This is a genomic window from Streptomyces sp. NPDC030991 (genome assembly GCF_055571235.1).
In genome coordinates this window covers 320,136-550,821 of the sequence record NZ_JBVIFR010000003.1, presented here as the reverse complement: position 1 = coordinate 550,821, position 230,686 = coordinate 320,136, and the positions used below count along the sequence as shown (strand labels likewise).

Annotated in this window: 184 protein-coding genes, 5 tRNA genes and 1 pseudogene (1 of these 190 running past the window's edge); 111 read left to right on the top strand and 79 right to left on the bottom strand. The window is 71.5% G+C overall.

Annotated features, from left to right (window positions below; genetic code table 11):
* Positions 1-553 carry the 5' end (the start) of a carboxyl transferase domain-containing protein gene (locus tag ACZ45E_RS08570; protein ID WP_468218174.1) on the bottom strand. The gene continues 1,070 nt to the left of window position 1, outside the view, so the window shows 553 of its 1,623 coding nt (coding positions 1-553); it begins with the start codon at positions 551-553; its stop codon lies beyond the left edge, outside the window.
* A 108-nt stretch (positions 554-661) separates the two neighbouring features.
* Between ACZ45E_RS08570 and ACZ45E_RS08565 the strand changes: the two genes are divergently transcribed.
* From ACZ45E_RS08565 to ACZ45E_RS08550, 4 genes are all read left to right on the top strand, one after another.
* Positions 662-1,270 carry an SACE_7040 family transcriptional regulator gene (locus tag ACZ45E_RS08565; protein ID WP_468218171.1) on the top strand — a complete coding sequence of 203 codons (609 nt, stop codon included), beginning with the start codon at positions 662-664 and terminating at the stop codon, positions 1,268-1,270.
* A gap of 140 nt (positions 1,271-1,410) precedes the next feature.
* On the top strand, positions 1,411-2,568 hold the full coding sequence (locus tag ACZ45E_RS08560) for an acyl-CoA dehydrogenase family protein (RefSeq protein ID WP_468218169.1): 1,158 nt from the start codon (positions 1,411-1,413) through the stop codon (positions 2,566-2,568).
* A 35-nt stretch (positions 2,569-2,603) separates the two neighbouring features.
* Complete coding sequence (locus ACZ45E_RS08555) at positions 2,604-3,491, top strand: acyl-CoA thioesterase (RefSeq protein WP_468218166.1); 888 nt, start codon at positions 2,604-2,606, stop codon at positions 3,489-3,491.
* A gap of 20 nt (positions 3,492-3,511) precedes the next feature.
* Positions 3,512-4,501: a cation diffusion facilitator family transporter gene (locus tag ACZ45E_RS08550; protein ID WP_468218164.1), complete on the top strand. Its 990-nt coding sequence runs from the start codon at positions 3,512-3,514 to the stop codon at positions 4,499-4,501.
* A gap of 406 nt (positions 4,502-4,907) precedes the next feature.
* On the opposite strand, the gene ACZ45E_RS08545 is transcribed toward ACZ45E_RS08550, so the two are convergent.
* Positions 4,908-5,711 (bottom strand): phosphatase, encoded by an 804-nt coding sequence (locus ACZ45E_RS08545; RefSeq protein WP_468218160.1) that lies wholly within the window; start codon positions 5,709-5,711, stop codon positions 4,908-4,910.
* A 68-nt stretch (positions 5,712-5,779) separates the two neighbouring features.
* Positions 5,780-7,267: a PucR family transcriptional regulator gene (locus ACZ45E_RS08540; RefSeq protein ID WP_468218158.1), complete on the bottom strand. Its 1,488-nt coding sequence runs from the start codon at positions 7,265-7,267 to the stop codon at positions 5,780-5,782.
* A 152-nt stretch (positions 7,268-7,419) separates the two neighbouring features.
* Here ACZ45E_RS08540 and ACZ45E_RS08535 point away from each other — a divergent pair, with 152 nt between their 5' ends.
* The 3 genes from ACZ45E_RS08535 to ACZ45E_RS08525 all read left to right on the top strand — a co-directional run bounded on the left by ACZ45E_RS08535 (position 7,420) and on the right by ACZ45E_RS08525 (position 11,048).
* Positions 7,420-8,244, top strand: a complete 825-nt coding sequence (locus tag ACZ45E_RS08535) for a nitrilase-related carbon-nitrogen hydrolase (protein WP_468218156.1) — start codon at positions 7,420-7,422, stop codon at positions 8,242-8,244.
* 93 nt (positions 8,245-8,337) lie between these two features.
* Positions 8,338-9,315 carry an agmatinase gene (speB, locus tag ACZ45E_RS08530; protein WP_468218154.1) on the top strand — a complete coding sequence of 326 codons (978 nt, stop codon included), beginning with the start codon at positions 8,338-8,340 and terminating at the stop codon, positions 9,313-9,315.
* 41 nt (positions 9,316-9,356) lie between these two features.
* Positions 9,357-11,048 carry a thiamine pyrophosphate-binding protein gene (locus tag ACZ45E_RS08525; RefSeq protein ID WP_468218153.1) on the top strand — a complete coding sequence of 564 codons (1,692 nt, stop codon included), beginning with the start codon at positions 9,357-9,359 and terminating at the stop codon, positions 11,046-11,048.
* Positions 11,049-11,218: 170 nt separating this feature from the next.
* On the opposite strand, the gene ACZ45E_RS08520 is transcribed toward ACZ45E_RS08525, so the two are convergent.
* Together ACZ45E_RS08520 and ACZ45E_RS08515 are read right to left on the bottom strand one after the other, a co-directional pair.
* Positions 11,219-12,031 carry an endonuclease I family protein gene (locus ACZ45E_RS08520; RefSeq protein WP_468218151.1) on the bottom strand — a complete coding sequence of 271 codons (813 nt, stop codon included), beginning with the start codon at positions 12,029-12,031 and terminating at the stop codon, positions 11,219-11,221.
* A gap of 154 nt (positions 12,032-12,185) precedes the next feature.
* Positions 12,186-14,534, bottom strand: coding sequence for an ArnT family glycosyltransferase (locus ACZ45E_RS08515; RefSeq protein WP_468218149.1), 2,349 nt, complete (start codon positions 14,532-14,534; stop codon positions 12,186-12,188).
* 205 nt (positions 14,535-14,739) lie between these two features.
* On the opposite strand from ACZ45E_RS08515, the gene ACZ45E_RS08510 reads away from it, so the two are divergent.
* From ACZ45E_RS08510 to ACZ45E_RS08500, 3 genes are all read left to right on the top strand, one after another.
* On the top strand, positions 14,740-18,459 hold the full coding sequence (locus ACZ45E_RS08510; RefSeq protein WP_468218146.1) for an ABC transporter ATP-binding protein: 3,720 nt from the start codon (positions 14,740-14,742) through the stop codon (positions 18,457-18,459).
* Between the two features lie 156 nt (positions 18,460-18,615).
* Positions 18,616-18,978, top strand: coding sequence for a hypothetical protein (locus ACZ45E_RS08505; RefSeq protein WP_468218144.1), 363 nt, complete (start codon positions 18,616-18,618; stop codon positions 18,976-18,978).
* Positions 18,979-19,079: 101 nt separating this feature from the next.
* Positions 19,080-20,498, top strand: a complete 1,419-nt coding sequence (locus tag ACZ45E_RS08500; RefSeq protein ID WP_468218142.1) for a S28 family serine protease — start codon at positions 19,080-19,082, stop codon at positions 20,496-20,498.
* A gap of 140 nt (positions 20,499-20,638) precedes the next feature.
* On the opposite strand, the gene ACZ45E_RS08495 is transcribed toward ACZ45E_RS08500, so the two are convergent.
* From ACZ45E_RS08495 to ACZ45E_RS08485, 3 genes are all read right to left on the bottom strand, one after another.
* Positions 20,639-22,474, bottom strand: a complete 1,836-nt coding sequence (locus ACZ45E_RS08495) for a glycoside hydrolase family 3 protein (RefSeq protein ID WP_468218140.1) — start codon at positions 22,472-22,474, stop codon at positions 20,639-20,641.
* Between the two features lie 290 nt (positions 22,475-22,764).
* Entirely contained in the window at positions 22,765-23,574 is an 810-nt protein-coding gene (locus tag ACZ45E_RS08490) for a sugar phosphate isomerase/epimerase family protein (RefSeq protein ID WP_468218137.1), read from the bottom strand.
* Positions 23,575-23,603: 29 nt separating this feature from the next.
* Complete coding sequence (locus ACZ45E_RS08485) at positions 23,604-24,548, bottom strand: GNAT family N-acetyltransferase (RefSeq protein WP_468218135.1); 945 nt, start codon at positions 24,546-24,548, stop codon at positions 23,604-23,606.
* 359 nt (positions 24,549-24,907) lie between these two features.
* Between ACZ45E_RS08485 and ACZ45E_RS08480 the strand changes: the two genes are divergently transcribed.
* Complete coding sequence (locus tag ACZ45E_RS08480; RefSeq protein WP_468218132.1) at positions 24,908-26,335, top strand: alkaline phosphatase family protein; 1,428 nt, start codon at positions 24,908-24,910, stop codon at positions 26,333-26,335.
* A 96-nt stretch (positions 26,336-26,431) separates the two neighbouring features.
* Here the strand turns inward: ACZ45E_RS08480 and ACZ45E_RS08475 are convergent, their stop codons facing one another.
* Both ACZ45E_RS08475 and ACZ45E_RS08470 read right to left on the bottom strand, forming a co-directional pair.
* Positions 26,432-26,803, bottom strand: coding sequence for a hypothetical protein (locus ACZ45E_RS08475; RefSeq protein WP_468218130.1), 372 nt, complete (start codon positions 26,801-26,803; stop codon positions 26,432-26,434).
* Positions 26,796-27,845 (bottom strand): LacI family DNA-binding transcriptional regulator, encoded by a 1,050-nt coding sequence (locus ACZ45E_RS08470; protein WP_468218127.1) that lies wholly within the window; start codon positions 27,843-27,845, stop codon positions 26,796-26,798. Before ACZ45E_RS08470 ends, ACZ45E_RS08475 begins: the two co-directional genes overlap by 8 nt.
* Positions 27,846-28,014: 169 nt before the next feature.
* Between ACZ45E_RS08470 and ACZ45E_RS08465 the strand changes: the two genes are divergently transcribed.
* The 3 genes from ACZ45E_RS08465 to ACZ45E_RS08455 are packed head-to-tail and all read left to right on the top strand — an operon-like array spanning position 28,015 to position 31,165.
* A complete protein-coding gene (locus tag ACZ45E_RS08465; protein WP_468218125.1) occupies positions 28,015-29,172 on the top strand; it encodes a Gfo/Idh/MocA family protein in 1,158 nt (385 codons plus the stop codon).
* Positions 29,169-30,335 (top strand): dihydrodipicolinate synthase family protein, encoded by a 1,167-nt coding sequence (locus ACZ45E_RS08460; protein WP_468218124.1) that lies wholly within the window; start codon positions 29,169-29,171, stop codon positions 30,333-30,335. Before ACZ45E_RS08465 ends, ACZ45E_RS08460 begins: the two co-directional genes overlap by 4 nt.
* Positions 30,332-31,165, top strand: coding sequence for a sugar phosphate isomerase/epimerase family protein (locus tag ACZ45E_RS08455; RefSeq protein WP_468218122.1), 834 nt, complete (start codon positions 30,332-30,334; stop codon positions 31,163-31,165). Before ACZ45E_RS08460 ends, ACZ45E_RS08455 begins: the two co-directional genes overlap by 4 nt.
* A gap of 218 nt (positions 31,166-31,383) precedes the next feature.
* On the opposite strand, the gene rbsD is transcribed toward ACZ45E_RS08455, so the two are convergent.
* Genes rbsD through ACZ45E_RS08430 form a run of 5 tightly spaced genes read right to left on the bottom strand, consistent with a single transcriptional unit; the run spans position 31,384 to position 37,252 of the window.
* Complete coding sequence (gene rbsD / locus ACZ45E_RS08450) at positions 31,384-31,773, bottom strand: D-ribose pyranase (protein ID WP_468218121.1); 390 nt, start codon at positions 31,771-31,773, stop codon at positions 31,384-31,386.
* Positions 31,770-32,669 carry a ribokinase gene (locus ACZ45E_RS08445; protein ID WP_468218119.1) on the bottom strand — a complete coding sequence of 300 codons (900 nt, stop codon included), beginning with the start codon at positions 32,667-32,669 and terminating at the stop codon, positions 31,770-31,772. The genes rbsD and ACZ45E_RS08445 overlap by 4 nt, the downstream gene beginning before the upstream one ends.
* Before the next feature lie 49 nt (positions 32,670-32,718).
* Positions 32,719-34,689 carry an ABC transporter permease/substrate-binding protein gene (locus ACZ45E_RS08440; RefSeq protein ID WP_468218117.1) on the bottom strand — a complete coding sequence of 657 codons (1,971 nt, stop codon included), beginning with the start codon at positions 34,687-34,689 and terminating at the stop codon, positions 32,719-32,721.
* Entirely contained in the window at positions 34,686-36,212 is a 1,527-nt protein-coding gene (locus tag ACZ45E_RS08435) for a sugar ABC transporter ATP-binding protein (protein ID WP_468218116.1), read from the bottom strand. The genes ACZ45E_RS08440 and ACZ45E_RS08435 overlap by 4 nt, the downstream gene beginning before the upstream one ends.
* The gene (locus ACZ45E_RS08430) at positions 36,209-37,252 is read right to left on the bottom strand and encodes a LacI family DNA-binding transcriptional regulator (protein WP_468218114.1); all 1,044 of its coding nucleotides are present in this window, start codon (positions 37,250-37,252) and stop codon (positions 36,209-36,211) included. Before ACZ45E_RS08430 ends, ACZ45E_RS08435 begins: the two co-directional genes overlap by 4 nt.
* Before the next feature lie 211 nt (positions 37,253-37,463).
* Between ACZ45E_RS08430 and ACZ45E_RS08425 the strand changes: the two genes are divergently transcribed.
* A complete protein-coding gene (locus tag ACZ45E_RS08425; protein ID WP_468218112.1) occupies positions 37,464-38,036 on the top strand; it encodes a hypothetical protein in 573 nt (190 codons plus the stop codon).
* 12 nt (positions 38,037-38,048) lie between these two features.
* Here ACZ45E_RS08425 and ACZ45E_RS08420 read toward each other — a convergent pair.
* Both ACZ45E_RS08420 and ACZ45E_RS08415 read right to left on the bottom strand, forming a co-directional pair.
* A pseudogene (locus ACZ45E_RS08420) lies at positions 38,049-38,258 on the bottom strand (DUF4287 domain-containing protein).
* Between the two features lie 556 nt (positions 38,259-38,814).
* Complete coding sequence (locus tag ACZ45E_RS08415) at positions 38,815-39,630, bottom strand: aminoglycoside adenylyltransferase domain-containing protein (RefSeq protein WP_468218110.1); 816 nt, start codon at positions 39,628-39,630, stop codon at positions 38,815-38,817.
* Positions 39,631-39,683: 53 nt separating this feature from the next.
* On the opposite strand from ACZ45E_RS08415, the gene recD2 reads away from it, so the two are divergent.
* Entirely contained in the window at positions 39,684-41,936 is a 2,253-nt protein-coding gene (recD2, locus tag ACZ45E_RS08410) for an SF1B family DNA helicase RecD2 (RefSeq protein WP_468218109.1), read from the top strand.
* A gap of 216 nt (positions 41,937-42,152) precedes the next feature.
* On the top strand, positions 42,153-43,451 hold the full coding sequence (locus tag ACZ45E_RS08405; RefSeq protein ID WP_468218106.1) for a citrate synthase: 1,299 nt from the start codon (positions 42,153-42,155) through the stop codon (positions 43,449-43,451).
* Between the two features lie 439 nt (positions 43,452-43,890).
* Here the strand turns inward: ACZ45E_RS08405 and ACZ45E_RS08400 are convergent, their stop codons facing one another.
* The 3 genes from ACZ45E_RS08400 to ACZ45E_RS08390 form a co-directional block, all read right to left on the bottom strand.
* Entirely contained in the window at positions 43,891-46,161 is a 2,271-nt protein-coding gene (locus tag ACZ45E_RS08400) for a heavy metal translocating P-type ATPase (RefSeq protein ID WP_468218103.1), read from the bottom strand.
* Between the two features lie 58 nt (positions 46,162-46,219).
* On the bottom strand, positions 46,220-46,552 hold the full coding sequence (locus tag ACZ45E_RS08395; protein WP_468218102.1) for a heavy-metal-associated domain-containing protein: 333 nt from the start codon (positions 46,550-46,552) through the stop codon (positions 46,220-46,222).
* A gap of 76 nt (positions 46,553-46,628) precedes the next feature.
* The gene (locus ACZ45E_RS08390) at positions 46,629-47,573 is read right to left on the bottom strand and encodes a PrsW family intramembrane metalloprotease (RefSeq protein WP_468218100.1); all 945 of its coding nucleotides are present in this window, start codon (positions 47,571-47,573) and stop codon (positions 46,629-46,631) included.
* 159 nt (positions 47,574-47,732) lie between these two features.
* Between ACZ45E_RS08390 and ACZ45E_RS08385 the strand changes: the two genes are divergently transcribed.
* Positions 47,733-48,773, top strand: coding sequence for a zinc-binding dehydrogenase (locus ACZ45E_RS08385; RefSeq protein ID WP_468218097.1), 1,041 nt, complete (start codon positions 47,733-47,735; stop codon positions 48,771-48,773).
* A gap of 93 nt (positions 48,774-48,866) precedes the next feature.
* Here ACZ45E_RS08385 and ACZ45E_RS08380 read toward each other — a convergent pair whose 3' ends face one another.
* Positions 48,867-49,067, bottom strand: coding sequence for a helix-turn-helix transcriptional regulator (locus ACZ45E_RS08380; protein WP_468218095.1), 201 nt, complete (start codon positions 49,065-49,067; stop codon positions 48,867-48,869).
* A gap of 372 nt (positions 49,068-49,439) precedes the next feature.
* On the opposite strand from ACZ45E_RS08380, the gene iolB reads away from it, so the two are divergent.
* The 6 genes from iolB (at position 49,440) to ACZ45E_RS08350 (ending at position 59,332) form a co-directional block, all read left to right on the top strand.
* Positions 49,440-50,270 (top strand): 5-deoxy-glucuronate isomerase, encoded by an 831-nt coding sequence (gene iolB, locus ACZ45E_RS08375; protein WP_468218093.1) that lies wholly within the window; start codon positions 49,440-49,442, stop codon positions 50,268-50,270.
* Positions 50,267-52,141 carry a 3D-(3,5/4)-trihydroxycyclohexane-1,2-dione acylhydrolase (decyclizing) gene (gene iolD, locus ACZ45E_RS08370; RefSeq protein ID WP_468218090.1) on the top strand — a complete coding sequence of 625 codons (1,875 nt, stop codon included), beginning with the start codon at positions 50,267-50,269 and terminating at the stop codon, positions 52,139-52,141. Before iolB ends, iolD begins: the two co-directional genes overlap by 4 nt.
* Before the next feature lie 61 nt (positions 52,142-52,202).
* Positions 52,203-53,711, top strand: coding sequence for a CoA-acylating methylmalonate-semialdehyde dehydrogenase (gene mmsA, locus ACZ45E_RS08365; protein ID WP_468218088.1), 1,509 nt, complete (start codon positions 52,203-52,205; stop codon positions 53,709-53,711).
* Between the two features lie 411 nt (positions 53,712-54,122).
* Positions 54,123-55,541, top strand: a complete 1,419-nt coding sequence (locus tag ACZ45E_RS08360; RefSeq protein WP_468218085.1) for an APC family permease — start codon at positions 54,123-54,125, stop codon at positions 55,539-55,541.
* A 162-nt stretch (positions 55,542-55,703) separates the two neighbouring features.
* On the top strand, positions 55,704-58,445 hold the full coding sequence (locus ACZ45E_RS08355; protein ID WP_468218083.1) for an alpha/beta fold hydrolase: 2,742 nt from the start codon (positions 55,704-55,706) through the stop codon (positions 58,443-58,445).
* Complete coding sequence (locus ACZ45E_RS08350; protein ID WP_468218080.1) at positions 58,442-59,332, top strand: ABC transporter permease; 891 nt, start codon at positions 58,442-58,444, stop codon at positions 59,330-59,332. Before ACZ45E_RS08355 ends, ACZ45E_RS08350 begins: the two co-directional genes overlap by 4 nt.
* Positions 59,333-59,557: 225 nt before the next feature.
* Here the strand turns inward: ACZ45E_RS08350 and ACZ45E_RS08345 are convergent, their stop codons facing one another.
* Positions 59,558-59,755 (bottom strand): DUF397 domain-containing protein, encoded by a 198-nt coding sequence (locus ACZ45E_RS08345; RefSeq protein ID WP_468218078.1) that lies wholly within the window; start codon positions 59,753-59,755, stop codon positions 59,558-59,560.
* An 11-nt stretch (positions 59,756-59,766) separates the two neighbouring features.
* Positions 59,767-60,618: a helix-turn-helix domain-containing protein gene (locus tag ACZ45E_RS08340; protein WP_468218076.1), complete on the bottom strand. Its 852-nt coding sequence runs from the start codon at positions 60,616-60,618 to the stop codon at positions 59,767-59,769.
* 168 nt (positions 60,619-60,786) lie between these two features.
* Between ACZ45E_RS08340 and ACZ45E_RS08335 the strand changes: the two genes are divergently transcribed.
* Complete coding sequence (locus tag ACZ45E_RS08335; RefSeq protein ID WP_468218074.1) at positions 60,787-61,278, top strand: ATP-binding protein; 492 nt, start codon at positions 60,787-60,789, stop codon at positions 61,276-61,278.
* Here the strand turns inward: ACZ45E_RS08335 and ACZ45E_RS08330 are convergent.
* Positions 61,241-62,461, bottom strand: a complete 1,221-nt coding sequence (locus ACZ45E_RS08330) for an acyl-CoA dehydrogenase family protein (protein ID WP_468218072.1) — start codon at positions 62,459-62,461, stop codon at positions 61,241-61,243. The genes ACZ45E_RS08335 and ACZ45E_RS08330 overlap by 38 nt on opposite strands.
* A gap of 13 nt (positions 62,462-62,474) precedes the next feature.
* Complete coding sequence (locus ACZ45E_RS08325; protein ID WP_468218069.1) at positions 62,475-62,942, bottom strand: SCP2 sterol-binding domain-containing protein; 468 nt, start codon at positions 62,940-62,942, stop codon at positions 62,475-62,477.
* A 112-nt stretch (positions 62,943-63,054) separates the two neighbouring features.
* On the opposite strand from ACZ45E_RS08325, the gene ACZ45E_RS08320 reads away from it, so the two are divergent.
* Positions 63,055-63,768 (top strand): TetR/AcrR family transcriptional regulator, encoded by a 714-nt coding sequence (locus tag ACZ45E_RS08320; protein ID WP_468218068.1) that lies wholly within the window; start codon positions 63,055-63,057, stop codon positions 63,766-63,768.
* A gap of 7 nt (positions 63,769-63,775) precedes the next feature.
* On the opposite strand, the gene ACZ45E_RS08315 is transcribed toward ACZ45E_RS08320, so the two are convergent.
* The gene (locus ACZ45E_RS08315) at positions 63,776-63,916 is read right to left on the bottom strand and encodes a hypothetical protein (protein ID WP_468218065.1); all 141 of its coding nucleotides are present in this window, start codon (positions 63,914-63,916) and stop codon (positions 63,776-63,778) included.
* A 32-nt stretch (positions 63,917-63,948) separates the two neighbouring features.
* Here ACZ45E_RS08315 and ACZ45E_RS08310 point away from each other — a divergent pair, with 32 nt between their 5' ends.
* Positions 63,949-65,898 (top strand): AMP-dependent synthetase/ligase, encoded by a 1,950-nt coding sequence (locus ACZ45E_RS08310; RefSeq protein WP_468218063.1) that lies wholly within the window; start codon positions 63,949-63,951, stop codon positions 65,896-65,898.
* A gap of 101 nt (positions 65,899-65,999) precedes the next feature.
* Here the strand turns inward: ACZ45E_RS08310 and ACZ45E_RS08305 are convergent, their stop codons facing one another.
* Together ACZ45E_RS08305 and ACZ45E_RS08300 are read right to left on the bottom strand one after the other, a co-directional pair.
* On the bottom strand, positions 66,000-66,845 hold the full coding sequence (locus tag ACZ45E_RS08305; protein ID WP_468218060.1) for a DUF4097 family beta strand repeat-containing protein: 846 nt from the start codon (positions 66,843-66,845) through the stop codon (positions 66,000-66,002).
* Positions 66,846-67,236: 391 nt separating this feature from the next.
* Entirely contained in the window at positions 67,237-67,677 is a 441-nt protein-coding gene (locus tag ACZ45E_RS08300) for a cytidine deaminase family protein (RefSeq protein WP_468218058.1), read from the bottom strand.
* Positions 67,678-67,851: 174 nt separating this feature from the next.
* On the opposite strand from ACZ45E_RS08300, the gene ACZ45E_RS08295 reads away from it, so the two are divergent.
* Positions 67,852-68,073, top strand: coding sequence for a hypothetical protein (locus ACZ45E_RS08295; RefSeq protein ID WP_324776050.1), 222 nt, complete (start codon positions 67,852-67,854; stop codon positions 68,071-68,073).
* 136 nt (positions 68,074-68,209) lie between these two features.
* Here ACZ45E_RS08295 and ACZ45E_RS08290 read toward each other — a convergent pair.
* Positions 68,210-68,282 (bottom strand) — tRNA-Arg (locus ACZ45E_RS08290).
* A 363-nt stretch (positions 68,283-68,645) separates the two neighbouring features.
* Between ACZ45E_RS08290 and ACZ45E_RS08285 the strand changes: the two genes are divergently transcribed.
* The 8 genes from ACZ45E_RS08285 to ACZ45E_RS08250 all read left to right on the top strand — a co-directional run bounded on the left by ACZ45E_RS08285 (position 68,646) and on the right by ACZ45E_RS08250 (position 79,303).
* Positions 68,646-70,292: a dynamin family protein gene (locus tag ACZ45E_RS08285; RefSeq protein WP_468218056.1), complete on the top strand. Its 1,647-nt coding sequence runs from the start codon at positions 68,646-68,648 to the stop codon at positions 70,290-70,292.
* A gap of 5 nt (positions 70,293-70,297) precedes the next feature.
* A complete protein-coding gene (locus ACZ45E_RS08280) occupies positions 70,298-72,196 on the top strand; it encodes a YfjP family GTPase (RefSeq protein ID WP_468218054.1) in 1,899 nt (632 codons plus the stop codon).
* A gap of 124 nt (positions 72,197-72,320) precedes the next feature.
* Positions 72,321-72,803 (top strand): single-stranded DNA-binding protein, encoded by a 483-nt coding sequence (locus tag ACZ45E_RS08275; protein WP_468218052.1) that lies wholly within the window; start codon positions 72,321-72,323, stop codon positions 72,801-72,803.
* 392 nt (positions 72,804-73,195) lie between these two features.
* On the top strand, positions 73,196-74,626 hold the full coding sequence (locus ACZ45E_RS08270) for a Cys-Gln thioester bond-forming surface protein (protein ID WP_468218050.1): 1,431 nt from the start codon (positions 73,196-73,198) through the stop codon (positions 74,624-74,626).
* A 166-nt stretch (positions 74,627-74,792) separates the two neighbouring features.
* Positions 74,793-76,238, top strand: coding sequence for an argininosuccinate synthase (gene argG / locus ACZ45E_RS08265; RefSeq protein ID WP_468218048.1), 1,446 nt, complete (start codon positions 74,793-74,795; stop codon positions 76,236-76,238).
* Positions 76,239-76,542: 304 nt separating this feature from the next.
* Complete coding sequence (gene ettA / locus ACZ45E_RS08260) at positions 76,543-78,207, top strand: energy-dependent translational throttle protein EttA (RefSeq protein WP_468218045.1); 1,665 nt, start codon at positions 76,543-76,545, stop codon at positions 78,205-78,207.
* On the top strand, positions 78,207-78,626 hold the full coding sequence (locus ACZ45E_RS08255; protein WP_468218043.1) for an acyl-CoA thioesterase: 420 nt from the start codon (positions 78,207-78,209) through the stop codon (positions 78,624-78,626). The genes ettA and ACZ45E_RS08255 overlap by 1 nt, the downstream gene beginning before the upstream one ends.
* Positions 78,623-79,303 carry a DUF8010 domain-containing protein gene (locus ACZ45E_RS08250; protein WP_468218040.1) on the top strand — a complete coding sequence of 227 codons (681 nt, stop codon included), beginning with the start codon at positions 78,623-78,625 and terminating at the stop codon, positions 79,301-79,303. The genes ACZ45E_RS08255 and ACZ45E_RS08250 overlap by 4 nt, the downstream gene beginning before the upstream one ends.
* A 42-nt stretch (positions 79,304-79,345) precedes the next feature.
* Here ACZ45E_RS08250 and ACZ45E_RS08245 read toward each other — a convergent pair whose 3' ends face one another.
* Positions 79,346-79,750 carry a globin gene (locus ACZ45E_RS08245; protein WP_468218038.1) on the bottom strand — a complete coding sequence of 135 codons (405 nt, stop codon included), beginning with the start codon at positions 79,748-79,750 and terminating at the stop codon, positions 79,346-79,348.
* 108 nt (positions 79,751-79,858) lie between these two features.
* Here ACZ45E_RS08245 and ACZ45E_RS08240 point away from each other — a divergent pair, with 108 nt between their 5' ends.
* Complete coding sequence (locus ACZ45E_RS08240; RefSeq protein ID WP_468218037.1) at positions 79,859-80,857, top strand: methyltransferase domain-containing protein; 999 nt, start codon at positions 79,859-79,861, stop codon at positions 80,855-80,857.
* 115 nt (positions 80,858-80,972) lie between these two features.
* Here ACZ45E_RS08240 and ACZ45E_RS08235 read toward each other — a convergent pair whose 3' ends face one another.
* From ACZ45E_RS08235 to ACZ45E_RS08165, 15 genes are all read right to left on the bottom strand, one after another.
* Complete coding sequence (locus tag ACZ45E_RS08235) at positions 80,973-82,214, bottom strand: FHA domain-containing protein (RefSeq protein WP_468218035.1); 1,242 nt, start codon at positions 82,212-82,214, stop codon at positions 80,973-80,975.
* Between the two features lie 60 nt (positions 82,215-82,274).
* Positions 82,275-83,618, bottom strand: coding sequence for a vWA domain-containing protein (locus ACZ45E_RS08230; RefSeq protein ID WP_468218033.1), 1,344 nt, complete (start codon positions 83,616-83,618; stop codon positions 82,275-82,277).
* Positions 83,619-83,714: 96 nt separating this feature from the next.
* Positions 83,715-85,019 carry a PP2C family serine/threonine-protein phosphatase gene (locus ACZ45E_RS08225; protein ID WP_468218030.1) on the bottom strand — a complete coding sequence of 435 codons (1,305 nt, stop codon included), beginning with the start codon at positions 85,017-85,019 and terminating at the stop codon, positions 83,715-83,717.
* 31 nt (positions 85,020-85,050) lie between these two features.
* A complete protein-coding gene (locus ACZ45E_RS08220; protein WP_468218029.1) occupies positions 85,051-87,762 on the bottom strand; it encodes a serine/threonine-protein kinase in 2,712 nt (903 codons plus the stop codon).
* Between the two features lie 2 nt (positions 87,763-87,764).
* The gene (locus ACZ45E_RS08215) at positions 87,765-89,087 is read right to left on the bottom strand and encodes a hypothetical protein (RefSeq protein WP_468218026.1); all 1,323 of its coding nucleotides are present in this window, start codon (positions 89,085-89,087) and stop codon (positions 87,765-87,767) included.
* Between the two features lie 53 nt (positions 89,088-89,140).
* On the bottom strand, positions 89,141-90,187 hold the full coding sequence (locus ACZ45E_RS08210; protein ID WP_468218025.1) for a glutamate ABC transporter substrate-binding protein: 1,047 nt from the start codon (positions 90,185-90,187) through the stop codon (positions 89,141-89,143).
* A gap of 14 nt (positions 90,188-90,201) precedes the next feature.
* The gene (locus tag ACZ45E_RS08205; protein ID WP_468218023.1) at positions 90,202-91,671 is read right to left on the bottom strand and encodes a hypothetical protein; all 1,470 of its coding nucleotides are present in this window, start codon (positions 91,669-91,671) and stop codon (positions 90,202-90,204) included.
* Between the two features lie 158 nt (positions 91,672-91,829).
* Complete coding sequence (locus tag ACZ45E_RS08200; RefSeq protein WP_468218020.1) at positions 91,830-92,816, bottom strand: N-acetylglucosamine kinase; 987 nt, start codon at positions 92,814-92,816, stop codon at positions 91,830-91,832.
* Positions 92,807-94,072, bottom strand: coding sequence for a 6-phospho-beta-glucosidase (locus ACZ45E_RS08195; protein ID WP_468218019.1), 1,266 nt, complete (start codon positions 94,070-94,072; stop codon positions 92,807-92,809). Before ACZ45E_RS08195 ends, ACZ45E_RS08200 begins: the two co-directional genes overlap by 10 nt.
* Before the next feature lie 8 nt (positions 94,073-94,080).
* A complete protein-coding gene (locus tag ACZ45E_RS08190; RefSeq protein WP_468218017.1) occupies positions 94,081-95,046 on the bottom strand; it encodes a carbohydrate ABC transporter permease in 966 nt (321 codons plus the stop codon).
* Positions 95,047-95,049: 3 nt separating this feature from the next.
* Entirely contained in the window at positions 95,050-95,985 is a 936-nt protein-coding gene (locus tag ACZ45E_RS08185; protein WP_468218014.1) for a carbohydrate ABC transporter permease, read from the bottom strand.
* Between the two features lie 10 nt (positions 95,986-95,995).
* Complete coding sequence (locus tag ACZ45E_RS08180) at positions 95,996-97,333, bottom strand: ABC transporter substrate-binding protein (RefSeq protein ID WP_468218012.1); 1,338 nt, start codon at positions 97,331-97,333, stop codon at positions 95,996-95,998.
* Positions 97,334-97,475: 142 nt separating this feature from the next.
* The gene (locus ACZ45E_RS08175) at positions 97,476-98,651 is read right to left on the bottom strand and encodes an ROK family transcriptional regulator (protein ID WP_468218009.1); all 1,176 of its coding nucleotides are present in this window, start codon (positions 98,649-98,651) and stop codon (positions 97,476-97,478) included.
* 363 nt (positions 98,652-99,014) lie between these two features.
* Complete coding sequence (locus ACZ45E_RS08170; RefSeq protein ID WP_468218006.1) at positions 99,015-100,343, bottom strand: HNH endonuclease signature motif containing protein; 1,329 nt, start codon at positions 100,341-100,343, stop codon at positions 99,015-99,017.
* A 237-nt stretch (positions 100,344-100,580) separates the two neighbouring features.
* A complete protein-coding gene (locus ACZ45E_RS08165) occupies positions 100,581-101,009 on the bottom strand; it encodes a VOC family protein (protein ID WP_468218004.1) in 429 nt (142 codons plus the stop codon).
* A 278-nt stretch (positions 101,010-101,287) separates the two neighbouring features.
* Between ACZ45E_RS08165 and ACZ45E_RS08160 the strand changes: the two genes are divergently transcribed.
* Entirely contained in the window at positions 101,288-101,827 is a 540-nt protein-coding gene (locus tag ACZ45E_RS08160) for a putative immunity protein (RefSeq protein ID WP_468218001.1), read from the top strand.
* Between the two features lie 293 nt (positions 101,828-102,120).
* Here the strand turns inward: ACZ45E_RS08160 and ACZ45E_RS08155 are convergent, their stop codons facing one another.
* Positions 102,121-102,657, bottom strand: coding sequence for an HNH endonuclease (locus ACZ45E_RS08155; RefSeq protein WP_324769927.1), 537 nt, complete (start codon positions 102,655-102,657; stop codon positions 102,121-102,123).
* A 272-nt stretch (positions 102,658-102,929) separates the two neighbouring features.
* Between ACZ45E_RS08155 and ACZ45E_RS08150 the strand changes: the two genes are divergently transcribed.
* Positions 102,930-104,006, top strand: coding sequence for a mechanosensitive ion channel family protein (locus ACZ45E_RS08150; protein ID WP_468217998.1), 1,077 nt, complete (start codon positions 102,930-102,932; stop codon positions 104,004-104,006).
* A 125-nt stretch (positions 104,007-104,131) separates the two neighbouring features.
* On the opposite strand, the gene ACZ45E_RS08145 is transcribed toward ACZ45E_RS08150, so the two are convergent.
* The 3 genes from ACZ45E_RS08145 to ACZ45E_RS08135 are packed head-to-tail and all read right to left on the bottom strand — an operon-like array spanning position 104,132 to position 106,745.
* The gene (locus ACZ45E_RS08145; protein ID WP_468217996.1) at positions 104,132-105,484 is read right to left on the bottom strand and encodes an FtsX-like permease family protein; all 1,353 of its coding nucleotides are present in this window, start codon (positions 105,482-105,484) and stop codon (positions 104,132-104,134) included.
* Positions 105,481-106,206: an ABC transporter ATP-binding protein gene (locus ACZ45E_RS08140; protein WP_468217993.1), complete on the bottom strand. Its 726-nt coding sequence runs from the start codon at positions 106,204-106,206 to the stop codon at positions 105,481-105,483. Before ACZ45E_RS08140 ends, ACZ45E_RS08145 begins: the two co-directional genes overlap by 4 nt.
* Positions 106,203-106,745, bottom strand: coding sequence for a PadR family transcriptional regulator (locus tag ACZ45E_RS08135; protein ID WP_468217990.1), 543 nt, complete (start codon positions 106,743-106,745; stop codon positions 106,203-106,205). The genes ACZ45E_RS08140 and ACZ45E_RS08135 overlap by 4 nt, the downstream gene beginning before the upstream one ends.
* Before the next feature lie 510 nt (positions 106,746-107,255).
* Here ACZ45E_RS08135 and ACZ45E_RS08130 point away from each other — a divergent pair.
* The 8 genes from ACZ45E_RS08130 to ACZ45E_RS08095 all read left to right on the top strand — a co-directional run bounded on the left by ACZ45E_RS08130 (position 107,256) and on the right by ACZ45E_RS08095 (position 115,705).
* Complete coding sequence (locus ACZ45E_RS08130; protein ID WP_324769934.1) at positions 107,256-107,468, top strand: hypothetical protein; 213 nt, start codon at positions 107,256-107,258, stop codon at positions 107,466-107,468.
* The gene (gene malQ / locus ACZ45E_RS08125) at positions 107,465-109,549 is read left to right on the top strand and encodes a 4-alpha-glucanotransferase (RefSeq protein WP_468217988.1); all 2,085 of its coding nucleotides are present in this window, start codon (positions 107,465-107,467) and stop codon (positions 109,547-109,549) included. The genes ACZ45E_RS08130 and malQ overlap by 4 nt, the downstream gene beginning before the upstream one ends.
* A 46-nt stretch (positions 109,550-109,595) precedes the next feature.
* Positions 109,596-109,835, top strand: coding sequence for a hypothetical protein (locus ACZ45E_RS08120; protein WP_468217985.1), 240 nt, complete (start codon positions 109,596-109,598; stop codon positions 109,833-109,835).
* 158 nt (positions 109,836-109,993) lie between these two features.
* A complete protein-coding gene (locus ACZ45E_RS08115) occupies positions 109,994-111,559 on the top strand; it encodes an FAD-dependent monooxygenase (RefSeq protein WP_468217983.1) in 1,566 nt (521 codons plus the stop codon).
* A gap of 38 nt (positions 111,560-111,597) precedes the next feature.
* On the top strand, positions 111,598-112,860 hold the full coding sequence (locus tag ACZ45E_RS08110; protein ID WP_468217980.1) for a sensor histidine kinase: 1,263 nt from the start codon (positions 111,598-111,600) through the stop codon (positions 112,858-112,860).
* A complete protein-coding gene (locus ACZ45E_RS08105; protein WP_468217978.1) occupies positions 112,824-113,468 on the top strand; it encodes a LuxR C-terminal-related transcriptional regulator in 645 nt (214 codons plus the stop codon). Before ACZ45E_RS08110 ends, ACZ45E_RS08105 begins: the two co-directional genes overlap by 37 nt.
* A 153-nt stretch (positions 113,469-113,621) precedes the next feature.
* A complete protein-coding gene (locus tag ACZ45E_RS08100) occupies positions 113,622-114,629 on the top strand; it encodes a DMT family transporter (RefSeq protein WP_468217975.1) in 1,008 nt (335 codons plus the stop codon).
* An 89-nt stretch (positions 114,630-114,718) separates the two neighbouring features.
* A complete protein-coding gene (locus tag ACZ45E_RS08095) occupies positions 114,719-115,705 on the top strand; it encodes an alpha/beta fold hydrolase (RefSeq protein WP_468217973.1) in 987 nt (328 codons plus the stop codon).
* On the opposite strand, the gene ACZ45E_RS08090 is transcribed toward ACZ45E_RS08095, so the two are convergent.
* Positions 115,665-116,186, bottom strand: a complete 522-nt coding sequence (locus tag ACZ45E_RS08090; protein ID WP_468217971.1) for a GNAT family N-acetyltransferase — start codon at positions 116,184-116,186, stop codon at positions 115,665-115,667. The genes ACZ45E_RS08095 and ACZ45E_RS08090 overlap by 41 nt on opposite strands.
* 33 nt (positions 116,187-116,219) lie before the next feature.
* Here ACZ45E_RS08090 and ACZ45E_RS08085 point away from each other — a divergent pair, with 33 nt between their 5' ends.
* The gene (locus ACZ45E_RS08085; RefSeq protein ID WP_468217968.1) at positions 116,220-117,125 is read left to right on the top strand and encodes a LysR family transcriptional regulator; all 906 of its coding nucleotides are present in this window, start codon (positions 116,220-116,222) and stop codon (positions 117,123-117,125) included.
* 114 nt (positions 117,126-117,239) lie between these two features.
* Here the strand turns inward: ACZ45E_RS08085 and pepN (ACZ45E_RS08080) are convergent, their stop codons facing one another.
* Entirely contained in the window at positions 117,240-119,807 is a 2,568-nt protein-coding gene (gene pepN / locus ACZ45E_RS08080) for an aminopeptidase N (RefSeq protein ID WP_468217966.1), read from the bottom strand.
* Positions 119,808-119,935: 128 nt separating this feature from the next.
* Between pepN (ACZ45E_RS08080) and ACZ45E_RS08075 the strand changes: the two genes are divergently transcribed.
* On the top strand, positions 119,936-120,448 hold the full coding sequence (locus ACZ45E_RS08075; protein ID WP_468217963.1) for a DUF1203 domain-containing protein: 513 nt from the start codon (positions 119,936-119,938) through the stop codon (positions 120,446-120,448).
* A gap of 126 nt (positions 120,449-120,574) precedes the next feature.
* On the opposite strand, the gene ACZ45E_RS08070 is transcribed toward ACZ45E_RS08075, so the two are convergent.
* Positions 120,575-121,594 carry an aspartate-semialdehyde dehydrogenase gene (locus ACZ45E_RS08070; protein WP_468217960.1) on the bottom strand — a complete coding sequence of 340 codons (1,020 nt, stop codon included), beginning with the start codon at positions 121,592-121,594 and terminating at the stop codon, positions 120,575-120,577.
* Between the two features lie 183 nt (positions 121,595-121,777).
* Here ACZ45E_RS08070 and ACZ45E_RS08065 point away from each other — a divergent pair, with 183 nt between their 5' ends.
* Together ACZ45E_RS08065 and ACZ45E_RS08060 are read left to right on the top strand one after the other, a co-directional pair.
* On the top strand, positions 121,778-122,302 hold the full coding sequence (locus tag ACZ45E_RS08065; protein WP_468217958.1) for a sigma-70 family RNA polymerase sigma factor: 525 nt from the start codon (positions 121,778-121,780) through the stop codon (positions 122,300-122,302).
* Position 122,303: 1 nt separating this feature from the next.
* Positions 122,304-123,038 (top strand): hypothetical protein, encoded by a 735-nt coding sequence (locus tag ACZ45E_RS08060; RefSeq protein WP_468217955.1) that lies wholly within the window; start codon positions 122,304-122,306, stop codon positions 123,036-123,038.
* Between the two features lie 81 nt (positions 123,039-123,119).
* Here the strand turns inward: ACZ45E_RS08060 and ACZ45E_RS08055 are convergent, their stop codons facing one another.
* Positions 123,120-126,455 (bottom strand): S8 family serine peptidase, encoded by a 3,336-nt coding sequence (locus tag ACZ45E_RS08055; RefSeq protein ID WP_468217952.1) that lies wholly within the window; start codon positions 126,453-126,455, stop codon positions 123,120-123,122.
* A gap of 245 nt (positions 126,456-126,700) precedes the next feature.
* On the opposite strand from ACZ45E_RS08055, the gene ACZ45E_RS08050 reads away from it, so the two are divergent.
* Together ACZ45E_RS08050 and ACZ45E_RS08045 are read left to right on the top strand one after the other, a co-directional pair.
* The gene (locus ACZ45E_RS08050) at positions 126,701-127,150 is read left to right on the top strand and encodes an NUDIX hydrolase (protein WP_468217949.1); all 450 of its coding nucleotides are present in this window, start codon (positions 126,701-126,703) and stop codon (positions 127,148-127,150) included.
* Positions 127,151-127,389: 239 nt separating this feature from the next.
* On the top strand, positions 127,390-129,150 hold the full coding sequence (locus ACZ45E_RS08045) for a TIGR03767 family metallophosphoesterase (RefSeq protein WP_468217947.1): 1,761 nt from the start codon (positions 127,390-127,392) through the stop codon (positions 129,148-129,150).
* A 19-nt stretch (positions 129,151-129,169) separates the two neighbouring features.
* On the opposite strand, the gene ACZ45E_RS08040 is transcribed toward ACZ45E_RS08045, so the two are convergent.
* Both ACZ45E_RS08040 and pepN (ACZ45E_RS08035) read right to left on the bottom strand, forming a co-directional pair.
* A complete protein-coding gene (locus ACZ45E_RS08040; protein WP_468217946.1) occupies positions 129,170-130,240 on the bottom strand; it encodes a hypothetical protein in 1,071 nt (356 codons plus the stop codon).
* A gap of 209 nt (positions 130,241-130,449) precedes the next feature.
* Positions 130,450-133,029, bottom strand: coding sequence for an aminopeptidase N (gene pepN, locus ACZ45E_RS08035; RefSeq protein ID WP_468217943.1), 2,580 nt, complete (start codon positions 133,027-133,029; stop codon positions 130,450-130,452).
* Between the two features lie 168 nt (positions 133,030-133,197).
* Here pepN (ACZ45E_RS08035) and ACZ45E_RS08030 point away from each other — a divergent pair, with 168 nt between their 5' ends.
* The gene (locus ACZ45E_RS08030) at positions 133,198-133,839 is read left to right on the top strand and encodes a mycothiol-dependent nitroreductase Rv2466c family protein (protein ID WP_468217941.1); all 642 of its coding nucleotides are present in this window, start codon (positions 133,198-133,200) and stop codon (positions 133,837-133,839) included.
* 12 nt (positions 133,840-133,851) lie between these two features.
* On the opposite strand, the gene ACZ45E_RS08025 is transcribed toward ACZ45E_RS08030, so the two are convergent.
* The 4 genes from ACZ45E_RS08025 to ACZ45E_RS08010 all read right to left on the bottom strand — a co-directional run bounded on the left by ACZ45E_RS08025 (position 133,852) and on the right by ACZ45E_RS08010 (position 137,944).
* Positions 133,852-134,067: a hypothetical protein gene (locus tag ACZ45E_RS08025; protein ID WP_468217939.1), complete on the bottom strand. Its 216-nt coding sequence runs from the start codon at positions 134,065-134,067 to the stop codon at positions 133,852-133,854.
* A gap of 132 nt (positions 134,068-134,199) precedes the next feature.
* Positions 134,200-134,850, bottom strand: coding sequence for a superoxide dismutase (locus ACZ45E_RS08020; protein ID WP_468217936.1), 651 nt, complete (start codon positions 134,848-134,850; stop codon positions 134,200-134,202).
* Between the two features lie 176 nt (positions 134,851-135,026).
* Positions 135,027-136,421, bottom strand: a complete 1,395-nt coding sequence (locus ACZ45E_RS08015) for an amino acid permease (RefSeq protein ID WP_468217934.1) — start codon at positions 136,419-136,421, stop codon at positions 135,027-135,029.
* 155 nt (positions 136,422-136,576) lie between these two features.
* Positions 136,577-137,944: an amino acid permease gene (locus ACZ45E_RS08010; protein ID WP_468217931.1), complete on the bottom strand. Its 1,368-nt coding sequence runs from the start codon at positions 137,942-137,944 to the stop codon at positions 136,577-136,579.
* A gap of 286 nt (positions 137,945-138,230) precedes the next feature.
* On the opposite strand from ACZ45E_RS08010, the gene ACZ45E_RS08005 reads away from it, so the two are divergent.
* Positions 138,231-138,827 carry a biotin transporter BioY gene (locus tag ACZ45E_RS08005; protein ID WP_468217929.1) on the top strand — a complete coding sequence of 199 codons (597 nt, stop codon included), beginning with the start codon at positions 138,231-138,233 and terminating at the stop codon, positions 138,825-138,827.
* A 15-nt stretch (positions 138,828-138,842) separates the two neighbouring features.
* Here ACZ45E_RS08005 and ACZ45E_RS08000 read toward each other — a convergent pair whose 3' ends face one another.
* Both ACZ45E_RS08000 and ACZ45E_RS07995 read right to left on the bottom strand, forming a co-directional pair.
* Positions 138,843-140,192 (bottom strand): FAD-binding oxidoreductase, encoded by a 1,350-nt coding sequence (locus ACZ45E_RS08000; protein ID WP_468217926.1) that lies wholly within the window; start codon positions 140,190-140,192, stop codon positions 138,843-138,845.
* Between the two features lie 60 nt (positions 140,193-140,252).
* Entirely contained in the window at positions 140,253-141,023 is a 771-nt protein-coding gene (locus ACZ45E_RS07995; protein WP_468217924.1) for an LPXTG cell wall anchor domain-containing protein, read from the bottom strand.
* 222 nt (positions 141,024-141,245) lie between these two features.
* Between ACZ45E_RS07995 and ACZ45E_RS07990 the strand changes: the two genes are divergently transcribed.
* On the top strand, positions 141,246-142,826 hold the full coding sequence (locus ACZ45E_RS07990) for a protein kinase domain-containing protein (RefSeq protein WP_468218271.1): 1,581 nt from the start codon (positions 141,246-141,248) through the stop codon (positions 142,824-142,826).
* A gap of 1 nt (position 142,827) precedes the next feature.
* Here the strand turns inward: ACZ45E_RS07990 and ACZ45E_RS07985 are convergent, their stop codons facing one another.
* Complete coding sequence (locus ACZ45E_RS07985; RefSeq protein ID WP_468217922.1) at positions 142,828-144,255, bottom strand: amino acid permease; 1,428 nt, start codon at positions 144,253-144,255, stop codon at positions 142,828-142,830.
* Between the two features lie 186 nt (positions 144,256-144,441).
* Here ACZ45E_RS07985 and ACZ45E_RS07980 point away from each other — a divergent pair, with 186 nt between their 5' ends.
* Complete coding sequence (locus tag ACZ45E_RS07980; RefSeq protein WP_468217919.1) at positions 144,442-144,930, top strand: ribose-5-phosphate isomerase; 489 nt, start codon at positions 144,442-144,444, stop codon at positions 144,928-144,930.
* A gap of 98 nt (positions 144,931-145,028) precedes the next feature.
* Positions 145,029-145,868: an Fpg/Nei family DNA glycosylase gene (locus ACZ45E_RS07975; RefSeq protein ID WP_468217916.1), complete on the top strand. Its 840-nt coding sequence runs from the start codon at positions 145,029-145,031 to the stop codon at positions 145,866-145,868.
* A gap of 16 nt (positions 145,869-145,884) precedes the next feature.
* On the opposite strand, the gene ACZ45E_RS07970 is transcribed toward ACZ45E_RS07975, so the two are convergent.
* Positions 145,885-147,114: a GNAT family N-acetyltransferase gene (locus ACZ45E_RS07970; RefSeq protein WP_468217914.1), complete on the bottom strand. Its 1,230-nt coding sequence runs from the start codon at positions 147,112-147,114 to the stop codon at positions 145,885-145,887.
* A 141-nt stretch (positions 147,115-147,255) separates the two neighbouring features.
* On the opposite strand from ACZ45E_RS07970, the gene ACZ45E_RS07965 reads away from it, so the two are divergent.
* Complete coding sequence (locus tag ACZ45E_RS07965; protein ID WP_468217912.1) at positions 147,256-148,428, top strand: PP2C family protein-serine/threonine phosphatase; 1,173 nt, start codon at positions 147,256-147,258, stop codon at positions 148,426-148,428.
* A 111-nt stretch (positions 148,429-148,539) separates the two neighbouring features.
* On the opposite strand, the gene ACZ45E_RS07960 is transcribed toward ACZ45E_RS07965, so the two are convergent.
* Positions 148,540-149,718 (bottom strand): cation:proton antiporter, encoded by a 1,179-nt coding sequence (locus ACZ45E_RS07960; protein WP_468217910.1) that lies wholly within the window; start codon positions 149,716-149,718, stop codon positions 148,540-148,542.
* Between the two features lie 291 nt (positions 149,719-150,009).
* On the opposite strand from ACZ45E_RS07960, the gene ACZ45E_RS07955 reads away from it, so the two are divergent.
* From ACZ45E_RS07955 to ACZ45E_RS07945, 3 genes are all read left to right on the top strand, one after another.
* On the top strand, positions 150,010-150,813 hold the full coding sequence (locus ACZ45E_RS07955) for an ABC transporter ATP-binding protein (RefSeq protein WP_468217907.1): 804 nt from the start codon (positions 150,010-150,012) through the stop codon (positions 150,811-150,813).
* A complete protein-coding gene (locus ACZ45E_RS07950; protein ID WP_468217904.1) occupies positions 150,813-153,257 on the top strand; it encodes an ABC transporter permease in 2,445 nt (814 codons plus the stop codon). The genes ACZ45E_RS07955 and ACZ45E_RS07950 overlap by 1 nt, the downstream gene beginning before the upstream one ends.
* Positions 153,258-153,466: 209 nt before the next feature.
* On the top strand, positions 153,467-153,922 hold the full coding sequence (locus ACZ45E_RS07945) for an HD domain-containing protein (protein WP_468217902.1): 456 nt from the start codon (positions 153,467-153,469) through the stop codon (positions 153,920-153,922).
* Positions 153,923-153,945: 23 nt separating this feature from the next.
* On the opposite strand, the gene ACZ45E_RS07940 is transcribed toward ACZ45E_RS07945, so the two are convergent.
* Positions 153,946-155,124 (bottom strand): acyltransferase family protein, encoded by a 1,179-nt coding sequence (locus ACZ45E_RS07940; RefSeq protein ID WP_468217900.1) that lies wholly within the window; start codon positions 155,122-155,124, stop codon positions 153,946-153,948.
* A 668-nt stretch (positions 155,125-155,792) separates the two neighbouring features.
* Here ACZ45E_RS07940 and ACZ45E_RS07935 point away from each other — a divergent pair.
* Entirely contained in the window at positions 155,793-155,987 is a 195-nt protein-coding gene (locus ACZ45E_RS07935; RefSeq protein WP_468218268.1) for a hypothetical protein, read from the top strand.
* Positions 155,988-156,073: 86 nt separating this feature from the next.
* Here the strand turns inward: ACZ45E_RS07935 and ACZ45E_RS07930 are convergent.
* Positions 156,074-156,144: transfer RNA gene (locus tag ACZ45E_RS07930), tRNA-Gly, on the bottom strand.
* A gap of 156 nt (positions 156,145-156,300) precedes the next feature.
* Between ACZ45E_RS07930 and ACZ45E_RS07925 the strand changes: the two genes are divergently transcribed.
* The 5 genes from ACZ45E_RS07925 to clpX all read left to right on the top strand — a co-directional run bounded on the left by ACZ45E_RS07925 (position 156,301) and on the right by clpX (position 161,032).
* Positions 156,301-156,377: transfer RNA gene (locus ACZ45E_RS07925), tRNA-Pro, on the top strand.
* A gap of 174 nt (positions 156,378-156,551) precedes the next feature.
* Entirely contained in the window at positions 156,552-157,949 is a 1,398-nt protein-coding gene (gene tig, locus ACZ45E_RS07920) for a trigger factor (protein ID WP_468217898.1), read from the top strand.
* 264 nt (positions 157,950-158,213) lie between these two features.
* Positions 158,214-158,819 (top strand): ATP-dependent Clp protease proteolytic subunit, encoded by a 606-nt coding sequence (locus ACZ45E_RS07915; protein WP_356493195.1) that lies wholly within the window; start codon positions 158,214-158,216, stop codon positions 158,817-158,819.
* A 70-nt stretch (positions 158,820-158,889) separates the two neighbouring features.
* A complete protein-coding gene (locus ACZ45E_RS07910; RefSeq protein WP_164303251.1) occupies positions 158,890-159,549 on the top strand; it encodes an ATP-dependent Clp protease proteolytic subunit in 660 nt (219 codons plus the stop codon).
* 196 nt (positions 159,550-159,745) lie between these two features.
* Positions 159,746-161,032, top strand: a complete 1,287-nt coding sequence (gene clpX, locus ACZ45E_RS07905; RefSeq protein WP_468217895.1) for an ATP-dependent Clp protease ATP-binding subunit ClpX — start codon at positions 159,746-159,748, stop codon at positions 161,030-161,032.
* A 75-nt stretch (positions 161,033-161,107) separates the two neighbouring features.
* Here clpX and ACZ45E_RS07900 read toward each other — a convergent pair whose 3' ends face one another.
* Entirely contained in the window at positions 161,108-162,085 is a 978-nt protein-coding gene (locus ACZ45E_RS07900) for a hypothetical protein (protein ID WP_468217893.1), read from the bottom strand.
* 115 nt (positions 162,086-162,200) lie between these two features.
* On the opposite strand from ACZ45E_RS07900, the gene ACZ45E_RS07895 reads away from it, so the two are divergent.
* Positions 162,201-164,831, top strand: coding sequence for a valine--tRNA ligase (locus ACZ45E_RS07895; RefSeq protein ID WP_468217890.1), 2,631 nt, complete (start codon positions 162,201-162,203; stop codon positions 164,829-164,831).
* Positions 164,832-164,918: 87 nt separating this feature from the next.
* Here the strand turns inward: ACZ45E_RS07895 and ACZ45E_RS07890 are convergent, their stop codons facing one another.
* Positions 164,919-165,476, bottom strand: coding sequence for a hypothetical protein (locus ACZ45E_RS07890; RefSeq protein WP_468217887.1), 558 nt, complete (start codon positions 165,474-165,476; stop codon positions 164,919-164,921).
* Between the two features lie 84 nt (positions 165,477-165,560).
* Positions 165,561-166,568, bottom strand: a complete 1,008-nt coding sequence (locus ACZ45E_RS07885) for a rod shape-determining protein (RefSeq protein WP_468218266.1) — start codon at positions 166,566-166,568, stop codon at positions 165,561-165,563.
* Positions 166,569-166,633: 65 nt separating this feature from the next.
* On the opposite strand from ACZ45E_RS07885, the gene folC reads away from it, so the two are divergent.
* The 10 genes from folC to ACZ45E_RS07835 all read left to right on the top strand — a co-directional run bounded on the left by folC (position 166,634) and on the right by ACZ45E_RS07835 (position 179,380).
* Positions 166,634-168,169 carry a bifunctional tetrahydrofolate synthase/dihydrofolate synthase gene (gene folC / locus ACZ45E_RS07880; protein WP_468217884.1) on the top strand — a complete coding sequence of 512 codons (1,536 nt, stop codon included), beginning with the start codon at positions 166,634-166,636 and terminating at the stop codon, positions 168,167-168,169.
* 6 nt (positions 168,170-168,175) lie between these two features.
* Positions 168,176-168,520, top strand: coding sequence for a DUF4233 domain-containing protein (locus tag ACZ45E_RS07875; protein ID WP_468217882.1), 345 nt, complete (start codon positions 168,176-168,178; stop codon positions 168,518-168,520).
* A 274-nt stretch (positions 168,521-168,794) separates the two neighbouring features.
* A complete protein-coding gene (gene ndk / locus ACZ45E_RS07870; RefSeq protein ID WP_468217879.1) occupies positions 168,795-169,208 on the top strand; it encodes a nucleoside-diphosphate kinase in 414 nt (137 codons plus the stop codon).
* Positions 169,209-169,550: 342 nt separating this feature from the next.
* Positions 169,551-170,570: a rod shape-determining protein gene (locus ACZ45E_RS07865; RefSeq protein ID WP_468217877.1), complete on the top strand. Its 1,020-nt coding sequence runs from the start codon at positions 169,551-169,553 to the stop codon at positions 170,568-170,570.
* Positions 170,571-170,699: 129 nt separating this feature from the next.
* The gene (gene mreC / locus ACZ45E_RS07860; RefSeq protein WP_468217875.1) at positions 170,700-171,650 is read left to right on the top strand and encodes a rod shape-determining protein MreC; all 951 of its coding nucleotides are present in this window, start codon (positions 170,700-170,702) and stop codon (positions 171,648-171,650) included.
* Positions 171,651-171,668: 18 nt separating this feature from the next.
* On the top strand, positions 171,669-172,343 hold the full coding sequence (mreD, locus tag ACZ45E_RS07855) for a rod shape-determining protein MreD (RefSeq protein ID WP_468217872.1): 675 nt from the start codon (positions 171,669-171,671) through the stop codon (positions 172,341-172,343).
* 74 nt (positions 172,344-172,417) lie between these two features.
* Entirely contained in the window at positions 172,418-174,598 is a 2,181-nt protein-coding gene (mrdA, locus tag ACZ45E_RS07850; RefSeq protein ID WP_468217869.1) for a penicillin-binding protein 2, read from the top strand.
* 7 nt (positions 174,599-174,605) lie between these two features.
* Complete coding sequence (gene rodA, locus ACZ45E_RS07845) at positions 174,606-175,805, top strand: rod shape-determining protein RodA (protein WP_468217866.1); 1,200 nt, start codon at positions 174,606-174,608, stop codon at positions 175,803-175,805.
* Between the two features lie 64 nt (positions 175,806-175,869).
* Positions 175,870-177,384, top strand: coding sequence for a CYTH and CHAD domain-containing protein (locus tag ACZ45E_RS07840; protein ID WP_468217864.1), 1,515 nt, complete (start codon positions 175,870-175,872; stop codon positions 177,382-177,384).
* Between the two features lie 40 nt (positions 177,385-177,424).
* Positions 177,425-179,380 carry a TIGR03960 family B12-binding radical SAM protein gene (locus ACZ45E_RS07835; RefSeq protein ID WP_468217860.1) on the top strand — a complete coding sequence of 652 codons (1,956 nt, stop codon included), beginning with the start codon at positions 177,425-177,427 and terminating at the stop codon, positions 179,378-179,380.
* A 64-nt stretch (positions 179,381-179,444) separates the two neighbouring features.
* On the opposite strand, the gene ACZ45E_RS07830 is transcribed toward ACZ45E_RS07835, so the two are convergent.
* Entirely contained in the window at positions 179,445-180,032 is a 588-nt protein-coding gene (locus tag ACZ45E_RS07830; RefSeq protein WP_468217857.1) for a TerD family protein, read from the bottom strand.
* Positions 180,033-180,239: 207 nt separating this feature from the next.
* Between ACZ45E_RS07830 and ACZ45E_RS07825 the strand changes: the two genes are divergently transcribed.
* The 6 genes from ACZ45E_RS07825 to obgE all read left to right on the top strand — a co-directional run bounded on the left by ACZ45E_RS07825 (position 180,240) and on the right by obgE (position 189,227).
* Positions 180,240-181,022, top strand: a complete 783-nt coding sequence (locus tag ACZ45E_RS07825) for a TIGR03936 family radical SAM-associated protein (RefSeq protein WP_468217855.1) — start codon at positions 180,240-180,242, stop codon at positions 181,020-181,022.
* Positions 181,023-181,265: 243 nt separating this feature from the next.
* The gene (locus ACZ45E_RS07820) at positions 181,266-185,351 is read left to right on the top strand and encodes an Rne/Rng family ribonuclease (RefSeq protein WP_468217853.1); all 4,086 of its coding nucleotides are present in this window, start codon (positions 181,266-181,268) and stop codon (positions 185,349-185,351) included.
* Between the two features lie 189 nt (positions 185,352-185,540).
* A complete protein-coding gene (locus ACZ45E_RS07815) occupies positions 185,541-186,866 on the top strand; it encodes a phospholipase D-like domain-containing protein (RefSeq protein ID WP_468217850.1) in 1,326 nt (441 codons plus the stop codon).
* Positions 186,867-187,042: 176 nt separating this feature from the next.
* The gene (rplU, locus tag ACZ45E_RS07810) at positions 187,043-187,363 is read left to right on the top strand and encodes a 50S ribosomal protein L21 (protein WP_324772180.1); all 321 of its coding nucleotides are present in this window, start codon (positions 187,043-187,045) and stop codon (positions 187,361-187,363) included.
* Positions 187,364-187,374: 11 nt separating this feature from the next.
* Positions 187,375-187,632, top strand: a complete 258-nt coding sequence (gene rpmA / locus ACZ45E_RS07805) for a 50S ribosomal protein L27 (protein ID WP_026245994.1) — start codon at positions 187,375-187,377, stop codon at positions 187,630-187,632.
* Between the two features lie 146 nt (positions 187,633-187,778).
* The gene (gene obgE / locus ACZ45E_RS07800) at positions 187,779-189,227 is read left to right on the top strand and encodes a GTPase ObgE (protein ID WP_468217846.1); all 1,449 of its coding nucleotides are present in this window, start codon (positions 187,779-187,781) and stop codon (positions 189,225-189,227) included.
* A 123-nt stretch (positions 189,228-189,350) separates the two neighbouring features.
* Here obgE and ACZ45E_RS07795 read toward each other — a convergent pair whose 3' ends face one another.
* A complete protein-coding gene (locus ACZ45E_RS07795) occupies positions 189,351-191,444 on the bottom strand; it encodes a hypothetical protein (protein WP_468217845.1) in 2,094 nt (697 codons plus the stop codon).
* 337 nt (positions 191,445-191,781) lie between these two features.
* On the opposite strand from ACZ45E_RS07795, the gene proB reads away from it, so the two are divergent.
* The 5 genes from proB to ACZ45E_RS07770 all read left to right on the top strand — a co-directional run bounded on the left by proB (position 191,782) and on the right by ACZ45E_RS07770 (position 196,805).
* Complete coding sequence (gene proB, locus ACZ45E_RS07790) at positions 191,782-192,921, top strand: glutamate 5-kinase (RefSeq protein WP_468217843.1); 1,140 nt, start codon at positions 191,782-191,784, stop codon at positions 192,919-192,921.
* A 167-nt stretch (positions 192,922-193,088) separates the two neighbouring features.
* Positions 193,089-193,565: a hypothetical protein gene (locus ACZ45E_RS07785; protein WP_468217840.1), complete on the top strand. Its 477-nt coding sequence runs from the start codon at positions 193,089-193,091 to the stop codon at positions 193,563-193,565.
* A gap of 97 nt (positions 193,566-193,662) precedes the next feature.
* Positions 193,663-194,952, top strand: a complete 1,290-nt coding sequence (locus tag ACZ45E_RS07780; protein ID WP_468217838.1) for a glutamate-5-semialdehyde dehydrogenase — start codon at positions 193,663-193,665, stop codon at positions 194,950-194,952.
* A 68-nt stretch (positions 194,953-195,020) separates the two neighbouring features.
* Positions 195,021-195,644 carry an SCO2584 family spore wall biosynthesis protein gene (locus ACZ45E_RS07775; RefSeq protein ID WP_468217836.1) on the top strand — a complete coding sequence of 208 codons (624 nt, stop codon included), beginning with the start codon at positions 195,021-195,023 and terminating at the stop codon, positions 195,642-195,644.
* Positions 195,645-195,722: 78 nt separating this feature from the next.
* Positions 195,723-196,805, top strand: coding sequence for an SCO2583 family membrane protein (locus tag ACZ45E_RS07770; RefSeq protein ID WP_468217833.1), 1,083 nt, complete (start codon positions 195,723-195,725; stop codon positions 196,803-196,805).
* Positions 196,806-196,871: 66 nt separating this feature from the next.
* Here the strand turns inward: ACZ45E_RS07770 and ACZ45E_RS07765 are convergent, their stop codons facing one another.
* A complete protein-coding gene (locus ACZ45E_RS07765; RefSeq protein WP_468217831.1) occupies positions 196,872-197,960 on the bottom strand; it encodes a M48 family metallopeptidase in 1,089 nt (362 codons plus the stop codon).
* 122 nt (positions 197,961-198,082) lie between these two features.
* On the opposite strand from ACZ45E_RS07765, the gene ACZ45E_RS07760 reads away from it, so the two are divergent.
* The 7 genes from ACZ45E_RS07760 (at position 198,083) to ACZ45E_RS07730 (ending at position 202,398) form a co-directional block, all read left to right on the top strand.
* Entirely contained in the window at positions 198,083-198,241 is a 159-nt protein-coding gene (locus ACZ45E_RS07760) for a hypothetical protein (protein WP_468217829.1), read from the top strand.
* Positions 198,242-198,353: 112 nt separating this feature from the next.
* Positions 198,354-198,518, top strand: coding sequence for a hypothetical protein (locus tag ACZ45E_RS07755; protein WP_468217827.1), 165 nt, complete (start codon positions 198,354-198,356; stop codon positions 198,516-198,518).
* A 45-nt stretch (positions 198,519-198,563) separates the two neighbouring features.
* A complete protein-coding gene (nadD, locus tag ACZ45E_RS07750) occupies positions 198,564-199,226 on the top strand; it encodes a nicotinate-nucleotide adenylyltransferase (RefSeq protein WP_468217824.1) in 663 nt (220 codons plus the stop codon).
* A gap of 25 nt (positions 199,227-199,251) precedes the next feature.
* Positions 199,252-200,961 carry an LCP family protein gene (locus ACZ45E_RS07745; RefSeq protein ID WP_468217822.1) on the top strand — a complete coding sequence of 570 codons (1,710 nt, stop codon included), beginning with the start codon at positions 199,252-199,254 and terminating at the stop codon, positions 200,959-200,961.
* 139 nt (positions 200,962-201,100) lie between these two features.
* Positions 201,101-201,559, top strand: a complete 459-nt coding sequence (rsfS, locus tag ACZ45E_RS07740; RefSeq protein WP_468217819.1) for a ribosome silencing factor — start codon at positions 201,101-201,103, stop codon at positions 201,557-201,559.
* Entirely contained in the window at positions 201,556-202,206 is a 651-nt protein-coding gene (locus ACZ45E_RS07735; RefSeq protein WP_468217817.1) for a histidine phosphatase family protein, read from the top strand. The genes rsfS and ACZ45E_RS07735 overlap by 4 nt, the downstream gene beginning before the upstream one ends.
* A 119-nt stretch (positions 202,207-202,325) precedes the next feature.
* A tRNA-Ala gene (locus tag ACZ45E_RS07730) sits at positions 202,326-202,398 on the top strand.
* A gap of 23 nt (positions 202,399-202,421) precedes the next feature.
* On the opposite strand, the gene ACZ45E_RS07725 is transcribed toward ACZ45E_RS07730, so the two are convergent.
* A complete protein-coding gene (locus ACZ45E_RS07725) occupies positions 202,422-203,495 on the bottom strand; it encodes a helix-turn-helix transcriptional regulator (RefSeq protein ID WP_468217814.1) in 1,074 nt (357 codons plus the stop codon).
* Positions 203,496-203,599: 104 nt separating this feature from the next.
* Between ACZ45E_RS07725 and ACZ45E_RS07720 the strand changes: the two genes are divergently transcribed.
* From ACZ45E_RS07720 to ACZ45E_RS07710, 3 genes are all read left to right on the top strand, one after another.
* The gene (locus tag ACZ45E_RS07720; protein WP_468217811.1) at positions 203,600-205,072 is read left to right on the top strand and encodes an MFS transporter; all 1,473 of its coding nucleotides are present in this window, start codon (positions 203,600-203,602) and stop codon (positions 205,070-205,072) included.
* Between the two features lie 88 nt (positions 205,073-205,160).
* Complete coding sequence (locus ACZ45E_RS07715; RefSeq protein ID WP_468217808.1) at positions 205,161-205,379, top strand: zinc ribbon domain-containing protein; 219 nt, start codon at positions 205,161-205,163, stop codon at positions 205,377-205,379.
* 10 nt (positions 205,380-205,389) lie between these two features.
* Complete coding sequence (locus ACZ45E_RS07710) at positions 205,390-205,623, top strand: hypothetical protein (protein WP_468217806.1); 234 nt, start codon at positions 205,390-205,392, stop codon at positions 205,621-205,623.
* On the opposite strand, the gene ACZ45E_RS07705 is transcribed toward ACZ45E_RS07710, so the two are convergent.
* Entirely contained in the window at positions 205,592-206,785 is a 1,194-nt protein-coding gene (locus tag ACZ45E_RS07705) for a glycosyltransferase 87 family protein (RefSeq protein WP_468217803.1), read from the bottom strand. The two genes, ACZ45E_RS07710 and ACZ45E_RS07705, sit on opposite strands and share 32 nt — an antisense overlap.
* 146 nt (positions 206,786-206,931) lie before the next feature.
* Here ACZ45E_RS07705 and ACZ45E_RS07700 point away from each other — a divergent pair.
* Positions 206,932-207,004: transfer RNA gene (locus ACZ45E_RS07700), tRNA-Ala, on the top strand.
* A 60-nt stretch (positions 207,005-207,064) separates the two neighbouring features.
* Here ACZ45E_RS07700 and ACZ45E_RS07695 read toward each other — a convergent pair.
* Together ACZ45E_RS07695 and ACZ45E_RS07690 are read right to left on the bottom strand one after the other, a co-directional pair.
* Entirely contained in the window at positions 207,065-208,639 is a 1,575-nt protein-coding gene (locus ACZ45E_RS07695) for an NADH-ubiquinone oxidoreductase-F iron-sulfur binding region domain-containing protein (RefSeq protein ID WP_468217802.1), read from the bottom strand.
* Positions 208,636-209,865, bottom strand: coding sequence for a cytochrome b/b6 domain-containing protein (locus tag ACZ45E_RS07690; RefSeq protein ID WP_468217800.1), 1,230 nt, complete (start codon positions 209,863-209,865; stop codon positions 208,636-208,638). Before ACZ45E_RS07690 ends, ACZ45E_RS07695 begins: the two co-directional genes overlap by 4 nt.
* A gap of 474 nt (positions 209,866-210,339) precedes the next feature.
* Here ACZ45E_RS07690 and leuS point away from each other — a divergent pair, with 474 nt between their 5' ends.
* From leuS to holA, 8 genes are all read left to right on the top strand, one after another.
* A complete protein-coding gene (leuS, locus tag ACZ45E_RS07685; RefSeq protein ID WP_468217798.1) occupies positions 210,340-213,234 on the top strand; it encodes a leucine--tRNA ligase in 2,895 nt (964 codons plus the stop codon).
* A gap of 151 nt (positions 213,235-213,385) precedes the next feature.
* Positions 213,386-214,081, top strand: a complete 696-nt coding sequence (locus tag ACZ45E_RS07680) for a hypothetical protein (protein ID WP_468217796.1) — start codon at positions 213,386-213,388, stop codon at positions 214,079-214,081.
* Between the two features lie 185 nt (positions 214,082-214,266).
* Positions 214,267-215,115, top strand: a complete 849-nt coding sequence (locus tag ACZ45E_RS07675) for a DegV family protein (protein ID WP_468217795.1) — start codon at positions 214,267-214,269, stop codon at positions 215,113-215,115.
* Positions 215,116-215,686: 571 nt separating this feature from the next.
* A complete protein-coding gene (locus ACZ45E_RS07670) occupies positions 215,687-216,358 on the top strand; it encodes a ComEA family DNA-binding protein (protein WP_468217792.1) in 672 nt (223 codons plus the stop codon).
* The gene (locus ACZ45E_RS07665; RefSeq protein ID WP_468217789.1) at positions 216,355-219,129 is read left to right on the top strand and encodes a ComEC/Rec2 family competence protein; all 2,775 of its coding nucleotides are present in this window, start codon (positions 216,355-216,357) and stop codon (positions 219,127-219,129) included. Before ACZ45E_RS07670 ends, ACZ45E_RS07665 begins: the two co-directional genes overlap by 4 nt.
* 353 nt (positions 219,130-219,482) lie before the next feature.
* Positions 219,483-220,364 (top strand): YceI family protein, encoded by an 882-nt coding sequence (locus ACZ45E_RS07660; protein WP_468217787.1) that lies wholly within the window; start codon positions 219,483-219,485, stop codon positions 220,362-220,364.
* Between the two features lie 67 nt (positions 220,365-220,431).
* A complete protein-coding gene (locus ACZ45E_RS07655) occupies positions 220,432-220,677 on the top strand; it encodes a hypothetical protein (protein ID WP_468217785.1) in 246 nt (81 codons plus the stop codon).
* A 94-nt stretch (positions 220,678-220,771) separates the two neighbouring features.
* Positions 220,772-221,755 (top strand): DNA polymerase III subunit delta, encoded by a 984-nt coding sequence (gene holA / locus ACZ45E_RS07650; protein ID WP_468217782.1) that lies wholly within the window; start codon positions 220,772-220,774, stop codon positions 221,753-221,755.
* A gap of 463 nt (positions 221,756-222,218) precedes the next feature.
* Here holA and rpsT read toward each other — a convergent pair whose 3' ends face one another.
* The gene (gene rpsT / locus ACZ45E_RS07645; RefSeq protein WP_468217779.1) at positions 222,219-222,485 is read right to left on the bottom strand and encodes a 30S ribosomal protein S20; all 267 of its coding nucleotides are present in this window, start codon (positions 222,483-222,485) and stop codon (positions 222,219-222,221) included.
* Between the two features lie 226 nt (positions 222,486-222,711).
* Between rpsT and lepA the strand changes: the two genes are divergently transcribed.
* Both lepA and ACZ45E_RS07635 read left to right on the top strand, forming a co-directional pair.
* Entirely contained in the window at positions 222,712-224,583 is a 1,872-nt protein-coding gene (lepA, locus tag ACZ45E_RS07640; protein WP_468217776.1) for a translation elongation factor 4, read from the top strand.
* A 258-nt stretch (positions 224,584-224,841) separates the two neighbouring features.
* Positions 224,842-226,731 carry an AMP-dependent synthetase/ligase gene (locus ACZ45E_RS07635; RefSeq protein ID WP_468217774.1) on the top strand — a complete coding sequence of 630 codons (1,890 nt, stop codon included), beginning with the start codon at positions 224,842-224,844 and terminating at the stop codon, positions 226,729-226,731.
* A 28-nt stretch (positions 226,732-226,759) separates the two neighbouring features.
* Here ACZ45E_RS07635 and ACZ45E_RS07630 read toward each other — a convergent pair whose 3' ends face one another.
* Both ACZ45E_RS07630 and ACZ45E_RS07625 read right to left on the bottom strand, forming a co-directional pair.
* Positions 226,760-227,338 (bottom strand): response regulator, encoded by a 579-nt coding sequence (locus ACZ45E_RS07630; protein WP_468217772.1) that lies wholly within the window; start codon positions 227,336-227,338, stop codon positions 226,760-226,762.
* Between the two features lie 12 nt (positions 227,339-227,350).
* Positions 227,351-230,686: HAMP domain-containing protein (locus ACZ45E_RS07625; RefSeq protein WP_468217769.1), on the bottom strand; the 3,336-nt coding region annotated here is incomplete at its 5' end.

The following is a 230,686-nucleotide window of genomic DNA, read 5'->3' as shown; positions in this document are numbered from 1 at the left end:
CGATCTGCGGGATGCCCGCGCCCGACATCCGCGCCTGGTTGTAGAAGATCCGCCCGAAGTGCTCGCGGTCCGGGAACACCTCGTCCTGCATCGGCAGGAAGGCGCCGCCGGAGTCCACCAGATAGACGCAGGGCAACCGGTTCTCCAGGGCCACCTCCTGCGCGCGCAGGTGCTTCTTCACCGTCGCCGGGTAGTACGTGCCGCCCTTGACGGTGGCGTCATTGGCGACGACCACGCATTCGCGGCCGGCGACCCGGCCGATCCCGGCGATCACCCCCGCGGCCGGCGCCTGCCCCTCGTACATCCCGTCCGCCGCGAGCGGCGCCAGCTCCAGGAACGGGGAGCCCGGGTCGAGCAGCGTGTCCACGCGGTCGCGGGGCAGCAGCTTGCCGCGCGCGGTGTGCCGCGCCCTGGCCTTCTCGCCGCCGCCCAGGCGGGCCGCCGCGAGCTTGCCGCGCAGCTCCTCGCCGAGCGCCCTGTGGGCCGCCTCGTTGGCCCGCCACGCCTCCGACGCGGGATCGGCCGCGCTCGTCAGCTCCGGTGCCTCGTGCATCCTGCGGTCTCCTCGTCCAGCGATGGGCGCCAACCGAAAACGTTAATGACCGTTAACCTGTTTCGCTCAGGTTAACGGTCGCTAACCTCCCTGTCTAGAATTGGTTCCATGGCCACCAGAACCGACGCCCCCACCCGCCGCGAGCAGATCCTCAGGGAAGCCGCCCGGCTCTTCGCCGACCGCGGTTTCCACGGCGTCGGGGTCGATGAGATAGGCGCCGCGGTCGGTATCAGCGGGCCCGGCCTGTACCGGCACTTCGCGGGCAAGGACGCGATGCTCGCCGAGCTGCTCGTCGGGATCAGCGGGCAGCTGATGACCGGCGGCAGGCGCCGGGTCGCCGAGGCCGAGCACGGGCCCGAGGCGCTGCTCGACTCGCTCATCGAGGGGCACATCGACTTCGCGCTCGACGACCGCGACCTGATCACGCTGCACGACCGGGAGCTGGACCGGCTGCGCGACAGCGACCGCAAGCTGGTGCGGCAGTTGCAGCGCCAGTACGTGGAGCTGTGGGTGGAGTCCGTGCGCAAGGTCTACCCCGAGCTCGCGGAGCCGCACGCGCGCGTGGCCGTGCACGCGGTCTTCGGCCTGCTGAACTCGACGCCGCACCTGAGCCGCCCCAGCTCCCTGCCCGGCCGGGCGGCGACGGCCGGGCTGCTGCACAAGCTGGCGCGCGGGGCGTTCGCGGCGGCCGCGGCACAGGGTGGCCCGGGGGAGTGACGTGCATCTCTGGACGCTCTCGTAACTGACGGGTAACGTGCCTCTGAGCAAGCGCTTAGTCGCGTATGTCCGTGCGTGGAGCCCCAGCGCGTGCGCCATTGCCGAGACCCGTAGAGACCGTCGTAGAGGGAGAGTTCTCCGTGCGCCGTACCGTTTTCAATGAGGACCACGAGGCGTTCCGGGAGACCCTGCGCGCCTTCATCGAGGCCGAGGTCGTCCCCCACTACGACGAGTGGTTCCAGCAGGGCGTGGTGCCGCGCGAGCTGTACGCCAAGATGGCGGAGCTCGGCCTCTTCGGCATCAACGTGCCCGAGGAGCACGACGGCGCCGGCCTGGACACCCACAAGTTCGAGGCCATCCAGTACGAGGAGACCGCGCGCGCTGGCGTCTCCTTCGGCGGCTCCGGCGTGCACGTGCTGCTCGCCCTGCCCTACATCAAGATGCTCGCCACCGACGAGCAGAAGAAGCGCTATCTGCCGAAGTTCGTCTCCGGCGAGGAGATGTGGGCCCTGGCGATGACCGAGCCGGGCACCGGCTCCGACGTCGCGGGCATGAAGACCACCGCCAAGCTCTCCGACGACGGCACGCACTACGTGCTCAACGGCTCCAAGACCTTCATCACCGGCGGCGTCCACGCCGACCGCGTCATCGTCTGCGCCCGCACCTCCGCGCCGCGCGAGGACGACCGCCGCTTCGGCATCTCCCTCTTCGCCGTCGACACCAAGTCCGAGGGCTACTCCATCGGCCGCAAGCTCGACAAGCTCGGCCTGCGCACCTCCGACACGGCCGAGCTGGCCTTCGTCGACGTGAAGGTGCCCGTCGAGGACCTCCTCGGCGAGGAGAACAAGGGCTTCGGCTACCTCGGCACGAACCTCGCCTCCGAGCGCTGGGGCATCGCCTACGGCGCCTACGCGCAGGCCAAGGCCGCCGTCCGGTTCGCCAAGGAGTACGTCCAGGAGCGCACCGTCTTCGGCAAGCCGGTCGCCTCCTTCCAGAACACCAAGTTCGAGCTGGCCGCCTGCCAGGCCGAGGTGGACGCCGCAGAGGCCGTCGCCGACCGCGCCCTGGAAGCCCTCGACGCCGGTGAGCTGACCGCCGCCGAGGCCGCCTCCGCGAAGCTGTTCTGCACCGAGGTCGCCCACCGCGTCATCGACCGCTGCCTCCAGCTGCACGGCGGCTACGGCTTCATGAACGAGTACCCGATCGCCCGCCTCTACGCGGACAACCGGGTCAACCGCATCTACGGCGGCACCAGCGAGGTCATGAAGATGATCATCGCGAAGAACATGGGCCTGTAACCCGCCCGACCAGCACACTAAGTACAACTGAGGGTATGAAACAGGCACTTGAGTCCTTGCTCGATCTGCTCGACCTGGAGCGGATCGAGCAGGACGTCTTCCGTGGCCAGTCCCGGTCCGCCGTGGTCCCGCGCGTCTTCGGCGGGCAGGTCGCCGCGCAGGCCCTCGTCGCCGCCGGGCGCACCGTCCCGGCGGACCGGTTCGCCCACTCCCTGCACGCCTACTTCCTCGTGGCGGGCGACCCGGGCGCACCCATCGTCTACACCGTCGACCGCATTCGGGACGGCCGCTCCTTCACCACCCGCCGCGTCGTCGCGATCCAGCACGGCCAGCCGATCTTCCACCTCTCCGCGTCCTTCCAGACGTATGAGGAGGGGCTCGACCACCAGGCCGCCATGCCGGCCGCGCCCGACCCGGAGACCCTGCCGACCGCCGCCGAGATGCTCCCGCGGTACGCCGGCGCGTTCGTCGACCCCGGCGTCGTCGACCGCCTCCTGGAGGCCCGCGAGGCCGTCGACCTGCGGTACGTGGACGCCCCGCCGTTCGCCTTCGTGGGTGAGCCGCAGCCGCCGCGCTCCCAGGTCTGGTTCCGCACCAACGGCAAACTCGACGGACCCACCGACGGCGCCGAACACCTGCTGCACGTCTGCCTGGCCACCTACGTCTCGGACATGACCCTCCTCGACTCCGTGCTCCTCGCGCACGGACGCGGCGGCTGGGCCGTCGGCGACGTCGTCGGCGCCTCCCTCGACCACGCCATGTGGTTCCACCGGCCGTTCCGCGCCGACGAATGGCTGCTCTACGACCAGGAGTCACCGTCCGCGTCCGGCGGCCGCGGCCTCGGACAGGCCCGCATCTACACCCGGGACGGACAGCTCGCCATCACCGTCATCCAGGAAGGCGTCGTTCGCGTTCCGCGCTGATCGGACATAGCGTCCCGTACATGGATGCACGGGCCGAGGGCGTGGACGCAGAGCAAGAACAAGAAGAGGGCGGCGAGAGCGTCTTCACCGTGATCGTCGCCGCCGCGGCGAACCTGGGGATCGCGCTCGCCAAAGCGGTCGCCGGAGTCATCAGCGGCTCCAGCGCGATGCTCTCCGAGGCCGCGCACTCCTTCGCCGACACCATCACCGAGCTCCTGCTCCTCACCGCCCTGAAACGGAGCCAGAAACCCGCCGACGAGGAGCATCCGCTCGGCCACGGCGGCGAACGCTACGTATGGGCGCTGCTCGCCGCCGTCGCCACGTTCGTCGGCGGCGCCGTCTTCTCCCTGTACGACGGGGTCCACACGCTGGTCGCGGGGGAGGAGCTGGGCGATCCCCTGGTCTCGTACATCGTGCTGGGGGTGGCCTTCCTGCTGGAAGGGTTCTCGCTGCGCACGGCCGTCAGGCAGGCGCGGGGCGAGGCCGCGCGGTTCCGGGCGCCCGTCGGTACGTACCTGCGCCACACCCCCGACACCGCCGTGAAGGCCGTCGTCCTGGAGGACAGCGCCGCGCTCGTCGGCCTGCTGCTCGCCGCGGGCGGACTGCTCGGCGGGCAGCTCACCGGGTCCGGGGTCTGGGACGGGGTCGCTTCGCTGTGTATCGGGGTGCTGCTGCTCTGGGTCGCCTGGGTGCTCGGGCGCTCCAACGCCCAGCTGCTCGTGGGGCGGCCCCTGCCGAAGCCCCTTCGGGAGGAGATCCGGGCCATCCTGCTCGCCGGGGAGCACGTCGAGGCGGTGCTCGAACTGACGACGCTGGTGCAGGGGCCCCGCGAGGCGCTCGTCGCCGCCAAGGTGGACTTCCGGGACGCGTCCACCGCCGCGCAGATCGAGTGGGCCTGCGAGGACGCCGCGCGGCGGTTGCGGGAGCGGTTCCCCGCGGTGCGGCGGGTGTACCTGGATCCGACCCCCGGGTTCGCCCAGCGCCGCGAGGAGGGGCTGAACCCGTGGTAGACACCGCCGCGTCGCGGTAGGGGCGTGGAGTGAGCGGCCGGGCGCCGCGCCGTGGGGCGTGGAGTGAGCGGCCGGGCGCCGCGCCGTGGGGTGTGGAGTGAGCGGCCGGGCGCCGCGCCGTGGGGTGTGGAGTGAGCGGCCGGGCGCCGCGCCGTGGGGTGTGGAGTGAGCGGCCGGGCGCCGCGCCGTCGTGGCTGGTCGCGCAGTTCCCCGCGCCCCTGGAGCATGCGGCTTCGCCGCAGCCCCATGGGCGCTGAGATGGCGCACGAAGTGCGCATCTCAGGGGCGCGGGGAACGGCGCGAGAAGCCCCACCGGGCGCGCGGACGAACGACGGTTTTCAGGGGCGCGGGGAACGGCGCGAGAAGCCCCCGCCGGGTCGCGGCCGGCATAGCCACCCGGGCGGGGTCAGTCCAGGAGGCCCGCCTCGTTCAGGAGGTACGCCGTCATCGGGTCATAGTGGCGCGGGCTCGTCACATGGTCGTCCAAGGGGACCGTGACCTGCATCGTGCCCTCCGCCTCGCCGAGGAAGAGCGCCGGGTCGTTGCAGTCCGCGTAACCGACGGAGTCGAGGCCGCGCTGGGCCGCGCAGCCCGCCCAGCCGTGGTCGGCGACGATCAGGTCGGGCAGCGGGCGGCCCGCGTGCTCCAGGCCGTCGAGGATCCGCGCCATCGGCTCGGGCGCGTGCGTGTGCCACAGCGTCGCGCCGCGCTCCAACATCGCCACGTCCGCGAACTGGAAGACCATGCCCTCCTCGGTGGCCAGGCCCTCGGGGATCACCACGATCTCGCAGCCCGCGGCGCGCAGCGCCGTCGCCGTCGCGCGGTGCACATCGAGGAGGCCGCCCGGGTGGCCGGTGGCCAGCAGGACGCGCTGGCGGTCCTGCGCGGCCTTGCGCAGCCGGGCCGCCATCCGCTCCAGGGCGTCGACCGTCAGCTCCGGGTCGATCGTGTCCTGGCCGTACCGGTGCCCCGGGTCGTCGACGACGCCGCAGCGCTCGGCCATCACGGCGAGCACGTCCTGCTCGTCGGTCCAGCGGTCACCCAGCTCCAGGCCCAGCCAGTAGTGCCGGTCGCCGTTCGCGAGCTTGCGGTAGTGCGAGAGGTTGTTCTCGCGGGGAGTGGCCACATCGCCCGCGATGCGGGTGCGGACGAGGTGCTCGGTCAGGGCGGCACGGCTCGGACTGTCACTGGGAATCCCGGGTATCGGCATGCCCTCTATTGTGCCCAGCGCCGCTCTGCGGCGTTGATCGGTCCCGTGGAGTGGACCTGTCACGTGCGTTACCCCCGCCGCGCCGCCCGCCGCGCCCGCACCGCGAGCCACAGGTCGAAACGGTCGTCACCGTCGTCGAGGCGCCGGCCGGTGAGCCGCGCGACCTTGTCGAGGCGGTTGCGGACGGTGTGCCGGTGCAGATCGAGCCGGCGGGCCGTCTCGTCCCAGGAGCTGCCGCTGTCCAGCCAGACGGCCAGGGTCCGGGCGAGCGCCCCGGAGGGGTCCGCCGCGTCCAGGGGACCCAGGAGCGCGTCCGCGTACCCGGTGAGCGCCGTGCGATCGCCCAGGTCGAGCAGCAGCCCGCTGGAGCGGTCGTGGCGGGCCCGCACCGGGTGCCCTGCCGCGCGGCTGAGCCCGAGCAGGCCGCCCGCCTCCCTGAGCGAGGCGCGGGCCGCGCCCGGCGGCACCGGCGCACCGATGCCCGCCGGGCGGCCGGGGGCGAAGTGGGCGAGCGCCGCGTCCGGGTCGAGGCCCTCCCCGGCCACCGCCTCGACGAGCGCGCCGCGGGTACGGACGAGGCCGCCCGGCACGGCGAGCGCCAGGTCCGCGGCGATCTCCCGGGCGGCCTCGTCGTCGGCCGCCTCCACCACGACACCGCGCACCGCGTCCGCCACGAGCCCCGCCCCGGCCAGCACGTCGGCGGCCTGCTCGGCGGTGGTGGACGCGTCGAGGAGGCGGCCGAGGAGACCGGCCCTGCGCCGGCGCTCCGGCTCGTCGGCGAGGTGGCGGCGCTCCAGCTCGAGGGAGAGCAGCGAGACAAGCCCGGAGATCAGCAGCCGCGCGTCAGGACCGGGATCGCCGGTGAGGACCAGCATGCCGCGCAGCCGCCGCGCCCCCAGCGGCTGCACTTCGAGGCCCGGCGCCACCGCACTGGACCGCAGCCCGCCCGCCGCGACCCGCCGCAGCAGCTCGGCGCCGGTCTCGTCCGGCTCAGGCGGGCTGTGCGAGCCGGCGGCGACGGTCCGGCCCAGCGGGTCGGTGACCTGAGCGTGTACGCCGGTGGCCGCGGCCCACGCGTCCAGCGTCGGCGTGAGACCGCCGCCCGCCGCGGCCGCCGCCGTGAGCCGCCGCTGGGTCTCGAAGGCGCGCTCCACCGCGGCCCGCTGCTCGGCGGCCTGCGCCGCGAACACCGCCTTGGTCACCGCGATGAACGGCACGTCCTCGCCGACCGTCAGCAGCGGGAGCCCCGCCTCCCGCGCCGCCGTCACCAGCGGCCCGGGCGCCTCCTGATAGGGCAGGTCCCGGCCGAGCCCGAGGGCCAGCGCGTGCACCCCCGCCGCCGCGACGTCGTCGACGTACGCCCGGCAGGCGGCCACGTCCGTCGGCAGCAGCAGCCCGATCGTCATGAGGAGTTCGCCGCCCTGGAGCCAGGGCCCCGGCCGCACCAGCTCGGAGACGTGCGCGGCGAGCACCGGCCGGTCGAGGTGCTCGGGGCACGCGGCGACGGAAAGATGCAGTCCGGGCAGGTCGACCAGGTCGGAGAGGAGCAGTGCCATGCGTCCAGTGTCGTCGACAGAGCCTGTACGCGATGTCCAAGGAGGTCGTCAGGATTCGCCCTCAGGGAGATCGAAGAGACCGTTCGCTCCCGGCTAGGTTCCAGCTGCATCCTGGATGACGTCCCCGAAACCGAAGTGGAAGGTGCTGGAACGTGACGACGACCGTGGCCTGTGCGCAGCTCGTCCTCGGAGTCGGGGACGTCGCCGAGAACCTGGCCGCGGCCGAGGAGGCCGTCACGGCCGCCGCGACGGCCGGGGCCCGCGTCGTCGTGCTGCCCGAGCTCGCCAACAGCGGCTACGTGTTCGCGGACGCCGCCGAGGCTCGCTCCCTCGCCGAACCGGTGACCGGGCCGACCGTCACCGCCTGGTCCGCGGCCGCGCGCCGGCACGGGGTGACGCTGGTGGCGGGCCTCGCCGAGCTGGACGAGGAGGGGGAGGTCCGGAACTCGGCCGTCCTCATCGACCCGGCCGGCACCCTGCGCGCCGTCTACCGCAAGGCCCACCTCTTCGGCACCGAGAAGGACTTCTTCGTCCCCGGCGACCGGCGGCCCCCGGTCGTCGACGTCGAGGGCGTCGGCCGGATCGGCGTCATGGTCTGCTACGACGTCGAGTTCCCGGAGTGGGTCCGGCTCACCGCCCTGGCAGGCGCCGAGCTGCTCTGCGCCCCCGTCAACTGGCCGCTCTTCCCGCGCCCGGCCGGTGAACGCCCCGGCGAGGTCGTCCGCGTCCAGGCCGACGCCGCCGTCAACCGGATGTACGTCGCCGCCTGCGACCGGGCCGGCGACGAACGCGGCGTCACCTGGACCGGCGGCTCGGTGATCGTCGACCCGGACGGCTTCCCGCTGGCCGGGCACACCCCGACCGAGGGCCCCGCCCTGCTGCTCGCCGCCTGCGACCTCCCGAGCGCCCGCGACAAGCGGCTCGGCGCGCACAACGACGTCCTCGGCGACCGGCGCCCCGGCCTGTACGGCCCCTGACCGGCGCCGCAACCCCCCTCTCACCCGTCTTCCCGTCTTTTCCCACGTCCTTTTCTCCCGTCCCGGAAGTCGTACGTCCCCGAAAGGCACTCCATGACCAGCGAGCAGCGGACCACCCCGGTCGGCCCGATCGACTCCTCCCGCGTCCCGCGCTACGCGGGCCCCGCGACCTTCGCCCGGCTGCCGCGCCTGGACGAGGTCGGCAGCGCGGACGTGGCCGTGGTCGGCGTGCCGTTCGACACGGGTGTCTCCTACCGCCCCGGCGCCCGCTTCGGCGGCAACGCGATCCGTGAGGCCTCCCGCCTGCTGCGCCCCTACAACCCGGCGCAGGACGCCTCCCCCTTCGCGCTCGCCCAGGTCGCGGACGCCGGTGACATCGCCGCGAACCCCTTCAACATCAACGAGGCCGTCGAGACGATCGAGGCCGCCGCCGACGACCTGCTCTCCTCCGGCGCCCGCATGATGACGCTCGGCGGCGACCACACCATCGCGCTGCCGCTGCTGCGCTCGGTCGCCAAGAAGCACGGCCCGGTCGCGCTGCTCCACTTCGACGCGCACCTCGACACGTGGGACACGTACTTCGGCGCCGAGTACACGCACGGCACCCCGTTCCGCCGGGCGGTGGAGGAGGGCATCCTCGACACCTCCGCCCTCTCCCACGTCGGCACGCGCGGCCCGCTCTACGGCAAGCAGGACCTCACCGACGACGAGAAGATGGGCTTCGGCATCGTCACCTCCGCGGACATCTACCGCCGCGGCGCCGACGAGGTCGCCGACCAGCTCCGCCAGCGCATCGGCGACCGGCCGCTGTACATCTCCATCGACATCGACTGCCTCGACCCGGCCCACGCCCCCGGCACGGGCACCCCGGAAGCGGGCGGCATGACCTCGCGCGAGCTGCTGGAGATCCTGCGCGGCCTGGCCTCCTGCAACCTGGTCTCGGCCGACGTCGTCGAGGTGGCGCCCGCGTACGATCACGCGGAGATCACCGCCGTCGCCGCCTCGCACACCGCGTACGAGCTGACGACGATCATGTCCCGGCAGATCGCGGAGTCCCGTACGGCCTCCTGACCCCCGGGACCGCACGGCACGCACCACGGAAGGGCCGCCCGATGACCCACGACCACGATCTCGTCCTGCGCCCCACGGACCGCCAGAGGCAGGCGGCGCTCAACCCGCCGCCGGGCCGCACGGGCGGCGACCTCGTCGTGGAGGCGCTCGCGGGTCTCGGCGCGTCCACCGTCTTCGGCCTGCCGGGCCAGCACGCCCTCGGCCTCTTCGACGCGCTGCGCCGCTGCGACCTGCTGCGGTACGTGGGGCTGCGCACGGAGCAGAACGCCGGGTTCGCGGCGGACGCGTACGGGCGGGTCACCGGTGAGGTCGCCCCGCTCTTCGTGTCGACCGGGCCCGGCGCCCTGCTGACCCTGCCCGCGCTCCAGGAGGCGGCGGCGGCCTCGGCACCCGTACTCGTGATCTCCAGCCAGGTGCCGGTCGCCGGGCTCGGCGGCGGCCGCCGCGGGTATCTGCACGAACTCACCGACCAGCAGGCCGTGTTCAGGGGCGTGGTGAAGTCCGTCCACTCCGTCCGTACGCAGTCGCAGATCCCCTCCGCGATCGCCGCGGCCTGGGAGTCGGCGCTGAGCGTGCCGCACGGGCCGGTGTACGTGGAGATCCCGCAGGACGTACTCCTCGCCCCGGCGGCGCTGCCCGTCCTCTCGGCTGCGGACGCGTTCCCGCACGAACTGGCCCCGGCCCCCGAACTCACCGCGGTCGCCGCCGATTTGCTCGCCCGCGCCGAACGCCCCGCGATCATCGCGGGCGGCGGCGTGATCCGCGCGGACGCCGCCGGCAAGCTGCGCGCCCTGGCCGAGCACCTGGACGCGCCGGTCGTCTGCACGTACGGCGGCAAGGGCGCCTTCCCCTGGGAGCACCCGCTGTCGCTCCGGTCGTGGGTGGAGGACCGGCACGTCACCGCGTTCCTGGAGGACGCGGACGTGCTCCTTGTGGTCGGCTCCGGACTCGGCGAACTGTCCTCGAACTACCACACGTTCACCCCGCGCGGCCGCGTCATCCAGATCGAGGCGGACGCCGGCAAGCTGGAGTCCAACCACCCGGCCCTCGGCATCCACGCCGACGCCCGGCTCGCCCTCCAGGCCCTCCTGGAGACGGTCGACGAACCGCGCACGGACGACAAGGCCGCGGACCGCGTCGCCGGAGTCCTGGCCGCCGTACGCACCCGCATCGACGCCCAGGAACTCACCCTGGAACAAGAGGTCTTGGCCGCCGTACGCGCCGCGCTCCCGCCCCGCGCGCCGTCCTTCTGGGACATGACGATCCTGGCGTACTGGGCCTGGGCGGCCTGGCCCGGGCCCATGCACTCGGCGCAGGGCGCAGGCGGCCTCGGCTACGCCTACCCGGCCGCACTCGGCGCCGCGGCCGCCGACCCGACGACCCCCGTCCTCGCGGTCTCCGGCGACGGCGGCGCCCTGTACTCGATCGCCGAACTCGCCACGGCGGCACAGGAATCACTGAACGTCACCTGGCTGATCGTCGACGACGGCGGCTACGGCATCCTGCGCGAATACATGACCGACACTTTCGGCGCGACCGAGGGCACCGAACTGACCCGCCCGGACTTCGTCGCCCTGGCCGAGTCGTTCGGAGTACCCGCGGTGCGTACGTCACCGGAGTCGCTGCGGGACGACCTGACGACGGCGCTCGCCGCGCCCGGACCGAGGCTGGTCGTACTCCCGGCACGCTTGCGGATGTTCGCGCCGACGCATCTGACGCCCGACGTCGGCTGACGGGGACCTGCGGGCGGGCTCGCCCGGTGTCGTCGTCCGACATGTCCTGTGAGAACCAGCCCCCAGGAAACGAACAGCCACTCGTACGGGATGTACTTGGCCTTGTGCCCAGCGTGGCGAGCGGGGGTTCCCTCGGCCGGAGGCTGGGGGAGGGAATTGTCAGGCAGGCCCTAGTAGATCGACTCGACCCATTCCGGGTGGTCGATGAAGGGGTTGCGGTTGTGCTGGTAGGTCTTGTAGATGACCTCGTTGCGGTTCTTCTCGAAGGCGTCCGGCGGGTCCTCGTCGTTCCACTGCTTCAGGACCGTGAGCTTGCCGATGGCCGGTGAACTGCCGTTGTCGACCTTCTCGTTGGGCTCCAGGTCGGCGAAGGAGTCGTCGCCCTCGTAGCGGACCGCCATGTAGAGGATCATGCGGGCCACGTCGCCCTTGACCGCGTCGCGCGGTTCGAAGGAGTCGGAGTCGGTGAGGCTGCCGCCGCCGCCCGAGACGGCGCTGCCGCCGTTGTCGAAGTCCTTGTTGCCGCGGATGGAGTTGACCGTCACGTCCTCGGGGCGCAGGTGGTGCAGGTCCGTGCCGGGACCGGTCGCGGTGCCGAAGTCGCCGTGCGACTTGGCCCAGACGTGCTCACGGTTCCAGTCGCCGGTGTCGCCGCCGTTGAGGGACTTGGCGCGCGAGCGGCCGCTGTAGAGCAGGATCACGTTGTTGCTGTTGGCCGGGTCCTGGTCGGTGACCTTGAGCGCGTTCCAGACGCCGTCGTACGAGACCTTCGTCTGGGTCTTGATGATCGTGTGGAGCGACGACTTGAGCGCCGCGCCGGTCTTGCCGAGCGCGGCCTGGTAGTACGTGTCGTCGTACGCGCCCGCCGATGCGCCGGCCGGGGCCGCGGCGGGCTCCGCGGAGGCGGTGGCCATGGGGAGGGTGACGGCGGCGAGCAGGCCGGCCGCCGTGAGGGCGAGGGTGCGTATGCGCGTTCCGGGCATGTGGGGTGTCCGTCCGATCTACGCGGGTTGACTGGGTAGACGGGAGCGTGACATGGACACGTAGAGATTGGGTGAACGTGAGGAATCGATTGTGTGTCGGAAACGGCCCCTGACTGAGCGTCAGGGGCCGTTGTGAGAGGGCGGGTTGGGGCTTTTAGTTCAAGTCGGACGCGTCCAGTCGGTAGAGCGACGAGGAGTCGGCCGTGCCGGTCGTGCCGGTGCCGGTGCCGGTGTCGTCCTCGAACGATGACTTGCTGTCGCTGTCGGTCGTCGACTTGTTGTACTCGCTCGCCTTCACCGCCGTACCGTGCTTCTTCACCCACGCGGTGACCTCGGAGCTGACGCTGTCCCCGTTCGAGCCACCCATGCCGCCGCCCATGCCGCCGCCGAGCTGGATGTAGTGCAGCTCGCCCTTCTTCACCAGCTCCTTGAGCCTGGCCAGGGTCATCGCCTTGTCCGTGCCGGACCAGCCCCACATCGAGATGACGGGCTGCTTCGTCGCGACGATCATCTGGGCCGCGCTCTGCGAACTCGACACCGCCACCAGCCACTTGGCGCCGTCGCGGTGCTTCTCCAGATACGAGGTCAGCTCGCTGTCGGCGCCGCCACCCATACCGCCGCCACCCATACCGCCGCCACCCATGCTGCCGCCGCCCATACCGCCGGGCATCCGGCCGCTCGCGGAGTCGCTCCCGGAACCGCCCCCGCCCTCGGAACCGGAGCCGGAACCCGTGCCGTTCGGCGGGGTACCCATCTGGCCGCCGCCGGGCATCTCACCCCCGCCGCCGGGCATCTCGCCCCCGCCACCCGGCATCTCACCGCCGCCCGGCATCTCGCCACCCCCGGGCATCCCGCCGCCCTGCTGGGAGCCGTCACCCTGCTGCGAGCCACCGGATCGGCCGCCCGGCATCTCACCGCCGCCCGGGAAGCCGCCACGGCCACCGCCGCCACCGCCGCCCCCGCCGGGGCCACCCATGCCGCCGCCCGTCGTGGGCCCGGCCGTCGGGTTCGTGCCGCCCATGCCGCCCGCGCCGCCGGAGGACGACGGGACCGACCAGGCGTACGCCGCCGGGCCCGCGACCGAGGCGACGACCGCCGCCGCCACGGACACGGCGAGCAGCGTGATCCGCCGCCCGGAGGCGGCGTGGAAGCGGAAGACCAGCAGGCCCGCGATGGCGGCCGCCATGACGAGCACGATCACCGGCCACAGCCAGCTGTTCCAGCCGGAGGCCCGGCGCAGCAGCACGGCCGCCCAGATCCCGGTGACGCAGAGCGCGACCGGCAGCACCCACGCCCACCGCCTGTCGGCGCGGAAGGCGCGCAGCAGCATCAGGCCGCCGCCGCACAGCGCCGCGATGCCGGGGGCGACCGCCGTCGTGTAGTAGGGGTGCATGGTGCCCTCGGCCGTCGCGAACGTGCCGTAGTGGAGCACCAGCCAGCCGCCCCACAGCACCAGCGCGGCACGGGTGGGGTCGGTGCGCGGAGCACGGCCGCGCAGCACCAGGCCGCCGACGAGCGCGATCGCCGCGAAGGGGATCAGCCAGGAGATCTGGCCGCCGAGGGTGTCGTTGAAGAGCCGGCCGAGCCCGGCGGCGCCGGAGAAACCGCCGCCGCCCATCCCGCCACCGCCACCGTTGCCCTCGCCGCCCAGGACCCGGCCCAGGCCGTTGTAGCCCATGATCAGGTCCCAGGCGGAGCCGTCCGTCGAGCCGCCGATGTAGGGGCGGTCGGCGGCGGGGGTCAGGGAGACGGCCGCGGCCCACCAGAAGCTGGCGACCACGAGCACCACCGCGGCGACGGCCAGATCGCGGACCTTCCTGAGCCACCCCAGGGGGGAGGCGTACAGGTACACGGCGAAGACCGCGGGCAGCGCGATGTAGCCCTGGAGCATCTTGGTGTTGAACGCCAGGCCGAAGCAGAGCGCCGAGGCGAGCAGCGGAAGCAGCCTGCCGTCGCGGGTGGCGCGCAGCGCGAGGGCCGCGCCGCCCACCATCAGGAGCACCAGGAGGGTGTCCGGGTTGTTGTCGCGGTTGATGGCGACCGTGATCGGGGTGAGCGCGAGGACCAGCGCGGCGATCGCCGCCGCCGCGTGGCCCCACACCCGCTTCACGGACGCGTGCAGGATCCAGATGGTGCCGAGGGCGGCGCCGACCTGCGGCAGCATCATCTGCCAGGTGCCGAAGCCGAAGATCCGGCAGGACAGGCCCATCACCATGAGCGCGAACGGCGGCTTGTCCACCGTCAGGAAGTTGCCCGCGTCGATGGAGCCGAAGAACCACGCCTTCCAGCTCTGCGTACCGCTGTAGACGGCCGCGCTGTAGAAGCTGTTGAGGCCGGAGGAGGAGAGGTTCCAGGAGTACAGGACCCCGGCCAGCACGAGGATCGCGAGGAGCGCGGGCAGCGACCAGCGCGGGGCCCTGGCCGGAGCCGTGGCGGGCGGCTCGGGCAGCGGCCGGTCGGGGGACGGGGGCGCGGGGGAGTGAGGATCGGTGGCTGAGGTCACCGGGCCACAGTGCCGCGGCGGTGTGGGTGCGCACTGTGGTCAACCTGAGGGTTCTCTGTGGATCGGGGGATCGGGTCCACGCGCCCGCCCCGGGCCGGTTCACACCCCCCGCCCACGGTCGATTGTTGCGACGGGATGAAATTCGTACCCCCTCGCGTTGGCCCTTCGGCAGGTCAGGACGAGCGGTGCGGCGAGAGGCAGAGGCGTGGCGGAGAAACGGGGCTGGGCACGGAGGCTCGCGGGATACGCGTGGCGGTATCCCAAGGACGTCCTGCTCGCGCTGGGTGCCTCGCTCGGCGGCATGGCCGTCCTGGCGCTCGTCCCGCTGATCACCAAGGTCATCATCGACGACGTCATCGGGGAGCACTCCCGGTCCATGACGACCTGGGCGGGCGTCCTCGTCGGCGCGGCCGTCGTCGTCTACGCCCTCACCTACGTGCGCCGCTACTACGGCGGCCGGCTCGCCCTCGACGTCCAGCACGACCTGCGCACCGAGATGTACGGGACGATCACCCGGCTCGACGGGCGGCGCCAGGACGAGCTCTCCACCGGCCAGGTCGTCGGCCGCGCCACCAGCGACCTCCAGCTCATCCAGAGCCTGCTCTTCATGCTCCCCATGACCATCGGGAACATCCTTCTCTTCCTGATCTCCCTGGGGATCATGGCGTGGCTTTCGCCGCCGCTCACCCTCGTCGCGCTCGCCGTCGCCCCCGCCCTCTGGTTCATCGCCAGGCGCAGCCGCTCCCGGCTGCACCCCGCGACCTGGTACGCGCAGGCGCAGGCCGCCGCCGTCGCCGGGGTCGTCGACGGGGCCGTCAGCGGCGTACGCGTCGTGAAGGGCTTCGGGCAGGAGGACCAGGAGACCGGGAAGCTGCGGGAGGTCGGGCGGCGGCTGTTCGCCGGGCGGCTGCGGACCATCCGGCTCAACTCCAGGTACACGCCGGCGCTCCAGGCCGTGCCCGCCCTCGGGCAGGTCGCCATGCTCGCCCTCGGCGGCTGGCTGGCCGTACGCGGACAGATCACCCTCGGCACGTTCGTCGCGTTCTCCTCCTACCTCGCCCAGCTCGTCGGGCCGGTGCGGATGCTCGCCATGGTGCTCACCGTCGGGCAGCAGGCCCGCGCCGGCGTCGAGCGCGTCCTGGAACTCATCGACACCGAACCCTCCCTCCAGGACGGGACGAGGGAGCTGCCCGCCGACGCCCCGGCGACCGTCGAGTTCGACGACGTGTCCTTCGCGTACACGGGCAGCGACCGGGCCGTCCTCGACGGGCTCTCCTTCGAGATCCGGGCGGGCGAGACCCTCGCCGTCGTCGGCTCCTCCGGCTCCGGCAAGTCCACCGTCTCGCTGCTGCTGCCCCGCTTCTACGACGTCTCGCGCGGCGCCGTCCTCATCGGCGGCCACGACGTGCGCGAGCTGACCCTGGACTCGCTGCGCGCCGCGATCGGGCTGGTGCCCGAGGACTCCTTCCTGTTCTCCGACACCGTGCGCGCCAACATCGCCTACGGCGCCCCGGACGCCACCGACGAGCAGATCGAGGCGGCCGTGCGCGCCGCGCAGGCCGACCGGTTCATCGCCGAGCTGCCCGACGGCTACGACACGAAGGTCGGCGAGCACGGGCTCACCCTCTCCGGCGGTCAGCGTCAGCGCCTCGCGCTGGCCCGCGCGATCCTCACCGACCCGCGCCTGCTCGTCCTGGACGACGCCACCTCCGCCGTCGACGCCCGCGTCGAGCACGAGATCCACGAGGCGCTGCGTGGCGTCATGGCGGGCCGCACCACGCTCCTCATCGCCCACCGCCGCTCCACCCTCGGCCTCGCCGACCGGATCGCCGTCCTCGACGACGGCCGGCTCGCCGCGATCGGCACGCACGAGGAGCTGACGGCCGACTCCGCGCTCTACCGGCGGCTGCTGACCGACCCGGACGAGCTCGGCGGCGTGTCGCCCGGACGCGTCGCGCCCGCGGCGGAGCAGCCGGAGGACACCTCGGTACGCGACGAGCTGGACGCCGAGTTCGACGCCGAGCGGGGCGTCACCCCCAGGCTGTGGACCCGTGACCGCGACCCCGACGACGCCAGGGACCCCGCCCTGGCCGGGATGCCCGCGACACCCGAACTGCTCGCGCAGGTCGACGCGCTGCCGCCCGCCACCGACACCCCGGACATCGACGAGGCACGGGCCGTCACCGCCGAGGAGTCGTACGGGCTGCGCAGGCTGCTGCGCGGGTTCGGGGCGCCGCTGCTGGTCAGCCTCGCGCTCGTCGCCGTCGACGCGGGCGTCGGCCTGCTGCTGCCCATCCTCATCCGGCACGGCATCGACGAGGGCGTCTCCCGGCTCGCGTACGGCGCCGTCTGGACGGCCTCGGCGCTCGCGCTGCTCGCCGTGGCCGTGCAGTGGGTCGCGCAGACCGGTGAGACCCGGATGACGGGGCGCACCGGCGAGCGGGTCCTCTACTCGCTGCGGCTGAAGATCTTCTCCCAGCTCCAGCGGCTCGGACTCGATTACTACGAGCGGGAGCTGACCGGGCGGATCATGACCCGGATGACGACGGACGTGGACGCGCTGTCGACGTTCCTGCAGACCGGGCTGGTCACCGCGTTCGTCTCCGTCGTCACGTTCTTCGGCATCATGGTCACGCTGCTCGTCATCGACGTACAGCTCGCGCTCGTCGTCTTCGCGACGCTGCCGCCGCTGATCATCGGCACGTTCTTCTTCCGCCGCTCCAGCGTGAAGGCGTACGAGCTGGCGCGCGAGCGGGTCTCCGTCGTCAACGCCGACCTCCAGGAGTCCGTCGCCGGGCTGCGGATCGTGCAGGCGTTCCGGCGGGAGCGGAGCGGGCGGGAGCGGTTCGCCGCGGGCAGCGAGAGCTACCGCCGGGCCCGGACCCGCGGCCAGTGGCTGATCTCCGTCTACTTCCCGTTCGTGCAGCTCCTGTCGTCGGTGGCGGCGGCCGCCGTCCTGATGGTGGGCGCGCACCGGGTCGACGCGGGCACCCTGACGACCGGCGCGCTCGTCGCCTACCTGCTCTACATCGACCTGTTCTTCGCGCCCGTGCAGCAGCTCTCCCAGGTCTTCGACGGCTACCAGCAGGCGACCGTCTCGCTGGGCCGCATCCAGGAGCTGCTGCGCGAACCGACCTCGACGAAGAGCGTGCGCGAACCCCTGGAGGTGCTGTCGCTGCGCGGGGAGATCGCCTTCGAGGACGTCGACTTCGCGTACGGCACGGACGAGACGGCGCTCAGGGACGTGGCGCTGCGCATCCCCGCCGGGCAGACCGTCGCCTTCGTCGGTGAGACCGGCGCGGGGAAGTCGACGCTGGTCAAGCTGGTCGCCCGGTTCTACGACCCGAGCGGCGGCCGGATCACCGTCGACGGCACCGACCTGCGCGACCTGGACCTGACGAGCTACCGGCACCGCCTCGGCGTCGTCCCGCAGGAGGCCTACCTCTTCCAGGGCACGGTCCGCGACGCCATCGCGTACGGCAGGCCCGACGCGAGCGACGCGCAGGTCGAGGCGGCGGCCAGGTCCGTCGGCGCGCACGACATGATCGCCACGCTGGAGGGCGGCTACCTGCACGAGGTCGCCGAGCGCGGCCGCAACCTCTCGGCGGGCCAGCGCCAGCTGATCGCCCTGGCCAGGGCCGAGCTCGTCGACCCGGACATCCTGCTGCTCGACGAGGCCACGGCCGCCCTCGACCTCGCCACGGAGGCGCAGGTCAACCAGGCCACGGACCGCATCGCCGGCCGCCGCACCACCCTGGTTGTGGCGCACCGCCTGACCACGGCGGCCCGCGCCGACCGGGTCGTGGTGATGGCCGACGGCCGGGTCGCCGAGGACGGGACGCACGAGGAGCTGCTGCGGCGCGGCGGCACGTACGCGACGCTGTGGCGGACCTTCGTGGGCGAGGACGCCACCAGCACGGTGTGATGGCCGGTACGAGGCGGTGGGCGGGGGCCGGTGCAACCGTGCGGCCCGCCTGCCGCGTCCGTTCATCAGTACTCTGGTGCCGATGTGACGGGAGGGACTGCGGTGCGAAGAGGTGAGGAAAGCCATATAGGTGTCCGGGGAGCGCGCCGGACACTCGTGCTCGCGCTGACCGCGCTGCTCTCGGCCACGCTGCTGGCCGTCGCCGGCCCAGGGGCGGGCAGCGCGCACGCCGCGGCGCTCTGCGGCGGTCACAAGGTCCGCACCCTGCCGTTCAGCACCGGCAAAGCCGTCGTCTACAAGAACCGCGGCTACGTCTGCGCCGTCACCCTCGCCAAGCGCACGGGCGTCCGCCGGACCATGTCGGTCAGTATCCAGGCCCGCGGCAGCCGGCCCGTCGTCGACGCGGGCCGCTTCACCCACCACGCGGGCCCGGTCACGGTGCACGCCGGACACCGCTGCGTCCGGGTGAAGGGGCGCGTGGGATCGAAATCGGTCAGTTCAGGTTGGATTCTGTGCTGAGCAAGTGTCGAATGTCGCGCTGAGCGAACACGAAGTACCCCTGGTGGTGCGCGAATTGCTCCGATAGTTTCCGGAGCACTTGTAACTCCAGGGGAGGGTGTATGCGCAAAGCGCTCAGATGGCTGTTGTCGCTCGTGGTGCTCATAGGCACGGTGAGCGCGGCCGGCATGTCGACGGCGGTGGCCCGGCCGGCCGACGCCACGGCCGACGCCGCCGACAACGCCGACATCAAGGACCGGCTCCTCGCCGTACCCGGCATGAGCCTCATCGAGGAGAAGCCGTACGCCGGCTACCGCTACTTCGTCCTCGACTACACCCAGCCGGTCGACCACCGGCACCCGTCCAAGGGCACCTTCCAGCAGCGCATCACCGTGCTGCACAAGGACGTCAGCCGCCCGACGGTCATGTTCACCAGCGGCTACAACGTCTCCACGACGCCCAGCCGCAGCGAGCCGACGCGCATCGTCGACGGCAACCAGGTCTCCGTCGAGTACCGCTTCTTCACGCCGTCCAGGCCCCAGCCCGCCGACTGGTCGAAGCTCGACATCTGGCAGGCCGCCAGTGACCAGCACCGCATCTACCAGGCCCTCAAGCCGGTCTACGGCCAGAACTGGCTGACCACCGGCGGCTCGAAGGGCGGCATGACCGCCACCTACTACGAGCGCTTCTACCCGCGCGACATGGACGGCGTCGTCGCGTACGTCGCCCCGAACGACGTCGTCAACGACGAGGACTCGGCGTACGACCGGTTCCTCGCGGGCGTCGGCCCGAAGGAGTGCCGCGTCGCCCTGCAGAAGGTGCAGCGCGAGACGCTGGTGCGCCGCACCGCCCTGGAGAAGAAGTACAAGGAGTACCTCGCCGCCAACAACTACACCGTGAACACGGTCGGTTCGCTGGACAAGGCGTACGAGGCGACCGTCCTCGACCTCGTGTGGGGCTTCTGGCAGTACCAGCCCGAGTCGGCCTGCGCGGACGTGCCCGACGCCGCGACCGTCACCGACCAGGCGCTGTTCGACTACGTCGACGCGGTCGGCGGCTGGTCGTCCTACGCCGACCAGGGCCTGGAGCAGTACACGCCGTACTACTACCAGGCGGGCACGCAGCTCGGCTCGCCCGACATCGCGCAGCCGTGGCTCGGCAAGCTCTCGCGCTACGGCTACCAGCCGCCGCGCAACTTCGTCCCGAGCTCCATCCCGATGAAGTTCCAGCCGCGCGTGATGCGGGACGTCGACACCTGGGTGCGCCACCACGCGACCCGGATGCTGTACGTCTACGGCGACAACGACCCGTGGGGCGCCGAGCGCTTCCGGCTCGGCGCCGGGGCCCGGGACAGCTACGTCCTGACGGCACCCCACGCCAACCACGGCGCCAACGTCGCCGCGCTGGACGCCGACGACAAGACCCTCGCCACGTCGCGGATCCTCGCGTGGGCGGGCCTGTCCGGTACGACGGCCAAGGCGCCGCACGACGCGAAGCTCGACCGGGTCGAGAGCGCCCGGAAGTTCACGCTGCGCCCGTGACCGCAGGCGCGTGAGGAGAGGGAAGGGGGCCGCTGTCGCGGCCCCCTTCTCGCAGTCCGACGGCGCACCCCACCGCGGAGCGGCTCTGCGCCCGTCCGGGGGGTGCGCCACAGGCGTGGCGTACGCCCCGTACTCCCGGCTCAGTACGTCAGGCCGTAGCCGATCGGGTAGAGGACCTGAGCCGGGTCGTCCGCCTTCTGCACCGGCACCGGCAGCCTGCCGCGCGGCTCCGCCCGCCCCGCGAGCACCCGCACGGCCGCCCGCAGCTCGACGTCTATCCACGAGTACGCCGCCACGTGCGCCTGGGACGAGCCGAGCTGGGCCACGTCGTAGGGGTTGCGCAGGGACAGGGTGACCACCGGTACGCCCGTCGCGGCGACCGCGTTCACCAGGGCCTGCTGGGCGCTGCCCGCCGTGACGTTGTACGTGCCGATGAGCACGGCGTCCTTGCCCGCGGCCGCCGCCACCGCCTGGGCGATGACCGACTGGCCCGGCGTGGTGCCGGTGGCCAGGACCGTCGCGGCGAAGCCCAGCTCGGTGAGGGCCGCGCCGAGCACGGTGGTCGGCGGCCCGTCGCTGAGCGAGGGCGAGGCCGGGTTGGCGCCGAGCACGAGGACGTTCTTGTGGGTGCGCCGGTTCAACGGCAGCAGCCGGTCCTTGTTGACCAGCAGCGTCGTCGTGCGCTCGGCGATCCGGGCGGCGGCGGCCAGATGGGCGCGGGTACCCACCGTGCGGTCGACGCCGCGGCGAGTGACGTACGGGTCCTTGAACAGGCCCAGCTTGGACTTGAGGCGCAGGATGCGCAGGATCGACGCGTCCAGGCGCTCCTCGGTCAGCTCACCGCTGCGCACCGCCGACAGGACGCCGTTCCAGGAGACGTCCAGGGACGGCGGGTTGAGCAGCTGGTCGACGCCCGCCTTCAGGGCCAGCACCGGGACGCGGGCGTCGCCGTACTTCGAGCGGACGCCCTCCATGCCGAGCGAGTCGGTGATCACGACACCGTCGTAGCCGAGCCGCTCGCGCAGGATGCCGGTGAGGATCGGGTGCGAGAGCGTCGCCGGGTCCAGGGCCGGGTCCAGGGCCGGTACGACGATGTGGGCCGTCATGATCGAGTCGATGCCGGCCGCGATCACCGCCTTGAACGACGGCGCGTCGAGCCGCTCCCACTCCTCGCGGGTGTGCGAGATCACCGGGAGACCGGTGTGGCTGTCGGTCGCCGTGTCGCCGTGGCCCGGGAAGTGCTTGGCGGTGGAGGCGATGCGGGCCGACTGGTACCCCTCGACCTGCGCGGCGGCGAGCCGGGCCACCGCGGCCGGGTCCGCGCCGAAGGAGCGGACGCCGATGACGGGGTTGGCCGGGTTGATGTTGACGTCGGCGTCGGGGGCGTAGTCCTGGTTGATGCCGAGCGCGCGCAGTTCGGCGCCGGCGATCTCGCCCGCCTTGCGCGCGTCGGAGCGCGAGCCGCCCGCGCCGAGCGCCATCGCGCCGGGGAGCAGCGTGGCGGGCTTGCCGACCCGTGCCACTATGCCGTGTTCCTGGTCGGTCGAGACCAGCAGCGGGATCCGGGAGGGCTGCGCGAGGCCGGCCGTCTGGATGCCGTTGCTGAGGTCGGCGATCTGGTGCGGGTCGCGGACGTTGTGCGCCCAGGCGAAGTAGATGATGCCGCCGAGCTTGTACTTGGCGATCATCTCGGCCGCGGTGCGGACGCCGATCTCCTGGAGGTTGGCGTCGATGTCCGCCTGGTCGGGGGCGGTCGCCGAGTGGCCGTACACCCGCATGACGAAGAGCTGGCCGACCTTCTCCTCCAGGGACATCCCGGAGATGATCTTCTTCAGTTGCCTGTCGGTCCTGTTGCCCTTGTCGGCGCCGGCGGCCTGGGCGGGCGCCGCGCTCAGGCCGGCCGCGGCGACGCCCGCGGTGGTGGCGGCGAGCAGCGTACGTCTGGAGAAACCCTTGCTGGACTGGCGGTGGTGCACTTGCGCTCCTTCCGGAGGGAGGGGCGGGGCACGAGCTGGGAGCGAGCTGCGTGAAAAAAACTTCCGCGCGTCACGGATATCGGGAAAGTTTCTGCCAGTCAAGGGGGCTGACGTGGAAAGTGGCCGACGAGGGGCCGGGTCGCACCGGGTGCACCACCGCCCCTCTGAGATGGCGCACGCAGTGCGCATCTCAGGGGCGCGGGGAACTGCGCGAGAACCCCCACGGCGCCGCACCCGACCGAGACCCGACCCGCCCCGAACAGGACAGGACGGGACGGGACGGGACAGAACTAGGCCGACTCGTTGAGCAGCCGAGCCAGATGCTCCCGCCCGGCCGCCAACACCCCGGAAAGCGGCGCAGCCTCCTCGTACCAGCGCGCCTCGTACTCCCAGCACAGCCAGCCGTCCCACCCCTCCCGGCTCAGCACCTCCACGCACTCACCCAGCGGCAGCGCCCCCGCGCCGAGGGGCAGCGGCTTCGTGTCGTCGGGGCCCGCGATGTCCTTGACCTGCACATAGCCGAGGTAGGGGGAGAGCGCCGCGTAGGAGACCGCGGGCTGCTCGCCGCCGAGCCAGGTGTGCATGACGTCCCACAGCACGCCCACGTTGCGGTGGCCGACCGGGCCGACGACGCGGGAGGCGTCCGCGCCGGTGCGGTGCGAGTCGTGCGTCTCCAGCAGGACGCGGACGTCGCGGTCGGCCGCGTACTCGGCGGCGACCCCGAGCCTGCGGGCCGCCCTGGCGTCGGCCGCCGCGCGGCCCTCCTCGTCCAGTCCGTCCCCGCCGCCGGGAAAGACCCGTACGAACGGGGCGCCCAGGTCCCGGGCGAGGTCGACGAGGGCGCGGACCTCGTCGAGCACCGGGCCGTCGTCGCCGGGCGCCGCGACGCGCGCGTACCCGGCGACGCCCAGGATCTCCACGCCCGCGGCCTTGAACGCGGCGGCCACGTCCGTGCGCGCGGCCGGATCGAGGCCCGGGTGGACCGGCTCCTCGGGATGGGCGCGCAGCTCCACGCCGTGATAGCCGTGGGTGGTCGCGAGACGGAGGACGTCGGCCAGCGGGCGGCCGGGGACACCGAGAGTGGAGAACGCCAGTTTCATGGGGCGGACCCTACCCGCGCTCCCGCCCCTCACTCAGGCGCGCGCCGCAGCGGCAGCCGCCAGTCCTGTCCCGTCAGATCGGCCCCGAAGGAGCGGTGCGCCACCTCGCCGACCAGGACGAAGCCGTGGCGCAGGCAGAGCGGGCGGGCCGACTTCAGCCCGTCGTCGCTCCACAGCGCCAGCTCGCGGTAGCCGGCCCCGCGCGCGAAGTCGACGACGGCCCGCACCAGCCGGTCGCCGATGCCGAGACCGCGCGCCCACGGCTCCACGAGGAGCAGCCGCAACCGTGCCGTGCCGGGCGCCTCGTCCCGTACGCACATCACGGACCCGACCGGGCGGCCGTCCAGCTCGGCGATCCAGACCCGCTCCAGATGCGGGTCGTGGTCCTGGGCGAAGTCGGCGACGACGCGGGCCACCAGACCCTCGTACTCCGCGTTCCAGCCGGACTCGGCCGCGTACACCGCCCCGTGGCGTGCCACGATCCAGCCCAGGTCGCCGGGGCCGGGGTCGCGCAGCGCGACGTCCTCGGGGCGGGGGGCGGCGCCGCTGTCGCCGAGGATCGTGCGCACGGTGCGCAGCGCCTCCCTCAGCCGGCCGCGCTCGGCCGCGGGCACGGTGTCGAGGAGCGCGCCGACCGTGGCCCGGGAGCGCTCGTCGAGCAGCTCCGCTGTGGTGCGGCCGCGCGGGGTGAGGGTGATGCCGCGGCGCCGCGAGTCACGCTCGGACGCGCCGCGCTCCACGAGCCCGTCCTTCTCGAACTTGCCGAGGATGCGGCTCAGGTACCCCGCGTCCAGCTTCAGCAGCGTCCGCAGGTCGGCCGCGTCGAGCCGGTGGCCGTGCTCGGGGTGGGCCAGCTCGTACAGCACGCGCGCTTCGGTGAGGGTGTACGGCGCGTACAGGTGACGGCTGTGCTCCAGCGCGCCGATGACGTTCGTGTAGAAGCGGTTGAAGGACCGGATGTCCTGCACGGTCATGGGTCACCTCACGATGCCGGGCCGGCGGGCGGCGGACCCGGACAGTTGACTGAGTCAGAGATCTGAGGGTGGCGTCAGCGTACGCCCGGCGGACGGGTGGGTCCACGGGTCCGCCATCCGGGGCGGTCGCGCGTGTCCTCCCCGGGTCAAGTCCGTGTCTGTGGAAGGTATAGCGGTTCAAGGACAGCCCATGGGTTGGCCAACCCCTTTCCGCACGTTGGCCCCGAGTTCACCGTTCGCCCCCTCCGCCGCACGTCAGACGGCGCGCACAGTGGGTCAACGGCCCGTCGCGCACGGGCCGTTGGCATGCCCCGACCGCCCGCACAGCCACCCCATCCACTCCACCGACAGGGGACCCCATGGCCGAACTGACCCGACGCAGACTCCTCGGCTCCGCCGCAGGCGCCGTCGGCGGCGCCGCCACGCTCTCGCTGCTGCCGCCGAGCGTGCAGAAGGCGGTCGCCGCGGGCCCGCCCCGCAAGGGTTCCTTGCGCGACATCGAGCACGTGGTGCTGCTCATGCAGGAGAACCGCTCCTTCGACCACTACTTCGGCACGCTCAAGGGCGTCCGCGGCTTCAACGACCCCAAGGCGCTGCGGCTGAGCAACGGCCGCTCGGTGTTCTACCAGCCCGACCCCGAGAACCCGAAGGGGTATCTCCTCCCCTTCCACCTGGACACGCACTCCTCCAGCGCCCAGGCCATCCCGTCCACGAGCCACGCCTGGTCCGTGCAGCACGAGGCGTGGAACAACGGCGCCATGGACCAGTGGCTCCCGGCCCACCGCAAGGCCGACGGCGTCAACGGTCCCTACGTGATGGGTTACTACACGCGCAAGGACATACCGTTCCAGTTCGCGCTGGCCGAGACCTTCACCATCTGCGACCACTACTTCTGCTCGGTCTTCGGCCCGACCTGGCCCAACCGGCTCTACTGGATGACAGGCACGATCGACCCGTCCGGTACCCGGGGTGGCCCGGTCCTCAACAACAGGGCGCCCCAGCCGTACCGCTGGACGACGTACGCCGAGCGCCTCCAGGCCGCGGGCGTCAGCTGGAAGGTGTATCAGCAGGACGACGACTACGGCTGCAACATGCTGGAGCAGTTCGCCTCCTTCAAGGACGCGCTGCCCGGCTCGGAACTCTACGAGCGCGGGGTACGCCCCCAGCCCGAGGGCACCTTCGAGGACGACGCCCGCAACGACCGGCTGCCGACCGTCAGCTGGATCATGCCGACGAGCTACCAGTCGGAGCACCCGGACTACCTGCCGGCCGCGGGCGCCGACTTCGTGGCCCAGAAGATCGAGGCGATCGCCGCCAACCCGAAGGTCTGGGCGAAGACGGCCTTCATCCTCAACTACGACGAGAACGACGGCCTCTTCGACCACGTGCCCCCGCCGACGCCTCCGGCGGGCACGCCGGACGAGTTCGTCCAGGGGCTGCCCATCGGCGGCGGCTTCCGCGTCCCGGCGATCATCGTCTCGCCGTGGACGGTCGGCGGCTGGGTGGCCTCCGAGTCCTTCGACCACACGTCGGTGCTCCAGTTCCTGGAGAAGTTCACCGGTGTGGCGGAGCCCAACGTCACCGCCTGGCGCCGCTCCACCTTCGGCGACCTCACCTCGGCGTTCCGCTTCTCCCACGCCAAGCCCCGGCCGCCGCGCCTGCCGCACGACACGGCGGCGCAGCTCGCGCAGGCGAAGAAGGAGGTGGCCACCCTCCCCAAACCGACGCTCCCGGGCGCGGACCAGCAGTTCCCGTACCAGGAAGACGGACGCCGCCCGCACGTCTAGACCCTGTCCAGCGGGCGCGCCCGCCGCCGCCACCGGCCCACCCGCTCCGGTGCGCGGCGGCCCGCCGCGGGCGTCACGCCAGGGCCCACCCGGGCGTCACGCCAGGGTCCACACCACCGCGAACGGCAGCAGGACGAACGGCGCCGCGCGCAGCCAGACGGCCCGGCCGACGCCCTCGTGCCGGGCGAAGCTCCTGTTCGTGCGGACGACCAGGAGCAGGACCACAGCGCCGGTCACCGCACCGAGGCCCATCACCACGGGCCCGTGGTCCAGCGTGTGGTAGTCACAACTCCCGGTGAACGCGGGGGAGTACGACTCGGCGACGCTCCCGCACTCCATCGGCAGGTACTCGCTCAGCAGCCACCACGCGCAGCCCAGCGGGGCCAGGGCGAGCAGCCCGAGCGCCAGGTTCGCCAGCACTGCGAAGGTCCAGCGCGGCGGACGCGCGGCGGAACGGGTCTCACGCACCGCGCGGCACCCCCGTCGAGCCCCGCACCATGAGCTCTCCCCGTACGACGTCGAGCCCGCCCGGCGGCTGTGCCTCGCGGCCCATCGCGATGCGGCCCGCCCGCGCCGCCGCCTCCGCGAGGGGGAGGCGGACCGTCGTCAGCGCGGGGACCGCGTCCACGCTGAACGGCAGGTCGTCGAAGCCCGCCACCGAGACGTCCTCGGGGATGCGCAGGCCCGCCTCGCGCAGGGCCGCGCACGCGCCGAGCGCCACCGTGTCGTTCGCCGCGACGACGGCCGTCAACTCCGGGTCGGTGCGCAGCAGTTCGACCGTCGCCGCGTATCCCGCCGCCCGGTCGTACGGGCCGTGCGCGATCAGCCCGTCCGACTCGCTCACGCCCGCCTCGGCCAGCGCCTCGCGGTGCCCCTCCAGGCGGTGCCGGGTCGTCGTACGTTCCTGGGGGCCCGCCACATAACCGATCCTGCGGTGCCCGAGCGACAGCAGGTGCCGCGTCAACTCCCGTGCCCCGCCCCGGTTGTCGAAGGTCAGCGCCGCCGCGTCCGTCTCCGGTACCGGCGGACGTCCGCACAGCACGACCCGGGTGCCCGCCTCGGAGAGCCGCCGCAACTTGGCCGCCACCGCCGCGACATGGGCCTCGTCCTCGATGGCGCCGCCCGTGAGGACGACCGCCGCCGCCCGCTGGCGTTGCAGCAGGGTCAGGTAGGTCAGCTCCCGCTCGGGGGAGCCGCCCGTGTTGCAGACCACCGCGAGCCGCTCCCCGCCGGCCCGGCCGCCGGGGCCGACGATCTCCGACTGCACCGCGGACGCCATGATCCCGAAGAACGGGTCGGCGATGTCGTTGACGAGGACGCCGACCAGGTCGGAGGTGGCGGCCGCGAGGGCGCTGGCCGGCCCGTTGAGCACGTAGTCCAGTTCGTCCACGGCCTTGAGCACCCGCTCGCGCGTGGTGGCGGCGACCGGGTAGTTGCCGTTCAGAACGCGGGAGACGGTGGCGGGGGACACCTGCGCGCGGGCGGCCACGTCCGCCAGGGTCACGGTCATCGAGTCATCCTCCGTCAACGGCCGGGCCCGCTCCGGACCCGCCGGACCCCGTCTCGTATCCGCTCTTGTCCGAGCGGCTGTGCAGAGGCTAGCTTCTTTCCTGATAGAAAGCGCTTGCTACGAGGGCTTCGGCAGGCGCGGCCGGTTGAAGCAGGACGAAGGGACTCACGTGACACGCAAGACGGTGCGCATCGCCATGAACGGTGTGACGGGGCGCATGGGCTACCGCCAGCACCTCGTCCGCTCTCTGCTCGCCCTGCGTGAGCAGGGCGGACTCGACCTCGGTGACGGCACGGTGCTGTGGCCGGAGCCGGTCCTCGTCGGCCGCCGCGAACACGCCCTGCGGGCCCTCGCCGAGCGGCACGGCCTGGGGGAGGAGAACATCTCCACCGATCTCGACGCCGTCCTCGCCGACGACTCCATCGACATCTACTTCGACGCGCAGGTCACCTCCGCGCGCGAGGAGTCGCTGAAGAAGGCGATCGCCGCGGGCAAGCACATCTACACCGAGAAGCCGACCGCCACCGGCCTCGACGGCGCCCTGGACCTGGCCCGCCTCGCCAAGGACGCGGGCATCAAGTCCGGCGTCGTCCAGGACAAGATCTTCCTGCCGGGCCTGCTCAAGCTGAAGCGCCTCATCGACGGCGGCTTCTTCGGCGAGATCCTCTCCGTGCGCGGCGAGTTCGGCTACTGGGTCTTCGAGGGCGACTGGCAGGAGGCGCAGCGCCCGAGCTGGAACTACCGCGCCGAGGACGGCGGCGGCATCGTCGTCGACATGTTCCCGCACTGGGAGTACGTGCTGCACGAGCTGTTCGGCCGGGTCGCGTCCGTGCAGGCGCTGATCACCACGCACGTCCCGCAGCGCTGGGACGAGAACGGCAAGCCCTACGACGCCACCGCCGACGACGCCGCGTACGGCATCTTCGAACTGGACGGCGGCGCCGTCGCCCAGATCAACTCCTCGTGGGCCGTCCGCGTCAACCGCGACGAGCTCGTCGAGTTCCAGGTGGACGGCACGGAGGGCTCCGCCGTCGCCGGTCTGCGCAACTGCCGCGTACAGCACCGCAGTTCCACACCGAAGCCGGTCTGGAACCCGGACATCCCGGCCACCTACTCCTTCCGCGACCAGTGGCAGGAGGTGCCCGACAACGCCGAGTTCGACAACGGCTTCAAGGCGCAGTGGGAACTCTTCCTCAAGCACGTCTACGCCGACGCGCCCTACCACTGGGACCTGCTGGCCGGCGCCCGCGGCGTGCAACTCGCCGAGCTGGGCCTGAAGTCGTCCGCCGAGGGCCGCCGCATCGACGTACCGGAGATCACGCTGTGACCATCCAACTCCCCGACAGCCACGGCGAGTTGCGACGTTACGAACCGCGCGCGACGCCGCTCGCCCTCGACACCGGCGCCCCGTTCACCTCCCGGATCGTCTTCTCGGCGGCGCACGTCGTCGCCGACCCGTTCGCCGACACCAGCCCCGACTCGCCCGCCGCCGTCGACTGGGACGCCACCCTCGCCTTCCGCCGCCACCTGTGGTCGCACGGGCTCGGGGTCGCCGAGGCGATGGACACCGCGCAGCGCGGCATGGGCCTGGACTGGGCCGGTGCCGCCGAGCTGATCGAGCGGTCCGCCGCGGAGGCCAGGGCCGTCGGCGGGCGCATCGCGTGCGGAGTCGGGACGGACCAGCTCACCGGCCCCGCGCGGAGCGTGGCCGAGGTCCGGGCCGCCTACGAGGAGCAGCTCGCGCTCGTGGAGGGGACGGGCGCGCAGGCGATCCTCATGGCGTCCCGCGCCCTGGCCGCCGTCGCCGAGGGCCCCGAGGAGTACCTCGACGTCTACGGGCACCTGCTGCGCCAGGCCGCCGAGCCGGTCGTCCTGCACTGGCTCGGCCCGATGTTCGACCCGGCCCTCGAAGGCTACTGGGGCTCCGCCGACCTGGACGCCGCGACCGATACGTTCCTGGACGTCATCGCCGCCCACCCGGACAAGGTCGACGGCATCAAGGTGTCGCTGCTCGACGCCCGCCGCGAGGTCGACCTGCGCCGCCGCCTCGCTGCCCGCTGCCGGGGCGTGCGCTGCTACACCGGCGACGACTTCAACTACCCCGAGCTGATCGCGGGCGACGACCGCGGCTTCAGCCACGCGCTGCTCGGCATCTTCGACCCGCTGGGGCCGCTCGCCGCGCAGGCGGTCCGGGTCCTGGACACAGGCGACGCGAAGGGGTTCCGTGAACTCCTCGACCCCACAGTCGAGTTGTCGCGCCACCTCTTCCAGAAGCCGACCCGCTTCTACAAGACCGGTGTCGTGTTCCTGGCCTGGCTCGCGGGCCACCAGGACCACTTCGCGATGGTCGGCGGCCTCCAGTCGGCCCGCTCACTGCCCCACTTCGCACGGGCCTACGAACTCGCCGACGGACTCGGCCTGTTCCCGGACCCGGCGCTCGCCGAGGCCCGGATGAAGAACCTGCTCGCCGTGTACGGAGTCACCTCATGAGCACCGCCGACCCCCGCTTCTCCATCAACCAGATGACCGTCAAACAACTCGGCCTGCCCGAACTGGTCGCCGCCTGCGCCGAGTCGGGCGTCCAGCACGTCGGCACCTGGCGCGAACCCGTGCAGGCGTACGGCGTCGAAGCGGCGGCCAAGCTGCTGCGCGACGCGGGCCTCGACGTCTCCACGCACTGCCGCGGCGGCTTCCTGACCGCCGTCGACCCGGCCGAACGCAAAGCCGCGATCGAGGAGAACAAGCGCGCCGTCGACGAGGCCGTCACCCTCGGCACCGACGTCCTGGTCCTCGTCTCCGGCGGCCTCCCGGCCGGTTCGCACGACCTGACCGGCGCGCGGGAACGGATCGCCGACGCGCTCACCGAACTCGCGCCCTACGCCGCCGACCAGGGCGTGCGGCTGGCCATCGAGCCGCTGCACCCGATGTACGCGGCCGACCGCTGTGTCGTCTCCACGCTCGCCCAGGCCCTGGACATCGCCGAGCGCTTCCCCGCGCACCAGGTCGGCGTCTGCGTGGACACGTACCACATCTGGTGGGACGACCGGGCGCCCGCGCAGATCGCGCGGGCCGGCGCGCAGGGCCGCATCGCCACGTTCCAGCTGGCGGACTGGACGACGCCGCTGCCGGAAGGCGTGCTCAACGGGCGCGGCCAGCTCGGCGACGGCGCCGTCGACTTGCGGTACTGGCGCGGCCTGGTGGAGGAACAGGGCTACTCGGGGCCCATCGAGGTCGAGCTGTTCAACGACGGACTGTGGGCGCGGGACGGCCGCGAGGTCCTGGCGGAGACGGTGGCGCGCTTCGCCCGGCACGCCCGCTGACATGCTCGAAGAGGAGTTCGAAGGAAAATCCCGGAAAGAAAACGCTCCGCCGGCGCACAACCTTTCCCGGGCCCGGCGGGTCTAGCGTGCGTCAGGACCTTCGGGGGGAGATCTGGGGGGATCGAGGAGGTTCTGGCGCAGGAGGGGGAAGGCCCGAGGGGCCCGGTCCGCTGACCGGGCCCCTCGGGCCTTCCCCGGGGAGCGCCCCGGCGCGGCTCTCAGAAGAAGACACCGCACCGCAGCAGCACGTTCGCGTACGGCCGCGCCTCCCCGGTCCGGACGATCAGTCGCGCCCCGCCCGCCAGCTCCTTGAGCTCCTCGTGCGGGACGAAGCCGAGGGACGGCACCCGCTCGCGCAGCAGCTCGGCCGCCGACGGATTGGCCGAGCGCACCTCGCTCGCCGCCGTGCCCGCCTCGACCACCAGCTCGTCGAGGAGCCCGTCCAGTACCTCCGCGAACGACGGCACCCCGGCCCGGAACGCGAGGTCGACGACGCGCGGCCCCACGGGGACCGGCAGCCCCGCGTCGCAGACGAGCACCCCGTCCCCGTGCCCGAGCTCGGCCAGGGCGCCCGCCAGATGACGGTTGAGAATGCCGGACCTCTTCACAGCGCGGCGACCTCTTCCGCCGTCGGGTACGACACCTGCGCGCCCTCCTTGGTGACGGCGGCCGCGCCGACCCGCGCCGCGTAGGCCGCGGCGTCGGCGAGGGACGCGCCGGTCCCGAGCCGCCAGCCGAGCGCCGCGGTGAACGCGTCACCCGCGCCCGTCGTGTCCACGGCCTTCACCCGCACGGACGCCACCCGCGACGAGCCCGAGGCATCCGCGACGAGCGCACCCTCGGCGCCCAGCGTGATGACGACCGAGCGCGGGCCGAGCGCGAGCAGCGCCCGGGCCCAGTCCTCCGGCTCCCCCTCCGTGTCCGCGCCGAGGACCACACGCGCCTCGTGCTCGTTCACGATCAGCGGGTCGCACACCGCGAGGACCTCGTCAGGCAGCGGCGCGGGCGGCGAGGGGTTCAGCACGAGCCGCGCCCCCTCGGCCAGGCTGCGCGCCACCTCGGCGACGGTCTCCAGCGGGATCTCCAGGAGCGTGGAGACCACCCGGGCCCCCGCGAACAGCTCTCCGGCCGCCCGCACGTCGTCCGGGGTCAGCCGCCCGTTCGCCCCCGGCGACACCACGATGCTGTTGTCCCCCGACGGGTCGACCGTGATCAGCGCGACCCCGGTGGGCGCCCCGCCGACCAGGACGCCGGACGTGTCCACGCCCGCCGACTCCATGGACTCCCGCAGCAGCGTCCCGTGCCCGTCGTCACCGACCCGCGCGAGCAGCGCCGTGCGGGCGCCCAGCCTGGCGGCGGCGACCGCCTGGTTGGCGCCCTTGCCGCCCGGGTGGACGACCAGGTCGGAGCCGAGGACGGTCTCCCCGGCGCCCGGGCGGCGGTCGACGCCCACCACCAGGTCGGCGTTGGCCGATCCGACGACGAGGAGGTCGTACGTGTTCATGCTGTGCCTTTCTTCGTACGGGACCCGGCGGCGGGTGCCGTGGACGGCGTCACGAGAAGTCGGCGACGTTCTTCGCCGTCACGACCTTGACCGGCACCTTCACCGCTGCGTCGATCTTCTTGTCCCGGGCGGCCCGGATCGCGTTCCGCACCGCCATCTTCCCCAGCTCACGCGGCTGCTGCGCGACGGACGCGTACAGGGTGCCCGCCTTCACCGCCTTGAAGCCGTCCGGCGTGCCGTCGAAGCCGACGACCGAGACGGACTTGCCGGCCTTGGCGCCGAGGGCCTTGACCGCGCCGAGCGCCATCTCGTCGTTCTCCGCGAAGACGCCGTCGATGTCGGGGTGCGACTGGAGCAGGTTCGTCATGACGTCCAGGCCCTTGGTGCGGTCGAAGTCCGCGGGCTGCCTGGCGGCGACCTTGATGCCCGGGTACTTCTTGAGGCCCGCCGCGAAGCCCGCGCCGCGCTCACGGCTGGCCGACGTACCGGCCTGTCCTTGCAGGATCACGATGGTGCCCTTGCCGCCCAGCTTGTCGGCGAGCGCCTTCGCGGCCTGCTTGCCGCCCGCGACGTTGTCGGAGGCGACGAGCGTCGCCGTCTTCGCCTTGTTCACACCGCGGTCGGCGGCGACGACGGGGATGTCCGCCTGGTTGGCGCTCCGCACGGACGGGCCGACGGCGTCGGAGTCGACCGGGTTCACGATGACGGCGCCGAGCCCCTCACTGGTGAAGTTCTGCAACTGGTTGGCCTGCTGCGAGGCGTCGTTCTGCGCGTCGGTGACGGTCAGCTTCACCCCCTGCTTCTTCGCCTCGGCCTGCGCGCCGGCCCGCATCTCCGTGAAGAAGGGGTTGTTGAGCGTGGAGACGGCCATGCCCAGCTTCAGGTCCTTCTTGCCCTCGGACGACGAGCCGTTGTTCCACAGCGCGAGCCCGCCGACGATCGCCGCGGCGACGACGGCCGCGATCAGGTACTGGACCGTCTGCCTGGGCCCACCGGAGCCGGCCCCGGCGGCCGTGGGCGTCGCCCCGGCCTTCCTGCGCACCGTGTCGAGCAGCACCGCGAGGGCGATGACGACGCCGATGACGACCTGCTGCCAGAAGGCGGACACGGAGAGCAGGTTGAGGCCGTTGCGCAGCACCGCGAGGATCAGCGCACCGATGAACGTGCCCGACGCCTTGCCCGTGCCACCGGCCAGCGAGGCCCCGCCGATGACGACGGCGGCGATCGCGTCCAGCTCGTACCCCTGCGCGGCCTGCGGCTGCGCGGAGGCGAGGCGGGAGGCGAGGACGATGCCGGCGACGGCCGCGAACAGCCCGGACAGGCCGTAGATGACGAGCTTCTGCCGCTTGACGCGCAGCCCGGAGAGGCGGGCCGCTTCCTCGTTGCCGCCGATCGCGTACATGGAACGCCCGATGAACGTACGGCCCAGGACGACGGCGGTGACCAGGCCGATCACGACCATCACGATGACCGGCACCGGCAGCCAGCCGCCCAGCGTGTCACCGAGGTGGGAGACCGAGTCGGGGAAGGGGATCGGGCTGCCCTGCGAGATGACGAGCGAGAGCCCGCGCCCCACCGACAGCATCGCCAGCGTCGCGATGAACGGCGGCAGCTTGCCGTACGAGATGAGGGCGCCGTTGACCAGCCCGCACGCCACACCGGTGACGACGGCGAGGAGAACGGCCAGGACGACCGGCACACCCTCGCTCGTGGCCGCCCAGGCGAGGACGGTCGCGGACAGCGCCGCCACCGAGCCGACCGACAGGTCGATGCCCGCCGAGACGATGACGAAGGTGACACCGAAGGCGAGGATCGCCGTCACGGCCGCCTGCACGCCGACGTTCAGCAGGTTCGTGGTGGTCAGGAAGTCGCCGGACAGCAGCGACATGGCGATCACGAGGACGACGAGCGCGGTCAGCGCACCGTTGTCGAGGAGCAGCCGCAGCAGGCCCCCGCCCGTCGTGGTCGCGCTCTTGCCGTTCTTCTTGCCGTCGAGCGTGTCCGTGTTCGCCGGGGTCATCGGGAGCCCTCCTCAAGGGTCTGGTCGGTGGTGCTGACGGCGAGCGCCATCACGGAGTCCTGCGTCGCGTCCCCGGCCGCGAGTTCACCGGCGATGCGGCCCTGCGCCATCACCAGCACCCGGTCGCTCATGCCGAGCACCTCGGGCAGATCGCTGGAGATCATGAGCACGGCGTGTCCTGCGGCGGTCAGCTCGTTGACGAGCTGGTAGATCTCGACCTTCGCGCCGACGTCGATGCCGCGCGTCGGCTCGTCCAGGATCAGCACCTTGATGTCGGCGAGCAGCCACTTGCCGATGACGACCTTCTGCTGGTTGCCGCCGGACAGGGTGCGCACGTGCTGGCCGAGCCCGGCCATCCGCACGCCCAGCTGCCCGGCGATCCGCTCCGCCGCGGCGTACTGCCCCTTGCGGTCGACGAACCCGGCGCGGGTGGCGGTGCGCAGGGTCACGAGACCCAGGTTCTCCGCCACCGACTGGTCCAGGACGAGCCCCTGGCCCTTGCGGTCCTCGGGCACGAGCCCGACCCCGGCGGCCATCGCGGCGTTCACGTCGTGCCGGGGGAGCCGGGCCCCGCCGACCTCGACGCTGCCCGCGTCGTACGGATCGGCCCCGAAGACGGCGCGGACCACCTCGGTGCGCCCGGCGCCCACGAGCCCCGCGATGCCGACGACCTCACCGGCCCGCACCTCGAAACTCACGTCGTGGAAGACGCCGTCCCTGCTCAGCCCCTCGACCTTCAGCAACGCGGCGCCCGTGTCGGGCCTCTCGCGCGGGTACTGCTGCTCGATGGAGCGCCCCACCATGAGGCGTACGAGCTCGTCCTCGGGGGTCGAGGCGGGCACCTGGCCCACACTGCGGCCGTCCCGGATGACGGTGACCCGGTCGCCGAGCGCGGCGATCTCCTCCAGGTGGTGGGTGATGAAGACGATGCCCACGCCGTCCTCGCGCAGGGCGCGCACGATGGTGAAGAGCTTCTCCACCTCCTCGGAGGTGAGCACGGCGGTCGGCTCGTCCATGATCAGCACGCGGGCGTCCAGACTGAGCGCCTTGGCGATCTCGACCATCTGGAGCCGGGCGATGCCGAGTTCACGCACGCGCGCGCGGGGTGAGACGTTCACGCCCACGCGCGCGAGGAGCGCTTCGGCGTCGGCGTCCATCTTCTTGCGGTCGATGAGACCGAAGCGGCGCGGCTGGCGCCCCAGGAAGATGTTCTCGGCCACCGTCAGTTCGGGGACGAGGTTGAACTCCTGGTAGATCGTGGCGATCCCGAGCCGTTCGGCGTCCTGCGCGCCATGGATGCGGACCTGCTCACCGCCGACGGTGATCCGGCCCGCGTCGGGTGTGTAGGCGCCGGAGAGCATCTTGATCAGCGTGCTCTTTCCGGCCCCGTTCTCACCGAGCAGGACGTGCACCTCGCCCCCGCGCAGGTCGAAGTCGACACTGTCGAGCGCGACGACGCCGGGGAAGGTCTTCCGTATCCCTTCGATACGCAGCAACTCGTCCGGCTTGTGCGGCTGTTTCACCGGGCTCTCCTCTCCATTGAGGTACGCGGTAGGGAAGTGGGCGGCTCGCCGCACGAGTGGCGTACGACGAGGTGGGCGGGGAGCGTCACCGACGCGGCCGGGCGGCCCTCGATCCGGTCCACCAGGGCGCGCACGGCGGCCCGCCCCAGCTCCTTGGTCGGCTGGGCGACCGCCGTGACGGGCGGATCGGTGTGCACGAACCAGGGGATGTCGTCGAAGGCGGCGAGCGCGATGTCGTCCGGGACGCGCAGCCCGCGCGCGCGGATCGCGTCGAGCGCGCCGAGCGCCATCAGGTTGTCGGCCGCGAACACCACACCGGGCGGCTCTGGCAGGTCAAGGAACCCCTCCGTCACGCGGCGCCCGCTGGCCGCCTGGAAGTCGCCCTGCCCGATGTAGGCGTCCGGCAGCTCGATCGCGTACGAGGCGAGCGCCTCGCGGAACGCGGCGACGCGCTCGCTGCCCGTCGTGGTGGCGGCCGGGCCCGCGATGATGGCGAGCCTGCGGTGGCCGAGCCGGTGCAGATGCGCGACGAGATCACGGATGGCGGCCCGCCCGTCGGAGCGCACGACCGGCACGTCGACGCCCGGGATCCACCGGTCGACGAAGACCATCGGGGTGCCGCCCCTGGCCGCGTCCAGCATCAGCGGGGAGCCGCCGTCGGTGGGGGAGACGAGGAGGCCGTCGATGCGCCGGTCGAGCAGGGTCCGTACGTGGTGGTCCTGGAGGTCGGGCCGCTCGTCGGCGTTGCCGATGATGACGCTGTAGCCGAGGGCGCGGGCCTCCTCCTCGACCGAGCGGGCCAGCTCGGTGAAGTACGGGTTCAGTACGTCGCTGATGACCAGGCCGAGGGTGCGGGTCTGGTCGGTGCGCAGGGAGCGGGCGACGGCGTTGGGCCGGTAGCCGAGCGACTCCACGGCGGCCAGCACCCGGGTCCTGGCGTCGGGGCTGACGGACGGGTGGCTGTTCAGGACGCGGGAGACCGTGGCGACGGAGACCCCGGCCGCGGCCGCGACATCCTTGATGCTCACGCTCGACGGCATCGCGGACCACCTCCTCGTGGCTGCGTGGAATCGATTACACGGAGGATTGGAATCGATTACACGGGCTCGTGACAAGAGGGGTTCCGGTTGTCGTGACCGGATCGTGATGCGTTCGGGGCGAGGGTGCGGGTGTTGTCGGTGCCGCGTGCGATCGTGGAGGACGTACCGCGCGCACCCACTCGCGAGACGGCGACGATCGGAGACCAGGACCGTGAACCACGCGCAGCTCACCGCACTCGGCCGCGCCCTGCGCCTGCTCGGCGAGCACGGCGACGCCCTCACGGGGGACATCTCGGACGCCAAGCTCCACGAGGTGCGCGGCGACGTGAAGAGGGCCCTTGAGCTGCTCGACGACACGGTCACGGGCTCGGCGCCCACGACCCGCTGCGCCGAGCACCCGCAGGGCGCGGTCGACAAGTCGGCGCCCGACCTGTGCCTGCTGTGCGAGACGCGCCGCCGCCAGGCGCGCCGCTCGGAGTACGCGGGGGGCCCGGCCCGCCCGCGCGCCGACGAGCAGCCGGTGATGTCGCGCTACGGCACGCGTGAGGACCGCCCGCAGCCCCAGCAGCGCTGGATCCCCGAAGTGTGGAACGGGCAGGTGTGGCAGTTGTGCGGCACTCCGCGCCACGACCGCCGCGAGGCGGATCTCTACCTCGCGGCGCAGCGCCGGCGCCCGGACGCGGCGATGGCGTACCGGCTGGTGCACGAGTTCACGGACTACGAGGTCGTGCGGGTGTGGGGCACGCCCGTCAAGGTCGACATGAAGCCGATGGGCGGGATCTGACCGCCCGGCCGCTCACTCGCCCCGGCCCTCGGCGAGCGTGTGGGCGACCAGCGCGTTGGCGTGCCCGTGCCCCAGGCCGTGCTCGGACTTGAGTCAGCCGACCAGCTCCATGTGCTTGGTCAGCGGCGAGGACCGGATGAGTCCCTGCCAGTGGGAGACCGGCTGCCCGTACTTCTCCTCGATGGCCGGGAAGTAGCTGGCGGGGCCCTTGGTGGTGGTCATGGCGGGTTCCTGTCGGCCGGGTGCGGGTGCTGTCCCCTGTTGAGACGGGCCTGCGGCGCGGAACTCACCGGCTCGCGACAGTGATCCGCGTCACTCGCACAGCGCGGCCCGTGCGTCGGCCTATGTGCGCGGCCCGCGCTTTGGTCTTGGCGGGCGGCCCGCGCTTTGGCCTTGGTGGGCGGCCCGCGCTTTGGCCTTGGTGGGCGGCCGGCGCCTTGGTCTTGGCGGGCGGCCCGCGCATTCGCCTCCTCGCGCGGCATGCGCATTCGCCTACCGCGTGCGGCCCTGGCCCGCGTATCCACCTCCGCGTGCGGCCCCGGTCCCGCGCGTTCGCCACCTCGCGCGGCCCCGGTCCCGCGCTCTCGCCCTCTGCGGGTGGTCCGCGCATTCGCCTCCGCGTGCGGCCCTGGCCCGGCGCTCTCGCCCTCTGCGGGTGGTCCGCGCATTCGCCTCCGCGTGCGGCCCCGGCCCGCGTATTCACCTACGCGCGCGGCCCGCGTATCCACCTCCGCGTGCGGTCCGCGCATCCACCTCCGCGCGCGACCCGCGCTTCCACCTACGCGTGCGGCTCCGCCCCCGAGGCGCCGGCCGTCGCCGCCGCGAGGTCGAGCAACTCGTCCCGGAGCGCGGCCAGTTCCGCCGGAAGTGGTGTCTCGTCCCGGGCCGCCTGCGTCCGGCGCCACGCCAGCGCCGCTTCCAGGAGCGGGCGCAGCGCCGGCCAGCGCCCGGCCGTCCACGCCGCCGCCTGCGCCTTGTCCGCCAGTTCGCCGGTGGTCAGGGCGCGCAGGGCCCGGCACGCGGTCAGCACCACGTAGGCGTGGCCGCCCCGGTGACGCACCTGCGGCGCCCAGCTCCGCAGCCCCGCGACGGAGTCGATCAGCGCCGTCCGCAGCTCCTGCGGCTCCGCGGCGGCCAGCGCCTCCCGCGCCGGGCGGCCGGCCAGCGTCAGGCCCGTCTCGCGGACGAGGGCCCGGGTCAGCGCCCAGCGGGGCAGCACGCGCGCGGTGTGCAGCGGTTCACCCGGGGAGACCACGATCAGCGGTTCGAGAAGACCTCCGGCGAGCGCGGCCGAGGGCGCGTACGTCAGATCGAGCCGCTCCCTGAAGCCCGGGTGCGCCCGCAGGATCCGGGCCTGTGAGGTGTGCAACTCAGCCACATCCAGGTCCAGTTCACCGTCCACGCCGATCAGTACGTCAACATCGCTGACCCCGCGCTCGAACGACCCCGTCGCGGCGGACCCGTACAGCCACACCCCCACCATCCGCCCGCCCACCACGGGCGCCACGGCCGTCAGCAGATCCGGCAACAGCCGCCGCACGCTCACCGGCACCCCGGCCGCCGCTCCCCCCGCCGTCCCGCTCGTCTCGCTCATCCGAAAACTCTAGGTGCTGCCCCGTTGTCAGAGCGCACCGATACCGTCGGATCATGGCGAAGCAGCAGGCGCAGGCAGGCGCCCGGCCCATGGCGGTACTGGAGGCGGTCCTCGAGCGGATCACGTACGCCAACGAGGAGACCGGGTACACCGTCGCGCGGGTGGACACCGGCAGAGGCGCCGGTGATCTGCTGACCGTCGTCGGCTCGCTGCTCGGCGCGCAGGCGGGGGAGTCGCTGCGGATGGAGGGCCGCTGGGGCTCGCACCCCCAGTACGGCAAGCAGTTCACCGTGGAGAACTACACGACGGTGCTGCCCGCCACCATCCAGGGCATCCGCCGCTACCTGGGCTCGGGCCTGGTCAAGGGCATCGGCCCGGTCTTCGCCGACCGCATCACCCAGCACTTCGGCCTGGAGACCCTCGACATCATCGAGCAGGAGCCCAAGCGCCTGATCGAGGTGCCGGGGCTCGGCCCCAAGCGCACCAAGAAGATCGCCGACGCGTGGGAGGAACAGAAGGCGATCAAGGAAGTGATGCTCTTCCTCCAGAGCGTCGACGTCTCGACCTCCATCGCCGTGCGCATCTACAAGAAGTACGGCGACGCGTCGATCGGCGTCGTGAAGAACCAGCCGTACCGGCTCGCCTCCGACGTGTGGGGCATCGGCTTCCTCACCGCCGACCGGATCGCCCAGTCCGTCGGTATCCCGCACGACAGCCCCGAGCGCGTCAAGGCCGGTCTCCAGTACGCCCTTTCGCAATCCACCGACCAGGGGCACTGCTTCCTGCCCGAGGAGCGGCTGATCTCCGACGCGGTGAAGCTGCTCCAGGTCGACACCGGTCTGGTCATCGAGTGCCTGGCCGAACTGGCGCTGCCGGACGAGGACTCCGGCGAGCCCGGCGTCGTACGGGAGCAGGTGCCCGGCGAGCACGGCGAGCCGGTCACCGCGATCTACCTCGTCCCCTTCCACCGGGCCGAACTGTCGCTCTCCGCCCAGCTGTCGAGGCTGCTGCGCACCGACCGGGACCGACTGCCTGCCTTCCACGACGTGGCCTGGGACAAGGCGCTGAAGTGGCTCTCGGGCCGTACCGGGGCCGACCTCGCGCCCGAGCAGGAGGAGGCCGTCCGGCTGGCGCTGACCCAGAAGGTCGCGGTGCTCACCGGCGGCCCCGGCTGCGGCAAGTCGTTCACCGTGCGCTCGATCGTGGAGCTGGCCCGCGCCAAGAAGGCGAAAGTGGTGCTCGCCGCGCCGACCGGCCGCGCCGCCAAGCGCCTGGCCGAGCTGACCGGCGCGGAGGCGTCCACCGTCCACCGGCTCCTGGAGCTGAAACCCGGCGGCGATGCCGCGTACGACAAGGACCGGCCGCTCGACGCCGACCTCGTGGTGGTCGACGAGGCGTCCATGCTCGACCTGCTCCTCGCCAACAAGCTGGCGAAGGCGGTCCCGCCCGGCGCGCACCTCCTCTTCGTCGGCGACGTGGACCAGCTGCCGAGCGTCGGCGCGGGCGAGGTGCTGCGCGACCTGCTGTCCGACGGCAGCCCCGTCCCCGCGGTGCGCCTGACGCGGATCTTCCGCCAGGCCCAGGAGTCCGGCGTCGTGACCAACGCCCACCGGATCAACTCCGGTGTGCCGCCGCTCACTCAGGGCCTCAAGGACTTCTTCCTCTTCGTGGAGGAGGACACCGAGGAGGCCGGGCGGCTGACGGTCGACGTGGCGGCGCGGCGCATCCCCGCCAGGTTCGGGCTCGACCCGCGCCGCGACGTCCAGGTCCTCGCCCCGATGCACCGCGGCTCGGCCGGCGCGGGCACGCTCAACGGGCTCCTCCAGCAGGCCATCACGCCGGGCCGCCCCGAGCTGCCCGAGAAGCGGTTCGGCGGCCGGGTGTTCCGCGTCGGCGACAAGGTGACCCAGATCCGGAACAACTACGAGAAGGGCGCCAACGGCGTCTTCAACGGCACGGTCGGCGTGGTCACCTCCCTCGACACCGAGGAGCAGAGGCTGACCGTGCTGACGGACGAGGACGAGGAAGTCCCGTACGACTTCGACGAACTGGACGAGCTGACGCACGCCTACGCCGTCACGATCCACCGCTCGCAGGGCAGCGAGTACCCGTGCGTCGTGATCCCGGTCACCACCGGAGCCTGGATGATGCTCCAGCGGAACCTTCTCTACACGGCGGTGACCCGTGCCAAGAAGCTGGTGGTCCTGGTCGGATCGCGGAAGGCTCTGGGGCAGGCAGTGCGCACGGTCTCGGCGGGAAGACGCTGTACAGCACTGGATTTCCGGCTGTCCGCCGGTGCCCGGTGACGGCTCGTACCAAATTTGATCGATCAAACGAGTCGCAAAGGTCACACAGGACTTCCGGAACCAGGGCGAAGGGGGCAGGATGAGCAGGTTGGCGGCACTGAGTGCCGCCAATAGGCCCAATGGTCGACCCCGAGTGCACTCTGCTGGGCCAAGTGGGGGATGGTAGAGACAGTCAGGGCACCTCGAAGAAGAGGCACTACGTCGGTGAGGGATGACGTGAGCGAGCACACAAACGACGCTGTAGTACTGCGGTACGGCGATGGCGAATACACCTACCCGGTGATCGACAGCACCGTGGGCGACAAGGGCTTCGACATCGGGAAGCTCCGGTCCCAGACAGGACTGGTCACCCTCGACAGCGGATACGGCAACACCGCCGCCTATAAATCCGCGATCACCTACCTGGACGGCGAGCAGGGCATCCTGCGCTACCGCGGGTACCCGATCGAGCAGCTGGCCGAGCGTTCCACCTTCACCGAGGTGGCGTACCTGCTGATCAACGGTGAGCTCCCCACCGTCGACGAGCTCTCCACCTTCAAGAACGAGATCACGCAGCACACCCTGCTGCACGAGGACGTCAAGCGGTTCTACGACGGGTTCCCGCGCGACGCCCACCCGATGGCCATGCTGTCCTCGGTCGTCTCCGCGCTGTCCACCTTCTACCAGGACAGCCACAACCCCTTCGACGAGAAGCAGCGTCACCTCTCGACGATCCGCCTTCTCGCCAAGCTTCCGACGATCGCGGCGTACGCGTACAAGAAGTCGGTCGGCCACCCGGTGGTCTACCCGCGCAACGACCTCGGCTACGTCGAGAACTTCCTGCGCATGACGTTCTCCGTGCCGGCCGCCGAGTACGACCTGGACCCGACGGTCGTCTCCGCGCTGGACAAGCTGCTGATCCTGCACGCGGACCACGAGCAGAACTGTTCGACGTCCACCGTGCGTCTGGTCGGCTCCTCGCAGGCGAACATGTTCGCCTCGATCTCCGCCGGCATCTCGGCGCTGTGGGGCCCGCTGCACGGCGGCGCCAACCAGTCGGTCCTGGAGATGCTGGAAGGCATCCAGGCCAGCGGCGGCGACGTCGACACCTTCATCCGCAAGGTGAAGAACAAGGAAGACGGCGTGAAGCTCATGGGCTTCGGGCACCGCGTCTACAAGAACTTCGACCCCCGGGCGAAGATCATCAAGGCGGCGGCGCACGATGTCCTCTCGGCGCTCGGCAAGAGCGACGAGCTGCTCGACATCGCGCTGAAGCTGGAGGAGCACGCGCTGGCCGACGACTACTTCGTCGAGCGCAAGCTCTACCCGAACGTCGACTTCTACACCGGCCTGATCTACCGGGCCATGGGCTTCCCGACCGAGATGTTCACCGTGCTCTTCGCGCTCGGCCGGCTCCCCGGCTGGATCGCCCAGTGGCACGAGATGATCAAGGAGCCCGGTTCGCGCATCGGCCGTCCGCGCCAGATCTACACCGGCGTGGTCGAGCGGGACTTCGTCCCCGTCGAAGAGCGCTGAGCCCGCCAACGGCATCAGCCTGGAGATAGCGGAGAGCGCCCCGCTGTCGATCCCCCCACGGGTCGACAGTCGGGGCGCTCTCCTTTTCCCGGTGCGGATTCCCCCCACGGGATCCGGCCGGGCGTCTGTGTCCGCGTCGGCCGCCGGAACACGTACGCACGGGTGGGCCGCTCAAGCTCCCCGGTGCACGTGCCCCGGCCAACGCAGTCGGTACCGTCCCCCAAGACGGTCCCGTCCGATACCGAAACGCCCCCCAAGACGTTTCTGCATCGCCTCCTTAGACTCACGGGACCGGCAAAGGGTTACGTTCTCATCGCTGTGATCTGCGTCTCTTGCATATGTCCCGTGTGCACACAAGAGGCCCGTTATGTAGATGTGAGCCTCGTGCGTGAGAGTGCTGCAATTGTGCCGTGTGGATTGTGTGGAGGTCCAGGTCTGGCTAGGTGAATCTGCGAAGTCGCAGACTGTTCGTCACCACGAAGACCGACGAGAAGGCCATCGCGGCCCCCGCGATCATCGGATTCAGCAGGCCGGCGGCGGCCAGCGGCAGCGCGGCGACGTTGTATCCGAAGGCCCAGCAGAGGTTGCCCTTGATCGTCGCCAGGGTGCGGCGGGAGAGCCGGATCGCGTCGGCCGCGACCCGCAGATCGCCCCGGACCAGCGTCAGGTCGCCCGCCTCGATCGCCGCGTCCGTCCCGGTCCCCAGGGCCAGGCCCAGATCGGCGGCGGCCAGCGCGGCGGCGTCGTTCACCCCGTCACCGACCATCGCCACGCCCCGGCCCTCGCCCTGGAGCCGCCTGATCACATCGACCTTGTCCTGCGGCAGCACCTCAGCGATCACGTCGCCGGGGTCGATGCCCACCGCCCGCGCGACGGCCGCCGCCGAGGCCCGGTTGTCACCGGTCAGCAGGATCGGGGTGAGTCCGAGTCCGCGCAGCGCGGCGACGGCCGGGGCGCTCGTCTCCTTCACCGTGTCGGCGACGGCCAGCACGCCGCGCGCCGCCCCGTCCCAGGCGACCGTGACCGCCGTGCCGCCCTCCGCCTCGGCCGCCCGCCGCGCCGCCGTCAGCGCGGGCGGCAGGTCGATCCCGGCCCCGGCGAGCAGCCGCTCGCGCCCCACCAGGACGGCGTGGCCCTCGACGGTGCCGCGCACGCCGAGCCCGGGGACGCTCGCGAAGCCCTCGACCGGCGGCAGCTCGCCCGCCCGGTCGGCGGCGCCCGCCGCCACGGCGCGGCCCACCGGGTGCTCGGAGGCGTGCTCCACGGCCCCGGCCAGCCGCAGCAGCTCCTTCTCGGAGGTGTCGTCGGCGACGTGTGTGGCGAGGAGGGTCATCCGGCCGGTGGTGACGGTGCCGGTCTTGTCGAGGACGATCGTGTCGACCTTGCGGGTGCTCTCCAGGACCTCGGGGCCCTTGATGAGGATGCCGAGCTGGGCGCCGCGTCCGGTGCCGACCATGAGCGCGGTCGGCGTGGCCAGGCCGAGGGCGCACGGGCAGGCGATGATCAGCACGGCGACGGCCGAACCGAACGCGGCGGTGGTGTCCCCGGTGGCGAGGAGGCGCCCGAGCAGGGTGCCGAGCGCGATCACGACGACGACGGGGACGAAGACCGCCGAGACCCGGTCGGCGATCCGCTGCGCCTGCGCCTTGCCGGTCTGGGCGTCCTCGACGAGCCGCGCCATGTGGGCGAGCCGGGTGTCGGCGCCGACCCGGGTGGCCTCGACGACGATCCGGCCGCCCGCGTTGACGGTCGCTCCGGTGACGGCGGACCCGGCCGCCACGTCCACCGGGACGGACTCACCGGTGAGCACGGAGGCGTCGACGGCGCTGACGCCCTCGACGACCGTGCCGTCCGTCGCGATCTTCTCGCCCGGCCGTACGACGAAACGGTCGCCCGGGCTCAGCCGGCCGGCCGGGACACGCGTCTCGGTGCCGTCGGCGGCCAGCAGGGCGACGTCCTTCGCGCCGAGTTCGAGCAGGGCCCTGAGCGCGGCGCTCGCGCTGCGCCGGGCGCGCGCCTCCAGGTAGCGGCCGACAAGGATGAAGGTGACGACGCCCGAGGCCACCTCCAGGTAGATGGTCGAGGAGGCGTCCGCGCCGCGCGTGCCGAAGGTGAACCCGTGCCGCATCCCCGGCATCCCGGCGGAGCCGAGGAACAGCGCCCACAGGGACCAGCCGAAGGCGGCGAGCGTGCCGAGGGAGACGAGGGTGTCCATGGTGGCCGCGGCGTGCCGGGCGTTGGTCCAGGCGGCGCGGTGGAACGGCAGGCCGCCCCAGATCACGACCGGCGCGGCCAGGGTCAGCGACAGCCACTGCCAGTTGTCGAACTGGAGGGCGGGGACCATGGCGAGGAGGATCACCGGCACGGTCAGGAGCGCGGAGACCCTCAGGCGCTGGGCGATGGGTGCGGCCGTGCCGCGCACCGGGGAAGCTTCCCCGGTCTCGTCATGGGCCGGCGCGTCGTGGGCCGGCGGGCCCGGCTCGGCCCTGACGATCGGCTCCGCGGTGTAGCCCAGCTTGGTGATCGTGTCGATCAGCGTCTGCGGGGCGACGTCGGCGGCGTGGGAGATCTTCGCCTTCTCCGTGGCCAGGTTGACCGTCGCGCTCACGCCGTCGAGCCGGTTGAGCTTCTTCTCGATACGGGCGGAGCAGGCGGCGCAGGTCATGCCGCCGATCGCGAGGTCGAGGTCGGTGGCAGGTGCGTCCGTCATGGTGATGTCGAGGGTACGGCGGCCGGGCCGGTCCGCCGCGGCCCGGCCCGGAGCCCGGTCAGACCCTGCCGACCAGCTCGTACCCGGCCTCGTCGACCGCGGCGCGGACGGCCTCCTCGTCGAGCGGGCCCGCGGAGACCACGGTCACCTGGCCGGAGGCGGCGGCCGCCTGGACGGAGGCGACACCGGCGAGCTCGGAGATCTCACCGGCGACGGCGCCCTCGCAGTGGCCGCAGGTCATGCCCTTGACCTCGTAGACCGTGGTGACGGAGCCCTCGGCGGCCGGGGCCGCGCCGTCGCCGTGGCAGGCGCCGCCGCAGCAGGAACCGGAAGCCTCCACGGGCGCGTCGGCCTCGGTGCCGATCTGGTGGAGCTCGGTCTGGGCGCTCATGTCGTTCTCCTTGCTGGAAGCCGGGTGCGGGGGCCGGGTACCCCCGACACCTCCTGACCCACCCGACCTTATACCCCTAGGGGGTATTAATCCAGGAAGGATCGCGGCGGGACAGGGTGCGCGCCCAGGCGAGTCCGAGCAGGGAGACGAGCACGAGTCCGCCGACCGAGAACAGCGTGAAGAGGTGCCTCTGGGGGCCGGTCGGCGCGGGGATGTACCCCTGTGCGAACAGGGCGCGGTCCAGGCCGGTGCCGGTCAACCGGGCCACGAGCCAGATCGCGATGCCGTGCATCGAGTCCCACAGGGCGTGCAGCAGCGAGACACCGGCGTAGGCCAGGAGCACCGGGGCCGCGAAGCGGTAGTGGCCGTCCGGCTTGCGGAAGGAGAGGAGCACCCCGCCGGAGATCGCCGTCCACAGCCCGTGCCCGAACGGGGCGAGCAGCCCGCGCAGGACCTCCGTCTCCAGAAGGGAGCGCAGGTCGATGCCCTTCATGGTGACCGCCGCGTTGAAGGCGTAGCCCGCGCTCTCGAACGCCGCGAACCCGAAGCCGACCGTGGCGCCCAGGACGAGCCCCGCGCGCAGCCCGTGGACGCGGGGGTGGCGGTGGAGCACGTACATGAGGGCGAGGAGCTTCACGGCTTCCTCGATCAGGCCGACGCCGACGAACATCCACACCGAGGGGTGCAGCAGGTAGTACTCCATCACCGAGGCGCCCAGGACGCCGAGGACGCCGCCGACCAGGAAGCAGCCCAGGATGAGGTGCACCCCCAGGTCGCGGCCGTGCCGCTCGTACGCCCAGAGCACGAAGACCGCCGGCACGAGGAAGCTGCCCAGCAGGATGAGGGTGGGGAGCAGGGTGGTGTTCTTCGTGGCGTACGTGACGAGCGCCGTCAGCACCCACAGGCCCAGGCCGCCCCAGAGGCAGCGCTTCCAGAGGCCGGTGCGGATCTGCGGTCCCGGCGGTACCGACTGCTGGGGGATGCGGGCCCGGGGTTCTCCGGGGGGCTGGGGGTGCGGCACGGCGGTTCCCTACGACTTCCCTCGAACGGGCAACGACTACGGGTGATTTGCGGGAAGTTTAGTGAAAGAGGAGGTATGTCGCAGTCCGGGCTGCAGCCCGGCCGCGCCGCCGCCACGGCTACCGTGAGCCCGTACGGGCCAAGGGAACGAGGTGGATGGATGCGGGCCGTCGTGTTCGAGCGGTTCGGTGAGCAGGCCGAGGTGCGTACGGTGCCGGACCCGTTGCCCGCGCCGCACGGGGTCGTCGTGCGCGTCGAGGCGACCGGCCTGTGCCGCAGCGACTGGCACGGGTGGAAGGGCCACGACCCGGACATCGCGCTGCCGCACGTGCCGGGCCACGAACTCGCCGGAGTCGTCCAGGAGGTGGGCGCCGACGTCCGCCGATGGCGGGCCGGGGGCCGGGTGACGGTGCCGTTCGTGTGCGCCTGCGGGAGCTGCGCGGCGTGCGCCGCGGGGGACCAGCAGGTGTGCGAGCGGCAGACGCAGCCCGGCTTCACGCACTGGGGTTCCTTCGCCGAGTACGTCGCCCTGGGCCACGCCGACGTGAATGTGGTGGCGGTGCCGGACGACATGGCGTTCGGGACGGCCGCCGGACTCGGCTGCCGGTTCGCGACCGCCTTCCGCGCCGTGGTCCAGCAGGGCCGGGTCGCGGCGGGGGAGTGGGTCGCGGTGCACGGCTGCGGCGGCGTGGGGCTGTCCGCCGTGATGATCGCGGCGGCGGCCGGGGCGCGGGTGGTAGCCGTGGACATCTCCCCCGGCGCGCTCGATCTGGCCAGGAAGTTCGGCGCCGTCGCGTGCGTGGACGCGAGAGCGGTGGACGATGTGGCGGGAGCTGTACGGGAGTTGACGCACGGCGGAGCGCAACTGTCGCTGGACGCCCTGGGGTCGGCGGTCACCTGCGCGGCGTCCATCGGCGGGCTGCGGCGGCGCGGACGGCATGTGCAGGTGGGGCTGTTGCCGCAGGACCCGGTCGTGCCGATGGGCCGAGTGCTCGCGTGGGAACTGGAGTTGGTCGGCAGCCACGGCATGGCCGCGCACGCCTACCCGGCGATGCTGGAGCTGGTCCGGGGCGGGCTGGTGCGGCCCGATCTGCTGGTGACGTCGGTGATTCCGCTCGCGGCGGCGGGGCGGGCGCTGGCCGCCATGGGGGAGGTCGCCACCGGGGCCGGTGTGACCGTGATCGAGCCGTTCGCGCCGTAGGGCGGGGGCGCGGGCGCGGCGGGTTCGCCGCGCCCGGCCGCGTGGTTCCCCGAGCCCGTCGGGGCGCCCTACCAGGGCGCCCCGACAGGGCGTTCAGTCTCTTTCGCGGCCTCTGTTGCGGGGCCGGGAGGCCACCCACGCGCGGACGGTGTCGGCGTACCAGAAGGGCTTGCCGCGCTCCACGTGGTCGGGGGGTGGCAGCAGGCCGTGTTTGCGGTACGAGCGGACGGTGTCGGGCTGTACCCGGATGTGCGCGGCGATCTCTTTGTACGACCAGAGCCTGCGGTCGGTCATGGTGGCTCCTCCCTGGCGGGTGTCGCGGCAGCGGCACGGGGGTGGCCGCCGGCGATCACTCACCCTGTGCCCGGAGAACGATGTTCACCGAGGGGAAGGGTGGGCCTGTGGGGCCCCTGTGACGGAGAACCCGCGTATGCGGGACATGTGTGGCAAGAAGCGGGCGTTTGTGACGTGAATGTTGCAAACAGGGTGCTTCGACGACGCATATCCCGGCGCACGAATGGACAGCTCCCTACGGACGACCCGGAGACGACCCGGACGCCATAGAAGCCCTGCGCTGCGGGGACGCTCTCCTCACGCGGCCTCAAATGGTCTGTATGTCAGGACAAAGCGTTGACAGGGGAGAGGGGGCGGGCTAGATCTGTAGGGATGACCTACCTACCGAGCGGCACCGCGGCGGACGGCCCCTACGCCCTGGCCGTCGACCCGGACGGGACGGGACTGGCGGGCTGGTCCCGCGCGGCCCTGCGGATCCTCGAACTGGCGCCCGGCGGGCGGCACGCCTTCGACACCGGTGAGAGCGAGTGGATCGTGCTGCCCCTCACCGGCCGTTGCTCCGTGGACGCGGAGGGGCGGACCATCGAACTGCTGGGCAGGGAGAGCGTGTTCGACGGCGCGAGCGACTTCGCGTACCTTCCGCGCGACACCCGCGCAGAGATCGCCTCCGGTGCGGGAGGCCGCTTCGCCCTGGCAGGAGCGAAGTGCGGACGACGACTCCCCGTCCGCCACGGCCCCGCGCCGGAGGTACCCGTCGAGGCCCGTGGCACCGGCACCAGCGCCCGCCAGGTGCGCAACTTCGCCGCCGCCGACACCTTCGACTGCGACCAGCTCATCGCCGTCGAAGTCATCACCCCGGGCGGCAACTGGTCCTCGTACCCCCCGCACAAGCACGACGAGCACCGCCCGGGCGTCGAGACGCGGCTCGACGAGATCTACTACTTCGAGATCGGCTCCGACCCGGCCACCGGCGCCCCCGGCTACGGGTACCAGCGCGTCTCCCCCTCCCGGCCGGGCGGCACCGACCTCCTCGCCGAGGTCCGCACCGGCGACGCGGTCCTCGTCCCGGACGGCTGGCACGGCCCGTCGATCGCCCAGCCGGGGCACACCATGTACTACCTGAACGTGATGGCGGGGCCGGGACCGGAGCGGGAGTGGAAGATCTGCTTCCACCCCGACCACGTGACGGAGGGATACCGATGACGACGCGGCTCACCACGGCCCAGGCCCTCATCCGCTTTCTGGCCGCGCAGTACACCCGGCGCGACGGCGACCGCCACCGCCTCATCGGCGCCACCTGGGGCATCTTCGGCCACGGCAACGTGGCGGGCATCGGCCAGGCGCTGCTCCAGTACGGCGACGTCATGCCGTTCCACCAGGGCCGCAACGAACAGGCGATGGTGCACGCGGCGGTCGGCTACGCACGCCAGAGCGACCGGCTCTCCGCCCACGCCGTCACCACGTCCATCGGCCCGGGCGCGACCAACCTCGTCACCGGCGCCGCCCTCGCCACCGTCAACCACCTGCCCGTACTCCTGCTCCCCGGCGACGTGTTCGCGGCCCGTCCCGCCGACCCGGTGCTCCAGCAGCTGGAGGTCCCCTACGCGGGCGACGTGTCGGTCAACGACTGCCTGCGGCCCGTGTCGCGCTACTTCGACCGGATCACCCGCCCCGAGCAGCTGATCCCCGCCGCGCTCCAGGCGATGCGGGTGCTCACCGACCCGGTGGAGACCGGGGCCGTCACCCTCGCGCTGCCGCAGGACGTCCAGGCGGAGGCGTACGACTGGCCCGACGACTTCTTCGTCGAACGCACCTGGACCATTCGCCGCCCCGCCCCCGACGCCGCCGAACTGCTCGCTGCGGCAACGGCGTTGAGGCAGGCGAGGCGGCCCCTGATCATCGCGGGCGGCGGGGTCCACCACAGCGGCGCGGAGGAGGCCCTGAAGACCTTCGCGGACGCGACCCGCATCCCCGTCGCCTCCACCCAGGCGGGCAAGGGCTCCCTGCGCCACGACCATCCGGCCGACGTCGGCGGCATCGGCCACACCGGTACCGCCACCGCCGACGAACTGGCCAGGACCGCCGACCTGGTGCTCGGCGTCGGCACCCGGTACACGGACTTCACGACGGCGTCCGGCACCCTCTTCGACCGCCCGGGCGTCCGCTTCCTGAACCTCAACATCGCCGCGTTCGACGCCCACAAGCTGGCCGCGCTGCCCCTGGTCGCGGACGCCCGCGAGGGCCTGACCGCACTCCTCGGCGCCCTGCGGGAGCACCACGCGGAGCCCGCGTACGTCGCCGGGTACACCGAGGACAAGGAGCGCTGGGAGAGCCGCGTCGACGCCTGCTACGCCGCCCCCGGCGACGGCTCGGGCCGCCCGACGCAGGCCCAGGTCCTGGGTGCGCTGGACGCGTTGGTGACCGAGGAGGACATCCTCATCAACGCGGCGGGCTCGCTCCCCGGCGACCTGCACAAGCTCTGGCGGACCCGCTCGCGCGACCAGTACCACGTCGAGTACGGCTACTCCTGCATGGGCTACGAGATCCCGGCCGCCCTCGGCGTCGCCCTCGCCGCACCCGGCCGGCCCGTGTGGGCGCTGGTCGGCGACGGCACCTACCTGATGGCGCCGACGGAGCTGGTGACGGCCGTGCAGGAGGGCATCCCCGTCAAGATGGTCCTCCTCCAGAACCACGGGTACGCCTCCATCGGCGGGCTCTCCGCGTCCGTCGGCGCCGAGGGCTTCGCCACCCAGTACCGCCTCCCGGGCGACGAAGGGGCCTACACCGGGCCGCCGCTCCCCGTCGACCTCGCGGCGAACGCGGCCAGCCTCGGCATGGACGTACACCGCGCGAAGACGGTCGCGGAGCTGCGCGAGGCGCTCGCCGCGACCCGCGCCGCGACCCGTCCCACATGTGTCTATGTGGAGACAGAAACGGCAGACACAGTGTCGGGCCCGCCCCCGGCGCAGGCGTGGTGGGATGTGCCCGTGGCCGAGACGGCGGACCGGCCGTCGGCGGTCGAGGCCCGCGAGGAGTACGACCGGCACATCACCACGCGCCGCCGCCACCTCTGAGAAGCACGAGAAGCAGCAGCGGACGCGTGACACGCTGTAGACGCAACCAGGAGTCGCCCCTATGTCTGACACGAAGTTGGTCCACCACTGGATCGGCGGCAAGACCGTCGAGGGCGTATCGGGCAACCACGGCCCGGTGACCGACCCCGCGACCGGCGCCGTCACCACGCACGTCGACTTCGCGAGCGCCGACGAGGTGGACGCCGCGGTCGCCGCCGCCAAGGAGGCGTACGCGAGCTGGGGGACCTCCTCGCTCGCCCGGCGCACCGAGATCCTCTTCCGGTTCCGCGCGTTGCTCGACGCCAACCGGGACGCCATCGCCGAGCTGATCACCGCCGAGCACGGCAAGGTGCACTCCGACGCGCTCGGCGAGGTCGCCCGCGGCCTGGAGATCGTCGACCTCGCCTGCGGGATCAACGTGCAGCTGAAGGGCGAGCTGTCGACCCAGGTCGCGAGCCGCGTGGACGTGTCGTCGATCCGCCAGCCGCTCGGCGTCGTCGCGGGCATCACGCCGTTCAACTTCCCGGCGATGGTGCCGATGTGGATGTTCCCGCTCGCCATCGCGTGCGGCAACACGTTCGTCCTGAAGCCGTCGGAGAAGGACCCCTCGGCGTCGGTGAAGATCGCCGAGCTGCTCTCCGAGGCCGGCCTGCCCGACGGCGTCTTCAACGTGGTGCACGGTGACAAGGTCGCCGTCGACCGCCTCCTGGAGCACCCGGACGTCGCGGCGGTCTCCTTCGTCGGCTCCACGCCGATCGCCCGCCACATCCACGCCACGGCCTCCGCCAACGGCAAGCGCGTCCAGGCGCTCGGCGGCGCCAAGAACCACATGCTGGTGCTGCCCGACGCCGACCTCGACGCCGCCGCCGACGCGGCGGTCTCCGCGGCCTACGGCTCGGCCGGCGAGCGCTGCATGGCCATCTCGGCCGTGGTCGCCGTCGGCCCGGTCGGCGACGAACTGGTCGCGAAGATCAAGGAACGCGCCGAGAAGATCAAGATCGGCCCGGGCAACGACCCGGCCTCCGAGATGGGCCCGCTCATCACGGCCGTCCACCGCGACAAGGTGGCCTCCTACGTCGCGGGCGCGGCGGCCGACGGCTGCGAGGTCGTCCTCGACGGCACCGGCCACACGGTCGAGGGCCACGAGGACGGCCACTGGATCGGCCTCTCGCTGCTCGACCGCGTACCGACGTCGGCGAAGGCGTACCAGGACGAGATCTTCGGCCCGGTGCTGTGCGTGCTGCGCGTCGACACCTACGACGAGGGCGTGGCCCTCATCAACGCCTCGCCGTTCGGCAACGGCACGGCGGTCTTCACCCGGGACGGCGGCGCCGCCCGCCGCTTCCAGCTGGAGGTCGAGGCCGGCATGGTCGGCGTCAACGTCCCGATCCCGGTCCCCGTCGGCTACCACTCCTTCGGCGGCTGGAAGGACAGCCTCTTCGGCGACCACCACATCTACGGCAACGACGGCACGCACTTCTACACCCGCGGCAAGGTCGTCACCACCCGCTGGCCCGACCCGTCCGAGACCCCGGCCGGTGTCGACCTGGGCTTCCCCCGCAACCACTGATCCCCACCCGCCCACGTGCCCCGGTCCGCCCCTCACGGCGGGCCGGGGCACACGCATGATGTCCGCACTGCGGACAAATTCCGGTGAGATTCGGAGCCCCGGCTGCGGTTCCCGTACGTAGGGGACGAATGGTGCGACGCAGGCGTACGAGCCACAACGCCTTGCTTAGCAAGGTCAACTAGCAAGTTCAAGGGATTGAACACGGCCGACTTTGCGAACAGCTAAGGAAGCGCCGGAAGTTGAGAAAGGTGACGAGTGCGGAATCCGCAGGGAAACGGGCGTTGACGTTCCGGATAGCGGCGGGGTTCGATGACGCGCCGGGAGCGGACGTACCACCCCTCACCACAGCCCGTCGGAGGCGATAGCGCTCTCGCCCGAACCACTGCCGCACACGTCGATCGGAACCGCTCCATGACCGACACGCTCCGCCCCACCGCCGCCGCCCCCTCGGCGGTGGAGCCCTTGCCGGAGACGGCGACGGAAGGCTCAGAAGGTTCCCCCCAGACGCTCAAGCGTTCCATCGGCGTCGTCGGCGGCACCCTGCTCACGCTCTCCTGCGTGACGCCCGCCTCCACGCTCTTCGTCGTCGTGCCCGACCTGTTCGGCTCGCTCGGCACCGCCACCGCCCTCACCATCGCGATCGGCTCGCTGCTCTGTATAGGCGTCGCGTTCTGCTACTCGGAGCTGGGCACGCTCATCCCCAGCGCGGGCGGCGAGTACGCCATGGTCTCCACCCTCGCGGGACGACTCGCCGGCTGGCTGGTCTTCGTCCTCTCCCTGCTCGTCGTGATGATCGTGCCGCCGGTGATCGCCATGGGCACCGCCGACTACCTGGCCCCCCTCGTCCACCTCGACCCGTCGGTCGCGGGCGCAGGCGTCATGCTGCTCGCCACCCTCGCCGGCCTCCTCGACCTGCGCGCCAACGCGTGGATCACCGGCGTCTTCCTCGTCCTGGAGGTCATCGCGGCCGCCGTCGTCGCGGTCCTCGGCTTCACGCACGCCGAGCGCGGCGCGGGCGCCCTGGTCTCCATGCAGGTGGCGGGCGGCCACGGCCACACGGACACGGTGACGGCGATGCTGGTGGTGTCCGGCCTGGCCATCGCCCTCTTCGTCACCCAGGGCTTCTCCACCGCCGTCTACCTCTCCGAGGAGCTGGAGAACCCCCGGACCTCCGTCTCCCGCACGGTCCTCGCCACGCTCGCCATCTCCACGGTGATCATCCTCGTCCCCGTCGTCGCGATCACCATGGGCGCCAAGGACCTCTCGGCGCTCACCTCCGGCGACATCGGCTCCATGGTCGAGGCGTGGTCGAACTCGGCCGTCGGCACGTTCGTCTCGCTCTGCGTCGCCCTCGCCATCATCAACGCGGGCATCGTCATGGTCATCCAGAACTCCCGCGTCCTGTTCGCCTCGGCCCGCGACAAGGCATGGCCGAAGCCGGTCAACCGGGGCCTGTCGAGGCTCGGCCGGTTCGGCTCCCCGTGGGTCGCGACCCTCGTCGTGGGCGTGCCCGGCGCGGCCCTCTGCTTCGTCAACCTCGACACCCTGTACGGCGTGACGGGCGTCTCCGTCACCGGCATGTACGTCCTCGTCGCCGTCGCCGCGCTCCTCGCCCGCCGCGGCCCCCACCGCGACCGGTCCGCCTGGCGCATGCCGCTGTGGCCCGCGGTCCCGGTGCTCCTGATCGTGGTGCTGGTGTACGTCCTCAGTCAGCAGGAGGTGGCGTACCTGCTGTGGACGGGCGGCATCACCGCGGTGGCGACGCTCTACTGGGCGCTCTACCTGAGGCCCCGCCCACAGACGCGCTGGGTGATCACCGTGCCGGAATGACCCCGGACGCGAGCCCCTCCGACGGTTGAGGAGCGGGGGCCGGGGAGGCGCCGGTCTACCACGCCTGCGGTATGCGGCGGCCGGACTGTACTACCCCGGGAGGTCAGGGGGTTCCGACCGGGGGGTGCGGTGACTGTCGGTGGCGGCACATACCGTTGACGTATGGATCTACGAATCGGCGCATGGCGCGAGCGAGTACGCGGGAAGCCGCGACGGTTGACCGCCGTCGCCGCCGCCCTGGTGGTGCTCGCGGGGGCCGGGACCTGGTCCGTCGCCGCGGCCACGTCCTCCGACGGCGGGGCGGCCGTGCACCGGCAGGACCGGACGATGCCGATGGGCGGCGGCGTCCGGATCAAGACCTCGTACTTCACCTCGGGCGACACCCGCCACAAGCGGCCCGCCGTCCTGCTCGCCCACGGCTTCGGCGGCAGCAAGGCCGACGTGCGGGGCGAGGCGGAGAAGCTCGCGAAGGACGGGTACGCGGTACTGACCTGGTCGGCGCGCGGCTTCGGCGGCTCCACGGGCAAGATCGGGCTCAACGACCGGCGCGGCGAGGTCGCCGACGTCTCCCGGCTGATCGACTGGCTGGCGAAGCGGCCCGAGGTGCGGCTCGACAAGGCGGGCGACCCACGCGTGGGCGTCACCGGCGCCTCGTACGGCGGCGCGGTCTCGCTGCTCTCCGCCGCGTACGACAAGAGGGTCGACGCGATCGCCCCGCAGATCACGTACTGGAACCTGGCGGACGCCCTCTTCCCGGACGGCGTCTTCAAGAAGCTGTGGACCGGCATCTTCTTCACCACCGGCTCCGCCGACATCGGCGCCCGCACCAGCGAGGCCGGACTGCACTGCGGCCGCTTCCAGGCCGAGCTGTGCGCCATGTACCAGCGGGTCGCCATGGCCGGGAAGCCGGACGCCCGGGCCCGCGAACTCCTGGAGGAGCGCAGCCCGTCCGCCGTCGGCGACCGCATCAAGGTGCCCACCCTCATCTCGCAGGGGCAGACCGACTCCCTCTTCCCGCTGAGCCAGTCCGACGCGATGGCCCGGCAGATCAAGGCCAACGGAGCCCCCGTCGACGTCGACTGGATCGCGGGCGGGCACGACGGCGGCGACATGGAGAGCGACCGCACCGAGCACCGCGTGACCTCCTGGTTCGACCGGTACCTGAAGGACGAGGACGTCGACACCGGACCCGCGTTCCGCGTGACCCGCACCGGCGGCGTCGACTCCACCGACGGCGCGGCCACCGTGCGCGGCGCCAGCGGCGACAGCTACCCGGGGCTGCGCGGCGAGGACCGGGTCTCCGTGCCGCTGAAGTCCGCCACCGAGACGTTCCAGAACCCGCCGGGCGGCTCCCCGCCGTCGATCTCCTCGGTCCCCGGCCTGGGCAGCGCGTCACAGCTGTCGTCGTCGCTCGGCGTCGGCCTCTCGCTCGACTTCCCCGGCCAGTTCGCCCGGTTCGACTCGGCGCCGCTGCGCAAGTCCGTGCGGATCACCGGCTCCCCGACGGCCACGGCCCACGTGAAGTCCTCCACCGGCACCGCCGTCCTCTTCGCCAAGGTGTACGACGCCGGGCCCGGCGGGGCGCGCCAGCTCCTGCCCTCCCAACTCGTCAGCCCCGTCCGGGTCACCGGAGCGGGCGGAGCCGGCAAGGACGTCACGTTCGCCCTGCCGGCCATCGACCACCAGGTGCAGAAGGGCCACACCCTGCGGCTCGTCCTGTCCGCGACGGACCTCGGCTACGCGTCCCCGGCACAGTCCGCGACGTACCAGGTGTCGGTCACCGGCGGACTCAGCCTGCCGACCGCGCCCGGCGCGAAGACGGCGGCCGCGCCACTGCCCGCCTGGGTGTGGTGGCTGCCGGCCGGCGCGGTCGTCCTCGCGGCGGCGCTCCTGCTGACGGCCCGCAGGCGCACCACGGCGCCCGCACCGGACCCGGCCCTCGCCGAAGTCCCCCTCCAGATCACCGGCTTGAGCAAGCGGTACGCGAAGTCGAACGATCGGTACGCGGTCCGCGACGTGTCCATCCGCGTCGAGAAGGGCCAGGTCCTCGGCCTGCTCGGGCCGAACGGAGCGGGCAAGACGACGACCCTGCGCATGCTCATGGGGCTCATCGGGCCCGACGCGGGCGAGATCCGCGTCTTCGGCCACGCCATCCGCCCCGGCGCCCCCGTGCTCTCCCGGGTCGGCGCCTTCGTCGAGGGCGCGGGTTTCCTGCCGCACCTCTCCGGCCGGGAGAACCTGGAGCTGTACTGGCGGGCCACCGGCCGCCCGCCCGGCGACGCCCACCTGGAGGAGGCGCTGGAGATCGCCGGGCTCGGTGACGCGCTCGCCCGCGCGGTGCGCACGTACTCGCAGGGCATGCGCCAGCGGCTCGCCATCGCCCAGGCCATGCTCGGCCTGCCGGACCTGCTCATCCTGGACGAGCCGACGAACGGCCTCGACCCGCCGCAGATCCGCGAGATGCGCGAGGTGATGATCCGGTACGCGCGCGGCGGCCGCACCGTCATCGTCTCCAGCCACCTGCTCGCCGAGGTCGAGCAGTCCTGCACCCACCTCGTCGTGATGGACCGGGGCCGCCTCGTGCGCGCGGGCCGCGTCGCGGACATCGTCGGCTCGGGCGACACCGTGCGCGTCGGCCTGGCCGGCGACGTCTCCGACCCGCTCCTGGAGAAGGTGGCCGCGCTGGAGGCGGTGGAGTCGGCGGTCCGCGCCGACGACGGCCTGCTGATCCGGCTCGCCCCCACGCCCGCCGGCACCGCGGGCGACCTCGCGGACCCGGGCCCGGGCGACGCCGCGGCCCGGCTGCTGACCGGCCTGGTCCGGCTGGACGTACCGGTGAAGTCGTTCGGCCCGCACCGGCGACTCGAGGACGCGTTCCTGACGCTGATCGGAGGTTCCGCGTGAGCGGCACCGGCACCAACCTGTCCACCGCGCCCGTCCCGCCCGTCGCCGGGCACGCCGACGGATACCGGCCCGGGCGGACCCTGCCCCTGCGGGTGGAGCTGGCCCGGCAGGTGAAGCGGCGGCGCACCCTCGCCATGGGGGCCGTGCTCGCGCTGCTGCCGTTCGTGCTCGTCGCCGCGTTCGCCATCGGCGGCGAGCCGGGCGGCCGCAGCGGGCGGACCACCCTGATGGACACCGCCACCGCGTCCGGCGCGAACTTCGCGGCGACGAGCCTGTTCGTCTCCGCCGGGTTCCTCCTCGTCATCCCCGTCGCCCTGTTCTGCGGCGACACGATCGCCTCCGAGGCGAACTGGTCGAGCCTGCGCTACCTGCTCGCCGCCCCCGTGCCACGCGCCCGGCTGCTCTGGTCCAAGCTCACCGTCGCGCTCGGGCTCAGCCTCGCCGCGATGGTGCTGCTTCCGGTCGTCGCGCTCGGCGTGGGCACGGCCGCCTACGGCTGGGGGCCGCTGGAGATCCCGACCGGCGGCGCCCTGTCGGCGGGCACGGCGGCGCAGCGGCTGCTCGTCGTCGTCGCCTACGTCTTCCTCTCCCAACTGGTCACCGCCGGACTGGCGTTCTGGCTGTCGACGAAGACCGACAACCCGCTGGGCGCGGTCGGCGGCGCCGTCTTCCTGACCATCGTCGGCAATGTCCTGGACGCGGTCACCGCCCTGGGCGACTGGCGCGACTTCCTGCCCGCGCACTGGCAGTTCGCCTGGGCGGACCTGATCCAGGCGCAGCCCGAATGGGGCGGCATGATCCAGGGGGCGGCGGTCTCGGTGGCCTACGCGGTGGTGCTGTTCGCGCTGGCGTTCCGCGGGTTCGCGCGAAAGGACGTGGTGTCGTAACGCCGCTCCCGTTGCCGTTGCCGTTGCCGTTGCCGGGTGGCGCCCGGGTCTCCGGAGGATCACCCTTCACCCGTGCGGGCTCCGTCGACGGTCACCGACATCCTGGCCGGACGAGACGGCCCTGACCGACCTGGCGCCGAGGGCCGAGCCCCTGTCGGCGGAGACGGAGGACGCGGATGTCAGGGCGCTGGCCGAGGCGGTGCGGGCGGCGGCGGGGCTGCGCGATCAGTAGGCGTCGAGCGCGCCGCCACGCAGGGCCCGGGTGAACGCGACCCAGGCGGGCCGGGTCACTGTGGTGTGCGGCAGGCCCGGGTCCTTGGAGTCGCGGATGGCGATGAGGTGGGGGGTGGGGGTGGCGACCTCGACGCAATTGTTCGCCGACGCCTCCGAGTAGGACGACTTGACCCACTTCAACTCGGCCACACCGGCTTTCTTCAGAGCTCCTTGGCGATACCGAGGATGGCATCCCTCGACCGCTGCGGATTCAACGCTACTTGTTCGACCGCGTCCAGGCGCCGCCTGAAATTGGCCAGCTGAGTGGGGGAGTCGAAGAAGACAGCGCCGATCGGGGAGTCGACCTGCACGGTGTCCACCAGGGGGCTCTCGGCGGCGGCGTACAACACGGAGTCCCCAGCCATGGGGAACTCGCCCGCGCTGAACGGGATCACGAGCAAGGTGACGTTCTCGCGCTCGCTCTCCTCCAGCAGGCGCGCGAGTTGGGCCCGCGCCACGTCCCGGCCACCGACCCGCATGCGCAGTGCTGCCTCGTGGATCAGGCCCCGGTACCGCACCGGCGGGGTCTTGGTGAGCACACGGTGCCGCGCTTGCCGTTGCGCGATGCGCAGTTCCACCTCAAGACGCGGCAACGCCGGAATGAACAGGTCGAACAATGCGCGGGCGTGTTCCTCGGTCTGGAACATGCCTGGGAGATGGGCCGTCTGGAGAGTGCACAGAGCGACGGCGTGATGTTCCAGCTCGGCCAGGTCGAGGAAGTCCTGCGGGACCTTGCCCCGATACTCGTCCCACCAGCCCCGCGTCCGGCCCCCGGTCATGGCGGCCAGCGCGTCGATCAGCTCGGCGTCGTCACACTCGTAGATGCTCGCGAGACGGCGCAGCCGCTCCTCGCTGATGCCGAAGCGGCCCGACTCGATGTTGCTGATCATCGTCCGGTCGGATCCGAGGCGTTCCGCCGCGACGAGGGCCGACAGACCGGCCGCGTCGCGCATCCGCCGTAGCTCGGTGCCGAACCGCCGCTGACGAACAGTAGGTGTGTTGCGTGGTGCCATGAGTGAACTCCTTGTCCCGCGCGCACAGTTTGCCGAGCGGCGGGGACCTGGTCCACCGGAAACGGAAAGTAGACCCGTTTTAGTTAACTGAGTACCACGTGTTTTAGAGGAGGCTCTAGGGTGTGTGACGCAGGCCACTTAAGCGGCCCCACTCTCACGAGGTGAACGATGGACACCATCCTCGACATCCACGACACCACCCCCACCCGAATCGGCTGGGACGCCTCCACGCTCGACCCGGACCGCCCTGTCACCCAGGCCCGCCACCGAACCCGCACCTGGGTCCAAGAACACTGGCGGCTGCCGGAGTTGGCGGACTCGGTGGAGCTGGCGGTGACGGAGCTGTGCACCAACGCGGTCCGGCACGGCGGTGGACTGGCCGGGCTGGAGCTGATCCTGGCGATGCCCCGCGTGTACGCCCCGCCGCTGCTGCGCGTGCTCGTGACGGACCACGCGCCCGGACGGGAGCCACAACTGGCAACCAGTAGAGATGACTTGCTGAGCGAGGGCGGCCGGGGCCTGCGCATGGTGGCGACGCTGGCGCGCCGTTGGGGCTGGCACCGGACGGGGTTCGACGAGAAGCAGGTGTGGTGCACGTTCGAACTGCGGGACCGGACCGGCCCTAGCGGATCTGCCGCCCCGAGATCGCCCGGGCGATGACGAGACGCTGAATCTCGCTCGTGCCCTCGAAGATCGTGTAGATCTTGGCGTCCCGGTACATCCGCTCCACCGGGTGCTCCCTGCTGTACCCCGCGCCGCCGAGGACCTGGATCGCCTTCTCGCTGGCGGCGACGGCGAGTTCACCGGCCCGGAGCTTCGACATCGAGCCCTGCCCGGCGTCGAAGACCTTGTCGTTGCGGGCCATCCAGGACGCCTGCCAGATCAACAGCCGGCACGCCTCGATCTCGGTGCGCAGATCGGCCAGGGCGAACGCGATCGCCTGGTTCTCGATGATGGGGCGGCCGAACGCCTCCCGGTCGCCCGCGTACTCCAGGGCGTACTCGTACGCGGCGCGCGCGATCCCGAGCGCCTGGGCGCCCACGGTCGGCCGGCTCACCTCGAACGTCGACATCGCGGCCTGGCTCCGGCCACCCGCGCCCCGGGTGCCTTCGCGGGCCCGGGCGAGTCGCGCGTCCAGCTTCTCCTTGCCGCCGAGCAGACAGTGCCCGGGGACGCGTACGTCGTCGAGGAAGACGTCGGCGGTGTGCGACGCGCGCAGCCCCAACTTCCTTATCTTCTTGGCGCCTTCGAGCCCCGGTGTGCCGGGCGGCACGATGAACGCGGCCTGTCCGCGCGATCCCAGCTCGGGGTCCACGGACGCCACGACCACGTGTACGTTCGCGATCCCGCCGTTGGTGATCCAGGCCTTCTGGCCGCTGAGCACCCACTCGTCCTTGGCCTCGTCGTAGCGGGCCCGCGTCCGCATCGCCGCCACGTCGGAACCGGCCTGCGGCTCCGAGACGCAGAACGCCGCGACCTTCGGGTCCGCCTCGTCGCCGAAGCACTGCGGCACCCACTCGACCAGCTGGTCGGGCGTACCGGACGAGAAGATCCCGGCGACCGCGAGCGACGTACCGAAGAGCGCCATGCCGATGCCCGCGTCGCCCCAGAACAGCTCCTCGTTGGCGATCTGCAGCGAGATCCCGCTCGGGTCGCCGAAGAGTTCCGCCAGGGACTCGAACCCGTATAGGCCGATCTTCGCGGCCTCCCGGATCACGGGCCAGGGCGTCTCCTCCCGCTCGTCCCACTCGGCGGCGGCGGGCCGCACCACGTCGACGGCGAATCCGTGCACCCAGTCGCGCAAGTCGCGCTGGTCCTGGTCCAGTTCGAGAGAGAAAGCCATGGTGTCGCAGCCCCTATGCCTTCGGGATGTCGAAGTAGCGGGTCAGACCTGCCGCGAGCGCGACGTCACCGGCGATCTTCACCTTGCGCAGCATGAACATCGTGACCGGAGAGGAGTTGCCCGACACCAGCTTGAGGAAGTCGGCGTCGCCCATGACGAGCGTGACGCGCGGCTCCGTTTCCGACCGGCCCTCGGTGACCGCGCACGTGCCGTCGGCGATCCTCGTCTCGTAGACCGCGTCGGGGTTGTCGCCCTGGCCGGTGACCTTCCAGCGGATGAGCGCCTCCAGGGACCCCGCGACCTCGGGCTTGAACTGCCGCTCCATGCGCCCGAACACTTCCTTCAGGACGCGTCGGCGCAGGGTGGTGTCCTCCGCGATCTCGTTCATCTCCTTCGCGGACAACCCCTTCACGATCCGCGCGAACTCCTCGGGCGTGACGCTCGCGAAGTCGAGGGCCGCGATGTCGTCGGCACCGCTCATTGGGACTCTCCTAGGTTCTCCGGGTCTCCGGGGTGGTCCGGCCTGGGCTTTCTTACTAACTAGTAAGCTTACTGATTGGTAAGGTTACGGCGACGTAGGTAGGCTGACAAGAGTGACGGGGACACCGGGAGCGGCTCAAGGGCGCACGGCGGCGCGACGCAAGCGCGTGCCGCGACAGGAGCGCGAGCAGCAGATCATCGACGTGGCCGTACGGGTCTTCGCCAAACGCGGCTACCACGCGGCGTCCGTCGACGAGATCGCCGAACTCGCCGGAATCTCCAAGCCGATGGTCTACCTCTACCTGGAGTCCAAGGAGGGCCTCTTCCTCGCGTGTCTGCGCCGCGAGGCCGAGCGGCTCGTCGCCGCGTTCCAGGAGGCGGCCCGCGGCGCGGGCGACGCACCCGAACTGCGGCTCTACGCGGGCCTGTCGGCGTTCTTCGCGTTCGTCGCCGAGCACCGTGACAGCTGGGTCGTCCTGCACCGCCAGGCCTCCGAGCTGAGCGAGGCGATCACCGGCGCCGTCGCGGAGGCCAGGCGCGCCGTCATGGCCGAGGTGGCGGGGCTGGTCAGGGACGGCATCACGGACAGCGGCCGGGGCGGCCGACTCGGCGCGGAGGACGCCGACTTCGTCGCGCACGCGCTGGTCGGCGCGGCCGACTCGCTCACAGACTGGATGGAGCGCAACCCCGGCCAGCCGCCCGAGGGCATCGCCCTGCGCCTGATGAACATGGTGTGGGTCGGCATGCGCGACGTCCTCGACGGTGAGGCGTGGCTGCCCGAGGCGTGCACGGGGCGAGGGCCGGCCGATTCGCGCACCGCCCATTGAATTTTCCTTACGCGTGAGTAAGTTGACTGCTGAGTAAGTACGAGCCGAGCACCACTTCCCGTACCAGCACCACCTCCAGCACCGCCATCACCAGCACCAGCATCGCTATCACCAGCACCAGCACCAGCACCAGCACCGGCATCACCACAACCGCCAGCCGCCGCGCGACCGGGAGCCGTCATGGGCGTACGCAAGGATCTGAAGCGGGCCAGGAACCGCGCCGACCTGGCCGACCGCGGCAAGCCCGAACTGGTCAGGGACGAGCGGGGCGTGGTCCGCGAGGCCCGCACCGCCGCGCTCGCCACGCCCCCGCCGGACGGCTCCACGCCCGCCGACATCCCGTTCGTGAACGCCGCCGAGGCACCGGACACCGTCGTCGTACGGCGCAAGGACCCCGCCGGGCCGGGGGAGACAGGGCAGTGGCGGCCGGTCACCGCCGCCGCGTTCGCCCGCGAAGTGACCGCCGCGGCGAAGGGGTTGATGGCCGCCGGACTCGAACCGGGCGGGCGCGTCGCCCTGATGTCGCGTACGCGCTACGAATGGCAGGTCCTCGACTTCGCGATCTGGGCGGCGGGCGGCCAGACCGTACCGATCTACGCGACCTCCGCCCCCGAACAGATCGAGTGGATCGTGCGGGACTCGGGCGCCCGCATGCTGATCGTGGAGACCCCCGAGAACGCGGTCGCCGCCGAGACCGGCCTCGCCGCCCTGCCCGACGCCGACCGGCCCCGCGTCTGGCAGCTCGACAGCGGCGCGATGGCCCAACTCGGCGCCCTCGGGCGGGAGATCGACGACGACGAGGTCACCAAACGCCGCACGGCCCTCACCCCCGACACGATCGCGACCATCTGCTACACCTCGGGCACCACGGGCCGGCCCAAGGGCTGCGTCCTCACGCACGGCAACCTGTACGCGGAAGCCGCGAACACCGTCGAACTGCTGCACCCCATCTTCAAAGCCGTCACCGGACAGGCCGCCTCGACCCTGCTCTTCCTGCCCCTCGCCCACATCCTGGGCCGGACCATCCAGGTGGCCTGTCTGCTCGCCCGGATCGAACTCGGCCACTGCCCGAGCATCAAACCGGACGAACTGCGGCCCGAACTCCGTTCGTTCCGACCGACGTTCGTGGTCGGCGTGCCCTACCTCTTCGAGAAGATCCACGACACCGGGCGGGCCACCGCGGAGAAGATCGGACGCGGCGCGTCGTTCGACCGGGCCGACCGGATCGCGGTCACGTTCGGCGAGCGCAGCCTGGCGAGACTCATCGAAGGGAAGAAAGGCCCCGGACCCGGACTCACCCTCGCCGCCGGCCTCTACGACCTGCTCGTCTACCGCCGCGTACGCAAGGAACTCGGCGGCCGCCTCCGGTACGCGATCAGCGGCGGCTCCCCCCTCGACCGCGGCCGCAACCTCTTCTTCTACACCGCCGGAATCGTCATCTACGAGGGCTACGGCCTCACCGAGACGACGGCCGCCGCCACCATCACCCCTCCGCTGCGCCCCCGGCCCGGCACGGTCGGCCTGCCGGTGCCGGGCACCACGGTCCGGATCGCGGACGACGGGGAAGTGCTCATCAAGGGTCCCATCGTCTTCGGCGCCTACTGGCAGAACGCGGCGGCGACCAGTGAAGCCCTCGACCCGGACGGCTGGTTCGCCACGGGCGACCTCGGCGCACTCGACGACGACGGCTACCTCACCATCACCGGCCGCAAGAAGGACATCCTCGTCACCAGCGGCGGCAAGAACGTCTCCCCCGCCGTCCTGGAGGACCGGCTGCGCAGCCGCTCGCCGGTCGGGCAGTGCGTCGTCGTCGGCGACAACCGCTCCTACGTCGCCGCCCTCATCACCCTCGAACCGGAGTCCGTCGCCCACTGGCTGAGCGTACGCAAACTGCGCGCGGACACCCCGCTGTCCGAGGTGATCCGCGACCCGCGGATGGTCGAGGCGGTGCAGAAGGCCGTCGACTTCGCCAACGAGGCCGTCTCGCGGGCCGAGTCCATCCGTAAGTTCTCCCTGGTGGAGGGCGAGTTCACGGAGGAGAACGGGTTGCTGACCCCCTCCTTGAAGATCAAACGGAGGGAGGTCATGGCGGCGTACGCGAGGGAGGTGGAGGAGCTGTACGAGTCTTGAGAGCTCTGGAGGCTCTGGAGGCTCTGGAGGCTCTGGAGGCTCTGGAGGTTTCGGAGGTCTGGAAGGTTCTGGAGGGAGGGCGGTGGGGTGCGGGCCGGGCCTCAGACGCGGACGCGGCGGACGTCGATGTTGCCGTAGCGAGTACGGGCGCGGACCTCGACGGTCTCCTCCGACGTCACCGGGCTCCCGGACTCGGAGAGCGCGTTGTGCACGCGGCCCGCGCCCGAGTTGACGTCGAGCCAGGCGGCGGTGCCCTCGCGGACGCCGATCTCGATGGCGCCGTAGCCGGTCTCCAACTGGGCTTTGCCGCGGGTGAGCTGGGCGACCCGTACCGTCCCGTGGGCGGTGGTCGCGGCGACGGACCCGCCGGCGTTCTCGACCATGATGTCCCCGTGGGCGCCGCTGACGCGCAGGTCGCCGCTGATGTCGCCGACGAACGTGGTGCCGTGCGAGTTCTTCAGCACCGCCGCACCGTCGACCGTCCCGACACGCAGACTGCCGGAGCTGGTGGTGATCTCGGCGGGGCCCTGGACGTGGTCGACGCTGATACTGCCGTGCGAGGCGGTCAGCCGCAGCGGCCCCGTCGACTCCAGACGGACGTCGCCGGACGAGGTCTTCACCCGCACCTCACCGAGCCGCCCCTCCCCGCGCACCTCGGTCCAGGCGCCGGACGCCTCGACCTCGGAACCGGTGGGCAGTGCGACGACGATGTCGACGGCGCCGGTCCGGCCGAAGAGGTGGCGCTGCTTGGGCGTCCTGACGTGCAGGACGCCGCCCGCGTACGTGACCTGGGTCTGCTCGGACGTCCGTATGTCGGCGTCCTTCTTGGGGTCGCGCGGCGTCACGTCGACGACGGTGTCGGAACGGTCGGCCGCGACGAACCGGATCGATCCGGCCTCTACGCGGGCCGTGACCGAGATGGCGGAGGGGGAGTCGAAAGAAGGCATGGCTGTCCCGTCGTCGTGAGCGATGAGGAGATGAGGCGCGGTGTTCGTGCCGCCGTGACGTCATAGTGGCATCACTATGGCGCCAGACGCAAGGCCGGCGCGGGTGGGGGTCGCGGTTTCGACGTCGGAGCCACGGGTCCGGGCTCGGCCTCACCTCCCCGTCCCTGTTCTGGGTAGGGCGTGAGCCGCTGAGGGGTGCGCCGGAGGGTGAGCTGGGTGCTGCTAGGTGGTGCCTCATGGCGCCGAGCGGCATCACTGTGGGCCACTCGGTGCCATTAGGTGCCAAGTAAACGCCAACGGGGACGCCATACTGTCCTGCGCCGGAGGATGTGTCCGGGGTGAACTCGATGACGACAGCCACGGCCGCAACCGCGGCCGCGGCCCCGGCGGGTTACTCGTCCCGCGGGGCGTCGAGCTGATGGTCGGCCCAGACGTAGGTGAGGGGGAGCAGCTCACTGATCGGCACGGCGCGCAGCTGCTCTCCTCCCCGGCCGCCGTCTCCCACGATGACCTCGATGTGGGGGAAGTAGTCGAGCATCGCCTGCCGGCAGCGCCCGCACGGCGGGATGACGCCCCGTTCGCGATCGCCCACGGCGACCATGGTGTCCAGCTCGTACGCGCCCTGGGCGGCGGCGGCACCGATGACGACGAGCTCCGCGCAGGGGCCGCCGGTGAAGTGGTAGGCGTTCATCGCGGTGATGATCCGGCCGTCCCGGGCGCGGGCGGCGGCGGCCACGGTGTGGTTGTCGCCGTGGGCGTGGGCACGGGCGACGCGGGTGGCGGCCGTGACGAGCTCGTGGTCGATGCCGGGTACCTGTGCCTGCGCGGTCATGATCTCCACCTGGGTAGGGGCCGCCGGGCGTTTCCGGCGGGCCGAGTGCTTCGTCGTCCCGCCGAACCTTCGCAAGATCCGGGGCGCGCCGTGGGCGCGGGTTCCGCTTCGTTGCCTTACTGGTTCCTTACGGCCTGACATTTGGAGGCTCCGGGGGCGCATACTGGCAACACGATGACGAAGCCCTCCGCGCCCCGACGCCACCTGCCGACAAGCCCCTTCAACGCTCCGTCCGCCGCTCCCCCCAAGCACTTCGCCCTGGGCGACCGGGTCACGCATGACCGGTACGGCCTGGGAAGGATCATCGGCGTCGAGAACGGCGTCGCGATGCTCGTCGACTTCGGTTCCCGCCAGGCCCGCATCAGCAGCCCGTACACGCACATGGACAAACTCTGACGTTCGCGTACCAGGCGAAGCCCCGGACTCTTCCCACGATCGGTGGGGGAGGGCGCCGGGGCTTTGTCGTATCAGGCGTCGCCGGGCGCCGCAGGGCAGACAGAAAGGCCCTGCCGAAGCAGGGCCTGTGAAGAGGCGCCCCCGGCAGGACTCGAACCTGCGGCCAAGCGCTTAGAAGGCGCCTGCTCTATCCACTGAGCTACGGGGGCCGGTGTGTGGCCGGTGGCTCGGACGGATGTGGGGGTGATCCGTGACCTTGCCGGGGACAAGGATAGGGCTCCCGGGTCCCGGTCCTTGCTGCTTCGCCTCCGTGGCTTGATGTGGAGGTTCAGTGAAGCGGAACTGATAATCGCAGGTAGGTACGAATCGCGCACCGCTTTTGACGTCTCACGCCACGGGTGTTGTGCACTCGTTATGCCTGCGCCCCCTGCCTCCCCTTCCGTCCCGCTGTGTGCTTCCTGTGTGGTATCGGGTGCCTTGTTCGGGGTCTCGTACCCGCCGACCGGTGCCTATTCCGCGCGCTCGGTGGTCATATGCTTCAGAATGCGTCCTAAATTGGGCATTCTTCGCATGTGGTGACCTTGGACGTACGGCCTCAGCTGCTCGACGCACTTACCGCGCTGCGCGACCGTGTCGCCGCCGCGCGCTTCCCGTTCCCCCTCGCGGGGGCCCCACGGGCGCGCGCCGATCGCGGTGAGTTGCTCGCCCAGCTCGACGATTATCTGGTGCCCCGCCTGCGCACCCCCGAAGCGCCGCTGCTCGCGGTGATCGGCGGTTCCACCGGGGCCGGCAAGTCGACCCTGGTGAACTCGCTCGTGGGGCGCGTGGTGAGCGAAGCGGGCGTACTGCGGCCGACGACCCGTACCCCCGTGCTCGTCTGCCACCCCGACGACCACCACTGGTTCGCGGGGATGCGGGTGCTGCCCGACCTCACGCGCGTGTGGGTGCCCCGCCAGGCGGACGGCGAGGCCGACGGCGAACCCGGGGACGAGGACGACGCCCTGACGCCCCTCCTGGAGGACGGGGAGCGGGCACTGCGGGTGGAGACCGCGAGCACGCTGCCGCGCGGGCTCGCCCTGCTGGACGCCCCGGACGTCGACTCGCTCGTCGCCGAGAACCGGATGCTGGCCGCCCGGCTGATCAGCGCCGCCGACGTGTGGGTCATGGTCACCACCGCCTCCCGGTACGCCGACGCCGTGCCCTGGCACCTGTTGCGTACCGCCAAGGAGCACGACGCCTCGCTGGTCACCGTGCTCGACCGCGTCCCGCACCAGGTACTCGCCGAAGTGTCGCGACAGTACGGCGCCCTGCTCACCAAGGCGGGGCTCGGCGACGTACCCCGGTTCACCGTGCCCGAACTGCCCGAATCGACGGGCGATGGCGGCCTGCTGCCCGCTACCGCCGTCGCACCGCTGCGGGCCTGGCTCACCCATCGCGCCCAGGACCCGCACGCCCGCGCCCACGCGGTGACCCGCACCGCGCGCGGAGCGCTCGACTCGCTGCGGGTCCGGATGCCCGAACTGGCCGCTGCCGTCGCCGCCCAGTACTCCGCCGCGGTCCGCCTCGCCACCGCCGTCGACGAGGCGTACGACAACGAGCACGCGCGCGTACGCAGCAGGCTGCACAGCGGCGCGGTACTCACCGGCGACGCCCTGAAGCGCTGGCGCAGCTACCCGCTGGACTGCTCGGCGGGCGAACTGCTCGACGCGCTCGTCGAGAGCCTGGGCGCCCTCCTGCTGTGCGCGGTGACCGCCGCCGACGAACGGATCGAGGAGACATGGCGCCGGGAGCCCGCGGGCGCCGCCCCCGAACTGGCCCGGCCCGGCCCCGAACCGGAAGGCGCCGAGCACCGCATCGGGCTCGCCGTACGGCGATGGCGGCGGGTCCTGGAGGAGTACGCCGAGGAAGAAGTGCGCGCCTACGGGGACACGCAGGGTTCGTCGCCGCTCGACCCCGAGGTCGTCGCCGCGCTCGTGGCCACCAGGCTGCTCGGCGGGCGACGGGCCAGGAGCGCGGGGGAGACCCTCGCCGACCGGCTCGGCGCACAAGGCGCCATGCGGCTGCGCGAACGCGGCCAGGAGCTGCTGAACGACTACCTGGACACCGTCCTCGACGTGGAGCGCGAGCGCCGGCTCGCTCCGGTGGACTCCCTCGGCGTCGGCCCCGAACCCCAGGCCGAACTGATCGCGGCCCTGTCGTTGCTGCAGAAGGAGAGGTGAGGACGGTGACCACCGTCACGGACCACTCGGATCGCACCTATCACGGTGATCCCGTCCACCACGTCGAACAGGCCGGTGGCACCGACGGCGCTGGGGACGCCGACAGTGCCGGTCACGGTGGCGGCGTCGCTCACGCGGAGCCCGGCGTCCGCACCGAACGCGCCGAACCCTGGGGCGACGGGCTCATCGCGCGCCGCGCCGGAGGAGCACCCGGCGAGACGCTGAAGACGCCGCCCACGCGCCCGGGAACGTACGACGGACAAGGCGACGCGGAGCTCAAGCAGCGGCTCGAAGCGCTGGACGAACTCGTCGGTCTCTCCCGTACGCGGCTCGACGCGGCGACCCTCGCCGAGGCCGGGCGCGTACTGGACGAGGCCGCCGCCCGGCGACGACTCTCCACCCGGCACACCGTCGTCGCCGTCGCCGGGGCCACCGGAAGCGGCAAATCGACACTGTTCAACCGGCTGGCAGGCGTGGCCCTCTCGGAGACCGGACTGCGCCGCCCCACCACGTCCGCGCCGATCGCGTGCAGCTGGACGGACGGCGCGGCGGGGCTGCTCGACCGGCTCGGCATCCCCGGACGCGCGCGGAGGCGGCCGCTGCAACGGCCGCACGGCGAGGCGGCCCTGGACGGCCTCGTCCTCGTCGACCTGCCCGACCACGACTCCGCCGCTCCCGCGCACCGCGAGCAGGTCGACCGGGTGCTCGCCCTGGTCGACGCCGTCATCTGGGTCGTCGACCCCGAGAAGTACGCCGACGCCATGCTGCACGAGCGGTATCTGCGCCCCATGGCCGGGCACGCCGAGGTCATGTTCGTCGTCCTCAACCAGATCGACCGGCTGCCCGGGGACGCCGCCGATCAGGTCCTCGACGATCTGCGGCGCCTGCTCGACGAGGACGGCGTCGCACTAGGCGAGCACGGCGAACCCGGCGCCACCGTGCTGCCCCTGTCGGCCCTGACCGGTGAGGGAGTCGGTGAACTGCGCGACGCGCTCGGCCAGTTCACGGGCGAGCGCCGGGCCACCGCCCGACGGATCGCCGCCGACATCGACGCCGCCGCCGACCGCCTGCGACCGGTCTACGGCGCCGGACGGCAGACCGGGCTGAGCGAGGAGGCCCGCGAGGAGTTCGCCGACCGGCTCGCCGACGCGGTCGGCGCCGCCGCCGCCGGCCAGGCCGCCGAACGCGCCTGGTCCCGCGGCGCCAACCGGGCGTGCGGCACCCCCTGGCTCAGGCTCTGGCGCTGGTACGAGGCACAGCGCACCCTGACCGCGCCGGTCGCGCCCCCCGAGGCACCCGCCGACGAGGAGGCCACCGCCCGGCAGCGCGTCGAGCACGCGGTACGGGCGGTCGGTGACGCCGCCGCGACCGGGCTGCCCGCCGCCTGGGGGCAGGCGGTGCGGGAGGCCGCCGCTCGGGGCGCGGAAGGGTTGCCGGAGGCGCTCGACGAACTCGCCCTGGACACCGAGTCGCCGGTCGGGGCCGGAAGCCGGGGCTCCGTCTCCGTGGCGCCGTACGGGAACGGGGGGCGGCCGCCACGGCCCGGCTGGTGGCCGGTCGCCGTGTTCGTCCAGGTGTCCATGACCGCGCTGCAAGTGCTCGGCGCACTGTGGCTGGTGGCGCAGAGCATCGGCGTCGTCCCGGCGAACCTGCCCGTGCCCCTGCTGATGATGGCGACCGGGATCGTGGGCGGCCCCTGCGTCGAGTGGTCCTGCCGGCTGGCGGCGCGGGGACCCGCGCGGCGGTACGGCCAGGAAGCGGAACGGCGCCTGCGGGACACGGCCGCGGCATGCGGCAGGGCCCGCGTCCTGGACCCCGTCGCGGCGGAACTGCTGCGGTACCGGGAGGTGCGGGAGCAGTACGTGCGGGTGACCGGGAAGTGCGGGAGCAGCGCGTACGGGTGACGGGGTTTTCCACAACTGGCCGGTAGGACACAGGCGTCGGCGTGGTCGGCGGGGCCGGGGCAGTCTGGGGATCGCGGTTCGGGGCGGGCTCGGGCCGCGATGTGGACGGGGAGGGACGTACGACATGAACGAGACGCTGCTGACCGTGGTGGGGAACGTCGCGACGACGCCGGTGTACCGGGAGCTGCCGACAGGGCCGGTGGCACGGTTCCGGCTCGCGGTGACCCCACGCCGATTCGACGCGGTGCAGAACACGTGGGTGGACGGGCACACGAACTTCTTCACCGTGTGGGCCAAGGGGCCGCTCGGCGCCAATGTGCAGGGCTCGGTGTCGATCGGCGAACCGGTCATCGTGCAGGGCAGGTTGAAGGTGCGGGACGAGGAGAGGGGCGGGCAGCACTGGACGTCGGCGGACATCCAGGCGACGGCGGTCGGGCACGATCTGTCACGCGGCACGTCGGCGTTCCGCCGGGCCGCCAACAGGAGGACGGCCAGGGGCGCGGAGGGGAAGGGCAGCGGGGGAGTCGACGGCGACGGGCTGCAACAGGCGCGGGACGAACCGTCGTTCGAGATCGAGCCGGAACCCGCGCCGGAGCCGGTCGGGTGAGGACCTGGGGCAACGGACTGAGGTGTGGGCCTGAGCTGCACGCTCGGGCTGAACGCTTGGGCTGTCGACCGGTTGACCGAAGTGCGGCTTATCGACGACTGCGTACCGGCGATTTGTCGATAAGCCCAGTTCGGAGGCGGTGTTGGCGATAACGATTGCGAGTCGGATCGGTTGCCGGGAGACAGCTGCGGGGATCGTCATGGGCTGCTTCCCTAGGATGCCGGGCGTGGCTCCATGGGCTTCGGGGGACCGAGAGTTCCCGGAGCCGCGGGGGCTGCACGGGCTTCGAGAGTCTCAAGGGACTCGATCCAAGAGGCTTCGAAGGACTCATTGATTTCGCCGGCGGGACACCACCCCCCATGTGTCACCACGTCCTGCCTGAAGGGAATTACGTGTTTTCTGTGTTCTCACGGGCCGGACACCGCGGACGGCGACGCGCCGCCCGCCTCGCCGCGGCGGCCCTGGTGTCGGGACTCGCGGTGACCGGAGCGATATCCGGAACCGGCTCCGCCTTCGCGGACGACGGCACCAAGGAGCCGGGCGGCGCGAGCGCCACCATAGGGGGCCTGGAGACGTACGGGGCCGCCGTGGTCCACGGCGACGGCGGCGGTGACGAGCGGGTCTCCGCGGGGCTCTTCCGGATGACCGTCGACGGCGGCGGGATGTTGCAGACGTACTGCATCGACATCCACAACCCGACGCAGACGGACGCCAAGTACCAGGAAACGCCGTGGAGCGGCACGTCCCTCGGCGGCAACAAGGACGCCGGTCGGATCCGCTGGATCCTGCAGAACTCCTACCCCCAGGTCAACGATCTCGCCGCGCTCGCCCGCAAGGCAGGCGCAGGCACCCTCACCGAGCAGGACGCCGCGGCCGGTACGCAGGTCGCCATCTGGCGCTACTCCGACAAGGCCGACGTCGACGCCGTGAGCCCCGCCGCGGAGAAGCTCGCGGACTACCTGCAGAGGAGCGCCCTCGCCCTGGGTGAGCCGGGAGCGTCGCTCTCCCTCTCGCCGGCGGCCGTCTCCGGACGACCGGGTGAGCGGCTCGGCCCGGTCACCGTGCACACGAACGCGGACGCCGTCTCCGTGGCGCCGCCCGCCGAGGCCGCCGCGGAGGGGGTGACGGTCATCGACGAGGACGGCAAGCCGGTCACCTCCGCGACCGACGGCAGCCGCCTCTTCCTCGACGTGCCCGAGGCCGCGGCGGCGGGATCGGCCGAGCTGACCCTGCAAGCGTCGACGACCGTGCCGGTCGGCCGGGCCTTCGCCTCCGACACCCGCAGCCAGACGCAGATCCTCGCGGGCTCCAGCGAGTCCACGGTCGCGGCGACCGCGACGGCGAACTGGGCCGACAAGGGCGCGGTACCGGCTCTCTCGGCGCGGAAGAACTGCGCGAAGAGCGGGGTGGACATCACCGCGGTGAACAAGGGCGACAAGGCGTTCACCTTCACGCTGATGGGCGCCGGGTACACGATCCCGGCGGGGGCCTCGCGGACGGTGACGATCCCGTTGCAGGAGGACCAGGCGTACGACTTCACGATCCAGGGGCCGCACGGCTTCGAGAAGCGGCTGCGCGGAGTGCTCGACTGCCGCACGGTGGCCGAGGCGATGACCTCCGCCGACGACGGGCTGACCACCCAGACGACGACGCAGCCGAGCCCGGCGTCCGTCGGCGGCACCGGCATCGGCACGGACCTCGCCGAGACGGGCAGCTCCAACGCGACGCCGGTGATCGCGGGCGTCGCGATCGCGCTGGTGGTGTTCGGCGGAGTCGCCCTTGTCCTGGTCCGGAAGAAGAAGGCGCCGACCGAGGGCGAGTAAACGCGCCCGGCCGAACCCCGCGCCGTCCGTCGCCCACCGCCCGAGGCATCCGCGTCCGCGCTGTCTGAGTCCCGCGCCACCTGTTCCGGCTCGCCCGGAACTCTCCGGTGGGGCGGGTACGCGGAGCCTCTTTGCATGACCATGCGCGATAATGCATACTCTTCCTATGTCCAAGGTCCTCACCTCTCTTCCCGTCGGCGAGCGCGTCGGCATCGCCTTCTCGGGTGGCCTCGACACCTCTGTCGCGGTCGCGTGGATGCGTGACAAGGGCGCCGTCCCCTGCACCTACACGGCGAACATCGGCCAGTACGACGAGCCCGACATCGACTCGGTCCCCGGGCGTGCGCAGGCGTACGGTGCCGAGGTCGCCCGCCTGGTCGACTGCCGCGAGGCGCTCGTCGAGGAAGGGCTCGCCGCACTCACCTGCGGGGCGTTCCACATCCGCTCGGGCGGGCGCGCCTACTTCAACACCACGCCGCTGGGCCGCGCCGTCACCGGCACGCTGCTGGTCCGGGCGATGCTCGAGGACAACGTCCAGATCTGGGGCGACGGCTCCACGTTCAAGGGCAACGACATCGAGCGGTTCTACCGCTACGGCCTGCTCGCCAACCCGAACCTGCGGATCTACAAGCCCTGGCTCGACGCGGACTTCGTGACCGAGCTCGGCGGCCGCAAGGAGATGTCGGAGTGGCTCGTCGCCCACGAGCTGCCGTACCGCGACAGCACGGAGAAGGCGTACTCCACCGACGCCAACATCTGGGGAGCCACCCACGAGGCGAAGACCCTGGAGCACCTCGACACGGGCGTGGAGACGGTCGAGCCCATCATGGGCGTCCGCTTCTGGGACCCGTCGGTCGAGATCCCCACCGAGGACGTCACGATCGGCTTCGACCAGGGCCGGCCCGTGACGATCAACGGCAAGGAGTTCGCCTCCGCCGTCGACCTGGTGATGGAGGCCAACGCGATCGGCGGCCGCCACGGCCTGGGCATGTCCGACCAGATCGAGAACCGGATCATCGAGGCCAAGAGCCGCGGCATCTACGAGGCGCCCGGCATGGCCCTCCTGCACGCCGCGTACGAGCGCCTCGTGAACGCGATCCACAACGAGGACACCCTCGCCCAGTACCACAACGAGGGCCGGCGCCTCGGCCGTCTCATGTACGAGGGGCGCTGGCTGGACCCGCAGGCCCTGATGGTCCGCGAATCGCTCCAGCGCTGGGTCGGCGCCGCCGTCACCGGCGAGGTCACCCTGCGGCTGCGGCGCGGCGAGGACTACTCGATCCTCGACACGACCGGGCCGGCCTTCAGCTACCACCCGGACAAGCTGTCGATGGAGCGCACCGAGGACTCGGCGTTCGGCCCGGTGGACCGGATCGGCCAGCTCACCATGCGCAACCTCGACATCGCCGACTCGCGCGCCAAGCTGGAGCAGTACGCCGTCCTCGGCCTCATCGGCACCGCCAACCCGGCGATCGGCGCCGCCCAGGCCGCCGCGACCGGCCTGATCGGCACCATGCCCGAGGGCGGCGCCGAAGCCATCGCCTCCCGCGGCGAGGTCTCCGACGACGCGGAACTCCTGGACCGCGCCGCGATGGAGTTCGGCACGGACTGACGCCCCCGCCGCGACGGACATCGACACCTCCTAGACATCCGTCCGACTCCGTCCGACGTCCCCCGGCCCGGCCCGGCGCTTCCCCAGCGCCGGGCCGGCCGCGTTCAAAGCCGACGCCCGGCGACCGCCAGTGCCAGCCCCACTACGCCCGCACGCCCCGAACCCCCAGCTCAGGCCCACCCCCTGATACGGGTTTCCGCCCAGGGGTGGCCGTACGGCAAGATGGGGTGTATCTGCCCTCACGCGGGTGAGCCGCATCGCTCGGGCCCCTCGCTGCCACACTTCGACTGCCGGACGGTTTCTCTTGGCTGAGTTCATCTACACCATGCGCAAGGCGCGTAAGGCGCACGGCGACAAGGTGATCCTCGACGACGTCACCCTGAGCATGTACCCCGGGGCGAAGATCGGCGTCGTCGGTCCGAACGGTGCCGGTAAGTCGACCGTGCTGAAGATCATGGCGGGGATCGAGCAGCCGTCCAACGGTGACGCGTTCATCTCGCCCGGTTACAGCGTCGGCATCCTCATGCAGGAGCCGGAGCTCGACGAGTCGAAGACCGTCCTGGAGAACGTGCAGGACGGCGCCGCCGAGATCATGGGCAAGCTCAATCGCTTCAACGAGGTCGCCGAGCTCATGGCCACCGATTACTCGGAGGCGCTCATGGAGGAGATGGGCAAGCTCCAGGAGGACCTCGACCACGCCGACGCGTGGGACCTCGACGGTCAGCTGGAGCAGGCCATGGACGCCCTGGGCTGCCCGCCCGGCGACTGGCCCGTCACCAACCTCTCCGGTGGTGAGAAGCGCCGCGTCGCGCTCTGCAAGCTCCTCATCGAGGCGCCCGACCTGCTCCTCCTCGACGAGCCCACCAACCACCTCGACGCCGAGTCGGTGAACTGGCTGGAGCAGCACCTCGCCCAGTACAAGGGCACCGTCGTGGCCATCACCCACGACCGGTACTTCCTCGACAACGTCGCCGAGTGGATCCTCGAACTCGACCGCGGCCGCGCGATCCCCTACGAGGGCAACTACTCCACGTACCTGGAGAAGAAGTCCGAGCGCCTCAAGGTCGAGGGCAAGAAGGACGAGAAGCGGCAGAAGCGGCTGAAGGAGGAGCTCGAATGGGTTCGCTCCAACGCCAAGGGCCGGCAGACCAAGTCCAAGTCGCGTCTCGCACGCTACGAGGAGATGGCGGCCGAGGCCGACAAGATGCGGAAGCTGGACTTCGAGGAGATCCAGATTCCCCCGGGCCCGCGCCTGGGCAGCATCGTCGTCGAGGTCAACAAGCTCAGCAAGGCCTTCGGCGACAAGGTGCTCATCGACGACCTGTCGTTCACGCTGCCGCGCAACGGCATCGTCGGCGTCATCGGCCCGAACGGTGCAGGTAAGACGACCCTGTTCAAGATGATCCAGGGCCTGGAGACGCCGGACTCCGGCGAGATCAAGGTCGGCGAGACCGTCAAGATCAGCTACGTCGACCAGAACCGCTCCAACATCGACCCGAAGAAGACCCTCTGGGCCGTGGTCAGCGACGAGCTCGACTACATCAACGTCGGGCAGGTGGAGATGCCGTCGCGCGCGTACGTCTCCGCCTTCGGCTTCAAGGGCCCCGACCAGCAGAAGCCCGCGGGCGTGCTCTCCGGCGGTGAGCGCAACCGCCTCAACCTGGCGCTCACCCTCAAGCAGGGCGGCAACCTGCTGCTCCTCGACGAACCGACCAACGACCTCGACGTCGAGACGTTGAGCAGCCTGGAGAACGCGCTCCTCGAGTTCCCGGGCTGCGCCGTGGTCGTCTCCCACGACCGCTGGTTCCTGGACCGGGTCGCCACGCACATCCTCGCCTACGAGGGTGACTCCAAGTGGTTCTGGTTCGAGGGCAACTTCGACTCGTACGAGAAGAACAAGGTCGAGCGCCTCGGTGCCGACGCCGCCCGGCCGCACCGCGCCACGTACAAGAAGCTGACCCGCGGCTGATGGCTCGCCACGTATACGCCTGCCCCCTGCGCTGGGCGGACATGGACGCGTACGGCCACGTCAACAACGTGGTCTTCCTCCGCTACCTGGAGGAAGCCCGTATCGACTTCCTGTTCCGCCCGGACAAGGACTTCCAGCAGGGGTCCGTCGTGGCGCGCCATGAGATCGACTACAAGCGGCAGTTGGTCCACCGGCACGCGCCGGTGGCCATCGAGATGTGGGTCACGCAGATAAGGGCGGCCTCCTTCACGCTCGCCTACGAGGTCAAGGACCCGGACCAGCTGTACGTCCGGGCGTCGACGGTGATAGTGCCGTTCGACTTCGAGGCGCAGCGGCCGCGCCGGCTCACCGCCGACGAGCGGTCCTTCCTGGAGGAGTACCAGGACGACGAGGGCGACGCGGGGGCGCTGGCCGCATGAGCGCGCCCGTGCTGCACTTCGCCGACGCCGGGGAGGCGGCGGACCTCGCCGCCTTCCTCGGCCGGCTCCTGCACTACGACAAGGCCGCCGCGGTACGTCTCCAGGTGCAGGCCGGCGGGAAGGCGCTCGCCGTGTTCGGGCGGCCGCCGTCGTTCGAGGTGCTGGCGATCCGCGCGGCCCGTCTCCTGAAGCCGTACGAGAACGGGATCGACGACGCCCTCGACGTGACCGTGTCGGCGGGGGAGCTGCTCGAATCGGTGAACGAGGGCGCCGCCACCGCCGTACTGCCCGGGGCCGTCACCGGACCTCCCTGGGCCGGGCTGCTGCCGCCGCGCGGTGGCTGGGAGCGCGTCCAGGGCTTCCCCGGGGCCGAGGCGCTGCGTGGCCTCGTGAAGGTCGCCGTGGGGGAATTCCGGGCGCGGGTCGAGGAGTTGGCGCCCGAGGCGCGCGACCGTGCCGGGCTCGACCGTATCGGGCGGGAGATCTGGTCCCGGGAGATCGGGGGCAGCGGGGTGCCGGTGCGTATCGCGCACGCCGCCGCCTCGCTCGGCTTCCTCCGCGGTGACCACGTCGACCTGCTGGCGGCGGGGGCGTGGGTGCGGTTGCGCACCGCGTACGGATCCGTGGCCCTGCGGCGTGGAACCGGCCTCGGCGGCCTCCAGGTCACCCCCGCCTGACCGGCCACCGGGGAGCGGCGCCCGTTCGGCGCTGCCCCGGGGTCAGCCCTCGGTGTTCACCATCGAGGCCGCCGCGTACGTCAGGTAGTTCCACAGCGTCCGCTCGTGCTCCTCGGACAGCCCGAGCTCGTCCACCGCGACCCGCATGTGCTTCAGCCACGCGTCGTGCGCCGCCCGGTCCACCTGGAACGGGGAGTGCCGCATCCGCAGCCGCGGGTGGCCCCGGTTGTCGCTGTAGATGCGCGGGCCGCCCCAGTACTGCATCAGGAACAGGGCGAACCGCTCCTCGGCGGGGCCCAGATCCTCCTCCGGGTACATGGGGCGCAGCAGCGGGTCCTGTGCGACGCCCTCGTAGAAGCGGTGCACGAGGCGGCGGAAGGTCTCCTCGCCGCCCACCTGCTCGTAGAACGTCTGCTCCTGAAGCGTGTCGCGCGGGATCTCAGTCACCTCCCCATGCTCTCAGACCGGGTGACCTAGGACTTCGGACTCAGGACTCCGCCCCCGGCGCGGACGCCGGGGCTCGCCGATCCGGCGTCGGCGCAGGACAGTGGAGCCATGGGCGCAGAGCACGGCGAGGAATCCGGCGAGTTCGACCTGCTCGCCGTACGGGCGCGGGCCGCGCTCGCGCGGGAGATCGCGGAGAGCGGCGTGTGGGACGCCGATCCCCGGTGGCGTCAGGCGTTCGAGCACGTGCCGCGCCATCTCTTCGTGCCGTACTACTTCCTCGGCGTCCCCGGCGGCTACGAACGGCTGTGGGGCGAGCACCCCGACCCCGGGCGGCGCCGACGCTGGCTGCGCGGCGCCTACGCGGACCAGCCGCTGGCGACCCGGCTGCGCGACGGGGAGCTGGTCTCCTCCAGCAGCCAGCCGTCGCTGATGGCCCGGATGCTGGCCGACCTGGAGGTACGGGAAGGGGACCGGGTCCTGGAGATCGGCGCGGGCACCGGCTACAACGCGGCGCTCCTCGCCCACCGTCTCGGCGACGGGCATGTGACCACCGTCGACCTCGACCCCGAGATCACCGAATCGGCGCGGACCCACCTCGCCGCCGCCGGGTACCGGCCCGCCGTCGTCACCGGGGACGGGGCGCGCGGGTGCGCCGAACGGGCGCCCTACGACCGGATCATGGCCACGTGCGCGCTGCGCTCGGTACCGGTGGCGTGGCTCGGGCAGTGCCGGCCGGGGGCGCGGATCCTGCTGCCCCTGTCGACGGGGCTGCTGGCGTTGAGCGTGCGGGACGCGACCCACGCCGAGGGGCGGTTCCTGCACACCCCGGCGTACTTCGTCGCGCTGCGGGGCGACACGCAGGGGCAGGTGGCCGAGCCGCAGACCGGGGGGCTGCCGCGGTGGGTGCTGCGGGAGGAGACGTTCCGTTTCCTGCTGACGCTCACGGCCGGGGCGATGGACGCGCACGAGGCGGCGGCGCTGTGGGAGCGGGAGGGGCGGCCGGCGCGGGAACGGTTCGGGGTGACCGTCGCCGGGGGCCGGGAGTGGGCGTGGCTGGACGATCCGGCCGGGCCGTACGTGTGGGCGCTGAACGGGCGGGCGCCGTAGGGGTGGGGGCTGCGTACGGCCGGGTGCGGGCCGGTGGGGCTTCTCGCGTGGTTCCCCGCGCCCCTGAGAGGCGCACTTCGTGCGCCGTCCCAGGGGGCCGCGGGGGGCCGGGGTCTCAGCCCCGGTGAATGGTGATCGTGGTCCAGGCGCCCACGTGCACCCGGTCGCCGTCCTGGAGCGGCACGGGGACGAACGGCTGGATCGGCTCCTCGCCACCGTTGACCGTCGTGCCGTTCGTCGAGTTCTGGTCGACGACGGCCCACGTGCCGTCCGGCTGCTGCACCAGCACCGCGTGCGAGTGCGAGACGCCCGGGTCCTCCGGCGGCACCGACAGATCGATGTCGGGGGTGTCGCCGGTGGAGTGGCGGCGGCGGCCGATCGTGAGCTGGTTGCCGACGAGCTGACGCTGCTGCTCGGGCGAGTACGCGGGCAGGTTCAGGCCCGACGCCTCGGGGCCGCTGCGGTGCATCATCGCCATGAAGTACTCGCGGTCGGGGCCGATCGTCGCGGACCAGCTCACCGGGGCGTGCTGCTGCTGGTGCTGCGGCGGCTGCTGCTGCGTGTACTGCTGCGGGGGCTGCTGATGCTGCTGGGGCGGCTGCTGCTGGGGCGGCTGCTGCTGGTAGGGCGGCGCGGTCGTCGCCGGGGACGACGGCGGCGAGATCACCCAGTCGTCACCGTTCGCACCACCGCCAGGGCCGCCACCAGGGCCGCCACCGGCTCCGCCCCCACCGAACGACGGGTTGGACGGGTACGGCGGCGGCGCGAGCGGGCCCGGCTGCGTCGGAGCGGGGGCCGGTGGCCGCTGCTGGAACGCCTGCGGGACACCGCCACCCGTGCCGTTCGGCCCCTGCGGCGGGAACGGGGACGGGCCCGAGGGCTCACCGCCGAACGGGTTCGGCGGGATCGGCTCGGCCGGCCGGTTCATCTGCGAGGGGCGCGAGCCCTGGTACTCGTACGGGTCGCGGCCCTGCGGCGGCTGCTGGAACCGCAGCGCCGGGTTCGGCCCCTGCGGACCGCCGGGGCCGCCGGGACCACCGGGACCACCGGGTCCGCCCTGGTTGGGCAGGGGCGGGTTCGGGGCCGCCGGGGTGTACGACGTCGCCGTGTTCGTGAGGAAGTTCCAGCGGCACTCCTCGCAGAACGGGGCGCCACCCTCCCTCGGCGTACGGCACTGCGGGCAGAGCTCGGGCGCTCCGCCCATGCCTCCGGGCGCCTGCGGCGCGGACGGCCCGGGATATCCGTAACCGGCCGGTGGCGGCGGGGGAGGCGGGGGCACGGCACCGGTCATGCGGTGACCGCAGACCTCGCACCAGTCGTCGGAACCCGACTGGTGTCCGTTCGGGCAGGTCGGCATGTCGGCGCTTCCCCCTCTCCTTCGTACGTATTCGTACGTCAGTCTGAGCTGTGGTTGCTGTTACTTCTTCACGCGAACGGTCTTGGTGGAGCGGGTCTCGAGAGTCATCTCGTCGGCCTCCGCGACCTTCGCCTTCAATCGAACAGTACCTTCCGCGGCGTCGACCACGTCCACCACCTTCGAAAGCAGTTTCGCCGTATCGGCGTTCCCGGAGAGCGCCGCGAGCTGCACCGCCCGGCCCAGTTTCGCGGTCGCCCCGTCCGCGTCGCCCGCCTTGCGCGCGTCCAGGCCCTGCTGGATGACCTGGGCCAGTTCGGCCTGGCCCGTGTAGTGGGCGACCTGCGGGTTGATCGACGTAGAGGCGGTCATGTCGTCCGTCCACACCGCGCGGACGAGCCCCTGCGAGAGAGTCTGCGCCGAGCCGTCCGGCTGGGGGATCACCAGGGAGACGCGGGCCGCCAGCATCTCCTGGCCGAGCTCGGCCCGCGGGACCTGGACACACACGTGGTAGTCGCGGGACTCGTCACCCCACGAGCCGGTCGGGTAGTCGCCCGCCCGCGGTCCCGCCTCCGTGCGGCGCTCCGTCAACTCACCGACGCTGGGCGCCACCTGCTTCACGAACTTGATCTCCGAGCCGAGCGGCGTCCACAGGCGCAGCGCGACGTCGGCGACCTCCTTGCCCATCGCCGTCTCCATCATCAGCGCGAAGTCGGACGCCAGGTGCGCGGGGTCGGCGACGATGTCGGCGGTGCCGAGCAGCGCCGAGGCGACACCGGTGACCTCCTTCACCTCCCAGTCCGTGCCGACACCCCGGGCGTCGCAGGTGAAGCGGCCCGCGCACGCGTCCAGCGTGGCCCGCAGGTCCTCCGGGGACTCGTGCTCGTTGCGCCCGTCGGTGAGCAGGATGCCGTGCCGGATCCCCACGTCCGCGGAGGACAGGAGACGGTCGGCCAGACGCAGCCAGGTGCCGATCGCGGTGCCGCCGCCCGCGGAGAGCTTGCGCAGCGCCTGCTTGGCCTGGGCGCGGGTGGACTCGTCGGCGACGGCGAGCCGGCCGCCGCCCGGGTAGACCTCCTTGGCGACGTGGGTGCCCGCGATCACCGCGAAGTGCACACCGTCGCGCAGGGTGTCGATCGCCGCGGCGGAGGCGTCGCGGGCCCCGCGCATCTTCGTCGGCGGGTAGTCCATCGAGCCGGAACAGTCCACCATGAGCGCCACCGCCGCCTCGGGGCCGTCGCCCGCGCTGTAGAGGTGCGGGGCGCCCACGGCGGTGCCGACGGTGCCGCCGCCGGTGGACGTCACGGTGACGATCGCGTTGACCTCGCGGCCGCCCTCCGGCAGGAACTCGTTCTGATAGACCTCGACCGAGAACTGCGGGACGTTCGACTTCGAGAAGTTGGCCATGGTGACAAGTCCCCCCTGAACAAGACCATTGCTGACATTCGGCGCGCACCGCACGGAGCGGTCCCGCCTGGGCCGCACCGCACGGAGCGGTCCCGCCTAGGCCGATCCTGCCCCCTGCCGCGGTACCGGGAACGGCAGCACCGCCACTGTTACGTTGTCGTGGCCGCCGCCGTCCAGGGCGTGGCCGACGAGCACCTGGGCACAGTGCAGCGGGCGGCGCGCCGCGTCGGCGGGCACGATCCGCGCCAGCTCCTCCGCGGCCTCCGCGTAGTTCCACAGCCCGTCGGTGCAGACCAGCACCACACCGGGCCGGTCCGGCTTGAAGGAAGCGGTGTGCGGCTCCAGTTCGTAGGCGTCCGCGCCGAGCCAGCCCGTGATCGCGTGGGCCCGCTCGTCGGCGTACGCCTCCGCCTCGTTCATCAGGCCCGCGGCGACCATCTGCGCGGCCCACGAGTCGTCCTCGGTGAGCCGGGCCGCGGGCGCCGCCCGGTCGTCGGGCACCCAGTAGGCCCGGGAGTCACCGACCCAGCCGACGATCAGCAGCTCGCGCGTGATGATCGAACCGACGAAGGTGCAGGCCGGCGCGTTCTGGTGGGGCTGGTGCTCGCGGGCCGTCTCGGGCTCCTGGGCGAGGGCGTTGACCGACTCGGCGGCCGCCACGATCGCCTCGTGCATGGCCTGCTGCGGGTGCGTGCCGCGGGGCAGCGACTCGTGCAGTGCCTCGTTGGCGGCGCGGGACGCGGCCAGCGACGCGTCGTCGGGGCGGGTCGCCGACGACACCCCGTCGCAGACGACGGCGACGACCGCGGGGAAACCGTCGGGCAGCGCCGCCGAGGAGATCGCGAACGCGTCCTCGTTGCGATGGTGGCGCAGACCGCGGTCGCTGACGGCGGCGACCGCACCCAACTCCTGCTCCATGTGGTCGCGTTCGCGCGGCTGGGCGTGCCCGCAGTTCTCGCAGTAGCCGTCCGCGTCGACCTGCCCGGCACGGCACGCCACGCACACCTTGGTGCCGGCGGGCGGCGTCGCGGCCTCCAGCTGCTCGGGCGGCACCGTCCGCGGATCGGGCGCGGCCAGCGGGAAGTCACCCTCCGCGGGGTCGTCGAACCGTACGGCCGCGGGCAGTTCACCGCCGCCGGACTCGGTGCCCACGAGGTCGGCCGGCAGATGCACCGGCGCGGGCGTCTCCGAACTGCCCGGCTCGGGGGCGTCCGGCCAGTCCACCTCCGCGGCCCCGGCCGCCCGCGGCGCCGCCGGGTCCCGCGCCGCCTCCGGGGCGGCCACGGCCGGCGCCGGCCGGCCGTCGGGCACGGGCGGCACCGACGACAGGTCGTATCCGCAGGCTCCGCAGAAGCGGTCGCCCTCGTCGAGCGGCTCCTCGCAGCTGGGACACACTGACATAGCGGTCGGCTGGTGCGTCTGCGACATCAACTCACACCCACGTCCGGGGGCGGTAGCGGTTGGCCCGCTCCACCAGTTCGATCCTCTCCTCGCCGCGCTGAGCGAGCCTGGCAAGTGTCCGGTACGAGCGCTCCAGGCCGACACGCAGGCCGCGCTCGTCCAGATCATTGCCGAGTACCACCGTGCGCCCGGGGCCCTGGAGCTGACCGGAACCCTGCCTACCGGAGAGTACCCAGTCCAGCGCCGTGCCGAGGACCTCGGTGGACAACTGCTCGCGGCGGACCGCGTCGAGGCCGAACGACTCCAGGGCCTCGACCTGTCCCGCCGCCGCGGTCAGATCGTGCAGCAGCGGGTCGCCGTTGACACCCTCGGTCATACGTCCCCGAAGGCGCGCCCGCACCGAGGCGACGCGGGCCGCCGTGTAGTGGATCGACGACTCCGGGACCGACTCCAGGGTGCGCACCGCGCCGCCCCGGTCACCGGCCGCGAGCTGCACCCGCGCCAGACCGAAGGCGGCGCTGACATAGCTGGGGTCGGTGGACCAGACGAGGCGGTAGTACTCCGCCGCGTTGTCCAGCTGCCCCAGGACCTCCGCGCAGACACCGAGCGCGAGCTTCGGGGCGGGCTCGCCGGGGAACGCGTCGTAGATCGCGTCGAACGACAGCGCCGCGTTCTCGTGGTCGCCCGTCGCGAGCGCCGCCACACCCCGGTACCAGACCACCCGCCAGTCGTCCGGATGGTCGGCCTCCAGCGCCGCCAACCCGGCCACCGCCGCGCCGGGTTCACCCATCTCCAGGCGGGCCCGCAGCTCGCGCAGGCGCAGCTCAAGGGAGCCGGTGGGCGCGGCGTGCAGCGCGGAGAGCAGCTCGGCGGGCGCGGACGCCATCAGGCCCGCGAGGAACCCGGCGTTCGGATCGCCCGGGTCCACCCGCGGCACCGGCAGCGCCAGCGCGGTCGCCGGGCCCTGGAGCCGCTTGACGAGAGCGGACGGCGACGGCGGCAGGGCCGGGGCAGGCGGGGCGGCGAGCGCGGCCGCCCTCTGCCGTACGCGCACGGGGATCACCCGCGCCCCCAGGTACGACACCTCGCCCTCCTGTCGGGCGAACAGCTCCGTGTCCGTCACCTTCACCTCGGGCCCGAACAGGGTCGACAGCGCGGGCCGCGGCCGGCTCGTCTGCAACGCCACCACCTCGCGCAGCACGCCCGTCAGCTGCTCGGTCATCTCCTGCGCGGAGGCGAACCGGCGCGCCGGATCCGGGTCGGTGGCGCGGACGAGGAGCCGGTAGAACGACTCGTACCGGTGGAAGACCTCGATGTTGTCCGGGTCCGGCAGGGAGTCCACGAACACGTTCGTGTAGCCCTGGAAGTCGAAGGTGAGGACCGCGAGGGTACGGGCGACCGTGTACAGGTCGGAGGCGATGGACGGGCCGACCTCGGCGACCTCGGGCGCCTGATAGCCCACCGTGCCGTAGATCGCCGACTCGTCGTCGTCCATCCGCCGGACCGCGCCCATGTCGATGAGCTTGAGCTGGTCCTCGGTCTGTATCGCGTTGTCGACCTTGAAGTCGCAGTACAGCAGGTTGCGGCTGTGCAGATGGCCGAGCGCCTCCAGCGCCTCGATGCCGTACGCGCACGCCTGCTCCACCGGCAGCGGGTCGCGCTTGCCGCCGGGCGTGCGCCGCTCGTTGGCGATCTCCTTCAGCGACTTGCCGCCGACGTACTCCATGACGATGTAGCCGTCCATGGAGCCGGTGCGCTGGTCGAGGTGCTCGACGAAGTTGTAGATGCGGACGATGTTGGAGTGCTCGATCTCCGCGAGGAAACGCCGCTCCGAGATCGCCGCCGCCATCGCGTCCTGGTCACCGGTGTCGAGCAGCCCCTTGAGGACCACCCAGCGGTCGGAGACGGCCCGGTCGACGGCGAGGTAGACCCAGCCGAGGCCGCCGTGCGCCAGGCAACCCACGACCTCGTACTGGCCGTGCACGACATCGCCGGCCCCCAGCTTCGGCACGAACGAGTACGGGTGGCCGCACTTCGTGCAGAACCCCTCCGTGCGGCCAGGCCGGTCGCCGCGCGCCCGCCCCACCGGGGCCCCGCAGTCCGAGCGCGAGCAGAATCGCTTCCGCTCGGGGACCTCAGGGCGGTCCTGCACCATCACGCGCGGGTCGGGCCGCGGCACGTCCGGGACCCGCACCAGACCCGCCCCGAGCCGGGCCCGCCCCGAACTGCTCGCCGCCGAACCCGAACTGCGCACCGACACCGACCGCGACGCCGCACTCCCCGACAGCGCCCGCGACAGCCGCCCCGACACCGACCGGCGCGACTGCGAGGACCGCGACGACGTACGCGAGGACCGCGAGGACCGCGACGACGCCCGCGAACCCGACGCCGAACTCTGCGAGCCGCGCGAGCCACCGGCCGCGATCCCGGTGGGCGGCGACGACACCAGACCCGTCGGCGACACCACCGGAGCCAACCCACAGGTACCGCAGTACAGCTCGCCGCCGCCGACATCCTCGTAGGAGCCGTCGCAGCCGGGCCGCTGACAGGTCAGGGAAACCGCCCCCGACGCCTCCGACACCGAAGACGCCTCCGACACCGACGACGCCCCCGCGGCCTGCGCCGGAGTGCTCACCGCCGCTCCGTCCGGCTTCAACCCGCACGTGTCGCAGTACACCTCACCCGCGACATCCTCGTACGCACCCGGGCAACCGGGCCGCGTGCACTTCTGTGCCTCGGCCATGGCTACGACTCCCCCCTCCGGTCGGTGGGCGCGGCCCGCTCGGGCCCACCCGCCGACAACACCTCAGCGGCCGCCCGCTGATAGCGCAGCACCGCCTCCTCCGCCACCCGCAGATCGCAGGGCGCGCTCCACAGCATGCGGCGCGCCGCGTCGTACCGCTCCACCAGGAACGGGTCCTCCGCGAAACCCAGCCGCCCGACCTTCGCCTTGTACGCGTCGAGCCGCCCGCGCAGCTCCGCGCGGACGGCCAGGGGCGCGGTCACGGCCGTCAACGACTCGCGGGCGCGCAGCAGTTCGTCATCGGCCTTCTCCTCCAACGACTCCAGCAGCGGCGACAACCGGTGCCACTGGCCGTGTCTGCGGTACTCGGCGGCCCTCGCCAGCTGCTCCTGCAACGCCCGCGAAGGACCGGACACCGCCGGCACCTCCGACGCGGCGATCTTCGCGAGGACCTCGCCGCGTGCCGATCTCGCCTCGGCGAGCGTACGGTCCGCGCGTGAGAGCACGTCCCGCAGCCGGCCGAGCCGCGCCTCCGCGTCCTGCCGCACCGTGAGCACGGCCTCGATCTCGCGCCGCACCTCCTCCAGCGCACGCGCCTGCCGGTCGTACGCCGTCGTGTCGGGGCGCCCCCCGCCGGGGGCCGAACTGCCCGGCGCCTTCCGCCAGTACGTGAGCGGGTCCGACACCACCTGCTCACGCAGCCGGGTCAGCGCGCCCGTGATCCGCTCCAGGTCGTCACCGGCCGGATGCTCCCCGGGACGTACGCCCACGGAGTGCGCGAGCCGCCGGGTGCGGCCCAGCTCGGCGGCGAGCAGATCTATCCGGGCGGGCAGCGCCGACCACACCGCGTCCGCGGCCACCACCATGTCGAGCGACGACGCGTACAGGTCGTTCATCCGCGCCACGAGCGCCGCCAGCGTGAACTGCTCGGAGAGCTTCGCCGGCCCGGTGAGCGTCGGCGACGCCGGCCCCTGCCCGGCCGCGGAGGCGACCGTGACGGACTCGCCGCGCAACAGCTCCGTCAGCTGCACGAGGTCGTCCCGGTTCGGCCACTTGCGCCGGGCCCGCACCTCACGGGCCGCACGCAACGCGCCCGCGTACGCGTCGAAGTACGTCCACAACAGCGTGATCGCCTGCTCGGCCGCCGCCCAGCGGTCCCGGGTCGCCCCGGTCAGCTGCGCGCCCTCCAGCAGGCGCCGCCCGGCGTGGTCCTGGAGCGCGAGCAGCGACGTCTCGATCGCCTCGTGCTCCGCGCCGAGCCGGGCCAGGGCACGGTCCACCTCGTCCCGGTCCAGTACCGGACCAGGGGGTCCCGCGGTGCCCATCGATCACCTCTCGCTTCTTTCGGATCCCACAACCGGCCGGACAACACGGGGCGTCACTTGTACTTGGGTGCCGGCGGCCCCTCCGACTCGCCGAGCGCCGGCTTCAGCCAGTGGTCGTAGGACTTCTGCCAGCCGCCGCCCGGCTTGCGGTACTCCTCCAGGACCTTGTTGACCCGGCGTACCAGCTCGTCCGAGCCCTTCTTCATGGCGATGCCGTAGTACTCCTTGGTGAACGGCTCGCCCTTGAGCTCCACCGTCGGGTCCTGGGCGGCCTGGCTCGCCGCGAGCGCGCCGTCGGTGACCACCGCGTCGACCTCGCCGAGCTGGAGGCGCACCAGGCAGTCCAGCTGGTTCGGCACCGTCGTGGAGATGTCCGTGTCGGCCGGGACACCGCGGTCCGCCTTGCCCTGCTTCAGCGCCGACTCGGCCGTCGAACCCGCCGCGGAACAGACCCGCTTGCCGCCGAGCGACTCGTCGAACCCGTCGATCCCCGAGGCCTTCGGGGCGAGCACCTGCTGGCCGGTCTGGAAGTACGCGGTCGAGAAGTCGACGTCCTCGAGACGGTCACAGCTGATCGTCATCGTACGGACCACCATGTCGACCTCGCCGCGCTGGATCGCGGGGATGCGCTGGTTGGTGGGGATGGCCTTGAAACGGATCCTCTGCGACGACGGGTCGTCGAAGAGATCCTTGGCGATCTCCCGCGCGAGATCGATGTCGAAGCCCTCCAACTCGGCGGACTTCCGCGTGTTGTTGGGGTCCCGGTAACCCCACCGGTAACTGTTCTGGTCGACGCCGACGCTCAGATAGCCGCGGTCCTTGATGGCCTGCACCGCGCCGCCGCTGTCACTGCCGGACCGGCTCACACTGCGCTCCGGCTCCTTGCCCTCCTCGTCCGGGTCGCAGTCGTCCGCACGGGCCTGCACCCCGGCGGTCAGGCCGCCCGGACCGGTGCCCGTACTCCCGTCGCCCCCGCCGGCGCCGCGCTGCGACAAGGGGAGCAGCAGCGCGAACACCACCGTCAGGGCGCAGGCGACCGCCATCGCCGCCACGCCGCCCCAGCCGCGCATACTCACCGTGCGGACACCTCGCTCATCCATTGCCGCACCCCCTCTCACCGGTACTCCGACAGCCTGCGCCCGACGCCGAGCACCGCGCCGGCGGCGGCCAGCACCGTCAACAGGGCGGCGCCGACGGGCAGTCCGGACATCGCGTCACGCCCGTCGCTCGCGTCGGTGCTGAACTGACGCTGCTCGTGCGCGAGCGCCTTGTCGAGATTCTGGTCCACCGCATCGAAGCACTCACTCGTCGGCTTGTCCTGCTTCGAACCGATGATCTTGTCGAGCGCTTCCTGGTAGTTGCCTGCTTCGTCCTGATCGTGGGCGACCTTGTGGCGCTTGATCCACTCCGTCATACCGGCATTGGCGCCGTCCACCGGCGCGCTGCCCGCGCTGTCGTCCGCCGCCAGCGCGTCCGCCGCCGTCAGCTTCTTCGCCAGCAGGTCCATCTGCTTCTCGAAGTCGACGTCGTACTTGTCCTTGCTCACGCCCTTGACGGTCGTCGTCTCGGCGCCGCGGCTGACCAGCGTCAGGTTCTCGTTGCCCCGCGCCTTCAGGGACGCGATGCTCGCGTCATGCAGCACGTTCAGCGACCGGACCCCGTCGTCGTACGACGAGTCGAGCCCGCTGCGCGCGACCGTGTGCCCCACGACGAGCCAGAGCAGGACGACGACGGAGGCGGCCGTGGCGGCCAGCATCCCGTGGTTGAACACCCGGTTCGTCAGCCGGTAGTTGCGGCGCTGGGCCCAGGCCAGCGCGGCCAGGGCGAGCACACCGAGCGCTATCGCGATCCACGGGTACGGGGTCGCCGCGTCGTAGTCGTCGCGCAGCCGCTCGTTCTCCGTCGTGTAGAGATTCTCCGCCTCCGGGAGCATCTCGGTCTGCATCTTCTCGTTCGCGTACCGCAGGTAGGCGCCGCCCAGCGGGAAACCCTGCCGGTTGTTGGCCCGGGCCCGCTCGACAAGGCCCTTGTACTGCGGCAGCAGCGTGTTCAGCTTCGAGATCGTCCCGGCCGACGGGGAGCCCGGGTCGGTGCTGGCCGCGGCGGTCACGAGCTTCCGCGCGGCGGTACGGATGTTCCTCTCGTACCGGTCGCGCGCGGCGGCGGGCTCCTGGCCACCCGCGAGGAAGCCGCTGGACGCGGCCGTGTTGGCGTCGGCGAGCGAACGGTAGATGTCGGCGGCGTCCGCGCTCAGCGGCTGACTGGAGTGCAGCACGTCGTCGGCGGCGGCCGAGCGGTCCGTCATCTGCCAGGCCGTCGTCGCCCCGAACGCGACGACGAGCAGGGCCAGCACGGCGCCGATGATGCGCAGCCGGCCCGGCTCGGTGGTGGCCGCCGAACGCAGCCGGTCCACGCCCTCCGCCCACGCGGTGCGGCGGACGGGAGCGGGCCCGGGGGAGGGCGCGGGCGGATACGCGGGCGCGTCGGGTGCCGCGCCCCGTGTCGGCTGCGGCGGCACGCTCGGCCTCGTCGGCGCGGCGGGGTGCCCCGGCGGCGCCGCGCTCCCGTTCGGCGGGTATGTCACTCGACCCTCCCCCATGGTCGTACGTCGGCCGCAAGTATCGCTGCCGAGACAGACATCCGCACAGGCATTGACTCGATCTTGTTTGCGGGCCCTCCTCTTGAACACGTGCGGGGAGGGTGTTCGGTTCCCGGAGGCGGGCCGGCCCTACGAGGCGGAACTCACCCCGCGTAGAAGCGCCGCACCCGCCCATGCACCTCGGGCGGAGCCCCGACCGCGTCAAGGCCCAGCAGCGCCGCGCCGAGGACCGGCCGCTCCGACACCACCCGGGGCACCGCCTTCGGAGCCCGCTCCGCGAGCAACGCCGCGATACGACCGTCCAGTTGCGGATGGCGCGCGGCCAGCACACTGCCGCCCAGCAGCACCGGCGCCTCCTCGTCCAGCAGGTCGAGGCGGCGCAGCGCCACCGTCGACATGGCCACCACCTCGTCGGCCATCCGGTCGACCAGCGCACGGGCCACCGGGTCACCCTCGGCCGCCGTGGCGAACAGGACGGGCGCGCACTCGTGCCGCCGGGCCGCGGACACCCGGCCCAGATGCAGAGCCTCGATCAGGGCGTACATGGAGGAGAGCCCGAAGTGGTCGGGGAGCGCCCGCATCAGAGCCGTACGCTCACCGCGGCCGTCCTCCGCCCGTGCCGCGTACCAAAGAGCCTCGTCCGCCAAGCCACCGCCGCCGCCCCAGTCGCCGGATATCTTGCCGATCGCCGGGAACCGGGCGGTCCGGCCGTCGGGGAGCATGCCCACGCAGTTGATGCCCGCGCCGCACACCACGGCGACACCGCGCGGCTCCGCGTCCTCCAGCAGGCCCGCCCGCAGCACCGCGAACGTGTCGTTGCGTACGTCCACACTCGCCCCGGCCGACCAGCCGCGGGCGCGCAGGGCACGCGCCAGCTCCTGCTCCTCCACCGGCAGATCGGCGTTGGCCAGACACGCCGAGACGTGCCCGACCGCCTCGACGCCCGCCTGCGCGAACGCCTGGCCGACCGCGTCCGCCAGGACGTCCACGGCCGCTTCGACACCCACCCTGGGCGGCTGGAACCCGCCGCCGCGGGCCGAGCCGACGACAGTGCCGTCGGCCGCGACCACCGCGACGTCGGTCTTGCTGTTGCCCGCGTCGATCGCGAGCACGCTGGTGCTCAGGCCCACGCCAAGTGCTCCCGGTTGTGCGCGATCAGCTGGTCCGTGAGCTGCTCGGCGTACTCGATCTGACCCACCAGCGGGTGCGCCAGCAGTGCCTTGAAGACGCGGTCGCGGCCACCGCGCAGAGCGGCCTCCAGCGCGAGGTCCTCGTAGGCGGTCACGTTGGCGACGAGGCCCGCGTACAACGGGTCGAGCTTCGGCACCGGCAGCGGGCGCGCACCCTTGCCGTCCACCGTCGCCTGCACCTCGATGACCGCGTCGTCGGGGAGGAAGGGCAGCGTGCCGTTGTTGTACGTGTTGACCACCTGGTGGGGCGATCCACCGCCGCCGAGGAGCGACGCCGCGAGGTCCACGGCTGCCTCGCTGTAGAACGCGCCGCCGCGCTTGGCGAGCAGCGCCGGCTTCTCGTCGAGCGCCGGGTCGCCGTACATCGCCAGCAACTCCCGCTCCATCTCGGCCACTTCGGCGGCCCGGGACGGCTTGGTGCGCAGTTCCCGTACGACGGCGTCGTGCTGGTAGTAGTAGCGCAGGTAGTAGGAGGGCACCACCCCGAGGCGGTCGACGATCTCCCGCGGCATGTGCAGGTCCTCGGCGATCGCGTCGCCGTGCTCGGCGATCAGGCCCGGCAGCAGGTTCTCGCCGTCCGGGCCGCCGAGGCGTACACCGAGCTCCCAGGTGAGGTGGTTGAGGCCGACGTGGTCGAGGTGCACCTCCGAGGGGGCCACATCGAGCAGCCGGGCGAACTTGCGCTGGAAGCCGATGGCCACGTTGCACAGGCCGACAGCCTTGTGACCGGCCTGGAGCAGGGCCCGGGTCACGATGCCGACGGGGTTGGTGAAGTCGATGATCCAGGCGTTCGGGTTGGCCCGGCGCACGCGCTCCGCGATGTCCAGCACGACGGGCACGGTGCGCAGCGCCTTGGCGAGACCCCCCGCGCCGGTCGTCTCCTGGCCGACGCAGCCGCACTCCAGCGGCCAGGTCTCGTCCTGGTTGCGGGCCGCCTGTCCGCCGACACGCAGTTGCAGCAGCACCGCGTCGGCGTCGGCGACGCCCGCGTCCACGTCGGACGTGGTGCGGATGGTGCCGGGGTGACCCTGCTTGGCGAAGATCCGGCGGGCGAGCCCGCCGACCAGTTCGAGCCGGTCGGCGACCGGGTCGACAAGGACCAGCTCCTCGATCGGCAGGGTGTCCCTCAACCGGGCGAAGCCGTCGATGAGTTCGGGTGTGTAGGTCGATCCTCCGCCGACCACGGCGAGCTTCATAACAGTCCTTAGCCCTTTACTCCGGTGAGAGTGACGCCTTCGACGAAGGCTTTCTGTGCGAAGAAGAAGACGATGCAGACCGGCGCCATCACGAGGAGGGTCGCGGCCATCGTCAGGTTCCAGTTGACGCTGTGCGCCGACTTGAAGGATTCGAGTCCGTAGCTGAGCGTCCAGGACGCCGGGTTCTGGGCCGCGTAGATCTGCGGTCCGAAGTAGTCGTTCCAGCAGTAGAAGAACTGGAACAGGGCGATGGCGGCGATACCCGGTTTCGCCATCGGCACCACGATCTTCAGCAGCGTCCTGAGCTCACCGCAGCCGTCGATCTTCGCCGACTCGATGTACTCCTTCGGGATCGTCAGCAGGAACTGACGGAGCAGGAAGATCGAGTACGCGTCGCCGAACGCCATCGGGATGATCAGCGGCCACAGCGTCCCCGAGAGGTGGAACTGCTGGGCCCACACCAAGTACATCGGGATCACGATGACCTGCGGCGGCAGCATCATCGTCGAGATGACCAGCAGCATCGCCGTCCGCCGCCCGCGGAAGCGGAACTTGGCGAGCGCGTACGCCACGGGGACCGCCGAGCAGACCGTCAGCAGCGTCCCCAGACCGGCGTAGATGATCGAATTCTTCCACCAGACCAGGAAGCCGTCCGTCCGGAAGACGGTCGTGTAGTTCTCCCAGTGCCAGGAACTGGGCCACAGATCACCACTCATCGCCTGGTCGTCACTCATCACGGATGTCAGGAAGACGAAGACGAACGGCAGGACGAAGAGGAGCGCTACGGCTATCGCGATGCTGTGCACGGCGATCCAGTTCAGGATCTCCTTGCGCCGGGCGCGCTTGCGGGCGGGCCCCGAGACACTCGAGTGCGGGGTCGCGGACGCCGTCGGCGACGACCCCAGGTACGTAGAAGAAGTGGTGTTCGCGGTGTTCGCGGCGGACGCCGCGTTCGCAGAAGACGCAGTGGTCATGGGTCAGTCCTCCGCCGCGAGCAGGCCCGAGTGCTTGCGCATGAGCAGCATGGTCACGGCCATCGCGATGACGAAAAGGACGAGCGAGAGCACGCACGCCGCGCCGGTGTTGAAGTTCTGGAAGCCCATCGAGTAGACGAGCTGGGGGACCGTGAGGGTCGAGTGGTCGGGGTAGCCGGGCTGGATCACGGAGCCAGGACCGATGGAGACACCGGAGGCGATCTTCCCGGCGACCAGGGCCTGCGTGTAGTACTGCATGGTCTGCACGACGCCCGTGACCACGGCGAACATCACGATCGGGGTGATCGACGGCCAGGTCACGAAGCGGAACTTGCCCCAGGGGCCCGCCCCGTCGAGCTCGGCCGCCTCGTACTGCTCCTTCGGCACGTCGAGCAGCGCGGCCATGAAGATCACCATGAGGTCGCCGATGCCCCACAGCGACAGCATGACGAGGGACGGCTTGGCCCAGGCCGCGTCGTTGAACCAGTTGGGGCCGTCGATACCGATCTTGCCCAGCACCTCGTTGACCGGTCCGGTCGCCGGGTTGAGGAGGAAGACGAAGGCCACGGTCGCGGCGACCGGCGGGGCGAGATAGGGCAGGTAGAAAGCGGTCCGGAAGAACCCGACACCACTCTTGATCTTCGTGACGAGCAGCCCGAGGGAGAGGCCGAAGACGACGCGCAGCGCCACCATGATCACGACCAGCCACAACGTGTTCCACAGCGCCGGGCCGAACAGCGGCATGTCCTGGAACACGTACTTCCAGTTCCGCAGCCCCACGAACGTGGGCGCCTTGATCTGGTTGTAGTGCATGAACGAGAAGTAGACGGTGGCGAGCAGCGGATACGCGAAGAAGGCGCTGAACCCGATCAGCCACGGGGAGAGGAAGCCCAGCGTGCGCAGTCTGCGCCGCGCGGGCCGGGAGAGTGTGAGTGCCATGCGCGGGACCTCAGTTCTGCGACTGCATGGTGTCGGCGTCGATGAGCTTGTCGAGCCGTTTCAGGCCCTTCTTCAGATCCGGGACCTTGCCCGCCTCCTCGGTGTACGAGAAGTCCTGCAACTGCACGACATACATGCCGCCATTGGTCGAGGGCGGCAGCACCTGACTGTGCTTGTTCTTCGCGATGTCGAGGAAGGTGCGGAACGTCGGATCGGCGTCCAGCCTCGGCGACTTGAGCGCCGCCTTCGTGGACGGCACGTTGTGGATGGCGTTCGCGAACCGCACCACCTGATCGGTGTCGGCGGTCAGGAACCGCACCAGCTCCCAGGCGGCGTTCTGGTGCTTGCTGCTGTGCGCGATACCGGCGACCGTGCCGGTCAGATAACCGCGCCCGTACGTGTCGGCCTGGTCGTCGGGGACGGGCAGCGGAGCCACGTCCCAGTCGAAGCCGGCCTTGGCCTCGTTCAGCATGAGCCCGCGCCACTCGCCGTCGAGATGCATCGCCAGCTTGCCGCTGAGGAACGCGTTCTGGTTGGACATCTCATCGCCGAACGAGGTCCGGAACCGCTCCAGGGCGTCGTACCCGCCCTGCGCGTCCATCAGCTTCCCGGCGGTCTTGAAGAACTCGTACGTCGCCGGGTCCTTCGCCAGCCGCGACGTGCCGTCCTTGGCGAAGTACGTCGGACCCCACTGCGCGAACAGCCGGTCGGGGCTGTTCTGGTAGAGCCGGAAGTTCGGCATGAAACCTACACGCTTGTACGAGCCGCCACTCCTGACCGTGAGCTTCTTGGCGTCGGCCACGAACTCGGACATGGTCTTCGGGGGGTGCGCGATGCCCGCCTCGTCGAACGCGTCCTTGTTGTAGTACATGCCGAAGGCGTCGGCGAGCAGCGGCAGCGCGCACTGGTTGCCGTTGTAGCTCGTGTAGTCGAGCAGGGACTGCGGGAACACCTTCTTCTTGTCGAGGCCGGTCTTCCGCATGAACGGGTCGAGGTCGACCCACATGCCGGAGTCGCAGTACTGGCCGACGTTGTTCGTCGTGAAGGACGACACGACGTCGGGGGCCTCGTCGCCGCCGGCGCGCAGGGCCTGGTTGACCGTGGCGTCGCTCACGTTCCCGACGGACTCCACCTTGATGTTCGGGTGGAGCTTCTCGAAGCGGGCGATCGAGTCGTCGATCGCCTTGACTTCGTTCTCGGCCGACCAGCCGTGCCAGAACTTGATGGTGACCGGCTTCGTCGGATCGTCGGCGGCGCTTCCCGTACTCGGGTTGGCACAGCCGGCGAGCATCAGTCCGGCCGCGGCGAACACCACGGGGGCGCGCAGCGGTATACGCCATCGGGGCATGGCGAACGTCCTTTACGTGTGCGGGGAGGGAGAGGGGCGGGGAAGGGGCGGGGAAGGGGTGGGGCTACGGGGAGAGGGAGGGGTGGGGACGGGGAGAGGGGATGTGGGCGGGGGCGCGGGTGGGAGGGGTGAACGGCGGGGGTCAGGCGCTGCTGGTGTCGAAGACGGCGTCGCGGGCCTGGGTGAGGGCGGTGCGCAGGGCACCCGTGAGGATGGGGTCACCCGCGAGTTCACTGACGCGCAACTGCGGGCGGGGCAGGGCGAGTCCGGTCAGCTCGGCCTCCACCCGTTCCCGCAGGGCGTCGCCGCCGGCCTTGGCCACCTGGCCGGAGAGGACGACCAGTTCGGGGTCGACGACGGCGACCACCGCGGCGAGACCCGTGGCGAGCCGGCGGGCTACCTCGTCCAGGACAGCCTCGTCGCTGAACGCTTCGGGCAGCGTGGCCGCGCCGCCCGCTAGTTGGCGTACGGCCGGTGCCGCCACCAGACTCTGGAACCCGCCACCTGCGTCGGTGCGGGCGAGAACGGCGTCGCCGCCGCGGGCCAGCGGCGCGCCGGGCAGCGGCATGTAGCCGATCTCACCCGCACCGCCGGTCGCGCCGCGCAGCAACACGCCGCCGAGGACGATCGCGGCGCCGACGCCCTCGTCGACGTAGGCGAGGACGAAGTCGTCATGGTCCTGGGCGGCGCCCTCGTACTGCTCGGCGATCGCGGCCAGGTTGACGTCGTTCTCGATGGAGACGGGCGTGCCGAGGACCTCGGCCAACTCGGCGCGCAGGGTGCGGGAGTGCCAGCCGGGGAGGTGCGGGGCGTAACGGAGCTGGCCGGTGCCGGGGTCGATGGCGCCGGGGGTGCCGATGACGGTGGCGGTCAGGTCGTCGTGGGTGAGCGCGGCCTGGCGGAGGGCGCCGTCGACGGCCTCGGTGACGAGCTGCGCGGTGCGGTGCCGCACGTCCTCGGCCACGGCTTCCGCCTCGATGCGGCACCGGCCGCACTCGGCGCCGGTGATGTCGGCGACCACGGCGGTGATGCCGGTGGGGTCGGCGGACAGGGCGGCGACGTGGGCTGCGGCGGGGCGGATCTCGTAGAGGACGGCGTTGGGGCCCGGGCGGCCGGTCTGGCTGCCGGTCGTCCGTACGAGTCCGGCGGTTTCCAGGCGGCCGAGGATCTGCGAGGTGGTCGGCTTGGAGAGACCGGTGAGCTCGCCGATCCGGGTACGGGTCAGCGGGCCGTGGGCGACGAGGAGGTCGAGGGCGGCCCGGTCGTTCATGACCCGTAGCACGCTCGGGGTGCCGGGGGTGCCAGCCGTACCGGCCATGGGGCTGCCTCCTCGTGCCGCACTGTTAGGAAACTTTCCTATTGGATGCGAGGAACGTAAGGCGGGGGTGAAGGAGCCGTCAATAGGGGAAGGGGAGCGGGCAACCAACTCGTTACTTCCGCTCGGAGGGAGGGGCGGCTGGCTTTCGCTCGGAGGAGGGGCGCGGGTGCCGCCCACTTCCCGGGGCCCCTCCGCTGTCTCCCCGACTGCCGCTCCCTCTCACGCGGGCGTGCCCGTGCCCCGCTGCTCCCCGCATTCCCACACCCGTCTGCCCCCGCCGCCTTCCCCCCCCGTCTCCCTCGCGGCCCCCATGCGCCCCGCCTCCCCGGCGATTCCCCCAACACTCCCCTTTGCGGAGTTCGTTCACTCCCGGTACCGGCGGGGCGTGTTGGTGTGCACGTGACCAGTAGGGGTGGTCCAGGTGGTGGTGCCTGTCGCGCTGTCGCGGGTGACCCGCCAGCCCTTCCCATGAGTCTTCAACCGGTGATGGCGGCGGCACAGCGGCTGCAGGTTCTCCGGCACCGTCTGCCCGCCCCGAGCGGGGTCGGCGTGATCGAAGGGCTGGACGTGGTCGAGATCGCAGCGGTATGCGGGCATGTGACAGCTCGGGAAGGCGCATTCGCGGTCGCGCGCCGTGACGTGCCGGGCCGTCTCCGCGGTGGGGGTGTACGTGGTGGGGTCGGTCTTGATCAGCTGCCCCGTCTTCGGGTGGGTGAGCAGGCGGCGCCAGATCGTGCCCGGGGCGAAAGCCAGCTCTCGGGCTTGCCCGGCGGTGATGGGGCCGTAGCCTTGCAGCTCGGCGGGCTCCTCGTCGGCGCCGAGCAGCGTGTCGAAGCCCACCGTCACCTGCACCACGATCCTGGACGATACTGAACGGCCGGTCTTCTGCGGCTGGTTGACCACCAGGTCGTACAGGGCGTCGGCGCGTTTCTGGGCCAGGGTGCGCCCGTCGTTCTCGTAGGTGGCTGCCTGCGCGTCGACGCTCTGTTGCATCCGGACGGTCTGCTCGGCGGGCAGCAGCGCGCCGTAGAAGGCCATGCCGTCCTCGTGCGGGTAGTGCACTGTCTCCCGGTCCCGCCGCCGCTTCTCATGGCGGGAGCGGGCGCCGTCCGGGTCGGCTTTCAGGATTGCCCTGCGCACGGCCGCCCGGGTCTGCCCCGCTGCCTGGGTGGGCATCTTGTCGGCCAGCATCGTTTCCACGTCGCCCGCCGTCGCTGCCGGCAGCGCCTGGCAGAGTTCCGCCATCGCCCGGGCCTGCTGATAGGAGATGTCTCCGTCGGCGAGCAGGGCCAGTGTCTTCGGGTGTCGCTTGGTGAGCAACCCGGCTGTCTGCAAGCGTTGTTCGGCGGTGGAGTTGGCCAGTCGCAGCGCGCAGGCGACCTCTGCCGCAGCCCAGGTCTCCGCGTCGGCCGCCGCCTCGGAACCGGCGTTGTGCTCTGCGGCCACGGCTGCCGCCGCGGCGATGGCGGTCAGCAACTCGGCCTGCATCGCCTGCAGCCAGGCGATGTGCCGCTCCGTGACGGCCAGCGCATCCACCCGGCCCGCCGGCGACAGCCCTTCCGGTTTCAGCCCGCCCAGCATCGCCGCCGTCTCCGGCGCGGGTGGCACCTGACGCAACGCGGCTGCCAGCGCATCCGCGCCGAGGGGACCGTCGTGTGCCGAGGGTGTCTCCAACTCTGCCGTAATGGTCATGCCGGTCCCCCCTCGCGTCGATCAACCGCCCGTCCTCACCCCTCCACCATCCGTCACTCTCCGTGATAGCGCCAGGTCGTTCAGGTAAATGAGAGGAAAGATTCCGGATGCTCAGCCCTTCGAGCGAACCTTGACCGCAACGGGAACGAAACGGAACGCAACGACGTGCGGAAGGACGGAAGTGGCAGGAAACGGAACGCCGTGGTGAGCGGAACGGCGTAGGGAAGGAGCGGAAGCTCAGTCGATACAGAACTCGTTGCCCTCGATGTCCAGCATCGGGATGCATGAGTCATTGCCGTCGTACAGCGTCTGCACGTGTACCGCGCCGAGCGGGACCAGTCGTGCGCACTCCGCCTCAAGCGCGGCGAGACGTTCCTCGCCTACGAGTCCGGTGCCGACCCGCACGTCAAGATGTACTCGGTTCTTGACGGCTTTCCCCTCGGGAACGCGCTGGAAGTACAGGCGCGGGCCCACGCCTGACGGGTCGACGCAGGCGAACCACGCGTCCTGCTCTTCACGTGGTTGCGCGCGCTTGAACTCGTCCCAAGTGGCGAACCCCTCCGGTGGCGGCGGCACGACGTACCCCAACACCTCGCACCAGAAGCGGGCGAGGCGCTCAGGTTCCGCGCAGTCGAAGGTGACTTGGAACTTCTTGATCGACGTCATCAGGTCACCGTATGGGCGCGTACTGCTCCGCGAAACCCCGATCTGAGCCTGTGGCCTCATCCTTATCAGGGATGCGCTCTAACCATGTGTCCGCGCGGAGGCCAGGCGCCTCGCATCAGCTGTCTCGGTCGCCTTCTTCAGCAGCCCAGCAGCTCAGCAGCCCAACCGCCCAGCAACTCCCAACCACGCCCGCGCGTCCGCCCAGCAACCCTCAGCCGCCCCGCCCCCCGGCGTACCCAACCGCCCCAACCCCCACCAGCGGCGTGAAAAATAGGCCCATGGCTGCGGAAGCGAGCGAGATCGTACTGAGCAAGCAGGACCTTCGTGAGGTCGCCGGGTTCGCCGCAGCCTGTGCGGAGACCGTGCTCGGAGTGTTCGAGGCCGACCAGCCGGGCGACTCGCGGCCTCGGGACGCCATCAGTGCCGCGTGGGAGTTCGCCCGGGGCGGCGAACGGGGCAAATCTCTGCGCGATACAGCGTCGGCGGCCCTCAAGGCGGCCAAGAGCGCGGACACTCCGGCTGCGCGTGAGGCGGCGTGGGCGGCGATGTCTGCCGCGGGCTCCGCCTACCTGCATCCGCTGGCCAAGGCCACCCAGGTCAAGCACATTCTCGGCGCCGGGGCCTATGCGGCCAGAGCAGCGGAACTCGTCGCCGACGACGAGCGGAGCGTTGGTGCCGAGCACCTGGCGCGGGCAGTGCGTCGTGCGACGCCGGCCGTCGTCGACGTGCTCCAACGGTTTCCGGCAGCGCCGAGTGGCGGAGGACGGGTCGGTGAGTTGGTCCGCGCGCTGGACACAGGTCTCCGTACGCGCGCCTGACCTGAGGTTTCGATAGCTCCCGGTTTGACGCCCACGGAACACGCCCGCCAGGACCAAGAAGCACCAGCCCGCACAAGAGGCACCCCGAACCCATCGGCCGGCACCCGGAACCCGTCGACCGACACCCCGAACCCAGTGACCGACACCCCCGCTGGGCCGCCGGTCACCAAGAACGAGGTGCGGAAAGCGTCACCAAAAAACCGAAAACCGAAAACCGAAAACTGAAAAACCGAAAACCGAACACCGAAAACCGAAAACCGAAAACCGACAAACACGGAGACCCGGATCGAGTGTCAGGCGGAAACGCCTTCGATCCGGGCCAGTGCCTCGTCCGCGCCGAACGGCTGCAAATACGGCAGCCAGCGCGGATCGCGATGTCCGGTCCCGATGATGCGCCAGGCCAGACCCGACGGCGGGGCCGGTTTGTGGCGCAGGCGCCAGCCGATCTCCACCAGGTGGCGGTCGGCCTTGGTGTGATTGCAGCGGCGGCACGACGCCACCACGTTGTCCCAGGCGTGCAGACCCCCGCGGCTGCGCGGGATCACGTGGTCGACGCTGGTTGCGACGCCACCGCAGTACATGCACCGGCCGCCGTCGCGGGCGAACAGTGCACGCCGGGTCAGAGGAACGGGCCCCCGGTAGGGGACCCTGACGAACCGCTTGAGCCGGACCACGCTGGGAGCGGGGACGGTACGTGTCGCGCTGTGCATGAAGGCGCCGGACTCCTCGAGGCACGTGGCCTTGTTCTCGAGGACGAGTACGAGCGCGCGGCGGAGCGGTACGACGCCAAGCGGCTCGTACGACGCGTTGAGGACCAGGACATGCGGCACGGATGCCTCCTTGTACGCCGGCGGCGCGTGGCTCGCGCCGGGACGATCTCGTAGCCAGTCTCCCCTCAGGGCTGGTCGTGGCGCCACCATGTCCACGTAACGGCCTTGGAGTGTTTTCGACCACACATCCCTCATCCCCAGGTGAGCACGGTCTCTCCCTCGAAGATGACAACGATCCACACACAATGCCCCGTTAGTGTGGTGAGTCTGCCCGCTCCTGTCCCCGAGCTGTCCCGAGCGCGGGCGGATGGCTACGCCTGGAGGTACCTGCCGTGATCTTGTCCGTCCTGTCGGCCGCGGGGGCGAGCGGATCCTCGCCCGACTCCCCGCAACCCACCCTCAAGGACGCCCAGGAGCAGGCCGGACAGGCCGCGAGCTGGGTCGAGCAGAACTGGTCCACCTGGCTGGGCATCGGGCTGCGGGTCCTGTTGATCATCGTCATCGCCTGCGTGCTGCGCGTCGCGATCCGGCGGGCCATCACCAAGCTGATCGACCGGATGAACCGTACGGCGCAGGCCGTCGACGGCACCGCGCTCGGCGGGCTGCTGGTCAATGTGGAGCGGCGGCGGCAGCGTTCGCAGGCCATCGGTTCGGTACTCCGTTCGGTCGCCTCCTTCCTGATCATGGGTACGGCCGCGTTGATGATTCTCGGCACGTTCGAGATCAATCTGGCGCCGCTGCTCGCCTCCGCCGGTGTCGCAGGGGTCGCGATCGGCTTCGGTGCCCGCAACCTCGTCACCGACTTCCTCTCCGGCGTCTTCATGATCCTGGAGGACCAGTACGGGGTCGGGGACACCATCGACGCGGGCGTCGCCTCCGGCGAGGTCATCGAGGTGGGCCTGCGCGTCACCAAGCTGCGCGGCGACAACGGCGAGATCTGGTACGTGCGCAACGGCGAGGTCAAGCGCATCGGCAACCTCTCCCAGGGCTGGGCCACCGCCGGCGTCGACGTCACCGTCCGCGCCGACGAGGACCTGGACCGGGTGAAGGCGGTCCTCGGTGAGGCGGGCGAGGCCATGAGCAAGGCCGAGCCGTGGAACGAGATGCTGTGGGGCCCCATCGAGGTGCTCGGCCTGGACAGCGTGCTGCTCGACTCGATGGTGGTCCGCGTCACCGCCAAGACCATGCCCGGCAAGTCCCTGACCGTCGAGCGCGAGCTGCGCTGGCGGATCAAGCGGGCTTTCGACGAGACGGGCATCCGGATCGTCGGCGGCGTGCCGGTGCGGGTGGACGGCGAGGCCGCCCCGGACCCGACGGCAGGCATGTCGGCGCCGTCCGCGTACGCCTCGACCACGTCACCGCAGTCGCTGGCCGCCTCCCCGATACCGCCGACGAACATGTCCAAGTAGCGGCAGCCCAGCCCAGCCCAGCCCCGCCCCAACCCCCGAGCCCGGCCGCCCCTCGAATCCGGCCGCCCCTCGAATCCGGCCGCCCAAACCCGGCGGCCCCCAAAGAAGCGCCCCCCCCGCCCCCCTCAGACCGTCCGCAACCCCGTAGCCCGCACCGACCGTCGCAGCAGCGGGAGTGCCGTGGCCGAGGCCAGGAGGCAGGCCGCGTAGACGGCGACCGGGACCAGCAGCGGCGGCGCCCAGGCTGCGTCCTGCCCCGAGGCGACGGCGTATGCGAGGTGGATCGCGGTGCCGCCGAGCGCGGCCAGGGCGAGGGCGAAGGCCAGCGGCAGCGCGGTCTCCAGGAGCAGTGCCCGGGTGAGGATCCGGCGCGGCACCCCGGCGGCGACCTGCGCGGCGAGCGCGCGGCGCCGGGTGGAGAGGGATTCGGCCGTGCCCACGGCGAGCGCGGCGAGGCTGATCAGGAGGGCGATCAGGACGGCGGCGGCGGTGAGGTCGAGGCCGAAGGTGTAGTAGTCCATCGGGGCGGCGGTGCTGCCGGTGCGCCGGATGTCGTTGAGGTCGTCGATGAGGACCTGGCGGACGCCGGCCAGGCCGACGCCGACGACGGTGACGAGTACGACCGCGGCGTGGCTGCGGGCCGCCGCCCACGGGTCGTCCTGGAGGCGGGCGGCGGCGAGGAGCACGGCGGGGTTGTCGGTGCGGGCCGCGAGCCGCCGGCCGATCGCCCGGGCGGACGCGCCGGCGACCTGGATGGCGCCCGCGCCGGTCAGGACGACCGCGCCGACCACGAAGACGGGCAGCCCCGCGGCACCGGTGCGGGAGCCGTGGGTCATGAGCAGCGCGACCCCGGCGACGACCACGAGCGCGGGCAGCAGCAGCCCGGTCAGCGCCCGGGGTCCCCGCCGCGGGCCCGACCGGCGGACGTGCCCGAGGGGTGAGGCGATGACGCGGCGCAGGGCGACGGCGCTCACCAGCGCGGCGAGCACGGGGATCGCCGCGGCGACGAGGACGAGCCCCGGCCAGGTGATGCCCGGCGGCGCCCAGCCCACGACGGGGAGGGCGGCCGCGAACACGGCGATCCCGGCGAGCGTCCCCGCCAGGCAGGCGAGTCCCACTTCCAGGGCCGCGATCCGCCGCACCTGCTTCGGCCCGGCGCCCGCGAGCCGCAGGCCGGCGAGGCGCCGGTCGCGGTGGACGGCGCCGATCCGGGCGCACTGGCCGAGGAAGCCGAGCACCGGGACCAGCAGGAGCAGCAGCCCGGTGACGATGCCGTGCCGGGTGCCGGGCTGGTTCAGGAGGCCGTGGCCGTACGAGAAGGAGGACTGCCCCTGGACGCTCAGGAGCGCGACGGCCGCGGAGGCGAACCCCGTCGCGACGGCGGCGCCCGCCGCGGTGAGGGCGGCCCTGCGCCGTTCCAGCCGGTCCGCGCCGCTGGTCAGCAGCCAGGCGAGGCGCAGGTCGGAGGTGACGCTCATCGCGTCACCTCCGACGACGGCGTGGTCGCGGTGGAGCCGGGGTCCCCGAAGGGCCCGGGGGTCTCCTGCACCACCCCGTCGCGCAGGCTCACCTCCCGGTCCGCGTACGCCGCCACCTGCGCCTCGTGCGTCACCAGGACCACGGCCGTGTGCGTCTCGCGCACCGTGTGGACCAGGGACGTCAGGACCTGTTCGGTCGCGAGGGTGTCGAGCGCGCCGGTCGGCTCGTCGGCGAAGACGACCTTCGGCTCCGTCACCAGCGCCCGGGCCAGTGCGACCCGTTGGGCCTGGCCGCCGCTCATCGCGCCGGGCCGCAGTTCGCGCTGGCCGCGCACTCCGAAGCGTTCCAGCCAGGCGTCGGCCTCGTTCTGTGCCGCCGCGCGGGGGCGGCCCGCGAGCAGCAGCGGCAGGGCCACGTTGTCCAGGGCCGTCAGCTCCGGGATGAGCTGGCCGAACTGGAAGACGATGCCGAAGTCCGTCCGGCGCAGGTGGCTCAGCCGCTCCTCGTCGTAGCCGTGGAGCGGGGTGCCGTCGTACGTCACCGTGCCCGCGTCGGGGCGGACGATGCCGGCCAGGCAGTGCAGCAGCGTCGACTTGCCGCTGCCGCTCGCGCCCGTGACGGCGAGGATCTCGCCGGTGCGGACGGCGATGCTCGCGCCCCGGAGTGCGGGCGTGCTGCCGTACGACTTCGTGAGTCCTTTGGCGGCCAGGAGTGTGTTCATGTTGCGGTGACCTCCGCGGTCAGGGTGGCGAGCCGGGCCGCGGTGGTGGTTATCCAGCGCAGGTCGGCGTCGAGGTGGGCGAGGGCGTAGTCGGCGGAGAGGACGGTGGTGAGGTCGGCGCCGGGGTCGCTCTTGACGGCGGTCAGCTCCCGCATGCGGGCCATGTGCGCGGCGCGCTGGGACAGCAGGTGGGCGGCGGGGTCCGTGGCCTCGTCGGCCATCAGGATGGTGACGACGACCTTGGCGAAGATCTCGTTGGCGACGTGCGGGGCGGGTGGGGTGATCTCCCGTGCCCAGCCGAGGAGTTCGTCGCGGCCGTGTGCGGTCGCGCGGTAGAGGGTGCGTTCGGGTCCGCCGTCGGAGTCGGTGCCCTCGACCTCCACGAGGCCGTCGCGGACGAGGCGTTGCAGTGTCGTGTAGACCTGCGCGTAGGCGAGGGGGCGGGCCTGCGGGAACCGTTCGTCGTGGCGTCGCTTCAGGTCGTAGCCGTGGCGCGGACCGGATGCGAGCAGCCCGAGCAGGACATGGCGGGTGCTCATGCCGGTGAGTATGTACTGCGTATATGTACTGAGTACATAGCCAGGCGGCGACCTGCACAACCGGGGGAGAGGGTTCCGGTCACCTCACTCCGCGACCGGCGCCGCTCCCGCCGCCCTGCCCAGCGTCCCCGCGATGGCCGCGACCGCGACGCCGACCGCCCCCTTCCTGCGCCGGAACTGCACGGCGACTCCTCGATCGACGGGGTCCAGATGGTCAACGTGTTGGACGTGTCCCAGGCTGGTGACCGAGCCCACCACTGTCCGGTTCGGAGGGTCGACGTCCGTGGCCGTCGTGCCGCGAACGCCCTGACGGGAGGGGTGCGGCGGCCGCAGGTCTTCCGGATTTCCGCGCCGCCCGCCCCCGATCTTCCCGCCGTCCGCGATGTGACCAGCAACACGTTGTCCGCCCGTTCAGGTCTGCCTTCGCGCCCGCTGGGTAGGACTTCGGACTCCTGACACGTACGAGTACAACGAGCAGCCCCCTGTAGAACTCTGATGAAGGAGGCCCCTGTGGCCGCATCGGCACACCTTCTGCTCTCGGCCCTCTCCAAACAGGCGGACACCGCGACGACCGGCGCCGACACCACCACGTCCTCCGCCGAACCCCCGCTGACCAGCGAGCCCTGCTTCGCGGACTACGCCCCGCTGACCTCAGAGCCGCCCCTCACCGACGCGGCCCCCCTCACGTCCGAGCCCACTCCGAGCGGCCTGGCCGCGGGATGAGCCTGGCCCGGCTCGCCGAGCTGTACGGCGTCGCCACCTCCTACTCCCCGTCGCCCGGCACCACCGTCCGCGCCTCCGACACCGCCGTCACGGCGGCGCTCGCCGCGCTCGGTGTCGACGCCGGCACACCGCGGGCCGTACAGGAGGCGCTGGACGCGCGGGAGGCGGAGACGGCGCGGCGGCTGCTGCCGCCGACCGTGGTGTGGTGGCTCGACGAGCCGCGGCCCCCCTGGCTCGACGGGCTCCCCGAGGGCACGCGCCTGACCCTGGCCTCCGCGTCGCCGGGCGACCTGGCGGGCGAGTGGACGTACCCGCCGCCGAGCGGTGCGGAGAAGGACCCGCCACCGGGCGTGCACCTCCTCACCGCGGAGACGGGCACCGGCGCCACGGCGACCGCCTACCTGATCGCCGCCCCGCGCAGGGCCCCGCTGCCGCCCGAGCGCACGCACGGCCTCCTGGTCCAGCTCTACTCCCTGCTCTCCAGCCGCTCCTGGGGCATGGGCGACCTCGCCGACCTCGCGGACCTGGCCTCCTGGTCGGCCCGCATCCACGGCACCGGCTTCCTCCAGGTCAACCCGTTGCACGCGGCAGTGCCCCGCGGCCCCGACATCGGCACGGACCCGTCCCCGTACCGGCCCTCCTCCCGCCGGTTCCCGGACCCGGTGCACCTGCGGATCGAGGACATCCCCGAATACGCGTACGTCCCCTCGCGGACGAGCGAGGCCGCGCGGCTGCGCGACGCCGTCCTGCGCGACGAGGGGCTGATCGACCGGGACGCCGTGTGGGCGCTGAAGCGGGAGGTCCTCGAAGAGGTCCACGCCGTACCGCTGACCCCCGGCCGCCGCGCCGCCTACGAGGAGTTCCTCGCCGACCAGGGCGCCGCCCTCGAGGACCACGCGACGTACAGCGCGCTCGCCGAACGGCACGGCCCCGACCGGCACACCTGGCCGGCCGGTCTGCAGGACCCGCGCTCGCCCGAGACGGCCCGCGCGCGCCAGGAGCTGGCGGACCGCGTCGACTTCCACCGCAGGCTCGCCTGGCTCACCGACACCCAGCTGGCCGCCGCCCAGCGGACCGCGCGCGACGCGGGCATGCCGATCGGGCTCGTCCACGACCTCGCCGTCGGCGTGCACCCCGGCGGCTCCGACGCGTGGGCGCAGAGCGACGTCTTCGCGCACGGCACGAGCGTGGGGGCGCCGCCGGACGCGTTCAACGCGCTCGGCCAGGACTGGGGCCTGCCGCCCTGGCGCCCCGACCGGCTCGCCGCGACCGGCTACGCGCCCTTCCGCGACCTGCTGCGCAACCTCATGCGGTACGCGGGCGCCGTCCGTATCGACCATGTGATGGGCCTCTTCCGGCTCTGGTGGATCCCCGAGGGCGAGGCGCCCACCGAGGGCACCTACGTCCACTACGACGCCGAGGCGATGCTCGCCGTACTGCTCCTGGAGGCGTCGCGGTCGGGGACGTACGTCATCGGGGAGGACCTGGGCACGGTCGAGCCGGGGGTACGGGAGCGGCTGCGCGAGGCCGGGGTGCTCGGCACGTCGGTGCTGTGGTTCGAGCGTGACTACCCGCCCGGGGGCGACGGCCGGCCGGTGCCGCCCGAGAAGTGGCGCACCGACTGCGTCGCCACCGCCACCACCCACGACCTGCCGTCCACCGCGGCCCGGCTCTCCGGCGACGACGTACGGCTGCGCGAGCGGCTCGCGCTGTCCACGGCGTCGCCCGCGGAGGCGGCCGCGGAGATCGCCGACTGGCTCGCCGTCTTCGCGCGGCTCGGCCTGTTGCCGGACGGCACCCCCGACGAGGAGGAGGCCGTCCGGGCGGTGCACCGTTTCCTGCTGCGCACCCCGGCCCGTCTGGTCGGCCTGTGGCTGCCCGACCTGGTCGGCGACCGGCGCCCGCAGAACCTGCCCGGGACCTGGATGGAGTACCCGAACTGGCGGCTGCCCGTCGCGGACGCCGCGGGCCGCCCCGTCACCCTGGAGGAGCTGACGGCCTCGCCCCGCGCGCACGCGCTGCTCGACGTGTTCACGGGCTCAGCGGGGACGGCCGGGCGGCAGGAAGGCGGGCTCCAATAGGCCCCCCGGGCGCGCGCGTCGCCGGAGCGTTCGCTACGTTTGCACCGTGGACAAGAAGAACGCCCTGCGCGCCGGCGCCCTGGCCTCCGGTACGACGCTGATGATGCTGCTCATGTCGTCCCCCGCGCTCGCGCTCACGCGCGACGACGGCGACGACCCGGGTAACGGCCTGAGCGTGATCGATACGCTCGGTCTCTACGTGGCCGCCCCGATCGTCCTGTTCCTGGTGATCGCCGGGCTCGTGACGCTGGGCGACAAGTCCCGCAAGCGGCCGAAGCAGGGCTGACCCGCACAGCTTCCCCGTCGAGGGCACCCGCCGCGCACTTCGCCGCGGTGGGTGCCCTCGACGCGTTCTCACGGCCTCTTCCTTGTTGCCGGAGCGGCGCATCACCATGGGGGCCTCGATACGGGCGTCGCGTCGAGCCACAGCCGCAGGAGGCCCTCATGACCGGCACCGAGAACCAAGCCACCGACCACGGCACGGAGAACCACGGTACGGAGAACCACGGCACCGAGAACCAAGATGCCGAGAGCCGAGCCATTGACCCCGGCACCCCGCACGGCCGTTCCGTCATCGTCGTCGGCTCGGGGCCCACGGGCCTGCTGCTCGCCGGGGACCTCGCCGTCGCCGGTGTCCCCGTCACCCTCGTGGAGCGGCGCCCGCGCGGGATCAGCAACCTCTCCCGCGCCTTCGTCGTGCACGCCCGCACCCTGGAGCAGCTCGACGCCCGCGGCCTCGCCGACGAGATCGAGGAGAAGGGGCAACCGCTCGACCGGCTCCGCCTGTTCGGCGGCCTCTCCATCGACCTGAGCACGCTGCCGTCCCGCTTCAACCACCTCCTCGTCGTCCCGCAGTACGAGGTCGAGAAGGCCCTGGAGCGGCGCGCGGTCGAGGCCGGGGTCTCCTTCGCCCACGAGACCGAGGTGACGGGCCTGGTCCAGGGCACGGACGGAGTCACCCTCCAGGTGCGGCGCACCGGCGGGGAGCGGGGGCCGCGGACCGAGGAGCTGAGCGCCGCCTACGTCGTCGGCACCGACGGCATGCGCAGCGCGGTACGGGACGCCGTGGGCCTGCCCTTCCCCGGCACCTCCGTCATCCGCTCCGTCGTCCTCGCCGACGTCCGCCTCGCCGAGCGGCCGGAGAACCTGCTCACGGTGAACGCGGTCGGCGACGCTTTCGCCTTCCTCGCGCCCTTCGGCGACGGCTACTACCGCGTCATCGGCTGGAACCGCGCCCGGAACGTGGCCGACAGCGAGCCCCTCGACCTCGACGAGATCAAGGAGACCACCCGGCGCGCCCTGGGCCACGACTTCGGCATGCACGACGCCCGTTGGATGTCCCGCTTCCACAGCGACGAACGCCAGGCCCCCGCCTACCGGGTGGGCCGCGTCCTGATCGCGGGTGATGCCGCGCACGTGCACACGCCGGCGGGCGGGCAGGGCATGAACACCGGACTCCAGGACGCCGCCAACCTGGGGTGGAAGCTCGCGGCGGTGGTCAACGGCCGTGCGGAGGACGCCCTGTTGGACACGTACGAGGCCGAGCGGCACCCCGTCGGCAAGGCCGTCCTGCGCAGCAGCGGCGGCATCGTACGGATGGCGATGGCGAAGTCCCCGTGGACGCTCGCCGCCCGCGCCGGCCTCACCACGGTCCTCGGCCGGGTCCGTCCCGCCCGCACCCGCGCCGTCGGCCAGGTCACCGGCATCGGCTTCGCCTACCCGGCCCCCCGGGGCGCGCACCCGCTCGTCGGCAGGCGGGTGCCCGACGTGGCGCTGGCCGGCGGCACGCGGCTCTACGAGGTGCTGCGGGCCGGGGAGTTCGTGCTGATCCTGCCCGCGGGGACGGAGTACAAGAGCGACGGGATCCAGCTCGCGCACTGGGCGAGCGACCGGCGCACCAGCCTCCTGGTGCGGCCCGACGGATACGCGGCGTGGGCTGGGGGCTCGGTGAATGGGGGAGTTATCTCCACCGACGTGCCCGGGGAGTTCGCCACATACTCGTTGCGGTAGGCCGGACGGGCACCGGACGAACAGGGGAGCTGGGGGACATGAAGCGGGTCGAGGCGCTGCGGCGCTGCCATCGGTTGTGGTGGCTTTCGCTGGTGGCGATGCACTGGTCGACGATGGTCCATCTCGCGGTGTGGACCCCGGTCCCGGGGCTGCTGCCGCGGGCCGCGGCCGGGATGCGCCGCCTCGTGGACCGCGAACGGGCCCTCGCCGCCGAGTGGTCGGGCATCACCGTGGAGGCGACGCCGGGCGCCCCGGCCGGCCGGGGGAAGGAGAGCCGCGGCCTGCTGGCCCGCTACCGGTGGCTGTTCGGCGACGCGCAGCGGTTCCGCGAGTGGCGGTGGACCACGATGTACTCGCTGGTCGGCGGCGCCATCGCGGCGGTCCCCGGCCTCCTCGTCCTGTACGGCCTGTGGGGTGTCTTCCTCGCCGTGTTCGGCCCGTACCTGGTCAGGGACGCCGGCTGGGACGGCCTCTGGTACACGTTCGTGCCCGTCCGGAACGTGCCGACCGGGCTGATGGCGGGCGTCCTGGGCCTCGCCGTCGGCAAGGCCGGGCTCTGGCTGGCGCCCGGCACCGTCGACCGGCACGCCCGCTTCGTGCGGGCCACGCTCGCCCCCAGCGAGCAGGAGATCATGGCCGCCCGCATCGCCCATCTGGCCGCCACCCGGTCCGACGCCGTCGACACCTCCGCGGCCGAACTGCGGCGCATCGAGCGGGACCTGCACGACGGCGCGCAGGCCCGCCTCGTGGCGATGGGCATGACGCTCGACGCCGCCGAGCACCGGCTCGCCGAGGACCCGGAGGCCGTGCGCGCCCTGCTCGCCGAGGCCCGCGCCTCCTCCGTCGCCGCCCTCCAGGAGCTGCGCGACCTCGTCCGCGGCATCCATCCGCCGGTCCTCGCCGACCGCGGACTCGCCGACGCCGTACGGTCGTTGGCGCTGCTGAGCCCGTTGGACGCGGAGGTCACGGTCGACCTCGACGGGCGCCCCGACGCGCCTGTGGAGTCCGCCGTGTACTTCGCGGTCGCCGAGGCCATGACCAACGCGGCCAAGCACGGGGACGCCGAACGGCTGTGGGTCGACATCGGCTACGACACCGCTCGCTCGGCCCTGCGAGTCAGCGTCACCGACGACGGGCCCGGCGGCGCCGACCCGGTCCGGGGTGGCGGACTCGCCGGCATCGAGCGCCGCCTGGCCACCTTCGACGGCGTCCTCGCGGTCAACAGCCCGGTCGGCGGGCCGACCCAGATCTCGCTGGAGGTGCCGTGCGCGTTGTCGTCGCCGAAGACCACTTCCTGCTGAGGGACGGTCTCGTCCGGCTCCTCGGCGCGTACGGCCACGAGGTCGTCGCCGCGGTCGACAACGGCACCGAACTGCGCGAGATCCTCGTCGAGGCCCGCCCCGACGTCGCGGTCGTCGACGTACGCCTGCCGCCGGACTTCAGCGACGAGGGGCTGCGCGCGGCGCTCGCCGCCCGCCGACAGGTGCCGGGCCTGCCGGTGTTGCTGCTCTCCCAGTACGTGGAACCCCTGTACGCGCACGAGTTGCTGGCGGACGGCGCGGGCGCCGTCGGTTACGTCCTGAAGGACCGCGTGACGAACGGCGGCGAGTTCCTGCGCACCATCGGGCAGGTCGCGGGCGGCGGGACCGTGATGGACCCCGAGGTCGTCTCGAAGCTGTTCGCCCGCAAGGTCCGCGACCGGAAGCTCGGTTCGCTGACCGCCCGAGAGCGCGAGGTCCTCGGGATGCTCGCGCAGGGACGCTCCAACGCCGGTGTCGCGGAAGCCCTGTTCGTCACCGAGAAGGCCGTGGCCAAGCACATCGGCAACATCTTCACCAAGCTCGGCCTGCTCCCCGGCGAGAGCGACAACCGCCGGGTGCTGGCCGTGCTGGCGTACCTGGAGGGCTGAGCGGCCCGGGAGCAGCTCGTTCAGCCCGGCTCATTCGGGAGGAACCGTTCAGTTCAACTGAACATTAACTCCGGAAAGTTTCGATGGACGTGATCGGTCGGGTCCTGCGACGGTGGCTCCGTACCCGCAGACGCCCCGCACGAGAGGCCCCCGATGGCTGTCCTGGACCGCACCCGCACCCCCGTCGAGCCGAGCGCCGCCGCCGCCCGCGCGGCCGGCGGGCTCGGCGCCGGGCTGGCTCTCGCCGCGCTCGCCACCGTCGTCTGGTCCGGCAGCTTCGTCACCTCCCGCGCGCTGCACGACAGCGTGCCGCCGGTCCAGCACGCGTTCTGGCGGTGGATCATCGCGATCGTGGCGCTCGCCCCGTTCGGGATGCGGGCCGCGTGGCGCGAACGCGCGGCGCTGCGACGTCACTTGGGTTACGTCACACTGGCCGCGCTGCTCGGCGTCACCGTCTACAACACCCTCGTCAACCAGGCAGGACTGACCACCTCCGCCGGCAACATGGGCATGATCATGGCGGCGTCACCGGTCCTGATGGCGCTGTACGAACGGCTCGGCGGGGCCCGCCTGGGCGCCCGCCGGACCACCGGCACCCTCCTGGCCTGCGCCGGGGTCGTCCTCCTCGTCGGCCACGGCTCGCCCGCCCCCGACCTCGCCCCGGGCGACCTGTGGGTCGTCGCGGCGGCGCTCTGCTTCGGCTCGTACAGCGCGCTGCTGCGCCGCAGGCCGACGGAGATCGGCGGCGTGGCGTTCCTCTTCGCGACGTTCGTGCTGGGCGCGCTGATGCTGCTGCCCGCGTACGTCGTGAGCGTGGCGGTGCAGGGCGGCTTCGAGGTCCGCCCGGGAACGGTCGGCCCGCTGCTGTACGTCGGCGTGGTCTCCTCCGCCGTCGCCTTCTTCGCCTGGAACAAGGCGATCGCGCTGGTGGGCGCGGCCAGGGCGGGCGCCGTCTACTACCTGCAACCGGTCTGCGTGGCCCTGCTCTCCTACGCCGTGCTCGGCGAGGAGATGGGCGGGGCCCGGCTGCTGTGCATGGGGCTGATCCTGGCCGGCGTCGTCCTCGCCTCGGCGGCGCGCGGGTCCAAGGAGTGCGGGTCCAAGGAGCGCCGGTCCAAGCTGCGTCGATCCAAGCAGCGCCGGTCCAAGCAGCGCCGGTGAGCTTGCCGGACCGGCAAAAAAGGTCTGCCGCGCGGACCCGGGAGGGAGAGGATCGGGGAACCGCAGAGCCGCGCACCCCGGAGGTCCCCATGGAGCAGCCGCCCGTCACCGCCCCCGTACACCGTCTGGTCCCGACCCCCGCGGGCCGCACCCACCTCGTGGAACAGGGCACGGGCCCGCTCGTCCTGCTCCTGCACGGCTTCCCCGAGTCCTGGTACTCCTGGCGCCGTCAGCTCCCGGTTCTGGCGGCGGCCGGCTACCGGGCCGTCGCCATCGACGTACGCGGCTACGGACGCTCCTCCAGGCCCGCCGCGATCGAGGCGTACCGGATGACGGAGCTCGTCGAGGACAACGTCGCCGTGGTGCGCGCGCTCGGCGAGGAGAGCGCCGTGGTCGTCGGGCACGACTGGGGTGCCAACATCGCCGCGAACTCCGCGCTGCTGCGACCGGACGTCTTCCGCGCCGTGGCCCTGCTGAGCGTGCCGTACGCGCCGCGCGGCGGACCCCGGCCCAGCGAGGTGTTCGCCGGGATGGCGGGCGGGGAGCAGGAGTTCTACGTCTCGTACTTCCAGGAGCCCGGCCGCGCCGAGGCCGAGATCGAGCCCGACGTACGCGGCTGGCTGGCCGGGCTCTACGCGGCGCTGTCCGTCGACACGATGCCGGGACCCGACGCCCCCGACCCGCACTTCGTCGGGCGCGGCGGCCGGATGCGGGACCGCTTCCCGGCGCCCGGCCGGCTGCCCGGCTGGCTCGACGAGGCCGAACTCGACGCCTACGCGGGGGAGTTCGAGCGCACCGGGTTCGGCGGCGCGCTCGCCCGCTACCGCACCATGGACCGGGACTGGGCCGACCTGGAGCCCTACGACGGTGCCCCGATCACGCAGCCGTCCCTCTTCATCGGCGGCGCGCTCGACGCGTCCACGACGTGGCTCGCCGACGCGATCGAGGCATTCCCGAAGACCCTGCCGGGGCTCGTCGCCTCGCACGTCCTCGACGAGGCCGGGCACTGGCTCCAGCAGGAGCGGCCCGACGAGGTCAACCGCCTGCTGCTCCAGTGGCTGGCCGCCCTGCCGTAGCCGTGCCCGCGTCCGCGTTCACCTCCAGCTCCATCAGCGGCAGCGCCCGCCCCGGCAGCGACCCGGAGGGGATCGAGCCGACCCGGCGCCCGCCCATCGCCTCGTAGAACGGCACCGCGTTCGGGTCGGCGGCCCAGCCGAAGCGGGTGAAACCGGCGGCGCGCGCCACCTCCCGGACGCGGTCGAACAGGAGGCGGCCCACGCCGCCCCCGATCGCGTCCGGGTCGACGAACATCAGGCCCAGCTCGCCCCGTGGCGGCCGTCCTTCGAGCGTCGCCAGGCCGACGAGCCGCCCGTCCGGCGCCTGGGCCACCAGGGTCCGCCGCGCCTCGACCTCCGCCGCCCGCAGCGTCAGCTCGTCGACGCAGGCCGCCATGAACGCCTCGTCGTATCCCCAGTGCGCCTTCGACCGCAGGGCCAGCGCGCTCAACTCTTCCGCCTCGTCCGGGCGGGCCGCCCGGATCCGTACCGTCTGCCGCATGCCGTCAGCGTAGGCCGGGTTACGTTGTGGCGTATGAGCGAGCACGCGCCGAGACCCGACCGGTGGGACATCAAGAAGCTGCTGATCCTGCGCACCCTGCGCGAGCGCGGCACCGTCACCGCCACCGCGCAGGCGCTCCTCATGACACCGTCCGCCGTGTCCCAGCACCTCACCAACCTGGCGAAACAGCTCGGCGTGCCCCTCCTGGAGGCGCAGGGGCGCCGGGTGCGGCTCACCGACGCGGCCCGACTCGTACTGCGCCACGCGGACGCCGTCCTCGCCCAACTGGAGCGCGCCGACGCCGAGGTGGAGCAGTACCTGCGCGGCGAGTCGGGGACGGTCCGGGTCGCCGCGTTCTCCACCGCCGTACCCGCGCTCGTCGTGCCCGCCGTCCGCGCGCTGCGCACCGCCCACCCCGGGATCACCGTCCGGGTGCGCGAGGCGGAGGCGGCCCAGGCCGACGAGTTGCTCGCGTCCGGCGACGTCGATCTGGCCCTCTCGCTCGCCGTGCACGCGCCGACCGCCCGCGACTCCAGGTTCACCCGGGTGCCGCTGCTCGCCGATCCGCTGGACGTCGCCCTGCCGGTCGGGCATCCGCTGGCGCGGGAGCCGGACCTGCGCCTCGCCGACCTCGCGGGCGAACCCTGGATCTTCGGCGGCTCCGGCCCTTGGTCCGACATCACCGTCGCCGCCTGCGAGGCCGCCGGATTCGTGCCCGAGCAGGCCCACAGCGCGGCCGGGTGGACGGCGATCCTCGCGCTGGTCGAGGCGGGCATGGGGGTCGCGCTCGTACCGCGGATGGCGGCGGCCCGGCGGGACGGCGTCGTGATGTGCGCGCTGGGCGCCGACCGTCCCGTACAGCACGTGGTGGCGGCCGTGCGCAGGGGCGCGGAGGACGGGACGACCGTGCGGCGGGTCCTCGACGCGCTCCGCCCCTGAGATGGCGCACGCAGTGCGCGTCTCGGGGGCGCGGGGAACTGCGCGGCCAGCCCCCACCGGACCCGCGGCCCGCGGCCGAAAAGGGCCGCGGGTCCGGCAGACGGGACGAAAGGGCTAGGCGTCCGCCCCCTGCGCCCGCAGGGCCCGGGCGACCCCGGCCCGCGACTCCGACACCAGACGACGAAGCGCAGCGCCCGGCTCCGCCGAGTCCAGCCACTCGTCCGTCCGGGAGAGCGTCGCCTCCGAGACGTGCACCGCCGGGTACAGCCCGACCGCGATCTGCTGCGCCATCTCGTGGGACCGCGAGTCCCACACGGACCGCAGCACCTCGAAGTACTTCTCCGTGTACGGAGCGAGCAGCTCGCGCTGGTCGGTCTGGACGAAACCGCCGATGACCGCTTCCTGCACCGCGTTGGGCAGCTTGTCGGACTCGACGACGGAGGCCCACGCCTCGGCCTTCGCCTCCGGCGTCGGGCGCGCGGCGCGGGCGGTCGCCGCGTGCCGCTCGCCGGCCGCGGTCCTGTCCCGCTCGTACTCGCTGGTGATCTCCGTCTCGTCGAACCGGCCGACCGCCGCGAGCCGCTGCACGAACGCCCAGCGCAGCTCGGTGTCGACGGCCAGTCCCTCGATGGTCTGGGTCCCCTCCAGCAGACCGTCCAGGACATCGAGCTGCTCCGGCGTGCGGGCCGTCGCCGCGAACGCCCGCGCCCACGCCAGCTGGTGGTCGCTGCCCGGCTCCGCGGTCCGCAGATGCGTCAGCGCCGCCTCGGTCCAGCGGCCCAGCAGCGTGTCCCGGTGCGCCGGGGCCGCGTACAGGTCGATGGCCAGCTTCACCTGGCGGTGCAGCGACTGCACGACGCCGATGTCGGACTCCTTGGCGATGTTGGCCAGCACCAGGTCCAGGTAGGCGCTGGTGGACAGTTCGGCGTCGCGCGTCATGTCCCAGGCCGACGCCCAGGACAGGGCGCGCGGCAGCGAGGACTCGAAGTCGCCCAGGTGCTCGGTGACGACGGCGAGGGACTGCTCGTCGAGGCGGACCTTCGCGTACGACAGGTCGTCGTCGTTGAGCAGGACCACGGCCGGCCGGTGCTTGCCGACGAGCTGCGGCACCTGCGTCGACTCGCTCGCCGTGACGTCGAGCTCGACGCGCTCGCCGCGCACCAGCTTGCCGGCGTCGTCCAGGTCGTAGAAGCCGATCGCGATGCGGTGCGGCCGCAGCGTCGAGGTGCCCTTGGCGCCCTCGGGCAGCGCCGGGGCCTCCTGGCGGACCGCGAACGCCGTGATGACACCGTCGGCGTCGGTCTCGAACTCCGGGCGCAGCACGTTGATCCCGGCCGTCTCCAGCCACGCCTTCGACCAGGACTTCAGGTCACGGCCGCTGGTCTCCTCCAGCGCGCCCAGCAGATCGCTCAGGCGCGTGTTCCCGAAGGCGTGCCGCTTGAAGTACGCCTGCACACCACGGAAGAACTCGTCCTGACCGACGTACGCGACGAGCTGCTTGAGGACGGAGGCGCCCTTCGCGTACGTGATGCCGTCGAAGTTGACGAGGACGTCGTCCAGGTCGTTGATCTCCGCCATGATCGGGTGCGTGGACGGCAGCTGGTCCTGGCGGTACGCCCACGTCTTCATGGAGTTGGCGAACGTCGTCCACGAGTGCGGCCAGCGCGAACCCGGCGCGTACGCCTGGCAGGCGGCCTCGGCGTACGTGGCGAACGACTCGTTCAGCCACAGGTCGTTCCACCACTCCATGGTGACCAGGTCGCCGAACCACATGTGGGCCAGCTCGTGCAGGATCGTCGCCGCCCGCACCTCGTACGCGGCGTCCGTCACCTTGGAGCGGAACACGTACTGGTCGCGGATGGTGACCGCGCCCGCGTTCTCCATCGCGCCCGCGTTGAACTCCGGCACGAACAGCTGGTCGTACTTGGCGAACGGGTACGCGTAGTCGAACTTCTCCTGGAACCAGTCGAAGCCCTGCCGCGTCACCTCGAAGATCGCGTCCGAGTCGAGGTGCTCGGCGAGCGAGGGCCGGCAGTAGATGCCGAGCGGCACGCTCTGCCCGCCGGGGCCCTCGTAGGAGGAGTGCACCGAGTGGTACGGGCCGGCGATGAGCGCCGTGACGTACGTCGACATCCGCGGCGTCGGCTCGAAGGACCAGAGGTCGTCCTTCGGCTCGGGCGTCGGCGAGTTGGAGATCACCGTCCAGCCGCTGGGCGCCTTCACGGTGAACCGGAAGGTGGCCTTCAGGTCCGGCTGCTCGAAGCTCGCGAAGACGCGCCGCGCGTCCGGCACCTCGAACTGCGTGTACAGGTACGCCTGCTGGTCGACGGGGTCGACGAACCGGTGCAGCCCCTCGCCGGTGTTCGTGTACGCGCAGTCGGCGACGACGCGCAGCTCGTTCGGGCCCGCCTCCAGGCCGCTCAGCGCGATGCGCGAATCGGCGAAGACGGCGGCGGCGTCGAGGGTGTTCCCGTTGAGGACCACCTCGTGGACGGTCGGCGCGACGAGGTCGATGAACGTCTCGGCGCCCGCCTCCGCGCTGTCGAAGCGCACGGTGGTCACCGACCGGTACGTGCCGCCCTCCTGCGCGCCGGAGAGGTCGAGATCGATCTCGTACGAGTCAACGGTGAGCAGCTTCGCCCGCTGTTGCGCCTCTACGCGGGTCAGATTGGTGCCAGGCACGCGGTCATCTCCTAGTGCGGTTACGTGTTCTGCGGTGACGTTTCCGGTCATCCTTCCACGCGGGGACGTACGAGCGCGATGTCCGTTTTCCGCCGGTGAACACGCGCGCGCGGGAGCACTCTTCAGCTATGACCAGGTACACCGCACGCCCCATCGGGGCCGCCGCCCTCAAGGAACTCAGGACCACCGACGACGCGGGCCGCGCCTGCGCCCCGTACACCGCCACCGACGACGACGCGGGCTCCCCGCTGCGCTGCTGCCTGCGGCCGATCCGCGCGGGCGAACGGATCGCCCTCGTCTCGTACGCGCCGCTGCGCCGCTGGGCGGCCGCGACGGGCGCGCACCCCGGCGCCTACGACGAGCAGGGCCCGGTCTTCCTGCACGCCGCCGCCGGGGACTGCCCGGGCTACGTCCCCGACCCCGACCGCTACCCCTTCGACCGGCCCGGCGCCCTGCGCACCCTGCGCCGCTACGACGCCCGCGGGCACATCGCGGGCGGCCGGCTCCTGGAGATCCCGGAGGCCGCGACGGCCGGCTTCGACACGGCCCTCGACGAGGCGTTCACCGACCCGGACGTGGCGCTCGTGCACGTCCGGGCCGTGGAGTACGGCTGCCTGCAGTTCGAGGTGCGGCGGCCCTGAGAGAGGCGCTTCGCGCGCCCTCATGGGGCTGTGGCGAAGCCGTATGCTCCAGGGGCGCGGGGAACTGCGCGACCAGCCACGACGGTGGCGCGCCTTGGAGACGACCGGGCCCGGCAGGCGCCGCGCCTACTTGGCGGACAGCTCCCCCGCCACCAGCTCCGCGATCTGCACAGCGTTCAGCGCAGCGCCCTTGCGGAGGTTGTCGTTGGAGATGAACAGCGACAGCCCGTTCTCGACCGTCTCGTCACCGCGGATACGGCCCACGAACGACGCGTCCTGGCCCGCGGCCTGCAACGGCGTAGGAATGTCGGAGAGCTCGACGCCCGGCGCGCCGCCGAGCAGCTCCGTGGCGCGCTCGACGGAGATGGGGCGGGCGAAGCGGGCGTTCACCTGGAGGGAGTGGCCGGAAAAGACCGGTACGCGCACGCAGGTGCCGGAGACCTTGAGCTCCGGGATCTCCAGGATCTTGCGGGACTCGTTGCGGAGCTTCTGCTCCTCGTCCGTCTCGTTCAGCCCGTCGTCCACGATGGCGCCCGCGAGCGGCAGCACGTTGAAGGCGATGGGGCGCTTGTAGACGTTCGGCTCGGGGAAGTCGACGGCCCCGCCGTCGTGCGTCAGCTTGTCGGCCTCGGCGACGACCTTCTGCGCCTGCCCGTGCAGCTCGGCCACACCGGCGAGGCCCGAGCCCGAGACGGCCTGGTACGTGGCGACGACCAGGGCTTCGAGGCCCGCCTCGTCGTGCAGCGGACGCAGCACCGGCATCGCGGCCATCGTCGTGCAGTTCGGGTTGGCGATGATGCCCTTGGGGCGGTCCGCGATCGCGTGCGGGTTGACCTCGGAGACGACCAGCGGCACCTCGGGGTCCTTGCGCCAGGCCGAGGAGTTGTCGATGACGACGGCGCCCTGCGAGGCGACCTTCTCCGCGAGCGCCTTCGAGGTGGCGCCGCCGGCGGAGAAGAGCACGATGTCCAGGCCCGTGTAGTCGGCCGTGGAGGCGTCCTCGACGGTCACGCCGTCCACCACCGTCCCGGCACTGCGCGCCGACGCGAACAGACGCAGCTCGTCGACCGGGAAGGCACGCTCCACGAGGATCTTGCGCATGACCGTGCCGACCTGACCGGTGGCTCCGACGATTCCGACCTTCACAGGGTTCCTCCGTGCTTGCGTGCGGCCATCCGGCCTGGCGGGTGCGTCCATGATGTGTCTGTCCAGGGCCGCCTTGTCCAATCGATTGTCCGGGGTACGGGACACGTGGGGTTCACCACAGGCGGAGTCGAACGTTCCGGACCTCTTCCGCGTCGTAGGGCACACGCGGGGAGGGGAGGGGCATTGCTGCGCGGAAAATCATGGGGACGGCCGAAGGACGTGCCGGACCCGCTCGACGGCGGGGTCGAGGACCGGGTGCGGGCCGTCCTGTCGCTGGGCGGGGTGCCGTACGCCGATCTGCCGGACGGGGTCCAGCAGGTGCGGCTGCGGCTCCTGGAGCGGGCGGCGAAGGGGCAGGACGCGCCGCGCGACGTCTCGGCGTGGGCGGCGGTCGTCGCCTCCAACCTCGCCATGGACTGGCACCGGGCGCGCCGCCGCCAGGAACGCCTCGGGGAGCGCCTGGCCGCGCTGCGCCAGGAGGACTCCCGGGACGCCGCCGACAGCCGTGTCCTCTCGCTCGCCGTCGCCCAGGGCCTCGACGAGCTGCCCGACCAGCAGCGGCAGGTGGTGGTGCTGCGGTTCTACGCCGATCTGCCGGTCCGGGACATCGCGGCCGAGCTCGGCGTGCCCGAGGGCACCGTCAAGAGCCGGCTGCACACGGCCGTCCGCCTGCTGCGGGCCCGGCTGCGCGAACAGGAGGTGGTGTGACGTGGAGGACAGCGCACACGAGGACCGGCTCCTGATGCCGGCCATCACCGGGGAGCCGCTGCCCGACGACCCGGACGCCGCGGCCGTGGCGGCGGACATCGCGCTGCTGCGGGCCCAGGTCCGTGGTCTCGGCGACGCGCTGGCGGCCCGCCCGGCCCCGGCCGCGGGCCCGGCCCCGAAACCGGTGCGGACGCCCGCGCCCGTACGCGTACGCCGTCGTCGGCCCCTGCGGATCGCGCTCGGCGGGCTCGCCGCGGCGGGCGGTCTGGCCGTGGCGAGCGTCATGGTGTGGACCGTCGTGCAGGGCGGCGCGGGGACGGCGGCGGACGACGGGGACAACAAGGCGGTCGCCGACAACGGCAAGTCGGCGGGCGACGAGAGCGCCGATCTGTCCCCGGAAGGCTTCGTGGCCTGCTCCCGCGTCATCGCGGAGGGCACGGTGGTGAAGGTGGAGCCGCTCTCCGGCACCGGCCAGGACCGCATCACGCTCCGGGTCACCCGGTACCTGAAACCGGCGGCGGGCGGCGCGCGGACGCTCACCTTCCCGATGGACCACGACGTGGACCCGCGCCTGAAGACCGGGGACCGGCCGCTGATCACCCTTCCCCGGGGCGGGCGGCAGCCGGACAACTGGGCCACGGGCAAGGAAGCGGCGAGCCTGCGCGCGATGGTGCTGAAGGCCCTGCCGGGCTCCCGCACCGTCCGGTGCGACAAGGCGCCGGGGCCGGGGGTGTGAGACGGCGACGGGGGCGGACACCGACCGGCGTCCGCCCCCGCGCTCAAGCCGCCCCGAGTATGACGGGGTGACCTTCTCGTATTACGGGGTGACCTTCTCGATCTTCACGCTGCCGACGCCCGCGGCGACGCCCCGCTCGTTCAGCAGCTGCACCTGGCCGAAGAACTCCCGGCCCTCAGGCGCGGCCGCCGCGGCGACGACCTCCGCGGTGACGTCCGTGGACGCCCCGCTCGCCAGCGTCACGGTCTTCGCCTCGTCGACCTTCACCGTGCCGAGCGACGGGGAGAAGAAGACGTCGACGTAGTCGTACGCGGTCGAGCCGGACGGCACCGAGTAGCCCGCGACCTCGATCGTGTACGTGCCGGCGGCCGGCTTCGCGATGCTGACGGACTCCTCGGAGTCACCGTCGGCGGACGACGCGACGGTGGTACCGGCCGCGTTCTTGACCGTCAGGTCGAGGTCGGCGGCCTGGTCGGAGACGTTGCCGATGGAGACGTCGAGCTTGTCGGCGCCCGCGGGCACCTCGATCGTCGACGTCTGCGTGGCACCGTCCGCGATGGTCGGCCGCGCCGACTTGGACGAGCCGAGCGGGCCGCCCTGGAGCTTCCCGCCGTTGATGGCGGCGAAGTTGTTCGTCACCTTCCAGTCGACGGCGGCCGGGGTGCCGACCTTCGCCTCGGGCAGCGTGCGCACGGCCGGGTCGAAGGAGACGCCGAGCACCGAGGCGTCCAGCGTGTACGGGTTGTCGAGCAGCGGCGACGTACGGCGCGCCTCGACCTCGATCTCCCAGACACCGGCCTGTGGGTCCGCGTACGAACGCAGGTCCGGGCGGCAGGTGTTGGCCGGGTTCTCGTAGTTCGGGTAGCAGCTCGGCGTCGACGTGTCGTCGGACGGCACACCGTAGGGGTGGATGGAGATGAAGCGGGTCTGGCTCGTGGCCTTGAGCCCGCTCATCCGCACCTGGAGCGCCTTCGCGCCCTCGGGCACCGTCAGGAAGTAGGACGTGGTGCTGTTGCGCTGCACCGAGCCCTTGCCGGTGAAGGTGTACGACGGCGCGGCCAGCGGCGCGGAGACGACGACCGTCGCCATGATCTGCTGGTCGACGCCCTCGGTGCGCGGGTCGTTCACCTGGAGGATGGCGCTGCGCAGCCCGGCCGACTCCGGCCTGGCCTGCACCTTCACGGTGACGGCCTTGTTCAGCGGCAGCCAGACGCCGCTCGGCCCGGCGAGGCGGAAGGTGTCACCGGAGTTGTTCTTCAGCGACAGCTTGTGCAGCACCGGCTTGGCGGAGCCGGACGTACGCGTGATGGTCACGTCGTACGTCTTCTTCTGCCCGGCCTTGAGGCCGCCCTCGCGGTCGTAGAGGCCGGTGCCGAAGCCCGGCGTCTTCAGCGCGTAGTCGATCGCGGTGTCGACGGGCGCCTTCACGGTGTACGTGTGCGCGCTCGCCCCGTCCTCGATCGCGTCCCACGCGTCCTCGATGGAGATGAGGCCGGAGCCCTCGGCGTACGCCTGCTCGCCCTTGATGTGGCTCGCGGTCGAGGTGAGCGCGGTGCGCAGCTTCGCCGGGGTCAGGTCCAGGTGGGCGCGCTTCGCGGCGGACAGCAGCAGCGCGGAGGCACCGGCGGCCTGCGGCGAGGCCATCGACGTGCCCTGGAGCATGGAGTAGCCGGCCGGCAGCGAGTAGCCCGCCTCGGCGACCGGGGAGCCGGGCAGCCAGGTCTGGGTCGTGTTGATCGCCGCGCCGGGCGCCGTGATGATCGGCGCGAAGCCGCCGTCCTCGCGCGGGCCGCGCGAGGAGAAGGGCATCATCGCGTACGACTTCTCCACCTTGGAGCCGTAGTTGGCGGCCCAGGTCTCCTTGGAGATGGAGGCGCCGACCGAGAGGACCTTGTCCGCGAGGCCGGGGTCGCCGATGGTGTTGGCGCCGGGGCCCGAGTTGCCCGCGGAGATCACGAGCTGCACGCCGTACTGGTCGATGAGGCGCGTGTAGAGCTCGGAGCGGGCGTTGTTGCCGTCGTTCAGCGCGGGCAGGCCGCCGATCGACATGTTCACGATGTCCACGCCGCGGTTGGCGACGAGGTCGATCATGCCCTCGGTGAGCGCGACGTTGGTGCAGCCGCCGGTCCAGGTGCAGGCACGGGAGGAGACGAGCTTGGCGCCGGGCGCGGCACCGTTCATGTTCTTGTTGCCGAACAGCGCGTTGGCGGCGGTGATGCCCGCGACGTGCGTGCCGTGCTCGGACTCGATGACGCCGATGTTGACGAAGTCGAGCTTCTTGCCGACCCAGTCACCGCCGTACGGGTCCATGGGGACGTCCTTGCGGATCTCCACCACGAACGACACGCGCTCGACGACGTCCGTCGCCGGGTCGTCCTTGCCGAAGTACCCGATCTGGTAGCCGTCCTTGTACGGCTTCATCGGGGCGTCGTCGGTGAAGTCGGCGTTGTCGTTCAGGTCGACGGTGACGGTGCCGGCCTTGGCGTCGTAGAGCACGCCCCACTTGTCGGTGGTGTCGCCGTCCCGGTTCAGGTCGCCCTTGGCGTCGCCGCCGGTGGTCGCGGCCTCGGCGAACGTGCTGAAGCCGAAGGTCCCCGAACCCGCCTTGTACGTACGGCCGCCCGCGGTGAACGTCGGCCCGGTCACCGAGGTGGCCATCGGGCGCCAGGTGGCGTCGGCGTCCACGATCGGGTCGGTCGAGGTGACCCAGTCGACGATCTTGCGCTCGCCCGTCGTCGTCTTCTGCAGCGCCGGGTGGCCGAGGTCGACGCCGGAGTCGAGGATGCCGATGGTGACGCCGCGGCCGTCGGCCTTCGGGTTGTCCTTCACGAAGTCGACGGCGCCCGTCTCGAAGGACGGGTTGTACGGGTTCTTCGCCGGCGTGTTCCTGCCGGGGCCGCTGTACGAGCCGGTCGCCTTCTTCGCCGCGCCCTTGGCGGTGTCGCCCGCCGGGGTCGGGTCGTCGAGCTGGATCTCCTGGCGCAGGTCGATGCCGTGCACGGAGTCGAGCTTCTCGGCGGCCTTGATGGCGGCGTCGGCCCGGCCGGTCGGCAGGGTCGCCCGGACGTAGCCGAGCTTGTCGTAGGCGCGGCCCACGGAGCCGCCCTTGACGGCGTCGAGCTGCTTCGCCACCTGCTCGGTCGCGCCGGGGGCGGTGGCGACCATGAGGGTCACGTTCTTCTTGCCGTCGGCCTTCGCGTCGGCGAGGAGCTCCGCGTCGTGCGCGCCGAGCTTCTTGCCGGCGCTCTTGACGGCGGGGTCGGCGGACGGAGTGGTGTCGGCCGTGTGCGCGTCCGCGGCGAAGGCCATGGGTATCGGCCCGGCCGCGGTGAGTGCGGTCACCAGACCTGCGGCGGCCGCGAGCCGGGCCGCGCGTCTCGCTCCGGATATGGGTGCGCGCTGGGGATCGGGGGTCATCAACATCCCTGTACGTGAAGGTGGGACAACAAGGGGGTGTTCGAAGGGCTCCGGAATTCGGTGCCGGATGACCGCTCAGCTTTACTTAAGTGGCCACGGTTTGGGGAGAGTTGTCCGGGGCGGGATGAGGCCATGGCGTACTTCCGCCATACGCCACACAGGCCAAAACCCCCGCTACCGGGACGTACTCCCGCCGGTCCTTGAACACTCCGTGGAGATCATGAACTCTCCGTTAGCGTCAGGGGATGCACAAAGAGCTGAGGGTCGCGGCGTACGCCGTGTGCGTGCGCGACGGACAGGTCCTGCTCGCCCGCTGGGTCGCCGGCGACGGCAGCAAGCGCTGGACCCTGCCCGGCGGCGGCATGGACCACGGCGAGGACCCGTACGACACGGTCGTCCGCGAAGTGGACGAGGAGACCGGCTACACCGTCGACCCCGCTACCTTCCTCGGCGTCCACTCCGTCCTGCGCCGCTACCCCCGCAAGCTCGGCTCGGTCGCCGACTTCCACGGTCTGCGCCTCGTCTACGAGGGCACCGTCACCGGCGGCACCCTGCGCCACGAGGAGGGCGGCTCCACGGACATGGCCGCCTGGCACGACCTCACCGCCGTCGCCGGCCTGCCCCGGGTGGAGCTGGTCGACGTCGGACTGCGCCTGTGGCGCGAGCGCCCGCCCACCGGGCACCTCCTTCCCTGAAAGGTGAACACAGGGTGACGACGAGGGAGCGAGTTCCTCCCCGCACATGGCAAGGCACCGACCTCGCCGCCGTGCGGTGATCCACGTACGGTGATCGGCGCTGCGCGTTGCGTCGCCGTTCACGCGCAGGCCATCCCCGCTGCCAACGATCCAGTACGAGCGGGAAGTCCGGCCCGGCCCCCCGGTGCCGTCCGGCCCGCGGTCACTGTCGACGCGTCCGCACTCGGGGAGACCGCGCCATGTCACGCACACGCTCCGTCACCACAGCCGCCGCAGCACTCGACCGCCGTACGTTCCTGGCCGCCGCCGGCGCGGTGACGCTGTCCGCCGGACTCGGCTACGCCCTCGGCCCGGGCGGCTCCGAAGCCGCCGCGGGGCCCGCCCCGGCCCGCCGCCTCTCCTCCCGCCGGGCCCCCGCGGCCCCGCTCTCCCCCTACACCCGCGGCACCACCCTCGCCTCGGTCGCCGCCGCCCCGCCCGGACCCGCCTACCGCCGCCTCGGTGACGGACCGGCCTGGCCGCGCGTCGTCCGCCCCGACCTGGTGGCACCCCGGTCAGGCCGGGAGACCCGGCGCACCGCGCTCGCCGCCTTCGTGCACTTCACCGACCTGCACCTGGTCGACGTACAGCACCCGCTGCGCTACGAGTACCTGAGGTCGCAGACCGCCAGCGCCTGGCGGCCGCAGGAGGCGCTCTCGGTGGCCGGGGCCGTGGCCCTCGTGGAGCGGGTCAACGCGCTGCGCGGCGGCCCCGTCACCGCGTCCCCGCTCCACTTCGTCATGACGACCGGCGACAACACGGACAACAACGCCCGCTCCGAACTCGACTGGTTCCTCACGACGATGAGCGGCGGCCGCATCACCCCCAACACCGGCGACCCACACCACTACGAAGGCGTCCAGAACAGTGGACTGCCGCTCTACTGGCACCCCGACGCGGACCTGCGCGACACCGACAAACAGCGGCACGGCTTCCCCCGTATCCCCGGCCTCCTCGACGCGGCCATCGCCGAGGTGCGCAGCCCGGGCCTGAACCTGCCCTGGTACTCCACGGTCGGCAACCACGACTCACTGCCCGGCGGCTGCTACGCGCCCGGCGACCCGTTCTTCGCCGAGTTCGCCGTGGGCGGCCGCAAGCTGATGGAGCTGCCCGCCGCCGAGGCCAAGCCGGTCTGGGACAACGTGGAGCGGGGCGGCGACCCCAAGGGCGCCGCCTTCAAGCACCTCCTCACCACCCACGCCCGCGCCATGCGCTCCGTCACCCCGGACGAGTCCCGCGCCCCGTTCACCCCCGCCGAGTACCTCGCGGCGCATCTCGACCCGGCCCATACCGGCCCCGGCCCGGTCGGCCACGGCTACACACAGGCCAACCTCGCCGAGACCACCCAGTACTACGCGTTCCGGGTCTCCGGCGACATCCTCGGCGTCAGCCTCGACACGACCGACCCCGGCGGCCACTACCAGGGCTCGATCGGTACGAGTCAACTCGCCTGGCTGACACGGCAGTTGGCGGCGGCCGAGAAGCGCGGCGACCACGTGCTCGTCTTCTCGCACCACACCAGCGCCTCCATGCGCAACCTGCGTGAGGACCCCCGCCACCCCGGCGAGCGGCGCCACGGCGGCGAGGAGCTCGCCGCGCTGCTCGCCCGCCACCGCCCGGTCCTCGCCTGGATCAACGGCCACAGCCACAAGAACGCCATCACCGCGCACCCCGGGGAGAACGGCACCGGCGGCTACTGGGAGATCTCCACCGCCTCCCACGTCGACTTCCCCCAGCTCGCCCGCGTCATCGAGATAGCCGACAACCACGACGGCACGCTCTCCCTCTTCACCACCTGCGTCGAGTCGTCCGCCCCGCACCGCACCGACTACACCGACCTCGGCCAGACCGGTCTCGCCGCCCTCTACCGCGAACTCGCCCACAACGCCCCGGGCGCCCGGACGACGCTCTCCGGCAGACCGGACGACCGCAACACGGAACTCGTCCTGCGCAAGCGCTGACCGGCCCCGGCCCCCGCCTCTACCGGGGCAGCACCACGACGTACGCCGCCGGTTCCCGGTCGCCGGAGGCCATCAGCGCGGTCCTGACCACGGCGGCCTGCTGCTCCAGCGCCTCGCGCAGCTTCTTCGGCGTGAGGTGCACGACGGTGATGCCCAGCCGCTCCAGGTGCTCGCGCTTGCGGACGTTCTCGCTCCACAGGCCGGGGCCGTCATCGGCCTGCCGCGGCGTGCGGGTGTCCAGCTCCACGGCCACGGCCTGGTCGGGCCAGAACGCGTCGACGCCGCCGAGGTGCGGACCGCCGGGCAGTCGCAGGTCCACGTTCCACAGCGGGTCCGGCAGCCCGTACTCGCGCACCATCGCGAACAGCCGGCTCTCGGCGATCGCCCGCCCCTCCGCGAGCAGCGAGTCCACGGCGTCCACCACGTGCGGCCGCGAGAGCAGCCGGGCCTGCGTCAACTCCCGTACGACAGCGGCCGGTTCGCAGTGCCCGCCGCGTACCGCCTCGGTCAGCAGCCGGCGCACGGCGGCCGCGTCGGAGAGCTGCCCGATCGCGTCCGCCAGAGCCCGCGGCACCGGCGCGACCGGAACCCCCGACAGCTGCACGGGACACGGCATGCCCGTGGTGCGGACGAGCCGAGCGAAATCGGTGGACCGCAGCCGACGGGTGCGCGGTACGAGGACGTCGACGTGGCCGAGCGAGAGCAGTGGGGGAGCGGACGCGAACCCGTGCAGTGCCAGCGCCGCCGCCCCTGTGACCATGGCGTCCGCGTAGGGCACGACGGGCGCGCCGTGGGCGTCGCCGGGGGCGGGCTGCGCCGGTACACCGTCCGTGCGCTGCCCGTCCTGCGGGCGCCCCGCGTACAGCAGCACCGCGTGCAGCCGCTCCTCGGCGGTCGGCGGGCCCGGGTGGAGCAGGAACACCCCGGGCAGGACGCGCTGCCAGGGCCCGCCGGGCCGGCACTGCTCGCTCGCCACGGAGGCGCTGACCCCGTGCGCCTTCAGCTGCGCGCCGCTCATGACGCGCCGCTGGGAGCCGATGAGGTGGCGAAGGGGACGGGGTGACAGGGAAGCCGGGGTGTTGTGGTTCATGACCCGGACATTCCCGGCCGGAACACCCCAGCTAACCGCTGTTACAGTCTCGTCGACAAAACCGGACAAGGTCGCCCTAAAGTCCATGCGTTCGACTGCCGAAAAGACCAGGCCGCGGAGGGGTTACGGCCGGTCATACTCACATTCCGTAACACCCGTCCCACGCGTCGGCGCCGGGCCCGCGTCAACCCGGCGCCGTACCCGCCCCGTTACCGTGCGGCGGTCGCGTCGCAGGCCTGTCCGCGCAGCGCCCGCGCCAGATCGTCCCTCGCCTCCAGGACGAGCCGCCGCAGCGCGGGCGCGGCCCCCTCGTGCGCGGCGAGCCACGCGTCGGTCTCCGCCAGCGTGTCCGGCGAGTCCTGGAGCGAGGGGAACAGCCCCCGCACCACGTCCATGCCGATCTGGATGGACCGCTCCTCCCACACGCGCTCGATCGCCGCGAAGTACTTCCGCGCGTACGGCGCCGTCAACTCCCGCTGCGACGGCTGCTGGAACCCGGCGATCACCGCCTCCACCAACGCGTTCGACAGCGCGTCGGACTCCACGACCTGCGCCCACGCCTGCGCCTTGACGGCCTCCGACGGGCGCGCCGCCAGGCACCGCACCTGGTGCCGCTTGCCGGACGCGGTGTCGTCCCGCGCCAGCTCCGCGGTGAGCACCGTCTCGTCGGCCGCGCCGTACGCGGCGAGCGTGTCCAGGAACGCCCAGCGCAGCTCCTGGTCGATCTCCAGACCGTCGATCTTCGCGCTGCCCGCCAACAGGCCCTCCAGCAACTGGAGATCGGCCGGGGACGAGGCGACCGACGTGAAGAAACGCGCCCACGTCAGCTGGTGCTGGCTGCCGGGCTCGGCGAGCCGCAGCTCACGCAGCGCGCCCTCGGCGAGCAGCCGCCCGCCCTCCTCGCGCCACCGCGGCGCCGCGTAGTGCGCCAGCGCGGACCGCGCCCACGCGTGCAGCATCTGCAGGACCCCGATGTCCGACTCGCGGCCCGCGAACCGCAGCACCAGGTCGACGAAGTCCCGGGCCGGCATGAGCGCGTCCCGCGTCAGGTTCCACAGCGCGGTCCAGCACAGGGCGCGGGCCAGGGGGTCGGAGAGGTCGCCGAGCTGGTCCCGCAGCGTCGCGAGCGAGTTCTCGTCGAACCGGATCTTGCAGTACGTGAGGTCGTCGTCGTTGACGAGCACCAGCTCGGGCGCCTCGGCCCCGGCCAGCTCGGTGACGACGGTCCTCGGGCCCTCCACGTCGACCTCGGCGCGCGCGTACCGCTCCAGAGCGCCCTCGGGCGTACGCCGGTACAGCCCGACCGCGACGCGGTGCGGCCGCAGCTCCGGGTGGGACTCGGCGGCCTCCTGGAGCACGGCCAGCTCCGTGATCCGGCCCTCAGCGTTCAGGAGGGTCTGCGGTGTGAGGGAGTTGACGCCGGCCGTCTGGAGCCACGACCGCGACCACGTCGCCATGTCGCGTCCGCTGGTCTCCTCCAGGACCGACAGGAGATCGCCGAGGCGCGTGTTCCCGTACGCGTGCCGCTTGAAGTAGCGGCGCGCGCCTTCGAGGAACGCGTCCCGCCCCACGTAGGCGACGAGCTGCTTGAGCACGCTGGCGCCCTTGGCGTAGGTGATGCCGTCGAAGTTGAGCTTCGCGTCCTCCAGGTCCCGGATGTCGGCGGTGATCGGGTGCGTGCTCGGCAGCTGGTCCGCGCGGTACGCCCACGACTTGCGGTTGTTGGCGAACGTGATCCACCCGTTGGTGAACCGCGTCGCCTCCACCATCGAGAACGCCCCCATGAAGTCCGCGAAGGACTCCTTCAGCCACAGGTCGTCCCACCACTGCATGGTGACGAGGTCGCCGAACCACATGTGCGCCATCTCGTGCAGGATCACGTTCGCCCGGCGCTCGTACGACGCCTGCGTGACCTTGCCGCGGAAGATGAACTCCTCGCGGAAGGTGACCATGCCCGGGTTCTCCATGGCGCCGAGGTTGTACTCGGGCACGAACGCCTGGTCGTACTTGCCGAAGGGGTACGGGTAGTCGAAGTGCTCGTGGAAGAAGTCGAGCCCCTGCTTGGTGACGAGGAAGACGTCGTCGGCGTCGAAGTACGGGGCGAGACCCTTGCGGCACATCGCGCCCAGCGGCACGACGAGCTTCGACCCGTCCTCCAGGACCCGCTCGTAGGAGTCGGTCACGTAGTGGTACGGGCCTGCCACGACAGCGGTGATGTACGTCGAGATCGGCTTGGTCTCCGCGAACTGCCAGACCCCGTCGACGAGTTCACCGACCCCGTTCGACCAGACCGTCCACCCCTCGGGCGCCTGCGCGCTGAACCGGTAGGGCGCCTTCAGGTCGGGCTGCTCGAAGTTCGCGAAGACGCGGCGGGCGTCGGCGGGCTCGTACTGGGTGTAGAGGTAGACCTCGCCGTCCTCGGGGTCGACGAAGCGGTGCATGCCCTCGCCGGTGCGCGAGTAGGCGCACCGGGCGTCGACGACCAGCTCGTTCTCCTCGGCCAGCCCCTCCAGGTGGATACGGCTGCCGTCGAACACGGCGGCCGGGTCGAGGTCCTCGCCGTTCAGGGAGACCGCCGTCACCGACGGCGCGATCAGGTCCACGAAGGTGGCCGCCCCCGGCTCGTTCGCCCGGAACCGGATCGTGGTCACGGAGCGGAAGGTGCGCGGCCCCTCACCGGTCGTCTCACCCACCGCCGAGCGCAGGTCGAGCGCCACCTCGTACCCGTCGACGGACAGCAGACCCGCCCGCTCGCGGGCCTCGTCGCGGGACAGATTCTCTCCGGGCACGGCGGCACTCCTTCGTGACGTTCTCATGTGGCCTCGTCCAGGCCCTCGTGGGGCCGTTCGAACGCCTACGATCCTCGCACGCGCCCCCTGCGGCGGACAGCCGGGAATGCGCGCGGTGCGGCTCGCGTTGCCGCAGGCGAGACCACCCGGTGACTTCCGAGGAGAGCAATGTCCACTGTGGACGAGAAGACCCCCGTCGACTTCTGGTTCGACCCGCTCTGCCCCTGGGCCTGGATGACGTCGCGCTGGGTCCTGGAGGTCGAGAAGGTCCGCGACATCAAGGTCCGCTGGCACCTGATGAGCCTCGCCGTGCTGAACGAGCCGCGCCTGGAGGAGCTCCTCGAGGAGTACCAGGAAATGATGCGCACCCAGGCCTGGGGCCCGGTCCGCGTCGTCATCGCCGCGCAGCAGGAGCACGGCGCGGAGGTGCTCGGTGACCTGTACACGGCGCTCGGCACGCGTATCCACAACCGTGGTGAGGGCCCGACGAAGGAGGCCGTCGCCGGTGCCCTGGACGAGGTCGGCCTGCCCGCCTCGCTGCTCGACCACTGGGACGGCACCAAGTACGAGGCCGAGCTGCGCGCCTCCCACAAGGAGGGCATCGACCTCGTCGGCCAGGACGTCGGCACGCCGGTCATCGCGGTCCCCGGCGCGGACGGCAACCAGGTGGCCTTCTTCGGCCCGGTCGTCACCCCCGCCCCCAAGGGCGAGGAGGCGGCGAAGCTCTGGGACGGCACGCTGCTCGTCGCCTCGGTCCCGGGCTTCTACGAGATCAAGCGGACCCGCACGCAGGGCCCGGTCTTCGACTGAGACCGGGCGGGGTCAGGCGAGGCCGGCGGGGAACTGCACCATCGTGCCCTCGCTGGCGTAGGACCGGGCGGTGAGGCAGCCGGGCACGTCGCACTTCCACCAGTCCCCGGTGTACTTCACCTCCGTGTTCTGCCGCATCCAGTCCTTCTGCTTCTGGGTCAGGGGCTTGTGGGGCTGGGAGCGGTGGGGCCGGCAGGTCCGGCACGGCAGATTCATCGACTTGGCCATCCCCCTACGGTCCACCGGAACCCCGGATACCGACAGACCCCCGTGAGTCACGTCCTCACGGGGGTCCGTCCTTCATCCGCCCGCCCGCGCGAAGGTTGAGAAGACGATCACGAGGCGGGACGCTTCAGGGCGTCAGGGGGTGAGCAGCAGGCTGTTCACGCGCTCCTTCGCGGCCGCGTACCGCTTCGACACGTCCTGCCAGTTGACGACCTGCCACATGGCCTCGATGAAGTCGACCTTCTGGTTCTTGTACTGGAGATAGAAGGCGTGCTCCCAGGCGTCGAAGACCAGGATCGGCGTGGAGCCCTGGCCGACGTTGCCCTGGTGGTCGTAGACCTGCTCGACGATGAGGCGGTTGCTGAGCGGCTCGTAGGCGAGGACGCCCCAGCCCGAGCCCTGCGTCGTCGCCGCCGCCTTGGTCAGCTGGGTCTTGAACTTGGCGAAGGAGCCGAAGGACTCGGTGATCGCGTCCGCCAGCTCACCGACGCCGTCGGCGGCCAGCGGTTCGCCGCCGCCACCGTCCTTGGGGCTGTTCATGTTGTGCCAGTAGATGCTGTGCAGGATGTGCCCGGAGAGGTGGAAGGCCAGGCTCTTCTCCAGGCCGTTGACGGCGCCCCAGCTCTCCTTGTCGCGCGCCTCCGCCAGCTGCTCGAGGGTGTCGTTCGCGCCCTTCACGTACGCCGCGTGGTGCTTGTCGTGGTGCAGCTCGATGATCTGCGGGTTGATGACCGGTTCGAGCGCCGCGTAGTCGTACGGGAGTTCCGGGAGTGTGTAGATCGCCATGTCCGTCCGTGCCCTCCGGCTGCGAGATGCTGGTGCAGAGCTTATTGCAAGTGATGTGCAAGTGCAGGCTAACAGCAGGAGTGGGCCGAAGATGATCAGCCTTTCGACCTAGGCCGCGCCGGAACGCGAAGAGGCCCCCGGAACAGAGTTGCGGGGGCCTCTTGATGTGCGCGCGGTTACTTCTTCTCGGCCTGCTTCTGGCGGACGTACCCGACGAGCGCGAGCACGATCGTCAGGCCGCCCGTGGAGTACAGCTGCACGCGCGTGTCGTGCTCGCGGGCCATCAGGACGAAGACGACCACCATCGCGAGGAGCGCGAGGACCGTCAGGTACGGGTACGCCCACATCTTCACGACGAGCTTCTCCGGCGCCTCGCGCTCCAGCTTGCGGCGCAGGATCAGCTGCGAGAACGCGATGAAGAACCAGACGACGAGGATGATCGCGCCGATGGTGTTGAGCAGCCAGGCGAAGACGTCGTCGGGGCGCCAGTAGCTGAGCAGCACGCAGACGAAGCCGAACGCCGCCGAGAGCAGGACGGCGACGCGCGGCACCCCGCCCGAGATCCGGCCGATCGCCTTCGGGCCCATGCCGCGCGAGACCAGCGACCCCGCCATCCGCGAGGCGCCGTAGATGTTGGCGTTCATGGCGGACAGGAGCGCGATGAGGACGACCACGTTCATGATCTGGCCGGCGCCCGGGATGCCCAGGTGGTCGAGGGTCGCGACGTAGGGGCCCTTGGTCGGGATCTCCTTCGCGGTCCACGGCAGCAGGACCACGACGACGGCCATCGAGCCGACGTAGAACAGGGCGATGCGCCACATCGCCGTACGGACCGCCCTGGCGACGCCCTGCACCGGGTGCTCGGACTCGGCGGCCGCGATGGTGACCGTCTCCAGACCGCCGTACGCGAACACGGAGGCGAGCAGGCCGACGATCAGCCCCTCCGTGCCGTTGGGCATGAACCCGCCGTGGCCGGTGAGGTTGGACATGCCGGGAGCGTCGACGTCCGGCAGGGCGCCGCAGATGGCCAGCACGCCGATGACGAGGAAGAGCACGATCGCGCCGACCTTGAGCGTCGCGAACCAGAACTCGAACTCGCCGAAGTTCTTCACCGCCGCCAGGTTCGTGCCGGTGAACAGCAGCATGAACAGGGCGACCCAGGCCCACTCGGGCACGCCCGGCACCCAGCCGTGCACGATGCCCGCCGCGCCGATCCCCTCCAGGCCCACCGCCACGCACAGCAGGAACCAGAACGCCCAGCCCGCCGTGAACCCGGCCCACGGACCGATCGCCCGCTCGGAGTGGACGGAGAACGAACCGGAGGACGGATACGCCGCCGCCATCTCGCCCAGCATGCGCATCACGAGCATCACGAGGGCGCCCGAGATCGCGTAGGCGAGGATGATCGACGGGCCGGCGGCCGCGATGGCGGTGCCGGAGCCGACGAAGAGACCGGCGCCGATCACACCGCCGAGCGCGATCATGGAAAGATGGCGCTGCTTCAGGCCGGGCGAGAGCGACGACGCGTCGCCCTGCTGACCGGCAGCCGACTGCGCGGACGTCCGAGACATGGAATTGCCTGTTCAGTAGGGGCATGGAGAGCTGACGTAAAAGCCATGTAAAACGGCCACAGTCTGAGCGGGCCCCCGCTCACAGGGAAGACGTTTCCGCTATACGGACACGACGCTCACACCCCGCGACAGCGCCGTCGACGTTCCGTGAAGGATCAGCCACGCCGTGCGCGCACTTCGCGCACACCCGCGACCGCGAGCACCGCGGCCGTCGCCCCCGTCGACCAGAGCAGCTGCGGCCGGGCCGTCTCGTCGGTCAGCATCAGCCCGAACACCGCCGCCATCGCGGCCAGCGCCGCCCAGGTCAGCCACGGGAACGCCCACATCCTCAGCACGAGCCGCTCCGGCGCCTCGGCCTCCAGGCGCCGGCGCAGCCGCAGCTGCGACGCCGCGATCAGCGCCCAGACGAAGAGCAGTACGGCGCCGACCGAGTTGAGCATGTAGAGGAAGACCGTGTCCGGCCACTCCAGATTGAGCAGGACGGAGACGAAGCCGAACGCCACCGACGCGAGCACCGCCCTGCGCGGCACCCCGCCGTCCACCTTCAGCAGCGCCTTCGGCGCCTCGTCGCGCTCGGCCAACGAGAAGACCATGCGGGACGAACCGTAGAGATTGGCGTTCAGGGCCGAGAGCAGCGCCACGAACACGACGATGTTCATGATCTGGCCCGCCGACGGGACACCGACGGAGTCCAGGACGGTGACGTACGGACTGATGCCCGCCTTCTGCGCCGTCCAGGGCAGCACGGTGACGATGACCAGCATCGAACCGACGTAGAAGAAGAGGATCCGGAACACCGCGCTGCGCACCGCCCGCGCCACCGAACGCACCGGGTCCTCGGACTCCGCCGCCGCGATGGTGACGACCTCCAGGCCGCCGAAGGCGAAGACGACCGCGAGCACCCCGGAGATGACGCCCTGCCAGCCCCGCGGCAGGAAACCGCCGTCGCCGGTGAGGTGCGTGAGGCCGACCGGGTCGGTGTCGGGGAGCACCCCGAAGATCGCCAGCGTGCCGAGGGCCAGGAACGCGATGATCGCCACGACCTTGAGCGTCGCGAACCAGAACTCGAACTCGCCGAAGTTCTTCACCGCCGCCAGGTTCGTCGCCGTGAACACCACCATGAACAGCAGCACCCACGCCCACTGCGGGACGCCCGGCACCCAGCCGTTCGCGATCTGCGCGGCACCCGTCGCCTCGACGGCGAGCACGACCACCAGCAGGAACCAGTACAGCCACCCCACACTGAACCCGGCCCACCGCCCCAGCGCCCGCTCCGCGTGCACCGAGAACGAGCCGGACGCGGGCATCGCCGCCGACATCTCCCCGAGCATCCGCATCACGCACATCGCGAGCGCGCCCGCGATCAGGTACGAGACGACGATGCCGGGCCCGGCGACCGCGATCCCGGCCCCCGAGCCGACGAACAGCCCCGCGCCGATGACGCCACCGAGGCCGAGCATGGTCAGATGGCGCTGCTTGAGACCGCCCGAGAGGGGTTCGGCGGGGGAGACGTGGTCGTGCATAACGTGTTCAGCCGGCTCTCGGGACTCACAGATCAATTGGCGGGAACCTACAGTCTCCCCGCGGGGCGCCCCTCACCGCAAAACGGCTCCTGACAGCCGTGTCGTCAGTGACAAGCATCACCCCGTACGAGGTGTACAGGCGCCGCTTTGTACGGAGCCCACCAACACCCGGCCCCCGCCTTTGTCGACCGGTGACCGTGATCGGCCCAACTCCCCTGGGATAACGTCACGATGTCCCGCCCTGCCCGACCTCACGGTCCTCAAGAACCCAGAACCCGGAGTCCCCATGAGTACCGCCGCAGCAGTCGCCCGTCCGGGCAAGGTCCTGGCCGACCTCCTCCCCGCATCCCGCACCAGGTCCGCCGTCGTCGCGAGGAGTGCGGCCCTGGTCGTCGGCGGCGCTGTGCTCACCGGCATCGCCGCCCAGATAGCCGTCCCCGTGCCGGGCTCCCCGGTGCCGGTCACCGGCCAGACCTTCGCCGCGCTCCTCGTCGGCACCGCGCTCGGCGCCCGCCGCGGCTTCCTCTCGATCGCCCTGTACGCGCTCGCGGGCATGGCCGGCATGCCGTGGTTCGCCGAGGGCGGCTCGGGCTACGCGATGCCCTCGTTCGGCTACGTGCTCGGCATGCTGCTCGCCGCGACCGTCGCGGGCTCCCTCGCCCGCCGCGGCGGCGACCGCTCGGCGCTGCGCACCGTGGGCACCATGCTGCTCGGCGAGGCGATCATCTACGCGATCGGCGTCCCCTACCTGGCGCTCTCCACCGGCATGAGCCTGACGGCGGCCGTCGCCGCGGGCCTCACCCCGTTCCTGATCGGCGACGCCCTGAAGGTGGCCCTGGCGATGGGCGCGCTGCCCACCGCCTGGAAGTTCGCCGACAAGTAGGCGCCCCGCGGGCGTTCAGCGGATGGTGTAGTTCCTCCGGAAGAGGTTCGCCGGGTCGTACGCGGCCTTCAGAGCGGCGAGCCTCTTTCGTGTGTCGGCGTCGTACAGCCCCTCCGTACGCTCCCCGCCGCCGAACGCGAAGTTGAGGGACCGCCCGACGGTGTGCTCCGCCACGGCGTCGAACGCGCGTGCCTGATGCGCGAGCGCCGCCTCCTTCGACGATCCGTCGAGCGGCGAGAGGATCCGCACCAGCCACCCCGCGTCCCGGTACGGGACCGCGTTCGGCGCTGGCCGCGACAGGGCGCCGCCCAGATGGTTGAGCTGGACCACGTGCATCGCGTCGGCGGCGGGCCCGCACAGCGCGAACACCTCGGCGACGGCGGCGACGTCCAGCTCGCTCAGGAACACGCTGTCCCCGTAGTAGGCGTGCGGGAACTCCGGGTCGTTGTGGATCGTGGGGCTCTCGCCGTACGGCATCTCGCGCACCGTGTCCGTGACGGCCGGCCCGAGCGCGGCGCGCAGCGGCGCCACCAGCCGCTCGCCCTCCTCGGCGCCGCCTGTGAACGCGATCCGCACCGACACCAGGTACTGGCCGCGCAGATGAGGCGGCAGCATCGGCAGGTCCGGGTAGACGAGCGCGGCGAGCGAGGAGGTGAGGGCGGCCGGGACGGTCGCCGCCCACCCGGCGTACGCGCGCAGGATGTCGGCCGGATCGGTGGCCCGCCCGTCGTACGCGAGGAAGCCGCCGTACAGGCGGGTCACCGGGACGAGGTCCATCTCCAGCGCCGTCACCACGCCGAGGTTGGCGCCGCCGCCCAGCAGACCCCAGAACAGCTCGGGGTCGCTGTCGGCGGTGACGTGCCGGGCCGCGCCGTCGGCGGTCACCAGATCGACGGAGCGCACATGGTCGGCGGTGTAGCCGAACTCCCGCGCCAGGATGCCGAGTCCGCCGCCGAGGACGTAGCCGACCGCGCCCACGCCCGGCGCCGAACCGTTCAGCGGGGCGAGGCCGTGCTCGGCGGCCGCCGCGGCGACGGCGCCCCAGCGGGCCCCGGCGCCGACGCGCGCGGTGCGGGCCGCCGGGTCGACGGTGACCTCGTCCATCCGGCGCGTACTGATGAGGACGCCGCCCTCCGCGTCGCCGGGCAGGCCGTGACCGGTGGCCTGGACGCCGACCGGAAGGTGCCCGGCCGCCGCGTGGCGCACGGCGGCCACCACGTCGTCCGGGCCGGCCGCCGCGAAGATCACGTCGGGCCGGTGGGTGAACCCGGTCTGGAATCCGGCGAGTTCGTCGTCGTAACCGGCGTCGCCCGGCCGCAGCACGGTGGGGGAGGCGCCGGTGGAGGTGTCGTCATGCGTCGTCATGGCCCGTACTGTGCCCGCATAACCTGACAGCCGCCGTCAGCTTTTCCGGCGTTTTTCGAGTCAGCGCGTCGCGGGCCGCTTCCGCGCCGACCACCACAGCCCCGCCCCGCCCGCGGCGAGCAGCGCGGCCCCCGCCGCGCCGAGCGGCAGCACCCTGTCCCCGGGACCGGTCGACGGCAGGTTCCCCTTGTGGCCCTTGTCGCCCTTGCCACCGCCGTCGTCACCCTGGTCCCCGGCCGGGGCGGCGGGCTTGTTCGCCGTGCCCAGCAGCAGCGGCGTCACGGGCGCGTTCGGCGAGGGGCTGGTCGTACCGAACGGCACGGGCCCCTGCTGCCACAACTTGTTCTTGCCGTCCCCGCTCGTCACCGGAAGACAGATCTTTCCGGTCTTCGCGAGATCGAATGTGGCGGAAATCTTATACGTTTTCGATTTTCCGGCCGCCACATTGTCGATGCCGCAGGTGAATCCGCTGTTCGAACCCTCCGGCAGTTCGGCGGTGCCGATCTCCGTGCAGCCCGGCACGTCCTTGATCGTCATTCCGTCGAAACCGACGACGAGCAGATTGATCTTCCCGCTTTCCTTGGTGCCCTGATTGCTGACGCTGGCGACGAGACCCTTCGTCTTCTTGGTCGAGTTGTCGACCGAGATCTTCTCGGAGAGACCCGTGGTCAGCTTCACGCCCGACGGCGCCTCGCCCATGACCTTGCCGCCCTGGCTGCTGCCCGGGCCCGGTCCGTCGTCGGCGACGGCGGTGAAAGGCAGGATCATGACGGTCGAAATCGTCGCGGTAAGCAGCGAACCAGTGATTGTGGCCTGACGCCTAGAACTCATGTCCGTCCCCCTGGGTGCATTCCCGTACATCCCCTACCGCGTCCGAATTCGCAGTACTTGAAGAGGTACCACAAGATTTCTCCGCACTATGCTGGGACGGTGTGAAGTGTTGATTTTGTGTTTCGGGGGTGCAGTCGATTGCCAGGGAATGTCAGCGGAGGCGTCCGGGGATTAGTGGTGGCAGCGCGCTACCGCCTGGACGAACCCATAGGCCAGGGCGGCATGGGGCGCGTGTGGCGTGCGGTCGACGAAATGCTGGACCGGCCCGTCGCCGTGAAGGAGATGCGCATCGACGGGCTCGACCCCGAGGACGCGCGCACCCGCCGCGAGCGGACCCTGCGCGAGGCCCGAGCGACGGCCCGGATCGACCACCCCAACGTGGTGCGGGTGTACGACGTGGTGGACGAGGGCGAGCGCCTCTGGATCGTCATGGAGCTGGTCGACGGCCGCTCCCTCGAACAGATCCTCGTCGCGGACGGCCCGCTCGGCGTGGAGGCGGTCGCGGAGATCGGCCGGGGCCTGGCCGAGGCGCTGCTCCCGGTGCACAGCGGCGGCGTCCTGCACCGGGACATCAAGCCGGGCAACGTCATGCTGGAACGGGCTGGGCGGCGCCGCGTCATGCTCACCGACTTCGGTATCGCGGCGATCCAGGACGCGACCGCGCTCACCATGGTCGGCATGCTCGTCGGCTCGCCCGACTACATGGCGCCCGAGCGGATCTCCGGCCGTCCGCAGGGACCGCCCTCGGACCTGTGGTCCCTAGGGGCGACGCTCTGCGCGGCGCTCGGCGGACGCTCCCCGTTCAGCCGCGACACGACCCTCGCCACCTTGCACGCCGTCCTGTACGAGGAGCCTCGGATGCCGCCCGACGCGGGCCGGCTGGGCCCGCTCCTGGCCGGTCTCCTCGCCAAGGAGCCGGAGAACCGCCCGGACCTCGAAGCAACCCTGCGAGCCCTCACCCCCCGACCCCCGGCCCAGGAACCCGCCCCGCCCCCGGCCCAGGACCCCGCCCCGGCCCAGGACCCGTACGCCCACGCCGCCACCCTCGACATCGGCCTGCGCCGCCCGTCCGGGCCCCCGGTGAGCACCCCGGCCGGTCCGCCGACCGCTCCCGCCCGGCCCGGGCCGCCCGACACCCTCGCGTCCACGCCGGACGGGCCCGCACCGCGGCCCGGGCGTCGCCGCGGCACCTTGATCGCCGTCGGCGGAGCACTGGTCGCCGGCGTCGCCCTGGCCGTCGTCCTCACCCTGCCGGGCGACGGCTCGTCCGGTGGGAGCCCGCGGGCCGGCGGGGCCTCCACCGCCACGTCCCGCCCGCCCACCGTCGAGGGCACCTCGCGCCCACCGGCCACGCCCCCGTCCCTGCCGCCCGGCGCGCGCCGCGAGGCCGGGTACGCGTGGGCGCCACCGACAGGCTGGAACCGCGTGGTGAAGACGGCGTCCGAGGTGCACTACACGTCACCGGACGGCACCCAGGAGCTGGTGGCCCAGTCGGCGCTGGCCAAGGACGACCTCCTCGCCACCTGGCAGAAGGCGGAACTCGACGCGCACCAGGGCCAGGACTACGAGAAGATCCGCCTCGACCGCACCACGTTCCGGGGCCGCCCCGCGGTGATCTGGGAGTACCTCTTCACCCTCAAGGGCGAGCGCTGGCACGCCGAACTCCTCGGCTTCGAACAGGGCTCGCAGTCCTACCAGATAGGCACCTGGTACCAGCCCCGGGCCGAGACCCGGGCCCACACGACGTACGAGAAGGTGAAGAACACGTTCACCGTACTGGGCCCGGGCGCCCCGCAGAGCTAGCTCAACGGGACCGCCGGACCCGCTCCCGTACGAACGAGAACCCGACCACGAACGCGGCCACCAGCAAGGAGAGCAGCACCTGCTCCCGCCCGGCGTCGTCCGTCAGCATGTACACGAGCACGAACGAGATCATCGCGATCGTCGCCCACGTCAGGTACGGGAAGAGCCACATCTTCACGACGAGCTTCTCCGGCTGCTCGCGCAGGATGATGCCGCGCATCTTCAGCTGCGTGAAGCAGATGACGAGCCACACGAACAGCGCGACGGCGCCGGAGGAGTTGAGCAGGAAGTTGAAGACGGTGTCCGGCCACTGGTAGTTGAACCAGACGGCGAGGAAGCCGAACACGACGGAACCGAGGATCGCGGTGCGCGGCACGCCCCGCGAGGTGGTCTTCGCGAACGCCTTGGGCGCGTCGCCGCGCTGCCCGAGCGAGAAGGCCATCCGGGAGGCGGTGTAGAGCCCGGAGTTCAGGCACGACAGGACGGCCGTCAGCACGATGACGTCCATGACCTGCCCGGCGTGCGGAATGCCGATCGAGTTGAGCGCGGCGACGTAACTGCCGTCCTTCACGATCGAGTCGTCGTTCCACGGCAGCAGGGTCAGCACGACGAAGATCGAGCCGAGGTAGAAGATGCCGATGCGCCAGATCACCGAGTTGGTGGCGCGGGTGACGGCCTTCTGCGGGTTCTCGGACTCACCGGCGGCGAGCGTGACGATCTCGCTGCCCATGAAGGAGAAGACGACCATCAGCACACCGGTGAGGATCGCGCCGGGCCCCTTGGGGAAGAACCCGCCGGAGTCCGTCAGGTGCGCGAACCCGTTGCCCGGGTTGTCCGAGCCCGGCAGCACCCCGAAGACGGCGAGCAGGCCGACGATGACGAACGCGCCGATGGCGACGACCTTGATCCCGGCGAACCAGAACTCGAACTCGCCGTACGAACCGACGGCCGCCAGGTTCACCACGGTCAGCACGATCATTACGATCAGCGCCCAGCCCCACTGCGGGACGCCCGGCACCCAGCCGTTGAGGATCTTGGCCCCTGCGGTCGCCTCCACGGCGAGCACCACGACCCAGAAGAACCAGTACAGCCAGCCGATGGAGAATCCGGCCCAGCGCCCGAGCGCCTGATCGGCGTAGGCGGAGAAGGAGCCGGAGGTCGGCCGGGCGGCGGCCATCTCGCCGAGCATCCGCATCACGAGCACGACCATCGCGCCCACGAGCGCGTACGAGATCAGGATGGCCGGTCCGGCCGCCGCGATGCCGGAGCCGGAGCCGACGAACAGGCCGGCGCCGATGACACCGCCAATGGCGATCATGGACAGATGGCGGTTCTTGAGACCGGCCTTCAGGCCGTCGCCACCACCGCCGGGTCCTGCGGGACCGCCGGGCGGAGTGTCTTCCGTCGCAAGGGATGACTGCGAGGTCATGAACGGATCCTTAGGTTCTCGGGGTACGAGCCCTGGCATTCAAAGCGCAGAAGTGTGCGGGACGGAAGACCTGACTCCGGATTGTTGTCTTCGTTACGCGGCCCTCACGTCCGGACGGCTCCCGGACGACAGGGGTGGCGCCCCCGGTCGCGGCTACCCGGCGTCCGGCGTGCCACACTCGGACCCATGCGCGTGTACCTCGGCTCGGATCATGCCGGCTACGAACTCAAGAACCGCCTGGTCGAATGGCTCACGGCCCATGGCCACGAGCCCGTCGACTGCGGGCCCCACATCTACGACGCCCTGGACGACTACCCCCCGTTCTGCCTCCGCGCAGCGGAGAGGACGGCGGCGGACCCGGACTCCCTCGGCATCGTGATCGGCGGCTCCGGCAACGGTGAGCAGATCGCCGCGAACAAGGTCAAGGGCGTCCGTGCGGCCCTCGCCTGGAGCGAGCAGACCGCGGCGCTCGGCCGCGAGCACAACAACGCGAACGTGATCTCCATCGGCGGCCGCATGCACACGGAGGAGGAGGCGGTGAAGTTCGTCGAGATCTTCCTGAGCACCCCGTACTCCGGCGAGGAGCGCCACCAGCGCCGCATCGACATGCTGGCGCGCTACGAGGAGACCGGCGAGCTCCCCGAGATCCCGCCGCACCACCCGCAGCAGGCCTAGTTCAGCCCCTCCGGCGCTTGCGGAGCGGGGTCCGGGGCCAAAGCCCCGTGTCCCGCACCACAAGCGCCGCAGCTGTGCCCGCCCCGAGAGGAGGACCCGTGCCCGAGGGCCACACCATCCACCGCCTGGCCCAGGACCACGCCGAACGCTTCGCGGGGCGGACCGTGCGGGTCAGCAGCCCGCAGGGCAAGTTCTCCGACGCGGCGGCGCTCCTCACCGGCCAGGAGCTGACCCGCACCGAGGCCCACGGCAAACACCTCTTCCTGGGGTTCGGCGCACCGCGGGACCCGGCCTGGGTCCACATCCATCTGGGCCTCTTCGGCAAGTACACCCTCGGCGCGACACCGGCCCCGCCGCCGACCGACACGGTCCGCCTGCGCCTGCTGAACGAGGCGTTCCACTCGGACCTGCGCGGCCCCACCACCTGCGCCCTGATCACCGACGCCGAGAAGCGGGCGATACACGACCGCCTCGGCCCGGACCCGCTGCGGCCCGGCGACGACCCGGCCGGGGCGTACGAACGCGTCTCCCGCAGCCGTACGTCGATCGCCGCGCTCCTGCTGGACCAGAAGGTCATCGCGGGCGTCGGCAACGTCTACCGGGCCGAGGTCCTCTTCCGCCACGGCATCGACCCGTACACCCCGGGCAAGGACATCACCCGGGAGCGATTCGCCGCGATCTGGGACGACCTGGTGATGCTGATGCGTGAGGGCGTCCGCCTCAACCGCATCGACACGGTCCGCCCCGAGCACACCCCGGAGGCGATGAACCGCCCGCCGCGCGTCGACGACCACGGCGGCGAGGTCTACGTGTACCGCCGCGCGGCCCGCCCCTGCCACCTGTGCGGGACACCGGTCCGCACGGCGGAGCTGGCGGCCCGCAACCTCTTCTGGTGCCCCGCCTGCCAGCCTCCGCGCGCGGACGGCGGCCGGCGCTAGTCCCTGACTCAGGAGACTAGAAGCCGTGCTGGAGCCACGGGGCGACCGGTGAGCCGAACGCCACCGCCGCCTCCGCGAGCGCGCCCTGCCGCAGCTCCCGCACCCGCCCCGCCCCCGCCAGTTCGGTGAGCGACACGTCACCGAGGTACGCGGCCCCCAACTCCCGCACGGACAGGGCGAGATCGGCCCGCTCCGCGGTGCGCTCGCAGGACGCGCCCTTCGCGTCGCCGGAGAGCCTCCACCGCCCCGCGTTCCAGGGGCAGAAGGCGTCCTCGACCTCCAGCACGACGTCCACGGGCGTGAGATACGTACGCGCTTCCAGGGCGGCGCCGACCTCCACCAGACGTACGTGCAGGGAGTCCTGCACCTGGACCCCGCACCGGCGGATGTCGGAGACCAGGGAGAACAGCGGATCGTCCACGGGGCGGTTGCGCGCCTCCACCGTCGATGTCAGGTCGATGGCGCACAGGAACCGCCACAGTGCGGCGTACGCGGCCGGTTCGAGCGCGGTGACCTCCCGCACCTGGACGCGGCCGTGCGGCACCCCGCGCTCCGACTCCGGCTTGATGTGGAACCGGGTGAAGCCCGCCGTCTCCCCGTCCCGCTCCGCCACGACGCACTGCAACGGCGACGCCCCGCCCCGCTCCTGCGGCGGGTCGAGCAGCGGCAGCCGCTGCCAGCCTGGCCCCCGCGCGAGCATCCCCGGCCGGGTGCCGACCGTGCGCAGATACAGGGCCTCGCACCGCTCGGCGGCCTCGGCCGGGTCGGCGAACCGCAGCCGTACCTCGTCGGTCCCGGCCGGAGCGTCGATCCGGACCCGCGACGAGTCGATGGCCAGCCGCGACTGCCTGGTGCCGATGCCGTACCCGAACCGGCCGTAGATCGCCGGCTCGGACGCGGTCAGCACCGCCAGCGGCTCGCCCCACGCCCGTACGTCGTCGAGCTGGCGGCGCATCATCGACGTGAGGATGCCGCGCCTGCGGTGGGTCGCGGCGACGCTCACCATCGTGACGCCGGCCGCGTCCACGAAGGCGCCGCCCGGCACCGAGACCCGGAACGAGAAGGCGCCCGCCGTGCCCACGCACTCCGCGCCGTCCCACACCCCCAACGAGCGGTCGCGCTCCGTCAGGTCGTCCCACAACTGCCGCTCCTGCGGCGCCTCGGGCACCCCGCCGAAGGCCAGCTCGAGCCGCGCGTACCAGCGCTCCCAGTCGTCCCGGCGCAGTACGCGTATGTCGGTCGTCATAGCCCATCCCTACCAGGGCAACCGGGACATGAGCGAGCGAATTAACCGACCGGCGGTCCCCTGGCCGGGTGTGCCCGGAAAGGGGGACAAGTGGGACCACCCGTGCACAGATCCAGGCCCGATGGATAAGGTCCACGAGCAATGGCGGTACGAGGAGAGCGGCGGGCGCGCGAACAGCGCGCGGCGGCAGAGACGTTCCCGGCCCGGATGAGGAAGCGCGTACACCGGGTCCGCACCGCCGTGCGCAAATCCGGGGTCGACTACTTCCGGGGCGACGGCTCGGACTGGATCGCCCTCGGCGGGCTGCTCCTCACGGTGCCGCTGATCACCTGCTTCACAATCCTCGACCCGGTCTGGTGCACGCCCACCGTCCTCGTCCTGCCGATCGTCGCGGGCGGCCTGGTGCTGCGCCCGGCCAGCCTGCTCGGCCTGTACGCGGCCGCCGCGGCGGCGCTGATCGTGGAGTCCGTACAGCTCGGCCCGTACTCGGAGCGCGCGGCCGGCGTCACCCCCGGCACCGTCCTCACGGTCGCGGCGTGCGGCTTCTTCGGCCTGCTCATAGCGCAGTTCCGCAGCCGGGTCGGGGTGCCGTGGCGACGCGGCGGCACGATGCTCTTCGACCTGCGCGAGCGGATCCGTACGCAGAGCCGGCTGCCGCAGCTGCCGCCGGGCTGGCACCGCGAGATGGCGCTGCGCCCGGCCGGCGGCCAGTCGTTCTCCGGCGACTTCGTGGTCGCGGCCCGCACGAACAACGGCCGCACCCTGGAGGTCGTCCTCACCGACGTGTCGGGCAAGGGCATGGACGCGGCGTCGCGGGCACTGCTCCTGGCGGGGGCGTTCAGCGGACTGCTCGGCTCGCTGCCCCCGCACGCGTTCCTCCCGGCGGCCAACGGCTACCTGCTGCGCCAGGACTGGGACGAGGGCTTCGCGACCTCCATCCACCTCGTCCTCGACCTGGAGTCCGGGGACTACGAGTTGTACTCGGCGGGGCATCCGCCGGGTATGCAGCTCAGCGCCGGCACCGGCCGCTGGGAGGAGAAGGCCGCGGAGGGCCCGCTCCTCGGCGTCTACGACGGCGCCGAGTTCGACGCGACGAAGGGGACGCTGCGCCACGGCGACGTGCTGATGCTCTTCACCGACGGCCTCGTGGAGACCTCCGAGCGGGACATCGCCGAGGGCATCGACCGCCTCACCGGCGAGGCCGACCGCTACGTCTCCGGCGGCTTCCACGGCGCGGCCTGGCACCTCATCGAGGCGGTCGCCAAGGACGTCAACGACGACCGGGCGCTCCTGCTGATCTGCCGCGACCAGTAGTTCGGCCGGGGGCCGCGGCGAAGCCGCGTGCTCCAGGGGCGCGGGGAACGGCGCGAGAAGCCCCGCCGACCCGCACCCGGCAGCGGTGCTGCGGTCGCCGGTGAGAGTCCGTCACACCCCGGCCCGCAATCGCTCGGCCTCCCGCGGAGCGTCCCGCCCCCCGGGCAGCACCCGGCTCAGCCAGGCGGAGCGCCCCGCAGCCAGCGGCCCGAGCACCGCCAGCACCAGCACGTACCCCGCGATGAACGGCGAGAGCCGCTCGTCCAACCCGGCCCCCGCGGCCATCGTGGCCAGGATCAACGCGAACTCGCCCCGCGCCAGCAGCGTCGTGGAGATGTTCGCGGCGGGCCCGGGCCCGAACCCGTACACCCGGGCCGCACCGAGCCCCGCCAGCACGTTCATCACCAGCGTCACCGCGACGGCGGCCAGCACGGGCCAGACCACGCTCGGCAGATCCCCGGGGTCGATCGAGAGCCCGAACGCGAAGAAGAAGATGGCGCCGAAGGCGTCGCGCAGCGGGTGCACCAGCTTGAGGATGCGCTCACCGGAGGCGGTGGAGCCCAGCATCAGACCGACCATGAACGCGCCGATGGCGTCCGCGACCCCGAACCACTCCGAGACGCCCGCCACGAAGACGGCCGCGCCGAGGAAGGAGATGACGAGGAGCTCGTCGTCCTTGGTGTCGAACAGCTTGCCGACGACCCGCGTACCGAAGCGGGCGACCAGCGCGAGCAGCAGCAGGAACCCGAAGGCCTTGCCGCCGTCGAGGACCGCGGCGGCGAGCGAGTCGGCGCCGGACAGGATCGGTTGCAGCGCGGCCAGATACAGGGCCAGGAAGACGTCCTCGACCACGATGATGCCGAGGATCGGCTTGGTCTCGGGGTTGCCGAGCCGCCCGGTGTCGACGAGGACCTTGGTGACGATGGCGGAAGAGGAGATGCCGAGCACTCCGGCGAGGACCAGGGCCTCGGAGGTGCCCCAGCCGAGGGCGAATCCGAAACCGAGGCCGGCGCCGACGTTCAGCGCGAGGTAGGTCGCTCCCGCGACGGCCATCCTGCGGCCGCCCGCCTTGAGGTCGTCCAGGTGGAATTCGAGGCCGAGGTAGAAGAGCAGCAGCACCAGGCCGAGCGCGGAGAGCATCTCCAGGTCGTGCGGGTCGGAGAGGAGCACGACGCCCGGGGTGTGCGGGCCGAGCAGGATCCCGGCCAGGATGAACAGCGGGATGGTGGGGAGTCCGATGCGCCCGCCGAGGCGGGCGAGGACGGCGGCGGCGAGAAAGGCACCGCCCATGGCGATCAGGGTGTCTGCGTGTCCGATGGGCCCGTTCCTCCTTGGTTCGGGGGTGGTGCGGGGAGCACCTCCGCCAGCACTGTTGGCAAAGGGAGAGTCAAGAAAGCGTCAATAGTTAGCTTACCAAAGGAGTGTTGAGGGGCCTCTGGTGAGCACGGGCGGGGGTTCTCCCCACCCCCGATCCGCCAGCCGCCCTCATGGTCCACGCGGCCCCCGTATCCGTACGTTCGAACCATCGAGCACCACCGACCACACCGGCGGCACGGCCGGCGACGTACGAAGGGCGGACCCATGGGCCTGCGCAAGAAGCGGCAGCACGAGCGGACGGGCGCCCCCGCGCCCCTCGCGGGCCGGGCCGTCGAACTGCGCGGAGTACGGCGCAGCTACGGCCGCGGCAGCTCCACCGTGCACGCCCTGCGCGGCATCGAACTCGCCCTGCCCAGCGGCACGTTCACCGCCGTGATGGGCCCCTCCGGCTCCGGCAAGTCCACGTTCCTGCAGTGCGCGGCGGGCCTGGACCGCCCCACCGAGGGCACGGTCGCCCTGGGCGGCACGACGATCACCGGCATGAGCGAGAACAAGCTCACGGCCCTGCGCCGCACCCGCCTCGGCTTCGTCTTCCAGGCCTTCAACCTGCTGCCCTCACTCACCGTCGAGCAGAACGTGCTGCTCCCGATGCGGCTGGCCGGCCGGCGCCCCGACCGGCGCCGCGCCGCCGACGTCCTCGCCCGGGTCGGCCTCGCCGACAAGGGACGGCGCCGCCCCGGCGAGCTCTCCGGCGGCCAGCAGCAGCGCGTCGCCATCGCCCGCGCCCTGGTCACCGACCCCGACGTGATCTTCGCCGACGAGCCGACCGGCGCCCTGGACACCACCACCGCGGCGGAGATCCTGGGACTGCTGCGCTCCGCCGTCGACCGGGCGGGCGCCACCGTCGTCATGGTCACGCACGACCCGGCGGCCGCCGCCTACGCGGACCAGGTCCTGTTCCTCGCGGACGGCGCGATCGCCGACCACATCGAGGGCGCCGGCGCCGACCGCATCGCCGCCCGCATGCGCACCCTGACCGCGCCCGCACCGATGGGAGCGGCCGCCTGATGTTCCGGCCCAACGGACTGGCCCGCTCCGCCCTGCGCTTCAAGCCCGCGGCCTTCATCGGCACGTTCGTCGCCCTGATGATGTCCGCCCTGATCGTCACGGCCTGCGGCATCCTCCTGGAGACGGGCCTGCGCGCCTCGGTCCCGGCCGAGCGGTACGCGCACGCGCCCGTCGTCGTCGCCGCCGACCAGCGCGCGCACTTCGTCACCGGTTCCGGCGAGGACCGCGTGGACGAGGCGGTCCCGCTCCCCGACCACGCCCGCCTCCCCGACTCCGTCGTCGCCGCGGCGGCCTCGGCGCCCGGGGCGCGGACCGCCGTCGCCGACGTGTCCTTCCCCGCACAGCACGAGGGCGCCTCCGTCACCGCCCACAACTGGGGCTCCACCGCCTTCACCGGCGAGCGGCTGACGGCGGGCCGCGCCCCGGGCGCCGGTGAGATCGTCATGGCCGGCGCCCGGGTCGGCGACCACGCCACCCTCACCACGCCACAGGGGCCGCACACGTACCGCGTCTCCGGCACCACCGAAACCCCCGGCGTATGGCTCGCCGACTCCGAGGCCCTCGGCGCCTCCGGCCACCCGGGCCGCGTCGACGCGATCGCCGTGCTCCCCAGGGACGGCGTCACCGCGGCCACCCTCAAAACCCAGGTGGAGCACGCCGTTTCGGGTACGCCCGCGGCACAGGTGCACACCGGCGACGACCGCGGCGCCGCCGAGAGCGGCACGCTCGCCTACGCCAAGGAGACCCTGACCGCCCTCGGCGGCTCCTTCGGCGGCATCGCCACCGCGGTCGCCGTGTTCACCGCGGCCGGCACGGTCGCCCTCTCCGTGGGCCAACGCGCCCGCGAATACGCCCTGTTGCGGGCCATCGGCACCACCCCGCGCCAGATCCGCCGCACCATCGCCACCGAGACCCTCCTGGTCGCCCCGCTCGCCGGCGCCCTCGGCTGCCTGCCCGGCACCGCCCTGGCCCGCTGGTGGTTCGGACAGCTCAAGGCCAAGGGCGCGGTCCCCGACGCCGTCACCCTCTCGATCTCCTACGTGCCGCTGCTCGCCGCCGTCGGCACGGCCGTCCTCACCGGCCTCCTCGCCGGGTACATGGCGGCCCGCCGCCCCTCCCGCATCAAGCCAGGACAGGCCCTCGCCGAGGCGTCTATCGAGCGGCTGCGCCCCGGCTGGATCCGGACGCCGCTCGGCATCGCGGCCGCGGTCGGCGGCATCTTCCTCGCGGCCCTCGCCGCCTCCCTCAGCGGCGACGACGCGGCCAACGCGGCGCTCGGCGTGGTCATGTGCTTCATGCTCGCGGTGGCGCTGCTCGGCCCGCTCGTGGCCCGGCTGTGCGCCGCGCTCTTCGGCCTCCCGCTGCGCGGCGCGGGCGCCTCCGCCTCGCTCGCCGCCGCCAACTCCCGCACCAACGCCCGCCGCCTCGCCTCAGCGATCACCCCGATCGTCCTCGCGATGGCCTTCTCCTCGGTGCTGGTCTTCATGCACACGAGCGAGGACCACGTCGCGGCGGACCAGCAGCGGGCGGGCATCACGGCCGACCACATCGTCACCTCCGACGCGGGCCTGGCCCCCGGCACGGCCGCCCGGGCGGCGAAGACCCCCGGCGTCGCGTCCGCCGTGGGCCTCCTGAAGACCTCGGTCCTCGTCCCGGCGGGCTCCGGCGGCGACCGCTGGCTGCAATCGGCGTCGGCGCAGGCCGTCACCGGCACCGCGCGGGACCTCGCCCGCGTCCAGGACCTCAAGGTCACCCGGGGCGCCCTCGACCTCACCGCACCGGACAAGGTGGCCCTGGACGCGTCCCTCGCCCGCTCGGCCCACGTCCATGTCGGCGACCGCGTCACCCTCCGCCTCCCCGACGGGACGAAGACGTCCCCGACGGTCTCGGCCACGTACGGACGCGGCCTCGGCCTCTCCCAGGTCACCCTGGCCCGCGCGGCGCTGACGGGCCACGTCACGGACCCGTACGACACCGAGCTGTGGACGAAGGGCGGCACGGCCCGCGCCCTCGCCGCGTTCGGGACCCCCCTCGCCCGCGCCGACTACACCACCGCCCAGTCCCTGGACCGCGAACTCAACGCCTGGGCCAACACCACCATGGCCGCGGTCCTCGGCGTCTTCGCGGCGGTCGCCGCCGTCAACACCCTGGTCATGACGGTCCTCGACCGCCGCCGCGAACTCGGCACGCTCCGCCTGATCGGCTCCACCCGCCGCCAGGTGCTCCGCATGATCCGCTGGGAGGCGCTGCTGGTCGCGGGCGCCGGCATCGTCCTCGGCACGGGCATCGCCCTGGCGACGCTGATCCCGATGATGAACGGCCTCACCGGCGAGAACCCGTACGTCCCCCCGCTGCTGTACGGCTCGTTCGCGGGCGCGGCCCTCCTCCTGGGCCTGGCCTCGACGGCCCTGCCCGCACGCCTGGCACTGCGGCGCGGACTCTAGAGCCTGTCTTCACATTCCCGTCTGCCCCGCGACGCCTGGCACGCCCTCTCGCCGCACCGGGCACAAGGCCAGGTACGTCCAGTACGAGGCCTTGCACCCGGCACTCCCCCAGCCTCCGGCCGGGGGGACCCCCAGAGCACGGACCAGACGCCGCGGGGCCGCCCTTCGGGCGACGACGGGAATGTGAAGACAGGCTCTAGTCTCGGCCCATGATGACCCTGGACGAGATCGAGGCCCTGGCCCGCCGCGCGCACGCCGGGCAGCGGGACAAGGCCGGCCGCCCCTATACGGAGCACCTCGCCGCCGTGGCCGCAGGGGTGCGGGCGCGGGGCGGCACCGACGAGCAGGTGGCGGCGGCGTGGTTGCACGACGCCATCGAGGACGACGCCCTCACCCCGGACTGGCTGGCCTCGGCCGCCCTGCCGGAACAGACCAAGGCCGTCGTCCGCGCCCTGACGAAAGAGCCGGGCGAGCCCCCGCGGGCGTACGCGGACCGCATCCTGGCGACGCCCGGCGCCCGTCTGGTCAAGGAGGCGGACCTGGCCCACAACGCGGACCCGGCCCGCCTGGCGGTCCTCGACGAACCGACGCGGGCCCGCCTGACCCGGAAGTACGCGACGATGCGCACCCTTCTGGGCCTGCCGGCCGGCCAGGCCGGCAGGTAGCGGCCGCGCTCGCGGAGGAACCCCTATGCCTGGTTGCGTGCCCGGGCCAGCCGCGCCGCGTCCTTCTTGAAGGCCCACTCCATCTTCGGCTCCATCGCGAACCGGAAGACCCGCTGCACGGGTGGCGTGCACAGCAGGGTCACGACGGCCGCGGCGACGAGCGTGACGACGATCTGCCCGTACGGCTCGTGCACCCAGTCCGCGTCGAACCAGCCCCAGAACCGGGAGCCCTTCGCCAGGAACCCGTGCAGCAGATACCCGTACAGGGTCCCGGCACCGAGCACGGTGAACCACATTCTGCGCCGCGGCACCCACGCGAAGAAGCACGCGGTGAGCACCAGGGAGCAGCCGAACAGGGCGAGCGTCATGACGACCCCGGCCCACCAGGGCGCGCCGAGCTCCTGCGCGCTGTCGCGGTGGTAGAACCACGCGGACGTCATCCGGGGAGCGGCCCAGTACGCCAGCACCAGCGCGCACGCCGCGATCGGCACGGACAGGATCCGCACCTCGCGCCGCCGCACCAGCTGGAAGTGCTCGGGCTTCATGAACAGGCCGAGCACGAAGAAGGGCAGGAACTGGAGCACGCGCTGGAGGTCCAGGTCGTCACCGATGTCGGGGGAGAGCGACGCGAGCACGGCGATGGCCAGCGCGACCGGGACCGGCCAGCGGACGACCTTCCACAGCGGAGTGGTCAGCCGCCACACGAACAGCGCGACCAGGAACCAGGTCAAAAACCAGGGGTCGAGCAGGCTGAACGGGTGGTCGGGGTCGTCCCCCGCGGTCCGCTTGAAGAGCGTGTACGCGGTCTCGAAGAGGAGGTACGGCACGGCGACGCCGGTGATCAGGCGCCTGAGCCGGTCCGGCCGCATGTCGAAGCTGCGGGAGAAGTAGCCGGAAATGATGATGAACGCCGGCATGTGGAACGTGTACACGATCATGTACAGCGCTTCGGCCGTACGGCTGCCGTCCGTCAGGGGTTCCCAGCAGTGGCCCATCGCGACGAAGACGATGGCCAGGTACTTGGCGTTGTCGAAGAACGCGTCCCGCTGCCTGGGCTTGGCCGCGGGGGCCGGAGCGGGGGCGTGCGCCGGGGCGGGAGGCGCGGCGGTGCGGGTGGGGGCGGGTGCGGTGGCGGGGGACGCGACCGAGGCGGCGGGGAGCGGGGCGCGATACGAGCCGTGCGCGGACAGCGGGTTGGTCACAGGCCCTCCCACCAGGAGCTCGGGGAGACGATCCGGGACCGCACTGCGCCGGCGGGGATCATGGCAGTGTGGAACATCTGAGGCACCCTAGTGGCGCCCGAACGATTTCGTAAAACCCTCAACGCGAATCCTCCTTATCGTCCCCGCATACCCAGGATTCAAAGAAGTCCTCGTCACGTCGGGCAACGACGCGGGATTGCCGATCTGTCCGTTATCGAACAGTTAATCCCTCTTAAATACCGCATAACGCCCCCGGACGACACCGGCTGATTGTCCGTTTGATGGTCAATCGTCACTGCGGAATGGAAGTCCGACAACAAGGCGTAATTTCAGCCGCGACACCCCTCCTATTTCCTGTGTGCGCGCGGAGGAGGAAATGCGGGAAAACCGGTAGTGGCATGCGACAGGCATGTGTGGGCCGCATGTGCGCCGAGGGAAACGATCAAGCCGAATTCCGCGGCCCCTGACGCCCTCCGGCGGCCCCGTCGGCGGGCGCTGATCATGCGCCCCAAGGGCGCTCGGCTCCCGCGCCCCCACGCGCGCGTGGCCGACGATGCGTCACCGGCCGCATATGGAGGCCCCGTTGGTGGCACGATGGTTCTGGCGGGGGGTGTGCGGGGCTGTGCCCCCCGGGCCGGGAGAGCGGACCGACCTAGGGTGTGATCAGTGTGGCCATTTCGCTATCAGTGGTGCTGTTGTTGGCGATCGTCCTCGTGGTGCTGGTGCGAGGCGGCTCGATCAAGGCGGGGCCCGCTGTGGTGGCGGTGCTCTTCGGCTTCTTCCTGGCCTCGACCGGAATGGCCCCTGCGATCAACAACTTCCTCAACTCGGTCGCGGACAGCATCAGCGCGATCAAATTCTGAGCACCTTCGAGCGGGCCACCGGCCGGGGACACGAAAAAGCCCCCGGCCCGGTCCCGCGTGGGGATCCGGCCGGGGGCCTCGTGGAGAGCGGGCGACGGGAATCGAACCCGCGTAGCTAGTTTGGAAGACTAGGGCTCTACCATTGAGCTACGCCCGCACAGCGCGCGCCGCACGTCATCGACCGCGGCACGAAAGGCATCGTAGCGGGTTCCGGGCCCCGCCCGCACACCCCGCCCCGCGATACGCCCTGCCGCGCGCCCCTCGATGCGGGAGCCGCGCCGCCTGCGGGCATGTACCCTACGTGTCGCACCGACGGGGTGTGGCGCAGCTTGGTAGCGCGTCCGCTTTGGGAGCGGAAGGCCGTGGGTTCAAATCCCGCCACCCCGACCAGCGTTGCCGCGGCGACACGACGACCGCGGTCCTTCCACGGGCGTCCTCGCCGGACAGAACCACAAGATCGCATTGTGGGTGTGCTCCGGCGTGCCGTTACTATGCAAGCTGCATGCCCGTGTGTCTCTCAAGCCGGGCACGATCCCTAAAGTCAGCCCCCAAGGAGACCGAACCGTGAAGAGCGCCGTCGAGACCCTGAACCCGACCCGGGTTCGGCTCAGCATTGAGGTGCCCTTCGAGGAGCTCAAGGACAGCCTCGACGCGGCGTACAAGAAGATCAACCAGCAGGTCACGGTGAAGGGCTTCCGCAAGGGCAAGATCCCGGCCCGCATCATCGACCAGCGGTTCGGCCGCGGAGCGGTTCTGGAGGAGGCTGTCAACGACGCCCTCCCGAAGTTCTACACCGACGCGGTCAACGAGGCGGAGCTCAACGTCCTGGGCCAGCCCGAGGTCGACATCACGGAGCTGAAGGACGGCGAGACGCTGAACTTCACCGCCGAGGTCGACATCCGCCCGGCCATCGAGATCCCGGACTACTCCGGCATCGAGGTCGAGGTGGACGCCGTCGAGGTCACCGACGAGGACGTCGAGAAGTCCGTGGAGCAGCTCCAGGAGCGCTTCGCCTCGACCTCCCCGGTCGAGCGCGCCGCCGAGGACGGCGACGTCGTAACGATCGACCTGGAGGCCAAGGTCGAGGGCGAGGTCCTCGAGGACGGCGTCGCGTCCGGCGTCTCCTACACCATCGGTTCCGGCGAGCTCCTCGAAGGCATCGACGAGGCCGTCAAGGGCCTGGAGGCCGGGGCCGAGGCCACCTTCACCTCCGAGCTCAAGGGCGGCTCCGCCGAGGGCAAGGAGGCCGAGGTCACCGTCAAGGTCACCCAGGTCGCCGCCCGCGAACTCCCGGCCCTGGACGACGAGTTCGCCCAGCTCGCCTCCGAGTTCGACACCCTCGACGAGCTCAAGGCCGACAGCCGCAAGCGCCTCGAGAACATGAAGCAGTACGACCAGGCCACGCAGGCCCAGGAGCGCGTCCTGGAGAAGCTGCTGGAGCTGGTCGAGGTCCCCGTCCCCGAGAAGCTGCTCGAGGACGAGGTCCAGACCCGCAAGCACAACCTCGAGCACCACCAGCTCGGCCAGATGGGCCTGGACATCGAGAAGTACCTCGAGATCCAGGGCAAGACGGTCGAGGAGTTCGACGCCGAGACCCGCGAGCAGGCGGTCAAGGGCATCAAGACGCAGTTCGTCCTCGACGAGCTCGTCAACAAGGAGAAGCTGAACGTGAACCAGGAGGAGCTCACCGAGCACCTCATGCGTCGCGCCGCTTCCTCGAACATGTCCCCCGACCAGTTCGCCCAGGCGGTCGTCGAAGGCGGCCAGGTCCCGATGCTGGTCGGCGAGGTCGCCCGCGGCAAGGCCCTTGCCGTGGTCGTCGAGGCCGCCACCGTCAAGGACACCAACGGCGAGGTCGTCGACCTCGAGGACGACGAGGAGGAGGCCACCGAGGCCGCCGCCGAGACGTCCACGGAGGACTCCGCCGAGACCTCCGGTGACGAGGAGAAGACCGAGGCCTAGAGCCTCACCGCAGTCGCACACGACAGGCCCCCGGGACGCGCTCCCGGGGGCCTGTCGCGCCCTGGCGCGCAGGGGGCCCGAGCGGCCGCCAACCTGCGCTCACAGCGAACAGTTCCTTCTGCGGGATTCCCCGGAGGGGGCCGCGCGTTAGGGTCCATGAATACGAGGGCAGGGGAGTCCCCTAGCGAGGGCCCCGGCCTCAGTAAGAGACGCGAGACGGCACGAGGCCGTCAGAGACGAGCAGGTGGATACGTGACGAATCTGATGCCTTCCGCCGCCGGCGAGCCGTCCATCGGTGGTGGCCTCGGCGACCATGTCTACAACCGGCTGCTCGGCGAGCGGATCATCTTCCTCGGCCAGCAGGTCGACGACGACATCGCCAACAAGATCACCGCGCAGATGCTGCTCCTTGCCGCCGACCCGGACAAGGACATCTACCTCTACATCAACAGCCCCGGTGGCTCGGTGACGGCCGGCATGGCGATCTACGACACCATGCAGTACATCCCGAACGACGTCATCACCATCGGCATGGGCATGGCGGCCTCGATGGGCCAGTTCCTGCTCACCGGCGGCACGGCGGGCAAGCGCTTCGCGCTCCCGAACACCGACATCCTGATGCACCAGGGCTCCGCCGGCATCGGCGGCACGGCCTCCGACGTCAAGATCCAGGCCGAGTACCTGCTGCGTACGAAGCACCGCATGGCGAGGATCACGGCCGAGCACTCCGGCCAGACCATCGAGACGATCATCCGCGACGGTGACCGCGACCGCTGGTACACGGCCGAGGAGGCCAAGGAGTACGGCCTCATCGACGAGATCATTTCTGCCGCTACGGGTGTTCCGGGCGGCGGCGGCACCGGCGCCTGATCGGTTCACACCGACTCAGCACCGGCCCCAAGCCCTCTGCCTCCCTCACCAGGACGGAACACGGACCATCATGAACAACATCCCCGGCAGCGGCCTCTACACCGGCCCGCAGGTCGACAACCGCTACGTGATCCCGCGCTTCGTCGAGCGCACCTCGCAGGGCGTGCGTGAGTACGACCCGTACGCGAAGCTCTTCGAGGAGCGCGTGATCTTCCTCGGCGTGCAGATCGACGACGCCTCGGCCAACGACGTCATGGCGCAGCTGCTGTGCCTGGAGTCGATGGACCCGGACCGCGACATCTCCATCTACATCAACAGCCCCGGTGGCTCGTTCACGGCCCTCACGGCCATCTACGACACGATGCAGTTCGTGAAGCCGGACATCCAGACGGTCTGCATGGGCCAGGCGGCCTCCGCCGCAGCCGTCCTGCTCGCCGCCGGCACCCCGGGCAAGCGCATGGCACTGCCCAACGCCCGCGTGCTGATCCACCAGCCCTCCGGCGGCACCGGCCGCGAGCAGCTCTCCGACCTGGAGATCGCGGCCAACGAGATCCTCCGCATGCGTACGCAGCTGGAGGAGATGCTGGCCAAGCACTCGACGACCCCGCTGGAGAAGATCAGCGAGGACATCGAGCGTGACAAGATCCTCACGGCCGAGGACGCGCTCGCGTACGGCCTGGTCGACCAGATCATCTCCACGCGCAAGATGAACAACGAGGCGATCGCCTGACAAGGCGTTGTATCGTCTGCCACTCCCCGGCACGGTTCACGGGTACTCGAGAGCCCCTCGAGCCCTTCGAGGGATGTCCTCGTCAAAGTGAACCGTGCCAAGGGGGGCCCGAACGGGGGGCCCGGCAAGGTACCGTCGGATACAGGCACCAGGAGTCGCTGAACGTGGCGTCTCCCAGGCGAAGGGGAAGTACCTCGTGGCACGCATCGGTGACGGCGGCGATCTGCTCAAGTGCTCGTTCTGCGGAAAGAGTCAGAAGCAGGTCAAGAAGCTCATCGCAGGTCCCGGTGTGTACATCTGCGACGAGTGCATCGACCTCTGTAACGAGATCATCGAGGAAGAGCTCGCAGAGACAAGCGAAGTGCGCTGGGAGGAACTGCCCAAGCCACGCGAGATCTCCGAGTTCCTCGAGGGTTACGTCGTAGGCCAGGAGTCCGCCAAGAAGGCGCTCTCCGTGGCGGTGTACAACCACTACAAGCGCGTCCAGGCCGGTGAGAACGGCGGAGCGGCGGGCCGCGACGACGCGATCGAACTCGCGAAGTCCAACATCCTGCTCCTCGGCCCGACCGGCTCGGGCAAGACGCTCCTCGCCCAGACGCTCGCCCGCATGCTGAACGTCCCGTTCGCCATCGCCGACGCGACGGCGCTCACGGAGGCCGGGTACGTCGGCGAGGACGTCGAGAACATCCTGCTGAAGCTCATCCAGGCCGCCGACTACGACGTCAAGAAGGCCGAGACGGGCATCATCTACATCGACGAGATCGACAAGGTGGCCCGCAAGTCGGAGAACCCGTCGATCACGCGTGACGTGTCCGGCGAGGGCGTCCAGCAGGCCCTGCTGAAGATCCTCGAAGGCACCACGGCCTCGGTCCCGCCGCAGGGCGGCCGCAAGCACCCGCACCAGGAGTTCATCCAGATCGACACGACGAACGTGCTGTTCATCGTGGGCGGCGCCTTCGCCGGTCTGGAGAAGATCATCGAGTCGCGGGCCGGCGCCAAGGGCATCGGCTTCGGCGCGACGATCCACTCCAAGCGCGAGCTGGAGGAGAAGGACCAGTTCCAGGAGGTCATGCCGGAGGACCTGGTGAAGTTCGGGATGATCCCGGAGTTCATCGGCCGACTCCCCGTGATCACCAGCGTGCACAACCTCGACCGGGAGGCGCTGCTGCAGATCCTGGTCGAGCCGCGCAACGCGCTGGTCAAGCAGTACCAGCGGCTCTTCGAACTCGACGGCGTGGAGCTGGAGTTCGAGCGCGAGGCGCTGGAGGCCATCGCCGACCAGGCGATCCTGCGCCGCACCGGCGCGCGCGGCCTGCGCGCCATCATGGAGGAAGTCCTCCAGTCGGTGATGTACGAGGTCCCGTCCCGCAAGGACGTGGCCCGGGTCGTCATCACCGCGGAGGCCGTCCACTCGAACGTGAACCCGACGCTGATCCCGCGTGATTCCCGGGGGCCGGGCGCGGGGGAGCAGAAGTCGGCGTAGCCGCGCAGCGACAGACGTGAAGAGGGGCCCCGGTCGGAAGTCGACCGGGGCCCCTCTTCTACGTCGCCGACGGGGTCACGCCTTGACGCGGACCTCGGAGCGGAGCTTCATGGCGAGGTCAGACGCCGCCTTGAGGTCGGGCTTCTTGCCGGCCATCATGTCCGCGATCTCGAGCGGCACCACGACCGCCGTGGTGCTGTGGTCGCCCCAGATGCAGACCGGCATGTGCATCTTCTTGGGCGCGCCGGGGCTGGCGGACGAGGAGCCCGTGTTCTCGACCTGCATCTCCTGGCACTTCAGGACGAAGTCGTCCGTGCTGTAGTCGGAGGGGCTGCCGACGAGCGTGGCCTTGCTGTCACTGTCGCCCTTGGCCGTCTCGAGGGCGCCCTTGGCGAACATGCCGTCGACGACCTTCTCGGGATCGTCGATCTCCCCGTAGGCGCCGGTGAACTGCATCACCTTGCCGGCCAGCGGGTTGGAGGTGTCCGTGACCTGGTACGAGGCGCCGACGGGCTTGCCGTTCTTGAGGCCGTTCTTCTCGGCGTCCTTCATGTCGGCGTCGTCGAAACCGGTGGACGAGTCCTTGGTGTCCTTCTTGTACTCGCCCAGCACCGTCGCCGGAGCGGTCAGCTTGTGCGCGCCGTCGTCGGCGACCGAGGCGCTGCCGCCGCCCCCGCCGAAGACGAAGTACGCGCCGACGCCGATGGCCGCCACCACGGCGACCGCCGCGATGATCAGACCCGTCTTCTTCTTGCCGCCGCCACCCTGCGGCGGAGCCGCCGGGTACTGCCCGTAGGCGTCCTGCGGCTGCTGCCCGTAGGGGCCAGGCTGCTGGGGCTGGCTGTACGGCTGCTGCGGCGGGACCCCGGGCGGGGCCTGCTGCGGGTAGCCGTATCCGGGCTGGGGCGCCTGCTGGGGATACCCGTAGCCGGGCTGCGGGGCCTGGGGCTGCTGGCCGTACGGGCCCGGCTGCTGCTGAGGCTGGCCGTAGGGCCCGGGCTGCTGCGGCTGCTGCGGCTGGCCCCCGTACGGGCCCGGCTGGTTGTGGCTCATTGCTTGGGTTCCTCCCCGAGGTTTATGTGCTTCCGACATCCTGACGTACGCGCGTGCGGTTCGGTCCCACGGATTCGGTTTCAGTACGACCTTGTGACCCCTCTAAACTGAGCCCGTGACCGAGAACTCTCAGCAGCAGACCCCAGCGCCCACCTCCGAACTGCCGACCCAGTACGCGCCGGCCGAGGTAGAGGGGGCGCTGTACGAGCGCTGGGTGGAACGGGGCTACTTCACCGCTGACGCGAAGAGCGAGAAGGAGCCGTACACGATCGTCATTCCGCCGCCGAACGTCACGGGCTCGCTCCACCTGGGGCACGCGTTCCAGCACACGCTGATGGACGCTCTGACGCGCCGCAAGCGCATGCAGGGGTTCGAGGCGCTGTGGCTGCCGGGTATGGACCACGCCGGTATCGCGACGCAGAACAAGGTGGAGCAGCAGCTCGCCGAGGAGGGCAAGTCGCGGCAGGATCTGGGCCGCGAGGAGTTCGTCGACCGTGTCTGGCAGTGGAAGCGCGAGTACGGCGGCAAGATCCTCGGCCAGATGCGCCGCCTCGGCGACGGTGTCGACTGGTCGCGTGAGCGGTTCACGATGGACGAGGGCCTGTCGCGCGCCGTCCAGACCATCTTCAAGCGGCTCTTCGACGACGAGCTGATCTACCGCGCCGAGCGCATCATCAACTGGTGCCCGCGCTGCCTGACCGCCATCTCGGACATCGAGGTGGACTACCAGGACGACGACGGCGAGCTGGTCTCGCTGAAGTACGGCGAGGGCGACCAGAGCGTCGTCGTCGCGACCACCCGGGTCGAGACGATGCTCGGTGACACGGCCGTCGCCGTCCACCCGGACGACGAGCGGTACGCCCACCTCATCGGCAAGCGCATCAAGCTGCCGCTGACGAACCGCACGATCCCGGTGGTCGCGGACGCGCACGTCGACCCGGAGTTCGGGACCGGCGCCGTCAAGGTGACGCCCGCCCACGACCCGAACGACTTCGCCATCGGGCAGCGGCACGACCTCGAAACCATGACGATCATGGACGAGCGCGGGGTCATCACGGTCCCGGGTCCGTTCCAGGGCCTCGACCGGTTCGAGGCGCGCGCCGCCATCGTGGACGCGATGCGTCAGCAGGGCCGTGTCGTCGCCGAGAAGCGCCCGTACGTCCACTCCGTCGGCCACTGCTCGCGCTGCCGGACCACCATCGAGCCGCGGCTCTCGCTGCAGTGGTGGGTCAAGGTCGAGACGCTGGCCAAGGCCGCCGGCGACGCGGTCCGCGACGGCCGCGTCACGCTCCACCCGAAGGAGATGGAGAAGCGGTACTTCGACTGGGTCGACAACCTCAACGACTGGTGCATCTCGCGCCAGTTGTGGTGGGGCCACCGCATCCCGGTCTGGTACGGGCCCGAGGGCCAGGTCGTCTGCGTCGGTCCCGACGAGGAGCCGCCGGGCACCGAGGCCGAGGGCTGGACGCAGGACGAGGACGTCCTGGACACCTGGTTCTCCTCCGGCCTGTGGCCGTTCTCCACGCTCGGCTGGCCCGAGCGGACCCCGGACCTGGAGAAGTTCTACTCGACCGATGTCCTGCTCACCGGCCACGACATCATCTTCTTCTGGGTCGTCCGGATGATGATGTTCGGTCTGTACGCGATGGACGGCGAGGTCCCCTTCAAGACGGTCGCCCTGACCGGTCTCGTCCGCGACGAGAACGGCAAGAAGATGTCGAAGTCCTTCGGCAACGTGGTGGACCCGCTCGACTGGATGGACAAGTACGGCTCGGACGCGCTGCGCTTCACCCTCGCGCGCGGCGCCAACCCGGGCACGGACGTGCCGATCGGCGAGGACTGGGTCCAGGCGTCCCGTAACTTCGCGAACAAGATCTGGAACGCCACGCGCTTCGCGCTGATGAACGGCGCGACGGTCGAGGGCCCGCTGCCGGAGCCGTCGCAGATGACGGCCACCGACCGGTGGATCCTGTCGCGGCTGAACAAGACGGTGGCGGAGGTCGACGCGTTCTACGACGACTTCCAGTTCGCGAAGGTCTCCGACTCCCTCTTCCACTACGCGTGGGACGAGGTCTTCGACTGGTACGTCGAATTGTCGAAGACGACGTTCATGGCGGGCGGCGAGCCGGCGAAGGTGTCGGGCCGGGTCCTCGGTGAGGTCCTGGATGTGACGCTGCGGCTGCTGCACCCGATCGTGCCGTTCGTCACCGAGTCGCTGTGGACCACGCTGACCGGCGGTGACTCCGTCGTGATCGCCGACTGGCCCAAGGACAGCGGCTTCCGGGACGACGCCGCCGAGCGGGAGATCGAGACGCTCCAGCAGGTCGTCACCGAGGTCCGCCGCTTCAAGGGCGAGCAGGGCCTCAAGGCGGGCCAGCGCGTCCCGGCCCGCCTCAAGCTCGACGGCACGGCGCTGGCTTCGCACGAGGCGGCGATCCGTCAGCTCCTGAAGCTCCAGCCGGCGGGCGAGGAGTTCCACGCGACGGCGACGCTCCCGGTGGCCGGCGCCGAGGTGGCGCTCGACCTCTCCGGGGCCATCGACGTGGCGGCCGAGCGCAAGCGGCTCGCCAAGGACCTGGCGGCCGCCGAGAAGGACAAGGCACAGGCCGAGGGCAAGCTGGGCAACGAGAAGTTCCTGGGCAAGGCCCCGGAGAACGTCGTGGAGGGCATCCGTGCCCGCCTCGCCAAGGCGGACGAGGACATCGCCCGCATCCAGGCGCAGCTGGAGCGGCTGCCGCAGGCGTGAGCGGTTGCGCCGTCCGTATGTGAGTGAAGGCCCCGGAACCCATTGGTTCCGGGGCCTTCGTCCGCGTAGGGCGTGCTCAGGATGTGCTCAGGACGTGGACAGTCCCAGATGCCGCAGCTCGACGTCGGCCAACGCGTCCAGGACCGCCGGGTCGGCCTCCCGCCAGCCCTCGGCGAGGCGGCCGGGGCCCGCGTCGCTGAAACGGGCGAGTTCGTCGAGGGGGCGGACCAGGGCGCGCAGGGCGAGCAGTTCGCGCCCGTCCTCGGTGGCGGCCAGTTCGCGTGCGGCGGCGGCCTGCCGGGTCCAGCGGATGCGGCGCGGCACCCACAGGGCGAACAGCAGGCCGACGGGGACGACGAACAGGGCGACGGCGGCGAGCACGGCGAGGGACTGCGCGGGCGCCGGCCCGGCGGGTGCCACGTCGACGAGCCGGTCGCCGGCCCGGGCGACGCCGTGCAGGGTGCCGTGCATCCGGGGGCCGAGCAGGGGGAGGCGGGGGCGGGGGTGTGCGGCGGGCCGGGCCGCGAGGGTGATGAGCCGGTGCGCGGACACCGCGGCCCCCGCCCACAGGGCGATCCACAGCAGGGCCGCGCCGTCACCGATGATCTGCCGTGCGCGGCGGCCGGGTTGATGTGCGTACCACATGGTCCGAGGGGTACACCGCGGGCGCGGGCCGGACCGGTCACCGCGCCGCGCGTTACGGCAAATGGACGCGCCTCGCGCGGGGGTCTACGCCGCGCTCATCACCCGCTGCAACTCGTCGAAGTCCTCGACGCACCTGCCGCAGCCCAGGGCGACGCTGTGCAGCGGGTCGTCGGCGACGAAGACGGGGATGCCGGTGGCGGAGGTCAGCCGCAGGTCGAGGCCGGGGAGCAGGGCGCCGCCGCCGGTCAGCACGATCCCGTGCTCCATGATGTCGCCGGACAGCTCCGGCGGGCACTCCTCCAGCGTCGCCTTCACCGCCGTGATGATCGCCTCCACCGGTTCGTCGAGCGCGGCGCGCACCTCCTGCACCGTCAGCTCGACCGTCTTGGGGAGTCCGGCGACCTTCTCGCGGCCCCGCACGGTGAACGCCCGCATCTCGAAGGCTTCCTCGCCGGGCACGGGCCACGCCGAGCCGATGGCGACCTTGACGTCCTCGGCGGTGCGTTCTCCGATGAGCAGCCCGTGCTGCTTGCGTACGTGGTCGGTGACGGCGGTGTCGAGGCGGTCGCCGCCGACCCGCAGCGAGCGCGCGGTGACGACGCCGCCCAGCGAGATGACGGCGACCTCCGTGGTGCCGCCGCCGATGTCGACGACCATCGAGCCGCGCGGTTCGGCGACCGGCAGGCCCGCCCCGATCGCCGCCGCCATCGGTTCCTCGATCAGGTGGACGGCCCGCGCGCCCGCGCGCTGGGCCGCGTGGACGATGGCGCGCCGCTCGACGGGGGTGACGCCGCTCGGTACGCAGATGACCATGCGGGTGCGCGGCCGCCGCCCGGGCACGGCCTTGCGCACGAAGTGCCGGATCATCTCCTCGGCGGCCTCGTAGTCGCTGATGACGCCGTCGCGCAGCGGCCGGATCGCGGTGATCGATCCGGGGGTGCGGCCGATGGTCTCCTTCGCTTCGGTGCCGACGGCGAGTGCGGTGCGGCTGCCCTCCTTGATGGCGACGACGGAGGGTTCGTTCAGCACGATGCCCTGACCGCGTACGTAGAGAAGGGTGTTGGCGGTGCCGAGATCAATCCCTATGTCCATGATCAGCAAGTTTGCCATGGGTGGTGCCGTCGGTGCTGTCGGCGGTCCTCCGTAGACTGGCGTACGTGAGTGACCTCCCCCCGCGCGACAGCAGCGACGACGAGCCCGCCGGCCAGCACGCCTCCGACGCCTTCGAGGAGATCGTGGGCGCCGAGACCGAGCGCGACCCCGACCTCGCGGTGATCGAGGCGGGCAGCCGCACCCTGCGCGCCCGGGGCAGTGCGCCGCAGGGCGACGACATCCCCGCGCGTCCGCAGGACCCCGAGGTGGAGAAGGCGCTGCGCGCGGTGGAGGCCGATCTGGCCACCCGCTGGGGCGAGACGAAGCTGGAGCCGTCGGTCGACCGGATCGCCGCGCTGATGGACGTCCTGGGCGCGCCGCAGCGCGCGTACCCCTCGATCCACATCACGGGGACGAACGGCAAGACGTCCACGGCCCGCATGATCGAGGCCCTGCTCGGCGCCTTCGATCTGCGGACGGGCCGATACACGTCGCCGCACGTGCAGTCGGTCACCGAGCGCATCAGCCTCGACGGCGCGCCGATCGACTACGAGCGTTTCGTCGAGACGTTCGACGACATCAAGCCCTATGTCGACATGGTCGACTCGCAGCAGGAGTTCCGTCTCTCCTTCTTCGAGGTGCTGACGGCGATGGCCTACGCGGCGTTCGCGGACGCCCCGGTCGACGTCGCGGTCGTCGAGGTCGGCATGGGCGGCAGCTGGGACGCGACGAACGTGATCGACGGTTCGGTCGCGGTGATCACGCCGATCGACCTCGACCACACCGACCGGCTCGGCTCCACGCCGGGTGAGATCGCGGGTGAGAAGTCCGGGATCATCAAGCAGGACGCGACCGTGATCATGGCGCAGCAGCCGGTCGACGCGGCGCAGGTGATCCTGAAGAAGGCCGTGGAGCGGGACGCGACGGTCGCGCGCGAGGGCCTGGAGTTCGGCGTGGTGGCGCGGCAGGTCGCCGTCGGCGGACAGCTCGTGACGCTGCGCGGCCTCGGCGGCGAGTACGAGGAGATCTTCCTCCCGCTGCACGGCGCGCACCAGGCGCACAACGCGGCGGTGGCGCTCGCCGCCGTCGAGGCGTTCTTCGGCATCGGCTCGGAGCACGCGCGTCCGCTCGACATCGACACGATCCGCACGGCGTTCGCGGCGGTCACCTCGCCGGGCCGCCTCGAGGTCGTCCGCCGTTCGCCGACGGTCGTCCTGGACGCCGCGCACAACCCGGCGGGCGCCCGGGTGACGGCCGAGGCGATCAGCGAGGTCTTCGACTTCAGCCGGCTGATCGGGGTGGTCGGCGCCAGCGCCGACAAGAACGTGCGGGGGCTGCTCGAAGCCTTCGAGCCGATCTTCGCGGAGATCGTCGTCACGCGGAACTCCAGCCACCGGGCGATGGACGCCGACGAGCTGGCGGCGGTCGCGGTGGAGGTCTTCGGGGACGAGCGGGTGCAGGTGGAGCCGCGGCTCGACGACGCGCTGGAGGCCGCGATCACGCTCGCCGAGGAAGAGGGCGAGTTCGCGGGCGGGGGAGTGCTCGTCACGGGTTCGGTGATCACGGTCGGCGAGGCCCGGCTGCTGTTGGGGAAGGGCTGATCCGCTGTGCGTACGTTGTGTTCCTCGACCCTGATCGGCGAGTTCTTCGTCATCGGTTTCGCCGGTCTCGTGGCGATGAAGGACCCGGATCTGTCCACCGGTCTCGTCTGGACGGTGTGCGGGGTCGCCATGGTGGTCAGTGTGCTGCTGTGCGGCATGGTGTCCCGGCCGGGCGGTGTCCAGGCGGGCTGGGCCCTGCAGATCGCGTTGATCGTGAGCGGCTTCTGGGTTCCGCTGATGTTCTTCATGGGTGCGTGCTTCGCGGCGCTGTGGTGGGCGTCGGTCCACTTCGGGCGCAAGGTCGACGCGGCGAAGGCCCGCTGGGCGGAGCGGGACGCCAGCGCGGCGTAGGTTTTTCGGGGTGCGGGGGCGCGCGGCGGTGTGATGCGGGTGCGTCGTGGCTGGTCGCGCAGTTCCCCGCGCCCCTGGGATGCGCACTGCGTGCGCCATCTTCAGGGGCGCGGGGAACTGCGCGCTCAGCCCCCACCGGACCCGCGGACGAAGAACTCCCGGGGCCGCGCCCAGCCCACCGCACCCCCACCCGCCCCCACGGCACGTGCCCATGGTGACCCCCTGTAATCTCGGGCCCACCGCACATCCAGGCCGTACAAGGAGTCCAGCCGACATGACCCAGCGCACGCTCGTCCTGCTCAAGCCCGACGCGGTCCGCCGTGGCCTGATCGGCGAGATCATCGGCCGTATCGAGCGCAAGGCCGGCTGGACGATCAGCGCCCTGGAGCTGCGCGGCCTGGACCAGGAGACGCTGGAGCTGCACTACGGCGAGCACAAGGGCAAGCCGTTCTACGAGCCGCTGGTCGCCTTCATGTCGTCCGGCCCGGTGGTCGCGCTGGTCGTCGAAGGTGACCGGGTGATCGACGGCGTACGCCAGCTGGCCGGTCCGACCGACCCGATCGCCGCCGCGCCCGGTTCGATCCGCGGTGACTTCGGTGTCATCGTCCGGGAGAACCTGATCCACGCCTCGGACTCCGAGGAGTCGGCCGAGCGCGAGCTGAAGATCTTCTTCCCGAACCTGGTCTGAGGTCGGCGGCCGGTCTTCTCGGGTCTCGTCTGGTGAGACCTGCGGAAAGTGTTTTCTGACGCCGTGTCAGCCGCCGGGTGCGACTGACCTGGAGCGGCCCGAGAAATTGGGCCGCTCTTTGGCATATGCGGCCCGATCGGGGGAACGCAACCCTCCGTCGGCACGTCCCCATTAGCGGGGCGGGGGTTCATCTGCTGACAATGGCGAAGACCCTCGCGCCGTGATCGTGCAGGCGAGACTACGATGGAAGCCTCCACGCCACACGCGTCCACCTCTCGCCTACCTGACAAGCAATCAAACGCTCCACTTGGGAAGGCCAGACGAATCCTGATGGGGAACTCAATGTCGTTCATCGGCCGTGACATGGCTGTCGACCTCGGGACCGCCAACACGCTGGTGTACGTCAGGGGTCGTGGGATCGTGCTCAATGAGCCGTCCGTGGTCGCGATCAACACCAACACCGGTGGCATCCTCGCGGTCGGCGCCGAAGCCAAGAAGATGATCGGGCGCACGCCGGGCAACATCGTGGCGGTGCGCCCCCTCAAGGACGGCGTGATCGCCGACTTCGAGATCACCGAGCGCATGCTCCGCTACTTCATCCTGAAGATCCACAAGCGGCGCTACCTGGCCAGGCCGCGCGTGGTCGTCTGCGTGCCCTCCGGTATCACCGGGGTCGAGCGCCGCGCGGTCATCGAAGCCTCCTCGCAGGCCGGCGCCCGCCAGGTGCACATCATCGAGGAGCCCATGGCCGCCGCCATCGGCTCCGGCCTCCCGGTCCACGAGGCCACGGGCAACATGGTGGTCGACATCGGCGGCGGCACCACCGAGGTCGCCGTCATCTCGCTCGGCGGAATCGTCACGGCACAGTCCATCCGGGTCGCGGGCGACGAGCTGGACAACGCGATCATCCAGCACATCAAGAAGGAGTACTCGCTCCTCCTCGGTGAGCGCACCGCCGAACAGATCAAGATCACCATCGGCTCCGCGTACGACCTCGACAACGACGAGCACACCGAGATCCGCGGCCGCGACCTCGTCTCCGGCCTGCCGAAGACCGTCGTCATCTCGGCCGCGGAGGTCCGCAAGGCCATCGAGGAACCGGTCAACGCGATCGTCGACGCGGTCAAGACCACCCTCGACAAGTGCCCGCCGGAGCTCTCCGGCGACGTCATGGACCGCGGCATCGTGCTGACCGGCGGCGGCGCCCTGCTGCGCGGCCTCGACGAGCGGCTGCGCCGCGAGACCGGCATGCCGATCCACATCGCCGAGAACCCGCTGGACAGCGTGGCGCTCGGCTCCGGCAAATGCGTCGAGGAGTTCGAGGCGCTCCAGCAGGTGCTGGACTCCTCACCGCGCAGATGAGCGAGGCGTGACCCTCATAGGGTTGGTCCGCCGTACGAGTGGCTGCCACTTCGTACGGCGGATCGTTGATATATAGGCAAGGCATAAGAATTCCCCAGATTTCCGATCGAGGAAGGCACGCCGCCGCACGTGAGGGACACACGAGAGAGCCGGCTGCTCCTGGTGCTGCTGGTCGCCATCGCGTTCGCACTGATCACGGTGGACATCCGCGGCGGTGAGGACTCGCCGGTCGACGGTGCCCGCCAGGCAGCCGCCAAGGTCTTCGGCCCGGTGGAGAACGGCGTCTCCGGCGCCGTCGACCCCATCGGCAACGCCGTCGGCGCGGTCCGCGACTCCGGCAACCGCCACGACCGCATCGGCCAACTGGAGCGCGAGAACGCGGCGTTGAAGGCCAAGCTCGGCAGCGACGACCGCAACCGCAGCAAGATCCGCCAGCTCGACAGCATGCTGAAGACCGCCGGCGCGGGCCAGTACGGCATCAAGGGAGCCCAGGTCATCGCCATAGGGTCCGCCCAGGGCTTCTCCTGGACCGTCACCATCGACGCCGGCGCCGACGACGGCCTCAAGCGCGACATGACCGTGCTGAACGGGGACGGCCTCGTCGGCCGCGTCACCACCGTCGGCCCGGGCACCTCGACGGTGCTGCTCGCCAACGACCCCGACTTCACCGTCGGCACCCGGATGGAGAAGACCGACGAACTCGGCTTCACCTCCGGACAGGGCGACCGCCCGCTCCGCGTCCAGCTGCTCAACGGCAAGGCCAAGGTGAAGAAGGGCGACCGGCTCGTCACCTTCGGCTCGCAGGCCGACAGGCCGTTCGTACCCGGCGTCCCGGTCGGCAGGGTCGTCCGCGTCGACCCGTCCGGCGGCGACCTGACCCGCACCGTCTACGTCCAGCCGTACGTCGGATTCACCCGGCTCGACATCGTCGGCGTCGTCGTCCAGCCCCCGCGCACCGACCCGCGCGACGAGGTCCTGCCGGCCAAGCCCGCGAAACCCAGGCCGACCCCGACGGTGACCGTCACCGCCACTCCGTCCGCGCCCGCGAACGGCGCCGCCGACAACGGCTACGAGCAGTAGTCAGGAGGAGCAACACTCATGCGCTTCAACCGGATGCTGCTCTCCACCAGCCTCGTCGTCGTCGCCCTCGTCATCCAGGTCTGCGTCCTGGCCCGACTCCAACTCCCGGGCGCCGTACCGGATCTGCTGCTCCTGACCGTCCTCGGCCTCGCCCTGGTCTACGGTCACGTCGGCGGCGCCCTCGTCGGCTTCGGTGCCGGCCTCCTCGCCGACCTCGCCCCGCCCGCCGACCACGCCGCGGGCCGCTACGCCCTCGTGCTCTGCGTCATCGGCTACCTCGCCGGCCTCGCCAAGCCGGAGAACGGCCGGCTGCGCTCGGCGACCGGCCCCATGGCCGTGGTCGTCGGCGCCGCGATCGGCACCACCCTGCTCTACGCGGGCGTCGGCGCCCTCGTCGGCGACACCGCGGCCCGCCACGTCGGCCTCGGCAGCCTCGTCCTGACGGCCGCGCTCTACGACCTGCTGCTCGCGCCGTTCGTCGTACCCGGCGTCATGGCGCTCGCCAGACGCGCGGAGCACGATCCGCTGGCCGAGACCTCGGGAAGCTCCGGCAAGACCGCCGACGTCTCCGCCGGGTGGCTCTCCGCCGGCACCGGCCTGCGCATCGGCAACCAGCGCGGCGGCCTGCGCATGAAGACCGCCAAGGCGCGCGCCGCCCGCGCCGGACGCATCAAGGGGGTCAAGCGCCTGTGAGCGCACGGCGATCGACGCACAGCTTCCAGGTGTACACGTACTCGTACTCGTACTGAGAGGGGGAGCCCACCACCGTGACCAACATCCCCGAGACGGGCCGGACACCTCGCGTCCAGATCCGGCTCATCGTCCTGCAGATCCTCGTCCTCTCCCTCCTGCTGACCCTCGGCGGCCGCCTCTGGTACCTCCAGATCCGCAACGGCGACGAGTACGCCAAGGAAGCCTCAGGCAACCACGTCCAGCAGGTCGTCACGCCCGCCGTGCGCGGCTCGATCCTCGACGCCCGCGGCGTGCCCATCGCGGACAACGAGACCCGCCTCGTGGTCTCCGCCTCCCGCACCGACCTCATGAAGATGAAGGACGACGGCAAGGGCGTCCTCGCCAAGCTCGCCGCCGTCCTCGGCCTCAAGCCCAAGGAGGTCGAGGAGAAGGTCCGGCTCTGCGACGCCAAGACGCCGCAGCCCTGCTGGAACGGATCGCCGTACCAGCCCATCCCCATCACCGACGAGGCCACGCCCAAGCAGGCGCTGCAGATCCGCGAGCGCAGCGAGGACTTCCCCGGCATCACCGCCGAACCGACCGCCGTACGCCGCTACGCCGGGCCCGGCGGCTCCAACACCGCGCAGGTCCTCGGCTACCTCTCCCCGGTCACCGACGGGGAGATCGAGAAGGCCAAGGACTCCGACTCGCCGTACCTCCGCTCCGACCAGGTCGGCCGCTCCGGACTGGAGCGCACCTACGACAAGGAGCTCCGCGGCAAGGCCGGCGTCACCCGCTACGAGGTCGACAACCTCGGCCGCGTCATCGGCCGCGCCGACAGCGACAAGGCCGAGCCGGGAGCCAACGTCGTCACGTCGATAGACGCACGCGTCCAGTCCGTCGCCGAGTACGAGCTGAACGAGGCGATGAAGACCGCCCGCAAGGAGTTCGACAAGAACACCGGCACCAACTACAAGGCCGACTCCGGCGCCGTCGTGGTCCTGGAGGCCAAGACCGGCCGCGTCGTCGCCATGGCGTCCAACCCGGCCTACGACCCGAACGCCTGGGTCGGCGGCATCTCCGGCAAGGACTACGCCGACCTCACCGGCAAGAAGTCCAACTACCCGCTGCTGAACCGGGCGATCCAGGGCCAGGCCGCCCCCGGCTCGATCTTCAAGGTCGTCTCCACCTCGGCCGCGGTCAAGGCCGGCTACGAGTTCGACGGCCACTACCCGTGCACCAGCTCGTACTCCATCGGCGGCCAGGTCTTCAAGAACTTCGAGTCGGCGAACCACGGGCCGATCACCCTGGGCCGCGCCCTGGAGGTCTCCTGCGACACCGTCTTCTACGGCCTCGCCCACAACGAGTGGAAGAAGGACGGCGGCCTCAAGGGCAACAAGGACACCCAGGACTGGTTCTACAAGACGGCCCACCAGTTCGGCCTCGGCAAGGAGACCGGCGTCGACCTGCCCAACGAGGTCACCGGCCGGGTCCCCGACCGCCAGTGGAAGCAGCGGTTCTGGAAGGCCAACAAGGACTCCTGGTGCAAGTCCGGCAAGAAGGACGGCGACTACGTCCAGAAGCTCAACTACGAGAACTGCCTCGAAGGCAACCTCATGCGCGCCGGTGACGCCGTCAACTACTCCATCGGCCAGGGCGACACGCTCGTCACCCCGATCCAGATGGCGTCGATCTACGCGGCGATCTCCAACGGCGGCACCCTGCACGCGCCCGAGGTCGGCAAGGCCGTCATCAGCGGCGACGGCAAGCAGGTCACCGAGATCCAGCCCAAGACCAACGGCAAGCTCCCGATGACCGGCAGGACCCGCGACCAGATAGACCAGGCACTGGCGGGAGTGGCGACCCGCGGTACGGCCGCCTGGCGGTTCCAGAACTGGCCGCAGGAGAAGATCCCGATGCACGCCAAGACGGGTACGGCCGAGGTCTACGGCAAGCAGACGACGTCCTGGTTCGCGACGTACACCAAGGACTACTCGATCGTCATGACGATCTCCCAGGGCGGTACGGGCTCCGGCGCCTCGGGGCCGGCCGTCCGCAAGATCTACGACGCGATGTACGGGCTCGACAGCAACGGCAAGCAGGACCTGAAGAAGGCGCTGCTGCCCGAGCCGCAGAAGGCCCTGCCGAAGGTCGGCACCGACGGCTCGATCGACGCGCCGGAGATCAAGCCGTACCAGCCGGAGAAGGAAGTGCCGCCCGGGCAGCAGCAGTTGGCGGCGGGCCTGCCCACCTCCACGTACAGCAGGAGGGACTGACTCACGCATGGCCGGCACCAATGGCTTCTCCGTCTCCGGGTACGGGCCCCAGCGTTCCACCATGTCGCGGCTGTTGGCCCGCGACTCCGTGGCGCGGCGGCTCGACTGGCCGATACTGTTCTCCGCGCTCGCGCTGTCGATGATCGGCGCCGCGCTCGTCTACTCGGCCACCAGGAACCGCACCGAGCTCAACCAGGGCGACCCGTACTACTTCCTGCTCCGGCACCTGCTGAACACCGGCATCGGCCTCGCGCTGATGGTGGGGACGATCTGGCTGGGACACCGGACGCTGCGCGGCGCGGTCCCGATCCTGTACGGGATCTCCGTCTTCCTGGTGCTGCTCGTCCTCACCCCGCTCGGCGCGACGGTGAACGGGGCGCACGCCTGGATCATCATCGGCGGCGGCTTCTCCCTCCAGCCCTCCGAGTTCGTGAAGATCACGATCATCCTGGGCATGGCGATGCTGCTCGCGGCGCGCGTCGACGCCGGCGACCGGGACCACCCCGACCACCGGACCGTCCTCCAGGCCCTCGGGCTCGCCGCCGTCCCGATGGCGGTCGTCATGCTGATGCCCGACCTCGGCTCCGTCATGGTCATGGTGATGATCGTGCTCGGCGTGCTGCTCTCCTCGGGCGCCTCCAACCGCTGGGTCCTCGGACTGATCGGCGTCGGCGCGGCCGGTGCCGTGGCCGTGTGGAAGCTCGGGGTGCTCGACGACTACCAGATCGCCCGGTTCGCGGCGTTCGCCAACCCCGCGCTCGACCCGGCGGGCGTCGGCTACAACACCAACCAGGCGCGCATCGCGATCGGCTCGGGCGGACTCTCCGGCGCGGGCCTCTTCCACGGCTCGCAGACGACCGGCCAGTTCGTGCCCGAGCAGCAGACCGACTTCGTGTTCACGGTGGCCGGCGAGGAGCTGGGCTTCGTGGGCGCCGGGGCGATCGTGCTGCTGCTCGGCGTGCTGCTGTGGCGGGCCTGCCGGATCGCCCGGGAGACGACGGAGCTCTACGGCACGGTCGTCGCCGCCGGGATCATCGCCTGGTTCTCGTTCCAGGCGTTCGAGAACATCGGGATGACCCTCGGGATCATGCCGGTGGCCGGGCTCCCGCTGCCCTTCGTGTCGTACGGAGGGTCGTCGATGTTCGCCGTATGGGTGGCCGTGGGGCTGTTGCAGTCGATCCGGGTGCAGCGGCCCATGTCGGCGTAGAGCACCGACGACCCGGGCGCACCGCGCTCTGTCGGGCGGGGCGATCGCCGTCTAAGTTCGAACCATGGCGGAGACGAAGCGCGAGATCGAGCGGAAGTACGACGCCCCTGACGAGGGCTTCCGGCTGCCCGACCTGCTCCAGGTCCCCGGCGTGTCGGAGGTCGTCGGCAAGGGCGTCGTCGAACTCGACGCGCTCTACTACGACACGGCCGAACAGCGGCTCGCCGCCCAGCGGATCACGCTGCGGCGGCGCACCGGCGGCGACGACGCGGGCTGGCATCTCAAACTCCCCGTCGCGGCGGCGGACGACGCCCGGGACGAGGTGCGGGCGCCGCTCTCCGACGAGGTACCGGGGGCCCTCGTCGGACTCGTACGCTCCCGGATCCGCGACGCCGGACTGATCCCCGTGGTGCGGCTGCTGTCCTCCCGTGACGTGTACCACCTGACCGGCGCCGACGGCACGCTGCTCGCCGAGGTGTGCGTGGACACCGTGCGCGCCGAGCGGGTCGGCACCGAGCGCGCCGCCGCCTGGACCGAGATCGAGGTCGAGCTGGCCGACGGCGGCGACCCCGCGTTCCTCGCCAAGGTCGACAAGCGGCTCCGCAAGGCCGGGGTCGAGCGGTCCGCCGCCACCTCGAAGCTGGCCCGCGCCCTGGACGAGACCGGGGCACGGCCGCCCCGCGAGGCCGCCCCGGCAGCGCCCGTCACCGCCGGGGAGCACGTCCTCGCCCGGCTGCGGGCCCAGCGCGACGCCCTCGTCGCGACGGACCCGGCCGTGCGCCGGGACCTCCCGGACGCCGTGCACCGGATGCGGGTCGCGACCCGGCGGCTGCGCAGCGCCTTCAAGACGTACAGGAAGGTCCTCGACCCGGCCGTGACGGAGCCGGTCGGCGCGGAGCTGAAATGGCTCGGCGCGGAGCTGGGCATCGACCGCGACCGGGAGGTGCTGACCGAGCGGCTCACCGCGCGGATCGAGGCGCTGCCCCGCACCCTGCTGCTCGGGCCGGTGCAGGGGCGGCTGCGGATCTGGGCCGTCGCCGGCCGCCTGGGATCGCGCAGGCACACCGTCGCCGTGCTCGACGGCAGGCGCTACCTGGCCCTCCTCGAAGCGCTCGACGCCCTGCTCGCCGACCCGCCGCTGAAGCCCGCGGCCGGCCGTCCCGCCGCCCAGGTGCTGGCGAAAGCGGCGCTGAAGGAGCATGCCCGCCTCACAGCCCGCGTCGAGCACGCCCGCGCGCTGCCGCCCGACGCCGACCGCGACCACGCCCTGCACGACGCCCGCAAGGCCGCCAAACGCGCCCGGTACGCGGGGGAGAGCGCACGGCCCGCACTGGGCAAGCAGGCCAAGAAGTTCACGAAACGGGTGAAGAAGGTGCAGTCGCTGCTCGGCGACCACCAGGATTCCGTCGTCGCCCGCGAGACGCTGCGGGACCTGGCGATCCAGGCGCACGCCGCCGGGGAGACCGCCTTCGCCTGGGGTCTGCTGTACGGCCAGGAGCAGGCGGCGGCCGCGGACCGGGAGCGAGAACTCCCGGCGGTATGGGATCGAGCGGCGAAGCCGCGCCTCTCGGCGGGTTAGCCTTGAGGGTCACCCTGTCAGCTCACAAAGGTCCACGGTTATGCCTGCCGAAGCCGCCGCCGCGGCGCCTCAAGTGGTCGAGTCTGTGTTTCCGCAGCTCGAAGCGCTGCTCCCGCATGTGCAGAAGCCGATCCAGTACGTCGGCGGAGAACTCAACTCCACGGTGAAGCCGTGGGAGTCCGCCGACGTCCGCTGGGCGCTGATGTACCCGGACGCGTACGAAGTCGGTCTGCCCAACCAGGGCGTCATGATCCTCTACGAGGTGCTGAACGAGCGCGAGGACGTCCTCGCCGAGCGCACGTACAGCGTCTGGCCGGACCTGGAAGCGCTGATGCGCGAGCACAAGGTCCCGCAGTTCACGGTCGACTCGCACCGCCCGGTCAAGGCGTTCGACGTCTTCGGCCTGAGCTTCTCCACCGAGCTCGGCTACACGAACATGCTGACCGCGCTCGACCTCGCCGGAATCCCGCTGGAGTCCAAGGACCGCACCCTGGACGACCCGATCGTCCTCGCGGGCGGCCACGCGGCGTTCAACCCCGAGCCGATCGCCGACTTCATCGACGCCGCGATCATCGGCGACGGTGAGCAGGCCGTGCTCGACATGACCGACATCATCCGCGCGTGGAAGGCCGAGGGCCGCCCCGGCGGCCGCGAGGAGGTGCTGTTCCGTCTCGCGAAGACGGGCAACGTGTACATCCCCGCCTTCTACGACGTCGAGTACCTGCCCGACGGACGCATCGGCCGCACCGTGCCGAACAGGTCGGGCGTGCCGTGGCGGGTCTCCAAGCACACCGTCATGGACCTCGACGAGTGGCCGTACCCGAAGCAGCCGCTCGTGCCGCTCGCCGAGACGGTCCACGAGCGGATGTCCGTCGAGATCTTCCGCGGCTGCACCCGCGGCTGCCGTTTCTGCCAGGCCGGCATGATCACGCGCCCCGTGCGGGAGCGAAGCATCACCGGCATCGGCGAGATGGTCGAGAAGGGTCTGAAGGCGACCGGCTTCGAAGAGGTCGGCCTGCTCTCGCTCTCCTCCGCGGACCACACCGAGATCGGTGAGATCGCCAAGGGCCTCGCCGACCGGTACGAGGAGGACAAGATCGGCCTGTCCCTCCCGTCGACCCGCGTGGACGCCTTCAACGTCGACCTCGCCAACGAGCTGACCCGCAACGGCCGCCGCTCCGGCCTCACCTTCGCCCCCGAGGGCGGCAGTGAGCGCATGCGCAAGGTCATCAACAAGATGGTGAGCGAAGAGGACCTGATCAGGACCGTCGCCACCGCGTACGGCAACGGCTGGCGGCAGGTGAAGCTGTACTTCATGTGCGGCCTGCCGACGGAGACCGACGAGGACGTCCTGCAGATCGCCGACATGGCGATGAACGTGATCCAGAAGGGCCGCGAGGTCTCCGGCGCCAACGACATCCGCTGCACGGTGTCGATCGGCGGCTTCGTGCCCAAGCCGCACACCCCGTTCCAGTGGGCCCCGCAGCTGTCGGCCGAGCAGACCGACGAGCGGCTCACCAAGCTGCGCGACAAGATCCGCGGCGACAAGAAGTACGGCCGCTCCATCGGCTTCCGCTACCACGACGGCAAGCCGGGCATCGTCGAGGGCCTGCTCTCCCGCGGTGACCGCCGCATCGGCTCCGTCATCCGCGCGGTCTACGAGGACGGCGGCCGCTTCGACGGCTGGCGCGAGTACTTCAGCTACGACCGCTGGATGGCGTGCGCGGCCAAGACGCTGCCCGCGTACGGCGTGGACGTCGACTGGTACACGACACGTGAGCGCACGTACGAGGAGGTCCTGCCCTGGGACCACCTGGACTCCGGTCTCGACAAGGACTGGCTCTGGGAGGACTGGCAGGACTCCCTCGACGAGACCGAGGTCGACGACTGCCGCTGGACGCCGTGCTTCGACTGCGGTGTCTGCCCGGCGATGGACACGGCCATCCAGGTCGGCCCGACCGGCAAGAAGCTGCTGCCGCTGACGGTCGTCAAGTAGCGGGAACGCACGCACGCGAAGGGGCGGCCGGTCATCGACCGGCCGCCCCTTCGCGTGTTCGGCGCTACTTGCTGACCGCGAACCGCATCAGGGCGATCTCGTCCCCCTGCTTGATCTTGCCCGTCGTGTTGATGACCTCCAGCTTCCAGGCGTCACCCGTGGCACGGACCGCCTTGGCCACCGCGCAGCCGTTGTCGGCGCTCAGCATGCTCGGCCAGATGTCGGCGACCTGCTGGCTGCTGCCGCCCGTGGCGTCGTACACCTTGATGCTGACGTTGCGCGCCTTCTGGAACGAGCTGCCCTTCTTGAACGCGGCCGCCACGAACACGATCGCCGTGATGTTCTGCGGGATCCGCGAGAACTCCACCGTGACCGTCTCGTCGTCCCCGTCGCCCTTGCCCGTCTGGTTGTCACCGCTGTGCACCAGCGAGCCGTTGCCCAGCGGGTCCAGCGAGTCGAGACCGGCGAGGCGCACCGGGTCCGCGCCCTGCATCGCGATGGCGATCAGGTCGAGGTCGGTGCCCTGCTTGCGGCGCAGGGCACCGAGCACCCCGCCGCTGCTCCCGGAGGTGGGGTCCCAGGACACCCCGATGGACAGATGTGTCACTCCGTCCAGGTCCGCCGGGCCGTCTTCCTTCGTGAGCGTGATCATGCGGGAAATCCCCCTCTTGGTGGCTGGTTACGCACAAAGTGTGCCTATACCAAGGGATCAACGTCCACGCGGGCGGCCGAGTGCCCGGGGCCCGGCGGGAACCTCGAACCGCGCGGAGACGTACTCTTGGTGGCAGCACGACCGTACTCACGAAGGATCAGGACACTGGGCAAGCGACAGCCCGTAGGCCCGCCGCCCGCACCCGCGGTGCAGCGCATCCGACTGCGTTACACCAAGCGCGGCCGCCTCCGGTTCACCAGCCACCGTGACTTCCAGCGCGCCTTCGAGCGCGCGCTGCGCCGCGCCGAGGTGCCCATGGCGTACTCGGCGGGGTTCACGCCGCATCCGAAGGTGTCGTACGCCAATGCCGCACCCACCGGCACGGGCAGTGAGGCCGAGTACCTGGAGATCGCGCTCACCGCGCCGCGCGACCCCGGCACGCTCCGGGAGCTGCTCGACGAGTCGATGCCCCTCGGCCTCGACATCATCGACGCCGTCGAGGCCCGCACCTCGGGCCTCGCCGACCGGCTCGCCGCCTCCGTGTGGGAGCTGAGGCTCGACGGAGTGTCGGTCGAGGACGCCTCGCGCGCCGCCGCGGCGTTCCGGGCCGCCGAGACCGTCGAGGTCCAGCGCCGCACGAAGAACGGCATCCGTACGTTCGACGCCCGCGAGGCCGTCGCCAGTCTGGAGGCCGTGGAAGCCACGGCTGATAGGCCCGGCGACAGCGCCTGTGCGATACTGCGCCTGGTTGTTCGGCACGTGACGCCTGCCGTTCGACCCGACGACGTCCTGTCCGGTCTCCGCGCCGTGGCTGACCTGGCGCCGCCGGTCCCCGCAGCGGTGACCAGGCTGGCGCAGGGGCCTTTCGATGAAGAGACCGGCACGGTGACCGACCCGCTCGCGCCCGACCGCGAGGCAGTCCAGGCCCCCCGAACGGGGGCCGCGGAACCTGCCGCCGCGACGGCGTCTGCCGTGGAAGGTCCCGCGTAAGGCGGTCGTCGTAGCGCCGCCCTGGGACTCGGGAGCCATCTGGGTCGGGCAGCGCACCCACCCAAGGACTTTCGCCAGGCCGTACGTACATCGCGTACCGGAACCGGCGAGAACAGACAGAGAGCCCCCGTGCGGCGCCCGCGCCCCGGACCGGCGGCACCGCGCGAGACGCGCGAGCCGCAGGCGTCACCGGTCATCCGGATGAGGCGCGGCGCCCGGGGGCCTGACGGGAGACACACCCGCATGCCCGAGCAGACCGAACCGAACGACCCCACCGTTTCCGCCGGGGGCGACACCCCCAGCGACACCCTGCCCCCGCGCCGCAGGCGCCGGGCCGCGTCGCGCCCCGCGGGTCCGCCCGCCGGGAAGGCCGCGCCGGCCATAGCGGCCGCCGCCGCGGACGCCGAGCCCGAGCTCGCGGCCGCCGACGAGACCACCGCGGGGACCCCCGAGACTTCCCCGGCCGCCGAGGCGCCCGCGCAGGACACCGCGCCCGCCGCCCGGCCGCGCCGCCGCGCCACCCGCCGCGCCTCCGCCCCGGCCGGCGCACCCGCCGGGCAGGACGAGAGCGCGCAGCCCGCCGCCGAGAGCGCCGCTCCCGCCGAGGAGCCCGCCGCGCCCGTCGCCGAGACCCCGGCCGAGGACGCGGCCCCGCGCCGCTCCCGCCGCCGTGCCACCCGCGCCGTCTCCGCGCCCGTCGCCGAGCAGGGCGAGCAGGCCGCCGAGCCGGCCGCCACGGAGCAGGTCGAGCAGGCCGCCACGCCGGCCGCCGAGACCGAGCCCGCCGCGGAGGCCGCCCCGCGTCGCCGTCGCCGCGCCACCCGCACCGTCACCGCGCCCACCGCCGCCCCCGAGGCCGCCGAGGCGCCCGTGGCCGACGAGCCGCAGGCCGTCGCCGCCCCGCAGGAGTCCGCCGCGGCCGAGGAGCCGGCCGAGGAAGCCGCCCCGCGCCGCAGCCGTCGCCGCGCCACCCGCGCCGTCGCCGCCCCGGAGGCCCCGGCGGCCGAGGCCGCCGCGCCCGCCCAGGTCCAGCCGGAGCAGGCCCAGCCGGAGCAGGCCGACACCGCGCAGCCCACCAGCGCCCCCGAGACGACCGACGCCGAAGCCGACGCCGATGACGTCTCGCCGCGTCGCCGTCGCCGCGCCAGCCGCAAGGCCGCGGGCGGTTTCGCCGAGCCGAGGTCGCAGCGGTCCGCTTCGAAGGCCGGCCGGGCCGACGAGGGCGACGGCGAGGACGCGGGCCGCCCGAAGCGGCCCTCGGTCGCCGTGTTCCAGGCGCCCGTCTTCACCGAGCCGATGTTCCAGACGCCGGAGCGTGCCGCCGCCGCTGCCGCGGCCCAGGCCGCCGACGACGAGCCCGCCGAGGACGAGCAGGCTCCGGCGCAGGCCCCGACCCCGGCCCCGGCCGCGGTCGTCGCCGAGGAGGAGCCGGCTCCGCGCCGTCGCCGCCGCAAGCGCGCCGCCGACGAGCAGCCCGCCGTCGCCGAGCAGCCGGCCGAGCCCGAGCCCGAGGCGGACGCCGAGGTGGAGGCCGAGGCCGAGGAGCCCGCGGAGCAGGACGACTCGGCCGACTCGTCCGAGCAGGCCGAGTCTGCCGACGACCACGACCACGACCACGACCACGACGAGAACGGTGACCGTCCGGCCCGTCGCCGCCGCCGCGGTGGCCGCCGCCGTCGCCGCGGCGAGTCCGCCGACTCCGACGCCGAGCAGGGCGCGTCCGACGACGCCGAGGACGACGTGGAGGAGCACGCCGACCACGGTGACCACCGTGACCAGGACGACCGCGAGGACCAGGACGAGCGCGACGACAACGGCGGGTCGGGTTCGAGCAGCAGCCGTCGCCGCCGGCGCCGTCGGCGTCGCGCCGGTGACGCGGCTCCCGAGGTCGAGCAGCCCTCGTCCGACGACCCGGAGCGCACGGTCGTCAAGGTCCGTGAGCCCCGCAAGAAGGAGAGCCACGCCGCCGAGCGGTCGACCTCCGCCGACGAGGTGCAGTCCATCAAGGGCTCCACGCGTCTGGAGGCCAAGAAGCAGCGTCGCCGCGAAGGCCGCGAGCAGGGCCGCCGCCGCGTCCCGATCATCACCGAGGCCGAGTTTCTGGCGCGCCGCGAGGCCGTCGAGCGCGTGATGGTCGTCCGCCAGAACGGCGAGCGCACCCAGATCGGCGTGCTCGAGGACGACATCCTCGTCGAGCACTACGTCAACAAGGAGCAGTCGACCTCGTACGTCGGCAACGTCTACCTGGGCAAGGTCCAGAACGTGCTGCCGTCGATGGAGGCCGCCTTCATCGACATCGGCAAGGGCCGCAACGCGGTGCTGTACGCCGGTGAGGTGAACTTCGAGGCGCTGGGCATGGCCCACGGGCCGCGCCGCATCGAGACCGCCCTCAAGTCCGGCCAGTCCGTGCTCGTACAGGTCACCAAGGACCCGATCGGCCACAAGGGCGCCCGCCTCACCAGCCAGATCTCGCTGCCCGGCCGCTACCTGGTCTACGTGCCCGAGGGCTCGATGACCGGCATCAGCCGCAAGCTCCCGGACACCGAGCGCGCGCGGCTGAAGACCATCCTCAAGAAGATCGTCCCCGAGGACGCGGGCGTCATCGTGCGCACCGCCGCCGAGGGCGCGAGCGAGGACGAGCTGCGCCGCGACGTCGAGCGTCTGCAGGGGCAGTGGGAGGACATCCAGAAGAAGTCCAAGCAGATCTCGACGTCGTCGCCGAGCCTGCTGTACGGCGAGCCGGACATGACGGTCCGCGTCGTGCGCGACATCTTCAACGAGGACTTCTCCAAGGTCATCGTCAGCGGTGACGAGGCGTGGGAGACCATCCACGGCTACGTCAACCACGTGGCGCCCGACCTGGCCGACCGCCTGACGCGGTGGACCAGCGAGGTCGACGTCTTCGCGACGTACCGGATCGACGAGCAGCTCGCCAAGGCGCTCGACCGCAAGGTGTGGCTGCCCTCCGGCGGCTCCCTGGTGATCGACAAGACCGAGGCGATGATCGTCATCGACGTCAACACCGGCAAGTTCACCGGTCAGGGCGGCAACCTCGAAGAGACCGTGACGAGGAACAACCTCGAAGCGGCCGAGGAGATCGTGCGCCAGCTGCGCCTGCGTGACCTCGGCGGCATCGTCGTCATCGACTTCATCGACATGGTCCTGGAGTCCAACCGGGACCTGGTCCTGCGGCGGATGCTCGAATGCCTGGGCCGGGACCGCACCAAGCACCAGGTCGCCGAGGTCACCTCGCTCGGCCTGGTCCAGATGACCCGTAAGCGCGTCGGCCAGGGCCTCCTGGAGTCCTTCTCCGAGACCTGCGTGCACTGCAACGGGCGCGGCGTCATCGTCCACATGGAGCAGCCCGCGTCCGGCGGTGGCGGCGGCAAGCGCAAGAAGCGCGGCCGCGGCGGCAACGGCGCGGACCACGGCCACGAGCACGAGGACCTGCACAGCGGCGTGGACGCGGCCGAGTCCGAGGCCGAGTCCGAGTCCGAATCCGAGGCCGAGGTCGCCGCGGAGGCGGCCGCCCCCGTGGCGCTGGCCGAGCCGGACTTCAACCCGGACGAGGAGCTGTACTCCAGCGCCGCCGAGGCGGAGGCCGCGGCGAGCCGTGGTGGCCGCTCGCGCCGCCGTGCCACGCGCCGCGCGTCGGCCCCGACCGGTGCGCCCAAGGAGCCGGTGGCCCAGGAGGCCCCGGCGCCTGCCCCGGCGCCCGAGCCCGAGCCGGCCCCGGTGCCCGAGCCGGTCGTCGAGGAGGCGGCCCCGCAGGAGCCCGAGCCCGTACAGGAAGAGGCTCCCGCGCCGCGGGCGCGTCGCCGGGCGACCCGTAAGGCCAGCGCGCCCGCCGGTTCCCCGAAGGCGTCCTCCGAGGAGGCCGCCGAGGTGACCGTCGCCGAGCCGGTGAAGGCCGAGCAGCCGGCCGCCGAGGCACCGGAGCCGCAGGAGGCCGCCGAGCCCGAGCCGGTCGCGGCTCCGGCCCGCACGCGCCGCCGCGCCGTCCGCAAGGCGGCCGCTCCCACCGCGTCCGAGGAGACGGCCGTCGTGGTCGTCCCGTCGGTCACGGAGGAGGCCGAGCCCGCGCAGGCGCCGGCCGACGAGGCCGCCGACGAGGCGCCCGCCGCCAAGAAGACGGCCCGCAAGACGGCCAAGAAGGCGACGGCGAAGAAGGCCGCCACCAAGAAGACCGCGGCCAAGAAGACGGCCGCGAAGAAGACGACGGCCAAGAAGGCGGCGAAGACGCCCGCCAAGAAGACGACCGCGAAGAAGACCGCGGCGGCCGGGCAGCAGTCGCAGCCCTCCGTCTCGGCCGCGGCCGACGAGGCCTGACCCACCCGCCCGGGAGACCGGGCTGGCGACGCCCCCGCACAGCAGCGCGCTGTGCGGGGGCGTCGCTCTGTTCCGGGCGCCCCGCCTCTTGGAACCGGAGCCTCCACCTGTAAAACTCATGTGGTCACAGGAGTGAACGCAGGGGCGCGCGTTGGGGAGACGAGTGCCCGTGCCAGGGGAGGGATCGCGATGGCGCACGTACGCCTCGGAGGCAACGGCCGGCACCGCACCGTGCGACCGGCCGGCGGCGGACGCCGGGCGGTGGCGCTGGCCACCGTGGTCTCGGCGGCCGCACTGCAAGCGGGGCTCTCCGCGGGCTCCGCGGCGGCCGAGGCGCCGGTCTGGACCGAGGGCCCCCTCTTCAACGACCCCCTGGGCACCACCGAGCAGCAGTACGCGATACGCACGCGCCTGGTCGAGCTGACCGATGCGGCGCTGCCCGGCTCGTACATCAAGGTCGCCGTCTACCACGTGTGGGAGACCACGGTCTCCGACGCGCTCGTGGCCGCCAGGAACCGCGGCGTGAACGTGCAGGTCGTGCTCGACTCCTCCAGCGTCAAGGACCGCCCCACCAACCCGGTCTACGAGCAGTTGAAGGCGGCCCTGGGCACCAGCAGGACGAACCCGTCGTTCGTGACGCTGTGCCCCACCGACACGTCGTGCCTGGGCGATCCGAAGTTCGGCAAGTCGATCATGCACAACAAGTTCTGGCTGTTCTCGGCCGTCCAGGGCGCCACCAACGTCGTCGTGCAGACCACCTCGAACTCGACGCCCTCCGCGAGCACGAAGTTCTTCAACGACGCCCTCCAACTGCCCAACAACCGGGTTCTCTACGGGGCGTACTCGGACTACTTCGACGACATGGCGGCCAAGCTCTGGAAGGACTGGGACTACCGCACGGTCAGCAACGGCCACTACAAGGCGTACTTCTTCCCGCGGGCCGGCACGACCAACTCGACGGACACGCTGTACTCGGTGCTGAACAACGTCTCCTGCACCTACAAGGACGCCACCGGGGTGAAGCGCAGCACCGTCGTGCGCGCCGCGATCTTCCAGATCACCCGGCAGGCCATCGCCGACAAGCTGGTCGCGCTGAAGAAGGCGGGCTGCACGGTCAGCATCGAGTACGCCTCCGCCGACGCGGGCACCTGGAAGTCGATGAACGCCACCGGAGCCCCGCCCGCGCGCTGCTACAACGACGACCGGGACCCGCTGCACCCGGGCACCAGGCTCGCGACGCCGTTCATCATCCACACCAAGTACGTGACGGTCGACGGCCTGTACGACGGCGCACGCAACAAGATCACGTTCACCGGTTCACAGAACGCCTCGGGCCCGGCGCTGCGGGAGAACGACGAGGCGTACGTCAAGATCGACGACGACTCCGTGCACGACACCTACCGCACCCACTTCACCAAGGTGTGGAACGTCGCGTACCCGGGGGCGAACGACAACACGAGCCTGTGCAAGGGCGTCAAGGTCCTGCCGCAGGACGGTGAGGCGAAGCCGGCGTGACGGGCCGGTTTGACCCTGCTCAGGGCTGACCCGTAACCTTGACCGTCGGCGTGTCCATCGAGACGCCTCACTCCCGTAAACCCTTTTCCTCCGGGCGTACCCCTCTGGGATCGCCTGGAGAGGCCGTCTCGTGCGGCTGGACTGCGGGGGTCCCGTTCCGAGCGAAAGAGAGATCCGTGTACGCCATCGTGCGCAGCGGTGGTCGCCAGCACAAGGTTGCTGTCGACGACATCGTTGAGGTTGACAAGCTTCCCACCGCCAAGGTTGGCGACACCGTAGAGCTCTCTACGCTGCTCGTTGTCGACGGCGACGCCGTGACCAGCGACCCGTGGGTGCTGGCCGGGATCAAGGTCCAGGCCGAGGTCGTGGACCACCACAAGGGCGCGAAGATCGACATCCTTCGCTACAAGAACAAGACCGGTTACCGCCGTCGTCAGGGCCACCGCCAGCAGTACACGGCGATCAAGGTCACTGAGATCCCCGCGGCTGCGAAGTAAGGGACTGAGACATGGCACACAAGAAGGGCGCATCGTCCACTCGGAACGGGCGCGACTCCAATGCTCAGCGGCTCGGCGTGAAGCGCTTCGGCGGTCAGACCGTCAACGCCGGTGAGATCCTGGTCCGCCAGCGCGGCACCCACTTCCACCCCGGCAACGGTGTGGGTCGTGGCAAGGACGACACGCTGTTCGCCCTCGACGCCGGTGCGGTGGAGTTCGGTACCCACCGTGGCCGCAAGGTCGTGAACATCGTTCCGGTCGCCGCCTGAAAGGCGTTCTGACCAGTTCTTTTCGAGAGGCGGACCTCACTTCCCCCCTGGGGAAGCGGGTCCGCCTTTCGCGTGTTGTCAATGGATACAGCACGCCCTTACAGCACGCAGCAGCAATTCCCGTAAGTTTCTGGAGGCACTGACCAATGACCACCTTCGTGGACCGCGTCGAACTGCATGTCGCCGCGGGTAGCGGGGGCCACGGCTGTGCCTCCGTCCACCGTGAGAAGTTCAAGCCGCTCGGCGGCCCGGACGGCGGCAACGGCGGCCGTGGCGGCGATGTCATCCTGGTCGTCGACCAGTCGGTGACGACGCTCCTCGACTACCACCACTCCCCGCACCGCAAGGCCACCGCGGGCCGGCCCGGCGAGGGCGGCAACCGCTCCGGCAAGGACGGCGAGGACCTGGTCCTGCCCGTCCCCGACGGCACCGTCGTCCTCGACAAGCAGGGCAACGTGCTGGCGGACCTCGTCGGCGAGGGCACGACCTTCATCGCCGCCCAGGGCGGCCGCGGCGGCCTCGGCAACGCGGCCCTCGCCTCGGCCCGCCGCAAGGCCCCCGGCTTCGCGCTGCTCGGCGTCCCCGGTGACCTGCGCGACATCGTCCTCGAACTGAAGACGGTCGCCGACGTCGCCCTGGTGGGCTACCCGAGCGCCGGAAAGTCCTCGCTCATCTCGGTGCTCTCGGCCGCCAAGCCGAAGATCGCCGACTACCCCTTCACGACGCTGGTCCCGAACCTCGGCGTCGTCACGGCCGGCGCGACGGTCTACACGATCGCCGACGTGCCGGGCCTGATCCCCGGCGCCAGCCAGGGCAAGGGCCTCGGCCTGGAGTTCCTGCGCCACGTCGAGCGGTGCTCGGTCCTCGTGCACGTCCTCGACACGGCCACCCTGGAGTCCGACCGCGACCCCGTCTCCGACCTCGACGTCATCGAGGCCGAGCTGCGGGAGTACGGCGCGGGCCTGGAGAACCGGCCGCGCCTCGTCGTCCTCAACAAGATCGACGTGCCCGACGGCCAGGACCTCGCCGAGATGGTCAGGCCCGACCTGGAGGCGCGCGGCTACCGCGTCTTCGAGGTCTCCGCCGTCGCCCACAAGGGCCTCAAGGAGCTGTCGTTCGCGCTGGCCGAGCTGGTGGGCACCGCCCGCGCCGCGAAGCCGAAGGAAGAGGCGACCCGCGTCGTCATCCGCCCGAAGGCCGTGGACGACTCCGGCTTCACCGTCGTCCGCGAGGACGCCGACGGCGAGCCGCTGTTCCGGGTGCGCGGCGAGAAGCCGGAGCGCTGGGTGCGCCAGACCGACTTCAACAACGACGAGGCCGTCGGCTACCTCGCCGACCGCCTCAGCCGCCTCGGCGTCGAGGACCAGCTGATGAAGGCGGGCGCCCGCAACGGCGACGGCGTCGCCATCGGCCCCGAGGAGAACGCGGTCGTCTTCGACTGGGAGCCCACCATGATGGCGGGCGCCGAGATGCTCGGCCGCCGTGGTGAGGACCACCGCATGGAGGCGCCGCGTCCGGCCGCCCAGCGCCGCCGCGACCGGCAGGCGGAGCGGGACGACGCGGACGAGGAGTACGACGAGTTCAAGCCCTTCTAGTACGGCCCTGCCCGGCAGGGGTCCGTACGGTTCGGCGCATGAGAAAGGGCCCGGGAGGAGCGATCCTCCCGGGCCCTTTCTCATGCACTTCTCATGCGCCGCCCCGCTCGGGCGGCGCCGGCGCTACGCGTTGACGGCGTCCTCGGAGTCCGGGGCGGCCTCCGCCGCCACCGCCTCGGCCACCTGCTCCTCGACGGAGTCCTCACGCTGCGCGGGGATCTCCGCGTCGCCGCGCGCGGCCATCCGCACCCGGCGCTCGTCGGCGCGGGCACACAGGGCGCGCACCGCGACGTTGAAGCGGTCGATGGACGGCGGGTCCGAGGGGCCCAGGAGGTGCTCCTTGAGCTCCAGCCGCGCCTCGGCGTGCACGTCCTCGGTCTCGCCGCGAACGGCCGCGAGAAGGCCGGGTACGCCGTCCGCGTCGGGTGCCAGGATCGTCGCGGCGCCCACCGTCGGGAAACCGGTGCGGAAATCGGCCTCCGCGATCCCCGAGGTGTTCGCGACGGCGTACGGCTTCTCACTGGCCAGCCAGTCGGAGACGACCGAGGAGACGTCGGAGACGAGCACGTCGGCCTGGTTGAAGCAGGTGAAGATCGCGGGGCGGGCCTCGGTGACGATCCGGTGCTCCCACTCCGGGAACGAGGCCCAGTACGCCTGCTCCCACGCCGCCGTCGCGTCGGCCACGGCGGCCTGCCGGTCCCCGTTGGGGCGGCCCTGCAGCAGCATCTTCTCCATCTCGTCGGCGCTGGTGCGAAACGCCGTCGAGGTCAGCTTGTCGAGCTCCTCGGTGCGCCGGGCCAGCTCGGCGGCGGCCTCGGGGCCGGGGCGGTCGCCCGAACGGCGGCCGTTGGCCTCCTGGATCATCGCCATGATGCGCGCGTTGGCGGCGCCCGCGGCCGGGACCTGCGACCCGGTCATCGGGTGCGGCTTGTAGATCAGGCGCACCCGGTCGTCGGCGAGCAGGTGCCGCACGATGTTCTCGCCGGCCAGGATCACGGAGGTGTTGCCGGGGTTGCCGTCCCAGCCCTCCCACGTGGGGGCGTACAGGACGGTCGTGTACGCGCCGCGCGCCGGGCCGGAGGCGATCCGGATGGGGGACAGCTGCGGGCGGCCGACCTCCACGACGTCCTTGTCCTCGACGCCGACATCGGCCAGCTGGTAGCGGTCGCGGGCCGCGGGGCCCGCCACCCACACCTCGTCGTACGCCTTCGCGTACGGGTTGCAGGAGGAGAGCTTGTCGGACTCGCCGTGGTTGATGAACGCGTGCTTGACCGTCGGGATGCGCAGCACCTGCGAGGTCTTCGCCGCGTTCGCCGGGTGCAGCATCATCTTCAGCGTCGAGTTCTCCAGCGAGAACATCGTGGCGACCTTGGGGAAGCAGATGATCGGCACGTCGGTGGCGTCGATCTTGTTCACCATGAAGCGCTCACGCAGCACGATCAGCGGCTTGCCGTCCACGTCGGCGAGGGTGGAGAGCCACATGTTCGCCTGGTACGCCGAGGTCGTGCCGCCGGAGAAGTACATGGCGACGGTCGGCTTGTACTGCGCCAGCCAGTCGTCCAGCCACGCCATGACCCTCGCCTCGCTCAGCGCCCGCTTCTTGGGCAGCAGCCAGGTGGCCAGGTACAGCGTGCCGCCGCCGAACAGGGCGAGGGAGAGGCCGATGCCGATGCCGCCCCAGTACGCGTGCGTGGTCGCGGCCGTGAGCAGCAGGCCCACGGTGGCCGGGATCGAGAAGGTCAGCAGGCGGTGGCTGGAGCGGCGGGCCAGGATGCGCGGCGGGGCCGCGGAGAGCCGCAGCGCCGAGGCGTCGATGTTCCGGGTGAGGATCGGCAGCGTACGGGTGCGGCGGACCAGGACCGCGGCGGCCTGACAGCCGAAGTGCAGCACGTACACGGCCAGGAGCGCGAAGAGCAGTGGCGCCTGCTCGCCCATCGGGTCGATGCCGTGGATGCGCAGCAGGCCGACGAGGATCAGCATGTCGCGCAGCAGCTGTCGCACGGTGACGTCGAAACGCACCTTGCCCAGGAGGGTCAGCAGGCCCGGCTGCTTGTACTGCAGGTACGTGTCGAGGGCGAGACCGGCAGCGCTGGAGGCGACGAAGACCGGAACGTGGGGGAGGGACGCGCTGACGAGCTGGGCCACATAGAGCGCGAACATCGCGAGCAGCGCTGAGAGCTGCACGACGCGGCGCGGGGCAAGTCCGGCGGAGGGCACGGGCTGGGCTCCTGGCAGGGATCGGAGGGGGATCAGAGGGGTCGGAGGGGGTCAGGGGGCATCGGAGGGGCTCAGACGGCGCGGGGCCGTTGGGGGGCTGGTCCACCTCGACGCTTTTTCGGCGGCTCGGGAAAAGCTCGATGAACAGGCTGACCACTGACCGTATGACTTTCGGAGGTCCCGTAGCAATCCTCCGTGACGGCAATCACCCAATAAAGGGGCAAAGGGCATGGAACCATAAGGACCATCAGCCCGTCCGGGGTTGACGGCCCGGCGCGTTGTCCGCCCCTCGAAACCTGGGAGCGTCCGCGTGGTCACGTCACGTAGATTGCGGAGCATGTCAGGGGCAACACGTGCGGCACGGCAGGGCGTGGCGGAAGCGCGCCGGATCGTGGTCAAGGTCGGATCGTCATCGCTCACGACGGCCGCGGGGGGCCTGGACGCGGACCGCGTCGACGCCCTCGTGGACGTCCTCGCGAAGCAGCACGGCAGGCAGGACAGGGAGATCGTCCTCGTCTCGTCGGGCGCCATCGCCGCCGGGCTCGCCCCGCTCGGACTGACCCGCCGTCCCAAGGACCTCGCCCGCCAGCAGGCCGCCGCCAGCGTGGGCCAGGGGCTCCTCGTGGCGCGCTACACCGCCTCCTTCGCGCGCTACGGCGTCCGCGTCGGCCAGATCCTCCTCACCAGCGACGACATGGCCCGCCGCAGCCACCACCGCAACGCCTCGCGCACCGTCGACCAGCTCCTCGCGATGGGCGCGCTCCCGGTCGTCAACGAGAACGACACCGTCGCCACCGACGAGATCCGCTTCGGCGACAACGACCGGCTCGCCGCCCTCGTCGCCCACCTCGTCCACGCCGACCTGCTCGTCCTCCTCTCCGACGTGGACGGCCTCTACGACGGCGACCCCAGCAGGCCCGGCACCTCCCGCATCGCCGAGGTGCGCGGCCCCGCCGACATCGCGCACGTCAGAATCGGCAGCGCCGGGAAGGCGGGCGTCGGCACCGGCGGCATGGTCACCAAGGTCGAGGCCGCCTCGATCGCCGCAGCGGCCGGTATCCCCGTCGTCCTCACCAGCGCCAGCCACGCCGCCGACGCGCTCGCCGCCCGCGACACCGGCACGTACTTCCACCGCACGGGCCGGCGCAGCGCCGACCGGCTGCTCTGGCTCCAGCACGCGTCCACCCCGCAGGGCTCCCTCACCCTCGACGACGGGGCCGTACGGGCCGTGGTCGAGCGGCGTACGTCACTGCTGCCGGCCGGGATCGCCGCGGTGGAGGGCGAGTTCAGCGCCGGCGACCCGGTGGAGCTGCGCGACGTGAGCGGCCGGGCCGTCGCCCGCGGCCTGGTCAACTTCGACGCCAAGGAGATCCCGCAGCTGATCGGGCGGTCCACCCGGGAGCTCGCCCGCGACCTCGGACCCGCCTACGAACGCGAAGTCGTACACAGGGACGACCTGGTCCTCCTCCGGGCGTGATCCGCGTCCGCCTGCCTTCGAAACAGTTGTGGGAACGGCTGAAAGCCTGCCACCCGCGGGGGACCTTCCGTAAAACCACCCCAAGACGTCTCGTGTCCTGCTCAACTCTTGATGCAGGCAGTTCACACAGAGAAGTTCCGCACGACCATTGCGCAAAGGAGGCCGTCGTGAGACGAGCGCGCCCGGGGGCGACGCCCCGAGGGTCGGCGGAACGGGCACTGACCAGCGTGGCCGCCGGGGACGCGTACGAGGAGGAGACCGCGGGCGAGACCCCGGCCGACAGCGGGGCGATGGCCGAGGCGGGCCCCCGCCTGTGGCACATCACGCTCAGCGTCTCCGGCGCCGAGGCCCCCCTCGCGGAGGTCAGGCGCGGCCTCGAACAACTCGCGCACGACCACCCCTTTCTGCTGACCAGCCGCTACGCGGTCGACCACGCGGAGATCCGCTACTGGGAAGAGGCCCGCGACCTGCACGACGCGGCGGCCCTGGCCCTGCGCCTGTGGGGCGAGCACCGCCAGACGTCGCAGCTGCCACCCTGGGAGATCGTCGGCCTGGAGGTCATCGACCGCCAGACCTACCACCACCGCATCGCGGAAGGCTATGGCCCACTCCCCGCGACTCCAGTGGGCGTGCATCCGTTCTAGAGCCTACCCGCACGTTCCCGTCTGCCCCTTTTCGGCCATGTCTCATCCCCCGGAACCGGATCTGGACGCCCGCCCGTCCCCCGTTACGCTGCCGTGCATGACGTCGCCCTCGCTCAACCCGTACGACTCGTTGACCCCGGTCACCCGCGCCGCCTACCGCGCCCGCGCCGCCGCCAACGACCTCGCCCCGCTGCCGCGCGCGGAGAAGGACGACGCGCTGGCAGCGATCGCCGACGCCCTCGAAGTACGCACCGCGGAGATCGTCGAGGCGAACGCCGAGGACATCGCCCGCGCCCGTGAGGCCGGCACCAGTGAGTCGATCATCGACCGGCTGACCCTGACCCCCGAGCGGGTCCGCGCCATCGCCTCCGACGTGCGCGACGTCATCGCCCTGCCCGACCCGGTCGGCCAGGTCGTCCGCGGCAACACCCTCCCGAACGGGATCGACCTGCGCCAGGTCCGCGTCCCCCTCGGTGTCGTCGGCATCATCTACGAGGCCCGGCCGAACGTGACGGTCGACGCCGCCGCCCTGTGCCTCAAGTCCGGCAACGCCGTCCTGCTGCGCGGCAGCTCGTCCGCGTACGCCTCGAACACCGCCCTCGTGCGCGTGCTCCGCGACGCCGTCGGCGGCAGCGGCCTGCCCGCCGACGCCATCCAGCTCGTGCCCGGCGAGAGCCGCGACGCGGTCACCGAGCTGATGCGCGCCCGCGGCCTCGTCGACGTCCTGATCCCGCGCGGCGGCGCCGCCCTGATCAAGAACGTCGTGGAGAACTCGATCGTCCCCGTGATCGAGACCGGCACCGGCAACTGCCACGTGTACGTCGACGCCGACACCGACATCGACATGGCCGTCGACATCCTCGTCAACTCCAAGGCGCAGCGCCCCTCCGTCTGCAACGCCGCCGAGACGCTCCTCGTCCACCAGGACATCGCCGACACGTTCGTGCCGCGCGCCCTGGACGCGCTCGCCGACGCGGGCGTCACCGTCCACGCGGACCCCCGGATCCTCGCCTACGCGGACCGCTCCAAGGCCACCGTGGTCGAGGCGACCCACGAGGACTGGGAGACCGAGTACCTCTCGTACGACATCGCCGCCGCCGTCGTCGACGACCTCGACAAGGCCGTCGACCACATCCGACTGTGGTCCTCCGGGCACACCGAGGCCATCGTCACCACCTCGCAGGCGGCCGCCCGCCGCTTCACCCAGCTGGTGGACTCCACCACCGTCGCGGTCAACGCCTCGACCCGCTTCACCGACGGCGGCCAGTTCGGCTTCGGCGCCGAGATCGGGATCTCCACCCAGAAACTGCACGCCCGCGGCCCCATGGGTCTGCCGGAGCTGACCAGCACCAAGTACATCGTCACGGGCGACGGCCACACCCGTTAAGCAGCGACTTGTGGGGTGAATTCCCTTACTGTCTGCCCAAATTGACCCCTCCGGTCTACTCTGGACGGGTGCCGGAGGACGTGGGGGGCGCGCCGTTCCCGGACGGCGGGGAGCCCGACGACGACCAGGACCGCGGGGGCTGGGACGAAGAGTTCGCCTCCGTGGTCTTCGACGAGGACTTCGTGAAGGCCGCCGAAGTCCATGAGCCCAGCGCGGTCGAGCGGCTGCTCGCCGCGGCCCAGGCACGCGCCGAGGCCCAGGAGGCCGAGTCCCGCAGGGCGCGCACCCGCCGCGCCCACGACAACGCCGACAGCGCTGACAACGCTGATGGCGCCGACGACTTCTACGAGGACGGCGAAGGCTACGGGCCGGGCGGGGCGACCGGATTCGGCCGCGCGCCGCACGACGCCGACGACCTGTACGAGGAGGAGCTCCTCCGGGACGGCAGGGCGGGGCCGCACTCGCCCATGGCCCGCTGGCGCAGGCCCGTCGCCTGGGCGCTCGCCCTGCTCATGGGCGTCGGCATGGTCGCCCTCGCCTTCACGGCCGTCTACCGGGGAGCCTCGGCGGGCCGCCAGGAGCGGGTGCCGCCGCCCGCGACGACGGAGCTGGAGAAGAGCGCCCCGAGCCCGCCCTCCGCCTCCGCGGACCACTCCCGGCCTGCGGTTTCGGCGGTCCCGCGGACCCCGTGAGCGACCCCGGGCGAAGCAGGGGGAAGTTGTCCCGCACCAGCGCGTTTACGGGCGCTTCCCAGGACCTAACCTGAAGGTATGGGCGGCCCTGGAGACCCACCGGAGGGTCCACCGGAAGGTGGTCCCGTCGGAGGCGGCGGAAGCGAGGACGAGTACCGCTCCGTCGTGTTCGACGAATCGTTCGTCCGCGCTGCCCGCCTCCAGGAGTTCTCCGCGCGGGAGCGGATCACCGACCACGCGCCCGCCGTGCGCCGCACGCCCGCCCTGCGCCGCGGCCTCACCCGGCAGGCCGTCATACTCGTCGTCCTCATCGTCATCGCCTTCGGCACCGCGATCTACATGGGCGTACGCAGCCCGTACCGCACGACCTCCGCAGGCCGGCCCACCGAACCGCTGCGGATGACCGTGATCCCGCTCGCCCCGGTCGGCCCGGTACCCGGCTCCACCAGCGCCGCCGAGCTGTACGAGCACAGCCCCGCTGCCCGGTTCCGGATCGCCGCCGACGGCATCACGCTGCCGCAGGACACCCGGCGCACCGCGCACTTCTCCGACAGCCAGGTCGTCACCGCGCTGACCACGGCCAAGGACTACCTCGTCGACTCCTCGCTCGACCCCGACGTGCTCACCGGGGGAGCGGTCCGGCCCGTCCGGACGCTCGTCGACCCGCGCCAGCTCGGCCAGTTCGACCAGAGCTTCGACCGCCCGGTCCAGGACGGGCGGCACGCGGCGACCGGCTGGCTCGTCCGCTTCGATCCGGGACAGGCCGAGCTCGCCGACCCGCACATCCGCGTCCAGGGCACGCTGCACGCCGCGGAGACCGACACGGACACCCTGGAAGTGACCTCCGACCACACGTTCGTGTACGCGCTGCGCCCCGCGGGGGCCGCCGACGGCGCGCGGGCCTCCCTCTTCACGGTCCGCCGCGAGCTGCACTTCCGCTTCGACCGCGAGGACCTGCGCAACCACCAGGCCGAGCTGCTCGTGTCCTACGTCCAGGCGGGCCCGCTCGCCTGCTCGGCGGACCTGGCCGGGCACCTGCGCCCGCTGCTCGCGGGAGAGGCGGCGAAGAAGGACGGCCCGGCGGGCACCGACCCGTACGCGACGGGCAGTGCGACCGCGCTCTGCGGCGCGCTCGCACCGAGCGCCCAGCCGTCCGTGTGATCAGCCGCCCGAGGCCGCCCAACTGTCCGTGTGATCAGCCGCCCGTGTGATCAGCCGTCCGTGTGATCAGCTCTCGGCTGCGTCGCCCTGCGCGCCGTTCTTGCCGGTGTCGCCCCCGCCGTTGCCGAAACCGCCGAAGCCGCGGCGCACCCGGCCGCCCAGGTCGCCCGCACCGCCCGCGATGTCGCTGACCAGCTTCATCAGCGGGTCCTTCGAGCTCTTGACGTGGTCCGTGTAGTGCGCGGCCGACTCACGGAACGAGTCGGTCACCGACGTCTCCTTGTCCTCGGTGCGGCGCGGGTAGTGCCCGTCCATCAGCCGCTGGAAGTCGCGGGACTCCGCCCACTTCTTCAGCTCCGCCGCGCGCACCGTCGTGAACGGGTGGGAGCGCGGCATCACGTTGAGGATCTTCAGCACGGAGTCGCGCAGATCGCCGCCGGCCTCGTACTCCTCGGCCTGCTTGAGGAACGCGTCCACGTTCATCTCGTGCAGGTGGTTACCGCCGGCGATCTTCATCAGGCCGCGCATGGAGGCCGCCAGGTCCTGGCCGACCAGCAACCCCGCGCGGTCCGCGGACAGTTCGGACTTGCGGAACCACTCGCGCAGCGCCGTCACGATCGCCATGATCGCGAGGTTGCCGAGCGGGATCCACGCCACGCGCAGCGCGAGACCGGTCAGGAACAGCAGTATCGTCCGGTAGACCGAGTGGCCGGAGAGCGCGTGGCCCACCTCGTGGCCGACGACCGCCCGCATCTCCTCCTCGTCGAGCAGCTCCACCAGGCCCGTGGTGACGACGATGATCGGCTCGTCAAGGCCGATGCACATCGCGTTCGGCTGCGGGTCCTGATTGACGTACATCGGTGGGACCTTCTCCAGGTCCAGGATGTGACAGGCGTCCCGCAGCATCGCGTCGAGGTGCGCGAACTGCTCCTCCGACACGCGCACGGAGTCCGACAGGAACAGCAGGCGCAGGCTGCGCTCGGGGAGCAGGCCGCTCAGTGCCTTGAAGACGGTGTCGAACCCGGTCAGCTTGCGCAGCGCCACGAGGGCCGAGCGGTCCGCCGGGTGTTCGTACGCCCGCGAGGAGATCCCGGGGAAGCTCCTGCGCTGCCTGCTGGGTACGTTCTCGTGCTGCTCGTTCGGTACGTCGGGCATGCGGCCCCCCATGTCGATGGCATGTCGATGTCATTCGATGATGCTCGGTTGTGCCCCCAAGGTGGGATCCACATTAGGCGGAGATACCGTGGCGGGGCAGCACACAGAAGGAGCGAACCGTCATGGATCACCACACCGGTGCCGCCGGGCTCGGGCACGTCGTCGGCGCCGCCGCCGACCAGGGCCCCGGCAACCTGTTGCGCATCGTGCTCGTCGTCGCCCTGCTCGGCGCCGTCTTCCTGGCCTGGTTCCTGCTGCGGGGCTACAAGCGCGACGACTGACCCGGGGTTTTGGACCCGTACGGCAGAGTCGGCGTGAGCGTCGTGAGGGCCCCCGCTTACGATGGGTCAGAAGTCTTTATCCCGATCCCACACCGGATAGGTCCTGCTGAAGATGAGCCTCCACAGCCCCGCTGCCCAGCTGGCCACTCTCGCTGCCGAGGGCGGCGAGCACGGCGGCAACCACCCGAGCATCAGCCCCTTCATGACGGGCGGTGCCGCCTTCGTCATCCTGATTCTCCTGCTGTGGATCGTCACCCGCTTCAACCGCGACCGCTGAGCCGGGGCGCGGAGCACCCGGATCGGGCCAGTAGGCTCTGCACGCATGGGAGCGCAGGACATGCCTACCGGCCCGGTCAACAGCCCGGCCGGCGGCCCGGATCGTGAATGGGTGTCACCCGCCAAGCGACGCCTCGGCGTCATGGGCGGAACGTTCGACCCGATCCACCACGGACACCTGGTGGCGGCCAGCGAGGTCGCCGCGCAGTTCCACCTCGACGAGGTGGTCTTCGTGCCGACCGGGAAGCCGTGGCAGAAGAGCGACAAGAAGGTGTCCCCGGCCGAGGACCGCTATCTGATGACGGTCATCGCGACCGCCGAGAACCCGCAGTTCTCCGTCAGCCGCATCGACCTCGACCGCGGCGGCCCGACGTACACCACGGACACGCTGCGCGATCTGCGGGCGCTCAACCCGGAGACGGACCTCTTCTTCATCACGGGCGCCGACGCCCTCGGCCAGATCCTCACCTGGCGGTACACCGAAGAGCTCTTCTCCCTGGCACACTTCATCGGCGTCACCCGGCCCGGCCACACACTCACCGACCCGGGCCTCCCCGAGGGCGGTGTCTCGCTCGTCGAGGTGCCGGCCCTCGCGATCTCGTCCACGGACTGCCGGGACAGGGTCGTCAAGGGGGACCCCATCTGGTACATGGTCCCGGACGGTGTGGTGCGCTACATCGACAAACGCCGGCTGTACCGAGGCGAATGACCCTGCACCGCCGAGAGGGGCATCGGTGAACGACCGCTACGACGGTTACGACCAGCAGAATTACGAACTGGTCGGCTACGACGAGTTCGGCCAGCCGGTGTACCGGCAGGTCCCGCAGGCGCCGTCGTACGAGCAGAACACGGCGAGCCCGGCGTACGGATACGGCTACGACCCGTACGCGACCGGGCAGACCGGACAGCAGCCGCCGGTACCGCCGGCCCCGCCGCAGCAGCATGTGCAGACCTACGACCCGTACGGCACCGGCGGTTACGACCCGTACGGGCAGGCGTCCGGGACGGGCGAGCAGCCCCGGGTCCCGCAGCAGACCCAGCAGCCGTACCAGCAGCACCAGAACCAGCAGCAGGCCGAACAGGTCGGGCAGGCCACCGCCTACATCCCGCAGCAGGCCCCGCCGCCGCAGGAGCCCGAGCGGCGGGACGGGCGGGACGGGCGGGACGGTCGGGACGGCGAGGGGGACTACCGCACCGAGCAGTTCTCCTTCGTGGAGGAACCGGACGAGAACTCCGAAGACGTCATCGACTGGCTGAAGTTCACGGAGTCGCGCAGTGAGCGGCGCGAGGAGGCCAGGCGGCGCGGGCGCAACCGGGTCGTCGCCCTCGTCGTCGTCCTCGCCCTCTGCCTGGTCGGCGGCGTCGGCTACCTCTGGTACGCCGACAAGCTGCCGTTCCTCTCCGGGGACGACACGAAGACGGGCGGCGCCGCCGCGGCCGGTCCGCAGAACCGTGACGTCATCGTCGTCCACCTGCACAACACCAAGGGCGGCGGCACGTCCTCCGCGCTCCTCGTCAACAACACCACGACGAAGCAGGGCACCACTGTCCTGCTGCCCAACACCCTCGCCCTGACCGGCGACGACGGCACCGCCACCACGCTCGGCAAGTCCGTCGACGACGACGGCTCCTCCGGCACCAGCGGCGCCATCGACACCCTGCTCGGCACCGACGTCGAGGGCACCTGGCGGCTCGACACCCCCTACCTCAACAACCTCGTCGAACTCGTCGGCAACATCGAGATCGACACGGACACCGACGTGCCCGACCCGGCCAAGAAGGGCACCACCCTCGTCCACAAGGGCGAGGCCCAGACCCTCAGCGGCCAGGCGGCCGTCGCGTACGCCACCTACCGGGGCAAGGGCGAGGCCGAGACGGCGCAGCTCATGCGGTTCGGGCAGGTCATGCAGGGCGTGCTGCGCAAGCTGTCGTCCGACCCGGCGGCCGCGACGACCACCGTGCAGACGCTCGCCCAGATCCTCGACCCGTCGCTGACCGAGAAGGATCTCGGCGCCTTCCTCGCCAAGCTCGCCGACCGCGCCAAGGAGGGCGACTACAAGACCGCCCTGCTGCCGGTCCAGCAGAACGGCACCCTCTCCGAAGCGGTCTCCGACTCCGTCGTGAAGGACGTCCTCGGCGGCACCGTCAAGGCACCCGCCCAGGGCGACTCGCTGCGCGTCGCCATCAAGAACGCCACCGGGGACACGGCCCGCACCGAGAAGGCCCGGGTCGCCCTGGTCAACGGCGGCTACACCTTCGTCTCGGGCGGCACCGGCAGCGCGGCGACCGCTTCCCGGGTCACCTACGGGGACGACGCCCGCAAGCAGGACGCCGTCGAGGTCGCCAAGACGCTCGGCCTGCCCACCTCCGCGGTGGTCAAGGCCAAGGCCACGGCCAACGCCGACGTGTCCGTCGTCCTCGGCCAGGACTACACCGGCAAGTGACCCTCCCGGCGGCCCCGCGACCCGTGCGGTCCGCGGCCGCCGGGAATGCCGTGAGGTCCACCGGCGGTCCGTGAGACCCTTGAGCTACCCCCACCACGGATGTCCCGGGGGATTCTGACCGCCGACGGAAAGCCTTGTAGTGACCGCCACTGACCGTTCGATCGAGCTCATCACCGTTGCCGCCCAGGCGGCCGCCGACAAGCTCGCGCACGACATCATCGCCTACGACGTCAGCGATGTGCTGTCCATCACGGACGCCTTCCTGCTCGCCTCCGCGCCCAACGACCGCCAGGTCAAGTCGATCGTCGACGAGATCGAGGAGCAGCTGAACAAGCAGCTCGGCACCAAGCCGGTCCGCCGTGAGGGCGACCGCGACGCCCGCTGGATCCTGCTCGACTACGTCGACATCGTCGTCCACGTCCAGCACACCGAGGAGCGTGTCTTCTACGCCCTCGAGCGCCTGTGGAAGGACTGCCCCGAGCTGGAGCTGCCCGCCGACGCCAAGGCCACCCGCGGCAAGAGCGCGGAGCACTCCCAGCGCGAGCAGGCCGCGGCCGAAGCGGAGGAGATGCGCGAACTCGGCGGTGAGCTCCTTTGACCGAAGGCTCCCACCGGGGCCGTCGCGTCGTCCTGTGGCGGCACGGCCAGACGTCCTGGAACCTCGAGCGCCGCTTCCAGGGCACCACGGACATCGAGCTGACCGAGACCGGTGTCGCCCAGGCCCAGCGCGCGGCCCGGCTGCTCGCCTCGCTCAAGCCGGACGCCATCGTCGCGTCCGACCTCAGGCGGGCCGCCGCCACCGCCGCCGAACTGACCGCCCTGACCGGCCTCGACGTCACCCACGACGAGGGTCTGCGCGAGACGTACGCCGGCAAGTGGCAGGGCCTCACGCACGAGGAGATCATCGCGCGGTACGGCGACCAGTACGCCGCGTGGAAGCGCGGCGAGTCGGTGCGCCGCGGTGGCGGTGAGCTGGAGACCGAGGTCGCCGACCGGGCCGCGCCCGTCGTGCTGCGGCACGCGGACAAGCTGCCGGACGGCGGACTGCTCGTCGTGGTCAGCCACGGCGGCACCATCCGCACCACCATCGGCCGTCTCCTGGGTCTGGACTCCCAGCACTGGGAGGGGCTCGGAGGTCTGTCGAACTGTTGCTGGTCCGTCCTCGGCGAGGGCGCCCGCGGCTGGCGGCTGCTCGAGCACAACGCGGGCACGCTGCCGGAGCCGGTCCTCGGCGACGACGACTGAACCGGCCCCCGCGGGCCGCGGGGGCCGGATTTCACTTTCGGGCAGGTCGCAAGCTAAAGTTCTTCTTGTTCGGGCCGCCGGGAAAACCGGTGAGAAGAACAGCGAGAAGAACGCAGCACGGGGCTATAGCTCAGTTGGTAGAGCGCCTGCATGGCATGCAGGAGGTCAGGAGTTCAATTCTCCTTAGCTCCACAGGAACCGAAGATCCCGTCCCGTCAGGGGCGGGATCTTTCGTTGTCGGATCTTTCGTTGTCGGATCTTTCGTTGCCGGTTCTTTCACTGTCGGATCTTTCGTTGTCCGCGCGCAGTCTTCCCAGGAGCTCGCGGGTCTCCTCGTCCACCGGCGAGTACACGACGATCCGGCACTCCGGCAGGTTGTCGATCCCCAGGGACGTCGACGCCATGCGCAGCTCCCCGTCGAGCGCCTCGTGCCGGAACGTCTTGATGTACTGCCCGGGCGGCGCGACGTCCCCGCTCCGCCACAGCTCGGCGAAGTAGCCACTCGCCTCGGACAGGTCCCGTACGAACTCCTCCCACGCGGGCTCGCCCACGTGGCGTCCGTACGCCGAGCGCAGGATGCCCACCATCACGGGCAGCTCGCTCTCGCGGAAGAGCAGCGGGCACAGCCCCTCCGGGGCGACGAACAGGGTCCACATGGCGTTGGAGACCCGCCGCGTCCGCGGGTCCCGCAGATCCGGCGGGGCCCGGAAGAGCAGGCGGTACCCGGCGTTCGCGGCCAGCAGGTCGTACCGCGCGTTGTAGACCACCGCCGGCAGCGGGTCGAGGGCGTCGAGAATGCCCTGTACGTCGGCCGGGACCGTCTGCACACCGGCCTCCGGCGCGGACGTGTACGGCATGCCCGCCAGCTCGTACAGGTGCTCCCGCTCCGGCCGGTCCAGCCGCAGCGTGCGCGCGACCGCGTCCAGTACCTGGGGCGAGGCGTTGATGGGGCGGCCCTGCTCCAGCCACGTGTACCAGGTCACGCCGACACCGGAGAGCTGTGCGACCTCCTCGCGGCGCAGTCCGGGCGTGCGCCTGCGCGGGCCCGGCGGCATGCCGACGTCCTGCGGGGTCACCCTCGCGCGGCGGCTGCGCAGGAAGGCGGCCAGCTCGGGCCTGCGGCGGTCCGCCGTACGTCCTGCCGGCTGCCCCGACGCGTGTCCGGCCGGCTGCCCCGACGCGGGGCCCGCCATGTGTCCTGCCGCGCGCTCTGCCGTGTGCCCCGTCGTGGGTCCTGCTGCGGGTCCTGCTGTGCGGTCCGTCGCGGACATCGTCGTCACATCCCCCATCCTGTGCGCCGGTCCCGCACCTCGGAAGGCACGTGCCGGGTGCTGCCGGTACCCGCATCAGCGGGCTCTCGTCACCCGGATCCGATCGGCGTCACGCTCCAGTCATGACGACAACCGTCCCGGAGAATCCACAGTCCCCAACTCCCGTCACCAGTAAAGCGCCCAGCACTGACAACGGCACCGTGGCCGGCCGGGGGCGGCTGCTCGCGGTGGTCCTGATCGCCCAGTTCATGGCGGTCCTCGACGTGTTCATCGTGAACGTCGCCGCCCCCACGCTCCGCAGCGAACTCGACGCGTCCGGCGCCGCGTTGCAACTGGTCATCGCCGGATACACCATCACGTACGCCGTGCTGCTGATCACCGGAGCGCGGCTCGGCGACCGGTTCGGGCACCGCCGGGCCGTGCTCGGCGGGCTCGCCCTGTTCACCGCGGCCTCGCTCGCGTGCGGACTGGCGCAGAGCAGCGGCCAGCTGATCGCGTTCCGCATGGCGCAGGGCGCGGGATCGGCGCTGATGATCCCGCAGGTGCTCAGCCTCGTCCAGCGCACCTTCACCGGTGAGGCCCGCACCCGGGCGCTCGGCGCCTACGCGGCGGTGCTCGCCGTCGGCGCCGCGGCCGGGCAGGTGCTCGGCGGGGTGCTGGTCAGCGCGGATCTCTTCGGCACCGGCTGGCGAGCGGTCTTCCTCGTCAACGTGCCGGTCGGCCTGGCCCTGCTCGCCCTCGGGCGGCGGGAACTGCCCCGGGGCGGCGGACGCCGGGCGGGCGGCGCGCGCCCCCTGGACCTGCCGGGGCTCGTCCTGCTCGGCGCGGCTGTCTGCCTGCTCACCGTGCCGCTCGTGCTCGGCCAGGAGGAGGACTGGCCGCTGTGGTCCTGGCTCTGCCTGGCCGGCTCTGTCGTGGTGTTCGCCCTGTTCTGCGCGTACGAGGCCGCCCTGGCGCGGCGCGGCGGCGCCCCGCTGATCGCACCCGGGGTGCTGCGCGTGCCCGGCATCGGCCTGGCCGTCCTCCGGATCCTCGCCGCGATGGCCGTCAACGCCGGATATCTCTTCGCCCTGACCCTGCACATCCAGAGCGGCCTCGGCTACAGCGCGCTGCGCGCCGGGTTGACGTTCGCGCCGGCCGCCGTGGTCTTCGGCGCGGTCGGGCTGACCTGGCGGCGCTGGCCCGCGCGGTGGCAACCGACGCTGGTCCCGGCCGGGTTCGTGCTCGCGGCGGCCGGGGCGCTCGGCACCGGTTTCGCACTGCGCGGCGGGGAAGGCGGCGGCTTCTGGCTCTACGCCTCTCTCGTGGCGATCGGCGGCGGGCTCTCCCTCGGCTTCAGCCCGACGCTCACCCGGGCGCTGGCGGCCGTGCGGCCCGAGGAGGCGGCCGACGCCAGCGGACTGCTCGCCACGGTGACCCAACTCGGCCAACTCCTCGGCGTCGCCGCCTTCGGGGCGCTTTTCCTCCACCGCTTTGAGACATCCGGGGCCTCCGGGGCGTATAACTCTGCGGAAGCGCTCCTGATATGCGCCTTTGCGCTGGCCGGAGCCGCTCTCCTGGGTGCCGTGTCCGGACTGGTACGCGGGCGTCGCTGACCGTGTTGCTCCGGTCGTGGCAGAATCAAACGGCCGGAAGAGGGCTGCGTCCGACCGACGAAGACGGCCCGACGGGAGGGAGTGCGCGATGCCCTTGAGCATCATCGAGGAGGCCGACCGCCTCCTCGGCGTGGCAGTGCTGTCCACCGGCTCCCCTTCCCCGTCCCGTTCTTCCGGCACTGCCCCCCTTGTCGTGGATGTTCTTCTCGACTGTCCGTCCTGCGGCTCCCGCCACGTCGCCCAGTTGCTGGGTGACCACGGCGGGATCTCGTACGTGTGCACGGCCTGTGGCCACAGCTGGAGCTGAGCTGATCGACATGGGGTCACACAGGAGGAAGTGCGACTGGTGCGGCAGTGGTACGCCCATCGTGCGCGACATGGAACCCGTCAACCCGGACTTCCAGTACTGGTGCGAGGAGTGCGCGCGGGCGCTGATCATAAAAGGCGACCCGATCGAGACGTACCGGGAGCTGGAGGGCGAGCCGATCTACGGCCGCCTCCTCGACGAACACTGCACCCTCAAGCGGTTCTACTCGTTCGCCACAGCCTGACCCCCAGGTACGCCAGGAAAGCGCACGCCGCCGAGGCGTAGAGCGCGGACAAGGCCAATTGGCCACCGTTCTGGTGAAGTTCGAGCCGGCCCCGGCCGTGCGGCACCCACCACAGGGCGTACGAGCAGAACACCGCCGTCAGCAGGGCGGCCGCCCGCCGGTGCCCGGACTCCCGGACCAGGAGGACCAGTGGCACGCACCACACCCAGTGGTGCGACCAGGAGACCGGGCTGACCAGGAGCGCGGTCGCCGCGCACGCCACCACGGCCTCGGCCCGCCGACCGCGCAGCGCCGCGGCGACAGCGACCGTGAGCCCCAGAACGGCCGTCACGGCGGCGGCCAGGGCCCACCACGGGCCCGGATCGCCGGTGTGCAGCAGCCGCGCCAGGACGCCGCGCAGCGACTGGTTCGCGGTGTCCTCCGCGTGCCCCACCCGGCTCGCCTCGAAGATCATGCGGGTCCAGAAGCGGCGGGAGTCGTGCGGCAGGACGACGGCGGCCAGCGCCGTGGCGCCGGTGAACGCACACCCCGCCACGCACGCGTGCCGCACCCACGGCCGCCACGCCCCCCGCCCGGTCACCGCCAGCGCGATCCCCGTCCCCAGCAGGAAGACGGCGAACAAAGCCGGCGTCAGTTTGATCGCCGCCGCCGCACCGATCCCCGCCCCCGCCCACCGGTGCCCCGGCCGCCGCGTCAGATCCCACAGGACCAGCACGGCCAGCAGCAGATTGACCTGTCCGTAGCGCAGCGTCGTCCACACCGGCTCGCACCACACGGCGCCCGCCGCCACCCACAAGGCGTCCTCCACGCGCGCGTACCGTCCCGCGAGCCGCAAGGACAGATGCGCGAAGGCGACCAGGAGAGCGAGGTTCGCGAGGGTCGCCGCGGCCCGCATGGTGGCGACGTCCAGCAGCGTCAGCGGGGTGAACAGCAACGCGGCGAACGGTGGGTACGTGGTGGGCAGGCGGGCCCGTGTCGCGCTGAGCGCATACAGGTCGCCACCGGCCCGGACAGTGGCGCCTTCCGCCCGGTAGACCGATAAGTCGATCATCGAGACGTGCGCGGCGCGCTGGGCCATCCAGAAGCTCACGAAGGAGAGCAGACAGACGGCCAGAGCCGCGGGCACACGACGCTGGGTGCGGGCCAGGACAAGCACGGTCACGACAGGCGACCCTAGTGGCCGTATCCATCCCCATTCCGCACAGAGCGGGTCGGATGGGAAGCGATTTGGTGGAGCACCTGGGTGACCGTGTAATGTTGGCGTCGCCGCCGGGGAAACCGACAGGAAGACCGGGCGGAGCGTTGCAAGGGGCTATAGCTCAGTTGGTAGAGCGCCTGCATGGCATGCAGGAGGTCAGGAGTTCAATTCTCCTTAGCTCCACAAGAGTTGAAAGCGGGCCATCCGATCGGATGGCCCGCTTTCGTATGGTCCGGTACGCGTCTACCTGCGGGCGCGGCTGCGGCCCGGGGGCAGCGCGGGCGGGAGCACGGGCCGGGCCGGCAGCGCCGCGGCGTCCTCCTCCAGGCGCAGGGCCAGCGCCGGACAGCGCCGGACGGCACGTACGGCGTTCGCCTCCGAGTAGCGCGGCACCGCCGCGTCGGCGACCGCGGGGAAACCGTCCGGGCCCAGCTGGATCAGCTCCGGCACGATGTCCGCGCACAAGCCGTGCCCCTGGCAGAGCGTCCAGTCGACGGCGAGTCGCTTGCCGCTGGGGGCCGCGTGCGCCGGCGCCTGCGCGTGCAGCGGCAGCACCCCGCGCACCGGGCGGCCGCATCCGGCGCCCAGGACGTGTGCCGCCAGGTCGTCCGTGAACGCGGAGATCGTCGACTCGATGAACGCCGCCGAACCGTCCGGGTGCTTGCACGCCCCGCGCCGCTTCACCGCGCGGGTGACCTCGCGCAGCGCCTCCAGCGCGGTGGGCCCGCCGCCGTTCAGGACGTCCTCCAGGCCGCGCGCCGCCGCGGGCAGGCCCAGGTAGCAGGGGCCGCACTGGCCCGCGCTCTCCGAGGCCAGCCACTGCGCCACTTTCAGGGATTCGCCCAGCGGGCAGGTGTCAGGTCCGATGGGCAGGATCGCGCCCGCTCCCAGGGCGCCGCCGCACGCCTCCAGAGAGGCCCGGGATACGATGGCGTCCTGCGCGCCGACGCCATCCAGCCACCTGCCGTGATAGCCGCCCGTGAGGACGCCCTGGGGGAGCGGGGGAGCGCCCGCGAGCTGGAGGACGTAGCGCAGCGGGACGCCGGAGGGCACCTCCAGGACCATGGGCCGGGTGACGGCGCCGGAGAGCGTCAGCAGGACGGTGCCCGGCTCGTCGTGCAGGCCGGTGCGGCAGTAGCGCTCCGGGCCCGTGCGGGCGGCGACGGCGAGCTGGGCGAACGTCTCCGCGTTCGACAGGAGCGTAGGAGCGCCGCCCACCCCGGCGTCCGACGCCCGCACCTTGCGGCCCGGCGGCTTCGGCGGGCCCCCGTCCGCCGAGCGGATCAGGGCGGAGGACTCCCCGGTGACCATCCGTACCGGATTGCGCTGCACGCGCGCGCGTAGCGGTGCGTTACGCCGGTTCGTCAGACCGCGCTCGGCGAGGGCCGCCTGCATCGAGGCCTCGGTGGAGTCGCGGGTCACGCCCACGACGAGGGTGCGCGCGCCGAGGGCTTCGGCGACGAGGAGGGCGCCGTCGAGGATCAGATGGGGGGCCCGGTTGATCAGTACGGTGTCCTTGCGGCAGGCGGGTTCGTCCTCGCTGCCGTTGACGACGACCACGGGGCGGACACCGCGCCGGATCGCCGACTCCGCGACCGCGCGCAGCTTCTTGGCGAAGGGGAAACCCGCGCCGCCCCGGCCGCGCAGCGCCACCGCCTGGGCCAGCCGCGCGAGCGATTCGCCCGCCATGGGTTCCAGCGGGCCGTGCACCTTGAGGTGCATGTCGAGGTCGAGCCGGTCCACGAGGTCGAACCCCGACGTGAGCTGGGGAAGGCCGACGACGCGGACTTCGGGGACATCGGGCAGTGCCGTGTTCACTGCGTGCCTCCGTAGGGCGTGGTCCAGGGCTCACCCGACGAAGGAGCCTGGAAAGGGCCGGGGAGCGGTTCGGTGGGTGACACGTCGGCCTCGTACGGGTCGCTGTGCCGGCCGTCCTCGTACGAACCGGTGCTGTGGCCGCTCCCGTATGCGGCGTCGTACGCGGGGAGACCTCCATAGGGCGTGTCGTAGGTGGGGTCGTAGGAGGAGTGCGGTGCCTCGGCCGGGGGCGGCGGAGAGGGAGCGGGCCAGCGGTGCGCGTGCTCGGAGGGCTCCCCATAGGTGGGCTCCCCGTACGGGGGCTCCCTATAGGCGGGCTCCCCGTATGCGTGCTCTACATAGGTGGGTTCTGCGTAGGCGGGCTGCGGGGGGCCTTGGCGGGGGAGCGAGGACGTGGGTGCCTCGCTGCGAGGGGGCGAGGAGACGGCACGGTACGCGGCCGCGAAGCCGACACCGGCGGGTGCCGGCGAGGAGCGCGCGGGGGCCTCGGTGGCGGGCGGCGGCCGCTCGGCCATGTCACGCGTCACGTCACGGGCGGCCATGGCGCGGTCGAGGTCACCGGGCGCCTCGCGGGTGACGTCGCGCGGCAGGCGCGGGCCCGGGTCCAGGAGGGCGAGGATCCGCGCGGCGACCTTGCGTTTGACCGACCGTGGTGCCGCCCGCAGGCTCACCGCTCCGCCGACGGCGAGCAGGCACAGGCAGTACAGGACCACCACGTACGTCTTGGGTGGCCGACCCGCGTATAGGCCGTGCAGCAAGGCCATGCACCAGGCCGGGTAGGCCAGCATGTGGGTCGCGCGCCAGCGCGCGGCGAGGCCGGCCGGGGAGGCCATGGAGCTGCGCAGGGCGCCCGTGACGCCCGTGGCCACCATGAGGAGCCCGGCGAGCACGCCGAGGCCGATCAGTCCGCTGCTGCCGGTGACCCCCATGCCGAAGGGGATCAGCGCCCCGATGAGCGACACGTGGGCCAGCGCCACCTTCACGCTGACGTGCAGCAGCAGGAAGCCCAGTGAGGCGACCGCGGTGGCCCGGTGGACGCCCTGGGCGAGCAGCCGCTGTCTGGAGGTCAGGAACAACCGGTCCGATGCGACCAGGCCCCACACGACGGACGCCGTGAGGGAGACCAGGGAGAGCACGCCCGTGGTGAAGTCGAGTGCTGCCCGGAAGGCGTCGCTCCCCGTGACCACGAGCACGGGTATGAGCAGGAGGACCGCCGCGCTCAGCACCCCCGTTCTCGCGCGGCGGCTGTTACCGGTGGGGCGTGAACTCCGAAGTGAACGAAGGGAGTTCACATGGTGAGGGGTTCGAGGGTTCATGGGGGCGACTCCGAATGGTTCGGCACAGTGGACCCACAGCCCGCACTCTAGGTCGACGCATACCAGCCAGTACGAGGTTTGAGTTATCTCGCCGTTATCTAGAGGCTGCCCGGTATTGGTGTTGCCCCGATAGCGGGCGGTACGCGGAGTAACCGTTGGCCATAGGTGGGGTGGCGTGGAAGCCCGTCGCGGCCTCCGTGAGGGCTGCGGTACCCTGGCGCCATGCGTGCCGTATGCCTTCTGCTTAGTGAGCCGCGCTGATCAGTCCCGACCCGCCTTTGCGCGTGTGGTCGGAATCGGCGCGGCATCCCCTCCTGTGCGAGGGGCTTTTTCATTTCCGAGCACTGGCCGCCGGCAGAGACGATCGATGGAGCTTTGAGGATCATGAGCGAGACGAATACCGCCGCCGCTTCCGAGGCGGCGGTCGCGCCGCACCGCTACACGGCGGCCATGGCCGCCGACATCGAGGCACGCTGGCAGGACTTCTGGGACGCCCAGGGCACGTACGAGGCGCCCAACCCGACCGGTGAGCTGGCCGGCGACCCGGAGGTCGCCGCCCGCCCCAAGAAGTTCGTCATGGACATGTTCCCGTACCCGTCGGGCGCGGGCCTGCACGTCGGCCACCCGCTGGGCTACATCGCCACGGACGTCTTCGCGCGCTTCCAGCGGATGACCGGGCACAACGTGCTGCACACCCTGGGCTTCGACGCGTTCGGCCTGCCGGCCGAGCAGTATGCCGTGCAGACGGGCACCCACCCGCGCACGTCGACCGAGGCCAACATGGAGAACATGAAGGTCCAGCTGCGCCGCCTGGGCCTGGGCCACGACAAGCGCCGGTCGTTCGCCACGATCGACCCGGAGTACTACAAGTGGACGCAGTGGATCTTCCTGCAGATCTTCAACTCCTGGTACGACGACGAGCTGAAGAAGGCCCGTCCGATCGCGGAGCTCGTCGAGCAGTTCGAGTCCGGTGAGCGCGCCGTCGAGGGCTCCCGCGCGTGGAGCGAGCTGAGCGGGCCCGAGCGGGCCGACGTCCTGAGCGGGTACCGCCTGGCGTACGCCTCCGACGCGCCCGTCAACTGGGCGCCGGGCCTCGGCACCGTCCTGGCCAACGAGGAGGTCACCGCGGACGGCCGCTCCGAGCGCGGCAACTTCCCCGTCTTCAAGGCGAAGCTGCGCCAGTGGAACATGCGCATCACCGCCTACGCCGACCGCCTGATCGACGACCTGGACGGCCTGGACTGGCCCGAGGCGATCAAGCTGCAGCAGCGCAACTGGATCGGCCGCTCCGAGGGCGCCCGCGTCGACTTCCCCATCGGGGACGCCGCGATCACCGTCTTCACCACGCGCCCGGACACCCTGTTCGGCGCCACCTACATGGTGCTGGCCCCCGAGCACGACCTGGTCGAGAAGATCGTCTCGGCGGCGTGGCCCGAGGGCACCCACGAGGTGTGGACCGGCGGGCAGGCCACCCCGGCCGAGGCCGTCGCCGCGTACCGCAAGCAGGCCGCCTCGAAGTCCGACGTCGAGCGGCAGGTCGAGGCCAAGGAGAAGACCGGCGTCTTCACCGGCGCGTACGCCACCAACCCGGTCAACGGCGAGCAGGTCCCGGTCTTCATCGCCGACTACGTACTGATGGGCTACGGCACGGGCGCGATCATGGCCGTCCCGGCGGGCGACCAGCGCGACTTCGAGTTCGCGCGCGCCTTCGAGCTGCCGATCCGCTGCATCGTCGAGCCGACCGACGGACGCGGCACGGACACGGACGCGTGGGAGAACGCGTTCGGGTCCCACGACGCGAAGATCATCAACTCGTCGAACGACGAGATCAGCCTCGACGGCCTGGGCGTCGTCGACGCCAAGGCGCGCGTCACGGAGTGGATGGAGCGCACCGGCAAGGGCGCGGGCACCGTCAACTTCCGGCTGCGCGACTGGCTGTTCAGCCGCCAGCGCTACTGGGGCGAGCCCTTCCCGATCGTCTACGACGAGGACGGCGTCGCCCACGCGCTGCCCGAGTCGATGCTGCCGCTGGAACTGCCGGAGGTCGAGGACTACAGCCCCCGCACGTTCGCCCCGGACGACGCCGACACGCAGCCCGAGACGCCGCTGTCGCGCAACGAGGACTGGGTCAACGTCACCCTGGACCTGGGCGACGGCGCCGGGCCCAAGAAGTACCGCCGCGAGACCAACACCATGCCCAACTGGGCGGGTTCCTGCTGGTACGAGCTGCGCTACCTGGACCCGCACAACAGCGAGAAGCTGGTCGACCCCGACGTCGAGCAGTACTGGATGGGCCCCCGCGAGTCCATGCCCACCGGCGGCGTCGACCTGTACGTGGGCGGCGCCGAGCACGCCGTGCTGCACCTGCTGTACGCCCGCTTCTGGTCGAAGGTGCTGTTCGACCTGGGCCACATCTCGTCGGCCGAGCCGTTCCACAAGCTGTTCAACCAGGGCATGATCCAGGCCTACGTCTACCGGGACGCGCGCGGGATCGCCGTACCGGCCGCCGAGGTGGAGGAGCACGACGGCGCCTACTACTTCGAGGGCGAGAAGGTCACGCGCCTGCTGGGCAAGATGGGCAAGTCCCTGAAGAACGCCGTCACGCCGGACGAGATCTGTGCCGAGTACGGCGCGGACACGCTGCGCCTGTACGAGATGGCGATGGGCCCCCTGGACGTGTCGCGGCCGTGGGACACGCGCGCGGTGGTCGGCCAGTTCCGTCTGCTGCAGCGCCTGTGGCGCAACATCGTCGACGAGGCGACCGGTGAGGCCACCGTCGTGGACGTCCCCGAGGCGGACATCGACGTGGCCACGCTGCGCGCCCTGCACAAGGCCATCGACGGCGTCCGCGGCGACCTGGAGGGCATGCGCTTCAACACCGCCATCGCCAAGGTCACCGAGCTCAACAACCACCTGGTCAAGTCCTACGCGGGCAGCGCGCTGCCGCGGTCCGTCGCCGAGCGCCTTGTGCTGCTGGTCGCGCCGCTGGCCCCGCACGTCGCCGAGGAACTGTGGCGCAAGCTGGGCCGCACCGAATCGGTCGTCCACCAGGACTTCCCGGTCGCCGACCCGAGTTACGTCGTCGACGAGACCGTGACCTGCGTCGTGCAGATCAAGGGCAAGGTCAAGGCGCGCCTTGAGGTCTCCCCGTCCATCTCGGACGAGGAGCTGGAGAAGGTGGCCCTCGCCGACGAGAGGGTCGTCGCGGCGCTGGACGGCGCCGGTATCCGCAAGGTGATCGCGCGGGCACCGAAGCTGGTGAACATCGTGCCCGCGTAGTACATCGCGCCTGAGTGACGCACTCGGGGTTGTTCCCTACGGGCAGGTTGGGGGTTCCGATGGAACCCTCGGCCTGCCCGGTCCGTTTACGGTGGAGAGGCGGGACGACCGAGCGGGACCAACGGGCAGACGGACGAATCGGAGGAGCGCCGTGGAAGCTGTGCTGGTGATCGTGGCGCTGATCTTCATCTTGTTCGTCGCGCTCGGTGCGTACGCGACGGTGAAGGTGGTCGGCGCGGCCAAGCGTGGCGTGGACCGCAAGGTCGAGCAGGCTCGGCGGGCGGTGGAGGACACCACCCTGCGGGCCAGGACCTTCGCCCAGCCCGGCGCGACCAGCGACCTGGCGCAACTGCGGCTGAAACTGCGTACATCGATGCGGGCCACCCAGGACTCGCTGCACGCGCGCGTGGCCGAGGACCCCTCGCTCAAGGAGTCCCTCGGCCTCTTCCAGCGCCTGAGCGCACACGGACACGAGCTGGACAGCGAGCTCAAGCGCCTGGAGAGCGAGCCCGACAAGGCCCGCGTTCGGAGCCTGCTGCCGGAGATGAAGGCGCGCACGGAGCAGATCACGGCGTCCGCCGACGCGCTGCGCCACGCGGCCCGGGACCGGGCAGGCCGCTTCGCGGGAGACGACCTGGACGCGCTGAGCGCGCAGATCGACCTGGAGGCCGGCGCGCTGCGGCACTGGACGACGGAGGACGTCACGCCGACCGCTCCGCCCGCCGCTTCGCAGACCACCGAGAGAGCGGGCACGGACCAGGCGTCCGAGCGCCCCGCGATCACGCCGCCGGGTGTGCGGCCGGTGTATCCGTGGCAGAAGAAGCCACGGCCCGAGAGCACGGCGTGACGGCTTCTGGATCCCTGCTGCCGCTGCTGTCTCTGTTGTCACGGCTGTCGCTGTTGTCGCTGTTACTGCTGTCCCGGTGATCCCCTGATTCTTTCGGGGGCTTGGGCCTTGCGGGGCCCTGCTCTCCGGCCGGGCGATGGGGGCCGGACTGCCGCTGACGGGCCCTGGCGGGTAACCTCCGGTGCATGTCCCGCCATGTCGCGATCGTCACCGATTCAACGGCCTACTTGCCGCAGCGGACGATGGAGGACCACGGCATCACGGCCGTGCCGCTGACCGTTGTCCTGGGCGATCGGGCGCTGGAGGAGGGTACGGAGATCTCCGCCCGCTCGGTCGCCGAGGCGCTGCAGAAGCGCCGCTCGGTGACGACGTCGAGACCCAGCCCCGAACTGTTCGCCGAGACCTACCGCAAGATCGCCGAGTCCGGCGCCACCGGCATCGTCTCGCTGCACCTGTCCGCCGAGTTCTCCGGGACGTACGACGCCGCGGTCCTGGCCGCGCGGCAGGCGCCGATCCCGGTACGGGTCGTGGACACCGGGATGGTGGCCATGGCCCTCGGATTCTGCGCGCTGGCCGCGGCGGAGGCGGCCGACGCCGGTTGCGCCGTCGACGAGGCGGTGACCGCCGCGGAGAAGCGGGCCGCGGGCACCTCCGCCTATTTCTACGTCGACACGCTGGACTATCTGCGCCGCGGCGGGAGGATCGGCGCCGCGCAGGCACTGTTCGGCTCCGCGCTCGCCGTCAAGCCGCTGTTGCAGCTGGACGGGGGCCGCATCGAACTCATGGAGAAGGTCCGTACGGCGTCGAAGGCGATCGCGCGGTTGCAGGAGATCGTCGCCGAGCACGCGGGGCGCGGGCAGGTCGACATCGCCGTGCACCACCTGGCGGCGCCGGAGCGGGCGGAGGCGCTGGCCGGCTGGCTGCGTGAGCATGTGCCGGGCCTCGGCGAGCTGCACGTGAGCGAGGTCGGAGCGGTGATCGGGGCGCATACCGGGCCCGGGCTCGTGGGGGCTGTGGTGTCGCCGCGGGCGTAGGGCGTGGGGCGTAGGGCGTGGGTGTGGGTGATGGGGTTATCCACAACTGTGGGGTTGTCCCCGGGAATTGACCAAGATCCACTGATTCGTCGCGGGCTGTCTACCGTCTCGTGACATGGCACTTCGATCACCGAACCGAACAGCACAGGCGGCCAGCGGGCCGGGCCGCGGCCCCGCATCCGACAGCCGCTCCCGGCAACGCCACGTCGTCCGTCGGCGTGCGCGCCGCAGGCATCTCGCGGCCGAGCGGACACGGTTGCGGGCGGAGGCGCTGTTCGCGCCGCCCCCGCAGACGCGGCCGGCGGTGGGGGATCGGGCAGCGCCGGCCCATGTGCCGCGTGTACGGAGTGCCCAGCGTGTTCTGCCTACCGGGCAGGTTCCGCGTGCCCCGCAGGTCCCGAGTGCCACGCGGGGCCCAGAGCCGGCTCCTGCTCCCGGGTGGGAGCCAGAGCTCGGACCCGCGTCCGTGTCCGCCTCCGCCTCCGTCTCCCCCTCCAGGGAGGGGCCGACACGGTCATGGCAGGAGCACGAGGCCGCGGAGGGGCCGCCCCCGTCGTGGCGGGAACGAGCGGTGTTCGCCGTGCGTGACCGGTTGCCGCTGTGGGCCCGGACGCGGTGCGGGATCGAGCGCCGAGGCGCACTGGCGCTGGTCGTCGTGCTCGGCGTGGCGGCGCTCTTCGCGGCACAGCACTTCTGGTCCGGGCGTACGCAGCCGGTGCGGGCGCCCGAAACGGTTCGTGCCGCGGCGCCGGAGACGGTGCCGCCGACCGGCGCTCCCCTCCCCTCGGCCGCGCCGGGACCCGGGGTGTCGGGCGGGGCCGGGGTCGTGGTGGACGTCGGCGGCAAGGTGCGCAGGCCCGGGGTGCGTCGGCTGCCCGCCGGGGCCCGGGTGGCGGACGCGTTGCGGGCGGCCGGTGGGGTCCGCCCCGGCACGAACACAGCGGGACTCAACAGGGCGCGGGTCCTGACGGACGGGGAGCAGATTCTGGTGGGTGCCTCGGCGGCTCCGGTCGCCGCGCCGCCGACTGGTCCCGCGGGGGCTTCCGCAGCCGGACCGATCAGCCTGAACACGGCCACGCTGGAACAGCTCGACACGCTGCCGGGTGTCGGCCCGGTGCTGGCTCAGCACATCCTCGACTACCGCACGGAACACAGCGGCTTCCGCTCCGTCGACGAACTGCGCGAGGTCGACGGGATCGGGGACCGCCGCTTCGAAGACCTGCACGATCTGGTGCAGCCGTGAGCCCCGCCCCGCCGGCCGCACCCGGCCGACTCGGCGACGCGAACCCCCGGCAGGAGGGCCCGCTGGACCTGAGGCTGGTGCCGCCCGCACTCGCGGCATGGCTGACAGCGGCGGTGACACTGACGGCACCGCCGGGCTGGGCGGTGGCCTTGGCGGCGGTCTGCTCGATCACCGGGTTGGCGCTTCTGACGGCGGGGCGCACGGGCCGAGGGTCGGAGAGCGCAGACTCAGCTGGAGCTGGAGCTGGAGCTGGAGCTGGAGCTGGAGCTGGAGCTGGAGCTGGAGCTGGAGCTGGAGCTGGAGCTGGAGCTGGAGCTGGAGCCGTGCCCGGAGCCGGACCTGGCCCCGGTCCCGGACCCGTATCCGTAGCTGGGACTGCATCCGTATCCAGCGCCCGAGCCCGAGCCGGTGCCGGATCAGCAGCCCAGACCGTGGTGGGCCCCGCGCCACCTGACCCTCCGCGCTCGGCCCCCTCCTGGCGGCGCCCTTCCACGGCGGTGCTTCTGCTCTGTGTCGCCGCGGCAGCGGCTTCCGCGGGGTTGCACGGGGCCGACCTGCGCAGGGGGCCTGTGCCCGTACTCGCGGGGCAGCACGCGCACGTGGGGGTCGAGTTGGAGATCACCTCGGATCCGCGGCTCTCCCGGCCCCGGGTCACGGGGGATCACACGGCGCCGACTGCCGTGCTCGTCGCGGCGGATGTCGTGCGGGTGACGGCGCCCGACGGCACGGTGTCACGGACGCGCGCGCCGGTTCTGGTCATCGCCGAGGCACGCGGCAGCCGCTGGTTGTCCTTGTTGCCGACCACCCGGCTCCGCGTCGGGGGCGGGCTCGCGCTGCCGCTGAGGGACGGTGACCCGATCGCCGCGGTGCTGCGCGTCGGGCGGGGCGAGCGGCCGGACGTCGTGGCCGGGCCGAGTGGGCCGCAGCGCCTGGCCGGGGCGTTGCGCGCGGGGCTGAGAGAAGCGACGGACGGCTTGCCGGGGGACGCACGGGCGCTGCTGCCGGGCCTGGTGGTCGGCGACACGGCGCGGGTCACGCCGGAGCTGCACGCGGCCTTCCAAGCGACGGACCTGCTCCACTTGATGGCTGTCAGCGGGGCCAACTTCACGATCTTGCTGGCCCTGTTGATCGGCCCGCCCGGCACCGCGCACCGGGTCGAGCGGCGGGGACTCGCACCCCGGGTCGGATTGCCGCTCAGAGCGACGGCACTGCTGGGCGGGGCGCTCACGCTCGGGTTCGTCGTGCTGTGCAGGCCCGAGCCGAGCGTGCTGCGGGCGGCGTCGTGCGGGGCGATCGCGCTGCTGGCCATCGCGACGGGGCGTCGTAGATCCCTGCTCCCGGCGTTGGCCACGGCGGTGTTGCTGCTCGTTCTGTACGACCCGTGGCTGGCGCGGAGTTACGGGTTCCTGCTCTCGGTGCTCGCCACCGGGGCGCTGTTGACGCTGGCTCCGGGGTGGAGCGCGGGTTTGCGGCGACGCGGGGTTCCGGTGCGGCTCGCGGAGGCGCTGGGGGCCGCCGCGGCGGCGCAGGCCGTGTGCGCGCCCGTCGTCGCCGTGCTGGCGGCGCGGGTGAGTCTGGTGGCGGTGCCGTGCAATCTGCTCGCGGAGTTCGCGGTGGCGCCGGCGACGGTCCTCGGGTTCGCCGCTCTCGCGACGGCGCCGGTGGCGATGCCGGTGGCCGAGTTCCTTGCCTGGTGTGCGGGATGGCCCGCGGGGTGGATCGCGGACATCGCACGGACGGGGGCCGCGCTGCCGGGCAGCGGGGTGGACTGGCCCGGCGACTGGCGTGGTGGGGCGCTGCTGGCGCTCGGCACGGTGGTGGCGGTGCTGGTGGGGCGCAGAGCGCTCAGGTCGCCCTGGGTCGTGGCGGCCTGTGTGCTGGTGCTGTTCCTCATGGTGGTGCGGCCGCCGCCGATCACCCGGGTGATCACGGGCTGGCCGCCGCCCGGCTGGCGCCTGGTCATGTGCGATGTGGGGCAGGGGGACGCGCTGGTGCTCGCGGCGGGGGACGGGGCGGGTGTCGTGGTGGACGCCGGGCCCGATCCGCTGCTCGTGGACCGGTGCCTGCACACGCTGGGCATCACGAAGGTGCCGCTGCTCCTGCTCACACACTTCCACGCGGACCATGTGGCGGGTCTCGCGGGCGTGCTGCGCGGGAGGTCCGTCGGGGTGATCGAGACGACCGGGTTCGAGGAGCCGGCGGATCAGGCCGCGTTCGTCCGGCGGCTCGCCGCGGAGCGCGGTGTCCCGGTGGTCGGGGCGGCGGCGGGGGAGCGGCGGCGGTCGGGGCCGCTCGGCTGGGAGGTGCTGTGGCCGCCGCGGCCGATGTCCGCTCCGGACAGCCCGAACGACGCGAGCGTCAGCCTGCTCGTGCGCACCGCGGGGCTGACCATGCTGCTGCTCGGCGATCTCGAACCGGCGGCGCAGCGCGCTCTGTTGAGAACCGGCGACGGGGCCCGGCTGCCCCCGGTCGACGTACTGAAGGTCGCGCATCACGGTTCGGCGTACCAGGACCCGGAGCTGTTGCGCAGGGTCGCGCCGCGGCTGGCATTGATCTCTTGCGGGGTCGACAACCCGTACGGGCATCCGGCACCGAGCACGGTGGCGGCGTTGCGGTCCCGGGGCGCGGCCGTGGCGCGGACAGACCAGGACGGGGCCGTCGCGGTCGTGGGCCGGGGCGACGAGAGCGGAGGAGACGGAGGAGACGGCCGGGGCGGAGCGAGCGGGGAGAGCGGCGGCCAGGGACTGGGGGTGGTGCGCAGCGGAGGCTGATGTCGACCGAGTCTTGCCACCGTTCAGCTGAGTCTTGCCACCGACCAGCCGAGCCTTGCCACCGTTCAGCTGAGTCTTGCCACCGACGGGCCGAGTCTTGCCATCGCCCAGCCGAGTCTTGCCACCGATCGGCCGAGCCTGCCACCAATCACTAGAAAAGCCTCTGAGCTGGCCAAACGAACACCGGGAGGTTCAATACGGAGCACTCGTAGGCAGCTCCGCACCTTCGGTCGATTCCCGTGATGTGGGTCCGTGTTGCCTCGAAAGCCGCAACGGTGATCGAATACTCTTTCGTTCAATCAGCAACGATCGAGGCAACGATCGATGTCAAGGCGCACTGGGGTGGGTAGGTCATGTTCGGCCGCTGGCTGGGAAACCGCACGAACCGGGTCCAACGGACAAGTCCGCTCGCGGCGGTGACGGTGCCACCCCGGGCGGGGGTGCTCAGCTGCCGGGTCCTCGACCCCGTCAACGAGCCGCTGCGAGAAGCGGAGTTGGTGGTGAGCGACGCCATGGGGCGCAAGGTGGTCAGCGGGGGGACCGACCCGTTCGGTTCGTTCATGACGATCGTGCCCGCCGGTGATTACCGGCTGGCCGTCTCCGCGGAGGGGTACGCCCCGTTCCACGGCAGCGCCAAGGTCACCGAGAACGGTCATGCCTCCCTCGGCGACATCACGCTCCAGGTCTCCCCGCCGCCGCAGCTGCCCGCATCGGGTGACTGGGAGATCGAGCCGACGCACTCCTCGATCGCGTTCACGGCACGGCACATCGGGCTCGCGCGGGTCCACGGCCGGTTCAACACCTTCGCGGGCGCGCTGCGGGTGGCCGACCGTATCGAGGAGTCCGCGATGCACGTCGTCATCGACGCCGCGTCCATCAACACGAACGTGAAGATGCGCGACGACCACCTGAGGTCGGGCGATTTTCTCGACGTGGACCGGTTCCCGACGCTGGAGTTCTACGGCGACCGCTTCGCGCACCGGGGCGGCAACCGCTGGGCGATCACCGGGGCCCTCTCCCTGCACGGCGTGACGCGCACGGTCACTCTGGACGCGGAGTACCTGGGACTCGGCAACGGCATGGAGGGCGAGACCCGTGCCGCCTGCCGCGCCACCGCCGAGCTGCACCGCGACGACTTCACCGTCAGCTGGCAGACGATGCTCGCGCGGGGCATCGCCGTCGTGGGCTCCAGCGTCAGGATCGACATCGACGTACAGATCGTGCCCAAGAGCTGACGTACAGATCGTGCCCGAGAGCTGAGGGGCGTACGACAGCGGTCGGCGCGTGCCGGAAAATGGTGGCGTGAGCGATGAGAGACACGTACTGGTGCTGCCCGACCGTGACGCGGCGGAGGCGGCGGCCGAGGCGCTGGGGGAGCGTTTCGGCGTGAGCGAGGAGCCCCAGCTCGTACGGGACGCGTTGGCCGGTGAGGACGACGCGGAGGACGCGCAGTGGCTGGTCGTCGTGGAGGACCCGCGCGGCCGTCTCGACCCGGGGGAGCTGGACGAGTTCGCGGCCGGCTGGGACGGCTGGCGCGAGGAACCCTAGGTCGTCTTGTCGCCCTCTTCCTCCACCTCCTTGTCGCCCCGCCGGGCCCACAGGGCGGCGGGGTTGTCAGTGGGGCGTGGGATGCTTGACCGCGATGGCCAGGAAGACTGCACATGACGATCCTCTCGCCCCCGTCACCCTCGTGGTGGGCCAGGAGGACCTGCTGCTCGACCGCGCGGTGCGCGAGGTCGTGGCGGCCGCCCGCGCCACCGACGCGGACACCGATGTGCGCGACCTCAGCTCCGACCAGTTGCAGCCGGGCACGCTCGCGGAGCTGACGAGCCCGTCGTTGTTCGCTGAGCGCAAGGTCGTCGTCGTACGGAACGCGCAGGATCTGTCGGCGGACACCGTCAAGGACGTGAAGGCGTATCTCGGCTCGCCCGCCGAGGAGATCACCCTGGTGCTGCTGCACGCCGGGGGCGCCAAAGGCAAGGGGCTGCTCGACGCGGCGCGCAAGGTCGGCGCCCGCGAGGTCGCCTGCCCGAAGATGACCAAACCGGCGGACCGGCTGGCCTTTGTGCGCGGGGAGTTCCGTACGCTCGGGCGGTCCGCGACCCCCGAGGCATGCCAGGCGCTCGTCGACTCCCTCGGCAGCGATCTGCGGGAGCTGGCGTCGGCCGTGACCCAGCTCGTGGCCGACATCGAGGGAACGATCGACGAGGCTGTCGTCAGGCGGTACTACACGGGGCGCGCCGAGGCATCCAGCTTCACCGTGGCCGACCGGGCCGTGGAGGGGCGGGCCGCGGAGGCCCTGGAAGCCCTGCGGTGGTCGTTGTCGACCGGGGTCGCGCCGGTGCTGATCACCAGCGCGCTGGCCCAGGGCGTACGGGCCATCGGCAAGCTGTCGTCCGCGCGCGGCGGCCGGCCCGCGGACCTGGCGCGGGAGCTCGGGATGCCGCCGTGGAAGATCGACCGGGTGCGGCAGCAGATGCGCGGGTGGACCCCGGACGGGGTCTCCGTGGCGCTGCGCGCCGTGGCCGAGGCCGACGCCGGGGTGAAGGGCGGCGGGGACGACCCGGGGTACGCGTTGGAGAAGGCGGTCGTCACTGTGGCTCGGGCCGCGCGAGGGCGGGCGTAGCGGTCACCTTCGCCGCCGGCCCCTCGACCCGCCGCCAGCCCCCTCGACCCGCCGCCAGCCCCCCGAACCCGCCGCCAGCCACCCGTCAGCCCGCCTCCAGCCACCCGCCCCGCCGCCGGTCACCCGGCCCGCCACCCGTCGCCCCGCCGCCGGTCACCCGGCCCGCCGCCGGTCGCCCGGCCCGCCACTACCGGATCAGGCAGGCGCCCAGGCAGGCCCCAGCTCGGGCAGCCCTTCGGCCTCGTCCTCAAGCGCCGGACGGGCTGAGATGTGCCGAAAGCCCCGCCCTGGCATGCAGGGCGGGGCTTTCGGGTCACGATGGTGGTGAGCCCACACCCGCGTGGCGAACGCAGTCGCGTGCGGGCTCGGGGTGCCGGTCGGGGGCGGATGAGAGAGGGCCCGCCCGGGTCCTTCCGGCGTCGGATCAGCTCCCGGACTCACATCCGGGAAGAGAATGAAGAGATCAGCCCTTGAGGCCGGCGACCTTGGAAGCAAGCGCCGACTTCTTGTTGGCGGCCTGGTTCTTGTGGATGACGCCCTTCGAGACGGCCTTGTCGAGCTCACGCGCGGCAGCGCGCTGGTACTCGGTGGCCTTCTCGACGTCACCCGCGGCAGCGGCCTCGCGGGCCTTGCGGACCGCGGTCTTCAGGGAGGACTTGACCGACTTGTTGCGCAGCCGGGCCTTCTCGTTGGTCTTGATCCGCTTGATCTGGGACTTGATGTTCGCCACGAAATGAGCCTTTGCAGGTTCAGGCACGGAGCCGGTAAGGGTCCCGTGCCGATGATTTTTCACTGAGTGTGTGTCTCCTGCTGAGAGGGCATGAGACACAGCTGCCCACGGTACCAGCCGTACTCCCACCGGCCCAAACCAGTGCCAGTACCACGGCCGTGGGACCATGGAAGCTACGTATCGATCCGACCCGAGGCATAAGGCGCCTCAAGAGACAGGACCCTGCGTGCCCGCGACCCCTAACAATGTGCCCGAGCCGAGCCGTACCGACCCGGCGCTGCTCCGCAATTTCTGCATCATCGCGCACATCGACCACGGCAAGTCCACGCTCGCCGACCGGATGCTCCAGCTGACGGGAGTGGTCGAGCAGCGGCAGATGCGTGCTCAGTACCTCGACCGGATGGACATCGAGCGCGAGCGCGGCATCACGATCAAGTCCCAGGCGGTGCGACTGCCCTGGGCCCCCACCGAGGGCCCGGACCAGGGCAGTACCCACATCCTCAACATGATCGACACCCCGGGCCACGTGGACTTCACGTACGAGGTCTCGCGTTCGCTCGCCGCGTGCGAGGGCACCGTCCTGCTCGTCGACGCCGCCCAGGGCATCGAGGCCCAGACCCTCGCCAACCTCTACCTGGCGATGGAGAACGACCTCAAGATCGTCCCGGTGCTCAACAAGATCGACCTGCCGGCCGCCCAGCCCGAGAAGTTCTCCGAGGAGCTGGCGAACCTCATCGGCTGCGACCCCGACGACGTCCTCAAGGTCTCCGCGAAGACCGGCATGGGTGTCGAGGCGCTCCTGGACAAGGTCGTCGCCGAGATCCCCGCGCCGATCGGTGTCGCCGACGCCCCCGCCCGCGCGATGATCTTCGACTCGGTCTACGACTCGTACCGCGGTGTCGTCACCTACGTCCGTGTCGTCGACGGCCAGCTCAACAAGCGTGAGCGGATCCGGATGATGTCCACCGGCGCCACCCACGAGCTGCTGGAGATCGGTGTCTCCTCGCCCGAGATGACCCCGGCCGACGGCATCGGCGTCGGCGAGGTGGGCTACATCATCACCGGCGTGAAGGACGTCCGTCAGTCCAAGGTCGGTGACACGATCACCTCGCTGCACAACGGGGCGACCAAGGCCCTCGGCGGGTACAAGGACCCCAAGCCGATGGTGTTCTCGGGTCTCTATCCGCTGGACGGCTCGGAGTACCCGGACCTGCGCGAGGCCCTGGACAAGCTGCAGCTCAACGACGCGGCGCTGGTCTACGAGCCGGAGACCTCGGCCGCGCTCGGCTTCGGCTTCCGCGTCGGCTTCCTCGGGCTGCTGCACCTCGACGTGATCCGTGAGCGGCTGGAGCGCGAGTTCGGCCTCGACCTCATCGCCACCGCTCCGAACGTGGTCTACCGCGTGATCATGGAGGACGGCACCGAGCACATTGTCACCAACCCGAGCGAATTCCCCGAGGGCAAGATCGACGAGGTGTACGAGCCCGTCGTACGCGCCACGGTCCTCGCCCCGAGCGAGTTCATCGGCTCGATCATGGAGCTGTGCCAGAACCGGCGCGGCGTGCTGCTCGGCATGGACTACCTCTCCGAGGACCGCGTCGAGATCCGTTACACGCTGCCGCTCGCCGAGATCGTCTTCGACTTCTTCGACCACCTGAAGTCCAAGACGCGCGGGTACGCCTCGCTCGACTACGAGCCCACCGGCGAGCAGTCCGCGCAGCTCGTCAAGGTCGACATCCTGCTGCACGGCGACAAGGTCGACGCCTTCTCCGCCGTCACCCACAAGGACGCGGCGTACGCGTACGGGGTGCGGCTCGTCGCCAAGCTGCGGGAGCTCATCCCGCGGCAGGCCTTCGAGGTGCCGATCCAGGCCGCGATCGGCTCCCGGGTCATCGCCCGCGAGACGATCCGCGCCATCCGCAAGGACGTCCTCGCCAAGTGCTACGGCGGTGACATCTCCCGTAAGCGGAAGCTGCTGGAGAAGCAGAAGGAGGGCAAGAAGCGGATGAAGATGGTCGGCTCCGTCGAGGTGCCGCAGGAAGCCTTCATCGCGGTGCTCTCCAGCGACGACAGCGGCGGCGGCAAGGGCAAGAAGTAACGCCCCGGGCCTGTGATCAGGCTCTCGGCGATCATCGCCGCACCACGGAAGCGGTGGCCCCGGTACGCACACGCGTGCAGGGTCCACCGCTTTTGTGTGGGCCCTGTGTGGGGCGAGGCCCCTGGGGTCACCCTGTGCAAGTTCACTGCCGGAGCCTCTTACGCGCCGGGCGAGTGCCGCTTACGCTGATCACTGCTCAATGGTTACTCGCCAGTTAAACAAGCCGCGTTTCAACAGTCGCGGGCCCCGGAGGACGTCGTGAGCGACACACAGACCCTGATCGAGAACCGGCCGCCCTCCGTGGCGTCCCTCTTCCTGGAGCGCGTGGCGGCCACACCGGATGCCGAGGCCTACCGCTACCCGGTGCCGGCCCCCTCCGGCGCGGGCCCCGACGACTGGAAGTCCCTGAGCTGGGCGCAGGCCGCGGAGCGGGTCCACGCCATCGCCGCCGGCCTCGTCGAGCTGGGCCTGCGGGCCGAGGAGCGGGTGGCGCTCGCCTCCTCGACGCGGGTCGAGTGGATCCTCGTCGACCTCGGCATCATGTGCGCGGGCGCGGCGACGACCACGGTCTACCCGCAGACCAACGCCGAGGAGTCGGCGTTCATCCTCGCGGACTCCGAGTCCAAGGTGCTCGTCGCCGAGGACGCCGCGCAGCTCGCCAAGGCGCGCGAGCGGCGGGCCGAGCTGCCCGAGCTGGCCCATGTCGTGGTGATCGACGCGACCGGCGTCGAGCCCGACGCCGCCGACCCCGACGGCTGGCTGCTGACCCTCGAGGACCTGGAGGCGCGCGGCGCCGCCTACCTGGAGAAGAACCCGGACGTCATCAAGGAGCGCGTCGGGGCCATCGGCAAGGAGCAGCTCGCCACCCTGATCTACACGTCCGGGACGACCGGGCGGCCCAAGGGCGTGCGACTGCCGCACGACAACTGGTCGTACCTGGCGAAGGCCATGGCCGCGACCGGACTCCTCGGCCCGGACGACGTGCAGTACCTGTGGCTGCCGCTCGCGCACGTCTTCGGCAAGGTGCTGATCAGCGGCCAGATCGAGGTCGGGCACGTGACGGCGGTCGACGGGCGCGTCGACAAGATCATCGAGAATCTGCCGATCGTGCAGCCGACGTACATGGCGGCCGTGCCGCGCATCTTCGAGAAGGTCTACAACGGTGTCGCCGCCAAGGCGCGGGCCGGTGGCAACGCCAAGTTCAAGATCTTCCAGTGGGCGGCCGGGGTGGCCCGCGAGTACGCGAAGGTCAGCCAGGACAACTTCCGCCGCACCGGTGTCGGCTCGGTGCCGTTCGCGCTCGCCTCGAAGCACAAGGTCGCCGACGCGCTGGTCTACAGCAAGCTGCGGGAGGCGTTCGGCGGCCGGCTGCGGGCCTGTGTCTCCGGGTCGGCGGCGCTCGCGCCCGAGATCGGCTACTTCTTCGCCGGCGCGGGCGTCCACATCCTGGAGGGCTACGGGCTGACCGAGTCCTCGGCCGCGTCGTTCGTCAACCCCGGAGAGGCGTACCGGACCGGCACCGTCGGCAAGCCGCTGCCCGGCACCGAGGTGCGGATCGCCGACGACGGGGAGATCCTGCTGCGCGGCCCCGGCATCATGGAGGGCTACCACAAGCTGCCCGAGAAGACCGCCGAGGTGCTGGAGAGCGACGGCTGGTTCCACACCGGCGACATCGGTGAGCTGTCCGTCGACGGCTATCTGCGGATCACCGACCGCAAGAAGGACCTGATCAAGACGTCGGGCGGCAAGTACATCGCGCCGGCCGAGGTCGAGGGCCAGTTCAAGGGCGTCTGCCCGTACGTCTCCAACATCCTGGTGCACGGCGCCGACCGGAACTTCTGCACCGCGCTCATCGCGCTCGACGAGGCCGCCATCCTCGACTGGGCCAAGGAGAACGGCCTGGAGGGCAAGTCCTACGCGGACGTCGTGGCCGCACCCGCGACCGTGCAGCTCGTCGACGGGTACGTACGCGAGCTGAACGAGGGCCTCCAGCGCTGGCAGACCATCAAGAAGTTCAAGCTGCTGCCGCGCGATCTCGACGTGGAGCACGGCGAGCTGACGCCGAGCCTGAAGCTGAAGCGGCCCGTCGTCGAGCGGGAGTACAAGCCGCTGCTCGACGAGATGTACGCCGGGACCAGGGAGGGCTAGGCCAGGGGCCGGGGGCAGGGGCGCCCCGTCAGGGGCGCCTCATCGTGCGCAGGGTCTCCTCCATCCGCGTGAGGTGATGGCGCAGCTCCCGTACGTCGGGGGCGGTGGCCTCCGACAACTGGTGCTCGATCGAGGTCATCCGGGACGTCAGCGCGTCGAACTGCTTCTGCTCGCGGGCCAGCAGGTGCTCCAGCTGCTGGGTCTTGCGGTGCAGATCCAGGAAGACCGTGACCTTCGCCCGCAGTACCCACGGGTCGAAGGGCTTGGTCAGGTAGTCGGCCGCGCCCGTCGCGTAGCCGCGGAACGCGTACCCGGCGTCGGCGTCCGTGCCGGTGAGGAAGATGATCGGGACGTCCTTCGTCTGGTCCAGGCGCTTGATGTTCGTCGCCGTCTCGAAGCCGTCCATGCCCGGCATCCGGATGTCGAGCAGGACGACGGCGAAGCGGCGGCGCAGCAGCGCCTTCATCGCCTCCTCACCCGAACGGGCCTTGACCAGCGGCTCGTTGAGCGAACCGAGGACGGCTTCGAGTGCGATCAGGTTGTCTTCCATGTCGTCGACCAGGAGGATGCTCGCCCGAGCGTCCGAGGTCAGCTCTGCAGTGGTCATGATGCCGGTCCCTCATTCGATCGTCGGCGGGGCGGTGGGTTCGTCCGTGTCGGCGCCCTCAGGGGCCAGGAGGTCGCACACGACAGTCAGCAACTGATCGACGTCCACCGGTTTGGGTACGTAGTCGTTGGCGCCCTTGGCGATCGACTTCTCGCGGTCGCCGGGCATGGCTTTCGCGGTGAGGGCCACGATCGGCAGCCCCTCCCAGCGGGACGTCCCGCGAATGACGGAGATCGTCTCGTAGCCGTCCATCTCGGGCATCATGATGTCCATCAGGACGAGCTCGATATCGGGGTTGCGCTCGAGGGTCTCGATGCCCTCCCGCCCGTTCTCCGCGTACAGGACGGGCATGCCCACGCGGCCGAGCACATGGGTGAGCGCGAAGACGTTGCGGATGTCGTCGTCGACGATGAGCACGCGGCGGCCGGGCAGCACCTCGCCCGCAAGCCCGGTCTTCCACTGCTCCAGCTTCGTCGGCGTCGGCCAGTTGTCCTCCTGCTCGTGGATCGTGTACGCGTCCGATGAGTCGTCCTGCTGCGCGGGGATGAGCGCGGGGACGAGCGGCGCCGGATCGGCCTGCGGCACGTCGGCCGCCGGCTCGTGTCCGGGATGGGCCACGGGAACGTACAGCGTGAACGTGGAACCGTGGCCGGGCTCGCTCTCGGCGATGATCCGGCCGCCGAGCAGCCCGGCGATCTCCCGGCTGATGGACAGGCCGAGACCCGTGCCGCCGTACTTGCGGTTGGTGGTGCCGTCGGCCTGCTGGAACGCCTCGAAGATGACGGGGAGCTTGTCGCGGGCGATGCCGATACCGGTGTCGGAGACGGCGAAGGCGATCAGGTCCTCGCTCTCGCGCACCAACTGGCGCTCCGGGTCCTTGATCCGCTTGACCCGCAGCTCGACCCTGCCGTTCGCGGTGAACTTGATCGCGTTCGACAGCAGGTTGCGCAGGATCTGCTGGAGGCGCTGCTCGTCGGAGAAGACCTCGCGCGGTACGTCCTCGCCGACCGCCACCTCGAAGGCGAGGCCGCGGTCGAGGGTGATGGGGCGGAACGTCGCGTGGACGTAGTCGAGGAGCTTGATGAGGGGGAGCTTCTTGGGGCGTACGTCCATGCGCCCGGCCTCGATCTTCGACAGGTCGAGGATGTCGTTGATCAGCTGGAGCAGGTCCGATCCCGAGCGGTGGATGGTCGTCGCGAACTGGACCTCCTGGTCGTTGAGGTGCCCGTCCGGGTTGTCGGAGAGCAGCCGGGCCAGGATGAGCAGCGAGTTGAGCGGGGTGCGCAGCTCGTGCGACATGTTCGCGAGGAACTCCGACTTGTACTGGGAGCTCGTGGCCAGCAGCGCGGCCTTCTCCTCCAGCTCCGCGTTCGAGCGCTGCAACTCGGCCTGCTGGCGCTGGAGTTCGTCCGAGCGCTCCTGGAGCTGCGTGGCCAGGCGCTGGGACTCGCCGAGCAGGGACTCGGTACGGGAGTTGGCGATGATCGTGTTGATCGCGACGCCGATCGTGTTCACGAACTGGTCGAAGAAGGCGAGGTGGACGTCGGAGAAGCGGGAGAAGGAGGCCAGCTCGATGACGCCGAGGAGCTTGTCCTCGAAGAGGATCGGGATGATGACGACGGAGGCCGGAGCGGCTTGCCCGAGACCACTGTTGATCTTGATGTAGTCCGGCGGCGCCTCCTCCACCAGGATGCGCTTCTTCTCTAGGGCCGCCTGCCGTACGAGCCCGTGGACCGGCATCCCGCCGGTGTCGACGACCAGCGCCGCCGCCGATCCGTACCCCGCGATGTAGGCGAGCCCCTTGGTGGGGATCGACGTCCGGATCGGGGTGTCGCCCTCGTCCGGCTCGGCCAGGAAGAAGGCGCCGTACTGCGCGTTCACCAGCGGGGTCAGCTCGCGCAGGATCAGGTCCGCGACCTCCATGAGGTCCCGGTGGCCCTGCATCAGGGCCGCCAGACGCGCCAGGTTCGACTCCAGCCAGTCCTTCGCGCGGGTCGTCTCGCGGAGGTTGGCCACCATCAGGTTGATGTTGTCCTTCAACTCGGCGACCTCGCCCTGGGTCTCCACCGTGATGGAGCGGGACATGTCGCCGGACGTCACCGCGGACGCCACCTCGGCGATGGCGCGGACCTGCGTGGTCAGGTTCGACGCCAGCTCGTTCACGTTCGTCGTCAGGCGCTTCCAGGTGCCGTAGACACCTTCGACCCGCGCCTGGCCGCCGAGCTGCCCTTCGGAGCCGACCTCGCGGGCCACCCGCGTGACCTCGGAGGAGAAGGACGACAGTGTGTCCACCATCGTGTTGATCGTCGTCTTCAGTTCGAGGATCTCGCCGCGCGCGTCGACGTCAATCTTCTTGGAGAGGTCGCCCTGCGCCACCGCCGTGGCCACCTGCGCGATGTTGCGGACCTGCGAGGTCAGGTTGTCCGCCATGTAGTTGACGTTGTCGGTGAGGTCCTTCCAGACGCCCGAGACACCGTGCACCGTCGCCCGTCCGCCGAGCCGGCCGTCCGTGCCGACCTCGCGGGCCACGCGGGTCACCTCGTCGGCGAAGCCGCGCAGCTGCTCCACCATCGTGTTGACGGTGTCCTTCAGCTCCAGGATCTCGCCGCGGGCGTCGACGGAGATCTTCTTCGACAGGTCGCCCTGCGCCACCGCGGTGGTGACCTGCGCGATGTTGCGGACCTGGGAGGTGAGGTTCGACGCCATGAAGTTGACGTTCGCGGTGAGGTCGTTCCACACGCCGGCGACGCCGCGCACCTGCGCCTGGCCGCCCAGGTTCCCCTCGGTGCCGACCTCGCGGGCGACGCGGGTGACCTCGTCGGCGAAGGCGGAGAGCTGGTCGACCATCGTGTTGATCGTCGACTTGAGTTCGAGGATCTCGCCCTTCGCCTCGACCGTGATCTTCTTGCCGAGGTCGCCCTGGGCCACCGCCGTGGAGACCAGGGCGATGTTGCGGACCTGCGAGGTCAGGTTGTCCGCCATGAAGTTGACGTTGTCGGTGAGGTCCTTCCAGACCCCGGAGACGCCGCGGACCTGGGCGCGGCCGCCGAGCTGGCCCTCGGTGCCGACCTCGCGGGCGACGCGGGTGACCTCGTCGGCGAAGGCGGAGAGCTGGTCGACCATCGTATTGATCGTCGACTTGAGTTCGAGGATCTCGCCCTTCGCGTCGACGGTGATCTTCTGGCTCAGGTCGCCGTTGGCCACCGCCGTGGTGACCTGCGCGATGTTGCGGACCTGCGAGGTCAGGTTCGACGCCATGAAGTTGACGTTGTCGGTGAGGTCCTTCCAGACCCCGGAGACGCCGCGGACCTGGGCGCGGCCGCCGAGCTGGCCCTCGGTGCCGACCTC

Excerpts from the sequence above, each read along its gene's own strand:
- ACZ45E_RS08175 (WP_468218009.1), bottom strand. The coding sequence starts at position 98,651 with ATGGCCGGTACGGCTGGCACCCCCGGCACCCCGAGCGTGCTACGGGTC.
- ACZ45E_RS07965 (WP_468217912.1), top strand. The coding sequence starts at position 147,256 with ATGGCGGTACGAGGAGAGCGGCGGGCGCGCGAACAGCGCGCGGCGGCA.
- ACZ45E_RS07995 (WP_468217924.1), bottom strand. The coding sequence starts at position 141,023 with ATGAGTTCTAGGCGTCAGGCCACAATCACTGGTTCGCTGCTTACCGCG.
- ACZ45E_RS08445 (WP_468218119.1), bottom strand. The coding sequence starts at position 32,669 with ATGAACACGTACGACCTCCTCGTCGTCGGATCGGCCAACGCCGACCTG.
- ACZ45E_RS08025 (WP_468217939.1), bottom strand. The coding sequence starts at position 134,067 with ATGGCCAAGTCGATGAATCTGCCGTGCCGGACCTGCCGGCCCCACCGC.
- ACZ45E_RS08325 (WP_468218069.1), bottom strand. The coding sequence starts at position 62,942 with ATGAGCGGTGCCGACGACATCGCGGCCCTCGACTTCGCGAGCGTCACG.
- ndk (WP_468217879.1), top strand. The coding sequence starts at position 168,795 with ATGACCCAGCGCACGCTCGTCCTGCTCAAGCCCGACGCGGTCCGCCGT.
- ACZ45E_RS07835 (WP_468217860.1), top strand. The coding sequence starts at position 177,425 with ATGCCTGCCGAAGCCGCCGCCGCGGCGCCTCAAGTGGTCGAGTCTGTG.
- ACZ45E_RS08110 (WP_468217980.1), top strand. The coding sequence starts at position 111,598 with ATGAAGCGGGTCGAGGCGCTGCGGCGCTGCCATCGGTTGTGGTGGCTT.
- ACZ45E_RS07675 (WP_468217795.1), top strand. The coding sequence starts at position 214,267 with ATGTCCCGCCATGTCGCGATCGTCACCGATTCAACGGCCTACTTGCCG.
- ACZ45E_RS08190 (WP_468218017.1), bottom strand. The coding sequence starts at position 95,046 with ATGACCACTGCGTCTTCTGCGAACGCGGCGTCCGCCGCGAACACCGCG.
- ACZ45E_RS07770 (WP_468217833.1), top strand. The coding sequence starts at position 195,723 with ATGGGCGGCCCTGGAGACCCACCGGAGGGTCCACCGGAAGGTGGTCCC.
- ACZ45E_RS08540 (WP_468218158.1), bottom strand. The coding sequence starts at position 7,267 with ATGGCACTGCTCCTCTCCGACCTGGTCGACCTGCCCGGACTGCATCTT.
- ACZ45E_RS08180 (WP_468218012.1), bottom strand. The coding sequence starts at position 97,333 with ATGCCCCGATGGCGTATACCGCTGCGCGCCCCCGTGGTGTTCGCCGCG.
- ACZ45E_RS08185 (WP_468218014.1), bottom strand. The coding sequence starts at position 95,985 with ATGGCACTCACACTCTCCCGGCCCGCGCGGCGCAGACTGCGCACGCTG.
- ACZ45E_RS08275 (WP_468218052.1), top strand. The coding sequence starts at position 72,321 with ATGAACGAGACGCTGCTGACCGTGGTGGGGAACGTCGCGACGACGCCG.
- ACZ45E_RS08340 (WP_468218076.1), bottom strand. The coding sequence starts at position 60,618 with ATGGCACCACGCAACACACCTACTGTTCGTCAGCGGCGGTTCGGCACC.
- ACZ45E_RS08045 (WP_468217947.1), top strand. The coding sequence starts at position 127,390 with ATGTCACGCACACGCTCCGTCACCACAGCCGCCGCAGCACTCGACCGC.
- ACZ45E_RS08360 (WP_468218085.1), top strand. The coding sequence starts at position 54,123 with ATGACCGACACGCTCCGCCCCACCGCCGCCGCCCCCTCGGCGGTGGAG.
- ACZ45E_RS08030 (WP_468217941.1), top strand. The coding sequence starts at position 133,198 with ATGTCCACTGTGGACGAGAAGACCCCCGTCGACTTCTGGTTCGACCCG.
- ACZ45E_RS07910 (WP_164303251.1), top strand. The coding sequence starts at position 158,890 with ATGAACAACATCCCCGGCAGCGGCCTCTACACCGGCCCGCAGGTCGAC.
- ACZ45E_RS08400 (WP_468218103.1), bottom strand. The coding sequence starts at position 46,161 with ATGACGGACGCACCTGCCACCGACCTCGACCTCGCGATCGGCGGCATG.
- ACZ45E_RS08015 (WP_468217934.1), bottom strand. The coding sequence starts at position 136,421 with ATGTCTCGGACGTCCGCGCAGTCGGCTGCCGGTCAGCAGGGCGACGCG.
- ACZ45E_RS08520 (WP_468218151.1), bottom strand. The coding sequence starts at position 12,031 with ATGCCCGGAACGCGCATACGCACCCTCGCCCTCACGGCGGCCGGCCTG.
- ACZ45E_RS08440 (WP_468218117.1), bottom strand. The coding sequence starts at position 34,689 with ATGACCCCGGCGAACACGGACACGCTCGACGGCAAGAAGAACGGCAAG.
- ACZ45E_RS08215 (WP_468218026.1), bottom strand. The coding sequence starts at position 89,087 with ATGGGCACCGCGGGACCCCCTGGTCCGGTACTGGACCGGGACGAGGTG.
- ACZ45E_RS07890 (WP_468217887.1), bottom strand. The coding sequence starts at position 165,476 with ATGTGGTACGCACATCAACCCGGCCGCCGCGCACGGCAGATCATCGGT.
- ACZ45E_RS08210 (WP_468218025.1), bottom strand. The coding sequence starts at position 90,187 with ATGGATGAGCGAGGTGTCCGCACGGTGAGTATGCGCGGCTGGGGCGGC.
- ACZ45E_RS07725 (WP_468217814.1), bottom strand. The coding sequence starts at position 203,495 with ATGGGGGATGTGACGACGATGTCCGCGACGGACCGCACAGCAGGACCC.
- ACZ45E_RS07915 (WP_356493195.1), top strand. The coding sequence starts at position 158,214 with ATGCCTTCCGCCGCCGGCGAGCCGTCCATCGGTGGTGGCCTCGGCGAC.
- ACZ45E_RS08555 (WP_468218166.1), top strand. The coding sequence starts at position 2,604 with ATGAAACAGGCACTTGAGTCCTTGCTCGATCTGCTCGACCTGGAGCGG.
- ACZ45E_RS08545 (WP_468218160.1), bottom strand. The coding sequence starts at position 5,711 with ATGCCGATACCCGGGATTCCCAGTGACAGTCCGAGCCGTGCCGCCCTG.
- speB (WP_468218154.1), top strand. The coding sequence starts at position 8,338 with ATGACCAGCGAGCAGCGGACCACCCCGGTCGGCCCGATCGACTCCTCC.
- ACZ45E_RS08220 (WP_468218029.1), bottom strand. The coding sequence starts at position 87,762 with ATGGCCGAGGCACAGAAGTGCACGCGGCCCGGTTGCCCGGGTGCGTAC.
- ACZ45E_RS08490 (WP_468218137.1), bottom strand. The coding sequence starts at position 23,574 with ATGAAACTGGCGTTCTCCACTCTCGGTGTCCCCGGCCGCCCGCTGGCC.
- ACZ45E_RS08005 (WP_468217929.1), top strand. The coding sequence starts at position 138,231 with ATGAGTACCGCCGCAGCAGTCGCCCGTCCGGGCAAGGTCCTGGCCGAC.
- ACZ45E_RS08485 (WP_468218135.1), bottom strand. The coding sequence starts at position 24,548 with ATGACCGTGCAGGACATCCGGTCCTTCAACCGCTTCTACACGAACGTC.
- malQ (WP_468217988.1), top strand. The coding sequence starts at position 107,465 with ATGAGCCTGGCCCGGCTCGCCGAGCTGTACGGCGTCGCCACCTCCTAC.
- argG (WP_468218048.1), top strand. The coding sequence starts at position 74,793 with ATGTCCAAGGTCCTCACCTCTCTTCCCGTCGGCGAGCGCGTCGGCATC.
- iolD (WP_468218090.1), top strand. The coding sequence starts at position 50,267 with ATGACGACGCGGCTCACCACGGCCCAGGCCCTCATCCGCTTTCTGGCC.
- ACZ45E_RS08455 (WP_468218122.1), top strand. The coding sequence starts at position 30,332 with ATGAGCACCGCCGACCCCCGCTTCTCCATCAACCAGATGACCGTCAAA.
- ACZ45E_RS08195 (WP_468218019.1), bottom strand. The coding sequence starts at position 94,072 with ATGAAGCTCGCCGTGGTCGGCGGAGGATCGACCTACACACCCGAACTC.
- ACZ45E_RS07820 (WP_468217853.1), top strand. The coding sequence starts at position 181,266 with ATGCCCGAGCAGACCGAACCGAACGACCCCACCGTTTCCGCCGGGGGC.
- ACZ45E_RS07945 (WP_468217902.1), top strand. The coding sequence starts at position 153,467 with ATGATGACCCTGGACGAGATCGAGGCCCTGGCCCGCCGCGCGCACGCC.
- ACZ45E_RS07960 (WP_468217910.1), bottom strand. The coding sequence starts at position 149,718 with ATGGGCGGTGCCTTTCTCGCCGCCGCCGTCCTCGCCCGCCTCGGCGGG.
- ACZ45E_RS08330 (WP_468218072.1), bottom strand. The coding sequence starts at position 62,461 with ATGGCTTTCTCTCTCGAACTGGACCAGGACCAGCGCGACTTGCGCGAC.
- ACZ45E_RS07990 (WP_468218271.1), top strand. The coding sequence starts at position 141,246 with ATGGGGCGCGTGTGGCGTGCGGTCGACGAAATGCTGGACCGGCCCGTC.
- holA (WP_468217782.1), top strand. The coding sequence starts at position 220,772 with ATGGCCAGGAAGACTGCACATGACGATCCTCTCGCCCCCGTCACCCTC.
- ACZ45E_RS07955 (WP_468217907.1), top strand. The coding sequence starts at position 150,010 with ATGGGCCTGCGCAAGAAGCGGCAGCACGAGCGGACGGGCGCCCCCGCG.
- ACZ45E_RS08020 (WP_468217936.1), bottom strand. The coding sequence starts at position 134,850 with ATGGCGATCTACACACTCCCGGAACTCCCGTACGACTACGCGGCGCTC.
- ACZ45E_RS07720 (WP_468217811.1), top strand. The coding sequence starts at position 203,600 with ATGACGACAACCGTCCCGGAGAATCCACAGTCCCCAACTCCCGTCACC.
- recD2 (WP_468218109.1), top strand. The coding sequence starts at position 39,684 with ATGGCGAAGCAGCAGGCGCAGGCAGGCGCCCGGCCCATGGCGGTACTG.
- ACZ45E_RS08170 (WP_468218006.1), bottom strand. The coding sequence starts at position 100,343 with ATGACCATTACGGCAGAGTTGGAGACACCCTCGGCACACGACGGTCCC.
- ACZ45E_RS08115 (WP_468217983.1), top strand. The coding sequence starts at position 109,994 with ATGACCGGCACCGAGAACCAAGCCACCGACCACGGCACGGAGAACCAC.
- ACZ45E_RS08415 (WP_468218110.1), bottom strand. The coding sequence starts at position 39,630 with ATGAGCGAGACGAGCGGGACGGCGGGGGGAGCGGCGGCCGGGGTGCCG.
- ACZ45E_RS08160 (WP_468218001.1), top strand. The coding sequence starts at position 101,288 with ATGGCTGCGGAAGCGAGCGAGATCGTACTGAGCAAGCAGGACCTTCGT.
- ACZ45E_RS08310 (WP_468218063.1), top strand. The coding sequence starts at position 63,949 with ATGGGCGTACGCAAGGATCTGAAGCGGGCCAGGAACCGCGCCGACCTG.
- iolB (WP_468218093.1), top strand. The coding sequence starts at position 49,440 with ATGACCTACCTACCGAGCGGCACCGCGGCGGACGGCCCCTACGCCCTG.
- ACZ45E_RS07760 (WP_468217829.1), top strand. The coding sequence starts at position 198,083 with ATGGATCACCACACCGGTGCCGCCGGGCTCGGGCACGTCGTCGGCGCC.
- ACZ45E_RS08040 (WP_468217946.1), bottom strand. The coding sequence starts at position 130,240 with ATGAACCACAACACCCCGGCTTCCCTGTCACCCCGTCCCCTTCGCCAC.
- ACZ45E_RS07985 (WP_468217922.1), bottom strand. The coding sequence starts at position 144,255 with ATGACCTCGCAGTCATCCCTTGCGACGGAAGACACTCCGCCCGGCGGT.
- ACZ45E_RS08145 (WP_468217996.1), bottom strand. The coding sequence starts at position 105,484 with ATGAGCGTCACCTCCGACCTGCGCCTCGCCTGGCTGCTGACCAGCGGC.
- rodA (WP_468217866.1), top strand. The coding sequence starts at position 174,606 with ATGGCCGGCACCAATGGCTTCTCCGTCTCCGGGTACGGGCCCCAGCGT.
- ACZ45E_RS07630 (WP_468217772.1), bottom strand. The coding sequence starts at position 227,338 with ATGACCACTGCAGAGCTGACCTCGGACGCTCGGGCGAGCATCCTCCTG.
- ACZ45E_RS08085 (WP_468217968.1), top strand. The coding sequence starts at position 116,220 with ATGAGCGAGCACGCGCCGAGACCCGACCGGTGGGACATCAAGAAGCTG.
- ACZ45E_RS08240 (WP_468218037.1), top strand. The coding sequence starts at position 79,859 with ATGGGCGCAGAGCACGGCGAGGAATCCGGCGAGTTCGACCTGCTCGCC.
- ACZ45E_RS08000 (WP_468217926.1), bottom strand. The coding sequence starts at position 140,192 with ATGACGACGCATGACGACACCTCCACCGGCGCCTCCCCCACCGTGCTG.
- mreD (WP_468217872.1), top strand. The coding sequence starts at position 171,669 with ATGCGCTTCAACCGGATGCTGCTCTCCACCAGCCTCGTCGTCGTCGCC.
- ACZ45E_RS08470 (WP_468218127.1), bottom strand. The coding sequence starts at position 27,845 with ATGACCGTGACCCTGGCGGACGTGGCCGCCCGCGCGCAGGTGTCCCCC.
- ACZ45E_RS07660 (WP_468217787.1), top strand. The coding sequence starts at position 219,483 with ATGTTCGGCCGCTGGCTGGGAAACCGCACGAACCGGGTCCAACGGACA.
- ACZ45E_RS08235 (WP_468218035.1), bottom strand. The coding sequence starts at position 82,214 with ATGCCGACCTGCCCGAACGGACACCAGTCGGGTTCCGACGACTGGTGC.
- ACZ45E_RS07780 (WP_468217838.1), top strand. The coding sequence starts at position 193,663 with ATGACGTCGCCCTCGCTCAACCCGTACGACTCGTTGACCCCGGTCACC.
- leuS (WP_468217798.1), top strand. The coding sequence starts at position 210,340 with ATGAGCGAGACGAATACCGCCGCCGCTTCCGAGGCGGCGGTCGCGCCG.
- ACZ45E_RS08430 (WP_468218114.1), bottom strand. The coding sequence starts at position 37,252 with ATGCCGTCGAGCGTGAGCATCAAGGATGTCGCGGCCGCGGCCGGGGTC.
- ACZ45E_RS08090 (WP_468217971.1), bottom strand. The coding sequence starts at position 116,186 with ATGCGGCAGACGGTACGGATCCGGGCGGCCCGCCCGGACGAGGCGGAA.
- ACZ45E_RS07970 (WP_468217914.1), bottom strand. The coding sequence starts at position 147,114 with ATGACGACCGACATACGCGTACTGCGCCGGGACGACTGGGAGCGCTGG.
- mmsA (WP_468218088.1), top strand. The coding sequence starts at position 52,203 with ATGTCTGACACGAAGTTGGTCCACCACTGGATCGGCGGCAAGACCGTC.
- ACZ45E_RS08140 (WP_468217993.1), bottom strand. The coding sequence starts at position 106,206 with ATGAACACACTCCTGGCCGCCAAAGGACTCACGAAGTCGTACGGCAGC.
- ACZ45E_RS08095 (WP_468217973.1), top strand. The coding sequence starts at position 114,719 with ATGGAGCAGCCGCCCGTCACCGCCCCCGTACACCGTCTGGTCCCGACC.
- ACZ45E_RS07980 (WP_468217919.1), top strand. The coding sequence starts at position 144,442 with ATGCGCGTGTACCTCGGCTCGGATCATGCCGGCTACGAACTCAAGAAC.
- obgE (WP_468217846.1), top strand. The coding sequence starts at position 187,779 with ATGACCACCTTCGTGGACCGCGTCGAACTGCATGTCGCCGCGGGTAGC.
- ACZ45E_RS07765 (WP_468217831.1), bottom strand. The coding sequence starts at position 197,960 with ATGCCCGACGTACCGAACGAGCAGCACGAGAACGTACCCAGCAGGCAG.
- ACZ45E_RS08395 (WP_468218102.1), bottom strand. The coding sequence starts at position 46,552 with ATGAGCGCCCAGACCGAGCTCCACCAGATCGGCACCGAGGCCGACGCG.
- ACZ45E_RS08100 (WP_468217975.1), top strand. The coding sequence starts at position 113,622 with ATGGCTGTCCTGGACCGCACCCGCACCCCCGTCGAGCCGAGCGCCGCC.
- ACZ45E_RS07900 (WP_468217893.1), bottom strand. The coding sequence starts at position 162,085 with ATGAGCCACAACCAGCCGGGCCCGTACGGGGGCCAGCCGCAGCAGCCG.
- ACZ45E_RS08500 (WP_468218142.1), top strand. The coding sequence starts at position 19,080 with ATGCGCAAAGCGCTCAGATGGCTGTTGTCGCTCGTGGTGCTCATAGGC.
- ACZ45E_RS08335 (WP_468218074.1), top strand. The coding sequence starts at position 60,787 with ATGGACACCATCCTCGACATCCACGACACCACCCCCACCCGAATCGGC.
- ACZ45E_RS08385 (WP_468218097.1), top strand. The coding sequence starts at position 47,733 with ATGCGGGCCGTCGTGTTCGAGCGGTTCGGTGAGCAGGCCGAGGTGCGT.
- ACZ45E_RS08165 (WP_468218004.1), bottom strand. The coding sequence starts at position 101,009 with ATGACGTCGATCAAGAAGTTCCAAGTCACCTTCGACTGCGCGGAACCT.
- ACZ45E_RS08380 (WP_468218095.1), bottom strand. The coding sequence starts at position 49,067 with ATGACCGACCGCAGGCTCTGGTCGTACAAAGAGATCGCCGCGCACATC.
- nadD (WP_468217824.1), top strand. The coding sequence starts at position 198,564 with ATGGGAGCGCAGGACATGCCTACCGGCCCGGTCAACAGCCCGGCCGGC.
- ACZ45E_RS08050 (WP_468217949.1), top strand. The coding sequence starts at position 126,701 with ATGCACAAAGAGCTGAGGGTCGCGGCGTACGCCGTGTGCGTGCGCGAC.
- ACZ45E_RS08250 (WP_468218040.1), top strand. The coding sequence starts at position 78,623 with ATGAGCGCGCCCGTGCTGCACTTCGCCGACGCCGGGGAGGCGGCGGAC.
- ACZ45E_RS07715 (WP_468217808.1), top strand. The coding sequence starts at position 205,161 with ATGCCCTTGAGCATCATCGAGGAGGCCGACCGCCTCCTCGGCGTGGCA.
- ACZ45E_RS07950 (WP_468217904.1), top strand. The coding sequence starts at position 150,813 with ATGTTCCGGCCCAACGGACTGGCCCGCTCCGCCCTGCGCTTCAAGCCC.
- ACZ45E_RS07815 (WP_468217850.1), top strand. The coding sequence starts at position 185,541 with ATGGCGCACGTACGCCTCGGAGGCAACGGCCGGCACCGCACCGTGCGA.
- ACZ45E_RS08075 (WP_468217963.1), top strand. The coding sequence starts at position 119,936 with ATGACCAGGTACACCGCACGCCCCATCGGGGCCGCCGCCCTCAAGGAA.
- ACZ45E_RS08300 (WP_468218058.1), bottom strand. The coding sequence starts at position 67,677 with ATGACCGCGCAGGCACAGGTACCCGGCATCGACCACGAGCTCGTCACG.
- ACZ45E_RS08225 (WP_468218030.1), bottom strand. The coding sequence starts at position 85,019 with ATGTCAGTGTGTCCCAGCTGCGAGGAGCCGCTCGACGAGGGCGACCGC.
- ACZ45E_RS08295 (WP_324776050.1), top strand. The coding sequence starts at position 67,852 with ATGACGAAGCCCTCCGCGCCCCGACGCCACCTGCCGACAAGCCCCTTC.
- ACZ45E_RS08135 (WP_468217990.1), bottom strand. The coding sequence starts at position 106,745 with ATGAGCACCCGCCATGTCCTGCTCGGGCTGCTCGCATCCGGTCCGCGC.
- ACZ45E_RS08480 (WP_468218132.1), top strand. The coding sequence starts at position 24,908 with ATGGCCGAACTGACCCGACGCAGACTCCTCGGCTCCGCCGCAGGCGCC.
- ACZ45E_RS08010 (WP_468217931.1), bottom strand. The coding sequence starts at position 137,944 with ATGCACGACCACGTCTCCCCCGCCGAACCCCTCTCGGGCGGTCTCAAG.
- ACZ45E_RS08305 (WP_468218060.1), bottom strand. The coding sequence starts at position 66,845 with ATGCCTTCTTTCGACTCCCCCTCCGCCATCTCGGTCACGGCCCGCGTA.
- ACZ45E_RS08355 (WP_468218083.1), top strand. The coding sequence starts at position 55,704 with ATGGATCTACGAATCGGCGCATGGCGCGAGCGAGTACGCGGGAAGCCG.
- ACZ45E_RS08230 (WP_468218033.1), bottom strand. The coding sequence starts at position 83,618 with ATGGCCAACTTCTCGAAGTCGAACGTCCCGCAGTTCTCGGTCGAGGTC.
- ACZ45E_RS08525 (WP_468218153.1), top strand. The coding sequence starts at position 9,357 with ATGACCCACGACCACGATCTCGTCCTGCGCCCCACGGACCGCCAGAGG.
- ACZ45E_RS07830 (WP_468217857.1), bottom strand. The coding sequence starts at position 180,032 with ATGATCACGCTCACGAAGGAAGACGGCCCGGCGGACCTGGACGGAGTG.
- ACZ45E_RS08550 (WP_468218164.1), top strand. The coding sequence starts at position 3,512 with ATGGATGCACGGGCCGAGGGCGTGGACGCAGAGCAAGAACAAGAAGAG.
- ACZ45E_RS08055 (WP_468217952.1), bottom strand. The coding sequence starts at position 126,455 with ATGACCCCCGATCCCCAGCGCGCACCCATATCCGGAGCGAGACGCGCG.
- ACZ45E_RS08565 (WP_468218171.1), top strand. The coding sequence starts at position 662 with ATGGCCACCAGAACCGACGCCCCCACCCGCCGCGAGCAGATCCTCAGG.
- proB (WP_468217843.1), top strand. The coding sequence starts at position 191,782 with ATGTCAGGGGCAACACGTGCGGCACGGCAGGGCGTGGCGGAAGCGCGC.
- ACZ45E_RS07755 (WP_468217827.1), top strand. The coding sequence starts at position 198,354 with ATGAGCCTCCACAGCCCCGCTGCCCAGCTGGCCACTCTCGCTGCCGAG.
- ACZ45E_RS07865 (WP_468217877.1), top strand. The coding sequence starts at position 169,551 with ATGTCGTTCATCGGCCGTGACATGGCTGTCGACCTCGGGACCGCCAAC.
- rpmA (WP_026245994.1), top strand. The coding sequence starts at position 187,375 with ATGGCACACAAGAAGGGCGCATCGTCCACTCGGAACGGGCGCGACTCC.
- ACZ45E_RS07710 (WP_468217806.1), top strand. The coding sequence starts at position 205,390 with ATGGGGTCACACAGGAGGAAGTGCGACTGGTGCGGCAGTGGTACGCCC.
- ACZ45E_RS08255 (WP_468218043.1), top strand. The coding sequence starts at position 78,207 with ATGGCTCGCCACGTATACGCCTGCCCCCTGCGCTGGGCGGACATGGAC.
- ACZ45E_RS07885 (WP_468218266.1), bottom strand. The coding sequence starts at position 166,568 with ATGGACATAGGGATTGATCTCGGCACCGCCAACACCCTTCTCTACGTA.
- ACZ45E_RS07840 (WP_468217864.1), top strand. The coding sequence starts at position 175,870 with ATGGCGGAGACGAAGCGCGAGATCGAGCGGAAGTACGACGCCCCTGAC.